This window comes from Sphingomonas sp. UYEF23 (genome assembly GCF_040546165.1).
Taxonomy (GTDB): Bacteria; Pseudomonadota; Alphaproteobacteria; order Sphingomonadales; family Sphingomonadaceae; genus Sphingomonas; species Sphingomonas glacialis.
In genome coordinates this window covers 168,937-363,091 of the sequence record NZ_JBEPNG010000004.1, presented here as the reverse complement: position 1 = coordinate 363,091, position 194,155 = coordinate 168,937, and the positions used below count along the sequence as shown (strand labels likewise).

The following is a 194,155-nucleotide window of genomic DNA, read 5'->3' as shown; positions in this document are numbered from 1 at the left end:
TCCCCCGACCAGGCAGCCAGGGGAAGATCAAAACATGGGTCACTTCTCAGTGGAAATTATGCGCCTCCCGGGTCAGCTCTCAGTGGAAATCAACAACCTTCAGGTAGGTTGGAGGGGACACCCCTTCTTTCTTCCCGTAAATCTTCTTCTTACCTGGTGAGGGTTCATTCATTCCCTTCTTTCCGGCTTCGCTGGAAAGAAAGAAGCTGCTCTGTACCTCTGCGGTTTTGGCTGTATGTCCCAGCTGCTTTGATGTCACAAATTGCGACGATTGGTCGTCACACACAGGCAGATCAAACTGGTCTGTTGCCCCACCCTTTGGAGGCTTGGCTGACTTTGCTGTCGCCCTTTCGATAGCGTGCTGGGACGCGAGCTTCAGAAGCCGAAATGATAGGTCGGTGGGGGTCAGCCACGTAACCGGACCGATCGTACCTGGTCTCGGTCGATAGGAGATATGCCAGTAGTCCAACGAGGCAAGCTTCTTCAAATGTTGATTTGCTGTTCGGGCAGCGATCCCGAGCTCTTTTTCTAAATCAGGCCCGGTCTTCCAAATGGTCGGAATGCCTCCCTCAGTTTGAGTGGCATACTGTGTCCAAAACAGACAGTGGGCTAACGTGCGGGCGAGCGACGCACTCATCTTCAAGCCCTTGGCCACTCGGAATATTTCATGTTCAGATGCTGGCATGTCACTGCTCCCCATCTTTCGCGGTCTGCTGGAGGACCGCCGGGAGCTGAACTTTGCATTGCCTGGCCATCACCGCTCCGTGAAGTGTGCCGAGCGATGCCCCCTCCCCATAACCGGCGCTGGTCGCGCCATCGCTGTGACCGAGAATTTTGTCGATGACATATTGGGGCTGCAAGGCATCTCGAAAGGCGTCTTCCGCATTGTGACGGAAGCTATGGTACACCAGCTTCGGGTCGCTCAATCCCACGCTGTCCATAAATCGGGCGAACCACTTTGAAGCGACTGTGCTCGCTTGACCGTCGCTTCCGTATGCGAATTCTTCGAACAGTCGAACTCGCCCCTTGCCTGTCTTCTGCGCCATCTTTGCTACGTAGCCAGAAAATCCAAGATCTATGAGATCATTGTGGAGTGGCACCGCTCTCACACCAGCGTGGGATTTGACATGTTTATGATTGTGCGAGCCTGCTCCTGGCACGTTATCTTCGTTGATCGAAAGGTACGGGATTGGCCCGTCGAGGTGCACATCACGCACGTGAAGTTGCACGATCTCCCCCAACCGAGCACCAGTGTAGTATCCTAAAATCGGTATCCAAAACTTGGCATCTTTGATGATCAGGCTGCCGTGTTCGTATCTCCGATCCTTGGATTTACACCCGCGGTACAAGGGTGCGGAAAATAAGGTTCTGAGTTCTCCCGCCGTGAAAGGACGGCGGGACTTTGAACCCTTAACCACTTTTGTTGCGAGTAGCTGAATGCCATCCGCCGGGTTCGTCGCAATCAGGCCCTCGATCGATTTCGCCCACCGAAAAAACGCTTTGATAGGCTCGAAGATGATTGAGGCTGTCTTATCGGAAATTCGGTGCTCGACGTTATCGGTTTGACGCTGGAAGAATGTACAACCTCTTCGTTTCCCATGGGTCTTGTGCAGCATCCGCACGGCGTCGCGAAACGTTCGAACATGGTGCGTAGTGACCGCTGATAGCGGAAGCTGTGACCCTACATGCTCCTCAAAAAAGCGAAGTTGCCAAACGCGGGCCATGTAAGTTTTGGCGACCCATCGTTGCCGACCATCGGTCAAATAAGTGACGATGGCTTCTGCGACAGACGGCCCATTGGAACACTCGAAAGCATTGTTTTCAGAAATCACAGACGCTTCGGTGGCGGACAAATTCTGGAATAAAGGGTCGGTCGGGAGAAAAGGAGCAAGACCGTCGTCTATTCTCAACTGAAATAGTTTCTGCTGCTCCACTAGTGCCCGCGCAACGCCGCTCAGAACGCTATTACGCAGCCCCGGTGCCATCGAGTGAAGGTCTAGCCTATGGAAATTTGATAAAGACTGCGCGCGGAGTAGGACCGCATTATCAAACTTTGTCGTGGCAATCTGCTGTTGCAGCTCAGCGATCCGCTCCATCGAAAGGCCGCGCTGCTCGACAGCTTCTAAATTTGGTTCGTCGGTCGTCGGCACAATACCGCCCGACCGCTCGATCTCGCCGACAAGGTCGCGAAAACATGACCGAACCAGCGCCCTGGCTTCATCTGTTGAAAGCTGTGAAGTTAATATCATTTCAAACGCATCCATCACCCTGGTCGCGTAGCGGGCCACGCGCAGTCGACCTTCGCGGGATGACGCAGTTCCTAAAGACTTGCGCACCTCGGAACGACCGAGCAGTGGCCGAACAGCATCTGGCACCCGCATTCGCAGATGATAAATACCGTTCCGACGTTGAAGGTGTGGAGTGCGACATCTGCTCAACGCAGCGTACCCCGGCACAGGCTCCACCGAACTTGAGCCGGCCCCGCCGAAAGTCCTCTTCGGCGGCAAAGTAACGAAAGTCTGAGACCAACGTGTACCGTCGGATGTACCACAATCGCGGCGGACAGGAAGCACAAACTGGTAAGTCGTTGATTTTGCCCAATTGACCATGGGCATTGGTGGACAGGGTAGGGTTCGAACCTACGTAGGAGAAACTCCGGCAGATTTACAGTCTGCTGCCTTTAACCACTCGGCCACCTGTCCCCAGGCGCTCGCCCTTGCGGGCGGTCGCTCCGAAAAGCGAGGCGTGCCAATGCCGACCGCATCGGCGCGTGTCAACGGCTATAGCGACGCTTTCGCCATCAAAAACGCGCAAGGCTTGCACGCGCGGCGTCCGGCGCATACCCGTGGCGCCACAATCTGCTTGGTCGATCGAAGGTTTTCGCAATGGTTCGTTTCCCCCTCTCCGCTCGCAGCTTCGGCGGGATCGCCTGATGGCCGGCCGTCGCGGACATCGCCCGTCACAAGCCCCTGCCGGGCGCCCGCGCTTCTGGGGGCGCCACGCCGTCACCGCCGCACTCGAAAATCCCGAGCGCGTCGTGCGGAAAATCTGGGCGACGCGTGAAGCGATCGCCAATATCGATTTCGATCCGGCGATCCCGATCGTCTATGCCCAGGTGACCGATCTCGCGCGGCTCGTACCGGGCGACGCGCCGCATCAGGGGCTGGTGATCGAGGTCGATCCGCTCGAGGATATGTGGCTCGCCGATCTGCTCGAGCAAGGCGAAGGCGATCAGCGTCCGTTGCTGATCCTCGACGGCGTGACCGATCCGCACAATGTCGGCGCGATCCTGCGCTCGGCGGCGGCGTTCGACGCGCTTGGGATCGTCACGCCCGATCGCAACGCCCCGCCAGAATCGGGCACGATCGCCCGCTCGGCCTCGGGCGCGCTCGAAGTGGTGCCGTGGGTGCGTGTCACCAACCTGGCGCGCGCGCTCGAGGAGATTGCCGCGGCAGGCTTCTGGCGAATCGGCCTGACGGGCGATTCGAACCAGACGCTCGCCACGGCGATGGGGACCCAGCGCGTCGCGCTCGTGCTCGGTGCCGAGGGCGAAGGCATGCGCCAGAACACCGCAGCGCATTGCGACGAGCTCGCCAAGCTGCCGATCTCGGACAAGATCGAGAGCCTCAACGTGTCGAATGCGGCGGCGATCGCGCTGTACGCGGTGGCGACGCGTTAAGCGCTCATAGCACGGCGCGCGCCAGGACGCCGGCAAAGCCGTCGTCGGACGGGATCGCGTAAGCGACCCCGCCCGGCCGTGCCGGGCGCTGCGGCGCGGCCGCACCGGCGCCGTCGCTGCGCCGACGTGCCTGCGCCCGTCAGTCTTCCGCGGCGATCGTGACCTTCAGCCCATCAAGCGCGTCGGTCATCGGCAGCTGGCACGACAGACGCGAAGTCGCGGTGCGGTCGGCCGACGAATCGAGCAGGTCGTTCTCGTCTTCGCTCATCTTCGGGAGTTTGTCGGCAAACTCCGGGTCGACATGGACATGGCATGTCGCGCACGAGCAGCAGCCGCCGCACAGCGCGAGAATCTCGTCGATCCCTGCGTCGCGGATCACTTCCATCACCGACAGGCCTGCCTCGCCCTCGATTTCGCGCTCTTCACCCTCACGAGTCACAACGATAAGCTTGGGCATTGACGGTCCTTTGCGATAGCGAATTCTCCACCGCCATGCCGCCAGACGCGGCGCCGATCAAGGGATCACCGCATGGGCCTGAGCGCCGACCAGCTGAAGACCGCCCTCGACGAACTCGCGACGCGCGAACCCGCCATCGCGGCGGCGCTCGCGCGCGTCGGCTATCCCGAACCGCGCATTTCGCCCCGCGGCTATGCCACGCTGCTGCGCACGATCATCGGCCAGCAAGTCAGCACCAAGGCGGCGGAGTCGGTGTGGCGCAAGCTCGAGACGATCATCGGCGACCTCGACGATCCCGCCAACGTCACCAGCGCGAGCGACGAGCAATTGCGCGAAGCCGGCCTGTCGCGCCAGAAAGCGGGCTATGCGCGCAGCCTGGCGGCGCTGGTCGCAAGCGGCGAACTCGATCTGGCGAACTTGCCCGCCGACGATGAGGAAGCGATCGCCAAGCTCGTCGCGGTCAAGGGCATCGGGCGCTGGTCGGCGGAGATCTATCTCCTGTTCGCCGAGGGTCGGCTCGACATCTGGCCCGCGGGCGACCTCGCGATTCAAATCGAAGTCGGCCGGATCCTCGGCCATGAGGCGCGCCCGAGCGAGAAACTGGTGCGCGAGCTGGCCGAAGCGTGGCGGCCGCACCGTGGCGCTGCAGCCGTTTTCGCCTGGTATCACTATCAAAGCGACATGAAGGTAATCTGATGGCCAAAGCCGACCGCCTCGCCCGGCTCGATGACCGCCGCATCGAGAGCGAAACCGAATATCATGCGCTGCTCCGCGGCGCCTTGGAGCGGACGGCCGCGGGGCAGATCCGGCTGTTCGGGCACACCAAGGACAAGGCGCAGATCGCCAAGGCAGCGCCCGTCGTCGCCGAGCTGACCGAACTCGGCGAGACGATCGACGCTTTGCGCGATCAATTGTCGATCGAGCCGTTCGCGCTCCACGCGCGCTTCCTTGCCTCGCGCGGCGCGGTCAGCGCACATGCCGTCGGCGAGGCGAAGCAAGCGCAGGCCTGGCTCGATCAGTGGACGGAGACTCCCGCATGAGCGGCAAATGGAAATTGGGCATCATCGGCGGATCGGGCCTCTACGCGATCGACGCGCTGGAGCACCCCGAATGGCGCCGCGTCGAGACGCCGTGGGGCGCGCCGTCCGACGAATTGCTGTTCGGCTCGATCGGCGACGTCGACCTCGTCTTCCTGCCGCGCCACGGTCGCGGGCACCGGATCAGCCCGTCCGAGCTAAACTTTCGCGCCAATATCGACGCGCTGAAGCGCAGCGGCTGCACCGATCTGGTGGCGATCTCGTCGATCGGGTCGCTGCGCGAGGAATTGCCGCCGGGGCATTTCGCGATCGTCGACCAGTTCATCGACCGCACGGTCGCGCGCGCCTCGAGCTTCTTCGGCACCGGCATGGTCGCGCACGTCTCGATGGCCGAGCCGGTCTGCCCGCGCCTCTCGGCCTTCGCGGCCGAGGCGGTTCATGCCGCTGGCGGGAGCGTCGCAAAGGGCGCGACCTATCTCGCGATGGAGGGCCCGCAATTCTCGAGCCGCGCCGAGAGTTTGATGTACCGCCAATGGGGCGCCGACGTGATCGGCATGACCGCGATGCCCGAAGCCAAGCTCGCGCGTGAGGCCGAGCTGCCGTACGCGCTGATCGGGATGGTGACCGATTACGATTGCTGGCGCGAGGAAGCCGCGTTCGTCGAGGTGCACGAAGTGATCAAGCAAATGGGCGCGAACGGCGTTATCGCGCGGCGCGCGGTCGAGACATTGGTCGCGGCGCTGCCCGCCGAGCGGACGCCCTCGCCGCTCGATACCGTGCTCGACTATGCGCTGATCACCGCGCCTGACGCGCGCGATCCGGCGATGCTGGCGAAGCTCGATGCCGTGGCTGGGCGCGTGCTGGGGTAGCGCCGCAAGGTCAACCACACCACCCGTCACCCCGGGCTTGTCCCGGGGTCCACCGTGATACGCGCATTTCGCCCGCAGCATGTGCCGCACGGTGGACCCCGCGGTGACGGTGGGAGGCAGGCGAACGCCCTGCTACACCAAAGCGGCGACTCGCTCCGCCTCTTCGAGATGCAACCGCTCGACCATCTCGCCCGCCACGCGGATCGCGCCCTTGTCGGCATTCTCGGGCAGCGCGAACGCCGCGATCACCGCCTGGGCCCACGCCACGCGCTCGGCCGACGGCGCATAGGCGCGATTGGCGGGTTCGATCTGCGCGGGGTGAATGAGCGTCTTGCCGTCGAAGCCGAACGCCGCCCCCTGCCCGCATTCCGCCGCCAGTTCGGGAGTGTCGGCGAGCACGTTCGACACCCCGTCGAGCGCGATGAGGCCATGCGCCCGCGCCGCGGTGACGATCGCGGTCAAATGCGGCAGCAGCGGCAGGCGGTCGGCCCCCGGCGTGCAGCGCATGTCCTTGGCGAGGTCATTCGTCCCCGCGACCAGACACGCGAGCCCCGGCGCGGCCGCAATCAGCGGCAACGCGAGCATCGCCGCGCACGTCTCGATCATCGCCCAAAGCGGCACCGCGCCAAGCTGCGCGCGCGCGAGCGCCAGATCGCCCGGCGCCGAAACCTTGGGCAGCAACACCGCATCGAAGCCAGCATCGGCGGCGTCAGCCAGATCGGCCTCGCCCCATGCGGTGTCGAGCCCGTTGACGCGCAGCACCAGCCGCCGCGCGCCAAACCCGCCCTCTCCCGCCGCCGCGATCGCCTGCGCGCGCGCCGCGGTCTTCTGCTCGGGCGCGACGGCGTCCTCGAGGTCGAGGATCACCGCGTCGCAGTCGAGCCCGCGCGCCTTGGCAATCGCACGCGCATTCGACGCGGGCATGAACAAAGCGCTGCGGACGCGCCTCACGGGGTCGGCGTTACCGGCTCACGCCGCACCGGCGCAGGCGCGTCTTCCCAGCCACCGCCGAGCGCCTTGAACAGGCTGATCTGTGCGTCGGACACCGCCGCATCGGACTGCGCCAGCGCCGCGCGCGCACTCGCCCGGTCGCGCTCGGCCTCGATCAGCAGCAGGAAGCTGTCGGCCCCGTAATCGAAGCGCAATTGCGAGAGCTTGGCCGCAGCGCTGCTCGACGCCTCGGCGCGGCGCAATGCGGCGTTGCGATCGAGCGCCCCCGCATAACGCGCGAGCGCCTGCTCGACTTCCTGCAACGCCGTCAGCACGCGGCCGTCGAAGGTCGCAAGGCTCGCATCAGCGCCGGCGCGCGCCTGACGGATCCGCGCGCGCGCAACGGTCTGGTTGGGGAAGCTCCACGAGATCAGCGGTCCGGCCGAATAGGTCACCGCGCTGCCCTTGAACAACTGGCTGCCGCGCTGGGAATTGAGGCCGATCGATCCGAGCAACTGGATCTTGGGATAGAGATCGGCGACGGCTATGCCGATCCGCGCGGTATCGGCGGCGAGCGTCCGCTCGGCCGCGCGGACATCGGGGCGGCGCGAAATGAGCGCGGCGCCATCGCCGACGGGCAGCACCGACGCGATCCGCGGTGGTACCTTGCAGGCGTCTGCCGCGGCATCGACCTGTTCGGGGGCTAAGCCCGTCAGCACCGCGAGCGCATAGAGCGACGCACGCCGCTCGGCCTCGAAGCCCGGGATCGTCGCCTGCGTCTGCGCAAGTAGCACGTCGGCGCGATCGACGTCGCGCCGCGTCCCCCGCCCTGCGTCGAACAGCGTGTTGGTCAGTGCAAAGGTCCGCTGCTGCAACTGCACCGTATCGAGCGCGACCGAACGCTGCGCGGCATTGCTGCAGGCCGTCGCATAGGCCCGCGCGGTTTCCGCCGCGACCGAGACGCGCGCGGCATCGAGCTGCGCCTGCGCCGCCTGGACATCGCCACGTGCGGCTTCGATCGCGCGCGTGATCCCGCCGAACAGATCAACCTCGTACGACGCATCGAAGCCGAGCTTAAAGCTGTTGTATCGGAAGGTCTGCTGCGTCGCCGCGCCGGCGGTGCCGCCCGTGGTGCCACCCGTCCCCAGCGCGCCCGCGCCGACACTGGCGAGGTTGGCCTGCCCTCGCGTATATTGCGCGCTCGGGCTGGTCGTCGGCAGCCGCGCTCCGCGTTGCTCGTCGAGCACGGCGCGGGCACGCTCGAGATTGCCCGCAGCGATGCGCACATCGGTATTGTGCGCCAGCGCATCGGTCACGAGCCGGTCGACGACCGGGTCGTTATACAGCCGCCACCAATGATCGTGCAGCGGGGTCGGCGTGATCGCCGCAGTCTTGCCGGCTTCGGCAAAGCTGCCGCCAGTCGCCGCGACGGGCATCGTCGGCTTGGTGTAATTGGGTCCAACGACGCACGCCGACAAAGCGAGCGCGGGAAGGACGGCTACGATACGCTTCATGCCGGCGTCTCCTCGGGCGCGGGGAGGTGCTTTGGCGGCTTGGCCTTCCGGCGCGGCATCTTGGACGACACCCAGTCGCCCAGGGTCCGGCTGATGACATAGAAGCTCGGCGTGAACAGCAGGCCGAAGGTCGTCACGCCGATCATCCCGAAGAACACCGCGACGCCGAGCGCGCGGCGCATCTCGGCGCCCGGCCCCGTCCCGATCACCAGCGGCAGCACGCCGAGAATGAACGCGATCGAGGTCATCACGATCGGGCGCAGACGCTGCTCGGCGGCGTGGATCGCGGCCTCGTGCATCTCCATCCCGGCATCCTCGTTCTGCCGCGCGAACTCGACGATCAGAATCGCGTTCTTGGCAGCAAGGCCGATCAGCACGACGAGGCCGATCTGCGTGAGGATGTTGTTGTCCCCGCCGAACAGATTCACCCCGACGATCGCAGCGAGCAGACACATCGGCACGATCAGGATGACCGCGAGCGGCAGCACCAGGCTTTCGTAATTCGCCGCGAGCAGCAGGAACACGAACAGCACCGCCAGACCGAACACCAGCGTCGCGGTATTACCCGCCTGCTGCTGCTGGAAGGCGAGCTCGGTCCATTCGAACGCCATGCCCTTGGGCAAGGTCTCGCTCGCCAGCTTCGCCATCGTCTGGAGCGACTGGCCCGACGAATAGCCGATCGCGGTATCGCCCTGCAGCTCGGCCGACGGATAGAGGTTGTAGCGCACGACGCGATACGGCCCGCTGTCGTTCTTGAGCGTCATGACCGAATCGAGCGGCACCATATTGCCCGCCGCCGAACGCGTCTTGAGATGCCCGACGTCGGACGTCTGGTCGCGATACGGCGCATCGGCCTGCGCCGTCACGCGGTAGGTACGCCCGAGATAGTTGAAGTCGTTGACGTACGTCCCGCCGAGATAGGTGCCGAGCGTCGAGAAGACGTTCGCCACCGGCACGCCGAGCTGTTCGGCGCGTTCGCGGTCGATATCGGCCGACAGGCGCGGGGTGCGGGTGTTGAAGGTGGTGAAGGTGCTGACCAGGCCTGGCGTCTGGTTGGCCTTCATCATCATCGCGAAGGCCGCGCCTTCGAGCGCCTTGTAGCCAAGGTTCGAACGGTCCTCGATCAGCATCTTGAAACCGCCGCCGGTGCCGATCCCGCGGACGGGCGGGGGCGGCACGATCAGCAGATTGCCACCATGGATCGCACTCAGCGCACCGCGCATCTGGTTGGCGATCTCGTCGGCGGTCTTGCGATCGCCGAACGGCTTGAGCGTGATGAACATCGCGCCCGCGTTCGGTGCAGTCGAGAAGGTCGCGCCGTCGAGGCCGGCGAACGCGACGGTCGCGAGCGTCGAAGGGTTCTTGAGCGCGATCTTGGTAGCTTGCTCCATCACCTCGGACGTGCGCTGCAACGACGACCCCGGCGGCAACTGAATGACCGCGATCAGATAGCCCTGATCCTGCGCAGGAATGAAGCCCGATGGCGTCGCATAGAGCCGCCAGCCGGCAAGCCCGATCAAACACGCATAGACGATTCCGACGAGCGCCAGCGCGCGCACCGCGCGTGCGGTGAACTTGCCGAAGCGGTTGCTGATCTTGTCGAACCCGCGGTTGAAGCCGCGCGCGAAGCGGGTCGGCCAGCCGAGCACGCCGGCGCGGGGCTCGACGTCGTGCTTGGGCTTGAGCAGCAACGCCGCGAGCGCAGGCGACAACGTCAGCGACACGAACGCCGAGATCACCGCAGCCGACACGATCGTCAGCGCGAACTGCTGATAGAACTGGCCAGAAATGCCGGGGATGAAGCTGGTCGGGATGAACACCCCGCACAGCACCAGCGAGATCGCGATCAGCGCGCCCGACACTTCGTCCATCGTCTCGTGCGCCGCTTCGCGCGGACTAAGGCCCTTCTCCTCCATCAACCGCTCGATATTCTCGACCACGACGATCGCGTCATCGACGACGATACCGACCGCGAGGATCAAGCCGAACAGCGAAAGATTGTTGAGGCTGAAGCCGAACGCCGCGAGCATCGCGAGCGACCCGACGAGCGACACCGGCACCGCGATCAGCGGCACGATCGTCGCGCGCCAGCTCTGCAGGAACAGCAGCACGACGAGCGCGACGAGCACGATCGCCTCGACCAGCGTGTGATACACCGCTTCGATCGACGCCTGGATGTATTCGGTCGGGTTGTACGGGATCTGATATTGCATCCCGGGCGGGAAGCTTTTCGACGCCTCGGCGATCGACGCCTTGACCGCGTCGGCGGTGGTCAGCGCGTTCGATCCGGGAAGCTGGGTTATCGCGATGCCGATCATCGGCTTGCCGCTGAGCACGGCATTGATGCCGTAATCCTGCGCGCCGAGTTCGACCCGCGCGACATCGCGCAGCCGCGTCAGCCGGCCCTGATCGTCGCGCTTGACGATGATCTGGCCGAATTCCTCGGGCGTGGTCAGGCGGCCCTTGGTCTGGATGCCGAGCTGGAAGGCAGTACCGCCCTGGTTGAACGGCGGCGCGCCGACAGAGCCGACCGCGACCTGGGCGTTCTGCGCGCGGATCGCCGCGACGATCTCGTCGGTGGTCAGGTTGCGCGACGCGGCGAGATCGGGATTGATCCACACGCGCATGTTATAGTCACGGCCACCGAAGGCGCGCACACCGCCGACACCAGGAATACGCGCCATGCGGTCAATGAGCTGGGTCGTCGCATAGTTCGAGACATATTGCTGCGACAGCGAGCCATCGGGCGAGGTCAGCGCGATCACCATCAGGATGTCGGGCGAATTCTTGGCGACCGTCACGCCGACGCGGCGGACGTCGTCGGGCAGACGCGGCTCGGCGGTCGAGACGCGGTTCTGCACGAGCACCTGCGCCTGATCGACGTTGACGCCCTGCTTGAAAGTCACCGTGATCGACAATGCGCCATCGCCGGTCGACGAGGACGACATGTAGATCATGTTCTCGACGCCGTTGATCGATTCCTCGAGCGGCGCGGCGACGGTCTCGGCGAGCGTTTCGGCATTCGCGCCGGGATAGGTGGCGGTCACGACGACGGTCGGCGGCGCGATCTCGGGATATTGCGCGACGGGCAAGCCCGGATAGGCGACCACGCCGAACACGACGATCAGGATCGAAAGCACCGCCGCAAAGATCGGGCGCTCGATGAAGAAATGGGGGAATTTCACGGGCGCTTACTTCGCAGTCGCATCGGATGCGGGGGGTGCGGTGTCGGGCTGGCTGGTCGGCGCGGTGTTCGCCGCGCGCGGCTTCATCTTGGTCAGCACCGCCTTGACCGACATCCCCGGCTGGAGCGTGGTGATGCCCTCGATCACGACATGCTCGCCGGCGGCGAGGCCGGTCTTGATGACGCGAAGCCCCTCGACCTGCGGGCCGGTCTCGACCGGGCGCTGGACTGCCTTGCCATCCTTGCCGACGACATAGACGAGCTTGCGCGTCTGGTCGGTGACGACCGCTTCGTCGGGGACGAGCATCGCATGATAGGTGCCCGAGCCGAGCAGCCGCGCGCGGCCGAACAGACCGGGGGTGAGGAAGCCGTCGGGGTTAGAGATCACCGCATGCGCGCGGATCGTCCCCGAATTGGGATCGACCGCATTGTCGACGAATTCCATCCGGCCGTGCCAGCGATAGCCGCTCTCGTCGGCGAGCTGGACTTCGACCGGGTTCGGCGTGTTGCGCGACGAGCCACGCTCGCCGGCCTTCGCCTGGCGGAGATATTTCAGGTAGAAACTCTCGGCCCCGTCGAACGAGAACCAGATCGGATCGGTCGAGACGACGCGCGTCAGCACAGTGGTCGCGTCGGTCGCGTAATTGCCCTTGCTGACGCGGCGATCGGACACGATCCCGGTGATCGGCGAGCGGACCGTGGTGAAGCCGAGGTTGAGCTGCGCGGTCGTGACGTTGGCATTGGCCGCGCCGAGATCGGCCTGACCGCTGCGCACCGCCGCGAGCTTGGTCTCATATTCTTCCTTGCTGATCGCCTGCGCGGCGAGCAGCTTGTCGGCACGCGCGAGCTCGGAGCGCGCGTTGGTCAGCGCGGCCTGCGCCTTGGCGACCTGCGCGCGCGCCTGGGCGAGCGTGGCGGCATAGGGACGCGGATCGATCGTGAACAGCGCCTCGCCGGCGCGAACGCGCTGGCCATTGGCGAACAGCACCTTTTCGATCGTTCCCGAAACGCGCGGACGCAGCTCGACATCCTGGATCGCCTCGAAGCGACCGACATATTCGTCCCAATCGACGATGTCGCGTTGCAGCGGGAGCGCGACCGTAACCTGTGGGGCGGGGGGCGGCGGTGGCGCGCTCTTCGAACATGCGGCGAGCGCCAGAAGGCTGGCGACCGTCATAAGCGAGCGAACCGAGCTCGTTGGCTTGATCATTTACGTCTATCCCTACGACCTGGTCGGCTACAGTCCACCCCCGTCGAGGCGGTCCGCTCTCAAGGGCGGACTCACGGCCATCAGCGTCTAACTGCGACGCTGAATGCTGCATTGCAAGAGGCCCGCGCGAAACGCTTGGTTTCCATCCTGTCACGATTGGCAACACGTTTCATCGTCCCAGGATAGTTTTTCCGGGAGGCGAAAACTACAACGTTACGATTGCGCCGTTTTTCATGATCCACGCGACATGCTGCACCGCATCCACCGCCGCGACCGGATTTCCTTTGACGGCAATCAGGTCCGCCAGCAGTCCGGCGCGCACGGCGCCCCGGTCGCTCAGACGGAAGGCACGGGCGTTGCCCGATGTGGCGGCGATCAGCACTTGCGCGGCGGGCATTCCGGCGGCGGCCATCAACACCATCTCGCGGGCATTCTCGCCATGCGCGAAGACGCCGACATCGCCGCCCATGCAGATCGGCACGCCCGCCGCGCGCGCCAGCGCGAACGACGCGCGGCTCTGCGCGACCGCTTCGGGCACCGGATCGCCACCGCGCCAGCCGTGATAGCGCGCGACCGCATCGGAGGCGGCGAGCGTCGGGCACATGGCGATGTGCTGCGCCGCCATCGCACGGAAGATCTCGGGCGTGCCGCCATAGCCGTGCTCGATCGTATCGGCCCCCGCGGCGATCGCGCGGCGCATCCCTTCGGGCGTCGCAGTGTGGACCGCGACGGTCCGTCCGGCATCGTGCGCCGCCTCCACTGCAGCCTTCATCTCGGCGACCGAGAAGGTCGGGCGGCTCGGCTCGCCCGGCCCCCAGCGATAGTCGCCATAGAGTTTGATGACGTCGGCGCCCGCGGCGATCTGCGACCGGACGACGCGCACGAGCTCGTCCACCCCGCTCGCTTCCTCGGCGCCTTGCGGGATGACGAGGCCGGGCTCGAACCCCTTGGGACCATAGGCGCCCCTCGCGACGATCGCGCGCGTCGCGACGAGCAGCCGCGGGCCTGGCACGATCCCGGCCGCGATCGCCTGGCGCAGTCCGACATCGGCATAGCCAGCGCCTTCGGTGCCTAGATCGCGCTCGGTGGTGAAGCCCGCGCGCAGCGTCGCCGCCGCTTGCGCGACCGCGCGCGCGGTGCGCAAGGCGAGCGGCTCGTGGAGCACCTGATCGTCCCAGCTCGTCTCGTTATAGGGGTGAAGGAAGAGATGGCCGTGCCCCTCGATCATGCCGGGTATCAGCGTGTCGCCGGGCAAGTCGATCGTCTCGGTCCCCGCCGGCACCGCGAGCGCCGGGCCGACCGCGGTGATTCGCTCGCCCATGACGAGCACTTGCCAGCCGGGATGCGCGACGGGGTCGATCCCGTCGAACACCGCTGCCGGGCGCAAAAGCGTCGCGTGCGGCGCCACAGGCTCGGGCGCGGTTCCGCCGAGCGCGAGCGGGGCGAACAGAAGGGCGGCGATCGGCCATTTCATCGGTGCGGCTCCCATCAACATTGTCGCCGCGAGCGATGCCCGATAGCGTGTGCCCATGGATAGACTCGCCCGCCGCCCGCGCAACCTGTTCGCTCTTGCCGCACTGCTCGCGCCCTCGCTGGCCGTCGCTGCGGCCGCTGCCCCGCCCCAGCCCGAGCAGGCCCGCTGGCGCGCCGAGGCAGCGCGTGTGACGATCACGCGCGACACCTGGGGGATCGCGCATGTCGTCGGGCGCAGCGATGCCGATGCGGTGTTCGGCGCGATCTACGCGCAGGCCGAGGACGATTTCAGCCGGATCGAGGCGAATTATCTGACCGCGCTGGGGCGCACCGCCGAGGCCGAGGGCGAAGGCGCGATCTGGGCCGATCTGCGCCAGCGGCTCTATGTCGATCCGGTCGAACTTCAGGCGCAGTACCGAGCGAGCCCCGCTTATCTCCAGACGCTGATGACCGCCTGGGCCGACGGGCTTAATTATTACCTCGCGACACACCCGCAGGTCCGCCCCAAGGTCCTCACGCGGTTCGAGCCGTGGATGGCCCTGTCCTTCACCGAAGGCAGCATCGGCGGCGATATCGAGCGGATCTCGCTGTCCGACCTCGCTTCCTTTTACGGCGGCCGGCCGATCACCATCGCGTCGGAGGATACCGGCCCGCTCCCGCGCGAACCGCGCGGATCGAACGGCATTGCGATTGCGCCGAAGAACACGGTCGGCGGCCATGCGCTGCTGCTGATCAACCCGCACACCAGCTTCTACTTCCGCTCCGAACTCCAGATGACGAGCGGCGAAGGGCTGAACGCGTACGGCGCGTCGACCTGGGGGCAGTTCTTCATCTATCAGGGCTTCAACGAGCAAGCCGGGTGGATGCACACCTCGTCGGGCGTCGATAACGTCGACAGCTTCGCCGAGGAGATCAGCCGCTCGGGCAAGACCGCCGCGTATCGCTACGGCAAGGCGATGCGTCCGCTGCGGACTGCGGTGGTGACGCTCTCCTATCGCAAGCCCGATGGAACGATGGCGGCGCGCAGTTTCACCACCTTCGCCTCGCACCACGGCCCGATCGTCGCCGAACAGAACGGCAAATGGATCGCGCAAGGCCTGATGTGGAAACCGATCCCCGCGCTCGAGCAAAGCTGGCTGCGCACCAAGGCGCACGATCTCGCCAGCTACATGAAGGTCGCCGAGCGAAAGGCCAATTCGTCGAACGACACGCTGTTCGCCGACGCGAAGGGCGAGATCGCCTATCTCCACCCGCAATTCGTTCCGTTGCGCGACGACCGCTTCGATTATTCCAAGCCCGTCGACGGCGCCGATCCCGCGACCGACTGGCATGGGCTGCACTCGATCGCGAGCTTGCCCAACGCGATCAACCCGCAGGTCGGCTGGGCGCGCAACACCAATGACTGGCCGTGGAGTGCTGCCGGGCCCGATAGCCCCAAGGCGAAGGACTATCCGCGCTACATGGACAGCGCGGGCGAGAATCAGCGCGGCGTACACGCCGACCTGCTGCTCACCGACCGCCACGATTTCACGCCCGAACGGCTGATCACGGCTGCCTATGACAGCTACATGCCCGCGTTCGCGACGCTGATCCCGCCGCTCGTCAAGGCGTATGACGCGCTCCCGGCAAGCGACCCGCGCCGTGCGAAGCTCGCCGCGCCGATCGCGATGCTGCGCGGCTGGGACAATCGCTGGGGCACCGATTCGGTCCCCACCACGCTCGGCATATTGTGGGCCGGGCAGATGTGGCGCGATGTCGGCAGCTTCATCCTCTCCGAACAGATCAACGTGCCGCGCTATATCGCGACGCGCGTGTCCGACAGCGGCAAGCTCGATGCGCTCGGCGCGGCGGTCGACCAACTGACGCGCGACTTTGGCGACTGGCGCGTCGGTTGGGGCCGGATCAACCGCTTCCAGCGGATCGACGATTCGATCCAACCACACTTCGACGACGCCAAGCCAAGCATCCCGGTCCCCTTCGCCTCGGCGCAATGGGGCAGCCTCGCTTCGTTCGGCGCGAAATTCTATCCCGGCACGACCAAGCTATACGGCTCGAGCGGCAACAGCTTCGTCGCGGTGGTCGAATTCGGCCCCAAGCTGCGCGCCTGGGCGGTGACCGCGGGCGGCGAAAGCGGCGACCCTGCCTCGCCGCATTTCAACGACCAGGCCGAGCGCTATGCCGCGGGTGCGTTGCGGCCGGTCTATTTCTATCCCGACGATCTCGCAGGGCACATCGAACGCCGCTATCGCCCCGGCGACCGCTGAGCGGCTACCAGGCGACCGACACGCCCAAGCGCACGTTGCGCGGGCGCAGCGGGGTCGTCTGCTGGCGCGAGGCGAGGATCAGCGGGTTCCCGAGCGAGAAGCGATTGGCGGTCGCGTTCGTCAGATTGTCGCCCGCCAGCGTCACGTCGAACGTGTGCCAATGCCACGCGATCTGCGCGTCGAGCACGGCGTAATTGCCTTGGCTGACGTCGAGAAAATCCCCGGTCCCCAGCACCGATCGCCCGACATAGCGCCCCGACGTCGCGATGCTCAACATGGACGCATCGCGCAGGGTCCAACGATAGCTCAGCCCGGCATTGCCAGCGAATGCCGGCGTCTCGGGCAAACGCCGATTGGCCTTGGTCGAGGATTGCGCGAGCGGCCCGTCGACGACGTTGTGCGTGTAGAGAAAGGCGAAATTGGCGTGCAGCCCGCGCACTGGCACCCAGTCCCCCGTGGCTTCGAGCCCGATGATGTCGGCATTGCCGATGTTGGAGGTGTAGGGCTGGCCCCGCCGCGTGTAGAGATCCGCCTGGATGTCGCGCCAGCGCGCGTACGAGGCCGCGACCGTGAGCTCCAGCCCGGTCGCGCCGGTGCGTTGCTTGCGTAAGCCAAGCTCGCCGACCGTGATCGAGTCCGAGCCGAAATCCTGCACGCGCCCGACCCCGCTCGCAACCGCCAAGCCGCCGGTGCGATAGCCCGACTGCACGCGCGCAAACAGCGCAAGGCGCGGCCCGACCAGCCATGACAGCGCCAGCGTCGGATCGATCCGTCGTGTCGCGCGCCCCTTGACGAAGCTGTTGCTGCGCGGCGTGACCGACGGCTCGCCATCGGTCCGCGCCGCCGTCACGCGCGCGCCGCCAGTTACCGTCAGCCGCTCGGTAACGGGCCAGTTCGCCTCGCCGAACACCGAGACGCTGTCGGTACGGTTGCTGACGCCGATGATGTCGCGAGTCTGGTTGGGCATGCCGAGCGTGCGCGCCTGGACATCGCGATCCTCGAGAAAGGCGAGGCCAACCAGCCAGCCGATCTTGTCGGGCACCGCGCGCGACAGTCGCGTTTCCTGGACGAACAGCTTGTCGCTTTGCTCGGTGGTGTAGACGGTCGGCCCGGTCGCGCCGATCGTGCGAGAGGCGTCGAACGTGTCGAAGGTGCGCAAATCGACATAGCCCGTCGCCGACACCAGATCGAGACCGCTGTCCCAGTGCTTGCGCACCACGCCACGCGCGAGCTTGATATGGCTGCTATAGGGCTGCGCGAGCACCGAGCGGCGCTCGAGCGGTCCGCTCATCGTCTCGGCATATTGCCCGTCGGCGGCATCGATCTTCTGGCCGAGCGCGCCGAGCTCGATGCTCCAGCCATCGCCCGGCGCGATCACCAGGCTCGCGCGGCCGCCGATCCGATCGGCGCGGTTGATGTCGCCGAGCCGACGCATCGAGTCGGTGATGTAGCCGCCGTCGCGCTCGCTATAGCCGACCACACGCAAGCCGATGCGATCCTTCAGGATCGGCAGATTGACCATGCCCGCGGCATCATAGCCCGCCGCGCCGCCCTGCGTCAGCGTAACGCCCGCGCTGAGCGATGCCGCGGTCTTGGCAAGATCGGTCGGGTTGGGCTCGAGGTGGATGATGCCGCCGATCGCACCCGATCCGTACAGCGTACCCTGCGGCCCCTCGAGCACCTCGACGCTTTTCATGTCGTACAGGTTGAGGCTCGGCTCGGGTCCCGCAAAACCCAGTGGAACTTCGTCGAAATAGAGGCTCGCGGTCGATTGCGTCGGGCCGTTGAAGCTGCTGTCGGCGATCCCGCGGATGAAGATCTTGTTGCGCCCCTCGCCGAGCTCGGTGTTCTGCAGCACCGGGGTATCGCGCGCGACATCGTCCATCGTCACCGATCGCGCGGCGAGCGATCCCGGCGCGAACCCGCCGATCAGCAACGCGCTGCCCGGAAAACGCAGCAGCGTCGATCCCTGCTTGCTCGCCGTGACGACGATGTCGCCGCCTGGCTCGGTCACGTCGGCGTGCTTGCGGACGGCGACGCGCCGGATCAGCGCGCCGACCGTCTTGGGCGCGCGGACGACGCGGTAGCTGCGCGCATCGATCGCGACCGCACGATAGCCCGTCCCGTCGAGCAAGCGCTGCAGCGCCTCGCGCGGCGCCATCTGCCCCCGCACAGCGCGCGCCTGGATCCGCGCGAGCCCCGGCTCGGTACTGATGATGTCGAACCCGCTTTGGCGTGCGAGCGAGGTGAGCGCGCGATCGAGCGGTTCGGGCGCGATCGTGATCCGCACGCTTTGGGCGGTCGCCGGCGCCGCAATCACGGAGCAGACAGCGATCGCAAACGGTGCCGCGGTGCGCAGACTCTTAATTAGGCGAGATAGACCACCGCTCGCCATCGTGATGCCACTCAGCCCCAACCAATGCGGCCAGATGCGGAACATCCCGCGCCGCCGTCCCCGTCAGTCGGACCATGCCGCTAAAGGGACGCTGCGACAAGCTTGCGTCGATCGAAAGCGTGACGCCGTCGATCCGGTTGACCGCGCTCGCGACGCGACCGAACGGCTCGCCCGTAAACGTGATCGCACCGCTGCGCCAGGCACCGACCTTGGCGACATCGACCTTCGACAGCACGATGCTGCCGACATCCTCATGCACCGTCGCCGCCGCACCCGCGCGCAATGCCACGGCCTCGCGCTGCGGCTGAAGCAGCACCGATCCTTCGGCGACCTGCACGTCGAGCCGCTTGCCGTCGCGCTCGACGTTGAACACCGTGCCGACGTCCTGAACGACCTGCGCGCCCGAGCGGACGGTGAACGGCGCACCCACGTCGTGATGGACATGGAACGTCGCCTCGCCAGAATCGAGCGTCGCGACGCGCGGATTGTTGTGATCGAGAACCAAGCGGCTGGCACCGTTGAGCTCGATCCGCGTGCCATCGTTGAGCGCGATGTCCTGCCGCTGGCCGGGCTTCGTCTCGATCGCATAGGGGGCGGGCCCACCGCCGGCGGGCACGAGCACCAGCGTCAGGCACGCTGCGGCCGCGACAGCCACGCCGCCGCCTGCCCAGGCCCAGACACGGCGCCGCGGCGACGCGACAATCGGAACCTCGATCGGTGCCACGACAGGATCGGCGGGATACAGTTCGGGATGATCGACGAGCAGCGCCATATCGAGCGCGACAGCGTCGAACGCGCGCGCATGCGCAGGATCTTCCTCGAGCCATGCCACGAAGGCATGCCACTCCTGATCGTCCATATCGGCTTGGCGCATATGCCAGTCGATGGCGCGATCGACGATGTGCGCTGGCTCAGCGGTCACGATTCGATTCCCCTTCGCTGGGTAGACGATGTGGCGCTTCCGAATCCGCCTCGCTCGCGATTTTGTACGCTTGTATTTCCTTAACGGCGCGTCGCAACAGCTTCTCGACCCCGCTCAACGTCATGCCGAGCCGCGCGGCGATCTCCTTTTGCGGCACGTCCTCGAGCCGGTACAGCCGGAGCGCGGTGCGCATCCGCTCGGGCATCGCCGCCAATGCACCCTCGAGCCGCGTCAGCCGTTCGCGGTCGAGCAACGCGCGCTCGATCGTCGGCTGTTCGTCGGCGGCGGGCTGGACCTCCATCCACGCGGTATCGCGCGCGCCCGATCGCGTTGCGGCAATCCGCCGGTCGGACGCGTGGTTCGACGCCATGCGGTAGAGATAGGCTGCGGGCTGCGCGACGGGCTGCGACGTCGGCAGCTGGTCGAGCTTGATCCACATGTCCTGCAGCGCGTCCTCGGCATCGGCGCGATTGCCGAGCCGTGCGACAAGCAAACGCAGCAGCATCGGCTGCTCGGCCAGAAAGACGGCCTTGAGACCGCCTTCGGTCACCGAATCGCTGGGGTTTGCAACATACTATAGCCTAAAGCGCCGAACGTCCCCGCCCGCAACCCCCGTGCCACGCGGCCAGTCCGGTATCGTCCGATTATGCAGCTTTTTGCAGCATGACGGCGCAGTCGGGCTTGGCGTAGAAGTGCCGTTCGCGAATGCGATCGCTCGACAGGCGCCGGGCGGCAAGGCGGCGCGCAAGAAACTGATAAAAGAACCAGTCGCGCGCAGGCTCAGGCGTCGCGTGATAGAGAATCCGCTCGGCGAGCGTCCAGCGGATCGACTCACGGTCGCGCGGGCGCGGCGAGGGCGCGCACCACAGGCCTTCGCCATATGCCAGCCGCCCGAACTTCGCCATGCGGTGCATGATCTCGTGATCCTCGAGCACGTACCCCCAACGCAGCGCATCGAACTGCCCCGCACGGCGCAACACGTCGGTGCGGAACACCTGCCCTGCCCCACCTGTGTGGCATTGCGCGGGAAACAGCCGTGCCGCCCGCGCCATGCGCTTGGCGGCCTCGACATGATCCTGCTCCGTTGCAGTCGGCGTGACGAAATAGGCGCCGCCCGCGACTGCGCCGGTTTCGAGCAGACGCTCGGCTTGGCGCAGGTAGTTGACCGGATACAGCGTATCGGCGTCGCACGTCGCGACGAACCGCTTGCGGGCGCGCTGGACGCCCGTCTGGAGCGCATTGACCTTGCCGGGGCGCCGCTCGACCAACAGCGTGAAGGCGAGACCGAGCCGGCGGCACGTCGCCGCAGCGACCGCGCCGCTGCCGTCGGTCGACCCGTTGTCGATCAGGATCAGTTCGAACGGCACGTCTTGCGCAGCGAGGCTGGCGAGCGTGCCGTCAAGGAAATCGCGTTCGTTGAAGAACGGGATCAGCACGCTCCAGCGCGGCAAAGCGGTCGCGGCCGGACGCTGACCCGGAGCTCCCCACTCGGGATAGTATTGCGATTCGAGCAACATGGCCGTTTCCTGTAAGCGTCTGTCAGACGGTCTTAGAAAGAAGCGGAGAGAGCGCGGATCGCCGGAATGGCCCGCGCTCGGTTTGCGATAATGCGGCCGCCCCCCGGCCAACTGCACCCGATGCCGGACGCGATACGGGCGTTAAGTCCCATAAACTGGTTCGCGGTCGGCATCGGCAAACGAGATCTCCTCGTTAACAGAACGATACCGATGCCGGATAACCGGACGGAAAATATTGCGCTGCGGAACTTTTTCTTACGTCAGGCGTGCGATCACCGTCGGAAGGGACGATCGTTGCGCAGATAGACGACTGCGCGATAGTCGTTCCGGGGCGTGCCGAACACCGGCCGATAATCGCGCGCAAGCGCTGCCTCGACCGCGGCATGGCTCTGCTCGTTCCACTCGGCAAGCGGGCGGCTGGCGCTGACGATCACTGGCGGACGGTGCGCGAGGATACGACGGACCTCGGCGGCCTCGTCGATCCCCGTCGCGCCTTGCTCGGGCGCATAAGCGAGCGTCGAGGGGAAGGCATAGGCGGTCGGGATGCAGGCATCCGCGAGCTGATAGACGATCGCGTCGCCGATGAAGACATAGGGGCATTCGTGTCCGCTATTGGCCTTCACCACGCGCGCCAGCGCACGGACGCCGGGCGCGTCGTCGGGGCGGATCGCCGCCTCGACCGCGAAGACGGTGAGCCCGGCGGCAACGATCGCGAGCGCGATCCGGCGATGCCGCCCGAACGTCACCGCCGCCAGCGTCAGCAGGGGTGGCAGCAAGGGCAGCGCATAATGATCGAAGAACACGCCGAGCAGCACGAACGGCACGAGCGCAGCGCCGAGCCACGCTGCCGCCAGGCGGATTTCAGGACGCTGCCAATCGCGCCGCAGCGCCGTGGCGGCACACAGCACGAGCAGCAGGAGTTGCGCGCTGATCCCGGCGAGCCGGCGCAGCGTGAGGTCGATCGGATAGCTGTAATGGCCGCGCGCGAAGATCGAGGTAAAATTATCGTACCAGAACGCGCGGAAGGCCGCGGGGCCGAGCTGCCAGTAAAAGCCGATCGCCGCGAGCGTCGGGGCAAGCCCGAGCGCCAGCCACACCAGCCCCGCCGCTCCGAGCATGCCGAGCTTTGCGCCGGCGCGCCGCAAATAGAAGAGATGCGCGAGACCGAACAGCGCACCCTCAACCGCAGGCGTGTATTTGGTCTGGATCGCCAGCCCGGCGAGCAGGCATGCCCCCGCCCCGCTCCAGACGATCGCACGCGCGTCGCGTCGCTCCGCAAGCGCCGGGAGCCGCAGCAGCAGGACCGCGCCGAGCGCCATGAACAGGTTGAAGAACACCGGCGACTGCCCGGCGCGGCCGCTGAGCATTGGCAGCCATACGAGGTACGCCGCCCCCGCAATCAGCGCGCCCGCTGCATTCGCCCCCGCGATCCGCGCCGCGCGCCCGATCGCCCAGGCCGCCCCCACCGCAAAAAGCAGCGCGACGCCTTGATAGGCGAGGATCCCGTCGCCCGGCAGGAGCCGTGTCGCGGCATAGATCAGGAACAGCCCGATCGGCTTGCGGTCCCACAGGTCGATATACGGCAGCGCGCCGTGCCACATCCGGCTGCCGACCAGCGCATAATATTGCTCGTCGGTGTGGATGATCGGATTGCCGAAATCGGCGCCGCGCAGCGCAAGCGCGAGCAGCACGAGCACCAGCAACGGAGCCACCGAACGCAGCCGCTCGGCGAGGCTCAAAGCTCGCCGGGTCCGAAGCCAAGTCCGTCGAGCAGTGCAGCTCGTGCCGCACGGCACTGCCGCCACATCGCCGGGTCGCCGAGATCGTCGGGCGCGATCCGTTCGGGCCAATGCCGCTCAATCAGATCGGTGAGCAGATCGCAGCGCGCCGGGTCGAGCAGGAAGCGCGGGTCGATCGCCGCATAGGCCGCATCATCCACCGCGACGCGCAGCCGCAGGCACGCCGGCCCGCCGCCATTGCGCATAGACTCGCGCAGATCGAGCGCCTCGACCGAGCGGATCGGCCCATTGCCCGCGAGCATCGTCTGCAGCCAAGCCCACACCGCCGGCACTTCGCGGCACTCGCCCGGCACGATCAGCGCCATCGCACCGTCGGGCAGGGTCACCAGTTGCGAGTTGAACAGATACGATCGGATCGCCGCCTCGAGCGACACTTGCGCCGCGGGCACTTCGAGGATGATCGCCTCGGGCAACCGGCTGCGGATGAAGGCATAGACAGATGCCGGATCCTCGAACGCCTGCTCGTGCGTGAACAGCACGCTTTCGTTGGCGACCGCGACGACATCGTTGTGGAAGGCGCCAGCGGCGATCGCGGCTTCGCTTTGCTGGACGAGCAGCGTGTCGGCGGGATCGAGCCCATGCCGCCGCGCAACCGCCGCACTCGCGGTGCGGTTCTGGCGCGCGGGAAAGCCGCTCTCCTGACGCACGCCATAGACGAACAGCTCGATCCCGCGCGCAGCGTGGCGCGGCGCCATCCGCATGAAGTTCGCCGCACCCTCGTCGCCGAGTGGGGACGGCAGCGCGTCGTGCACCGCGAAATGGTGCTGGTCGCCAAAGGCGAGGCGCAACTGCCGCGCGGTCTGTGGCGCTTCGAGGCTGCGGTGGAGCATCGTCGAGAGATTGGCGACCGAGATGTGGCAGCGGCCGTCGCCGGTATCGGGCGCGGGCGAGACGGTGCCGGCATTGGCGGTCCACATCGCCGATGCGGCCATCACGTTGCGCAGCAGCCCCGGATCCTCGCGCCATGCCGCAGCGAGGACGGCCTCGTCGTCGCCGGCAAAGCCGAGCTGGCGCAGCCACGTCGCATCGGGCCGATCGTGCGGCAGCAAAAGACCTTGCAGCAAGCCGAGCGCCAGCATGTGGCGCATCTTGGCGATGCCCTGCAGCGCCGCCCCGCGCGGCGAGGACACCGCGCCGGCATTGCTCGCCGAGGCGATGTTGCCGAACGACAGCCCGGCATAATTGTGGCTCGGCCCGACCAGCCCGTCGAAATTGATCTCGCGCATGCTCGGCAGCTACCGCAATCGCCGCCGCTAATCCACTGGCCCGAGGCACAGCTCGGCGACCGCATCGACGATCGCCTCGGCATCGAGCCGATACGCGCGGAACAGATCTGGCAGATCACCCGTCTGGCCGAAGCGATCGGTGCCGAGCGGGCTCACGCGCATCCCGCGCACGCTGCCGAGCCACGACAGCGTCGACGGCGCGCCGTCGATGATCGTGACAAGCTTGGCGTGCGGCGCGAGCGCGCCGAGCAGCGTGTCGGCATGGCTCGACGCGCCCGCCCCGGTCCAACGCCCGGCGTGCCGCGCCGACCAGCCACGATGCAGCAGATCGGGCGACGTCACCATCAGCAGCCCCAGACCCGGCACGTCGTCGGCGAGCAGGGCAGCCGCTTCGAGCACCTCGGGCGTCACCGCGCCGGTGAAGACGATCGCGATGTCGGCGTCGCCGGAGGGTGCTTTCAGCCAATAGCCGCCGCGCAGCGCATCGTCCTGCCAGCCATCGTCGGCCCGCTCGATCTGCGGGATCGCGCGCGTCGTCAGCCGCAGGTAGACCGATCCGCCGTCCTCCGCCTGCATGTGCGCGAAGGCCCAGCGCATGATCAGCGCGAGTTCGTCGGCGAAGGCAGGCTCGAAATAGGTGAGCCCCGGCTGACCGATCCCGATCAGCGGCGAATTGATCGACTGGTGCGCCCCCCCCTCGGGCCCAAGCGTCAGCCCCGACGGCGTCGCCACCAGCAGGAAGCGCGCGTCCTGGTAACAAGCGTAATTGAGCGCATCGAGCCCGCGCGCGATGAACGGATCGTACACCGTGCCGATCGGCATCAGCCGCGTGCCGAACAGCGGCGCGGCAAGCCCGAGCGCCGCGAGCATCAGGAACAGATTGTTCTCGGCAATGCCCAGCTCGATATGCTGGCCCGCGCCGTGCCCCGCCCATTTCTGCGCGGTCGGGATGCGCGCGGCGGAAAAGACGTCCTTCAGTTCCTGCCGCCGGAACAGCCCGCGCTGATTCACGAACGCGCCGAGATTGGTCGAGACGGTCACGTCGGGCGACGTCGTGACGATCCGGTCGGCGAGCGGATGCCCCGATTTGGCGAGATCGAGCAGGATCCGCCCGAACGCCGCCTGGGTCGAGAGCTCGGCCCCATCGGGCACCGGCAGGCGCTCGGGCACCGCCACAGCCTGAGCCGGCTTCGCCTTGACCGCCTGTGCCAGCGCACTCGCCTCGACCACCGCGCGCGCCGAAGCGGCGGCATTGTCGCCGAGCCCGCCATACGGCGCCCATTCCTCGCCCTCGACGATGCCGAGGTCGCCGCGCAATTGCGCGATCTGGCCGGGGTTCATCAGTCCCGAATGGTTGTCCTTGTGCCCCGCAAACGGCAGCCCGTAGCCCTTGACGGTATAGGCGATGAACAGCGTCGGCACGTCATCGTCGCAGCGCGCGAACGCCTCGAGCAAGGTCGCGATGCAATGCCCGCCGAGATTGGTCATCAGCGCGGCGAGCGCAGCATCGTCCTGCGCCGCGATGAGCGCGAGCGTCTCGCTTTGCCCGGCCAGATCGGCGTTCAACCGCGCGCGCCAGGCAGCTCCGCCCTGATACGTCAGCGCCGCGAACTCGGCATTGGGGCACGCGTCGATCCAGTCGGCGATCGCTTGCCCGCCGGCCTGCGCAAACACCTCACGCTGCTTCTTGCCGTGCTTGAGCGTCTCGACGCGCCAGCCACACGTCTCGAAGATATCGTCGAAGCGGCGGAACATGCGGTCCGCCGTCGTGCTGTCGAGCGACTGGCGGTTGTAATCGACGATCCACCAGCAATTGCGGATGTCGTGCTTATAGGCCTCGATCAGGCATTCGTAGATATTGCCCTCGTCGAGCTCGGCATCGCCCATCAGCGCGATCATCCGGCCCGCATCGGCCTCGGCCATCTCGCCATGCGCGATCAGATAATCCTGGATCAGCGAGGCAAACGCTGTGATCGCGACGCCCAATCCGACCGAGCCCGTCGAGAAATCGACCGGGATCGAATCCTTGGTGCGGCTCGGATAGCTCTGCGCGCCGCCCATCCCGCGATAGCGTTCGAGCGCGTCCTGGCTTTGCTGGCCGAGCAGATAGTGAATCGCGTGCAGCACCGGCCCGGCATGCGGCTTGACCGCGACTTTGTCGTTCGGGCGCAGCGCGCCGAAATAGAGCGCGGTCATGATCGCGGTGATCGACGCGCAGCTCGCCTGATGTCCGCCGACCTTCAGCCCGTCGCGGCTGTCGCGCAGATGGTTGGCATTGTGGATCGTCCAGGACGACAGCCAGCGCAGCCGCGTCTCGATCGTCTCGAGCACGGCGATGGTGGCGGGATCGGCGGGGTGCGCCGGCGGGGTAGCGATCATATCCATGCCGCCCCATAGCCGATTGGCGCGCGACCGCGAGGCCCCTTTTGGCGCGGTGTCATCCGGTGGCGACGGGTACCCCCTGGCGCGCGGCGAATTGTGCGATCAACCAGCTGCGCACCAGGCTGATCGTCGGATCGGCAAGATCCTCCGCGCGCAACTTGAGGTAATAGCCAAAGCCGTCGTTGATCACGCTGTCGTACGGCAAAACGAGCCGCCCGGCGGCGATTTCGGGCGCGAACATGTCGATATCGGCGAGCGCAACGCCGTCCGAATGTATCGCATAGCCGACCGCGAGCGCATTCGCGTCGAAGGCAAGCCCGCGCTCGACGTCGAGGCTGATCCGGCATTGATTCGCAAAAGTGCTCCACAACAGCCCGCGCGGTTGCCCCTCGAGCTTGACGTGGAGCAGCGGATTGTCCGCCAAGAACTGCTCGAGCGTCTTGCCCGCGTTGCGCTGCGCCACCTGCGGCGAGCAGACCGGCGCGACGCGCACCATCCACAGCAGATCGGTCACGCGATCATCGATGTTGGGCCGGTCGAACACGATCGCCATGTCGGTCTCGCCGCTCGGCAGGCCGACCGCGGGCGAGCTCGAAATGTCGATCCGGATCGCGGGATGCTCGGCGTGGAACGCCTGGATCATCGGCATCGCGACTTGCTGTAACAGCGTCGGCGGGATGTGGAGCCGGATCGGACGGCTGGTGTCGGGATTGCCGCTGATCGCATCCATCGTCTGTTCGATCCGGTCGAACGCCTTGCGCACTTCGGGCAACAGCGTGCGCCCCGCCGCGGTCAGCGCGAGTGTCGGCCCCGAGCGGTCGAACAGTTTGTGGCCGAGCTGCTCCTCGAGGCTGATGACGTGCCGGCTCACCGCGCTTTGCGAGACGTCGAGCGCCTGCGCGCCGGCGGTAAAGCTCAACCGCTGGCCGACCGCATCGAACGCGCGGAGCGCATTCAACGGGAGCCAGCGCCGATTGTCCGGGGATGAGCGAGGAATAGCGAACTCCTGAGCGATGCGGGCCATGCCGAGGCGAAATACCAAGCGCGTTTTGCCACGCGATGCAACGCCGTGCGCGCCGCCGATGGGTCCGGGAAGGTGCGCAAGGTCTATCTGCCACGCCCTTCCGCCGCTACGAAGGTCGATCTTGCGGCGCGCTCGCGTGGCAGCCCGCAAGGCGTGACGGACGACGAAAAGATGGGGCCCAGAATGATGACGACGACACCGCGGCTCGAATCGGCGCGCTGGTATGTCGTGCTCGTGCTCGGGCTCGTCTACGCGCTCAACATCGCCGACCGCTACGTCGTGTCGACCGTGCTCGAGCCGATCCGCAAGGAATTCGGCCTGTCCGATTCGGGCGTCGCATGGCTGACCGGCGTGTCGCTCGCCTTCTTCTACATCTTCGTCGGGCTGCCGATCGCGCGGCTTGCCGACCACGCCAACCGCCGCAACATCGTGGCCGCCGCGATCATCCTGTGGTCGGCGGCGACTGCGGTGCTCGGTCTGACCCAGAATTACTGGCAGTTCCTCGTCGCGCGGATCGCGGTCGGCGTCGGCGAGGCGGGCGGCACCCCGCCTTCGACCTCGATCGTCGCCGATAATTTCCCGCGGCGGCAACGCGCGTTCGCGCTGACGGTCTACGCGCTCGGGCTGCCGCTTGGCGCGTGGCTCGGGTCGAGCGTCGCAGGCGCGATCGTCGAGCATTTCCACAGCTGGCGCGCGGGCTTCATCGCGCTTGGCGTTCCAGGCGTGGTGTTCGGTCTGATCATCCTGCTGAGCGTACGCGAGCCGGTGCGCGGGCGGTTCGAGCGGATCAGCGAAGCCAAGGTGCCGAGCGCGACTTTCCGCGAAACCTGCGCCTTACTCTGGTCGCAACGCTCGGCGTGGCACATCAATGCGGCGGGCACGGTGATCTGCCTGTGGGGTTGGGGCCTGCTGTTCTGGACGCAGACCTATTTCGAGCGCGCCTATGGCCTGTCGACCGCCGAGGCGGGCGCGCGGCTCGGGACGATCTATTTCTGGGCGGGGACCGCTGCGACGATCGCCACCGGCGCTATCCTCGCGCTGCCGCAGATGCAGGACCCGAAGCGCATCGCCTACGGCCTCGCGGCGGTGGTCGCGCTGTCGACGATCCCGTCGTTCGTCATCTACTGGACGCACTCGCTCAGCCTGGCGACCGCGATGCTGTGGATCGTCGTGCCGGCGATCTATCTCTACGTCGGCCCGACGATGGCGCTGCTGCTCAACTTCCTGCCCGCCAACATGCGCGCGCAGGGGATGGCGATCAGCCTGCTCACCGCCAATGTCGCCAATCTGATTATCGCGCCGACCGCGGTCGGCTGGCTCAGCGACACGCTTGCCGGGCGGCTCGGCAGCAATGCCGAGTCGCTGCGGTATGCGCTGCTGGCGCTGTCGCTGACCGGCTTCTGGGCGGCGTATCATTACTGGACGAGCGTGCGGACCTATGCCGCCGACGATGCTCGGATCCAGGGGACGGGTGCCGCTTGAGGCAAGCACGAAAGGCGGTGGTCACGCGCCACCACCGTCACCCCGGCCTTGTGCCGGGGTCCACCGTGCCACGCGTGCTACGCCGTAAGCGCATGCCGCCCGGTGGGCCCCGGCACGAGGCCGGGGTGACGTGGGAGAATTAGAACTTCACCTTCGCGCGCACCCCGATCGTGCGTGGCCGCGCGTACGTCACCCGCGAGCCGGCCTGGTAGATCGCGTAATAGGTCGCACGCTGGATATCGATCACCTTGACGCCGTCGAACAGATTGTTGCCGAAGATGCCGAACTCGTAATTGCCGATGTCATAGGCGATCGACGCGCTGGCATTGTGGCTCTCTGGGATCACCGCATAGGTCTGGCTACGCCCGCCATTGCTCGCGCGGTCGACGATCAGCTTCTTGGACGTCGGGTCGAGTGTGGTCGAGAAGTTGTTGAAGGTCGTCTGTTGCGACGAGATATATTTGTACGTCGCCTGCAGATGGAGCGACCCGCGCCCGAGATCGGCATCGTAGAACGCGCCTGCCGACGCGGTCACGCGCGGTGAATAGGGCGTGCGGTCGCCGTCGAACGCGCCGACCGTCGGGATGTCGCCACGCGCGGTCGAATCGTTGAACGAGAAGCTGCCGTTGAGCGTGATGTTGCGCGTCGCCTTGACCGCCGCCTCGAGCTCGACGCCCTTGCTCGCGATCTTGCCCTTGTTGTCGGTAAAGAAATACGAACAGTTGAGCCGCAACCGCGTCTGCACGTCGGACCAATCGATGTAATAGGCGCTCGCGTTGAGCGTCACGCGCCCGCCCGCGAACTTGGCCTTTTCACCGATCGTGTAGTTCCACAATTTGTCAGGCCCGAACGTCCCCGGTGCCGCGCTATACCCATATGAATTGAGCTGCGTCGTGCAGCGCCCGGCAAGCCCGGCGGTGCCGAGCGGCACCGGCTGGTTGGCGCCGCCATAGCGGAAGCCCTTGGCGGCTTCGGCATAGATCAGCACATTGTCGTTGAGCTTGTACGAAATGTTGGCGCGCGGGTTGACGCCGTTCGACTTGAGCGTCGAGCGGATCGACTGGGTGATGCCGGTCGTGCGCCCCTGCGCGTCCTTGCCGAGCAGCACGCCGAACGCGCCGCCTTCGTAGAGATAATAGCTCTCTTTGAAGTTGAAGTAGCGCAGGCCTGCGGTCAGATCGAGCCGGTCGGTGACGTGCCACGTACCATCGGCATAGGCAGCGAACTGATGCTCGTGCACGTCCTGCAGCCCCGAGAAGATGTCGTTCGAGCTGAACGCGCCGTCGACGGTCTTCGAATCGTAGCGGCCGGTCGGCGTCGCGAACGGGCCGAATGCGGCGTTCTGGTACGACAGCGTGTCGAACGCGGCGACCGGAATGTCCTGGATCAGATGCCGGTTCTGCTTCTCGTAGAACGCGCCGACGGTCCATTTGACCGGGCCGTCGTTCTTCGAGACGAGCCGCGCCTCGGCCATGAAGTCGTTCAGCTTCTGGTTGATCGTATAGTTCTCGGCCGGGATCAGGCTCGTGACCGCATGGTCGTAGCGTGCGGGCGGAGCGTAGAGCGGATACTTCCCCGCGCCGGTGTAGGGCGCGTAATAATTGGCGAAGTAATAGCCGATCTGCGGATCGGGGCTCGCGTTGAAGCCGATCTTGCGGTCGGTATAGGCGCCGGTCACGATCAAATTGGCGAAGCCCGCGTCATAATCGAACCCGCCGGTGTAGAGCTTGAACAGATCGCGCGTGCCCTCGGCCCCGTTGCTCTCGTACTGATACGGTTTCAGCCCATCGAGCCCGGTGTTGAGCCCCTTGGCGCGGCTGTTTTCATAAGTGAAGCTGCCGTCGACGGTCAGCTTGTCGGTCGGCGTCCAGCGGACCGCGACGCGGCCCTGGGTCGAGCGGTTGCTGTTGGCGTTGTCGACGCGGTGCTGGCCGATATTGTCGATGAAGCCGCCATCGTTGCCGACGAAGATGTTGCCGCGAACCGCGAGCTCATCCTTGATCAGCGGGATGTTGACCATCCCGCGGACGTTATAGCTGCCAGCGCCATATTCGGTGGTCGATCCGCTCGCTTCGGCGGTGCCGAAGACGCTGCGCGCATCGGGCTTGGCCGTCACGAAGCGCACCGTGCCCGCCATCGAGCCCGCGCCGAACAGCGTGCCCTGCGGCCCGCGCAGCACTTCGACGCGGTCGAGATCATAGACCTTGAGGTCGGGCGTCTGGCCCTGCACCGAGATCGGCGTATCGTCGAGATAGACCGCGACGAGTGGGCGATCCGACGTATCCGAGGTGACATAGCCGCCCGTCGCAAGCCCGCGCAGGTTGAACTTGTTGAACCCCGGCGCGCCCTCGGTGATGACAAGCGAGGGGGTGAACTTCGCGAGATCGGACAGATTGCCCTGCCCCGATTTGGTGATCTGATCGACGTTCACCACCGACACCGCGATCGGCACCTTCTGCAGCGATTGCGCGCCCGAACGCGTCGCTGTGACGACGATATCGTTGAGTCCTTCGCTTTGCGGCGCGGCTTGCGGCGCATCGGCAGGCGCCTGCGGCTCGGGCGCGGCGCGCGCGATGCCCGGCGCGATCAGCGCAAGCGCCGCCCCCGACGCCATGAGCCGCGCGACGATCCGCGCAGGACGCGCCGAAACGCTGTGACCGACAGAAAGATTCACCACTAAAGTCCCCTTTGCAACCCAGCTGCCCCACCAAGGCAGCCGTCGTGCAAGCCATTGCCGGCTCATGCCTTCGACGCTGTCCTTGATCCCCGTTTAATTCCAAAAATCGGATAGGGGCATCCAATTTAGGCATCAATGCCGATTGGCGGTCGCCTTGGCAAGCGGTCCGAGCGCATCGACGAGCGGGCCGAGCCACGCTTCGAAAGGGCGCCACTGGTCGAGGCCGTCGCGATTGATCGGCTGGCGGACCTGTTCCGAGCTCGGCGTGCGGACGGTCCGCTCGCTCTCGAAGAACCGCAGGCACTGCGGCTCGAACGGTAGCCCGCAATACGCGAGCAACCGGCGGATTTCGGTCTCGGGATCGTCGATGAGCGCCTCATAGTCGATGCGGTATACCCGGCCCGGCAGCACCGCATCGAAATGCGCCATCAGCGCGACGTAATCGGCGTAATATCTCCCGAGATCGGCAAGGTCGTAGCTATAGGCCTGCCCGCGCGCGAACGCCTGTTTGAACAGCGAGAAGCAGCACGCCATCGGATCGCGCCGGATATCGATGATCCGCGCGTTCGGCAGCATCAGGTGAATCAGCCCGGTGTGGAGGAAATTTCCCGGAAACTTGTCGACCAGCCACGGCTTCCCCGCGCGGTGGACCGCCGTCCGCTCGAGATACGCGGCGCCGAGCGCGGCAAAGGCGGCTTCGGGAACGTGCGCGATCGACGACGGATAGCCCGGGTGGCGCTGCGCCAGTTCGCGCGCGAGCGTGGTGATGTCGGGCAGTTCGGACGCGCCATCGACCGCGCTGTGGCTGGCGAGGATCTGCTCGACCAGCGTGGATCCCGACCGCGGCATGCCGAGCACGAAGATCGGCCCGGCCTCCGCGCACCCCGCCGCGGCGTTGCGGCGGAACAGCTCGGCGTCGAACGCCGCGATCGAGTCGGTCACGAAGCGATGCAACGCTGCGGCGTCATGCGGCTCGAGCGCGGCGCGCGCAGCATTGCCGCGAGCATAGTGGACGAACGACTCGGCGTAGCGTGCCTCGTCCTCGAGCGCCTTGCCCAAGGCAAAGTCGAGATACGCCCGATCGGCCGGATCGGAGCTCGCCTCCGCCGGAAGCGCGAGCATGTGCGCGACCTCGGTGCTATCGAAGCGGACGGTCTTGAGGTTGGCGAGACTCCAATATGCTTCACCGTAGCCCGGCCGGAGTGTGACCGCACGGCGGTAGGCGGCGACCGCCTCGTCCTGCCGGCCAACCGCGCGGAGCGCATGGCCGAACGCATGCCAGGCCTCGGCATCGTCGGGCGTCGCCGCCAGGACCGCCTGATAGGCACGGATCGCTGCGGCCGCATCGCCAAGCTGCATGTGGATCGCCGCTTCGAGCATAAGGAAAGCCGCAAGACCCGGCCGCGCCTTGAGCGCGAGATGGATCGCCGCAAGCGCCTCTTGCCCACGCTCGAGCCGGTGAAGCGCGATCGCGTGTGCGAACTGTGCGGGGACGAAGTCGGGCGCAACGCGGCGCGCCTGGTCCAGCAAGTCCACGACCGCCGCGAAATTTCCCTGCCGCAGCCCGATATCGGACAGCAGGCGCACCGCGCCGAGATCGTTGAGATCGATCCCGAACCGCCGCTGGAGCGCGCCGCGCGCCGCCGTATCGCGCCGCTCGAAGAACGCCGCAGCCGCATCGCCGAGTGCGTGATCGGCGACGCAGCCAGGCACCATCCGCGCCTGCGCCGCATTCGCCTCGATCGGGCGCCCGAGCAGCAGCAACTGGTCGCCAAGCGCGTGCCATGCCAGCGAGGATCGCGGATTGGCGCGCGTGGCCTGGTCGAGCGCATCGGCGGCGGCCTCCCCCGCCCCCAGTGCGGCAAGCGCCATGCCGAACTCGTAATGAATCCCCCACGCCTGCGGCATGGCGGCGGCAAGCGGCGCTAACACATCGCGCGCCTCGCGGATCTTTCCGACCCGGCGCAGCGCCGCGCCCAACAGGACGCGCGCTTCAACCGAATCACGTCCCCCCGCCAAGACGCCGTCGACACGAGCAAGCGCTGCTAGCGGATCGTGACCCAGCAAGCGCTTGGCGTCCGCCAGCGCGGATTGCATCGTCGAATTGTCCAGCCGCTTGGTCCCCGCTGCGATACCGTTCGGCGAGCCTAGCCGTACCGCCGCGCCAAATCCATCGAACGCGAGTTGGCTCCCGATGCCAAGGCGCAGACCCGCCACGGATTTGACCCGCCCTTGGCACCGGCTGAAACTGCGGGAAAACTTATAATAGATTAGTTTAAATTTGCTCTTTAGAAATAAATTAACACATATCAATTGGCAGTCTTTGTGATAAATTTTGCCAATTCATTCGCCAATAGTTTCAAAACACAGACGGCGGATGATAAATAGGACCCCATGAAAGCAACTGGTCTTACCTTTGCGATAGTTTCAATAGGACTTACAATCGCAATTGTCTTAAATGAGACAATTTATATAATTGAAAATACTCCATTTTTTGGAGTTCATGCGGGCTACAGCCTTGCCGCGTCAGTCGGATTTTCTGGCTGCGCGGTCGCGGTCGTACCGTTACTGCTCGATCGCCCGCGTCGCGCGGCACCCGTCGCTGGCGGTGTCGTGCTGTTCGGCGCCTTCATATTGCGGGATTGGGCGACCGTTTCGGAGATGTTCGTCAGTCCAGGCCAATTCTCTCATTGGCTTGCCGCGGCCATGCCGGGCCGCCTGCTCCCGAGCGCGGCGCTCCTGCAGATCGTGGTCGGTATTGCCTGTCTCGAACTCGGCCTCGACCGGCTTCACGGATCGCGCGACCTCCGCATCGCGCTGATGCTGTTCGTTCCGATCGCGCTCACCGCCGAAGCGCTCGTCATGCTCGTCGCCGGACTGGACTCGTCGAACATGACGCTCCTCACGATGGCAGCCTCGCTGGTTTTCTTGGCAGGCGCGATGGGTGCGTATGGGCTCCGGCACGATGCGGCGTTGGCCGCTGCACCGAGGCTGTGGCTGCCCGTGGTGTTGGCGGTAGCGATCGCCAGCACCGATCTGCTCGCGACGCACAGCAGCGCGGCGCGATGGGGGTATGTCCTGGTCGTCGCGTGCGGCTTGCTGCTCCCGCAACGCGTCTTCGTGCGCGTGCTGACCACCGTATCGGTCGGTCTTGCACTGTTCGGGTTGGTGGCATCGCAACGGAGCGAGAGTGCGAGCGTCGCCAGCCTCCTCGACGCCGCCCTGGCGATCGGCGCGATCGTATTGGCAGGAGTGCTGGTCGATCGGCAGTGGCAGGCGCGACAAGACCATCGCGAAATGACCGAGCGTTTCGCCGCGATACAGCAGATGACGGCGACGACGTGCTTCGAACTCGATCTGGCAAGCATGGCCTTCGTCCCCAGTCCCGCGTTCGATTCGCTCCACGGCCGGACCGCACCCGTGCGCAACGATTGGCGATCGTTCGTCGCAGCGTACATTCCCGTCGAGCAACAGGCCTTGCTGGCGGCCAGCCTTGCCGCGGCGCATCACGGCCGGACCACCGACGCTGTCGCATACAGCTTCCAGCGACCCGACGGCGAAACGGGAGATGCGCTGCTGCGCTGGGTGCCGACGCGCGATACGCACGGGGTGATCGTCAGCCTGACCGGCATCGTCCACGATGTGACCCTGCAGCGAAAATCCGAACGTGGCAGTGCCGAGTTACGCGCCAAACTGGACGACGCTCTGAAGCTCGAAACGCTGGGCCTGTTGGCCGGCGGCGTGGCGCACGACCTCAGCAACACGCTCGTCCCGCTGGGAATCCTCGCACCGCTCGTGCTGGAGACGATCACCGACCCAACCGATCGGCATAGCATGGACCTGATCATCGAATCGGCGACGCGCGCACGCGAACTGGCGCGCGCCATGCTGGCCTCTACGCGCGAGGAACCCACCGCGCTCGAGCGGGTCCGGCTCGACGAACTGGTCCGCGATTTGCTGGCGTTGCTGCGCGCGCGCTTTCCTGCCGGGATCACGATCGTCGACGCGCTCGCACCCGTGCCCGCGATCGAAGGAAACGTGTGCCAGCTTTATCAAATCGTCCTCAACCTGACGGTCAACGCAGCACAGGCGATCGGCCCGCGCGGTGGCACGATCACGATTGGCACTGCGGCTGAGCCAAGCGGGGATTCGCGCGCGCGGTCGGTCCGGCTGTTCGTCTGCGACGATGGGGCGGGGATCCGGCCGGAGATCATCGATCACATCTTCGAGCCGTTCGCCAGCTCCAAGGATGGCAATGAGGCAAGCGGGATCGGTCTGGCGATCGTCCGTCGTATCGTCCAGACCCATTCCGGGGTGATCTCCGTCCAGAGCAACCTGGGCCAGGGCGCGCGGTTCGATCTGCTGTTCCCCGTCGCTCCGCCAGTTTCTGGCCCCTCTTCCCCCAATTTGTCGCACCCCACTCCCGCAAGCGAGGCTCCATGGCGAAGCGCATCTACATAGTCGACGACGACGAACCGGTCCGTTGCTCGCTGCTGACATTGCTCACCCTGCGCAGGGATTTCGATGCCGAATGCTTCGTCTCGGGCGACGCCTTTCTCGACGCGGCGCCCAAGCTCGATCCCGGGATCGTCCTGCTCGACTTGCGCATGCCCGGACTGACCGGGCTGGAGGTGCTCGCTACCTTGCGCCGCGAAGCGCTGCCCTTTCTGTGCGTGATCGTCACCGGGCACGGCAACATCGCCGTCGCCGTCGAGGCGATGAAACGCGGCGCGATCGACTTTCTCGAAAAGCCGTATGACCACATGACACTGCTCGAAACGGTAGAACGCGCGTTCGATCGGCTGACGCGCGCTGGCGAGGATGCCGCTCGCATCGCCGCGGCGCAGAAACAAATCGCCCGGCTGGCGCCGCGCGAAGTCGATGTGCTGTGTGGGTTGATCGCCGGCAAGGTCAACAAGGTGATCGCGCATGACCTCGCCATCAGCCCGCGCACGGTCGAAGTGTATCGCGCGCACATGATGACCAAGCTTCACGTCCAATCGCTGCCGGACGCGCTGCGCATCGCGTTCGCCGCCGGGCTCGTCCATTGAGCACGATCGACGACGACGCAGACTTGGCCGAGATCGTCCACGATCTCAGCCAGCCATTGACCGCACTGACCAACTACCTCGCCGCGATGCAAGTTGCGATCGACCATGGCGATCCGTGCAAAACGATCGCAAATCTGCTCGGATCTGCCGTGTGCGAGACGGCGCGAGCGCGCGCCGTGGTCGACCGCCTGCACGATGCCCTCGCCCGCTGAGGCGAGGCGAGCCTTCGGTACTATATTGCGATTGCGGCGGAAAGAATCCGCGGCCGGCTCGTTCCTTGACCGCGAGGTTTTCTGAATGGGCGCGCTGGCGCGCTTGTCGACAGCGCACGATATTTTTCCCGGAGACATGAGATGGCCACCACCCCCGAGACAATCCGCGGCAACGCGGGCGAAACCCACCAACAGGCCAGCGAGGGCGATGCCGTGCTGACCACCAACCACGGCGTGCCGATCTCCGACAACCAGAACAGCCTGCGCTCGGGCGAGCGCGGGCCGACGCTGCTCGAGGATTTCGTGCTGCGTGAGAAGATCTTCCATTTCGACCATGAGCGCATCCCCGAGCGGATCGTCCACGCCCGCGGGTCGGGCGCGCACGGCTATTTCGAGGCGACCGACGACATTTCGGACCTGTCGAAGGCCGCGGTGTTCACCAAGGGCGAAAAAACCGAAGTGTTCGTCCGCTTCTCGACCGTCGCGGGCGGATCGGGGTCGGTCGACACCCCGCGCGACGTGCGCGGTTTCGCGGTCAAGCTCTACACGCGCGAAGGCAATTGGGATCTGGTCGGCAACAATATCCCGGTGTTCTTCATCCAGGATGCGATCAAGTTTCCCGATCTGATCCACGCGGTGAAGATGGAGGCCGATCGCGGCTATCCGCAGGCCGGCAGCGCGCACGACACCTTCTGGGACTGGGCATCGCTCACCCCCGAAGCGACGCACATGCTGTTCTGGGCGATGTCCGACCGTACCCTCCCGCGCTCGCTGCGGATGATGGAAGGCTTCGGCATCCACACCTTCAAGCTGGTCAATGCCGAGGGCAAGGCGAGCTTCGTCAAGTTCCACTGGAAGCCCAAGCTCGGCATCCAGTCGACGATCTGGGACGAGGCGCTGAAGCTTCAGGCGGCCGACAACGACTATCACCGCCGCGACCTGTTCGAGGCGATCGATGGTGGCGACTTCCCCGAATGGGAGCTCGGAATCCAGGTGTTCGACCAGGCCTTTGCCGACGCGCAGCCCTATGACGTGCTCGATTCGACCAAACTGATTCCCGAGGACGACATCCCCGTGCGGATCATCGGTCGGATGGTGCTCAACCGCAACGTCGACAACTTCTTTGCCGAGACCGAGCAGGTCGCTTTCCTGCCGACCAACATCGTGCCCGGCATTGATTTCTCGAACGATCCGCTGCTGCAGGGCCGGTTGTTCTCGTACCTCGACACGCAGAAGTCGCGTTTGGGGACGACCAACTTCCACCAGATCCCGATCAACGCGCCGCGGTGCCCGTTCGGCAACTTCCAGCGCGACGGAATGATGCAGACGCAGGTGCCGAAGGGTCGGGCGAATTACGAGCCCAACAGCCTCGGCGCACATGGCGAAGAAGGCGGCCCGCGTGAAAGCCCGAAGGGCTTCGCCACGGTCAACGCCGCTACCGGTCCGAACGAAACGGGCGACAAGCTCCGCATCCGTTCGGAGACGTTCAGCGATCACTATAGCCAGGCGCGGCTGTTCCTGAACTCGCAGACCGAGAGCGAGCAGGCACATATCGCATCGTCGTTCGTGTTCGAGCTGTCGAAGGTCGGGACGCTCGATCAGGTCCCGCCGCGGATGCTGGCGAACCTGCGCAATGTCGACGAGGCGTTCGCCAAGCGAGTCGCCGACGGGCTCGGCATCCCGCTGCCGAAGAAGGCGAAAGCCGCGCGCGAGCCGGTGGACATGAAGCCGTCCGACGCGCTGTCGATCCACAAGAACATGAAGGCGACGCTCGAAGGGCGGACCGTCGGCGTGCTGATCGCGGATGGCACCGATGCGGGCGAGCTCGAGACGCTGGTCGCGGCAATTACCAAGGCGAAGGCGAAACCCTTCCTCGTCGCGCCCAAGGTCGGCGGCGCAAAGCTGTCCGACGGGACGATGAAGAAGGCCGATGGCCAGCTCGCCGGTTCGCCGTCGCAGCTGTTCGATGCGGCAGCGGTCGTGCTGTCGAAGGACGGAGCCGCGGCGATGCTCAAGGAGGGCGCAGCCGTCCAGTGGGTGATGGACGCGTTCGGGCATCTCAAGGCGGTCGGCGCGAGCGACGCGGCGAAGCCTTTGCTCGACAAGGCCGGCGTCGAGGCCGATGAAGGCGTGACGGGTCTCGACAAGGCCTTCATCGCCGCTGCGGCCAAGCGCTTCTATGCGCGGGAACCTAACGTCCGTACCCTCGCCTAGCCGCTAGGGCTGCGGCCTCTATCGGGATGCACCGTATGATCGACCCCTTTGCCTATTGGACGCGTGTCATGTCAGCATGGGGGTCGGTCGGTGCGACCGGCGAGCGATTGAGCGAAACCGCGACCGCCTCGCACGCGGTGATCGCCTCGCGCACCAACACGATCGGCGAAGCGATGCGTTCGCCGCTCAGCGGTGATTATGCCGAGCTCGGCCGGATGGTGCCTGAGAAAGTCGCCGCCTTCTCGGCATCCGGGACGGCGGGCATGCAGGCGTGGAGGACGCTGCAGGCGGGCTATGTCGCGCAGGCACAGGAGCTCGGCGCGATGTGGCTGCGCGGCCGCCCACCGACGCTGTTCGAACTTGCCGCGCTCTCCGAACGTTCAAGCATGCACGCGCTGACGGCGCTCGAGACGAGCGCGAAGATGGGCCGCGATGTGGTAGCGCCAGTGCACAAGGCGGCGACCGGGAACGCGAAGCGGCTGCGCAAGGCGCGCTGACGGGCTACCTCCGACTTTTCCCGCATCGTTCCCCGGCGAAGGCCGGGGCCCAGAGGCGAGCGTTCTCTAAGAGCGCGTTGCACGCGCCGTTGGAGCCTCCACCCCTGGGCCCCGGCCTTCGCCGGGGTGCTGTGACGGAGGCGCCTCCTCAGAAAATCCCCAGAAACTTCTTTCGCTTGCCAGCGCCCTTTTCAGGCGTGCCGTTGCCGACGTCATCGCGCGGCTTGCCCTTGGTCGTGCGCTGCGCCGCGGCGGGCTTCGCCGCAAGGATCGGCGCGCAGGCTGCGGCCTTGGCATCCCCCACGTCGATAAACGCGAGCAACGCTGCCGGCGGCGTGGCGAGCAGCGCCAGCCCAAGCCCGGTCCCCGCGCGACCGATCAAATCGGGGCTGATCACCGAAATCCCCGGCTTGGCGAAATGGCCGTTGAGCCCGACCGGCGACTGCGCCGAAAGCAGGCTGAACTTCTTGCCATCGGCGCGGAAGGCGAGATCGAGCGCCTCGGTCCCGAAGCTGAACCCGCCCGTCGCCGCGATCACGTTCTTGCTCGTATCGATCAGGATCGGATCCGCCGCCGCCGCGCCCTTGCGCACCGTGAAGGCGACCAGCCCACAATTGATCCGCACCGGCTCCTTCAATTTGTCCTGGAACATCTTCTGGACGAAGGTGCCGATATCGAGCTCGCTCAACTGAACGTTGCGCGTCCAGAAGCTGCCGGCGGGCATCACGAACGCGATCCTTCCGTTCGCATTGGCGAGCGAATCGTGCAGGCTGTCGCCGCTGCCGACGAGCTGGATCCGCCCCTTGATCGTCCCCGTCGTCCCCGCCTCGGCGACGCCGAACCCGGCGAGCAGCCGCCCCATCGGGGTCGAGGCCAGGCGGATGTCGTAGCTCGCCTGGGTCGGCCGGCGGCGCGTGTCGAGCACGATGTCGGACGCGACATTGCCGCGCGCCATCGAGAAGGTCAGCGGCGAGAGCTTGAGCACGCTGTCCTTGAGCGCGAGCGTCAGGTCGATGTTCGAGACCGGCACGTTCTTCGAACGGACCGTGCCGACCGTCCATTTCAGATCCGCATCGAACGCGTGGAGCGCGGCAATATCGAGCGACGCGTCGGGCAGCAGGCGCGCCGGTGCGGCACCCGTAGCGGCGGCTGCCGCCTGGACGCCCTTGGCCGCGATCAGATCAGGATTGTAGCCGATGAACGGCGCGAGATCGATGATGTCGACCTTCTTGCTCGCCAGCGTCGCGGCGATGTGGATGCGCGGCGCGATATTCTCGACCGTGAAGCGCCCCGCCAGATCGCTCGCGCCGAAACGGCCGCGCAGATGCGTGAAGGCATAGGTGGTGCCGGTCTTCACCAGCTGCGCCTTGAGGACATAGGCGCGCGACTGCGGAATGGTGACGCCGATGATATGCAGCAGTTCGGCCATGTTGCGCCCACGCGCCGTCACGTCGAGCGGGACCTTCTCGATCTCGGCGAGGCTCGGCAGCGTGCCCGCGACATCGATCACGTTGTGTGCGGCGTGCGCGGTCATCGTCAGCGTGTTGGCACCACGCGCCACGGTCTGGTCGGGGGAGAGCAACGCGCCGCTCAGCGTGAACGGCGTATCGCGCACCACGCCATTGCCGGTGAAATCGACCTTGTCGCCAATCTTGGCGTCGGTCGATTTGATCGTGGCGAAGCTCAGATCGGCAAGCAGCCGCATCCGCGTGTCGCGATAGCGCACCGTCGTCCCCGCAAGCGTCGCGCGGTCGATCGTCGGGAAGGCGAGCGGCTTGCCGCCCTTGGTCTGGCTGAAGGTCCAGCTGTTGGTGCTGTGGTCGGGGCTCCATTCGAGATCGACCGCGCCGTCGGCGAGATCGAGGAAATAGAGCCGGCGCTTGCCGAACAGCAGCGACAGCGGCGCAATCCGCGTGTCGATCTTCTTCGCCGCGAACAGGTTTGGCTTGCTCGCCCAGGACGGGTTCGAGATCGTCAGCCCCTCGGCGAGGAACTTGATCTGGAACGGATCGAAGAACAGCTGAAAATCGCCCCGTACGCCGACGGTGCGATGCGTCAGTGATCCCACCACGCGTTCGAAGGTCGGCTTCAGGAAGCGCCCCTTGGTGATGTAGAGCACCAGCCAGATCGCGAAGAGCACGGCAAGGATCGCGAGCAGTACGTTGCGCACGATGCGCCAGCGGCGCTGCGCCGGTGTCTCGACAGTCGCGCGGTCGCCTTCGGGCGCGTTGGCCGTGGCGGCAGGGATCTCGGTCACGGTCGTGTGGTCTGCATGGCGCGAGGCTTCTTCGTTTCGGGCATTCACCCTGGTCCTGAACACAGCCATAGCCGCGACAACTGAACGCCGCTTGACCGGAAAAGTGCCGGCTCGTCGCACACCGCTGGACAGGCGCGCCGCTCGCTCGCTAACGGCACCCGCATGAGTGTCACCGCAACGATCATGAATTCCGCCACCGGCGAGCCTATCCAGAAGATGGTCTTCGGCCGCATGCCCAAGCCCTGGGCGTCCTTCACGCTCACCTCGGGCGAACTCGTCACCGCCGACCGCGTCGATGTCGGCAAGCCTGCCCCCGGCAAGTTCGTCGTGCCGGTTTCGGTGTGGGTCACGCCGAAGAAATAAGCCGGAGCGCTCTCGCCGCTGGTTCGTTGGCCATCCGACACCAACCGAGGAACGCACATGGATTACATCAAACTCGGCGCGACCGGGCTCGACGTCTCGCGGCTGTGCCTCGGCTGCATGACCTTCGGCGTGCCCGATCGCGGCACCCACGCCTGGACGCTCGACGAGGCGTCCAGCCGCCCGATCCTTCAAACGGCGGTCGAAGCCGGGATCAATTTCTTCGACACCGCCAATGTCTATTCGGACGGCACGTCGGAGGAGATCGTCGGGCGTGCACTCAAGGACTTTGCGCGCCGCGACGAGGTCGTGATCGCGACCAAGGTGCAGGGCCGGATGCGTCCCGGCCCGAACGGCGCCGGGCTCAGCCGCAAGGCGATCCTGACCGAGATCGATGCCAGCCTGACGCGGCTCGGCACCGACTATGTCGATCTCTACCAGATCCACCGCTTCGACCCGGACGTTGAAATCGAGGAGACGCTCGAGGCGCTCCACGACGTCGTCAAGGCGGGCAAGGCGCGCTATATCGGTGCCTCGTCGATGTTCGCCTGGCAGTTCGCGACGATGCTCCACACGTCCGAGGCGAACGGCTGGACGCGCTTTGCGACGATGCAGAATTATCTCAACCTGCTCTACCGCGAGGAGGAGCGCGAGATGCTGCCGCTCTGCACCGCCGAAGGGATTGGCGTGATCCCGTGGAGCCCGCTCGCGCGGGGTCGCCTGACGCGCGACTGGGACGATGCGACCGAGCGATCGCAGACCGACGCGTTCGGCGCGACCTTGTACCGCCACACCAACGATGCCGACCGCCGCGTGGTCGAGCGCGTCGCCGAGATCGCGACCGAGCGCGGCGTGGCGCGCGCGCAGATCGCGCTGGCGTGGGTGCTCGCAAAGCCCGAGGTTTCGGCGCCGATCGTCGGCGCATCGAAGCTCGCGCATCTCGACGACGCGCTGGCGGCGCTCGCGATTGGGCTGACCGAGGCCGAGATCGCGCGGCTCGAGGAACCGTACGTGCCGCATGCGGTCGTCGGCTTTTCCTGAGCGCCACTCCCATATCCTGCCCCCCGTCACCCTCGCGAAAGCGAGGGTCCCGCTTCTCCTGCGCACCGCGGGCGAGGAGCGCGATCCCCGCTTTTGCGGGGATGACGGGAATAAGGCGCGCGACGGCGATCGCTTCTAACCGCAACCCCATCGCGCGACGCGGTCAACCGCGTTAGGGCGTGCGCGATGTCCGTCCTCGCCGCCCACGCCCGCGATCTCGAATCGCTTGGCCAGTCCCACCGCCGCCGCAGCCTCTCCCCCCGCACCGGGATCGATTTCGCCTCGAACGACTATCTCGGTCTCGCCGCCTCGCCGCGCCTGCGCGACGCCGTCACAGCGGCGCTCGACCGCGGCGTGTCGATCGGCTCGGGCGGATCGCGGCTGCTGCGCGGCAACGATCCCGAGCATGAAGCGCTCGAAGCCGAAGCCGCCGCCTTCTTCGGTAGCGAGACCGCGCTCTATTTTTCGAGTGGCTTTGCCGCCAACGCGGCCTTGTTCGCCACTTTGCCGCAGACCGGCGACCTGATCCTGCACGACACGCTGATCCACGCCAGCGCACATGACGGAATGCGCCTCGCGCGCGCACCGGCACAGGGCGTCGCACATAACGACGCCCAGGCGTTCGACGACGCGATCTCCGCCTGGCGCCGCGCGGGCGGAACGGGCACGCCGTGGATCGCGGTCGAGAGCCTCTACAGCATGGACGGCGACCAGGCCCCGCTCGCCGATCTCGCCGGTATCGCGCAACGCCACGGCGGCATGCTGCTGATCGACGAGGCGCATGCCACCGGCGTGTTCGGCCCCGACGGCCGCGGTTTGGCTGCCGCGCTCGACGGACGCGCCGACGTGATCACGATGCGCACCTGCGGCAAGGCGCTCGGCTGCGAAGGCGCGCTCGTGTGCGGGCCCGCGATCGTGCGCGACTTCCTGATCAATCGCGGACGCGCCTTCATCTTTTCGACCGCCCCCTCCCCGTTGATGGCAAGCGCGGTGCGCGCCGCGCTCGCCATCCTCGCCGACGAACCCGAGCGCCGTACGCGGCTCGACGCGCTGATCGCCCATGCCGGCCAAGTGCTCGCGCCGCTCGGGGCGACGGTGACGGGCTCGCAGATCCTTCCGCTGATCGTCGGCGACGCCGAAGCGACGATGGCGCTCGCCGCGCGCCTGCAGGCGGCGGGCTTCGACGTGCGCGGGATCCGCCCGCCGACGGTGCCGCCGGGAAGCTCGCGGCTGCGCATCTCGATCACGCTCAACGTCGACATCGCCGATATCGACCGTCTCGCCACTTGCCTGGAAGCTTTGTCATGATCCCCCGCATCGTCGTCACCGGCACCGATACCGACATCGGCAAGACGGTCTTTGCCGCCGCGCTCGCAGGCGCACTCGGCGCGGCCTATTGGAAGCCGGTGCAGGCCGGGCTCGACGGCGGCAGCGATGCCGCGCGCGTCGCGGCGCTGAGCGGCCTGCCCGCGAGCCATATCCTGCCCGAGGCGTATCGGCTCGTCACACCGTGCTCGCCGCACCGCGCGGCACGGATCGACGGCGTGACGATCGATGCCGACGCGCTCGATCCCCCGCCGCACGATGGCAAGCTGGTGATCGAAGGCGCGGGCGGCGTGCTCGTGCCGGTCAACGACACGACGCTCTACGCCGACATCTTCGCGCGCTGGGGCGATCCCGTGGTGCTCGTCGCGCGCACCGCGCTCGGCACGATCAACCACAGCCTGCTTTCGATCGAGGCGCTGCGCGCGCGCGGCGTGCCGATCCTCGGCGTGGCCTTTATCGGCGAGCCGGTCGAGGACAGCGAGGCGACGATCGCGCGGATCGGGGGCGTCCGCCGCCTCGGCCGGTTGCCGTTGCTGCCGACGCTCGACCGCGCGACGCTTGCCGCCGCCTTTGCTGCCCACTTCTCGCTCGAGGATTTCCGATGAGCTCGCCCGTCTGGCACCCCTTCACGCAGCACGGCCTCGGCGAGACGATCCCGCGTGTCACGCGCACCGAGGGCGCGTTTCTCTACACCGATGACGGCCGCCGGATCATCGATGCGATCTCGTCGTGGTGGGTGACGACGCATGGCCATTGCCATCCCGCGATCATGGCGGCGATCGCCGATCAAGCGAGCAAGATGGACCAGATCATCTTCGCCGGCTGGACGCACGAGACCGCCGAGACGCTCGCGCAAGGCCTGGTGGAGATCATGCCGCCCGCACTCGAGCATGTCTTCTTCTCGGATTCGGGATCGACCGCGGTCGAGGTCTCGCTCAAGATGGCGCTCGGGTTCTTCGCCAATCGCGGTGAACCGCGCAGCCGCATCCTCGTGCTCGAGCACAGCTATCACGGCGACACGATCGGCGCGATGTCGATCGGCGCGCGCGGGGTATACAACCAGGCCTATGCGCCGCTGCTGTTCGATGTCGGCACGATCCCCTACCCCGCCGCTGGCGCCGAGCAGGCGACGCTCGATGCGCTCGAGCTGGCGTGCCGTGCCGCGCCGGCCGCGTTCATCGTCGAGCCGTTGGTGCTCGGCGCGGGCGGGATGCTCTTCTATCCGCCTCGCGTGCTCGCCGAGATGCGCGCGATCTGTGCGCGGCACGGCGTGCTGTTCATCGCCGACGAAGTGATGACGGCGTGGGGCCGGACCGGCACGCTGCTGGCGTGCGAGCAAGCCGACGTCGTGCCCGACATCCTGTGCCTGTCGAAGGGCCTGACGGGCGGCGCGGTTCCGCTCGCAGTGACAATGGCGACCGCCGAAATCTTCGACGCGCACTACTCGGACGACCGCTCGCGGATGTTCTTCCACTCGTCGAGCTATACCGCGAACCCGATCGCGTGCGCCGCCGCCAACGCCAACCTCGAAATCTGGCGCACTGAGCCCGTGCTCGATCGCATCGCCGATCTCGCGCGGCGCCAGGCGGGCTGGGCAGAGCAGTTGCGCCTACTGCCGACGATCCACAATGCCCGCATTTGCGGGACGATCGCGGCGTTCGAACTGGCGAGCGCGACGGGCAGCTATCTCGATGGCCTTGGCCCGCGGTTGCTCGCGTTCTTCAAGCAGCGCGACCTGCTGCTCCGTCCGCTCGGCAACACCGTCTACGTCATGCCGCCCTACTGCATCGACGATGCCAGCTTGGGCGAAATCTACAGCGCGATCGCCGAGGCGAGCGAGACGCTCTGACGCCCTATTGATAACGCTATTGATAAGCGTTCGCAAATACGCCACTAGGCCCCGCGACACCAAAGGGACCAGTGAATGAAGCGTTTTGTCATCTCCGCAGTGCTGCTGAGCTCAGCCGTCTATGCCGCACCGGCGATGGCGGAGGACGAAGCCGAGGACGGCCCTGCGATCGTCGTCACCGGCGCGCGCCCAAGCAGCGAGGCCACCGCCGGCACCAAGAGCTCGGCACCGATCGCCGAGACGCCGCAGTCGATCAGCGTCATCAGCGCCGCCGACATCGCCGATCTCGGCTTGTCGAACCTCAACCAGGCGCTGCGTTTCGTCGCCGGTGTCACCACCGAGCAGCGCGGATCGAGCGCCGAAGTCTATGACCAGTTCAAGCTGCGCGGCTTCGATGCACCGCAATTCCTCGACGGGCTCAAGCTGATCGGCGGGGCAAGCTATCTCGAGCCCCAGATCGACGTCTCACGGCTCGACCGGATCGAAGTGATCAAGGGCCCCGCCTCGGTGCTCTACGGCCAGACGGGCCCGGGCGGCCTCGTCGCGCTGTCGAGCAAGCTCCCGCTCGACAAGCCGTTCTATGGTGCGGTCTCCGGCACCTACGGCACCTACGACCTGTACCGCGCCGATGCCGATGTCGGCGGCAAGATCAGCGATTCGGTGCTGTGGCGGATCAACGGCAGCGTCAACGGCGCGCATACCCAGCAGACCTTCAGCGCGCGCGAGCGCCAGACGATCTCGGGCGCGCTCACTTTCAACCTTGATCACGCCACCAAGCTAACGCTGCTCGGCGCCTATTCGAACGATCCGCAGAACGGCAGCTACGGCGTGTTCCCGGCGTCGGGCACCTTCCTGCCCAACCCCAACGGCAGGCTCGCAACCTCGACCGATTTCGGCGAGCCTGGCAATTACTTCAAGCACGAGCAGGTCGCCGCGACCTATATCCTGACGCACGAGATCAACCCCGACTGGAACATCCGCGCGTCGGGCCGCTACCAGCACGGCACGTCGCGGCTCGGGATCGTCTATGCATCGGGATCGCTGGTCGACACCGCAAACCCGAATTCGACGCTCTACAACCGCGCGTCCTACGCGACGCGCGAGCGCAGCGATTCGTGGGTGTTCGACAATCAGATCCATGGCCGTTTCGCCACGGGCACGGTGAAGCATGACGTGCTGTTCGGCGTCGATTACCAGACCGGCAACGCGCGCTCGATCAACGCCTTCGGCTCGGCGTCGCCGCTTAACGGCTATGCCCCGGTCTATGGCACGATGGTCGTGCCGCAGAGCCCGCAAGCCGTGCCGAACTCTTTCAGCCTGAACGACAACACGCCCCGCTCGAACCAGGCGGGCGTCTATGCGCAGGACCAGCTGTCGCTCGGCGCACTGCGGGTGTTGCTGAGCGGGCGGCAGGACTAGGCGTCGGTGCGCACCGGACCGAACACCGCGTCGCAGGACTCGCAGAAATTCACCTATCGCGCCGGTGCGCTCTACACGCTGCCGTTCGGGCTCGCGCCCTATGTCAGCTATTCGACCTCGTTCGAGCCAAACGGCACGCTGTCCCAGCCCAACGGCGTGATCACAGTCGCCAAGCCATCCGAGGGCAAGCAGATCGAGGCCGGCGCGAAATATACCGTGCCGGGCACGCAGATTCTCGTCACCGGCGCGTGGTTCCGGATCGACCAGACCAACCTCATCACCACCAACCCGATCACCAACGTCTCGACGCAGAGCGGCCGGGTCCGCTCGAGTGGTGTCGAGATCGAGGCAAGCGCCCCCCTGCCCTACGGCTTCAACGCGAAACTCGCCTATAGTCGGCAGAAGGTCCGCACCACCGCCGACGCCAACCCCGCCAATATCGGCGCGGGGATCCTCGGCGTCGGGCGCGGCGGCGTGTCGGGCAATCTCGAATGGGCGCCGCGCGGCGGCAAGTGGCAGGGCTTCGCGATCGGCGGCGCGGTGCGCCATGTCGACAGCATCTATGCCGGCGGTGCCGCGCGCCAAAGTACGCCGGGCTTCACGCTGGTCGACGCGCTGGTGCGCTTCGATCTCGGCACGATCGCGCCGCGCTTTGCGGGCGTCTCGCTCGGGGTCAACGCCGCCAACCTATTCGACAAGAAATATGTCACGACCTGCTATCTCGATTATGCCTGGTGCTGGTACGGCAACCGCCGCACCGTGCAGGGCACGATCGCCTATCGGTTCTGAGGGCAGATGCGGCAGGGCATGAACCACGACCGGCGCGTTTGGCGACACCGCGCCGACACCGCGCTGCGCGTCGTCGTCGCCATGCCCGGCGGCTATGCGGTGGCGAGCCTGTGGGCGATGGCGCTCGCGCGGATCCTGCCCGGCGGGCCAGCCGAGGCGACCTTCACCGCGACGCTCGTCGCGTTCGCGCTGTGCGCCTTCACCGCGATGTGGGCATTCGCCGCGCGCAGCGGCTGGCGCGCGGCGTGGACGACGCTGCTCGGCGGCGGAATCGCCGCGGCGATCGCGTTCGGGTCGATCGCGCTGACGGGTCGCACGTGAGCAAGGGCTTCCGGCAGAGCCAGGCGACGCTCCACACCTGGTCGGGGCTGCTCGTCGGCTGGGTGCTGTTCATCGTCTTCGTGACGGGCACCGCCGCCTATTGGCGCGAGGCGATCAACCGTTGGGCGCAACCCGAACTCCCGCCGATCGACCAGCCCGCGCGCGTCGTCCGCGGCGCGCAGCTGCTGCTGCAACGCGAAGCCCCTGACGCCGCAAGCTGGTTCATCACCGTGCCGAGCACGCGCTCGGCGAGCGGCAGCGTCTTCTGGGTGCCGGGCGCCAAAACGCCGCCCACGCCCGGCGAGACCAGCGCGCGCATCGACGCCAATGGCGCCAAGGTCGTGGCGCGCGCGACGCTCGGCGGCGACTTCTTCTACCGCTTCCACTTCGACCTGCATTACGTGCCGTATTACGTCGCGCGCTGGATCGTCGGGATCTGCGCGATGTTCATGCTCGTCGCGATCCTCAGCGGGATCGTGACGCACAAGAAGATCTTCCGCGATTTCTTCACCTTTCGCGGCGGCAAGGGGCAACGCTCGTGGCTCGACGGGCACAATGCCGTCGCGGTGCTCGGCCTGCCGTTTCACTTGATGATCACCTATACCGGGCTCGTCACGCTGATGACGCTGCTGATGCCATGGGCGGCGGTCGCCAATTACAGCGCCCCCTTCAGCATGGGTCGCTTGCTCTATCCCGAGGCTCCGGCAGTCCCGCGTGCCGACCGGCCCGCCCCGCTGGTCGATCTTGCCGCGGTGCTGCGCGATGGCGAGCGGCGGCTCGGCGCGCCGGTCGATATCATCAGCGTCACCGCACCGGGCGATGCCTCGGCGCGGATCCTGCTGTCGCAAAGCAACCACGGCACGCTGTCGAGCCTGACGCCGCGGCTGACCTATGACGGCGTGAGCGGACGCCTGCTCTGGGCCGCCCCGCTGCCGGGCGCGGCCGCGGTGACGGCGGGGGCGATGATCGGGGTCCATGCCGGGCGCTTCGCCGACGCCGTGATCCGCTGGGTCTATTTCCTGTGCGGCATCGGCGGATCGGTGATGGTCGCAAGCGGGCTGGTGCTGTGGAGCGTCAAGCGCCGCGAGAAATTGCCCGATCCGTCGCGCCCGCCGTTCGGCTTCCGCCTGGTCGAGCGGCTCAATATCGGATTCGTCGCGGGCTTCCCGGCGGCGATGGTCGGCTTCCTGTGGGCGAACCGCCTCCTGCCGCTCACCCTCCCGGCGCGCGCCGAGGCAGAGATCAATGCGATGTTCGTGCTCTGGGGTGCGCTGCTGCTCCACGCCTTTCTCCGCCGCCCGCGGCGTGCCTGGGTCGAACAACTCGCGCTGACCGCAGCGCTGCTGCTCGCGCTCCCGTTGTTCGACATGCTGGCGACGGCGCGCGGCTTGCCGGCGACGATCGCGGCGGGGGACGCCACGCTCGCCGGTGTCGACCTGACGCTGCTCGCGCTCGGGCTTGCCTATGCCGCGATCGCGCGCGGCGTTCACCGGCATGTGCCCGCGCGACGCCGATCGCGCAGCCAGGCGCGCGGATGACCGCGCTCCCCTTCCTTGCCGCTATCCTCGCCTTCGTGCTGTTCGGGCTGACGACCGACCAGCATCACGGCAAGCGCTTCCGGCGCGCGTGTCCGCGGGGCCGCGCCGTCGCGTTGCGCGCAATCGCGTGGACGCTCCTCGCGCTGGCATTCACGCTGTCGATGATCACGTGGGGCGCGGTGTTCGGCGCGATCGGCTGGTTCGCGTCGATCATCAGCGGGGCCGCGCTGGCCTTTGCCGCCTTGAACTTCATCCCGCTCCCGGCGCGGCGGCCGCGCGGCTGATATCGCGCTTCGGGCTGGACAGATCGGCGCGTTGCCCGCAGGTCAGCCGCCACGAGGATCAAGAGGGGCCGACATGACCGACACCGCGCTTTCGTTCGACGTTTTGATCGTGGGTGCGGGGCATGGCGGGGCGCAAGCGGCGATCGCACTGCGCCAGCGCGGTTTCGAGGGGACGATCGCGCTGCTCGGCGACGAGCCCGAGCTTCCCTATGAGCGCCCCCCGCTGTCGAAGGACTATCTCGCTGGCGAAAAGCCCTTCGAGCGGATCCTGATCCGACCCGCGGCCTTCTGGGTCGAGCGCACGATCACGCTTCTGCCGGGCCGCACGGTGGTATCGGTCGATCCTGCCGCGCATGTCGTTACCACCGACGAGGGTGCGACCATCGGCTATTCGAACCTGATCTGGGCGACCGGCGGTCCGCCGCGCCGACTGACGTGCGCCGGGCATGACCTGCGCGGCGTCCACGGCGTGCGCACCCGCGCCGATGTCGACCAGATGATCGCCGAACTGCCCGACGTGCGCCACGTCATCGTGATCGGCGGCGGCTATATCGGCCTCGAGGCCGCAGCGGTGCTGACCAAGCTCGGCAAGCACGTCACCGTGCTCGAGGCGGCGCCGCGCGTGCTCGCGCGCGTTGCCGGCGAAGCGCTCTCGCATTTCTACGAAGCCGAGCACCGCGCGCACGGCGTCGACCTGCGCACCGGCGTCACGGTCGTAAAGATCGAGGGCCATGACGGCGCGGCGACCGGGGTACGGCTCGCCGATGGCAGCGTGGTGGCGGGCAGCATGGTGGTCGTCGGGATCGGCATCGTTCCCGCGGTCGCACCTTTGATCGAGGCGGGCGCCGCTGGCGGCAATGGCGTGACGGTCGATGCCTTCTGCCGCACCTCGCTTCCCGACGTGTTCGCGATCGGCGACTGTGCCGCGCATCCCAACCCCTATGCCGATGGCGCGACGATCCGGCTCGAATCGGTCCAGAACGCCAACGACCAGGCGACCGTCGTCGCGCGCGTGCTGACGGGCGATCCGCAGCCCTATGATGCGGTGCCGTGGTTCTGGTCGAACCAATATGATCTGAAGCTGCAGACCGTCGGGCTTTCGACCGGCTTCGATACGGCGGTGCTCCGCGGCGATGTCTCCACGCGGCGCTTCTCGGTCGTCTATCTCAAGCGCGGCAAGGTGATCGCGCTCGATTGCGTCAACATGACGCGCGATTACGTCCAGGGCCGTGCGCTGGTGATGGCAAGCGCCGTGATCGATCCCGCGTTGCTGGCCGATGCGGACGTGCCGTTGAAGGAAATGCTGGCGGCGGGCTGACGCGTCAGCAGCCGAGGCGGTCGGCCAATTCGGTCAGCGACTCGGCGCTGTAATCCCACGCCTGTTCCGCGGCGCGGTCGGGCTTGGGCGCGCCGCCCAATTCCATCGGCCGATCGACATAGGCGGTCGCCAGCCCACACGCCCGCGCCGCGGCAAGATCGCTGTGATGCGCGGCGACGAGGCATAGCGCTTCGGGCGCAATTCCCAGAATATCGGCGGTGCCGAGATAGGCCTGCGGCAACGGCTTGTAGATCCCGGTCGCCTCGGCCCCGAGGATCGCATCCCACGGCAGCCCGCCATGCCGCGACAGCGCGAGCATGAGCGCGACATTGCCGTTCGACAGCGTGACGATCGGGAAGCGCGCCTTGAGCCGCGTCAATCCCGCAACCGCATCGGGCCACGGATCGAGCCGCCGCCACGCCAGCGCCAGATCGGCGAGCGTCGCTTCATCCGCCGCGATGCCGAGCCGCTCGACCAGCGCATCGAGCGTCTCGCGGTTGAGCACGTCGAGCCGCGTATAAGCGCGCCGGCCCGAACGGCACGCTTCCATCGCCGGCTGATACAGGCCGCGCCAGTCGTCTGCGAAACGCGCCGGATCGAGATCCTCGCGCCCGATCCTCGCGAACACTGCCGCAACTTCGCGCGCGATGCTCGTCCGCCAATCGACGACGGTGCCGAACACGTCGAAGGCGAGCGCCTTGATCGTCACCCCGCGACGATCTCGCGCAGCGCCTCGGCAAGACCGCGCGTCTCGTCCTCGGTGCCGATCGTCATGCGCAAGCCGTTGGCGAGCCCCTGCCCCGGCAGCCAGCGCACGATATAGCCGCGGCTGAGCAGCGCCTTGTACGCGGTCTCGGCGGTGACGGCGCCTTCGAACAGCACGAGCAGGAAGTTGGCTTCGCTCGGGACGACGCGCAGGCCTGCGTTGCCGAGCTTGCCCATCTCCGCGCCGAACCACGCGCGCCATTTGCGATTGTGCTCGCGCGAGGCGGCGATGAAATCGGCCGCGCCGAGCGCAGCGATCGCGGCTTCCTGCCCGGCGGTGGTGCAGCAGAACGGCGCCCGGATGCGGTGCATCGCCGAGATCGCGTCCTCCGACCCGTACCCCCAGCCGATTCGCTCGGCGGCAAGACCATGGATCTTCGAGAAGGTGCGCGTCACGATGACGTTCGGCGCGGTGCGCGCGAGGTCGAGCCCGCCATCGTCATCCTCGGGCGCGAGATATTCGGCATAGGCCTGGTCGAGCACGAGCATCACGTGTGCCGGAAGCCCGGCATGCAGCCGCGCGATCTCTTCCTTGCGCGTGAAAGTGCCCGTCGGATTGTTGGGATTCGCAACGAATACGACGCGCGTGCGCTCGGTGACCGCGGCGAGGATCGCGTCGACATCGGTCGCATAATCGCGGTCGTCGGCGATGACGAGCGTCGCGCCGACGCGGCGCGTGGCGATCTCATAGACCGCGAAGCCGTAGCGGACCTGGATGATCTCGTCGCCCGGCCCGGCATAGGCGCCGGCGATGAGGTGGAGCACTTCGTCCGAGCCGGTGCCGTATATCACGCGTGCAGGGTCGAGATCGTGATGCGCCGCGATCGCCTCGCGCAGCAGCGCCGCGCCGGCGTCGGGATAGCGTGCGAGATCGGCGGAATGGGCGGCGAAGGCTTCGACCGCTTGCGGGCTGGTGCCGAGCGGATTCTCGTTCGACGACAGCTTGATGACGGGCGCCCCACCCTCGCTCGTCGAGCGACCGGGCACGTAGGGGGCGATGGCCATGATCCATGGCTTGGGTTGGGGTGCGTTCATGCCGCGTGGGTTAGCGGGGAATGAAGGCGTATTCAAATCCTCCCTCGCGCAGCGGGGGAGGGGGACCGTTCGGCTTCTTCAGCCGAGGGGTGGAGGGGGGGCCTCGCCGCGGGCGTTACGCTCGTTGCGGCCCCCTCCACCACCAGCCTGAAAAAGGCTGGCGGTCCCCCTCCCCCGCTGCGCGAGGGAGGATTCAAGATTTACCGCTGCGGACGCTTGTTCGGCCCACCCGGACGCAAGGTCGGACGCGGCTGGTGGCGCACCGGCGCCGGGCCGTTCGCGCGGCGCGGGCTGCGCTCGGCCTCGACCGGGCCGCCCTGGACTTGCTCGAACTGCACGCCGCCTTCGGCTTCCTCGCCGGCGGTGCGCTTCACCGCCGCCATGAACTTGCCCGCGATGCCGCTCGGCACCTGGAACATCGTCTCGTTGGCGGCGATGCGGATCGCACCGACCTCGTTCTTTGTGATGTGCCCGCGACGGCAGATCAGCGGCAGGATCCAGCGCGGATCGGCATTCTGGCGACGCCCGATGTCCATGCGGAACCAGACGATATCGTCGAAGCCCTCGCGGTGATGCTCCTTGCCCGCTTCGCGCGGCGCGGAACCGCTTGCCTCGATCATTTCCTCGGGCGCGGGCATCCGCGCGCGATAGCTGCGCACCAGTGCCGCAGCGATATCCTCGGGGGTCTTCTTCTCGAGCAGCTGTGCCGCCAATGCGCGATCGTCCTCGTCGACTTCGACGTCTTCCATCAGCATGGTCATCAGGCGCGACTTGTCGGCCTTGCGGATGTCATCGACGGTCGGGGCGTTCATCCATTCGACCGCGATCCGCGCGCCGCGCAGCATCATCTCGACGCGGCGCTTGCGCTGATACGGCACGATCAGGATCGCGGTGCCCTTCTTGCCGGCGCGGCCGGTGCGGCCCGAGCGATGCTGCATCGTCTCGGCATCGCGCGGCAGCTCGACGTGAACGACGAGGCTGAGCGAGGGCAGATCGATCCCGCGCGCGGCGACGTCGGTCGCGACGCAGACACGCGCGCGCTTGTCGCGCAGCGCCTGCATCGCGGCGTTGCGCTCGTTCTGGCTATGCTCGCCCGAGAGAGCGACCGCAGCAAAGCCACGCTCGATGAGGCCCGCATGGAGATGGCGGACATTGTCGCGCGTCGCGCAAAACAGCATCGCGGTTTCGGCCTCGTGAAGGCGGAGCAAATTGACGACGGCATTCTCGATATCGGCGGGCGCAACGGTCACCGCCTGATATTCGATGTCGCCATGACCACGGTCCTCGCCGACGGTCGAGATGCGCAAAGCGTCCTTCTGGTAGCGCTTGGCGAGCGCGACGATCGACTTGGGCATCGTCGCCGAGAAGAGGAGCGTCCGACGCTCGGACGGCGACGCATCGAGGATCAGCTCGAGATCCTCGCGGAAGCCCATGTCGAGCATCTCGTCGGCCTCGTCGAGGATGACCGCCTTGAGGTTCGACAGATCGAGCGCGCCGCGCTCGATATGGTCGCGCAGACGCCCCGGCGTGCCGACGACGATGTGCGTGCCGTGCGCGAGGCTGCGGCGCTCGCGCGACGCGTCCATCCCGCCGACGCAAGTCGAAATGCGCGCGCCGGCCTTGCCGTAGAGCCATTCGAGCTCGCGGCTGACCTGCAGTGCGAGTTCGCGCGTCGGCGCGATCGCGAGCGCGAGCGGTGCGCGCGGCGGCGGCAGGAGGCCGTCTTCGGTCAGCAGCTGCGGCGCGATGGCGAGGCCGAATGCGACGGTCTTGCCCGAACCGGTCTGTGCCGAGACGATGACGTCGCGACCTTCTGCCTCGGGCTGGATGACGGCGGCCTGGACGGGGGTCGGGGCTTCATAGCCACGGGCGGAAAGCGCTTCGGCGAGAAGCGTGGGGAGGTGTGTAAAGGGCATGGTATTCCGAATATGGGGGCGGCGGGTTCGCGCGCCAAAAAGGGCCCTTAGCACGGGCGCGCAGGAAAAGCACGGGGGGTGTGGATTTCAGCCCTACGCCCCTACTTCCTCCCCTCCCTGGAAGGGAGGAGTTGGGGGTGGGTCGGCCCGAGGCGGCGGCCGACCTCGGTCAGGATCGCTTCGGCAACGCCGTCCGGGTTTGCCATCACATCGGAATTCCAGAACCGGAGCACCTTCCACCCAAGACTTTCCAGCAACACCGTGCGAGCTTCGTCATAGGCCGAGTCGGCGTGTTGGCCGCCGTCGAGTTCAATAACCACCTTCGCTTCGCGGCAGGCAATGTCGACGATGTAACTGCCAACAACGAGCTGATGGGTGAAGCGCGGGCGATAGGTTCGTATTCGTAGCGAAACCCGACGCTCAGCGTCGGTTGCGTTGCTCCGCAGCGCGCGAGCGCGTCTGGTCATCTCGGCGAGACTCGTGGCATCGCAAGAGTTTGGCGTCCCGCGATACGGAGAGCAACCCACCCCCGGCCCCTCCCTTCCAGGGAGGGGAGGAAACCGGCCGGACGGCGTTACACCACCTGCCCCGCCGCCCAGCCGCTCGCCCAGGCCCATTGGAAGTTATAGCCGCCGAGCCACCCGGTCACATCGACCGCCTCGCCGATCGCGTACAGCCCCGGCACCTTCCGCGCCTCCATCGTCTGTGACGACAGTTCAGCGGTCGAGATGCCGCCTGCCGTCACCTCGGCCTTGGCGAAGCCTTCGGTGCCGTTCGGACTGAAGCGCCAATCGGCCAACTGCCGCGCTGCCGCATCGACCACCTTGTCGGTCGCCGCGCCCAGTTCGCCCTCGATCCCGAGCCGATCGGCGAGCGTCTCGGCAAGCCGCCCGGGCAGATGGTTCGACAGCACCGACGCGAGCGACACGCGCGGCCGGGCGTGCTTCACGCCGACCAGCCAGCCGGGCTTGAGCTCGGGCAGGAAATCGATCCCGACCGGCTCGCTATGCCGCCAATACGACGACACCTGCAGGATCGCCGGCCCGCTGAGCCCCTTGTGCGTGAACAGCGCGGCCTCGCGGAATTTGGTCTTGCCCGCCTTGGCGACCACTTCCGCCGCCACACCCGAAAGCGAGCGGAACAGGGTTTCGTCGCCACCAAGCGTCAGCGGCACCAGGGCCGGGCGGGGCTCGACCACTTTCAGTCCGAAGCGCCGCGCGAGGTCATACGCGAAGCCGGTCGCGCCCATTTGCGGAATCGAAGGACCGCCGGTGGCGATGACGAGCGACGGCGCACTCGCGGTGCGATCGCCGAAGGTGACGCGATACTGTCCATCGGCATGGTCAACATCGCGGATCGCCTCGCCAAGCGCGATCTCGACGCCCCCCTTGTCGCACTCGTCCTGCAACAAGGCGACGATCTGCTTGGCGGACCCATCGCAGAACAATTGCCCGAGCGTCTTCTCGTGCCACGCAATCCCGTGTGCCTCGACCAGCGCCAGGAAATCCTGCGCGGTGTAGCGCCCGAGCGCCGACTTGGCGAAATGCGGGTTGGCCGAAATATAGCGATCGGCCGCGGTGTGCACATTGGTAAAATTGCACCGCCCGCCACCCGAGATCAGGATCTTCTTGCCGATCGCCTCGGCATGATCGAGCAGCAGCACGCGGCGCCCGCGCTGGCCGGCGCTGAAAGCGCACATCAGCCCGGCCGCGCCAGCGCCGAGAATGATGGTGTCGTAAGTCGTATGGGTCGTCATCGCCCGCCTGTGGACGCAAATCGGCGCTCAGGCCAGTGCGCGGCTTAGACGGTGAAGCTTTCGCCACACCCGCATGCACCCTTGGCGTTCGGATTGACGAACACGAAGCCTGCCGCGAAATCGTCCTCGACCCAATTCATCGTCGAGCCGATCAGATACAGGATCGACCCGCCATCGACGAACAAAGTTCCGCCGGGCGTATCGATCCGCTCGTCGAACGGCTTGGCTTCGCTTACGTAATCGACCGAGTAAGCGAGCCCCGAACAGCCGCGCCGCGGGGTCGACAGCTTGACGCCGATCGCGTCCGCGGGCGCCTTGGCCATCAGCGCGGCGATCCGCGCCTCGGCCGTGGGCGTGAGGATCAGCGCAGCAGGGCGAACGCGGGTCATGGTGGTCATCGGCTTCTTCCTCCAAATCCCCTCCCCTTCAGGGGAGGGGTTGGGGGTGGGGGAAGCCTCGCAGAGACCTGCGTTTGGGACTTCCCCACCCCAGCCCCTCCCCTGAAGGGAAGGGGCTTAGTGCATTACAGCATGCCCAGTTCGAGCTTGGCATCGTCGGACATCTTGGCGGGATCCCATGCCGGGTCCCATACCAGATTTACCTCGGCCGAGCCGACCCCCGGCACCGCGCCGACGCGCAGTTCGACTTCCATCGGCATCGATTCGGCGACCGGACAATGCGGCGTGGTCAGCGTCATCGTGACAACGGCGTGGCCGGCCTCGGTCACCTCGACGCCGTAGATCAGCCCGAGGTCGTAGATGTTGACCGGAATCTCCGGATCATAAATCTCCTTAAGCGCGTCGACGACCGCCTCGTACAGCGCCCCGCCCGGCTCGCCGGCGACATCGCCCGCGGGCTTCTGGCTAAGAAAACCCTCGAGATAGTCGCGCTTGCGCGTCCCTGCCTCGACCGCGACATCCTCGACGCGCGCGCGCGGCGGCTGCTCGACGGCGCCGACTTCCTGAATCTCGATCCGGTCGCTCATCCGAAAATCCTCGTTACTCTTTCAATTCCGCGCACCAGCGCTTCGACGTCGGCGGCGCTGTTATAGACCCCGAAGCTCGCGCGCGCCGTCGCATCGACGCCGAGCGTCTCCATCAGCGGCTGCGCGCAGTGATGGCCCGCGCGCACCGCCACCTTGGCTTCGTCCAAGATGGTGCCGATGTCGTGCGGATGCACCCCCGCGATGCTGAAGCTGACGATTCCTGCGGAATCCTCGGGGCCGAACAAGGTCAGCGAGTTGAACTGCGACAGCGCGTCGCGTGTCAGTTTCACCAGCGCGGTCTCGTGCGCATGGATGCGCTCAAGCCCGATCCGCGTCACATAGTCGATGCCGGCGGCGAGCCCGAGCACGCCGACAATATGCGGCGTCCCCGCCTCGAAGCGGCCCGGCGGCGGCGCGTAGGTGGTGCCCGCAAAGCTGACCTTGTCGATCATCGCGCCACCGCCCTGATACGGCGGCATCGCCTCGAGCAATGCTGGCTTTGCCCACAACACGCCGATCCCGGTCGGGCCGTAGAGCTTGTGGCCCGAAAAGACGTAGAAATCGCAATCAAGTGCGGCGACGTCGACCGTCATGCGCGGGACCGACTGGCAGCCGTCGAGCAGGATCTTCGCCCCGACCGAATGCGCGATGTCCGCCGCCCGGCGGCCGTCGAGCACCGATCCGAGCACGTTCGAGACATGCCCCAACGCGACGAGCTTGTGCTGCGGCGTGATCATCGCGGCCATCGCGTCGAGGTCGATGCGGTGGTCGGCAGTGAGCGGGAGTACGTCGATCTGCGCACCGATCCGCTCGGCGACCATCTGCCACGGCACGATGTTGCTGTGATGCTCGAGCTGCGAAAGCAGGATGCGATCGCCAGCCTTGAGCTGCGTTCCCGCCCAGCATTGCGCGACGAGGTTGATCCCCTCGGTCGCGCCGCGGACGAAGACGATCTCGTTTTCGGAACCGGCGTTGAGGAACTTGGCCACCTTGCGACGCGCCGCCTCATAAGCGAGCGTCATATCAGCCGAGCGCTGATACACGCCGCGGTGCACCGTGGCGTAATCGGTGTCATAGGCGCGCGTGATCGCGTCGATAACCTCTTGCGGCTTCTGCGCAGTGGCGGCGGTGTCGAGATACGCCCAGCCGGCCGGGATCGCCGGGAAATCGGCGACATGGTCTAGCGGACGGGTCTGGGTCAGCGCGCTCACAGCATCCGCTCCAACGCCGCCTGCGCCACCGCCTCGACGCGCTCGCGTTCGGCAACGTCCGCGATCCCCTCGAACACCGATCCGATGAACGCCCGCAGCAATATCGCCTTGGCCTGCGGCGGCGCGATCCCGCGCGACGCAAGATAGAAGAGCGCATTCGCATCGAGCTCGCCGACCGTCGCGCCATGCGCGCACTTCACGTCGTCGGCGAAAATCTCGAGCTCGGGCTTGGCGTTCGCGGTCGCGGTGCGGCTGAGCAGCATCGCCTTGACCGATTGCGAGGCATCGGTCTTCTGCGCATGCCGCGCGACCGCGACCTTGCCGAGATACGACCCCGTCGCGCGCCCTCCGAACACCGAGCGCACCACCTGGTTCGAGGTGGCATTGGGCTCGATATGGTTGAGCACGGTGACGATCTCGAGCGTCTGGTCGCCGCCGCCGAGCATCGCCGCGCCAAGCTCGAAGTGCGCGCCTTCGTGGCACGTCACGTCGATCGTCACGCGGCCGAGCTGCCCGCCGACGTTGAGCACGTGGAAGGTCGCGGTCGCACCTTCGCGCAGGATGACCTGGAAATCGCGGATCGCGACGGCGTCGATCGCTGCATCCTGGACGATCACGCGGGCGATGGACTGGCCGGCGGGGACCTCGATCACTTCGGCCGCAGGCACTGGCCACACCGAGGCGACGGCTTCGAGATCGGAATACCGCCAGGATTCATCGCGGCGGGTGGGAAGAGCCCGCGTCATTGCACCGCTCCCGCCCGACGATCGGCCAACTCGCCGATCAGTTGATGGCGTTGGTCGCGCACGCACGTAGCCATCTCCCCATTGATCCCTTCGATGAGCCGCTGGCGCGTCGCCGCATCCACGCCCTTGGCGCGTGTCGCGGTATAGCGCGGCATCGCCGGAATCGCGCAGACGCGCATCGCCTCGCAAGCAACCCCGTCGATCTCCGGATCACCGGTCGATCGGGTCACCGCGCAGACATATTTGCCCTTCTTCATCCGGACCGACGCGCGCCAATCCTGCAGCTTGCGGGCGATCACGACGATATCGGGGTCGGCGGCTGGTGGCGGCGACGGGGCGACACTTTGGAGCAGGGCCAAGGCGAAGATCACGCCGCCACCCCGGCGTATCCCTCACGCTCCAGCTCCAGCGCCAGTTCCGGTCCGCCCGAGCGCACGATCCGCCCGCCGGCCAGTACATGGACGAAATCGGGCGCAACGTAATCGAGCAGGCGCTGATAGTGGGTGATCAGGATCACCGCTTTGTCGGGCTTGCGCATGATCCGGTTGATTCCGTCGCCCACGACGCGCAGCGCATCGATGTCGAGCCCGCTGTCGGTCTCATCGAGGATCGCGAGGCTGGGGTCGATGATGCCCATCTGCACCATCTCGTTGCGCTTCTTCTCGCCGCCCGAGAAGCCGACATTGACCGGACGCTTGAGCATCTCGGCATCCATCGACAGCGCGGCAGCCTGCTCGCGCGCGAGTTTCAGGAACTCAGCGCCCGACAGCGGCTTCTCGTCGCGCCCGCGGCGTTGGGCGTTCAGCGCCTCGCGCAGGAATTGCACGTTCGACACGCCGGGGATCTCGACCGGATATTGGAAACCGAGGAACAGCCCGGCGGCAGCGCGCTCGTGCGGCGCCATTTCGAGCAAATCCTTCCCGTCGAACTCGACCGAGCCCGCGGTGACCTCATAACCGGGCCGCCCGCCGAGTATATAGCCGAGCGTCGACTTGCCCGCGCCGTTCGGCCCCATGATCGCATGGACCTCGCCCGCATTGACGCTGAGCGAGAGCCCCTTGAGGATTCCCTTGCCGTCGATTTCGGCGTGGAGGTTTTCAATTTTCAGCATGAGCTACTTCCGGAACTTTCCAATTTTCGGGAACAGCATCGAAGCTGCCCCACAAATGCCACTTGCCGTCCGCTTTGGAGTGTGAGGCCAATCCCCACTCCGGCGGATCAGGCCAACCGAACCAATCGCGTTGGATGAGGAAAAGGGTTTCCGCATCACTTTCAGCCACGAAACCAGTACCCGTACGTCGAGCCCAGTCGAAATCATCGCCTAGCCTATCAACAGGAGGCCAATCCGCCTCGGTCGCCACTAGCCATTCCAATGGGAGCCTGTTCCGCTCTGAGAAGCCGTGTTTCAATCTCCGGGAATGGAGAAAACCCAGCGTCCACGGTATGGGCTCCCACCCGAAAATCACCCCACCGACCCCTCAAGGCTGATCCCCAGCAACTTCTGCGCCTCGACCGCAAATTCCATCGGCAGCTGCTGCAGCACTTCCTTGGCAAACCCGTTGACGATCAAAGCCACCGCCGCCTCCTGGTCGAGCCCGCGCTGCATCGCGTAGAACATCTGGTCGTCGGAGATCTTCGAGGTGGTCGCCTCATGCTCGATCTGCGCCGACGGGTTGCGCACTTCGATATAGGGCACGGTATGAGCGCCGCACTGGTCGCCGAGCAGCAGCGAGTCGCACTGGGTGAAGTTGCGCACGCCCTCCGCGGTCGGCGCGACGCGCACCAGCCCGCGATAGGTATTGTCCGAACGCCCGGCGGAAATCCCCTTCGACACGATCGTCGAGCGCGAGCCCTTGCCGAGATGGATCATCTTGGTGCCCGTATCGGCCTGCTGGCGATTGTTGGTCACCGCGACCGAATAGAATTCGCCGACGCTGTTCTCGCCAGCCAGCACGCACGACGGGTACTTCCAGGTGATCGCGCTGCCGGTCTCGACCTGCGTCCACGACACCTTCGAATTCTTGCCCTGACACAGCGCGCGCTTGGTGACGAAATTGTAGATCCCGCCCTTGCCGTTCTCGTCGCCGGGATACCAGTTCTGCACGGTCGAGTATTTGATCTCGGCATCGTCCAACGCGACAAGCTCGACCACCGCCGCATGCAGCTGGTTCTCGTCGCGCATCGGCGCGGTGCAGCCCTCGAGATACGAGACGTACGACCCCTTGTCGGCGACGATCAGTGTGCGTTCGAACTGGCCGGTATTCTCGGCATTGATGCGGAAATAGGTCGACAGCTCCATCGGGCAGCGCACGCCCTCGGGTATGTAGACGAAGGTCCCGTCGCTAAAGACCGCGCAGTTGAGCGTCGCGAAATAATTGTCGTGCTGCGGCACGACCTTGCCGAGCCACTTGCGGACCAGCTCGGGATATTCCTTGATCGCCTCGGAGATCGACCGGAAGATCACGCCCGCGGCCTCGAGCTCCTTGCGGAAGGTGGTCGCGACCGAGACGCTGTCGAACACCGCGTCGACCGCGACGCGGCGCTTCGGCTGGCCCTCGGCATCAAGTTCCTCGACGCCGGCGAGCATCTTCTGCTCCTCGATCGGGATACCGAGCTTCTCATAGACGCGCAGGATCTCGGGATCGACCTCGTCGAGCGAGCCGAGCTTGGGCTTCACCTTGGGCTCGGCGTAATAATAGGCGTCCTGATAGTCGATCGGGTCCATCTGGAGCTTGGCCCAGTCGGGCGCCTCCATCGTCTGCCACAGGCGGAACGCCTTGAGGCGCCAGTCGAGCATCCACGCGGGCTCGCCCTTCTTGGCGGAGATGAAGCGGACAGTGTCCTCGCTCAGGCCCTTGGGCGCGAAGTCCTGCTCGATGTCCGAATGGAAGCCCCATTCGTAGGTCTTGCTGACGGCTTCATAAGCTTCGGCGTTCTTGGTAGCCATTACATCATCCCTGCCGTCACGCGGCTCGTTAAAATCAGTCATGCCGGGATCCTCGACAGGCTCGCGAGCGAAACCCCGTCGAGCGCACCGCGAACCGCGCCGTTGACGACGCCCCAATGCGGTTTGACCCGGCAATCGCCCTCGAGCGCGCAATCGTGCCGCGCCTCGTCGACACAGGTGGTGAGCGCGATCGGTCCCTCGATAGCCTCGATGATATCGGCCAGGCTGATCGCCGCCGCCGGACGCGACAGCCGAAAACCACCGCCGGTGCCGCGCGCGCTTTCGATGAGCCCGCCCGCCGACAGCCGGCTGACGAGCTTCTGCACCGTCGGCAGCGGCAGTCCGGTCTCCTCGGCAAGCATCGTCGCATTGAGCCGGCCCACGCTACCGCAATGCCGCGCGGCGGCGGACATCATCACGACGGCATAGTCGGCAAGGCTGGAAAGACGCATCGGGTCCAATCGGATGGAATTGCTCCGATTGCAAATGGGCGCGCGCACGAGTCGGGTCAACCCCTGCGCCTGCCCTCCCCTGGAAAAGACGCGCTAGGTTCCGCTCACCAGGGGGCTGACGACACCGTCGAGCGCGGTGCGCTGCGCGATCGTCAATCGTGGGAGGACACCCGGATCGGCGCGGATCTGCCCGGGGGTCAGGCCGGTGAACTGCTTGATCTCGCGGATCATGTGCGACTGGTCGTAGAAACCGCGGTCGACCGCGTCGCCAATCGTCTCGGCATCCGCCGCCATCGCCACCGCCGCCCGCAAGGCGCGGTACTTGCGCGCAAGCAATTTGGGCGGCGCGCCGTACAGGGCGTTGCACTTGCGCTCGACCTGCCGCCGCGACAGACCGGTGGTCGCAAGCAGATCCTCCATTTCGGGCGAGGGGTTTGCCGCCAGCCAGGCATCGACCTCACGCACGAACCCGATCGCGCCGAGCGTACAGTGGCCATCGGCGCTGCGGATCAAGTCGCGGACCAATTCCTCGCCCACCGCGGCGCGCGCGGCGATGCCCTCGGTCTTGCGCAGCGCGGCGGTCGCGACCTGCAACCGCCCGAGGCCGAACAGTTTGCCAGCATCGACGACGCGGTTGACCATGGTCGAGGCATCCGCGCCGATCATCGCCGCCCAGCCGACCGCGGTCACGCCCATCCCGAAGAGCGCGATCGGTCCCTCGGCATGGACATGGACCGCGCCGCTGGTCGGGCCGATCACATGGATGTCGCTCGAATCCTGCTCGGTCCCGTCGGCGAAGCGATAACAGGCGCCGCCTGGGGACAAGCGAAAGCGAATCTGCGCGTTGTCGGCGCGCTCGACATCCTCGAACACGGCGACGGCGGCGGAAAAATCATAAAATAGCGTTACATAGTCGGCCAGATCCGCTGCCGGAACGGCATAGTCTAGCCGAACGTTCTCCACGATTGCGGCCCCCTCTGTTCTTGGGAACAGAGCGTATCGCGTTCGTCGAACAAAGAAAAGTGGGCCGGTCAGCAAACTGACCGGCCCAAGGGAGGAAGCTCCAATTTGGGGCTTCCCGGGTCGCACTTTCTCATACCGTGATTCGCCGTAGTCAGTATTGGACAGAGTCGCCGGACTTCCCGTCAAACGGCGTGACACAGATTTCTGCCCGAGCGCGGGAGCGCTTTGACGCAGCCGCCCTGCGCTGTCATCACGCCGCCATGCTGTTCCCCCTGCTCCGCCCCGCTCTCTTTGCGCTCGATGCCGAACGCGCGCACGAGATGACGCTCAAGCTTCTTGCGACGGTGAGCCGCACCGGCGTCGCGCGGAGCGAAGGGCCGGCCTGCCTGCGCACCCACGTCGCCGGGCTCGATTTCGCCAACCCGCTCGGGCTCGCCGCCGGCGTCGACAAGAATGGCAGCGCGATCGACGGGTTCTTCGCGCTGGGCTTCGGCAGCGTCGAGATCGGGACGCTGACCCCGCTGCCGCAAGCGGGCAACCCTAAGCCGCGCTTGTTCCGGCTGGTCGAGGACCAAGCGGTGATCAACCGGATGGGCTTCAACAATGGCGGGATCGCCGCGGCACTGCCACGTGCGGTCGCGGCGAAGCGGCGCGGCGTGCTCGGCATCAACGTCGGCGCGAACAAGGACGCGCCCGACCGCGTCGCCGATTATGCGCACGGCGTCGCCGCCGCCGCGCGCGTCGCCGATTATGTCACGGTCAATATCAGCTCGCCCAACACGCCGGGCCTGCGCGACTTGCAGCACGGCAACGAATTGCTCGACGTGCTCGCCGCCGCCGACGAGGCCCGCCGTGCACCGATCGAGCGGCCGCGGCTGTTCCTCAAGGTCGCGCCCGATCTCGACCCGTCGGCGATCGACTTCATCGCGCGCGCCGCGGCGGCGCACCATGTCGATGCGCTGATCGTCAGCAACACGACGATCTTGCGGCCCGCGCTGCGATCGGCGCATGCCGGTGAAACCGGCGGCCTGTCGGGCGCGCCGCTCGCGAGCCTCGCGCGCCAGCGGCTCGCCGATTTCCGCAGCGCGACCGGCGGGACGATGCCGCTCGTCTCGGCGGGCGGGATCGACAGCGCCGACGAAGCCTATGCGCGGATCTGCGCGGGTGCGAGCCTGGTCCAGCTGTACTCGGCATTGGTCTTCCACGGTCCAGGGCTCGCGCAGCGGATCTTCCGCGGGCTCGCAAAAAATCTTGCGCGTGACGGTTTTGCCAGCGTCGCCGAGGCGGTCGGCACGCGAGCCGCCTGAGCATACATCCCGGCTGGAGACCCCGCGTGGCGCCAAGAAGAGCGCGTTTCGGCCGATCCCGTTCTTGCCTGCGCGGTACAGCGCGCTAGGGTCGCGTCATGACCAGACCGCTTGTTGCTTACCTGCTCCTGCTGATCGCGCCCGCCGCTGCGGAAGCCCGGCGCCCGGCTCCGCCGCCACGGCCTGCGCATAGTCCTGCGCTCGGAATGGTCAGCGCCGCCGACCCGCGCGCGGCCGCCGCCGGGGCCGAGATCCTGCGCCAGGGTGGCAGCGCGACCGACGCCGCGATCGCGACGATGCTCGCGCTCAATGTCGTCGAGCCGCAGAATAGCGGGATCGGCGGGGGCAGCTTCATGCTCCACCACGACGCCACGACCAACGCCATCGCCGGGTTCGATGGGCGCGAGACCGCGCCCGCGGCAGCCGACCCGAAATGGTTCTACGGCGCAGATGGCAAGCCGCTCCCGTTTATGGCGGCCTTGCCGGGCGGGCGCAGCGTCGGCGTGCCCGGCAACCTGCGGATGATGGCGCTGGCGCATCAGCGCTACGGCAAGCTGCCCTGGGCGACGCTGTTCGGCCCGGCGATCAAGCTCGCGCAGGAGGGCTTCGCGGTCACCCCGCGGCTGCATAATGGGCTCGCCAATTTCGGGGGGCACATCGATCCTTGGGCGCGGTCGCACTTCCTTGCGGCGGACGGCGCGCCGCTCCCCGTCGGCACGCTGCTGAAGACCCCCGAACAGGCCGCTTTGTTCACCGCGATCGCCAAGCACGGCGCCGACTATTTCTATACAGGCGCGGTCGCGCAGAAGATCGTCACCGCGGTCAACACCGCCGCGCGCAACCCGTCGAAGATGACGCTCGCCGATCTCGCGGGCTACCGCGCCAAGGAACGGCTGCCGGTCTGCACGATGTACCGCGTCTACAAGGTATGCGGCATGGGTCCGCCCTCGTCGGGCGGGATCGCGGTGCTGATGATCCTCAAGCAGCTCGAACGCTTCGACCTGCCCAAGCTCGGCAAGAATTCGCCCGTCGCCTGGCATCTTTTCGCCGAGTCCGAGCGGTTGGCCTATGCCGACCGCGATCTCTATCTCGGTGATCCCGACCATGTCACCGTGCCGATCAAGGGCCTGCTCGATCCGGCCTATCTCGCCAGGCGCTCGGCGCTGATCTCGCCCGAGCACAGCATGACGAGCATCGCCGCCGGCACCCCGCCCGGCGCACCGCAGCGCACACTCGCCCCCAACGCCGATGTTCCCGGCACGAGCGACCTCGTCGCGGTCGACAAGCAGGGTAACGTCGCCGAGGTCACCACGACGATCGAAAGCTATTTCGGGTCGGGCGTGTCGGTCGACGGCGTGATGCTCAACAACGAGCTCACCGATTTCGATTTCGCGCCCGTCAAGGACGGTTATCTCGTCGCCAACCGTGTCGAAGGCGGCAAGCGCCCGCGCAGCTCGATGGCGCCGACGATCGTCTATGGGCCCGACGGCAAGGTCCGCATCGCGATCGGCGCGGCGGGCGGATCGACGATCATCGCGCAGGTCGCCAAGGCCCTGGTCGGCGTGCTCGACTGGAAGCTCAGCGCGCAGGATGCGATCGCGATGGGCTTGCTCTACGCGCCCAAGCTCGACGCCGTTGCCGAAAAGGGCACGCAGCTCGATGCGATGGTGCCCGCCCTGCAAGCGCTCGGCGAGCATATCCAAATCGCGCCATTGGGGCTAAAAGCCAATGCGATCGAGCGCGTCAACGGCGTCTGGGTCGGCGCCGCCGATCCGCGCAGCGAGGGCGTCGCAGTCCGCGAGGACGGCCAGACCACACAGATCGTCCGCGCCGGCGCAACGCCGCGTCCGGCCGAATAACCGTTATTCCGCAGCCGAACACGGCGCGTCCTCCCCGGGAGAGAGAGTATGTCAGACATCCGCCGCCTCGAACATTTCCCCAATCTCGTCGCGATGTTCCTCACGCGCGCTGCTGAAAAGGGCGACGCGCCGTTCCTGTGGCACAAGGCAGGCGGCCGCTGGGTGTCGCGCAGCTGGAGCGAAACCGCGCACCAGGTCGCGAGCATGGCGGCGGCGCTCAAGGCGATCGGGCTGGTGCCCGGCGACCGCGTGATGCTGATCAGCGAGAATCGTCCCGAATTCTGCATCGCCGATATCGCGATCATGGCGGCGGGCTGCATCACCGTGCCGACCTACACCACCAACACCGAGCGCGATCACATCCACATCCTCGAGAATTCGGGCGCCAAGGCGGTGATCGTCTCGACCGCGAAGCTCGCCAAGACGCTGCTCCCCGCCGCGATCCGCGCAAGCACCGCGCAGATCGTGATCGGGATCGAGGATCTGCGCGCGTACCAGTCGGGCGCGCTCGAATTCCACCAGTGGGACGCGCTGCTCGCCACCTATGCGGCCGCGCCGTCGACCATCGCCGCGACCGCGACGCGCGCCGATACCGCCTGCCTGATCTACACCAGCGGCACCGGCGGATCCCCGCGCGGCGTGATGCAGCATCACGGCGCAATCCTCCACAACGTCCAGGGCTGCTGCACGATCATCTCGGAGGATTTCGGCTGGGACGACGAGATCTTCCTGTCGTTCCTCCCGCTCAGCCACGCCTATGAACATACCGGCGGGCAATATTTCCCGATCGGTCTCGGCGCGCAGATCTATTACAGCGAGGGCCTCGACAAGCTCGCCGCCAATATCGAGGAGGTCCGCCCGACGATGATGATCGTCGTGCCGCGGCTGTTCGAACTGCTCCGCACGCGCATCACCAAGGCGGTCGAAAAGCAAGGCAAGCTCTCGAGCTATTTGCTCGGCCGTGCACAGGCGCTCGGCAGCAAGAAGGCGGCGGGCAAAGCGGGCTTGCTCGACAAGCCGATGGACTTCCTGCTCGGCGCCACCTTGCGTCCGAAGATCCAGCAGCGCTTCGGCGGTCGCATCAAGGCGATGGTGTCGGGCGGCGCGCCGCTCACGCCCGAGGTCGGCACCTTCTTCGAAGCGGTCGGGATCACCGTTCTGCAAGGCTATGGCCAGACCGAGACCGCGCCGGTGATCTCGTGCAACCGCCCCAAGGCCGGGCTGAAGATGGACACCGTCGGCCCGCCGATGCCCGATACCGAAGTGCGTATCGCCGACGATGGCGAAATCCTCGTGCGCGGCGAGCTCGTGATGCACGGCTATTGGCGCAACCCCGCCGAGACCGCGCGCGTGCTGCAAAACGGCTGGCTCCACACTGGCGACATCGGCGTGATCGACGCGCAGGGCCGCATCCAGATCACCGATCGCAAGAAGGACATCATCGTCAACGACAAGGGCGAGAATGTCGCTCCGCAAAAGGTCGAAGGGATGCTGACGCTCCAGCCCGAGATCGCGCAGGCGATGCTGTTCGGCGACCGGCGGCCTTACATGGTCGCCGTCATCGTTCCTGATGCCGAGTGGACGCAGCAATGGTGCGCGCGCGAGGGCAGCGCCTGCAACTTCGCGCGGCTGGCCGAGAATAGCGCGTATCGCACCGCGCTCGGCCAGGCGGTCGAGCGGGTCAACGCCGATCTGGCGGTGACCGAGCGGATCCGCCGCTTCGTCCTCGCCGACGAGCCCTTCGCGATCGAGAACGAGCAGATGACGCCGAGCCTGAAGATCCGGCGGCATGTGTTGAAGGCGGTCTACGGCCCGCGGCTCGAGGCGCTCTACAAGGCCTGAGCGGACGCTCGGTCGGCCTTATCGACCGCCACATAGTCGACCGGCACGAATGCGCCCGCGGACGGCGTCCGCCACAGCCGTGCGTCGCTCGCCGTCACGATCAGCCACAATGCACCGTCGCCCATTGCCCCCTCGGCATCGCGCGCCGAGGGGGTCGCGGTCCCCGACGGATGCGAATGGTAATGCCCGACGACCGCGGGGCCGCCCTGCCGCGCCGCACGGTGCGCCGCGAACAGTGCAGCGGGATCGATCTCGAAATGCCGGCTTGGATCGGGCGCGACGTTTGGACAGGGTTGCGCGCTGACGATCGTCTCGGCGGTGCCGAACAATAGCCCGCAAACCTCGCGCGCCGGCGATAATCGCGCATCGTTTAGCAGTCTCGCCACGAGAGTGCTTGAAATTTCCATCGCCATTCCCAGATTCTAGAGCATGAACCGGGGGGTCGTCACCATCGAAGCGCGCGTGTCCGAAAAGGCGTTAGGCCTCCGGCTCGACCGCGCGCTTGCCGACGCGCTGCCAGAGGTTTCGCGCGAGCGGCTCAAGGCGCTGATCGCCGGCGGCGCGGTCACCGATCCGCGCGGCGCGGTGGTGAACGATCCGTCGAGCAAGGCGGTCGCCGGAGGCCTGTATGTTGTGTCCGTTCCCGAGGCGACGCCATCGACCAATCAAGCGCAGGACATCGCGCTCAACGTCGTCTTCGAGGACGAGCATCTGATCGTGATCGACAAGCAGGCCGGGCTCGTCGTCCACCCCGCGGCGGGCAATGCCGACGGGACGCTCGTCAACGCGCTGCTCCACCACTGCGCAGGCAATCTGTCGGGGATCGGCGGAGTCGCGCGCCCCGGAATCGTCCACCGAATCGACAAGGACACGTCGGGGCTGATGGTCGCTGCCAAGACCGATCGCGCACACGAAGGCCTCGCTCGCCAGTTCCACGACCACTCGATCGACCGCCGCTACAAGGCGATGGTGTCGGGCCGCCCTACCCCCACCGCGGGCTCGGTCGACGCCCCGCTCGCGCGCTCGCCATCGAACCGCAAGAAAATAGCGATCGTCCCCGGCGGAAAACGCGCCGTCACCCACTATACTACTCTTGAGCGGTTGAACGGGGGTGCGTTGGTGGAATGTCGACTGGAAACGGGGCGCACGCATCAAGTCCGTGTGCACATGGCCTCGCTCGGCCATCCCTTGATCGGCGACCCGGTTTACGGCAGAACAAAGCAGGCCCATAAGGCACTTCTGGAAACCCTGGGTTTCCGACGTCAGGCGTTGCACGCCGCCCGTCTGGGGTTCATTCATCCGGTGAATAGTAACGCTTTGGCGTTTGACAGCGAAATGCCTGGCGACATGCAGGAACTGTTCACTGCACTCTTGGTATAGCATTCGGCCTGGCGTCCGCGTTTCACGGCACCCGACCTATTAAAGGGAGACACGATCATGGCAGCCCGCAGCAACGTCCCCGCGACGATCCCCGCCCTCGGTGGCGAAGCGAGCCTCAATCGCTATCTTTCCGAGATCAAGAAATTCCCGATCCTCGCGCCCGAGCAGGAATATATGCTCGCCAAACGCTTCGAGGAACATGGCGACACCGACGCCGCGGCGCAGCTCGTGACGTCGCATCTCCGCCTCGTGGCAAAGATCGCGATGGGCTATCGCGGCTATGGCCTGCCGGTCAGCGAGCTGATCTCCGAGGGCAATATCGGCCTGATGCAGGGCGTGAAGAAGTTCGAGGCCGATCGCGGCTTCCGCCTCGCAACCTATGCGATGTGGTGGATCCGCGCCTCGATCCAGGAATTCATCCTGCGCTCGTGGAGCCTCGTGAAGATGGGCACCACCGCCGCGCAGAAGAAGCTGTTCTTCAACCTGCGCCGGATGAAGTCCAAGCTCGACGCGTTCGAGGATGGCGATCTGTCGCCGGAGCATCTCGCCAAGATCGCCAAGGACCTCGGCGTGACCGAGGCCGAGGTGACGAGCATGAACCGCCGCATGGCGATGGGCGGCGACACGTCGCTCAACGTGCCGATGCGCGAGGATGGCGATGGCCAGTGGCAGGATTGGCTGCAGGACGATGCGCCGCTGCAGGATACTGTCGTCGCCGAAGCGCAGGAGGCCGACGTCCGCCACTCGATGCTGACCGCGGCGATGGAGGATCTCAATGAACGCGAGCAGTTCATCCTGACCGAGCGCCGCCTGACCGACGAGCCCAAGACGCTCGAAGAGCTGTCGCAGGTCTACGGCGTCTCGCGCGAGCGCGTCCGCCAGATCGAAGTGCGCGCGTTCGAGAAGCTGCAGAAGGCGATGATGCGGATTGCCGGCGACCAGCGGATGCTCGTCGCGGCGTAAGCGCATGGCCGGCGCCGATGTCATTATCGTCGGTGCCGGTGCCGCTGGCATCGCCGCCGGGCGCGCGCTGCACGATGCCGGGCTCGACGTGCTGCTGCTCGAGGCGGGGGACCGCATGGGTGGTCGGGCGCATAGCGTAGCGCTTCCCCTCCCACGCGATACCGCACCCCGGCGAAGGCCGGGGCCCAGTAGCGAAGGCGGACATAGTCAGCGTCTGCCCCAGCCGAAGACCGACAGCACGACTGGACCCCGGCCTTCGCCGGGGAACATCACCGTCGATTATGGCTGTGGCTGGCTCCACTCCGCCCGGCGCAACCCGTGGACGAGGCTTGCCGAGCAATACGGGCTAAGCGTCGATCGCAGCCCTTCCAACTGGGGCAAACAATGGCGCGACCTTGGTTTCCCGCGCGCCGAGCAAGCTGCCTATCGCACCGCCTGGGATCGCTGGGAAACCACTGCGCACGCCGCGCTGAGCGGCCCCGATCGCCCGCTCAGCGATTTCATCGCCTCCGACGCCCCCTGGCGCCCGATGATCGATGCGATCTCAGGCTATGCCAATGGCGCGCCGCTGGCCGAAGTCTCGCTCCACGACTGGGCGGCGTATGAGGATGCGGCGACTGACGACAATTGGGCGGTCGAGCAAGGCTATGGCACGCTCGTCGCGCGTCACGCGCAGGACTTGCTACGACAACTCCAGACCGTGGTCACGCGTATCGACCATCGCAGCACTACCATCCGCGTCGAGACCGATCGCGGCACGCTCGAGACACGCCATGTCATCGTCGCTGTGCCCACCACCGTGCTCGCGCGCGAAGCGATCCGCTTCGATCCCCCGCTCCCCACGAAGCACGCCGCCGCCGCCGACCTGCCGCTCGGGCTCGCCGACAAGATCTTCCTCCACGTCGCCGATGCCGATCTGCCGCGCAACGGCCATCTGATCGGCGATCCGCATAGCGCCTGCACCGCAAGCTACCGGCTCGCGCCTTTCGGTACGCCGCTGATCGAAGGCTTTCTCGGCGGCGACTGCGCGGAGATGCTCGAGGACACGGACGACCGCGCCGCTGAAGACTTTGCGATCGGCGAGCTGGTCGCGCTGCTCGGCAGCGACTGGCGCGCCAAACTGACACCGCTCGGCCGCACCCGCTGGCGGCACGCACCGCATATTCACGGGAGTTATTCGCACGCGCGGGTCGGTGCCGCAGGCCAACGTGCGGTGCTCGCCGCCCCGGTTGACGATCGCCTGTTCTTTGCTGGCGAGGCCTGTTCGCGTCACGATTTCTCGACCGCGCACGGCGCCTATGCGACCGGCCTCGCCGCTGCTGCAGCCGTGCTTGCCGCACGTGGTGGACAGCGCTGACCGCCGCGCCCTAAGACGCGAGGATGAGCGACACCAGGCCATCCCGCGCGCCCCTCTCCAACCGGACCAGAACGCCGCGCCGCCGCGGCTGGATCGGTTGGGCGATCGGCTGGATCGTCAAACTGGTGGTCGCCTTCCTGCTGATCTCGGTGCTGATGGTGGTGGTGTACCGCTTCGTCCCGCCGCCGATCACGCTGACGATGATCGGCGATGCGCTCGGCGGGCATGGGATCGACAAGAGTTGGCGCCCGCTGTCGGACATCGACCGCAACATGCCGCGTGCCGCGATCGCGGGTGAGGATTCGCGGTTCTGCGCCCATCACGGCTTCGATTTCACCGCGATCGAGACCGCGATGGCGCGCAACGCGCGCGGCGGACGCATCCGCGGTGGTTCGACGATCAGCCAGCAGACCGCCAAGAACGTCTTCCTGATCCAGGGCGGCGGCTATCCGCGCAAGGCCCTCGAAGCGTATTTCACGCTGCTGATCGAGACGATCTGGGGGAAGCGCCGGATCATGGAGGTCTATCTCAACGTCGCCGAGACGGGGATCGGCACCTACGGCGTCGACGCGGCGGCGCATCGCTATTTCGGCCATGACGCGTCGCGACTGTCGGCCGACGAAGCCGGGCGGATCGCCGCTGTGCTGCCTTTGCCCAAGAAACGCGCGGCGGTTGCGCCACGCGGCTTTACGCGACGGCATGGCAACACGATCGCCCGGCGCGTGAACGTAGTGCGGAGCGACGGATTGGACGCTTGCCTCCGCTAAGGCCTTTCACCCAAACCCGTCCGTGCAAACATAGTCCAAGGTGGACTCGCCGACACTTCTGCCCTGGTCTTCGGGTGCAAGCCCATTTCCCGGCCCAAGAGACGGGAATGGTTTAGGTGTCTGCGCTTATCCAGTCGAAGCGCGTCGATCGCGCGTGAACCCAGGCTGCTCGACGAATGTCGCTCTAGCCGCGGTTTACGAGATACACCGCAGCAACGACGATCGCGATGAGCATGATCATCCCGGTCACGATCACCGCAGCGCCACCGCCCTTGCGCTCGATCGTGTCGACGCTCGGCACATCGGAAAATTCGTCGCTCATGCTCGTCGCCCTGTTCTGCCAAACCTGAACCACGGCGACACGGGTTCGTTCCCGCGCGCGAGAGCGGCAACATTCCGCCATGCCCGCGCGCGCCGGATCGCGTTCAGACCGCGCCGTGGCAGTGCTTGTACTTGCGCCCCGAGCCGCACGGGCACGGCGCGTTGCGGCTGACCGTGCTCTCCCACTGCGCCGGGTCCTGCCCGATCTCGCTGCCATCGGGCTGCGGGATCGACAGCGGCGCGAGCCGCGTCGTGATGTGGCCCGACGACGCGCCGTCCTGGTCGTAGGTATCGTCCTCGCCGGTGAACGGGTCGAAATGCTGCGTGATGAAATCGGGCAGCGTCGGCAGTTCGGGCGCCTGTTCGAGCTGGAACTGCGCGAACGCGATCGTCCGCGTCACGTCCTCGCGGATGTTGGCGAGCATCCGCTCGAACAGCGAGAACGCCTCCTGCTTATACTCGTTGATCGGCGTCTTCTGCGCGTACGCGCGTAGGTGGACGACCTGGCGGAGCGCATCGAGCGTGGCCAGATGCTCCTTCCAGTGATGGTCGAGATTCTGCAGGAGGATCGACTTCTCGACGCGCACCCAGGTGTCGGGATCGAGCGATGCGGCCTTTTCGGCGATCATCTCGTCGGCCATCGCCTGGACACGTTGCTCGATGATCTCGGGGTCGATCGCCTCTTCCTCGAGCCATGCCTCGATCTGCGGCTCGAGGTTGAGCGTCTCGGCGAGCTGCGCCTTCATCCCCTCGATGTTCCACTGCTCGGGGTAGGTGCCCGGAGGGCAGGCGCCGCCGACGATCGTGTTGACCGTCTCGGCGCGCATGTCCTCGACCACGTCGCCGACGGTGTCGGCATCCATGATGTCGGCGCGCTGCTCGTAGATCACCTTGCGCTGGTCGTTCATCACGTCGTCATATTCGACGACTTGCTTGCGGATGTCGTAGTTGCGCGCCTCGACCTTCTTCTGCGCGGTCTCGATCGCCTTCGACAGCCACTTGCTGCCGATCGCCTCGCCGTCGCCGATATTGTTGCGCATCATCTTGGCGAACAGCGTGTCGGGTCCGAAAATCCGCAGCAAATCGTCGTCGAGGCTGAGATAGAAGCGGCTTAGGCCGGGATCGCCCTGACGGCCCGAACGACCACGCAGCTGATTGTCGATGCGGCGGCTCTCGTGACGCTCGGTGCCGAGCACGAACAGCCCGCCGGCGGCGAGCACCGCGGCCTTCTCGGCCGCGATCTGTTCCTTGATCTTGGCGATCGCCGCCTCGCGCTCCGGCCCCTCGGGCATTTCGGACAGCTCGTCATTGACGAGGAATTCGAGATTGCCGCCGAGCTGAATGTCGGTGCCGCGGCCCGCCATGTTGGTGGCGATCGTCACCGCGCCGGCGCGGCCGGCCTGCGCGACGATATGCGCCTCGCGCTCGTGCTGGCGCGCGTTGAGCACGGCATGTTCGACGCCTTCCTTGACGAGGAAGTCGCTAAGCAGCTCGGACTTCTCGATCGAGACGGTGCCGACCAGCACCGGCTGGCCGAGATCGGCGTGATGCTTGATCTTCTTGGCGATCGCGGCGAACTTGTCGGCGGTGTCCTTGTAGAATTCGTCTTCCTCGTCGACGCGCTTGACGCCGACATTGGTCGGGATCGTCACCACGTTCATCTTGTAGATGTCGTAGAATTCGGCCGCCTCGGTCGCCGCGGTGCCGGTCATGCCCGCGAGCTTGGGGTACATGCGGAAATAGTTCTGGAAGGTGATCGAGGCCATCGTCTGGTTCTCGGGCTCGATGTCGACGCCTTCCTTGGCCTCGACCGCCTGGTGCAGCCCGTCCGACCAGCGGCGCCCGTCCATCATGCGGCCGGTGAACTCGTCGATGATGATGACCTTGCCGTCCTTGACGATGTAATCGGTGTCGGCCTTGAACATCATGTTGGCGCGCAGCGCCTGGTTGAGGTGGTGGACCACCTGCGTGTTCTCGAAATCGTAAAGGTTCGCGCCCTCGAGCAGCCCGGCATTCTCGAGCATCCGCTCGACCTTCTCGGTACCGTCCTCGGTGAGGATGATCGACTTCTGCTTCTCGTCCTTCTCGTAATCCTCAGCGGCGAGTTCCTTCACGACGAGATCGACCGAGCGATACAGGTCGGACTTGTCGTCGGTCGGTCCCGAAATGATCAGCGGCGTGCGCGCCTCGTCGATCAGCACCGAATCGACCTCGTCGACGATCGCCATCGCGAACGGCCGCTGGACCATCGATTCGCGATCGTACTTCATGTTGTCGCGCAGGTAATCGAAGCCGAACTCGTTGTTCGTGCCGTAGGTGATGTCGGCGGCGTAGGCGGCGTGGCGCTGCTCGTCCGACAGGTTCGGCACGATCACGCCGACCGTCAGCCCGAGGAAATTGTAGACCTGCGCCATCCAGCCGGCATCGCGTGCTGCCAGATAGTCGTTGACGGTGATGACGTGGACGCCCTTGCCGGGGAGCGCGTTGAGATAGGTGGCGAGCGTGGCGACGAGCGTCTTGCCCTCGCCGGTGCGCATCTCGGCGATCTCGCCGCGGTGGAGCACGATGCCGCCGATCATCTGGACGTCGTAATGCCGCTGGCCGAGCGCGCGCTTGGCGGCTTCGCGCACCGTGGCGAAGGCCTCGGGGAGCAGGTCGTCGAGCTTCTCGTCGGCGGCGAGCCGCTCGCGGAAGCGCACGGTCTGCGCCGACAGGTCTTCATCCGACATCGCCGAGATCGTCGGCTCGAAGTCGTTGATCTTGGTGACGATCGCACCGAGCGATTTGACGTAGCGGTCGTTGGACGAACCGAAGAGCGTTTTGGCAAGGCCACCAAACATGGGGAATTCCTGTACGATAGAACGCGCGCGCCGAGGCTGCGCAGAATAGGATGGAGAGCTGGCGAGCGCGGTCAGCGCCGCCGGATCAAGCGCGTGGGCGATCCAGATACAGCCGCGGTGCGGCCGACAGCGGGGCGGGCAGCGAATCGGCAACCGCAAAGCTGTCGGTGAGCCCGAACGCGCCGAGCAAATGCCGATGGCCGATCACGAACGGGGCGACCGCGACCGCGAGACGCTGCGTCTGCGCGGCGGCCAGCGGGCATTGCGCGCTGATCTCGACCGGTCGCACGCCACTTACCACGCCGGTCAGCGCGGTCAGGAGGGCAGAGAGAAGCAGCAGAAACGGCATGGCTCCGCGCGATCTAGGGACTAACCGCGCGCACGTCCAGCAGATCGCGTCTCCATCGCCGATCAGGACGGAAGGCGCCAGACGACATTGCGGTGCCAGGTCGCGGCAATCGGCGTGCCGTTCGCATCGCGCGCCGGGGCGAAGCGGGCACGGCTGCGGAGCGCCCGGCACGCGGCCTGGTCGAGCGACTCATGGCCGCTGCTCTCGCCGATGCGGCACGCGACCACGCTGCCCGTGGCGGCAATTTGGAGATCGACTCCTACCTTGCCCTGCTCGTTGCGGTGGAGCGCTGCGACAGGATAATCATCGGCGGTGATCCAACGCGCTGGATTTCCAACGGGTACCGGACCCTTCGGATCGGACGCTTCCAAGCGCTCGGGCGAGGCTGCGCGCCTGGTCGAATGCGCGGACTGCCTTGCCTGGACGCGCGACAGATCGGCGAGCGAATCGTCGGTCGAATCGCGTATTGATGCGATGCCAACGCTCAGCACCAGGATCCCAGCGATCCCCAGCACGCCGCAGACCGCGATCGTCAGCGTTTCGCGGCGTTTCCCCTCCCCCGACATCATGCCATCTCCTTCGTCGTGCACGATCGCGGCGTGAGCCGACCGGGATACGCTATGAAAGGATACGACTAGCCGAGAGACCCGCCAATCCCCCCGCTGGCCCGCTCCAACCTTGCCGCCCTCCACGCGGCGCCCACCCTTTGCGTCAGCGCAGCAGCGCATCTAAGAGCACAGCATGACCAGCCCGCGCTCCCCGCTCGCCCGCCCCTTCCCGCTTTTGCCGCAAATTGCCGGCGTCACGCCGCATGTCGCGCGCGCCGGCTACAAGGCGTGGGAGCGCACCGACCTGACTTTCGTCACGCTCGATCCGGGCACCAGCGTCGCCGGCGTGCTGACGCAGAGCAAATGCCCTTCGCCCGAGGTCGAATGGTGCCGCGCCGCGCTCGTGCTCGGCCAGGCGCGCGCGATGGTGGTGAATGCCGGCAACGCCAACGCCTTCACCGGCGCGCGCGGGCGCGCGGCCGTCGAGGCGATCGCGGCGCGCGCGGCGGGGCAGCTCGGCTGCCGGCCGTCGGATATCTTCGTCGCCTCGACCGGCGTGATCGGCGTGCCGCTGCCGATCGACAAGGCCGAGGCCGGGCTCGACGCTGCCTTCGCCGCCGCGCCGTGTACGTGGGAGGAGGCGACCAACACGATCGGCACGACCGACACCTTCGCAAAGGCAGCGATGACGACCGCGGTGGTCGACGGGCGTACCGTGACGCTCGTCGGCATCATCAAGGGTTCGGGGATGATCGCGCCCGACATGGCGACGATGCTCGGCTTCATCTTTACCGATGCCGCAGTCGAACCCGCCTTCCTCCAGGCGGCGCTCGGCGAGGCTAATCGCGCGAGCTTCTCGTGCATCACGGTCGACAGCGACACCTCGACCAGCGACAGCGTGCTCGCCTTCGCGACCGGCAAGGCGGGCAACACGCCGCTCGCCGACGCCGAGGATGCCGGCGCCGACGCCTTCCGCGCGGCGCTGTCCGACTTATGTCTGCAGCTCGCGCATCTCGTCGTGCGCGACGGCGAAGGCGCGACCAAGTTCATCGAGATCGCCGTGACGGGGGCGGAAAGCGACGCGAGCGCACGCACGATCGCGCTCAGCATCGCCAACTCGCCGCTGGTCAAGACCGCGATCGCGGGCGAGGACGCCAATTGGGGCCGCGTCGTGATGGCGGTCGGCAAGGCCGGCGAACCCGCCGAGCGCGATAGCCTCGCGATCCGCTTCGGCGACACGCAGGTGGCACAAGGCGGCCTCGCGGTGGTCGGCTATGACGAGGCGCCCGTCGCGGCGCATCTCAAAGGGCAGGACATCGAGATCGGCGTCGACATCGGGCTGGGCGAAGGTCAGGCGACGGTCTGGACGTGCGACCTGACGCACGGCTACATCTCGATCAACGCCGATTATCGCAGCTGAGGCGCGTTACGGCCCCCCGGCGAAGGCCGCGGCCCAGGCGCGAAGGCCTTGATAGCGGGGGCCGCACACGACGATCAGCCGCACGCAACCGGGCCCCGGTCTTCGCCGGGGAGCACCAACGATAAAAGATAAAACACACCAGGAGAGCCCCGATGTCCGAGATCATCCTCCACCATTATCCGCGCTCGCCGTATAGCGAGCTGCTGCGGATCGCGCTCGGCATCAAGGGCGCGGCCTGGCGCTCGGTGATCATCCCCGACATCGCGCCCAAGCCCGATCTCACCCCGCTCACCGGCGGCTATCGCAAGACGCCGGTGCTGCAGATCGGCGCCGACATCTATTGCGATACCGCGATCGCGATCGAGGCGATCGAGGCAGCACTGCCCGGCCCGAGCCTGTTCCCCGCCCCGCTCGGTCGCTTGCACGCGGTGCTCGCGCTGCAGGCGGGCGGCGCGACCTTCAGCCAGGCGGTCGGCTCGGCGATGGCGCCGTTCCTCGACCGCATCCCCGACGCGTTCTTCGAGGACCGCAAGAAACTGTTCGGCTTCGACCGCGACCGCATCGCCAAGGCCGCGCCGCATCTGCTCGCGCAATTCACCGGCTGGCTCACGCGGCTCGACGATGCGCTGAGCGACGGGCGCGCCTTCCTCGGCGGCGACGCGCCCGGCTATGCCGATTGCGCTGCGGCGATGAACCTGTGGTTCCACGGCAATTTCGGGATGAAGGACGCGCGCACCGCCCGCCTGCCACACCTCGCCGCGTGGTTCGAGCGCGTCACCGCCATCGGCCATGGTACGCCGACCGACCTATCCGCGGCCGAAGCGCTCGTGATTGCGCGCGATGCCGAACCCACCGCGATCGAGCTGATCGAGCCCGACAGCGGCTTCACAGCGGGCCAGACCGTCACCGTTCGAACCGAAGACCCGGGCGCAGATGCGGTTGCCGGTGCGCTCGTGCGCCTGACGCCGCGCGAGATCGTCGTGCTGCGCGAGGATCCGCACGTCGGGCGCGTCGCGGTGCACTTCCCGCGGATCGGGCAGATCCTGGCACCCGCCTGACGCGTCAGCGTTGCGGCTCGGGCGTCAAGGTTACGTCGATCGGGTTGGGCTTGAGTTCGCGCAACGCGCCATTGCCGCGATCGACAAGGTAGCCGACCAGTCCCGTCGTCAGCGCACTACGGGCAGCGGCGCCCGGCCGCTCGGTGTCGATGCTGCTGACGGCAACCTCAAGCGGCTGATAGCCAGGCTTGCGGATCGTCGCGACGAAGCCGGTCTTGCGCTTGAGCCGCAGCGTGCACGGCGTGACGCACGCGATCCCGAGCGACGTGCTGACGTCGGCCCCCGCCGGCTGCGAGCGCACTTCAAGGCTTTGCGTCGTGCCGTGCGAGATCGTCGCGCACCCGCCGAGCAGGAGGATCGCCGCGAAGGCCGCGGTCGCGCGCTTCGCCAGGATCATGATACGACTCCGCCAGCGCGTGGGGCTCACGCGCTGGCGGGAAGATATGCAGAAAAGGCTATCGCTTCAAAGCGCTAACAGCCTAACCCGCGATAGGATCTCAGGCGAGTTCGCCCTCGAGCCACGCCTTCAACCGGCCCTTGGGCTCGGCACCGACCTTGGTCGCGGCAGGCGCGCCGTTCTTGAACAGGATCATCGTCGGGATGCCGCGCACGCCGAACTTGCCAGGTGCATCGGGATTGTCGTCGATGTTGAGCTTGGCGATCGTCACCTGCTCGCCGAGTTCCTCGGAGATTTCCTCGAGGCTCGGCCCGATCATCTTGCACGGGCCGCACCATTCCGCCCAGAAATCGACCAGCACGGGGCCGGTTGCGTTGGTGACGTCGGCTTCCCAGCTCGCGTCGGTGATCTTCTTGGTCGCCATGGTGAAACTCCTTCGTGTGAACGCAGAGATAGGATGTGCGCCGGGTACACTCAAGCGCACGAACGCTAGCTTTGCTCCACGCCCGCAAAGCCTGGCTTGTGCGCGGCGAGTAGATCGTCGGGCAGGGCGTGGAGCGTCGGCCCGCTGGTGTAGAGCAACGCCGCCTCGACGCGGCGCTGCGGGAAGATCACCGCGAGCGCGGCGACATACGCCGCCATCTGCTTGAGATGATAGGCGGGCACGTCGGCAAGCCCCGCCGGCACCGCGCGCCCGGTCTTGAAATCGACCACGCGGATCAGCTCGGGGGTCACCAACAGCCGATCGACCGTCCCCGACACGACGAACCCGTCGCGCAGCACCGCGGCGATCGGCGCCTCGGCGAGCGCGTTTGGGCCGAACAGCTCGGCCAGCGCCGGATCATCGAGCACCGCCAGCACCGGCGCGATGATCCGCGCGCGGTCCTTGGCATCCTCGACCGCGCCCGCCTGCGCAAGCCAGCGATCCGCCGCCGCCGCCCGCAGCTCGGGCGCGACCGCGGGCAAGCGTTCGAACAGCGCATGGATCAACCGCCCGCGCTCGGCGGCGGCGCGCATCGTCGGCGTCGGCGGCGCATCGGCGACCGCATCTTCTCCAAGCGACGACGGCGCGAGCGGACGCGGCGGGCGGGCTTCCTGCGGTGCGGGGCGCAGCGCCCAGTCGGGGACGGGCTCGTGCGTCGCTGCCCCGCGCGCCGCGCGGCGATCGGGCGCGACGGGACGTTGCGGCTCGCGCCCGGCAAAGTCGCGCGCGCCCTCGCCCGCGATCCCGAGCGCGGCCATCGCGCGGTCGGCGGCGGCGTACCAGCTCTGCTCGGGCGCGATCCCTTGCGCGCGCAGGCCGACCGATCCCGCGATCACCAGCCGCTCCTCGGCGCGCGTCGCCGCGACATAGAACAGCCGCCAATGCTCCTCGAGATCGCGCGCCGCGGTCTCCTCGACCAACACGGCCAGCGGCCCGGTCGCCTCGCCCTTGCGCGGGCGGATCACCGGCAGTTCGTTCGCCATGTCGCCCGCACGCCAGTTGAGCGTCGAACGCGGCGAGCGCGTCGGATCGACCGCGGCATCGGCGAGGATGACGAGCGGCGCCTGCAGCCCCTTCGCACCGTGCGCGGTCATCACGCGGACCGCATCGAGCGGGGCGGACGGATCGCGCTTGATCTCGACCTCGCCGCGATCGAACCAGTCGAGGAAGCGCTGCAGCGACGGCGTGCCGAGCGATTCGAAATCGAGCGCGGCGCTGAGCAGTTCCTCGATCGGATCGCGCGCTTCCTGCCCCAGCCGCCGCACGAGATTGCGCCGCGCGCCGAGCGGGCCCGACAGCAGCTCCTCGAGGAACTGGTAGGGCGTCGCGATATCGGCGCGCGCGAGCATCGCGAACAGCGGCGCGATGTCCTCGCGCGGTTCGGTCGCCGAGATATGCCGCCACAGGCTCCCCGTGCGCGGGGGTGCCGCCAGCATCAGCCGCTCCTGGCTCCACCCGATCAGCGGCGAGACAAGCAAGGCGGCGAGCGAAAGATCGTCGGCCGGCTGGAGCACGAAGCGGATCGCGGCGAGCAGATCCTGCACCGACAGCGGCGCGTTGAGCCGCAAGCGATCCACGCCCGCGACCGGCACGCCCTCGGCATAGAGCCGCGCGACGATCAGCGAGGCGAGCTCGCCGCGCCGCTTGACGAGGATCATGATGTCCTCGGGCCGCAGGGTGCGCCCCTTGCTCTCGAGCATCAGCGTGCCGATCCACCCCTTGATCGTTCGCGCGATCTGGCGCGCGAGTTCGCGCGTCGAATCGGAAATCCAGCTCTCCTCATCCTCGTCGCTGCCGCCCGCGACGACGAGCGGCCACAGCGTGACGGTGCCCGGCCCCGGCACTTCGCTCGCATGCACCTCGCGGTCGGCGATCGCGCCCAATCCGGGCTCGGGCAGCGCCTCGATCGCGGCATCGACGAATTCGAGCACGGGGCGCGTCGAGCGGAACGATTGCGTCAGCGACAGCCGGTGCCATGGCCGTGCGCGCATCGTGCCGGTCTGGCGGCGCTGCTCGTCATCGGCTTCCCACGCATCGCGAGCCAAGGTGCCGAGCTTCTTTTCGGCGGCGGCGAAGTAAAGCGGGTGCGTGCCCTGGAAACCGAAGATCGCCTGCTTGAAATCGCCGACGGTGAACAGCGTGCGGACGCGCGCATCCTGCGCGCCCTCGCCCGCGAAGAACTCCTCGACCAGCGCATGGATGATCGCCCATTGCGCGGGATTGGTATCCTGCGCCTCGTCGATCAGCACATGGTCGGTCGCCTGGTCGAGCTTGTAGCGCACCCATTCGCCCATTCCCGGCTGGCCGAGCAAGCTGATCGTCGCGCGGATCAGATCGTCGAAATCGACCGCGCCGAGCCGGCGCTTGGCGCGCTCATAGGTCACGGCATAGTCGCGCCCGACCGACAGCGCATCGGCGAGCAGATCAGCATAAGCCGCGCGCTCGCGCAGGCCCAACAGATGCGCGCAGGCCTCGCCGATCTCGATCGCGAGATCGGCATACTCCGAATCGGCGGCGAGCAGCTTGGGCGAATATTTGCGCGGCTCGCGCTTCGCGGTGAAGGGTACACCAATCAGATCGCCGAGCATCTGGGCGCGCATCGCGGGGTCGGCCTCGACCCAGCATTCGGCGACATCGGCATGGTTTCCGCCTGTCGCGGTGCCCCAAGCACGGTTGGCGGCCGCGACCCGCGCGACCGAGTCGACATCGAACGCGTCATCGCTGCATGCGGCGGTGATCTCCGCCTCGATCTCGCCTTGCGGCAAATCGAGCGCGCGGCGGATGAAGGGCCGCACGCCCTCCCCCATCGGCAGCTCGGCCATCGCCGCGGGCGCGCGGGCGCAGGCGAGCAGGAACTTCTCCGCCTCGCCCTCGCCAAGCCGCAAGCTCAGCGCGCCAACCGTCGCGACGGGCGCCTCGCGCCCTTCGGTCTCGGCAGCGACGAGCATCTCGGCGAGCGCATCGCGCGCCATCACCGCTTCCTCGCGCGCCTCGATCGGACGGAAGCCGGGGACCAGCCCCGCCTCGACCGGGAAGGCGGCGAGCAGGCTCTGGCAGAAGCCGTGGATCGTCTGGATGCGGATCCCGCCGCCCGGCGAATCGAGCACGCGCGCGAACAGCGTGCGTGCTCGCGCGCGGAGCGCCGGCGACGGATCCTCGCCGAGCGCCTGCAGGTCGGAGACGAGCTCGGGCTCGGGCATCCGCACCCAGGCGGCGAGCCGATCGCCGATCCGCCCTGCCATCTCGGCCGCGCCCGCCTTGGTGAAGGTGAGACACAGGATCGCGCCGGGATCGACGCCGGTGAGGAGCAGCCGGAACACGCGCGCGGTGAGCACTTGCGTCTTGCCGGTGCCCGCGGACGCGGAGAGCCAGACGTGGCCGCCGGGGTCGCTCGCGCGTGCTTGCTGGTCCTTGAGGATGGGCAGCGGGCGGTGGCTATGGGAGGCGCTCATGCTTCTCCTCCCCTCCCTGGAAGGGAGGGGATCGAGGGGTGGGTTGCTCTTAGGGGGAAAGCAACGCCGGCCACGGGCCAACCCACCCCCAGCCCCTCCCTTCCAGGGTGGGGAGGAAGAAGGTTCGGGAGCAGGAGACTAAGGCCGAGCTCACTCACGCCCATACCATTCGTCCCGCCGCATCAATTGGTCATACTCGGCATAGGGCGCATATTCCGGATGCAACTTCGCCTCGAACGCGCGCATCCCCGTCAGCCAGTCCGCAGCCGCCGCCGAAAAATGCCCCGCCGCAACGCCCGTAAAATCCTCGGGCAAAACCTTGTCGCCCTTCCCCGCCGCATCGACCGGCGAAGTCACATACCCGAACGCATCGCCCTTCTTCGACAGCGACCAATATTCGAACCCGCGCGCCTTGCCGGCAATCGCATCGAACGCGCCGCGCTCGGCGATCAGCCCGAGCAACCCAAGCTGCAGACTGAACCCCTCGCGCACCGCTGCCGGCGATGGCGGCTTGCCGGTCTTGTAATCGATGACCGCGAGCGTCCCGTCGGCCAACCGATCGATCCGATCGAACTTGCCCGTCAGCATCACGCCTGCAAGCGACACCGCCCCCGATTGCTCGACCGCGAGCACTTGCCGCCCCTCATCCAAATTGCGCCCCATCTGCGCGACGATCCAGTCGATCGCCTCCATCAGCCGCGGCTTCCACAGCGCGCGCTGCATCGGATGCGCGCCTTCGAACATCGCGAGCGCGCGCGTATGTAGGCGGTCAAGCGCGCAGCCGTCATCCTTCGCCCAGCGCTCGAGAATGTCGTGCACCGCAGTCCCCCGCCACGCCGCACTCGGATCGGCATCGACAGGATCGAGCGGCGCGAGCCCCAGGATGCGCTTGGCGTAGAAAGCGTATGGGTCGGCCTTGAGCCGGTCGACATCGGTCACCGCGATCTTCTCGGGCCGGCGCTCGCGCGGCGGCACCGGCGCGGGCTGCTCGGCTGGCTCATGCACCCCAGGATCGTCGAGCGCGCGCGTCCAACCCTCGAGCGCAGTCGCACGCTCGAACCGCTCGCCCGCCAGCGCCTGCAACCGCAGCCAGAAGCGCGACGCGATCGCCGGTTGCGTGCCCCCGCGCCGCGCGCGCGTGATCAGCGCGGTCGGCGCGCCGAGCGCCTGCGCCAGATCATGCGCCGCCAGACCGACACCGCGATCGAGCCCGGGAAGCCCGAGCTCGGCGCGGATCCGCGGTGCCAACCACGGATCGGGCGCGGGCAGGCCCGGCCACGTCCCTTCGTTGAGTCCGCCGAGGATCATGATGTCGGCGGTCTGCAGCCGCGCCTCGATCAAGCCATAGATCGCGAGGCGCGGATGCTCGCCCTGACGCGAGCGCACCGCGACTTCATCCATCAGCGTCTTGAGCAACGCCGCGAGGCTCGCCGGGTCGATCGTGGGCGGGCCGTGGCCGGCATGCGCCTCGGCCTCGTTGAGCAATTCCGCCGCCGCGCGCCCGTTGGGCCCCGACCACAAGGCATCGCCGCACAGCGCCTGCGCGGTCGTGCGCAGCGCCTCAAGCACCGCACCGAGCGGCTGCGCGCCATGCGCAAAGACACGTTCGATCGGCGCGAGCAATGCGCGCGCCTCGGGCCACCATTCGAGCGCAGCGCGCGCGTGGCGCGCCTCGCGCAAATGCGCGTCGATCCCCGCCAGCCCCGCCGCCGGTCGCGGCCCACGCAACGCGCGGTCGAGCGCCCGCACCCCCGACAGCCACGCCGCACGCGGCGCTCCGCTGCGCACCAGCGGATGCTTGAGCAGCGTCAGCAAGGCGAGCGGCGCAAACCGCTGCGTCGCCGCCTCGGCGAGCGCGGTCAGCAAGGTCCCTGGCGGCAGGATCGACAGCGGTCGCCCCGCAGAATCATCGACGGTAATGTTCCAACGCTGGAGATGCGCGGCAACACGCCGCGCCAGCCCACGATCGGGCGTAATCAGCGCCGCGGTGCGCGTGCCGATCAGCTCGCCCGCCTCGGGCTCGAGCGCAGCGCGCAGAGCGAGTGCAATCGCCTGCGCTTCCTCGCCCGGCGTCGCGAGCTCGGCGGCGGAAATCCCCGCTAGGCGCCGTTGCTCGGGGCCGAGCGTCGTCCAGCGCGCGGTATAGTCGGCGACCGACAGCGCGTTCGCCACCGCCTTGCCGCGTGCGATCGTCGCGTCGTGATCGCTGCCGTCGCGCCACGTGCGGAACTCGCCGCGATTGACGCCCATCCGCTCGAGCAGCAGCTTGAGATGGAATTGCGGATGCGTCTCGATCGAGCGGCGCGAAAGGCCGCTCACCGGATCGGGCGCATGCGGCCCGAGCGCCTGCCACTCGCCCTCATCCATCCCGGTCGCAAGATCGGCGAGCACCACCATTCCGCGCGGGCTATCGGCGATGCAGCGCAGCAGCCGCGCCACTGCGGGCGCGCTGTCGATCACCCCCGCCGCGCAGATGAAACCGGCGGGCGGCGCGGCGCGCCAGCGCGTCGTCAGTCGCTCGAACAGCATCGCGCGCCGCGCCGCCGCGTCGACCCGGCCAAGCCGCCGCAGCTCATCGGGCCAGCGGTCGAGCGCGATCCCGAACAGCGCGAGCGCGCGTTCCCAATGCGCCGACATCGCTTCGTTGAGCTCGATCTCGCGCAACCGATGCGGCGCGATCTCCTCGACGAGCAATTGGTCGAGCGTGCGCGCAAGATCGCCGGCAAGCCGCACCGCCTCAGCCGCATCGACGGGCTGCCCCGCCCGCGCGCGCTCCTCGGCGACCAGTCGCGCAAGGATCATCCGCCGTTCGAGCGGCGCGACCGCGGGCGGCACCGGATCACCATCGTCCGCCGGATCGAGCGCTGCGCCGATCGCTTCGTCGAGCGCGGGATCGCCGATCGCGACCAGTCGCGGCAACAGCAATCCGCCCGAACTCGCACGGACGAACGCGTCGGTCAGCGCGAGCTTGGCGCGGTTGTTGGGGAGCAGCACGAGCCCCTTGGCGAGCCCCAGATCATCGCCACCAAATTGTCGGATCAGCCCCGCCGCCAGCGCATCGGCGAACGCGCGGTGCGCGGGGATCGTGAAGAGCCGCGGGCCCTCAGCCATCCGCGAGCATCGCCTCGGTCTTGGGGATCGCCGCCGGCGTGCCGACGTCGAACCACAAGCCCTGATGGACGATGCCGAATGCGCGCCCCGCCTCGATCGCGCGATCCCAGAAAACGTTGGTCGAAAACGCGTCGCTCGGCGGATCGACGATCAGCCGCTTCGACAGCATCTGGATCCCGGTCCAGACATAGGGCGCCACCCGCCCCGACTTGCGCCGCGCGATCCGCCCGAACGGATCGAGATAGAAATCGCCTAGGCCCGCATTGTGGTTGGCGCGCGCCTGCGGGATCATCAGCATCAGCACGTCCATGCTCGCATCATCCCACGCGTCCGCCATCAGTTTGAGCGAATCGAGCGGGCCATCGAGCCAGATATTATCGGTGTTGACGCACAGGAACGGGTCGGCATCGATCAGCGGCAGCGCCTTGACCAGCCCGCCGCCGGTCTCGAGCAGCTTGCCGCGCTCGTCCGAGATCGCCACCTCGAGCCCGTGCGCATTCACCGCGAGATGCGCCTCGAGCATGTCGGCCATGTAATGCGCGTTGACGACGATCTTCGACACGCCCGCGCTGCGCAGATGGTCGAGCACATGATCGATGAAGGTCGTGCCGCCGATCTGGATCAGTGGCTTGGGCCGCATCGCCGAAAGCGGGCGCATTCGCGTGCCGAGCCCCGCCGCCATCACCATCGCGGTGGTCGGTACCGCGGCGTTCGAATCGGGCCGCAGGCGCAGCGTGCGCTTGGGACGCATCACGCCGCGGCGCCCTGGCGGACCAGCATCGGGTCGCCGCGCAGCTCCGCCGGGAGCGTTGCGTCGAACCACTCCCTGACCGGAGCGAGCGCCGGATGCGCCAGGTCGCGCTCGAGATAGCGCCACACGCGTGGGCACAGGCCTGCGTAGCGGAGCTTGCCGTCGCGCTGCCAGAGCCGCGTGAAGATGCCGACGATCTTGGCGTTCCGCTGCGCGCCGAGCACGTGATACGCCCTGTCGAAGGCGTCACCCGCCCCCGTTGCGTCCTTGTACTGCGCCAGCATTTGCGCCTCCACGCTTTCGTCGACATCGCGCCGCGCATCCTGCAGCAACGAAACGAGGTCATAGGCCGGATGCCCGACCAGCGCATCCTGGAAATCGAGCAGCCCGAGCGTACGTTCGCCCGTTCCGCCCGGGATCAACATCAGGTTTTCGCTGTGATAATCGCGCAATACGGTCACGCCCGGTTCGGCGAGCACGGGCGCGAAAACCGCGTCCCACGCGGCATCGTAGCGCGCCTGATCGGGGGTAACGCCGACCGCGGGGCAATACCACTGCGTCAGCAGATCGACTTCGCGGTGCAGCACCGCATCGTCATAGGGCGGTACCGGCGCTGCGGGCACGCCGTGCAGCCGCACCAGCGTATCGATCGCGGTGCCGTAGAGCGCTGGCGCCCGTGCGGCATCGGCATCGACCGTCTCGCGCATCTGCACGTCGCCGAAATCCTCGAGCAAGACGAGGCCCTGCGCGAGATCGACCGCATCGATCGTCGGCGCGGCAAAGCCGTGTTCGCCGAGCCAGCGCGCGATCGCGATGAAGTCGCGCGGGTCCTCGTGCGGCGGCGGCGCGTCCATCAGGATCGCGCTGCGCGCGCCATCGATCACGCGGAAATAGCGCCGGAACGACGCATCGCCCGCAACCGGAAGAATTGTCGCGCCGCCCCAGCCATAAGCGGCAAGGAATGCCGCCGCGGCCGGGGGTGGAATCATATCTGCTGCCATCGCGCCCTCCAGCCAGCGGGCACGCTGGCTGTCAAGCGGCGGGTGCCATCGGGCAGCATCTCGAGCGCCAGCGCGAGCGCCTCGGGCCACCAGCCGGGCGCGCGCTCGGGCCATTCGACGATCAGCACCGAATCCGCGAGCGCCTCGTCGAGCCCGAGTTCCTCGATCTCGTGCGCGTCATCGATGCGATACAGATCGACGTGCAGCACGGGCAAGCGCACTTCGGGCGGCGCATACGGCTGGACGATCGCGAAACTCGGCGACGGCGCCTCGCCGACCAGCCCGAGTGCGGCGAGCAGCCCGCGCGCGATGCTGGTCTTGCCGGCGCCGAGCGTCCCCGACAGCGTGATGACATCGCCCGGTGCGACGAGCGTCGCCAGGCGCGCACCGAGCGCCTCGCTGGCGTGCGGATCGACGAGGATCATTTCAATAGCCCGTCAGCAGCATGTCGAGTGCATTCATGATGGCGGACTGTTCGGCAGAAAGCGCTGCGACACGTTTCCCGAGGTCCTTGACCGGGACAGTGGCCGCATATTGCGTGGCCATCACATAGTCGCCGTCTGAAAAGGAAAGAACGGGGTTCAACCGCGCGTAAATGCGGCTGATTCGCTCTGCGGGGACAAGCGGAACCACGAATCGCGTCGGCAAGTCATCAAGGACGTCAGCTTGGCAATCGAGCAGAACGTCGTCGAAATCCCGCGTGCGATAGACATCGAAACGCGCCATCAGAATTGACGATAGCGCTCGAGCGGCAAGCCGTATGTCTCGACATACTCCGCCCAGGCGGCGGTCGCCTCGAGATTCTCTTCTTTCCAGCGGCGATTGCGCTCCGCCCGGATTTCAGCATCCAGCCCGACTTCGCATGCGCGTGAGACATTGATCCCGAGCGCCTTTGCATCTGCAACCAATTGCTCGTCGAGCGACAGATTGGTTGGTCGTCGAAACGCGGCGCGATCTTCACGGACTCGAGTCATCGGACACCTCCAATGCGCATAGAATATGCGCATCCTTCCAACCGCGCAACGTCAGCCCCGCGGCAATGTCACCGTGATCAGCGTCCCCTGCCCCGGCTCGGACACCAGCGCGATCGTCCCGCCATGCGCCTCGACGAACTGTTTCGCGAGCGGCAAACCAAGCCCGAGCGCGCGCTCGCCGTCGCGCGTGATGCCGGGCTGGCCGAAACGATCGAACGCGCGCGCGACTGCTTGCCGCGACATCCCCGCGCCATCGTCCGACACGACGATCCGCGCGCCATCGGCACCACCATCGACATGCAGCAGGATCCGCCCGCCCTCGGGCGTTCCAGACACGGCATGACGCAACAAATGCTCGACGACTTGCTGCAAGCGTTTCGCATCGCCCGGAATCTCGCCGCTCGACGGCAGGATCTCGACCGCGAACTCGAGCTTGCGCTTCACCGCGAGCGGCGCAACGGCATCGGCGGCAGCGCGCGCGAGCGGCGCGAGCGCGACCGGCTGCATTTCGAGCGTCGGCGTGCGCCCTTCGGCCTGTGTCAGATCGAGCACTTCGTCGACCAGCATGCCCAATCGCTCGACCGATTCGAGGATCGCCTCGACGTAACCGACTGCCGCCTTGCTCAGCTTGCCGGCATAGCCTTCGTGGAGCATCTCGGCGAACCCGCTGATCGAGGTGAGCGGTGTGCGCAGTTCGTAGCTCATCGTCGCGACGAACGCGGTCTTGATCCGGTCGGCCGCCTCGAGCGCCTCGTTGCGGTCGCGCAGCGCGGTCTCGATCCGGCGGCTGTCCGAAATGTCGAGCATCGTGAACAGCCCGTTGCCATCGGGCAGCGGCACTGCCGCGAATTCGAAATGCCGCCCGTCGGCAAAGGCCACCCGCCCGCCGCGCTGCTGGCGCTCGACCGTCGCGGCGCGCACCAGATCGCTGATCAGCACCGCACGCTCGGGGTTCGACAATTGGCGCGCCGCGCGCTCGGCAAGCGCATCGACGCGCGGATGCGTCGAGAGGAACGCCTCGTCGAACCCCCATGTCGCGCGAAACTTGTTGTTCCACAATTGCAGGCGCCCATCGGCGGCGAACACGCCGAGCGCCTCGTGCAGATTCTCGAAGGTCGCGGTGCGGACGCGCAGCAGCGTGTCGCGCGCGCTGGCGAGCTGGACCTCCTCGGTGCGGTCTTCGAAGATCAGCAGCAGCCCGCCATCGGGCAGCGGCTGCGCAACGACGCGCAGATGCACGCCGCCCGGCAAATGCCATTCCTCTTCCTCGCCGCCGCCCGCCAGGAACCAGTCGCGCCGCTCGGCCTTCCAGCCGGGGAAATCGCGTACTTCGGGCAGGCGCTTGGTTTCACGCATCCGTTCGAGCACGCGGTCGAATTCGGGACGATCGGCAAGCCATTCGCCCTTCATCGCGAACAACCGCCGGAACGGCTGATTGCAGAAGACGAGCGAACGATCCGCGGCGAACTGCACCACGCCCGCCGAAAGCCGGTCGAGCATCGCGCGCTGCGCATCGTCGAAGCGCTTGAGCCGCGCGCGCGCTTGCTCGAGATCCTCGATGTCGATTGCGAAGCCCGCGACCCCGCCGGTCGACAGCGGGGCGTCATACACGCGCAGCATCCGCCGCGCTCCGCGGATCGTCGCGGGCATCGCCTGGCTTTGCACCGCCTTGGCATCGCGCGCGAGCACGGCATTGGCAAGCGGGCCGCCCATCCCCGATCCCTCGACCAGTTCGAGCCCACGCGCGATGACGTCCTCGGCCGAGGCGCCTTCGACCGCATCGACATAATGCGAATTGACCATGGCGAGCCGCAGGTCGGCGCCGCGATACCACATCGGCATCGGCGCGGCCTGGATCACCCCGCTCAGTTCCTCGTACAGCGTCGTCGCATAGCCGACCGCGTCGCCGAGCCGGACGATCTCGGCCTCGCTCTCGGTCGCGTCGAACACCCACAGGATCACCCCGCCCGGCGCCTGCATCTCGCGCGCGGCGCGGCTGCCGCGGATCATCAGCGCGCGGTCGGAGCCTTGCGCGCGCACGGTGCGCGAAAAGCCGCGCCCCGATTTCTGCGCCGACACGACATCGGCGGCGAGCGCGGCGGCGTCGTCGGTGGAGAGGCCGGCATCGGCCTGTGCGAGATCATCGAGATAGCGTGGCGGCGTCGACAGCCCGAGCCAGGACGCGAGCCGCGCGCTGCATTCGACCCGCCCGTCGGCGCGCACGACCATCGCCAGCGCAGGCGCCGACGCGAGCATCGCACCCAACCGGGCATTGCTCGCGATCGCATCGGACGCGGCCCGCCGCGCGCGCAGGCCGGTGTACAGCACCCAGCCGGTCCCGCCGATAAACACGGCGAGTGCGACCCCGACCAGAATTGCTGCAACGTCGCCACTTCCAAACATTGGCGCAAGGGTAGCGGCAGCGAGCCGCGTTCCCAACCCCCCACCGGGTACAGGCGACGAATAAAGCTGACGCACACCCAAAGCGCATGGTCGAACAACCGGCTTCGTCCTCGCCCGCGCCAAAAGCGCCAGCGGCGAGCGCGCGTCACGCTATGGTGATATCACAGCATCAGACGAGACTGCCGGATCCAGCGCGATGCGACCAGCTTTTCTCCGGCCGAGACGACCATGCCTTCATGCAAGGTGAGCGGATCGGGCTGCCCGCCATCGCGCACATTGTAAAAGAGCAAGGCATCCCCCTTTTGCGCCCGGACTTTGAGGCCGATTTTCGGAAAGTGGGTTTCGCCACCACCATAGCCGTCGTTGAGATAGACGAGCATCGTCGCGAGGCGCTGATTGTCGACGCGAGGCAAGGTGTCGAGATGCGCGCGATATTGCTGCCCCGGCCGATAGCGCAGCACCGTCAGCGGTTCGCCAGCCCCCACGTCGGTCTGGCTCGCGGCCGCGATCCGGCGATTGATCGCGTGGATCGCTGGCTGTTCGAGCGCCAGCGGAAACGCAGCCAGGTTCGATGTCCGAATCGGGTCGGGGATCTGCTGGCCCGTCACGGGATGCACGACGAGTGCAGGCTGAAAGCGTGGCGTGGCACGCGCGACGAGATAGTCTGCTTCCGCGTTGCTCAGGAACCGCCGGAACAGGAGGATCCGTGGCTGTGCGCTGAGCGGCTCACCCACGAGCGGCATCGGTCCCGCGCCCGTTTCATCGAGCGCCATCGCGGCGATCAGCGAAAGCTGCTCCGCCGCATCGGGATCGACGTGATCCGCCTCGAGCAACCGCAGCGCCGCAGGCCAGTCCGGCGCCCCGCCCGTGCCATTGGCAACAAACGCACGATACACCGCTGCCGCAGTCTGCTCGCCCGCCGCGGCGGCTCGCGCGAAATGGTCGCGCGCGCGCGGCAGATCGCGCGGTACGTCGCGGCCCACCAGGTACAAGCGCGCAAGCTCGAGCAACGCCGCGCCGCTGCCGGCATTCGCATCACGCTCGATCGCGACCAGCCATGCTGGCGGGGGTGGATTACCAGGCATCATCTACTCCCATGCCACACGCGCTTCGCGATACAAAAAGGGCCGCCGCTTTCGCGGCGACCCCAAGGTGTCGTTCCGATCGAAGCCGATCAGAAGTTCGCGGTGACACCTGCGTACAGGCGGCGACCGATATTGTCGAAGATCGCCGTGCCGCCGCCGATGCCGGTCGAGCCGTAGGGCGGCTGCCGGTCGAAGGCGTTGTCGATGCCGACATAGAAGGTCGACTTCGGCGTCACGTTCACGCCCAGGCGGAAATCGTGATAATCGACCGCCGGATAGTAGTTGTTCGGATACTGGTTCGGGTTGGTCGGCGCGCGACCCTGAACCGAGTTCACCGTCTCGTAATCGCCGATCAGCTGCGGCGAAATGTAGCGCACCTGATAGTTCAGGAAGAGCTTGTTGTAGGTGAAGCCGAAGCTTGCGTTGACGCGATCCTTCGGAATGCCGACGGTCGTGTTGAAACGCGTGACATAGGTCGGATCGGTCGGGTCGGTGAACTGGTCGTTCAGGATCGAGTGATTCCACACCACATGCACCGTTGCGCCGAAGTCGCCGAACTTGTGACGATAGGTGACGTCGGTGTTGATGCCGCGCGCCTGAAGCTTGGCGTAGTTGAGCGACGAGGCGAGCAGGCTGCCTTCGATGATGCGGAACGGCTCTTCGCCGCCCGAACCACCCGTTGCACCGGCACGCTTGAACTGGCCGCAGAACTGGTTGTTCGGGTTCGACAGATCGTAGCACTGATCGACGATCGTCTGCCCATCGACCGACTGGATGACGTTGTCGACCTTGATGTCGTAGTAATCGACGCTTAGGACGAGGTCGCGGACCGGCTGCAACACCACACCCGCCGTGATCGAGCGCGATTCTTCCGCCTTCAGATCGGGGTTGCCACCGCTGCGGTACACCAGCGACTGGTTGTACGCATAGTTGTAGCCCGCCGGACGCCCTGCAGCGGCACAGTTCGCCGCGCGGTTGGCCGAGCCCTCCGCAATGTGATCCGCAGCGCACGGATCGATGAAGCCCGGCGCGAAGTTTTGGCCCTGCGGGGTGTAGAGCTCGGCGAGGTTCGGCGCACGGACCGCGATGTTGTACGATCCACGGAACGTGATCTGATCGATCGGCTTGTAGGTCCCGGTCGCATTGTACGTCCAAGTCGTGCCCGCCGAACCCTTATAGTTCGAAACGCGTGCAGCCGAACCGACGGTCAGTTCCTTGGCGAACGGCAGATCGCGGAGCAGCGGCAGCTGAACCTCGGCGAACGCTTCCTTCACCTCGAACGACGTCGGCGTGAAGGCCGGGATCGCATTGTAGAAATAATAGCCGTTCGCGACCCCCGCATCCTGCGCATAGCGCGCGGTTTCACGACGATATTCGCCACCGACCGAGCCGCGGATCGGGCCGCCCGGCAAGTTGAAGAAGGCACCCGTATCGCCCGCGATCGTACCCACGATGTCGAGCTGCGTCAGCTTTCCAGAAGCCGAGATCGAGTTGAGCAGGTAGCTCTTGGCAGCTTGCGAGATGTTACCGTTGCCGAACGGATTGATCGGAACGCACGCCGCGATGTCGCGCGCCAGGTTGGCGGCATCGCCGTTGAGATCGGTACCGGCACGGGCAGCGCTGATCTGCGAACCGCAGACGATCTGGCCCGATGCGTTCCGCTGCGCGTCCATTGCGAGCAGGAAGCGCTGGGTGTTCATCACGCCTTCGAGGCGGGTGTTCTCGATGAACTCGCCATAGTTCGCCGAAACCTCGTAGTTGAGGTGGCTGCTGAGATCACCCCGGACGCCGCCGACGATACGATACGTGTCGCGCGTCGCCGATTCGGTACGCGTGCCGAGATCGGTCAGGTTGCGGCGCAGCGTGAAGCGCGTCGCCCCCGTGATGTTCGCTGGGTTGGCGCCACCGGCAACCAATGCCGAGATGATCTGCGCGCGCGCCTGAGTCGACAAATACGGATTGTCGAGGTTCGGCCGCTCATAGGTCGACAGCGGTGCCGAATAGCCGAACGCGCTGCCGATCGTCGAACCGGTGATGAACGCCGGACCCGAGGAGCCCTGCCCGACCGAATTGGTGCGCACGAAGCTCGCTTCGACGAACGGGATGAACGCCTTCGAGACTTCGAAATGGCCGATCAAGTTCGCCGAATAGCGATCGAGTTCGGGGTAGAGCTGGACCAGCGTGTTTTCACGCCCGGTGTTGCCGTTGCCGCCGATGAACGAGCTGCCCGAGGGAGAACCCGCCGTCGGCGCGAGACCGACGCGCGTGCCGGTCTGCTGCACGAGCGAACCGTCCGGCTGGAACAGATAGTTGCAGGTGAACGCACGGCCCTGCGAATCGCGGCCGCATGCGCCCGTCGTGCTGCCGAAGGCGACGAGGCCGCCATCGGAGATCGTGCCGGTGCGACGGTCGTTGAAGAACTGGTTGTTGGCAGGCCCCGACGTGTTCGCACCGCCGGCCGAGTTCACCAGCACGAAGCCGTTGCTGCTGGCATAGTTCGAACGGTCCGAAGCGTAGAGGCTGTTCTGCCGCGCATATTCGAGATCGATCGCGATGTTGCCGCGGCCGTCGGCGAAATTCTTGCCGGCGAGCAGGCTGCCATAATAGGATCCGGCATCGCCGTGCGGGGTGATGTTACCCTGGCCGCGAACCTGCAGACCTTCGAAATGATCCTTGAGGACGAAGTTCACGACGCCAGCGATCGCGTCCGAACCATAGATTGCCGAGCTGCCGCCGGTGACGATGTCGACACGCTCGATCAGGTCGCTCGGGATGGTGTTGATGTCGGTCGAAACCGCGTTGTTGAGCACGTCCGAAGCGACGTGACGGCGGCCGTTGACGAGGACCAGCGTGCGCTGCGTACCCAGGCCGTAGAGATCGATCAGGTTGAGGCCGGCGGTGCCGAGGAAACGAGTCGAGTTTGCCTGGCTGAACGTGTTGGCGGTGCCGGGCAGCTTGTTGAGCACTTCACCGATGTTGGTCGTGCCGGTCTGCAGCAATTCGGCAGCGCTGATCGAGTTGATCGGAACCGCGGACGCGCCGTTCGGATTGCGGATGCGCGATCCGGTGACGACGATCTCGCCGGTCGTGTCGTCGGCAGTGGCTGGCTGGGTGGTCGGCGGGACGCTGCCGGGCGTTGGCGCGGTGTCCTGTGCGACCGCTGAACTTGCCGTCACGATCGCAAAGAGCGACGCGGACAGGGCGAGCAAAGCCCGCCCACGAGGTGTTCCTACAAGCATTTCATATCCCTGTTAAGCTCGGCTTCTCTCAGCCGGTTGCCAGGATGATGAATGTCAGTTGAAAGGTTGAAAAGCGCTTTGACGTCGAATGCACATGATTGTTGACGTTATGTGTCGGCGCCGCCACAAATATTCCGATCCGGCCCTTTCGGAAACGAACCCTTCATACCGTGGCGGCAGCGCCCTGTCCGACTCAGCCGCTGGCGCTTCGAGCGGACCGATGCAGGCACATCACCCGCCTCCCAGAAACGAGCGAAGGCCCGTGGCGTACGGGCCGTTCAGAACGGGAGCTTGAAGCCCGGCGGCAACGGAATGCCGCTCGTCATCTTCGCCATTTCCGCACCCGACGCCGCATCGGCCTTGACCTTCGCGTCGTTGAACGCCGCGATCACCAGATCCTCGACCATCTGCTTCTCGCTCGGCTGGAGCAGCGACGGGTCGATCTCGATCCCGATGATCCGCCCCTTGGCCGACGCCCGCACCTTGACGAGCCCGCCGCCGGCTGCCCCTTCGACCTCGATCTTGTCGAGCCCGTCCTGCGCCTTGGTCAGCTCGGCCTGGACGTTCTGCGCCATCGCCATGATATCTTCGATGCTCTTCATGCGGTATGTCTCCTTTTTTCGAGCAAGCTCTTGATCTCGGTCTCGGGCAGCTCGGCGCCCGGGAAAGCGGCAAACGCCGCTTCGATCATCGGGCTTGCCAAGATGCTGGCCTTGAAACTCTCATATTGGGCGGCTTCGGCCTCGCGCAATGTCGGCCGGCCGGGTTTGGGCGACGTCGTGATCTTCCACGCGCGGCGCGTGAGCGCTTTGAGCGCGGCACCGAGATCACCGACCAGATCGGCCGGCAGCGGTCGCGCGTTGCTCAGCACGAGCTCGGCCTCGACGATGCTGATCACGCTCGCATGATGCACGATCCGCGACGACAGCGCGAGTTCGCCGGCATCCTCGAGCAGCGCGACGATCCCCTCGACCGTGCTCGGCAAGACCGCCTCGGCGGCGGGCGCCTGCGCCGGTGCGGCGGCGGCTTGCGCGACCGGCGCCGCCATCATCGGCGCGCCCGCCGCGATCATCCGCGCGAGCTCGCCCGGATCGGGCAGGCTCGAGGCATGGACGAGCCGCAACAACGCCATCTCGCACGCCTCGATCGGCATCGCCGCGCGGGCGACTTCGTCATGGCCCTTGAGCAGCAACTGCCACAGCCGGTGGAGCACCGCGAACGACAGCGTCTCGGCCCAGCCGACCAGCGCCTCGCGCTCTTCGGTCGCCTGCCCCGCTTCCTGCGTCGCGCCGAGCTTCACCAGCGTCGTCGCATGGACCGTTTCGAGGAGCCCGCGCAGTACGCCGAGCGGATCGACGCCGAGATCGTATTGCCGGCGAAGCGCGGCAAGCGCGCCAACGCCGTCGCTCGCGATCAGCAACGCCATCAAGTCACGGATCGCACCGCGATCGGACAGGCCGAGCATGTCGCGCACCGCCGCCGCACTCACCGCGCCGCCGTCCATATCGGCATGCGCGATCGCCTGGTCGAGGATCGACAGCCCGTCGCGCGCCGAGCCTTCCGCCGCCCGCGCAATCAGCCCCAAGGCCTCGGGCTCAGCCTCGACGCCTTCGGCCTTCGACACGCGCGCGAAATGCTCGGCGAGCTTCTCGGCCGGGATGCGCCGCAGATCGAAGCGCTGGCAGCGCGACAGCACCGTCACCGGCACCTTGTTGACCTCGGTCGTCGCGAGCACGAACTTCACGCCCTCGGCCGGCTCCTCGAGCGTCTTGAGCAACGCGTTGAACGCGTTCTTCGACAGCATGTGGACTTCGTCGATGATGTAGATCTTGTAGCGCGCGACGAACGCCGTCATCCGCGAGGCATCGATCACCGCGCGCATGTCGTCGACGCCGGTATGGCTCGCGGCGTCCATCTCGATCACGTCGATATGCCGCCCCTCGGCGATCCCGACGCACGGCTCGCAAACTCCGCACGGGTCGATCGTCGGGCCGCCGCTGCCGTCGGGCCCGATGCAATTGAGCGCCTTCGCCAGCACTCGCGCGGTCGAGGTCTTGCCGACCCCGCGCACGCCGGTCAGCAGGAAGGCATGCGCGAGGCGCCCGCGCCGGATCGCATTGCCGAGCGTGGTGACCATCGCATCCTGGCCGATCAGCTCGCCAAAGGTCTGCGGTCGATATTTGCGCGCGAGGACGCGGTACGCGTCCTTCGAGGCGGTGACGGGAAGGTCGAGATCGAAGGAGTCGGACATCGCCGGGCGGTCTAGCGCGGCGGGCGCGCCGTGTCGAAGGGTTGGTGCGCGACGCGGCGATTAGCGCGCCCTGCCCCGCTCAGGCAAGGAACAGCGCCGCCGCAATGATCCCCGCGGCAACGAGCACCGCAGCCGCGATCCAGCGCCCCACCGTCAGGATCGCAGCCGCCGGGTCGCTCTGCACCGGTCCGGCGGGGTCCGCCTCGAGCCGGCGGACCGCCGCGCGGACGAGCCGCGGGGCATCGTCGCCAAGCTTGATCACCTCCCACGCAAGCGCTTGCACGACCGGCGCCCAATGCTCCGACGACAGCCGTGCCTTGACGATTCGCAGGGTCGCGCGCTGCATCGCCGCCGAGAGATCGAAATCGGGCTCGATCGCTTGCAACACGCCGTCGATCGTCACCAGCGCCTTGAAGATCAGCAGCAGATCGGGCGGCATCGTCATGCCTTCGTCGCGCATCAGCGGCAGCAGATCGCCGACGATCGGCGCCAGCAGGACGCGACCGCCGCCGTGACGGACGATCAGCCGCTCCGCCGCCGCCTGCACGCGCTCGCGCGGCACACCGCTCCCCGCCGACCATACCGCCAGTACATCGGCCAGCTGCGCCGGATCGGACCGCGACAGCGCCTGGACGAAACCGATGAATTCCTCGCGCCGCCGCGGCGAGACATGGCCGATCATCCCGAGATCGAGCAACGCGATGCGATTGCCCGGCAGGCACAGCAGATTGCCTGGATGCGGATCGCCGTGGAAGCGCCCGTTGACGAGCACCATGTCGAGCACGAGATCGGCCCCGAGTGCGGCGATCGCGCTCGGATCGATCCCGGCGGCACGCAGCGTCGCGCCGTCGCGCGGCGGCACCCCCGCGACATAGTCCATCACCAACAGCGTCTCCGACGTCCATTCCCAGTGGATCTGCGGAATGACGATCCGCGCATCGTCGGCGAAATCGGCGCGCAGTCGGTCGGCGTTGCGCCCCTCCGCAGTGAAATCGAGTTCCTCGAGCACCGCCTCGGCCAATTGCCGGATCATCTCCGACGGCCGGAAACGCCGCGCCTCCGCACTGCCCGTCTCGGCCAGCGCGGCGAGGTGCGCGATCAGGCGGAGATCCGCCTCCATCCGCGGGCGGATGTCTGGGCGCCGGATCTTGAGCACGACCGCGCTCCCATCGGTGAGCGTCGCGCGGTGCACTTGCGCCATCGACGCCGCGGCGAGCGGCGCGGGATCGAAGGTCGCGAACGCGGTTTCGGGCGATTGGCCGAGCGCCGCCTCGACCGCCGGGCGCAGCGTCTCGAACGGCAACGTCGGCGCACGCGAATGGAGCAGCTCGAGTTCGGCGATCCATTCGGGCGTCAGCAAATCGCCGCGAGTCGCGAGGATCTGACCAAGCTTGACGAAGGTCGGGCCAAGTTCCTCGAGCGCGAGCCGCGTCCTGCGCGGCAGCGTGTTGGGCTCGTCGGGCAGCGCCGCATCGACCGGCGCGCGCGCGAGCCCGAGCTGCGCGAGCAATACCCCGAGCCCGAACCGCGACGCCACCTGGACGATCTCGCTCAGCCGCTGACGGTCGCGCCCGGCGACGAGAATCGTGGAGATAAGGCCAGTCATGCGGAAAACTCGCGATTGCTTCATGATCGAAACGATGCTGCCGCGGCGAAGGTTGCGCAGGGCGTAGCGCGTTGAAACCGTGATGCAGCGCGATCGGTCGACCGACGTGTGCGCGCCGCAGCGGCTGGAGGATCGGCTCCAGGCTTTGCCGCGGTCGGGCGGTTGAGCGGCGACCCGGCTAAGCCGTGTCGTCGGACGGCGCTGGAGGCGCCGCCGGCCGCGCTTGCTGCGACCTCGAGCTACAACTGCGGTGCAGCGTGGCGCCTGCGCGGTGGGAGCCGGAACGACCCGCAGCGAAATCGTTGTGGCTGCTTCCTTCCGGATCTGACCAGGTTGGCGACGACTACGTCCGCCCGACTCCCGCGGCGCATATGGCGGGGTCGGGCGGCGGGATCAAGCCCGCTTTATCGGCGGGGCTTGCCTAGCCGGTCTCAGTAGCGGACGGTGCGGCACGTGCGGATGCGCTTGTGATGGCGATAGGTCACCTTGCAGACGCGGCGCGTGTGGTTGCGGTAGCCATTGTGGCGCTCGGTATGGACGGTCCGCGTTACGACGCGGTCGTGGCGGTTCTGCTGCGCGCTGGCGGCGGCGGGAACGAGGGCAGCGGCGGCGATCAGGCCAGCGGAAACGAGGGCTGCAAGCTTCATCAAATCTCTCCCAGTGGGTACCAAGGGGTACGCGAGCGTAATGATCAACGGCCTTGCATGTTCCGAACTTCGCCGGGAATCCTGACAGTTAATTGATCGAGATCAGACGTGAGCAGGATCTGGCACGCGAGCCGGCTGGTCCGCGTTGCACCGGCCGCGAGGTCGAGCATATCCTCTTCATCCTCGCTCGGCGGCGGGAGCTTGGCGAAATCCTCGGCGGCGACGATGACGTGGCAGGTCGAGCAGGCCATCTGTCCTTCGCACGTGCCCTCGAGCGGTTGGCCATCGGCCTGCGCGACCTCGAGCAGCCGCGCGCCGGGCGCGGCATCGACCTCGCGCAGTGTTCCGTCGATTCCAATGAAGCGTACCAGCGTCATGCCGCAATTCCTCCCGCGATCCGTTGCGCATCGGCGGCTGCCACGATCCGGTCGATCGCCTCGGCCAGCTCCGCCTCGGTTGTGTAGCGACCAAAGCCCAGCCGGATACTGGAGCGCGCCTGCGCCTCGGAGAGCCCGATCGCGCGCAGCACGTGGCTCGATCGGCCAGAACCACTCGCACACGCCGACCCCGCCGAAAAGGCGATATCGCGGAGGTCGGACATCAACCGCGCGACGTCGAGCCCATCGCGGCGGATGTTGAGATTGCCGTGATAGCGCTGCTCGGTCGATCCGTTGATGTGCCACTCGGGGCCGAGGCGTTCGGTGGCGAGCGTCCACAGGCAGTCGACCTTGAGCGCGTCGGGATATTCCTCCGTCTGCAGCAGCCGCGCCGCTTCGCCGAACCCCGCACACAGCGCAGGCGACAGCGTGCCCGATCGTCCCGCAGCTTCCTGCGCGCCGCCATGCAGCAACTGCGCGAGCGCGACCCCTTTGCGGATCCACAGTGCCCCGATGCCCTTGGGTCCATAGACTTTGTGTGCCGACAGCGCGACGAGATCGCAGCTCGACGGAATCGAGACACGTCCGAACCCCTGCACCGCGTCGCACAGCATCAACGCACCGGCGCGATGCGCGAGCTCGGCCAGTTCCGCGATCGGCTGGACCACGCCGATCTCGTTATTGACCAGCATCGCCGCAACGAGCCCCGTCCCCGGCCCGATCGCCGCCTCCGCAACGCCCAGATCAACGAGCCCGTCCGTGCCTACCGGAAGGATGGTCACCGTGCGGCCGCGCGCGCGCTCGGCTTCGACCGTGTCGAGCACGGCGGCATGCTCGGTTGCGAGCGTCACGATCGGCCCTTTCGTGCCCTTGATCGCCCAGTTGAGCGCCTCGGTCGCGCCGCTGGTGAAGGCGATATCGCCGTCATCGCCAAAATGTTCGGCGATCCGCGACCGCGCGACCTCGACCACCGCCTTGGCCTTGCGCCCTGCGGCATGCGCCGAATGCGGGTTGGCGTGCTGGTCGCGCAGCCACGGCAGCATCGCGTCGAACGCCTCGGGCGCAAGCGGCGTGGTCGCTTGGTAATCGAGATAGATCATGCCGCAAACGCCCGCGCCGAGCGGGCGATGCTGCGCCATTCGGCAATGAAGCGATCGACATCGGCCTCGGTCGTCGTGCGCCCGAAGCTTACGCGCACCACATCGCGCGATGCCTCGACGCTCCACCCCATCGCGCCGAGCACATGGCTCGGCTTCATGCTCCCCGACGAACACGCACTCCCCGCCGACACCGCGATCCCCGCCATGTCGAAGCGGATCAACTGCGTCGCCGCTGCCATCCCCGGCATGCGATACGCGCCGATCGCCGAATGCCGCGGCGCGTCGGCTGCGACGAGCTGGCCGCCCGAGCGTGCGATCGCGTCATCGAGCTTCGCGCGCAGCGAGCGCATTTCGGCGACATATTCCGCCTCAGCCAAAGCCGCAGCGAAACCGAGCGCGGCGGGCACATTCTCGGTCCCGCCGCGATAGCCGCGTTCCTGCCCGCCAGTCGGGCTGAGCGTCGCGATATCGCGCACCAGCAGCGCGCCGATCCCCGGCGGGCCACCGCGCTTGTGCGCCGAGATTGCCAGGAAATCGGCATGCTCGACGACGTCGCCGGCAGCGCTCGCCGGCATCTGGGCACCATCGACCAGCAGCAGCGATCCCGCGGCACGAACGATCGCGGCGATCTCGGCGATCGGCTGCCGCACTCCCGTCTCGCTGTTGCACCACTGCACCCCGACGATCGCGCGTTCGCCGTCGAGCATCGCGGCAAGCGCGGTCAAATCAAGCAACCCTTGGCCATCGACCGGCACCACGCCGGCATCGCCGCCAGCACGAATCACCGCGTCATGCTCGACCGCCGAAATCAGCCGCCGCGCCGCCACCGCGCGCGCGAGTGCGATCGCCAGCGCCTCGCTCGCCCCGCTTGTCAGGATCGTCTCGCCGCCCCAGCCATAGGCAGCGGCGATCCTCGCCCGCGCCGCCTCGAGCGCCGCGCGCGCCGCGCGACCCTCGGCATGCGGCGAGGACGGGTTGGCCCAGCTGCGCATCCCCGCCTCCACCGCGGCGATCGCGGCCGGCAGCATCGGCGTCGTCGCCGCGTGATCGAGATAGAGGCGGGAAGCGGGGCGGTCGGTCAAAAGCGGGGCGGCTCCGTTAAGATTGCGAAAAGCAGGGTCATGGCTATATAGCGCACAAGCTCCCGCGCCCATATCCTACGGGCCGCGCCCCACATTCTACAGTCAGCAGGTCCGATGCCAGAAGTCATTTTCCCCGGCCCCGATGGTCGCCTCGAAGGTCGTTTCGTCCCCGGACCCCGCCCGCGCGCGCCCGTCGCGATGATCCTCCACCCGCATCCGCAAGCCGGCGGCACGATGAACAACCACATCGTGATGGAGCTCTACAAGACCTTTCAGCGCCGCGGCTTCGCGACGCTGCGCTTCAACTTCCGCGGCGTCGGCAAGAGCCAGGGCACCTTCGACAACGGCGTGGGCGAGCTGTCCGACGCGGCGTCGGCGCTCGACTGGGTGCAGAGCTTCCACCCCGAGGCGCAGACCACCTGGATCGCGGGCGTCAGCTTCGGCGCGTGGATCGGCATGCAGCTGCTGATGCGCCGCCCGGAAATCCGCGGCTTCATCTCGGTCGCGCCGCCGGCGAACATGTACGACTTCACCTTCCTCGCGCCGTGCCCGGCGAGCGGCATCATCATTCAAGCCGAGAATGACGAAGTCTCGCCCCCGCTCGCGACGCAGAAGCTGGTCGACAAGCTCCGCACGCAAAAGCACATCACGATCCACCACGACACGATCCCCAAGGCGAACCATTTCTTCGAACACGAAATGCCGCAGCTGATGGGCAGCGTGGACAAGTATCTGGATATGCGGCTCGACCCGAACTCGCCGATCCGCTGACCCTCGAACGTCACCCCGGCCTTGTGCCGGGGTCCACCACGCCCCTCGCGCCGCGTCGTAGCACGCGCAGCGGGGTAGACCCCGGCACAAGGAGGGGGTGACGCGTTGGGGCGGTACCGATCCGCTCAACCCCCCGGCCCCGCAGTCCAAACCCGTCACCCCGGGCTCGTCCCGGGGTCCAGCGCTACACGCGCGCTGCAGACGCAGCACGCGCGGAACGGTGGCCCCCGGCACAAGGCCGGGGTGACGTGAGGGCTTACTTCTTCCCCTCGCCCGCCGGCACCACCTGCAACGTCCAGTCGCGATCGGGCCGCAGATACTTCGCCGCGGTCTCCTGCAGCTGCGCTGCGGTGATGTTCGAGATATCCGAATAGAGATGCATCAGCGCATTGATCCGGGTCGGATCATAGGTCGCGCCGTCGAGCTGGTTCATCCAAAACTGGTTGCCGGTCGACTGGCGCTGGATCGACTGCTGCATCGGCCCGATCGTCCGCTTCAATTCGTCGGCGTCGATCGGCGTCGACACCAGTTCCGCCGCAATCTCGCGCGAGAGCTTGAAGAATAGCGGGATGTTCTCGGGCGCGACCTGGCCGATCGCGGCCATCTTGCCGCCGGTCGCGAAACCGGTCGGCCAATCGCTCGATACGTTGGGGCTGTAGCTCGCGCCCGCCTGCGAGCGCAGCCGGTCGAACAGCCGATCGCTGAAGATCGCCGCGAGCACTTCGAGCCGCCGTGCTTCGGACAGGCCCGCGACGCCGCCCCCGGTCGGCCACGCGATCACCGCCGCCGCCTGGTTCGCCGGGCCGTCATGCGTGCGCGTGACGGGCGTGGTGTTGTGCGCCGGGAAATGCGGTGGCGGGGTCTGCTCGGTCGCCGCAGTGCGCGGCGGGAGCGCGCCGAGCGTCTTCTGCACCGCCGCGATCGCAACGTCGGCCTTGATATCGCCGAACACCATCACCTCGACCGGCCCGGTCTTGAGCAGCGGCTCCCACAAGGCGCGGAAGGCGGCAGGCGTCGTCGCGTTGATCGCGGCAAGGCTCGGCGTACCCCAGCGCGGATCGCCATCGCGCAGCAAGCGATCGAGATCGCGCGACAGCACGCCCGTCGGCGACGCATTCGCGCCGGCATAGGACGACACCGCGACCGCGCGCGCGCGCAGCACCGGCGCCGGATCCCACGCCGGCGCCGACATGGCGGCAGCGATCAGCTTCAACTGGTCGTCGAGATCGGCGGGCGAAGTCAGCGCATTGTAGAGGAAGGCGTCCTCGTCGATCCCGAAATCGAGCCCGATCCGACGACCCGAGGTGAGCGCATCGAGATCGCCCTGGTTGAGCTTGCCGATGCCACCCGCGGTGAGCGCGAGATCGGCTGCCCAGGCTGGCGTCTCCTTGTTCGACGGCAGCGCGTTGTAGCCGCCGCCGAAGCGCACGCGGACATAGACGCGGCTGTCCTCCGACGTCGTCGGATAGACCAGCACGCGCACACCGTTCGACAGGTTGTACTCCTGCATCTCGAACTCCTTGATCGGCGTGTTCGAGACGATCGTCGCCGGCGCGCCGAGCTTGGGCAGGCTGGCGAAGGTCACATTGCCCTGCCGCGTGCGCTTCCCCGCGAGCCCCTTCACATCGACCTTGAGCGCGTTGGCAAGCGTCGTCTCGAGCCCCGGCTCGGCGGTCGGAGTCGAGATCAGCGCGCGCGTCGCGGTGCCCTGGAACAGCCGCTTGGTCGCAGCGAGGATCTTGTCGGGGGCGAAGAAGCCCTTCTTGACCGCATCCTCGAACACGCCCTGGATCACCGCCGGCGAGGTCGTCGTCTCGCGAATGTCGAGCGCCTGGACCATGTCGTCGGCTTCCTTGCTACCGGCCTCGGCGCGATAGGTGTCGACTTGCGTCTTGAACGACACGCGCTGCTCGGCGAGCTCGCGCTCGATCTCGGCCTTGGTCGGCGGCGAGGCCTGTGCGTCGGCGATCACCGCGCGAACATCCTTCAACGCCGGATCCCACGCCGAGCCAACCGGCAGGATCGTCACGAAGGTGCCGTTGGCCGAGCGCGACGGATCGTCGAGCCGCACTGCGGCGGCAATATAACTGCCGCCCGAGCGCGCGCGCGTCTCGAGCCGGCGGTTGATCACCGCGAGCGCGATGAAATCGGCGAGCCGCTTCTGGTTGAAGACGATCGTATCGTCATTGTACCGCCACGGCCGCACGATCGCCATTTCGATCCGCGTCGGAATGCCGGGCTCGACCACCGCCTTGGTGGTGGTCTGCTTGGGGTCGGGCTTGCCGAAATCGGGGTCGGCGGGATTGGGGCCGATGCCCTTCCACCCGCCGAAATTCTTCGCGACCATCGTCTCGAGTTTGGCCGGATCGAAATCGCCCGCGATCACGACGAGCGTCCGCTCGGGGCGATACCAGCGATCATGGAACGCGCGAACGGTCTCGGCGGTCGCCGCCTCGAGCTCCTTGACGTGGCCGATCGGCGAACGATCGGCGAGCGGCTGCCCGGCGAAGAACGTCTCGTTGAGCGCATTGATCACGCGCACTTGCGGCCCCGGCTGCTCGCGCTGTTCGGCGAGCACCGCGGGCCGCTCGGCCCCCAGCGCGGTCGCGGTGATGTTGGGGTTGGAGACCATCCCCGACAGGATCTTGAGACTCTCGTCGATCCCCGCCTCGGTCGCGCTCGGCAAATCGAGCTTGTAGACCGTCTGCGTTGGCGTGGTCTGTGCGTTGGTGTCCGAGCCGAAGGTCGTGCCCATCCGCTGCCAGATGCGCTTGGCTTCGCCATCCGGAACGTATTGCGAGCCGCGGAACGAGAGATGCTCGATGAGATGCGCGAAGCCGCGCTCGGGGTCGGTCTCGTAGAGCGAACCCGCGTCGATCCGGACGCGCATCGAAATCTGCCCCGGCGGGACTCCGTTCTTGCGCACGGCATAGCGCAGACCATTTTTCAGCGTACCGAAATGCCACGCCGGATCGGGGGTAATGTCGCTGCCCTTGTAGAGCCACGCCTCGCGGCTCGCGATCGCGCTCTGCGGATCGACCGGCGTGTTGGCGGCGCGCAGTGCGGGCTGCGCGGGAGCGGTCTGGGCGACGACCTGCGGCACGGCAGCCAGGACCAGGACGGAAGCGAAGGCGAAGCGCGTCATACGCGAGGGCGAGATCATCTGGCGTAGATAGCGGCGGAATGCGGCGACCGCCAGCACCCCAGCGTTTCCATATCCACCCTTGCACCCGCCGCACACGCGCGCCACATGGCAGGCATGTTGATCGAAACCGAAACGACGCCCAACCCGGCGACGCTCAAATTCCTCCCCAACCGTGTCGTGATGGAAGCGGGCACCCGCGATTTCGTCACGCCCGAGGACGCCGAGGCGTCGCCGCTCGCCGACGCGCTATTCGGCCTGGGTGACGTCACGGGCGTGTTCTTCGGGCGCGATTTCGTCTCGGTCACCGCCGCCGCCGGGGTCGATTGGTCGGCGCTCAAGCCCGATGTGCTCGGCCTGCTGCTCGATCATTTCAGCGCCAACATGCCGCTGTTCAAACCCGGTAATGCCGGTGGCATCGCAGTCCCCGCCGAGGATAGCTTCAACGACGATCCCGCCGACGCCGACATCGTCGCGCAGATCAAGGATCTGATCGAGACGCGCATTCGCCCGGCGGTCGCCAATGACGGCGGCGACATCGTCTATCGCGGCTTCGACAAGGGCAAGGTGTTCCTCGCGATGCAGGGCGCGTGCGCCGGCTGCCCGTCGTCGAGCGCGACCCTCAAGAACGGTATCGAGCAATTGCTCAAATATTACGTCCCCGAAGTCACCGAAGTGCGAGCAGTCTGAGCATGGCCATCATCGACGACGCAGCGCTCGACCAGATCTTCCGCACCGCGCGCAGCTATAACGGCTATACCGATCAGCCGGTCAGCACCGAAGATCTGCACGCGATCTGGGACTTGATGAAATGGGGCCCGACCGCGACCAATCAGCTTCCCGCGCGCTTCGTCTGGTGCACCAGCGACGCTGCGAAGGAAAAACTCGCGGTCTGCTGCTCGGATTCGAACGCCGACAAGGTGCGCAAGGCGCCCGTCACGGTGATCATCGCGATGGACCGCGATTTCCACCATCACCTCCCCGAACTCTTCCCGCACGTCGATGCGCGGCCGTGGTTTGCAAAGGAAGAGGTTCGGGCCGAGTCGGCCTTCCGCAATTCGACGCTCCAAGGCGCGTATTTCCTGATCGCGGCGCGTGCGCTCGGCTTCGACACCGGGCCGATGTCGGGGTTTGACGGCAAGGCGGTCGATGCCGCGTTCTTCGCCGACACGCCGAACGTGACCACCAACTTCATCGCAACGCTCGGGCATGGCGATCCCTCGACGGTGTACGGGCGCCTCCCCCGCCCGGCGTTCGAAAAATTCAACACGCTCGCCTGACGCCCTTGTCGCGCACGCTCGTAATCGAAACCGCCACCGCTGCGTGCTCGGTGGCGCTGATCGAGAACGGCACGGTCCTCGCCCAGACGCATGAAGTCGTCGGGCGCGGCCACGCCGAGCGGCTGATTCCGATGATTGCCGACTTGCCCGGCGGTGGCCGTGCCGACGCGATCCTGGTCGATTGCGGGCCGGGCAGCTTCACCGGCATCCGCGTCGGGATCGCCGCCGCGCGCGGCCTCGCGCTCGGCTGGGGCGCAAGGCTCACCGGCTATTCCTCGCTCAATCTGCTCGCCGCGACGGCGTTCGGCAGCGGCGCCAGTGGTGATCTTGCGATCATTCTCGAAGGCGGGCATGGCGAGGTCTTCATGCAAGGTTTTGCCCCGCCAGATCGGGACACCGGTCCCTTTACGTCGCTGCGGCCCGAAGCGGCGCTCGCCGCGCTGGCAGGGCGTACCGCGATCGGCAGCGGCGTCCGCTACCTGACCACGCTCGACCCGACGATCGTCGCCGATCCGCGCTTGCCCGACGCCGCCGACGCGGTGTTGCTGCCGCCGCACTGGGCGACACTCGAGCCCAAGCCGATCTACGGCCGCGCGCCCGACGCGAAGCCGCTCGTGCCAGCAGCGTGAGCACGATGATCGGCATCGCCTTGCGGACCGGCGCCGTCGCCGATCTGGCGAGTGTCGATCGTGTGATGCAGGCGGCATTCGATCCGCGCTTCGGCGAGGCGTGGACGCACAATCAAGTCCTCGGCCTGCTCGCAATGCCAGGCGTGTGGCTGACACTTGCCGAAGTTGGCGGTGAATCCGCCGGTTTCGCCTTGTCGCGTCGCGTGCTCGACGAAGCAGAACTGTTGTTGCTCGCAACTACACCGCATCTGCGTCGCCGCGGTGTCGCTGGCGCTCTTCTGCGTACCGTTATCGGCGATGCCGGATTGCAAGGCGCGACCAGCATTCATCTCGAAGTCCGCAGCGATAATGACGCCATTAAATTGTATAGTTCCGAAGGCTTTATCATGGCGGGTCGACGCCGCGATTACTATCGCGGACACAACGGACAGACTTATGACGCTCTAACGTATCGCCGCTTAATACCTTAAACCTTTTGTCACATATTCATTACTGCTTGCACAGGGAGAGCGGAGCGGCGATAGGCCCCGTCAGGCGGGCTGAGACGCCTGCCGAGTTGATCGTGAAAGGATTATTATGGACGTGATGGACGAACTGCAGGAGACCCTGATTACGTTGACCGCGGACATTGTTGCTGCGCATGTCAGCAACAATAGCGTTGCGGTTTCGGATCTTCCGGTGCTCATCGCAAACGTTCATGGTGCTTTGACCAGCCTTGGTGGCCCGGCGCCCGTTGAAACCATCAAGCAAGAGCCCGCTGTTTCGGTGCGCTCTTCGATCAAGCCCGACTTCATCGTGTGCCTCGAAGACGGCAAGAAGCTGAAGATGCTCAAGCGCCATCTGATGACGCATTATCAGATGACCCCCGAGCAATATCGCGCGAAGTGGAATCTCCCCGCCGATTACCCGATGGTCGCGCCCAACTATGCCGAGCAGCGTCGCACGCTCGCCAAGAAGATTGGCCTCGGCACCAAGCGCCGCAAGGTCGCTGCACGCTAAGTACCTGCCACTGCCCCTCCCGCGACAGGGAGGGGCTCGACGGTTGGTAGATCGGGCTTGTTGCGACTCACTATCCCCTTTCGCAACAACCGCGAAGCGCCTACATCGGCCGCATGCCGCGTCATATCGATCTTGAAGCCCTGTGCGCCGAAAAAGGCCTGCGTATCACCGACCAGCGTCGCGTGATCGCGCGCGTCCTCTCCGATGCCGAAGACCATCCCGATGTCGAGAAGGTCTATGAGCGCGCCTCGGCGATCGATCCGGGCATCTCGATCGCCACCGTGTACCGCACCGTTCGCCTCTTCGAAGAGGCCGGCATCCTCGACCGCCACGATTTCGGCGACGGCCGCTCGCGCTACGAGCCCGCGCCCGAGGCGCATCACGATCATCTGATCGACGTCGAGACCGGCAAGGTCATCGAATTCGTCGATCCCGAGCTCGAGCAGCTCCAGAAGGCGATCGCCGAACGGCTCGGCTTCCGCCTGGTCGATCACCGCATGGAATTGTACGGCGTCGTCCTTGACCGCAAGAGCTGAAGCGGCTGCGGCGCGCGCCTCGGCGCGGGCCGACGCGGCCGCTGGCCGCCCGCCCCCGATCTCTTGGCTCGGCTGGGTCAGGCTGTGGACGCGCGTGAGCTTGCTCGCGGTGACGCTGCTGCTCGCGATTCCGCTGCACTATCTGTGGCGGACGGTGCGGCTTTCCTCGCCCTGGCCGCGACTGTTCCTCGGCACCGCGGCACGGATCTGCGGCGCGCGCGTGCGCGTCGTCGGCGTGCCGCTCAAGCGCGACGTCTTCTACGTTGCGAACCATGTCAGCTGGATCGACATCCTCGCGATCGCGGGGGCAAGCGGCACCGCGTTCGTCGCCAAGGCCGAGATTCGCGAAGCCCCGGTGGTCGGCTGGCTCGCCACGCTCAACCGTACCGTGTTCGTCGCCCGCGAGGATCGCCTGGGAGTCGCCGAGCAGATCAACGCCTTGCGCGAGACGCTTGCCGAGAATTGGTCGGTCACGGTGTTCCCCGAAGGCACGACCACCGACGGCCGCTCGTTGCTGCCGTTCAAGACACCGATGCTCAAGGTGCTTGAACCACCGCCACCGGGCGTCATGGTGCAGCCTGTGCTGCTCGACTACGGCCCGGTCGGTGCGGATATCGCCTGGATCGGGGACGAGACCGGCAAGGCCAATGCGATGCGGCTGCTCGCGCGGAAGGAGCGGTTCCGTGTCGCGGTGCACTTCCTCGAACCCTTCTATCCGCGCGACTTCCCGGGCCGAAAGCTGATCGCGGCCGAGAGCAAGCGGCGCATCGAAGCGGCGCTGTCGGTGGTGATGTGCGGCCCCGTCCCGCCGTTCATCGGACACGACGCCTGGGCGGGCAAAGGCGACACGCTGCCCGGCGTCCTCGCCGCCGGTCTCGAACGCCCCGCGCCGACCGCCTAGCAGGGGTTCTGCACCGGCGCTTTTGTGCCTATAGCGCCGCCGATCATGTCAGACGCCACCACCGCCCCCAAGACCGCCCCCAAGACGTACGCCGTCAAATCGTTCGGCTGCCAGATGAACGTCTATGACGGGGACCGGATGGGCGAGCTGATGGCCGCGCAAGGCCTCACGCAGGTAGATGCGAAGGACGCCGACCTCGTCGTGCTCAACACCTGCCACATCCGCGAGCGCGCGACCGAGAAGGTCTATTCGGACATCGGCCGGCTGCGCAAGGATGCCGGCAAGCAGGGCCGCAGCCCGATGATCGCAGTCGCCGGTTGCGTCGCACAGGCCGAGGGCGCCGAGATCGTGCGGCGCGCCAAGGTCGACGTCGTCGTCGGCCCGCAAGCCTATCACAACCTGCCCGACCTCGTCGCGAAGGCCGCACGCGGCGAGGCGGCGCTCGATACCGACATGCCGGTCGACCTCAAGTTCGGCCACCTCCCCGCGCGCCGCCGCGTGCCGCCGAGCGCGTTCCTCACGGTGCAGGAAGGCTGCGACAAGTTCTGCACCTATTGCGTCGTGCCCTATACGCGTGGCGGCGAAGTCTCGCGCGGTTGGGGGCAAATCGTCGACGAGGCCAAGGCGCTGGTCGACGCCGGCGCGCGCGAACTCACCCTGCTCGGCCAGAACGTCAACGCCTGGACCGATGGCGCGCGCGGCTTGCACGACCTGATCGCCGCGCTCGATGCGATCCCCGGCCTCGCCCGGATCCGCTACACGACGAGCCACCCCAACGACATGACGCAGGGGCTGATCGACGCGCATGCCAGCGTCGAGAAGCTGATGCCGTTCCTGCATCTGCCGGTGCAGGCGGGCAGCGACCGCATCCTCAAGGCGATGAACCGCAGCCATAGCCGCGACTCGTACCTGCGCATCCTCGAGCGCGTCCGCGCGGCGCGGCCGGACATCGCGTTGTCGGGCGATTTCATCGTCGGCTTCCCCGGCGAGACCGAGGCCGATTTCCGCGAAACGCTGAGCCTGGTCGACGCGGTCGGCTATGCGCAGGCGTACAGCTTCAAATACAGCCCGCGCCCCGGCACGCCCGCCGCCACGATGGGCGATCAGGTGCCGGAGGACGTGATGGACGACCGCCTCCAGCGCCTCCAGGCCGCGCTCAACCGCGACCAGGCGGCGTTCAACGCGGCGACCGTCGGGCGGACCTGCCAGGTGTTGATGGAACGCGCCGGCAAGCTGCCCGGGCAGCTGATCGGCAAGAGCCCGTGGCTGCAATCGGTCCATCTGGTGAGCGATGCCGCGATCGGCGATCTCGTCGAAGTGACGCTCGCCGAAGCCGGCGCGAACTCGATGCTCGGCCTCCTCCCGCCGTCTTCTTCCTGAAGCCCTCTCCCGCCTTCGCGGGAGAGGGTTGGGTGAGGGTCTTCTTCCTTCTTCTCCCCCGCCAACAAAGAAGAAGAAGAAGAAGCCCCTCGCCCAACCCTCTCCCAGGAAGAATGGGAGAGCGCTCAAAAAGAAGCGCCCTCTCGACACGCCTCCCCAAAAAGCGCAAAACGCAGCTTATGCCCAAACCCGCCCCGACCGAACTCGTGCCGCCGCAATGGAAGCGCAATCCGGCGGCCTTGTGGGTCTATATCGCGGCTGGCGTCGGCATGATCCTGCTCTCGGGCGGACGGATCGTGCTCGAACGGATCGGCCTGCGCCGCTGATCCTCGCACGCGCGCCCAGCGCCCTCGGGCGCCGCGTCGGAATATTCCGATCGCCACCTATCTATCCGCGCCGCGATCCCTACCTTTTGCTCACCCTCCGACGTTAAGGAACCGCATGAGCCGCAAGCCCGTCCCCGCGCAATCCGGTGATCGTAGCCGCACCGAACTCGTGTTCGATCGTCCCCAATTGATGGCGCAGCTGTTCGGCGAATTCGACCAGAACCTGCTCGCGCTCGAGAACAAGCTTGGCGTCTACATCACCGCGCGCGGCAACAAGGTCGGGCTCGAGGGCAGTGCAGAGGCGGTCGCCCAGGCGCGCGACGTGCTCCACGGGCTCTACAACCGCATCGTGCGTGGCGAAGTCGTCGACACCGGGCTGATCGACGCGGTGATCGCGATGTCGAGCGAGCCGACGCTTGCCGGGATCATCCAGGCCGATGCTGGCGGTGGTGCCGTCCCGCAGATCATGATCCGTACGCGCAAGAAGACGATCGTCCCGCGCACGATCGCGCAGGCGCATTACATGCGGCAACTGCTCAACAACGACATCATCTTCGCACTCGGGCCAGCGGGCACCGGCAAGACCTATATCGCAGTGGCGCAAGCGGTAGCGCAGCTCATCACCGGCAGCATCCAGCGGCTCATCCTGTCGCGCCCTGCGGTCGAGGCGGGCGAGAAGCTCGGCTTCCTCCCCGGCGACATGAAGGAGAAGGTCGATCCCTACCTTCGCCCGCTCTACGACGCGCTCAACGACTGCCTCCCCGCCGAGCAGGTCGAGCGCCGCATCGCCTCGGGCGAGATCGAGATCGCGCCGATCGCCTTCATGCGCGGACGCACGCTGGCGGACGCCTTCATCATCCTCGACGAGGCGCAGAACACCACGCCCGCGCAGATGAAGATGTTCCTCACCCGCTTCGGCGAGAACAGCCGCATGGTTGTATGCGGCGATCCCAAGCAGACCGATCTGCCCGGGGGCATGAATGCGTCCGGGTTGAACGATGCGGTCGGGCGGCTCGAAGGCGTCGAAGGCCTGTCGATCTGCCGCTTCGGCTCGGCCGACGTCGTGCGGCACCCGATCGTCGGACGCATCGTCGAGGCGTATGAAGGCGCGAGTTGATTGAAAGCGGGGATATCCTGACCTATAAGGTCTGGATATCCCCGGAGACGGAAGATGGCATCGCTCTACATCAAGGATGAGGAAACCGCTGCCCTGGTGACTCGCGTCGCCGAGCGGTCGGGCCTCACCAAGACGGCGCTTGTTCGCGAACTCGCCGCGGCGCGAGAGGCCGAGCTCGACCGCGCCGCGCCGCAAATGTCGGCGCGCGAGAAACTGCATGCGTTGTGGGCCAGCCACACCTTTCCGCCAACGGCGGGCGCAGACGCCGACAAGGCGTTCTTCGACGAGATGTGGGGCGAGGCCCCGGATTGACCCTCTTCGTCGATGCCTCCGCGCTCGTCGCCATGATCACCAACGAACCGGAGCGCGACCGCTTCCGTCAAACCGTGCTCGCGGAAGCCGATTCGCTCTGGTCTGCGATGTCGTGCTGGGAAACCGTAAGCGCGGTACGCAAGCGCGGCAATTTGTCGGTGCCGGAAGCGCGCGCGTTGGTGGAGGAGTCGGCCGAGTTGCTGGGCTTGCGTTTGGTCGATGTCGGATCGACGGAACTGATCGCTGCACTCGACGCTTACCAGACGTATGGCCGCAACAGTGGGCACCCCGCCAAGCTCAAGATGGGCGACTGTTTCGCCTACGCCTGCGCCAAGACTCACAACGCAAGCCTGCTCTACAAGGGCAACGACTTTGCAAAGACGGACCTTGCCTGATGCTTGAAATCGCCCTCTCCCAAGAAGACGTCTGGCCCGAGCACGACTGGGAAGCGCTCGCCACCCGCGCCGCGACCGCTGCAATCTCGCGCACACCGTATGGCGAACTCGCGACCGGCGCCGCCACCGTCGAAATCTCGATCCGCCTCGCCACCGACGCCGAGGTGCAGGTTCTGAACGCGCAATATCGCCAGAAGGACAAGCCGACTAACGTGCTCTCCTTCCCGATGGTCCAGGCCGACCTGCTCGAAACGGTCGGCGAGAACAGCGACGATGGCGAGGTGTTGCTCGGCGACATCGTGCTCGCGCACGAGACCTGCGCGCGCGAGGCGATGGAAAAAGGCGTCAGCCTCGAAGATCACGCAACGCATTTAATCGTGCATGGCACGCTGCATTTGCTAGGCTATGATCACATGGTCGGCATGGAGGCCGAGGCGATGGAGGCGATCGAGATCGACGCGCTGAAGAGCCTCGGGCTTGCCGATCCCTATTTGATCGAAGAGGACTGAACGACCGCCATGCCCGACGGCCAAAGTACGACCGGCACCGCCAGCCATTTAGGCGGTGCCCAGCACGCGGAAACCAGCATCTGGCGGAGCTTCCGCAGCTGGATCTCGGGTCACACCGGCGACGAATCGCTCCGCGCGACGCTCGAGGAAGCGATCGACGCGCATGAGGATGACCCCGCGCCCGACGCCAAGGGCGATCTCTCCCCGCTCGAACGCACGATGGTGCGCAACCTGCTCCATTTCGGCGAGCGCGATGCCGGCGACGTCGGCGTGCCGCGCGCCGATATCGTCGCGGTCGAGGAGCGCACCAGCTTCGCCAACCTCGTCGCCTTGTTCGCCGAGGCCGGCCACAGTCGCCTGCCGGTCTATCGCGAGAAGCTCGATACGATCATCGGCATGGTCCATATCAAGGACGTGTTCGCGATCCTTGCGACTGGCGCGCCGCATCCGCCGAGCATCGCCGAGCTGATCCGCGAGCCGCTCTACGTGCCGATGTCGCGCGGCGCGCTCGATCTGCTCGCCGACATGCGTACAAAACGCGTCCATCTCGCGATCGTGCTCGACGAATATTTCGGCACCGAAGGCCTCGTCACGATCGAGGATCTGATCGAGGAAATTGTCGGCGATATCGAGGACGAGCACGACGACGCCCCCGAGGCGCTGCTCGTCCCGCTCGACGGCGGGGCCTGGGAAGCCGATGCGCGTGCCGAATTGGAAGATGTCGGCGAGACGATCGACCCGCGGCTCGCCGAGGTCGATGGCGACATCGACACGATCGGCGGCCTTGCCGCGGTGCTTGCGGGGCATGTGCCGCAAGTCGGCGAATGCATCGTGCATGACAGCGGCTGGACGCTCGAAGTGACCGCCGCCGACACACGCCGCGTGCTGGGCTTGCGCCTGCATCCGCCCAAGGCCGAACCCGAGGGTCGCGATGGCTGACGGCCGACCGCAGAAATCACCCGGTCGATCACTCTCTGCGGTTTAATGCATTTCCTCGATCTTCGCGTCCATGCCACTCTCCGTGTCGAGATTACCAAGCCTCGACATGGAGAGAATCATGGACGCCATTACCTCAGGCAGCCCGCTGAGCGACCCGAGCAAGGAGCCCGCCGCGCTCCGCTCGTTGCTCGGCCGCACCAATCGCGATTGGTGGCCCAACCAGCTCAGCCTCGAAATCCTTCAGCAGAACGGCCTGTCGGGCAACCCGATGGGCGACGACTTCGATTATGCCGAAGCCTTCAACACGCTCGACTACGCCGCAGTGAAGCGCGACCTGACCGCGCTGATGACCGACAGCCAGCCGTGGTGGCCGGCCGATTACGGGCATTACGGCCCGTTCTTCATCCGCATGGCGTGGCACAGCGCCGGCACCTATCGCACCGGTGACGGTCGCGGCGGCTCGTCGTCGGGCTCGCAGCGCTTTGCACCGCTCAACAGCTGGCCGGACAACGGCAACCTCGACAAGGCGCGCCGCCTGTTGTGGCCGATCAAGGCGAAGTACGGCAAGCAGCTGAGCTGGGCCGATCTGTTCATCATGGCCGGCAATGTCGGGATCGAATCGATGGGCGGCCCGGTGTTCGGCTTCGGTGGCGGACGCGAGGACGTGTTCGAACCGCTCAAGGACATCTACTGGGGCACCGAAGAAGAGTGGCTCGGTGAGACCCGCATCAACGAGGAATCGGGCAAGGCGTTCGAAAACCCGCTCGCCGCGATCCAGATGGGCCTCATCTACGTCAACCCGGAAGGCCCCGGCGGCTGCCCGAACCCGCTGGGCTCGGCGCGCGACATGCGCGAGACCTTCGCGCGCATGGGGATGAACGACGAGGAAACCGTCGCGCTCACGGCCGGCGGTCACACCTTCGGCAAGGCGCATGGCGCGGGCGATGCCTCGCTCGTCGGCGTCGAGCCGGAAGGCGCCGACATCGCGACGCAGGGCATGGGCTGGGTGTCGACGCACGGCACCGGCATGGGCGACGACACGATCACGTCTGGGATCGAAGGCGCCTGGACGCCGACGCCGATCACCTGGGACCAGACCTATTGGGACATGCTGCTCGACCACGAATATGAGCTGGTGAAGAGCCCGGCGGGCGCGCACCAGTGGCAGCCGGTCGGCAACCCCGAGGAAACGCTCGCCCCAAAGGCGCACACGCCCGGCGTCAAGGTCCCGACGATGATGACGACCGCCGACATGGCGCTCAAGAAGGACCCGGCGTACCTCGAGATCAGCAAGCGCTTCCAGAAGGACCCGGCGGCGTTCGCGGACGCTTTCGCGCGCGCCTGGTTCAAGCTGACGCATCGCGACATGGGGCCGAAGGTCCGCTATCTCGGCCCCGACGTTCCCGCCGAAGACCTGATCTGGCAGGACCCGATCCCCGCCGCCAACTATGCGCAGATCGACGAAAGCGACGTGCCCGGCCTCAAGAAGGCGATCGCCAATTCGGGGCTTTCGGTTGCCGAGCTGGTGACGACGGCCTGGGCCTCGGCCTCGACCTATCGCCATTCGGACCATCGCGGCGGCGCCAACGGCGGGCGCATCCGCCTGGCGCCGCAGAAGGACTGGGAGGTCAACCAGCCTGAGCAGCTCGCCAACGTGCTGGCTGTCTATGACGGCATCAAGGCCGATTTCGACGGCAAGAGCGAGAAGAAGGTGTCGATCGCCGATCTGATCGTGCTTGGTGGTTCGGTCGGTGTCGAGGCGGCTGCCAAGGCGGCTGGCCATGCGATCGAAGTGCCCTTCACGCCGGGTCGCACTGACGCCTCGGCCGAGCAGACCGATGCCGCGAGCTTCGACGTGCTCGAGCCCAAGGCCGATGGCTTCCGCAATTATCTCTCGGTCAAGTTCAGTGTTCCGACCGAGGAATTGCTGGTCGACCGCGCGCAGTTGCTGGGTCTCAGCTCGCCTGAGATGGCGGTGCTCGTCGGTGGCCTGCGCGTCATCGGCGCCAACCACCCCAAGGCTGAGAAGCACGGCGTCTTCACCGACCGCAAGGGCCAGCTGACCAACGACTTCTTCGTCAATCTGCTCGACATGCAGACGGCGTGGAAGCAGCTGAGCGACGACAGCGACGAGGAATATCTTGGCACGCTGCGCGAGACCGGCGAGGAAAAGTGGACCGCCTCGCGCACCGACCTGGTGTTCGGCGCCAACTCGCAGCTCCGCGCACTGGCCGAGGTCTATGCCTCGGGCGACGCTGGTGACAAGTTCGTGCACGACTTCGTCAAGGCGTGGGTCAAGGTGATGAACGCCGACCGCTTCGACCTGGCCTCGGGCCACGTCCGCGGCGAGCCTGCGGTCGCCTGATACGAACGGAGCCCCTCCCCGAAAGGGGGGGGGCTATCTTTCGCGAGAACGCGCTTCCCCTGCCCGTCTTCGCCCCCTATTTCGCATCCATGCGCAAACATATCCTCATCATTCTCGCGATCGTCGTCCTGGTTGCCGGCGGCGTCCTCTGGTGGGTGCTCCAGCCCGAACCCGCGCAGCTTCCGCTGAGCGCAGTCGAAGGTGACCGCCCGACGATCTCGCCCCCGCGCGAGCAGACCATCCCGACCGTCAAGGTCGCCGATCGCGTCGGCTGGCAGAACGGCGCGATGCCGGTCGCCGCGCCCGGCCTCAAGGTCGCCGCCTTCGCCACCGGGCTCGATCATCCGCGCTGGCTCTACCGCTTGCCCAATGGTGACGTGCTCGTTGCCGAGACCAATTCGCCGCCGCGCGCTACCAAGGGGGTGGCCGACGTCGTGATGGGCTATCTGATGAAGAAGGGCGGCGCCGGCGTCGCCTCGCCCAACCGCATCACGCTGCTCCGCGACACCAATGGCGACGGCGTGGCCGAAACGCGCACCGTGCTGATCTCGGGGCTCAACTCGCCCACCGGCATGGCACTGCTCGACGGCCAGCTCTACATCGCCGATACCGACGCGCTGGTCCGCGTGCCCTTCACCCCCGGCCAAACCAAGATCACCGCCAAGCCCGAAAAGGTCATCCCGCTCGTCGGCGGCGGCAATCACTGGGCGCGCACGCTGCTCGCCGGGCCCGATGGGCTGCTCTATGTCGGCGTCGGTTCGTCGAGCAACATCGCCGACAACGGTCTCGACGCCGAGAAATTCCGCGCCAACATCCTTCAGGTCGATCCCAAGGCGAAGACCTTCCGCGTGTTTGGCGCGGGGCTCCGCAACCCGCAGGGCATGGCGTTCGAGCCCAAGTCGGGCGCTTTGTGGGTCGCGGTCAACGAGCGCGACATGCTCGGCTCGGACATCGTCCCCGATTACATCACGCGCGTCGGGCTCGGCGACAATTTCGGCTGGCCCTGGTATTATTGGGGCGGCTATCCCGACGCCCGCGTGAAGCCCGAAAACCCCGCGCTGCAGGAATATTCGAAGCGCCCCGATTACGCGATGGGCCCACACGTCGCAGCGCTCGGCCTGACCTTCGCGGCCGATGCCAAGCTCGGCGGCAAGTTCAGCAACGGCGCGTTCGTCGGCGAGCACGGCTCGTGGAACCGCGTCCCGGTGTCGGGCTACAAGGTCGCGTTCGTGCCGTTCGGTGGCAACGGATTCCCGGTCAAGGGCAGCAAGCCGGTCGACGTGCTGACGGGCTTCCTCAACGCCAAGGGCGACGCGCAAGGGCGCCCGGTCGGGGTGATCACCGACCAAGCCGGCGCGCTGCTGGTCGCGGACGATGTCGGCAACACGATCTGGCGCGTAACCGCGAAATAGGCACTTTCGTTCCTAGCCCTCTCCCGCCCTTCGCGGGAGAGGGTTGGGTGAGGGCCTTCTTCTGCCTTCCCCGGCCCAACAAGAAGACCCTCACCGACTACGACTAGGCTCGCGCCGAAGAAGCGCGACCCAAGTCTCCGTAGCCTCTCCCGCGTGCGGGAGAGGTAGGAGCAGAAAAAGACCCCTATTCCAGCATCTTCGGCGCTTCCTTCGCCAGCTTCGCCTTAATCTTGTCGGCAAAGAGCCGCAGGAAGATCGGCAGGTCGATCTCGGCGCGCACCTTGGCGTCCCCCACCGTCAACCGGCTCGCAACGCGCTGGCCGAGCGCGGCGACCGTGAAGTGCATCGTGTCACCCTCCCAGCGGTGATCGACCGAGGTCGCGCCGGGCACCATCTCGACGATCTTGCCGACCCCGCCCTCGACGCGCGCGCGAGCGCCCGCCAGGCCGAGCTTATGCGGAATTTCGAGGGTGATCGGGTCGCTCATCACATATCCTTCATGTCGCGAAGATCATCGCGTCATCGGCAAACGCCTTGAACTCGAGCGCGTTGCCCGAGGGGTCATAAAAGAACATCGTGGCCTGCTCGCCCGGCTGCCCGACGAAGCGCAGATGCGGCGCGATCCCGAAGCGCGTGCCGGCCGCAGTCAGCCGGTCGGCGAGGGCCTGCCAGTCGGGCATCGTCAGCACGACGCCGAAATGCGGCACCGGCACGTCATGCCCGTCGACCGCGTTCGACACCGCGACGGCTTTCGCCGAGGGATCGAGATGCGCGACGATCTGGTGGCCATAAAGATCGAAATCGATCCACGCGTCGGAACTTCGCCCCTCGCGGCAGCCGAGCGTCTCGCCATAAAAGGCGCGCGCGGCGGCGAGATCGTGGACCGGAAAGGCGAGGTGGAAGGGACGTGTCATAAACGCGCCCTACCAAATCCTCCCCCGCAGGGGGAGGGGGACCATTTTGCCTCTTCCGGCAAAATGGTGGAGGGGGCGTGCCGCGGGCGTACCGCTCGTGGAGAGCCCCCTCCACCACCAGCCTGAAGAAGGCTGGTGTGCGAGCCCGAATATGTCCCCCGGACACATTCTTGGCCTGCCGGGGGCAGGCCAACGCTCGCACACCCCCTCCCCGTTCCGGGGAGGATCGAAGCGCGACGTTGCGTTGCCTGCCCGATCCCGCGATAGCCGCACGCGATGACCCAACGCCCCGCGCTCTTCTCGTTCCTGCTCGGCGGAATCGCCGCGGTCGGCTTCGCGCCGCTCGGGTGGTGGCCCGTCACGCTCGGCTGCCTCGCCGCGTGGATGTGGCTCGTCCATCAGGCGCCGAACCGTCGCGCAGCGCTGTGGCGCGGCTGGCTGTTCGGCTTCGCGCATTTCGCGATCGGCAATAACTGGATCGCCAAGGCGTTCACCTTCCAGGATGCGATGCCGCACGCGCTCGGGTCGGTCGCGCCCGCATTGCTGTCGCTCTATCTCGCGATCTTCCCGATGGCGGCGGCGACGGTGGCGTGGAAGCTGCGCCGCCCGGTGCTCGACGCGAGCTATGTCCTGATCTTCGCCACCGCCTGGATCGCCACCGAATATCTGCGCGGGACGCTGCTCACCGGCTATCCGTGGAACCCGCTGTCCGAGATCTGGCTCCCGCTGATCGGCGTCGCGCGCGGCGCGCAGTGGATCGGCACCTATGCACTCTCGGGCGTCACGCTCCTCGTTGCGGGCGCGCTACTGCTGGCACTGCGCCGCGACTGGCGCCTGCCCGCCGCGGTCGTCGCCCTGCTCGCGATCCTGACGCTCGGCTCGCTCGCCCCGGCGATCGCCCCCAGCGCGCCGAACGCCCCGCGGGTCCGCGTCGTCCAGCCCAATGCCGCCGACGAGCAACGTCCGCGTGACGATTATGCCGAGACCAACCTGCAGGCGCTCGTCAGGCTGAGCGGAAAGCCAGGCCCCGCCCCGCGCCTGATCGTCTGGCCCGAAGGTGCGCTGCGCTATCTGCCCGAAGACGGCTATCCCTTCCAATATTACGCCGACGACCCTGCGTTCGTCCGCCGCCGCATCGCCGCCCCGCTCGGACCCCGCGACGTCGTGCTGACCGGCGGCAACGCGCTCCGCTTCGACGCGGCCGGAAAGGTGCGCAGCGCGACCAACTCGATCTTCGCGATCGACGCGAACGCGCGCATCCTCGGCCGCTACGACAAGGCGCACCTCGTCCCGTTCGGCGAATACCTCCCGGCGCGCCCGCTGCTCTCGGCGATCGGCCTCTCGCGGCTCGTCCCCGGCGAGTTCGATTTCGCGCCCGGCTACGGCGCCGACGGGCTCGACCTCCCCGCCTTCGGCCGCGTCGGGTTCCAGCTCTGCTACGAAATCATCTTCTCCGGAGAAGTCGTCCAGAGCGGGCACCGCCCGGCCTTCCTCTTCCAGCCGTCGAACGACAGCTGGTACGGCTATTGGGGCCAGGCCGAACATCTGGCCCAGGCCCGGATGCGCGCGATCGAGGAAGGCCTGCCCGTCATCCGCGCGACACCGACCGGCATCTCGGCGATCATCGACGCGCAGGGCCGCATCGTCGCGTCGATCCCGGCGGACACGGCCGGCGCGATCGAGCGCCCCATTCCCCCCGCGGCTCGCCCGACCCTCTTCGCGCGTATGGGCAATGCGATGGCGGTGTTGATCGGGATCATCCTGGCGCTCGCGGCATTTGCATTGCGCCGCCTGGCACGATAGGGCGTCATATAAGGAAAGCTTTATATCAGGCATGGCAACGGCCGAAGCTCTCCTCAACATGAGGATCCCACGCATGCGTTCCAATTTTCTCTTCACCTCCGAGTCGGTCTCGGAAGGCCATCCCGACAAGGTCGCCGACCAGATCAGCGACACGATCGTCGACCTGTTCCTCGGCAAGGACCCCTATGCGCGCATCGCGTGCGAGACGCTGACCACGACCAACCTCGTCGTCCTCGCGGGTGAAATCCGCTGCAAGGGCGTCTACGAGAACGGCCAGTGGGCCGATGGCGCGCTCGAGGAAATCGAGGCCGCCGTCCGCAACACCGTCAAGGAAATCGGCTACGAGCAGTCGGGCTTCCACTGGGACAAGTTCACCTTCCAGAACAATCTCCACGGCCAGTCGGCGGAAATCGCGATGGGCGTCGATGAAGGTGCCAACAAGGACGAAGGCGCCGGCGACCAGGGCATCATGTTTGGGTACGCCACCGACGAGACCCCGGGCCTGATGCCCGCGACGCTCTATTACAGCCACAAGATCCTCGAGCGCCTCGCTGCCGATCGCCATTCGGGTGCGGCACACTTCCTCGAGCCCGACGCCAAGAGCCAGGTCACGCTTGAATATGAGAACGAAGTGCCCGTCCGCGCGACCGCGCTCGTCGTCTCGACGCAGCACAAGGCGGGCTATTGCCTGCAGGGCGACAACGCCAATCCGGCGCTGTACGAAGAACTGCGCGCCTATGTCAGCGGCGTGATGCATGACGTCCTTCCCGACGGCTTCATCAGCGATAAGACCGCGATCTACATCAACCCGACGGGCGCGTTCGAAATCGGCGGCCCTGACGGCGACGCAGGCGTCACCGGGCGCAAGATCATCGTCGACACCTACGGCGGCGCAGCCCCGCATGGCGGCGGCGCGTTCTCGGGCAAGGATCCGACCAAGGTCGATCGCTCGGCCGCCTATGTCGCGCGCTACATGGCGAAAAACGTCGTCGCTGCCGGCCTCGCACGGCGCTGCACGATCCAGCTGTCGTACGCGATCGGTATCGCCGAGCCGCTGTCGCTCTATGTCGACCTGCACGGCACGGGCACCGTTCCCGAAGCCAAGATCGAGGAAGTGCTGCCCAAGCTCGTTCGCCTGACGCCGAAGGGCATCCGCGAGCATCTCAAGCTCAACGCGCCGATCTACAAGCGCACCGCAGCCTATGGCCATTTCGGGCGCGAGCCCGATGCCGATGGCTTCACCTGGGAAAAGACCGATCTGGTCGACGCGCTCAAGAGCGCCGTCGCCGCCTGATCGAACGCCGAGCGCGGGGTCATCCCGCGCTCGGCACGGTCGTTACGGCCGGTTGGCCGAGAAGACCGACGGATCGAACCGCGCCGGCAGCGCGCGCGGCCCCTGCGGCGGCGCTTCTGTTCCGGCTCGTGCGGTCTGCGCCGACCCGGGTTGCACGCCGAAGTGCAGATCATCGGCCAGATAGGCGGTGATCGGTGAATCGGCGGGGAGCCGCCCGCTGGTGCCGTGAATGAACATCATCGGCCACGATACGAACAGCGCGCCGCCAATCGCCAGCACGCCTTGATCCAAGCCCTGCCGCGCAGAACGCCCCGAGATGCGGACAGGCCCCGACGGCGTCTCGACATAATCGAGCCGGACCTCGAGTTCACCACGCTTGCCGAAATTTCCGCTTCGCTCGGACCGCATCACTTCGCCAACCGCGATCGATCCGACCGGCACGACGACCTGGCCGCGATAGATCAGCGCTTCGGCCACCTCGAGATAGAAGCGATCGCCCGAATGCACGTCCTTGGTGTTGAGTTCGTTACGCGTCTTGAGCTGCAACGGCATACCGATCGGGAAATACGCCGAGGGGCCCGTCGCCGTCACCGGCGCGGCCCAATGCACGCTATATTGCGCCGCCGCGACCGACGGGATGCTCGCCGCGAGCGCAAGGATCGTCCAACACGTCAACTTCATCACAACGCCCCCGTTTGTCGCAGATTGAGCGTTCTGATAATTCAACCGCGTTTATCGGCACTTAGGATACGCGCTGAAGGCGTGGTTAAGCATCTTGACCTGCTCATAGCGCGGGCGTCACACGACGCTCAGCGGGTGCGCTTGAAAAGGCGAACCAAGGCCGGTTCGGCAGCGCGGATGATCATGCTCGTCGCCTTCTGCGCGATAAAGCCGACCGCCGCCCCGGCGACGGTATCGAAAATATAGTGCTTCCCGCGCGGCATCTGCACCGCCGCGACCCCTGCCGCCACCGCATAGGCGGGCGCGATCGCCGCGGGAACGTCATGCGCGATCGCACCCGCCACCGCGACTGCACCGGCGGTATGGCCCGAGGGGAACGACGTATCGCCGTGCGCCGCGCTCTTGCCCGGCGCGAAGCGGTGCTCGCCGGTCTCGATTGCCTTTTGCGGACGAGTGCGGTCGATCGAGCGCTTGATGCCGTTCTTGATCGCGGTGGCGAGCACCTCGCTCGCCAGCATCCGCACGCCATTGCGGATCACCGTCGGACGGCGCAGCACCGCACCGACGACGATCGTCCCGACGCCGAGCAACAGCAACGGCGGCTGGTCGGCAACTTCGCTCGCCGCTCCGGCCAGCTTGACCACCGGCGTGTCGCGATGCGCCGCGGCGCGGTGCGTGACCTTGCGGTCGGCGCGGGCGATTTTCCGCACGGCCTTGGCGATCTTGCTCATGTCGCTATTCCTCTTGTGTCGCACGCCCAACGCCGCGGGCGGCGGATTGGCTCCGCCCGGATCAGGCGCCTTCTTCCTGCACCTGCGCATGCGCCAGCACCGCGAACAGGCCGGCCCCGCCGAACAAATTGCCGAGCACCGCGGGCACGAGGAACGCCAGCGCCTGGCCCCCGCCGATCTTGCCCGAAAAGAGCAGCAGGAAGGTCTCGCTCGACCCGACCACCGAATGGCTGAACCCGCCGATCGCGACGACATAGACGATCCCGAACACCACCAGGAAGGCCTGTTCGCGCGCATTGGGCAAGGTCCAGGCAACGATCGCGATCAGGAAGCCCGCTGGCACCGCATTGATGAAGGTATCGAGCGCGCCGTGCTCGGTGATCTTCATCGACACTTCGAGCATCGCCGCGCGCATTGCGGGATCGCCGAGCTCGAGCGTCGCAAACGCCCACGCAACGAGCGCGGTCCCGAGCAGATTGCCCCCCAGCACCACGCCCCACAGCCGCAAGGTCCGCCCGAGCGCAGCCCATGACGGCTCGGTCACGAGCGGCAGCATCGCGGTCACCGTGCTCTCGGTAAACAATTGCATCCGCCCGAGGATCACCATCAGGAAGCCGATCGGATAGCCGATCGCGATCAGCAGCGGCCGCGCCGGGGATGGCGCGGTGTGCGCCGCGATCGCCGCCTCGGCGATTAGCGAGGCGTTGATCGCCAGCCCCCCCGCCAGCCCCGACCAGAACAGCGAGGTGATCGGGCGTTCGAGTTCCTCTTGCCCTTCCTCGCGCACCGCTCGGTGCAGCTCGCGCGCATTGGCGGCCTTCAGTTCCTCGACGTCGCCGCCCTCGGTTTGCTCTTGATTGGTGTCCGCCATCATGTCCGCCACTTCGTTGATGCGCTGTAACGACCGTAACGGGACTTTGCTCCGAACGCTGCGCTCGCTAGAGGCTGCGCGGATGACCGATCCGATGACGACCCGCCGCCTCTATGGCCGCCGCCAGGGGCACAAGCTCCGCCTGGGCCAGGCCGATTTGGTCGAGCGCCTGCTCCCCGAAATCAGCGTTCCCGAAGAAGGTCCGCTCGATGCCACCACGCTGTTCGGCAAGGATTGCCCGCTCGAGGTCGAGATCGGCTTCGGCGCGGGCGAGCATCTCGCCGGCCAGGCGATGGCGCGGCGCGAGACGGGGTTCATCGGCTGCGAGCCGTTCCTCAACGGCGTCGTCGGCGCGCTGACGCATGTCCGCGACGAAGAGCTCGACAATGTCCGCCTCCACATGGGCGATGCGCTCGACGTGCTCGAGCGCCTGCCCGATGCGTCTTTGTCGCGCGTCTACCTGCTCCACCCCGATCCGTGGCGCAAAGCGCGCCACGCCAAGCGGCGGATGGTCAATCACGGCCCGCTCGATCTGATCGCGGCCAAGCTCAAGCCCGGCGCCGAATTCCGGCTCGGCACCGACGATCCGACCTATTGCCGCTGGGCGATGATGGTGCTCGGGCAACGCCGCGATTTCGTGTGGAGCGCGCAAACAGCCGCTGATTTCCTCACCCGCCCCGACGACTGGCCCGAGACGCGCTACGAACGCAAGGCACGCCGTCAGGGACGCGAGGTCTGGTACTTCCGCTACATCTACCAGCCAGCGGCATAACCGCTCCCCTCGTCGCGCTGCGCGCACGCCGTACGGCGGGAGCGGAACCCTCGGTCCTGCTGCCTCGTTCGACGCGGGTGCATCCAGCCCCCGAGGGAAATTCAACCGTGTCCACCGTCCGGCGCCTGCTGGCGACCGCTTTGAGCTGCTGCCTCTTTTCGAGCACGAGCGCGATTGCGCAGTCCTGCCCCGCGGGCGGATTCGATTACATGGGCGTGCCGATCGCGTTCAGCCCTGATCACGCGGCCTATTATTTCGCGACCGACCACAAACTCGTCGACGCCGATGGTGCGCCCAACGCCTATCACCCCGCCGACGTGCCCAACACTTGCCCCGCGACGGGGCGCGGGATCGATTGCCTCGCCGCGGCGGGCTATCCCGACGGGTCGTGGTGGCAGACCGTGCTCGTCGCCGACCCTGAAGATCCGACCCGGCCAGCGATCCAGCAGGACGGGCCGTACAAGGGCTTTTTCGTCTCGATGACGTCGCTTCGGAACACCGCGTTCGCCGGGCCCGCGAGCACCGCCAGCTATGTCGATGCCGCGGCGATCCCGTATATCGTGCTCCCCGCGCCGATCTATCGCACCGATGGCATGGGCGAGATGGGCGATATCGGCTTCGCGACCAACCTCGATACCGGCCAGACGACGCCGTTCGTCATCGCCGACGAAGGCCCGGTCGAACGGCTCGGCGAGGCGTCGGTCGCGTTCTGGCACGCGCTCGGCGTCCAGGCGCCCAACCCGCGCAACGGCGAGGGGCTGCCCGACGGGCGGATCGCCTATGTCGTCTTCCCGGGAAGCGCCAAGGACGCCAAGATCGGCTGGCCGATCGACAAGGCCGCGCTCGCCCGCGAAGCGCGCACGCGGCTCGACGCGGTCGGTGGACTCGCCGCACTGCGATCGTGCGCACAGCCGAAGACCGAGATCGCCTCGGCGTCGGCCGTGCGGCTGAGCAAATGATCGCGCTGCCGTCGCTGGCTTTGGCGCTGGCGGCCACGACGCCTTTGCACGCAAAGGCATGGACGCCACACTCCGCCGCCGCCTTGCTCGATGCGAGCTTCCCGAGCGAGCAGGCCTGCCAGACCGCGCTCGACTCCGCGCGCGAGCATGAGCGCCTCACCCCGTCCAAGCCAGTCCACGATCTCAGCTACGCGCGGCTGTTCGCGCAGGCGCGCTGTGGGAGTGCGGTGCGCAAGACCGGCATCGTCTGGCGGATCCGCATGCACTGGCCGCGCCGCGCTTGACCGAACGCGACCGGCCGATGCCGGGCAGCGAGGATCGGCGCGCAATATCTCCCCGCGTGCGGACCTGAATTCCGAAATGCGCGTTTACCTCGCCGAACCGCAGGGGTCTGACATGCACTTCACCATCAATGGAACGGCCTACACCGCCGAACCCGACATTCGAACCTCGCTGCTCGATCTGCTGCGCGAGCATCTTGGCCTGACCGGCTCGAAAAAGGGCTGCGATCACGGCCAGTGCGGCGCATGTACGGTGCTCGTCAACGGCCGCCGCATCAACAGCTGCCTGTCGCTCGCGGTGATGCACCAGGACGACGAGATTACCACGATCGAAGGTCTCGGCACACCCGAGGATCTGCACCCGCTGCAAGCCGCGTTCGTCAAGCATGACGGCTACCAGTGCGGTTATTGCACCCCGGGGCAGATCTGCTCGGCGGTCGGCATGCTCGACGAGGTCAAGAAGGGCTGGCCGAGCCATGTCAGCGAGACACTCGGCGACGTTGAGTTCAACGATGGCGAAATCTCCGAGCGGATGAGCGGCAACCTCTGCCGCTGCGCCGCCTATCCCAACATCGTCGACGCGATCCGCGACGTGGCGGAGGCCAAGGCATGAAGACCTTCACATACGAAAAGCCCGCGAGCGTCGAGGAAGCCGTCGGCTTCGTCGGCGCGGGCACGCGCTTCATCGCGGGCGGCACCAATTTGCTCGACTTGATGAAGCTGCAGGTCGAGACGCCCGACAAGCTCGTCGACATCAGCCGGCTCGATCTCGCCAAGATCGAAGACACCGACAACGGCGGCCTGCTGATCGGCGCGCTCGTCCCCAACAGCGATCTCGCCGCCGACACTCGCGTGCGCGAGAAATACGAAGTGCTCAGCCGCGCCCTGCTCGCGGGCGCCTCGGGCCAGCTGCGCAACAAGGCGACGACCGGCGGCAATCTGCTCCAGCGGACGCGCTGCTACTATTTCTACGACCCCGCAATGGCGTGCAACAAGCGCACACCCGGCAGCGGCTGCTCGGCGATCGGCGGATACAATCGCATCCTCGCGATCCTCGGCGCCAGCGACTCGTGCATCGCCACGCACCCCGGCGACATGCCCGTCGCGATGCGCGCGCTCGACGCGACGATCATCACGCTCACCCCGGGCGGCGACCGCCGCCGGATCAGCATCCACGATTTCTATCGCCTCCCCGGCGACACGCCCGAAATCGAGACCGTGCTGGAGCCCGGCGAGCTGATCACGCATGTCGAACTGCCCGCCCCCGTCGCCGGCAAGCAGCTTTACCGCAAGGTCCGCGACCGCGCGTCTTATGCGTTCGCTTTGGTCTCGGTCGCCGGGCTCGTCTCGGTCGAGAACGGCAAGATCGCCACGGCACAGCTCGCTTTCGGCGGGCTCGGGCCGATGCCGTGGCGCGACAGCCGCGTCGAGGAAGCGCTGATCGGCATGGCGCCGTCCGACGAAGTCTTCGCCGCGGCGGCAGATATCCTACTCGCCGATGCACAGGGCTACGGGTCGAACGACTTCAAGATCCCGCTGATGAAACGCACGCTGATCGCGTGCCTGCGTGAGTTGACCGCATGAGCAACACCAACAGCCTCAAGATGGACAAGCCCGTCCCCGCCAGCCTGCTCGACAGCGGCAGCCAGGGGATCATCGGCCGCCCGCTCGACCGCAAGGACGGCCCGCTCAAGGTCACTGGCCAGGCGACCTATTCGGCCGAATACCAGATCCCCAACCTCGCCTACGGCTATCTCGTCGGCACCAAGTTCGGGCGCGGCAAGGTCACCAAGGTTGATGCCGACAGCGTCCGCGCGATCCCCGGCGTGATCGACGTCGTCACCGACTTCAAGACCTTCCTGCAGAACTCGCAGCAGGGCGGCGAAACCAGCGCCCCGACGCAGGGCGTGCAGGACGTCCATTATTTCGGCGAGATCGTCGCGATCGTGCTCGCCGAAAGCTACGAAGCCGCGCGCGACGCCGGCATTCGCCTCAAGGTCGAATATGAGGAAGCCGAAGGCCGTTTCGATTTCGAGGCCCACAAGGACGAAACCACCAAGCCGCCGCCCAACACCATCCCCGCACACTTCAAGCAGGGCGATGTCGAGAAAGCGATGGCGGACGCCGCGATCTCGGTTGATGTCACCTATACAACGCCGAGCCAGAACAGCTCCGCGATGGAGCCGCACGCCTCGATCGCGGTGTGGGACGAGGATGGCGCGCTGACGCTGTACGGCTCGTACCAGATGCCGACCTCGGACAAGAGCCAGCTCGCCAAGTCGCTCGGCGTCAGCGACAAGAAGGTCCGGATCATCGCGCATTACATCGGCGGCGGGTTCGGCTCGAAGCTCGGCATCGCGCCCGAATCGGTCGCCGCCGCGGTTGCCGCAAAGCAGCTCGGCCGCCCGGTCAAAGCCGTGATGACGCGCCCGCAAGTGTTCGAAACCACCGTTCGACGCTCGAACACCGAGCAGCGCGTGCGCTTTTCGGTTGATGGCGCGGGCAAGCTGACCGGCGTCGGCCATGAGACGCTAACGAGCAACCTCCCCGGCGAAGGCTTTTTCGAGCCGACCGGCATCGGCACGCATTTCGCCTATTCGGGCGAGAACCGGCTGATCAACCATGATCTGGTCGAGCTCGACTGGCTGTTGTCGGGCTCGATGCGCGCGCCGGGCGAAGCGGTCGGGATGATGGCGACCGAGGCTGCGCTCGACGAACTGTGCCACAAATTGGGCGTCGACCCGATCGACTTCTGGAAGCAGAACGAGCCGAGCGAGGACCCCGAGGAGAACATTCCCTTCTCGACGCGCCAGCTCGTCCGCTGCCTGGAAGAGGGCGCAGAAAAGTTCGGCTGGTCGAAGCGCAACGCGACGCCGGGCCAGGTGCGCGACGGCGAGTGGATGATCGGCATGGGCGTCGCCATTGCGGTGCGGACCAACATGCTGATGGAATCATCGGCCAAGGTCGCGATCGACGCCAATGGCCGCGCGACCGTCAGCTCGGCGATGACCGACATCGGCACCGGCAGCTACACGATTCTCGGCCAGATCGCCGGCGAACTGCTCGGGCTTCCGCTCGATCAGGTCAGCGTCGTGCTCGGCGATACCGATCTGCCTGACGCGGCCGGCTCCGGCGGCTCGTGGGGCGCAGGGTCGAGCGGCTCGGCGGTCTATCTCGCGTGCGAGATGCTGCGCGAGAAGCTCGCCAAGGCGATGGGCTGCGACCCCGAAGCGCTGACGCTCAAGGACGGCCAGGCGATCGCCGACAACCGCCAGGTCTCGCTCGGCTCGCTCGTCGGCGACGGGATCGAGGCGATCGGCTCGATCGCACCGGGCAAGATGGAGAAGGAGCGCAAGCAATCGAGCTATGGCGCGCATTTCGTCGAGGTCGGCGTCAATGCGACCACCGGCGAAGTCCGCGTCCGGCGGATGCTCGGCGTGTTCTCGGCAGGCCGCATCCTCAATGCGAAGACTGCGCGCTCGCAGTGCCTCGGCGGGATGACCTTCGGGATCGGCGCTGCGCTGACCGAGGATCTCGTCCACGACCCGCGCAACGGCAAGTTGGTGAACCACGATCTCGGCGAATATCACGTGCCGGTGAATGCCGACGTGCCGCAGATCGAGGTGCATTTCCTCGAGGAGCGCGACCAGTTCGCCAACCCGATCCATGCCAAGGGGATCGGCGAGCTCGGCATTTCTGGTTGCGGCGCAGCGATCGGCAATGCGGTGTTCAACGCAACGGGCATCCGAGTGCGCGACTATCCGATTACGGTCGACAAGCTGCTGGATCACTTGCCGCCGGTGTGATCCGCTCCCCACGCCCGTCACCCCAGCCTTGTGCCGGAGCCCACCGGGGAGCGCGCGCCACGACCACAATACGCGGGTCACGGTGGGCCCCGGCACAAGGCCGGGGTGACGACAGCGCGCTAATCACCGCTTGCGCGAACGCCCTTTGGTCATCGGATCGGGCTTGACCGGCTTCTTCCAGCCCGGCGGCGGTGTCATCCGTTGCTGGCTCGTCCCCAGCCCCATTGCGCCGGGCTGCTGGCGGATCAGGCCGACGGTCTCGGCCTCGGCGGCTTCCGCGGCGCTGGCGCCGCCGCGCAGCAAAGCGAGCTGGTCGCGCAGTCGCCGCGCTTGCTCGAAATCGAGCGCCTCCGCCGCAGCTTCCATTTGAATCCGAACGCGTTCGATCTCATCCATGCGCGTCTAAACGCCGCGAGACCGGCTTGGGTCCTGTCGTCGCTGCCTTACCCGCCCGGATTGCCGCTCGCCGCCCAGCGCCCCTTGAGCATCGCGCCGACAAACGCCGGCACACCGGGCCGTACCAGCAGCCAATCGCGCAACGCCGGGCCCTGCTCCGCGCCGAGCGTCGTCTTGTAGCCGCTGTCGCCCGCGCCCCAATCGACGCTGCGCAAGCCTGCCGCCCGCGCCCGCACGAGGTTACGATACGAGAGCAGCTTGCCCGGCGAATGCTTGGCGAACGCCGGATCATAGCTGTTGGCGATCGCATAGCGCGTCGTGCCGGCATCGAGATCGAACGAAAACGCCGCCGGCGCACCATCGATGCTCAGCACCGCGGCCGACAGCATCGCGGCGACGACCGGATCGCGCGCCACTTCTCGCCAGAAGCCGCCATGCCCCTCGTCCGTGAACTTGGCATCGCGACCATCGGTCCTCGCCGCGATCCAGCTCTTCCGCTCGACCGCCGCAAGCTCATCGAACGCCGCATCCCACTCCCCTGCGTCGACGAAGCGCCAGTCGAGTTCGCCATGCTCGGCGAGATGCTTCTCGTGAAAGCGGTTCTTGCGCAGCGTCGATCCGCGCGGCCAGTCGGGCTGCTGCAGATCGAGCACGAAGCTGTTCGCGACGAAGCGGTCGAGCACTGCCCACCCCTTTGCGCGCGCCCGCGGCAGCAGCGCCTCGAGTGCCGGATCGCCATCGACCACCGGGCCGATCCGCAATGCGTTGACGCTGCGCGCGAGCATGTCGAGCAAGGCATCGACCGCAGGCACCTCGGCGTGGCGGTGAATCGGAAAGCTGCGAAATGGCCAATAGCTTCCCGGGATCGTCGCGACCCGCGCGATCGCCGGTCCGACTCGCACGAACGGCAGCGCGATCACCGGCAGGTCGTCTTCCTCGACCATTATCGTCCGCGCCGCCCCGCCATACGCCGCAAGCGCCGCCGCATACCAGGCATAGCGCAGGAACGCATGGCTCGGTGCCGCTGCATCGGCAACGATGTCGATCGCGCCCGACAGCCCGGCGCCCACGCTGGCACGCGTGCGCGACGGCAGCCGGGTGAAGTCGGAGAGCAGCATCGGCTTGGTCATTGGAACACGTCTAAAGCAGCAGGGTTACCAATCTGTGGCCGACGCCTTGCGCCCGCGCCAGCCGCATTCCACAAAGGGCCACGATGAACCCCTACCCCGCCGTCTCGACGATCGCCCAGACGATCCAGCTGTCGCTTTCGCCGATCTTCATGCTCGCCGCGATCGGGCAGCTGCTCAACGTGCTCGCCGGGCGGCTGGCGCGCGTCGTCGATCGCGCGCGTGTCGTCGAGGAATGGCACCCGCTGTCGAGCGGCCCCGAGCATGACCGTCACGTCTGGGAACTCCGGCTGCTCGACCGGCGGATGACGGTGATCAACCGCTCGCTCGTGCTCGCGGTGTCGAGCGCGGCGATGACGTGCATCGTCGTCGCCTTGCTGTTCGTCGCCAGCCTGTTCGCGCTGCATATCGGCACGATCGTCGCGGTGATCTTCATTCTCGCGATGGCGCTGCTGATTTCCTCGCTGATCGGGTTCCTGCTCGAGGTCCGCATCTCGCTATCGGCGATCCACGTCCGCAGCGAGCTGCTCGAACGCTGAATCGCGCCCCCCTCCCGGGGGACGCCTCCCCTCCCTGGAAGGGAGGGGAGTAAGTTCAGCGCATCCCGTCCAGCCCTGGCCCAGCATCATTTGTCGCGGCATAACCCGGTACCACCCGCGCATGGGCCGCTTGTTCATAGACATACCCAGCGTTGAGCACGCCCTGGTCGGCCCACGCGGTCGCAATGAACGACACCCCGACCGGCACGCCGCGCACCAACCCCATCGGCACCGTCAGATGCGGATAGCCCGCCACCGCAGGCAGCCCGGCAGCACTCGGCCCCTCGCCGCCATCACCCGAGACCGTGTCGGACAGCCACGGCATGCCATAGGTCGGCGCAACGATCAGCGTCGCATTGGCAGTCGCAAGCATCGCGTCGATCCCCTCCTTGCCCGCCAGCCGCAGCGATTTCGCGCGCGCGCCGAGATATTCGGCATCGGCGAGGCCGCGCGTCTGTTCTGCCGCCTCGAAGGTCTCCTGCTGGAAGAACGGCATTTCGCGCGTCGCTTCGGCACGATCGAACGCGATGACATCGGCGAGCGTGCGCGTTTTCACCGTTTGCGGCGTGGTCGCGAGATAGGTGTTGAGATCGGCCTTGAGTTCGGTCTGCAGCACCAGCAATTCGGCCTCGCCCAACCCGTCGAGCTTGGGCGGCGTGACATCGACCAGCACCGCGCCCTGCGCCTTCAACACCGCCAGCGCCGCGGCATATTTGGCCTTGAGCAACTCGGACATTTCGGGATGCAGCACGGCGATACGCACCCCGGCCAGCGAAGCGCTCGCCAGCGGCGCGGCGAAGTCATGCGCATATTTGGCGGTGCCCTTGGTCGCCGGATCGGCCGGATCGACGCCGATCATCCCGTTGAACAGCACCGCCGCGTCGCGCACGCTGCGCGCCATCGGGCCGGGCGTGTCCTGGCTGTGGCTGATCGGCACGACGTGCGTGCGGCTGATCATGCCAAGCGTCGGTTTCAAACCGACCAGCCCGTTCATCGAGGACGGACACACCACCGATCCATCGGTCTCGGTCCCGACCGCTGCCGCGGCAAAGCTCGCCGCCACCGCCGCGCCCGATCCGCTCGAGGATCCGCACGAGGTCCGGTCGAGCGCATACGGGTTGCGCACCAGCCCGCCGACCGCGCTCCACCCGCTCATCGAGTGCGTCGAGCGGATATTGGCCCATTCGCTGAGATTGGTCTTGCCGAGGATCACCGCGCCCTGTCGGCGCAGGCTCGCCACCAGCGGCGCGTCGCGGCGCGTGATGTTGTCCTTGAGCGCGAGGCTCCCGGCGGTCGTCGCGATCGGATCCCTGGTCTCGATATTGTCCTTGATCAGCACCGGCACGCCGTCGAGCGGCCCGAGCGGCTTGCCCGCCTTGCGCCGCGTATCGGCAGCGCGCGCCTGCGCGATCGCATCGGGGTTGGTCGCGATCACTGCGCGGAGCGTCGGCCCGCTGCGATCCATCGCCGCGATCCGCGCGAGATAGGCCTGGGTGATCGCCGCGCTGCTCGTGCCCGCCGCCATCATCGCCTGGACCTGATCGATCGATTTTTCGGTAACGTCCGGGAGCGCCTGCGCGTGCGCGGCTCCCGCGAGAATGGTCGAAAGCAGCAGCGACAGCGTGAAGCGCATGTTGGTCTCCGGTCGAGCGACGCAGCCAGACCCGCGCCATCGCGCGATCATGGGTCATCGCCGCATCGGCGACAAGCAGATCGTCGCTGGCAAGAGCACAATCGCGAAGCCCGCGCGCCCCCGACCCCGGACATGAAAAGAGGCTGCCGATGCCCTTTTCGAGGACATCGGCAACCTCCTGACATGGTCAGCGGCCGGAAGCTCCAGCTTGGAGGACCATGCGTACCGCAAAGCCTCGACGATCGGTGGCGTTGACTGAGGGAGAATACCCCCCGCCCCTTCGTCGCAGGACTAGCCTCAAAGGCCTAGCGGTGCGTCCTCCGAACGAACTGAACCGACCCCATTGCTGAACCATGAGACATCGGATCACCTCCTTTCGCCAGTTAAAACAGCGTGACCAGGCCTGGTCACGACTCAGGTTTGAATCATATTTTTAGACGAAACAAGTCTTGTATTATGGGCCTGTTTCGACGATTCTCTTCGGCCTGCCCAGAGTCGGTTTATCGTACCGCGCGGCATCCCGATCAGCGGCGGCAATCCTCGGTCACGCGGCCGACTTCGGCCCAGGCGGGAACGACCAGCGTCGGCATCCCGGCCTGCTCGACCAGGAACCGCCCGCGGCTGAACGCCATCGCATCGAGGATACCGTCGCGCGGCGTCAGCGCGGTCGCGACATAGGCCGGCGCGGCGCCGGTCGGCTGGACCGTCACGCTGCGCGCCAGGGTCGACGTGCGCAGCGTCAGCGGGCCGCGCGTCTGCCCCTGGCGCGAGAGATACACCGTATTGGTCTGGCGATCGCAGCGCAGCGTCAACAGCGCGTCGGCGCCGGGCACCCCGAACAGCGCGATCGATCCGCGCGCGTCGACGCGGTACGTCCAGTCGCCCGGCGTCACCGGCCAATCGCGCCAGTCGGCGGCGAGCGGCGCGGGGGGTGGCGCCACCGGGACCGGGCGCGGCGCCGCAACCGTCGGGGCAGCGGCACGCGGCGGTGCGGGATTTCCGACGCAACCGGCAAGGACCAAGAGCGTGGCGACGACAGCAAGGCGTGGCGGGGCGAAGCGGGCGGGAGTCAGGGACATGCCAGGTCTATGCGCGAAGCGATCGCCTCGCTCAACCGCTGCCGCCCGCGCTCCACCCCGAATCCGTGTCGACTGGCGCTCACCAAACGCGCTTATCCGCGGGAACCAGCCCCCGGGGTGCGATCGTTCACGTCGCAGGGAACCGCAATGGCCCACGCGCCGTTACGCTCGCGACACGAAGGAAGAGATCCATGGCCCAGACCGAACCGACCCAATTGCTGCTCCAGTCGAACAAAGCCGACACGATGCCGATCCGCAGTCGCGACGGCGACAAGATCGGCACGCTGTTCTCGTTGATGGTCAACAAGCGCACCGGCCGCGCGGTCTATGCCGTACTGTCGATCGGCGGCTTTCTCGGCATGGGCAAGGCCTACTATCCGATCCCCTTCTCGCTGCTCGCGTTCGATCCGGTCAACGACACCTACGTCGTGACGATCGACCGCCGCGTGCTCGAGGGCGGCCCGAGCTGGGCGGCGAATGCGCCCGAGTTCGACCAGGCCTATGCCGATCGCGTCTCGAAATATTATGATGTGGCGGGCGAGGATCTGTCGCTGGGTTAAGCGGCGCGCGGCACGATGCGGTCGAGCGCGCCGTTCAGGGCGCGCTTGGCTTCGACGATTTCGTACCGATCCTGAAGGCGCAGAAAAAAGCCTTCTGACATACCGAAATAGCGGCCAAGGCGCAGATCGAGATCGGCGTCGACCGGACGGATGCCTTCGATGACCTCGGTGATGCGCTCTGACGCGACCCCGATATCGTCGGCAAGCCGCTCGACGCTCAACTCTTCGGGTTCGAGAAACTCGGTGACCAGCATTTGACCGGCATGCTCGTTGTCGAGCCAATCCGGATTAGTGATAGTCTGCAATCTCGACGTCATACGCGTCTCCAGCCTTCCAGACGAAACATATACGCCATTGGTCATTAATTGAAATGCTGTGCTGGCCTGCGCGATCATCCCTCAACGCGTGAAGCCGGTTCCCGCGCTGGCTTCCAAGCTCGTCAAGCGACAGAGCTACATCCAAAACGGTAAGCTTGCGCATCGCGCGTTGCTGGATATCGGGCGGCAGCTTTCGGCTACGCTCTCGGTTCCAGACGCGCTCGCTTTCCGAGTCAGCGAAAGTGCGGATCATGAAAATGCTCCTTTGGGCATTCTCATGGATCACGCTGCGGAAATAGCCAACCATGAAGGCAGGCAGCTTCCACCCATATGTCACCGCGCCCGCCGCGAACTCCCCGCCATCCCCGCCCGGATCTTCTGGCTCTTCCCATAACGCGTCTTGCGCGTCCCAGGCTTGCCCTCGTTCGAGCGCCCCATCACCGGCGCCTTCTGCTGGTCGACCGGCAGCCCGAGTTCTTCCTGCTCCAACTGCCGGATCTCGTCGCGCAAGCGACCAGCCGTCTCGAACTCGAGATCCGCAGCCGCGGTCCGCATCTGCTTTTCCAGATCCTCGATATACGCGCGCAGGTTATGCCCGACCATGTGCGGCCGGTCCTCGTCGATCTCGACCGTCACCTGGTCGCGGCTAGCGACGTCCTGGATGATGTCGCCGATATTGCGGCGGATCGTCGTCGGGGTGATGCCATGCTCGGCATTGTACGCCAGCTGCTTCTCGCGCCGCCGCCCGGTCTCGTTCATCGCCCGCTCCATCGAGCCAGTGATGCGATCGGCGTAGAGGATCACGCGCCCGTCGACGTTGCGCGCCGCGCGGCCGATCGTCTGGATCAGCGACGTCTCGGAGCGCAGGAAGCCCTCCTTGTCGGCATCGAGGATCGCGACCAGCCCGCATTCGGGAATATCGAGCCCCTCGCGCAGCAGGTTGATGCCGATCAGCACGTCGTACACGCCGAGCCGCAAGTCGCGGATCAGCTCGATACGCTCCAAAGTCTCGACGTCGCTGTGCATGTAGCGGACGCGCAAGCCTGCCTCGTGCATGAACTCGGTGAGATCCTCGGCCATCCGCTTGGTCAGCGTCGTCACCAGCGTGCGATAGCCGAGCTCGGCGGTCTTGCGCGCCTCGACGATCAGATCCTGGACCTGCTCCTCGACCGGCTTGATCTCGATCGGCGGATCGATCAGCCCGGTCGGGCGGATGACCTGCTCGGCGAACACGCCGCCGGTCTGCTCCATCTCCCACGCGCCCGGCGTCGCCGAGACATAGGTCGTCTGCGGGCGCATCGCGTCCCATTCGTTGAAGCGCAAGGGCCGGTTGTCGATCGCCGACGGCAGGCGGAAACCATATTCGGCGAGCGTCAGCTTGCGGCGGTGATCGCCGCGCGACATGCCGTTGATCTGGCCGACGGTGACATGGCTCTCGTCGACGAACAGCAGCGCATTCTCGGGCAGATATTCGAACAAAGTGGGTGGCGGCTCGCCCGGCATCCGGCCGGTAAGGAAGCGCGAATAGTTCTCGATCCCCGCGCAGCTCCCGGTCGCCGCGATCATCTCGAGGTCGAAGTTCGTCCGCTGCTCCAACCGCTGCGCCTCGAGCAGCTTGCCCTCGGGCACCAGTTCCTTGAGCCGCTCGGACAGTTCGAACTTGATCGCCTCCATCGCCTGCTTGAGCGTCGGCCCCGGCGTCACATAGTGGCTATTGGCATAGACGCGCACCGAATTGAGGCTCGCGATCTTCTTCCCCGTCAGCGGATCGAACTCGACGATCTCCTCGATCTCGTCGCCGAAGAACGAGATGCGCCACGCGGTGTCGTCGTAATGCGACGGGAACAGCTCGAGATTGTCGCCGCGCACGCGGAAATTGCCGCGCTGGAAAGCCGCGTCGTTGCGCTTGTACTGCAACGCCACGAGCTTGCGCACGATCTCGCGCTGGTCGACCGTCTGCCCCTTCTTGAGGTCGAAGATCATCGCCGAATAGGTCTCGACCGAGCCGATACCGTAGAGGCACGACACCGAGGCGACGATGATCACATCGTCGCGCTCCAGCAGCGAGCGGGTGGCCGAATGCCGCATCCGGTCGATCGCCTCGTTGGTCGACGACTCCTTCTCGATGTAGGTGTCCGAGCGCGCGACATACGCCTCGGGCTGATAGTAATCGTAATAGGATACGAAATATTCGACGGCGTTGTCGGGGAAGAACGACTTCATTTCCCCGTACAGCTGCGCCGCCAGGATCTTGTTCGGCGCGAGAATCAGCGCGGGGCGCTGCACCGCCTCGATCACCTTGGCCATGGTGAAGGTCTTGCCCGATCCGGTCACGCCGAGCAGCACTTGGTCGCGCTCGCCGGCCTGCGTCTGCGCGACGAGTTCGGCGATCGCGGTCGGCTGGTCGCCCGCCGCGGTATATTCGGAGGCAAGCGTGAAGCGCTTGCCGCCTTCGGCCTTGGGCGGACGCGCCGGGCGATGGGGGACGAAGCTCTGCCCGGTTTCGGGCTCGTCGAGACTGGTGCGAATCTGGATTGCCATAGCTGCGCAATATGGGAAGGAACACGCCAACAGACAACGCACGCCGACCGCCGGCGCGCGCACTCCCGGGGAGATTCTTCAATGTCATTCCGCACGCTGGCCACGCTGCTCGCTTTGCCTACCCTCGCGCTCGTCGCCTGTTCGCCCTCGGGTCCGGTCAAGCGCCAGGCCGGCAGCTGGTCGCAGAAGATCGAGATCCTGAAGCTCGAGGGTCGCGGCGCGACGCCCGAAACCAAGACGCAGATGCAGAAGATGTTCGATTCGATGGCGGGCACATCGGTCTGCCTCACCCCCACCGCCGCCGCCAAGGAAGATTTCGGCAAGGCGATGGAGCAAATGGCGTCGCGCGGCCAGAACTGCACCTTTGGCAAGAAGGACGTGTCGGGCGGCACGATCCACGTCGCCGCGACCTGCAAGCAGCCGACCGGCGGCACCGTCAAGATGACGATCGACGGCAGCAACAGCGCGACTAAGCAGGACATGACGATGCAGACCGAGGGCTATGCCGCCACCGGCGCGAAGGAAGGCACGATGCAAATGCGCATCGTCTCGACCCGCGCCGGCGACTGCAAGCCCGGCGACATCACCCCGCCCGAAGCGCCTTCGGCAGGGCCGGCACCGGTCGCTCCGGCGGCGAAGCCGTAAGCACGCGGGGCGGGAATCATCCCGGTGAAGGTATGAGCCCGCGCCGCGATCACCCCACTGCGTCACCCCGGGCTCGTCCCGGGGTCCACCGTGCCGCAAAGTCTGCGGCGGCGGGATAAGCGGCACGGTGGCCCCCGGCACAAGGCCGGGGTGACGGTTTGGGGTTTATGGGCGCACGCCCACCGCTACCACCTCCCCCGCCCGGCGATACGCCACGCGCCACATCGTCCAGCCGATCAGCGCGGACACCAGTGCCAGCACCAGGCTCGTCGCGATCGCGCTCATCCAGCGATAGAGCAGCGTCGGCGTGTCTTCCTGCGGCATCGCGAAAATCCCGAACCCATAGGTCTGCCCGCCAAGAAACAGCGCGAAGCCCGCCAGCGCCCCGACGCTCACCGCGCTCACGGGTCCGCGCCGCCCAAGCGCGTGGCACGCGAGCCAGACCGGCCCGCCGATCGCGACCGCCGCCATCGCGGTGATCACCGCGCCGACGAGGAAACCGATCAGCATCTGAAACGGATCGAACCCGCTGCCGATCGTCACCAACCCCGCGGCGAACAGCCCCCCGACGACGCCCCCCGCACCGAGCGCGAGCCCCGCGCGATCGAGTGATGCTTCATATCCCGCCGGTACCATCGATGTCGCCACGTCGGATCCCCCCGGGTGCCGCTTAGCACTCTCCCGCGCCGCCCCCAAGCAGATCTCGTTACGCAGCCGTACCTACACTTCGTGCGAGGTCCAGCAGTGCGCACGCCCGCGTCACAGGCTGCCGACCAAGGCCAGCACGACGCCGATCGCGACCAACACAAGCCCGGCGACCTCGCTCGGGCTGGTCTTCTCGCCGAGATAGAAATGCGCAAACGCCATCGTGAAGGCGACCTCGACCTGACCGACGATCCGCACCAGCGCGACCGGCGCCGAGGCGAACCCGGTGAACCAGCACGCCGAGGCGACCGACGACATCAGCCCGACTTGCCCGGCAACGCGCCATTGCGCGAACACGCGCGCGACCTGCTCGCGCTCGCGCAGATAGACATAGGCGCCCTGCAGCACCGTTTGCACCGCCACCGTCACCGCCAGCACGATCAGCGCGGCGCGGATGTGATCGGGCGTGTGCACTTCCTGCGTCGCGGCGCGGATGCCGATCGTCGTCAACGCAAAGGCGAAGCCCGAAGCAATCCCATAGCGTGCCGCCGGCTGCCCGAGCGCGCGCAGGAAGGCGAGCGGCCCCATCCGCTTGCCACCCGTCGACAGCACCATGACGCCCGCCACGCCGAAGCCGATGCCGGTCCAGGTCGAGAGGCTCAGATGATCGCCGAGCAGCAGCACCGACAGCAAGGCGCTCTGCACCGCCTCGGTCTTCGAATAGGCCGTCCCGACGACGAAATTGCGCTCACCGAACGCCATCAGCAGCAAATTGGTCGCGATGATCTGCGCGATCCCGCCACCGAGGCAGAAGGGGAGAAACCAAGCGCCGAGCGCAGGGAACGCCGCCGGCGCCACGAAATAGTGGTACCCGAAGAGCAGCAGCACCGCGACCGGCAGGCCGTAGAGATAGCGCACCAATCCAGCTGCGTTGACCGAAAGCGTGCGCGACACCCGCCGCTGCACCGCCGTCCGCCACGCCTGCAACGCCCCGCCGATCAGCGCGGCGGGGAGCCATAATGGGGTGGCGATCACCGAATCTCAGCTTGATCGACCGGAAACGCTTTCAATAGCCTGCCTCTCGTTGATGGCGGAACGCGACGACATAGACGGCGTCCTCCGCCGGATCGTACCGATACAGCGCGACATAGCCCGCCGCGCCAAAACCGATGACCACCTCGCGCAGGTCGGCGTCGCCCGCATAGGGGCGGCCGATCGCCGGATTGCGTTCGAGCAAGCGAAGCTGCCGGGAAATCTCGGCACCGGCACGTTGCGCCGCTTGCGGGCTCTTCTCGGCAAGGAAAGTGCGGCAGCGCGCGATCCCGCGAACCGCGCCTTCCGTGACGATCAGTCGTGGCACTCGGGCGCCTCGCGCTCAGTCTCCGACCCCCAGCTTTCGAGCCAGCCGATCGTTTCCGCAGCCGTGAGATGCCGTCCGGTTTCCTGATACGCCGTCCAGGCATCCGACGCCTCTTGCCGGAAGCCTTCGCGCGCCTCTTCGCGATCGACATATTCGCGGATCGCCTCGCGCATGATCCAGTGCGCCGAGCGGTCGCGTTGCTGCGCCAGCGCCTGGATCCGGCTTTTCATTTCGGGATCGATCTTGAGCGATGTCGGCATGGTATCCACCTCGGTAGTCGGAGGTACTACCTGGTATTAATAGCGGATCGGGAGTTGCCCGACAATCGGCCCCTCACACCAGCAACCCCTCACGTGCGATCTTCTCCTTCCACACCAGCGGCGCCAACTGGTGCACGTTCGCCCCAGTCGAATCGACCGCCACCGTCACCGGGAAATCCTCGACCTCGAACTCGTAGATCGCCTCCATCCCAAGATCCGCGAACCCGACCACCTTCGATCCCTTGATCGCGCGCGCGACGAGATAGGCTGCCCCGCCGACCGCCATCAGATAGGCCGACTTGCCCTCGGCGATCGCCTTGGTCGCATCGGGCCCGCGCTCGGCCTTGCCGACCATCGCGAGCAGCCCCTGGTCGAGCATCATCCGCGTAAACTTGTCCATCCGCGTCGCCGTCGTCGGACCCGCCGGGCCGACCACCTCATCGCCGACCGGATCGACCGGCCCGACATAATAGATCACGCGGCCCTTGAACTCGACCGGCAGCGGCTCGCCCGCATCGAGCATGTCCTTGATCCGCTTGTGCGCGGCGTCACGCCCGGTCAGCATCTTGCCGTTGAGCAAAAGCCGGTCGCCCTGCTTCCAGCCCTGCACCATCTCGGGCGTCAGCGTATCGAGATCGACGCGGATCGCGGCGCTGTCGGGCTGCCAGTCGACCTTGGGCCATTCGTCGAGCTTGGGCGCCTCGAGGAAGCTCGGCCCCGATCCGTCGAGCACGAAATGCGCGTGCCGCGTCGCCGCGCAATTGGGGATCATCGCGACGGGCTTGCCCGCGGCATGGCACGGCGCGTCCATGATCTTGACGTCGAGGATGGTCGACAGACCGCCCAGCCCCTGCGCGCCGATGCCGAGCGCATTGACCTTGTCGAAGATCTCGATCCGCAGCGCCTCGATGTCAGTCTTGGCCCCGCGCGCCTTCAACGGCCCCATGTCGATCGGCTCCATCAGCGCCTGCTTCGCGAGCAGCACGCAATGCTCGGCAGTGCCGCCGATGCCGATGCCGAGCATCCCCGGCGGGCACCACCCGGCGCCCATCTGCGGCAGCATCTCGAGCACCCAGTCGACGATCGAATCGGACGGGTTCATCATCTTGAACTTCGACTTGTTCTCGCTGCCGCCGCCCTTCGCCGCGACATCGACCGAGACGCGCGACCCAGGCACCATGTCGACATGCAGCACGCACGGCGTATTGTCCTTGGTGTTGCGCCGCGTGAAGGCGGGGTCCGCCAGCACCGAGGCGCGCAGCTTGTTCTCGGGGTTGAGGTACGCAAGCCGCACGCCCTGATCGACGATCTCCTGCAGCGAGCGGCTGGTATCGTCGAAGCGGCAGTCCATGCCCCATTTGATGAAGACGTTGACGATGCCGGTATCCTGGCAGATCGGGCGATGCCCCTCGGCGCACATCCGCGAATTGGTCAGGATCTGCGCGATCGCGTCCTTCGCCGCCGGTCCCTGCTCGGCGTCATACGCTTCGCCCAGCGCGCGGATATAATCCATCGGATGATAGAAGGAGATGAATTGCAGCGCGTCGGCGACGCTTTCGATCAGATCGGCTTCGCGGATGATGGTCGTCATGGGGCTACTCCTATGGGCCGGGCCTTAAAGCCATGTCCGCCGCGCGCCAAGCCATCCGCCGCATGCGGTTCTCGCGAAGATTGTCTGGGGCACAAGGATTTTGGAAAGGATCGCCCGCTATAGCGGCGACGATGCCCATTTCGCCGCTTCTTCTCCTGATTCTGGCCTTCGCTCTGGGGCTTAGCGGCGTTGCGGGCGGTGTCCTCTGGGCCCGTCGGCGCAGCGTTACGATTTGCCCCGAACGCGACTCGCACGATCGCCTCGCGCGGCTGCTGGTCGATGAATTCGAAGGACATTCGAACGGCTGGTTCTGGCGCACCGACGCCGAGGGCTGCCTCAGCTATCTCTCGGCCAAGGTCGCCGCCGAACTCGACGCGCCCGATGCGCCCGCGCTCGGCCAGCCGCTGCCGACGCTGTTCCGCATGGACAGCGCCTCGCCCGAGACCGAGCGCACGCTCGGCTTCCACCTCGCCGCACGCACCGCCTTTTCGAACTATTCGGTCCGCCCCGCGAGCCGCGCCAAGCTCGAGCGCTGGTGGTCGATCTCGGGGCGGCCGATCGCCGATTCGTCGGGCGCGTTCCTCGGCTTTGTCGGGAGCGGGAGCGATCTCACCGAGACGCGCCGCGCCGATGCCGAGATCACGCGGCTCGCGCTGTTCGACGGGCTCACCGGCCTCGCCAACCGCCAGCGGCTGCGCCTCTCGCTCGAACAGACGCTCAGCGCGAGCAGCGTCGCGCCGCGCACCAGCGCGCTGCTCCTGCTCGATCTCGATCGCTTCAAGGCCGTCAACGACACGCTCGGCCACCACACCGGCGACGCGCTGCTCAAGCAGGTGGCGCAGCGCTTGCAGCGCGCGATCGGCGGCAACGGGCTGGTCGGACGCCTGGGCGGCGACGAATTCCAGGTGATCCTGCCCAATGAGACCGATCGCACGCGGCTCGGCGACCTCGCGCGGCGCGTGATCTTCGACCTGTCGCAACCCTATACGATCGAGGGCTCGGCGATCAGCATCGGCTGCTCGATCGGCGTCGCGATCGCGCCCGAGGACGGGCATGACGCCGAGACGCTCGTGCGCAACGCCGATCTCGCGCTCTATGCCGCCAAGGGCGACGGGCGCGGCATCCACCGCTTCTTCCGCCCCGAAATGCTCGCCGGCGCGCAGAGCCGCAAGCAGCTCGAGGACGATCTGCGCGACGCGCTTGCCGCCAACCAGTTCTTCGTCGCCTATCAGCCCGTCGTCAGCACGATGACCGAGCGGATCGTCGGCTATGAGGCGCTGCTGCGCTGGGAGCATCCGACGCGCGGGCTGATCAGCCCGGCCGACTTCGTCCCCGTCGCCGAGGATTGCGGGCTGATCGAATCGATCGGCGAATGGGTGTTGCGCACCGCGTGTCTCGATGCGGCGTGTTGGCCGAAGGACGTGCGCGTCGCGGTCAACGTCTCGCCGATCCAGTTCGCCAATCCAGCGCTGCCGACGGTCATCACCTCGGCGCTCGCCAAATCGGGGATCGCGCCCGATCGGCTCGAGCTCGAGATCACCGAAGGCGTGTTCGTCAACGAAAACGCCGCGACCGAGCAGATGTTCAGGACGCTCAAGGGCTGCGGCGTGCGCCTCGCGCTCGACGATTTCGGGACGGGCTATTCGTCGCTTGGCTATTTGAAGAAGGCGCCGTTCGACAAGATCAAGATCGACCAGAGCTTCGTGCGCGGCGCGGCGATCGCGGGCAACCGCAACGCCGCGATCATCAAGGCGATCGTCAGCCTCGCCGAGACGCTCGGGATGGAGACGACCGCCGAGGGCGTCGAGAATCACGACGAGATCGCGCTGATCCGCGAGCTCGGCTGCAGCCACATCCAGGGCTATGTCTATGGCAAGCCGGCGCGCGCGCCCGACGTGCTCGAGCAGCTCGCGGCGGGTGGCGGCCGCGCGATCGCCAACGGCTTCCGCGTCAGCCGGAGCCCGCGCACCGCGATGCTGCGGACTGCGCGGATTCAGGCGGGCGACATTGTCGGCGAGGTGCGGATCCGCAACCTCTCGACGACGGGCGCGATGATCGACGGGATCGATGTCGAGGCCGGAGCAGGCGAGTTCGAAGTGTTGATCGAACTGCTCGAGGACCAGATGTTCCCTGCCACGCTGCGCTGGGCAGCCGATGGCAAGGCCGGCCTCGCCTTTGCAGAGAGCTTCAACCTCGAGCGCCTCGCGGCGGCCACCACCGCTCCGGTGCGCAAGGCGGGATAACAGCCACACCTGCCGAGCGCCACCGCGGGGTGCGAGCGACGCTCATCCTTCGCCTCCCCTCCCTTCCAGGGAGGGGAGCCGTTGGCCCCTTACCGTGCGGAGTTCCCGGTTGCTGCAGGCGCTACCGGCGCTGCCGGAACGGCGCCCGGAACCACCGGGGCGACCGGAGCGGTCGTGCCCATCGCAGGCGGCGGCGGCGGCGGCGGAGCGTCGTTCGCGCCGGGGCCGCCATCGGGACCGGCGCCGGGTCCACGCGGACCGTGGCGCGGACCATCGGGCCCATCGGGGCCGCCCGGACCACCAGGTCCACCCGGTCCATGATGCGGCGGGCCCATCGGCCGCAGCGCGACGACCTTGCCGTCGGCGCCCACCAGGAACGAGGCGTGGATCATCCCGCGGCGATAATGCCCCTGGACGGTCACCGCCTGCCCGGCGCTGACGAGGCCGGTGCCGTCGCCCTGCCGCCCGAGATCGACCAGCGCACGCCCGCTGCCATCGGTCAGCACGAACATCGGGCCATAGGTTTCGGCAACGCGGCCGCGCACGCTGATCACGCTGCCATTGTCGGTCAGCGAGCGGATCGCCACCGCCTTGAGCGGCGCCATCTCGACCGAAGGGCCGGTCATCTGTGCGATCGTCGCGCCGCCGCCGACGCCGAGCGCGAGCAGCGCCGCGCCGATCACCGCGGTGCGGACGGGCAGCTTGCGGCGCGGGCGGTCGTCCGCCACGGTATCGTGAGGGGCCTGGGGGCCTTCGATTTGGTCGGTCATCATTGCACTCCTGCGTGGTTGATGCCCGCTTTCTACGGGAGCGTTCCGACACCGCGCTGAACTTGTCGGTTCAGTCTCGGTTTAAGCAGTCCGCCTAGCGCGCGGTGCAAAGGACTGAGGACATGCGGATCTTATTGGTCGAGGACGACACGGCGCTCGCCGAGGGAATCGCGAAAGCGCTGCGCGCCGAGCATTTCGCGGTCGACGTCGCCACCAACGGCGAGGATGGCGCGCATCTCGGCGATACCGGCGGCTATGACGCGGCGGTGCTCGATCTTGGCCTGCCGATCAAATCGGGGATCACCGTGCTCGAGGAGTGGCGCGCCGCGGGGCGCGTGCTCCCCGTACTGATCCTCACCGCGCGCGACGGCTGGTCGGAAAAGGTCGCGGGCTTCCGCGCCGGCGCCGACGACTATCTGACCAAGCCGTTCCGCGTCGAGGAACTCGTCATGCGGCTGCGCGCGCTGGTCCGCCGCGCGACGGGCAATGCCGCGGCGCGGATCGTGTGCGGGCGCGTCGCCTTCGATTCGCTGACTGGGCAGGTCGAGCTCGACGGCCTCCCGCTGCGGCTCACCGCGCTCGAATGGCGCGTGCTCTCGGCGCTGATGCTGAGGAAGGGCGTGGTCGTCGAGCGGCTGTATCTGCTCGACCATGTCTATGAAGGCGATTCGGATCCCGATTCGAACTCGCTCGAAGTGATCATCGGGCGGCTGCGCAAGAAGATTGGCGCCGAGGCGATCGAGACCGTCCGCGGACGCGGCTATCGCGTGGTGGAGGGGTGAGCGGCCCCGCCCTCTTCCGTCACCCCGGCCTTGTGCCGGGGTCCACTTCGCCCCTCGCGCGGCAGCCGGTGTTGGACGGTGGGCCCCGGCACAAGGCCGGGGTGACGAAAGGGCTGACATGACCCTCCTCCCCCGCTCGCTCTACGGACGCCTGCTCGTCACCGCGCTCGTCGCGACGCTCGCCGCGCTCGCCTTTGCCGCGGTGACGATCGGCGCGGTGCTCGATCGCTTCGTGATGCACGGGCTGGACGACCGGCTCGACGCGCAGATCGCGGTGCTCAAGCAAGCCGTCCGCCCCGACGGCAGCATCGACCGCGTGCGGCTCGTCCTCGCCGCGCCCTATGACGATCCGCAAGGCGGCTGGGGCTGGCGGATCGATGCGCCGGGCCGCACGATCACCTCGCCCGCCGCGCCGGCCCTCGCCGCGCTGCAAGCGCGCGGCCCGCGGCGCGCACCGCCGCCCGCTTTACCGCCGCTTTCCCTGCCAGCGCCCTCCGCTCCCTCATCCGTCGCGTCAGCGCTGATCGGCCCACCGCCCCCGCCCGATGGCCCGCGCGCACACGGCGACGGCCCGCGCGACCACGACGGTACGCAAGCGCTCGACTGGCATGGCGAGGATGGCATGCGCCACGCGCGCAGCCTGACGCTCGCCACCCCGGCGGGCGCGGTGCGGATCACCGCCTCGGCGCCGCGCGCGCTCGTCGATCGCCCGCTCCGCGCGGCAATGGCACCGCTGCTCGGCTCGCTGCTGCTGCTCGGCGTCGCGCTGGCGACAGCGACGCTGGTCCAGCTCCGCATCGGCCTTCGCCCCTTGAAGACGATGCGCACCGGCCTCGCCGCGATCCGCGCCGGAACCGCGCGCGCGCTGCCCGAGGACCAGCCGACCGAACTCGCGCCGCTCGCACGCGAGATCAACGCGCTGCTCGACGAAAATGCGACCGCGCTCGCCAATGCCCGCGCCCACGTCGCCAATCTCGCGCACGGCCTCAAGACGCCGCTCGCCACACTCGCGCTCGCGCTGCCGCCGCACGATCCCGACGGCACGCTCGCCGCGCAGGTCGCGCGGATCGACCAGGCGGTGCGCCACCATCTCGGCCGCGCGCGCGCCGCGACGCCGGGGAGCGGCCTGCGCTTCGCAACCCCGCTCGCCCCCGTCGTCGGCGATCTGACGACCGCGCTGTCGCGGATCCACGCCGATCGCGGCGTCAGCGCGACCGCAACGATCGATCCCGCGCTCAGCGTCGCGGTCGACCGGCAGGATCTCGACGAGCTGATCGGCAATCTGCTCGACAATGCGTGGCGCTTCGCCGCCGCGCGAATCACGATCGACGCCGCCCCCGCACCCGATCCGCGCTTCATCCGCCTCAGCATCGCCGATGACGGCCAGGGCATTGCGCCCGCGGCGCGCGCCGCCGCGCTCACCGCCGGGCAGCGACTCGACGAACGCGGTGATGGCCACGGCTTCGGCCTGTCGATCGCACACGACCTCGCGACGCTCTATGGGGGCTCGCTGGTGCTCGATGCAGCATTGCTCGGTGGTCTCGATGCGATCGTTACGCTGCCGACGACGCTTTTCTCCGAGGCGTGAAAATATTGTCACGTTCCCGCTTCGGTCTCTTGCGTTTGAGCGAAGCCAGCTTTGACCGCGCGTCGCGGTATCCGGCCTGGCCCGCACGCCCGCGAAGCGTCGCGGATTAGCGACGAACCGAGTCCCCAATCTGTCATTTACCGTCTTGTGTCTCCGCGCGATCCGGCACAATCTGTAGGGGTTGAGTTCGGGGGCGAACCCAAGAGCTAGTGAATCAGACGCCGCAACCCTATATTGCGGTAATGATCTGGACTGCGATTGTAGCGCGGGACGGTCTGTTTTTGTTCTCGCGTTTGCCCACGGAATGCTATGCTGGGAGCTCGCTTCCCGATTCGAACGGATCGGGAACAGAGGCGGTCCCGGTCGACACGATTTTGAACGAGTTTACAGGGACGCGAAACATGGATTTTCGGGATACCGGGGAAGTGAGTACCGACATGGCCACCGATATGATCGAGGCGCTCGCCGCCGCTGCGGCACCCGCCGACGACGCCGCCAAGGACGGTCGCGGCACCGCCGATCGCAAGCTCGCCGCGCGGGGCGATTCGAAGGAAATCCACGTCCAGCTCTATCCGGTCGAGGTCGATCATTCGCGCGATGCGCTGCTGACCGATTTCGGCAAGGACACGCTGCGCGATCGCTATCTGCTCCCGGGCGAGACCTTCCAGGATCTGTTCGTGCGCGTTGCCTCGGCCTATGCCGATGACGGCGCACATGCCCAGCGGCTCTACGGCTATATCTCGAAGCTGTGGTTCATGCCCGCAACGCCCGTTCTGTCAAACGGCGGCACCGGGCGCGGCCTGCCGATCTCGTGCTTCCTCAATTCGGTCCCCGACAGCCTCGGCGGCATCGTCGACACGTGGAACGAGAATGTCTGGCTCGCGTCGCGCGGCGGCGGCATCGGCACCTATTGGGGCAACGTCCGCGGCATCGGCGAGCCGGTCGGCCTCAACGGCAAGACCAGCGGCATCATCCCCTTCGTCCGCGTGATGGATTCGCTGACGCTCGCCATCTCGCAAGGCTCGCTGCGGCGCGGGTCGGCCGCCTGCTATCTCGACATCTCACACCCCGAGATCGAGGAGTTCCTCGAAATCCGTAAGCCCTCGGGCGATTTCAACCGCAAGGCGCTCAACCTCCATCACGGCGTGCTGATCACCGACGCCTTCATGGAAGCGGTGCGCGCGGGCGAAGAGTGGAATTTGACGAGCCCGAAGGACGGCTCGGTCCGTGCGACGGTCGATGCGCGCGGCCTGTTCCAGAAGCTCGTCGAGACGCGGCTTGCCACCGGCGAGCCGTACATCGTCTTCGCCGATCACGTGAACAAGGGCATGCCCAAGCATCACCGCGACTTGGGGCTCAAGGTCTCGACCTCGAACCTGTGCTCGGAAATCACGCTGCCGACCGGCAAGGACCATCTCGGCAACGACCGCACCGCCGTCTGCTGCCTGTCGTCGCTCAACCTCGAGACGTGGGACCAGTGGAAGGACGAGAAGGGCTTTATCGAGGACGTGATGCGCTTCCTCGACAACGTCCTGCAGGACTTCATCGACCGCGCCGAACCCGGCATGGAGCGCGCCGCCTATTCGGCGATGCGCGAGCGCTCGGTCGGCCTCGGCGTGATGGGCTATCACAGCTTCCTCCAGGCGCGCGGCCTGCCCTTCGAGGGCGCGATGGCCAAGTCGTGGAACCTGCGGATGTTCCGCCACATCAAGGGCCAGGTCGACGAAGCCTCGATGCACCTCGCGACCGAGCGCGGCCCCTGCCCCGACGCTGCCGACATGGGCGTGATGGAGCGCTTCAGCTGCAAGATGGCGATCGCGCCGACCGCGTCGATCTCGATCATCTGCGGCGGCACCTCGGCGTGCATCGAGCCGATCCCGGCGAACATCTACACGCACAAGACGCTGTCGGGCTCGTTCTCGATCAAGAATCCGTATCTCGAAAAGCTGCTGATCGAGAAGTCGAAGAACTCGGACGCGATCTGGAACTCGATCCTCGAGCAGGGCGGTTCGGTCCAGCATCTCGATTTCCTCAGCCAGGACGAGAAGGATTGCTACAAGACGAGCTTCGAGATCGACCAGCGCTGGCTGATCGAGCTCCAGGCCGATCGCACGCCGTTCATCGACCAGTCGACCTCGCTCAACCTGTTCATCCCCGCCGACGTCGAGAAGTGGGACTTGCTGATGCTCCACTTCCGCGCGTGGGAGCTCGGCGTGAAGTCGCTCTACTACCTGCGCTCGAAGAGCATCCAGCGCGCTGGGTTCGCCGGCGGGGTCGAGAACGACAACACGATCGAGAAGCCGCAATACGAGTTCGAAACGACCGATTACGACGAGTGCCTGGCGTGCCAGTGAGGTGACGGACGGAGCGCCTCCTGACCGTCCGCCCTGTCCCCTTGTGGGAGAGGGAAAGGGCCCGCGCCCGCAGGGCGTGGGAAGGGTGACGGGGAATGCGGACGGCCTGACCAAGCGTCAGTTGCTGCCCGCGCTAACCCCGTTCCGCTCGCGCGACCTCCGCCGCAACGCCACCGAGCCGGAAAAGCACATGCGTCGCGCGCTCCGCTCGGCCTTCCCGGACGCGAAGTTCCGCTTCCAGGTGCCGCTCGGGCCGTATCATGCCGATTTCTGCTCGCACGCCGCACGGCTGGTGATCGAGATCGACGGCGCCACCCATGCGCAGACCGCGACTTCGGACGAAGCGCGCACGCGCTTCATCGAAGACGAGGGCTACAGCGTGCTGCGTGTCTGGAACACCGATGTGATGGCGAACGTCGACGGCGTGATCGCGGCGATCGCACCGCATCTGCCGGACATGTGCAAAGGGGCCACTCAATGACTGAGCAGCCCCCTCACCCTTCCCACGCCTGCGGCGCGGGCCCCTTCCCTCTCCCACAAGGGGAGAGGAAGGCGGGATCATTTCTCTTCTTCGAAGGTCACGGCGACATCGCCGTTCGCCGAGAGCCGCACCTTGCCGTCCTCGACATCGGCGACCAAGCCGAGCGAGATGTAATGGTGATGCCCTTCATGCGAACCCGAGCCTTCGTTGACCTGCGCGCCCGAATCCTTCTTGGTCAGCTTGATGCGGCCGCCCTCGACATGGTCGACGGTGCCGACATGGACGCCGTCTGCGCCGATGACTTCGGCATGTTCTTTGATCTGCGATGCGTCGACCATGATGGTAGCTCCTGTGCTATGATTGCGATCCCCCAACGCGCCGTTGGGGCATTGGATGCACGAGGCATAGCATGATCCCATCATTACGCATCCGCAACGCCTTCCATGCGGTCCGCCCATGCGAGGATCGGCGATGACCCTGTCGATCGGCATCATGTACGCGGTCGCTGCGCTGTTCACGGTTGTAGGCGCCGGCCTGCTGCTGTCGCTCACGCGGCCGAGCGCACCCGGCAAGGTCTACGCCTTCCGCATGATCGGCATCATGGCGCTGTCGCTCGGCATCGTGCTGCTGATGTCGGCGAGCGCGATGTGGCGCTGGAGCGTCGCCGCATGACCCCGTTTCACCCCCAGTTTTAACCCATCCCCAGATACAGTCCCGGAGTAACCCCCAATGTCCCTCACCGAAGCCCGCAAGCAGTACAAGCCGTTCGAATACCCCTGGGCGTTCGATTTCTGGAAGCGCCAGCAGCAGATCCACTGGATGCCCGAGGAAGTGCCCTTGGGCGAGGATTGCCGCGACTGGGCGCAGAAGCTCAGCGACCATGAGCGCAACCTGCTGACGCAGATCTTCCGCTTCTTCACCCAGGCGGATGTCGAGGTGCAGGATTGCTACCACGAGAAATACGGCCGCATCTTCAAGCCGACCGAGATCAAGATGATGCTCGCCGCGTTCAGCAACATGGAGACGGTGCACATCGCCGCGTACAGCCATCTGCTCGACACGATCGGCATGCCCGAGAGCGAATACGGCGCCTTCCTCGAATATAGCGAGATGAAGGACAAGCACGATTACCTGCAGACCTTCGGCGTCGACACCGACGAGGACATCGCCAAGACGCTCGCGATGTTCGGCGGCTTCACCGAGGGGCTGCAGCTCTTCGCCAGCTTCGCCATGCTGATGAACTTCCCGCGCTTCAACAAGATGAAGGGCATGGGGCAGATCGTCACCTGGTCGATCCGCGACGAGAGCCTCCACTGCGAGGGCATCATCAAGCTGTTCCACGCCTTCTGCGCCGAGCGCAACTGCATGACCAAGTCGGTGCGCGACGACATTGCCGACATGTGCCAGCACACCGTCCGGCTCGAGGACAATTTCATCGATCTCGCGTTCGAGATGGGCCCGGTCAACGGCATGACCCCCAAGGAGATCAAGAAGTACATCCGCTACATCGCCGACTGGCGCCTGGGACAGCTGGGGATGAAGCCGATCTACATGATCGACGAACACCCCCTCCCCTGGCTCGCGCCGATGCTCAACGGCGTCGAGCACGCCAACTTCTTCGAACAGCGCGCCACCGAATATTCGAAGGCGGCGACGCGCGGGAATTGGAACGAAGTGTGGGACGGGTTCGACAAGCGCCAGAAGGCGAAGGCGGGTGTCGGGGTTCCGGTGGCGAATGAGGATGCTGGCGACGCGGGGGATATGTTCTCGCGCGCGGGGGTTGCGGCGGAATAATGGTGCGCGCAACCGAGGTCTTCGTACCTAGCGACTTTCCAACGATAACCTACGTCGAAAGGCAAGACGAGAAGCTAGAGAAAAGAGTTCGGGACGCCATTGAAACACCAAAATCGCCAATCTCAATTTCGGGCCCCTCAAAGACCGGCAAAACCGCCCTGGTCCGAAATATCGTCGGAGAAGAGAATTTAATTCATATATTTGGCACCCAGATCGAGGCTCCGAACGACCTCTGGGAGGCCATACTTAACTGGATGGCCACGCCGACTTCCACCGCCGTAACAACCGGTGCGGTGGAGTCGGTAACTCCGAATGCAAGCGTAAATGCAAGCATTAGCATTCCCGGCTTTGGCTCCGCCGGCGTCGGGGGTGGCGTGTCGACAACGACCTCTGCCAACAGCAACATGACATCCACGCAGCAAAATCGCGGCATGGCTGGTGTAGCTCGTGAAATAGCAAACAGCGACTTCATCGTTTTTTTGGATGACTTCCACTATATCCCCCGCGAGTTGCAAAGCTCAATCGGAAGGCAAATCAAAGCAGCAGCAGAAATTGGGATAAGGTTCTGTATCGCGTCGGTACCCCACAGGTCCGACGACGTCGTTCGCTCCAATCATGAACTTCGCGGACGAACCATAAATATCGACACGTCATTTTGGACGTCTTCCGACCTCGTCAAGGTTGGAACTCAAGGATTTTCTGCACTTAACGCAGACATAAAAATAGATGCGATACAGAGATTTACTCAAGAGAGCTGCACATCTCCGCAGATTATGCAGGGCCTTTGCCTACAGTTATGCTTCGACCTCAATCTCCGCGAGAGTAATGAGTTTGCGATAAAAGTGGATGTTTCAGACGACGACCTCAAGAAGGCACTTGAGCAAACATCTACTAGATCTGATTATACGTCGCTTATTAAGCAGATGCATGCCGGACCTCGAATCCGGGGAACCGAGCGCAAAGAATTTAGCTTTTCGGATGGTACAAAAGGCGACGCCTATCGGGCGTCGCTCCTCGCGCTGGCCGAAGACCCACCAGCGATGGAGTTCAATTATGCAGATCTCCTCGCCAGAATAAGCTCTGTTTGTATTGACGACAAACCTGTGGGAAGCAGTATCACTGAGTCACTAAAGCAAATTGCAGGCTTTGCCGAACAGATGCATCCGACCCAACGCATAGTCGAATGGGATCCAGATGCTGCTTCTGGAACGTTCGCGATAATTGATCCTTATTTTTTGTTTTTCTTACGAGCTAGTGAGCTAATTGATACTCTGGGTCAAAAGAAGGAAATAAAGGAAATAGAGCCAAAGTTTCTTTGAAGATTGAGACCCGCGTTACGTCTCTTCATTCCGCGCACCATGGCGGATACGTAGGATAATCACCCGCTCCGCCTCGACACGATAGCGCAGCACATACGGCCATACTGTCGTCATTTCGCGTTTGCCGCCGCCCGCATCCCGGCCGCGTTCGGAAAACTCAGCTAAGCTATCCGCCACGGCGATCAGCCGCTCGCCCAAGGCTTGCGCCGCGCCTGGATTGAACGTCGAGATATACGCGACGATCGCTTCGAGATGCGCAATCGCGTCATCCGTCCAGACGATCTTTCGCAACTCAGTCGCCGATGCTCGGCCGTGGCAACGGCGCGTCACTGCCCCAGGATGCGACCCAGCGCTTCACCGCATCATGGCTTATCAACCGGCCTGCCGCGACATCGGCCTCGGCGCGTTCGTCCGCTGCCGCTTCGGCGGCGGGATCGACAGACTCGAACAGGGTTGGCTTCGGATCCATGCTTGCGAGCATATCACCGTTTGCGCATCACGAAAATCGTAGTGGCGGCCCGTCCCCGCCGGCGGACCATTCCTTCACTTCCCCGGCGAAGGCCGGGGCCCAGTAGCGAAGGTGGCTGCAAGCGAGCACAACGCCCGAATTTCCATGCGCTCTACTCCTCGGCCCCGGCCTCCGCCGGGGAGGCGCAAGGGGATGGGCGGCCTCAAGCCCCTCACCCGATCCCACGTTCCGCGAATTGAAACGCGCGGTCCCCTCACCCCCGCAACCACGACAGCACAAACGGCCGCCGCGGCGCACTCGTCCCGTTAGGCGTCGCCACATCGATGTCCTGCCGGTTGAACTGCCGATACAGCACCACGCTCAGCACCGCGGCATAGAAGCACCACACCGACGCGAACGCATAGCCCTTGATCAGATGCACGATCGTCAGCCCGATCACGTTGAGCAGCCCATAGCCCCGCACCACGCGGTGCGTCGACAGCAGCAGCGCCCCGCACGTCGCGAGGATGTAGAGCAGCGACACCCACATCTGGCTGGTGATCGGGTTGGTATAGGTGATCGAATGCTGCTCGATCACCGCGCAGGTCGGCGCGACGACGAGGCCGGTCATGTCCCACGCGAACACCACCGCCCCCACGCCGCACAGCGCCAGGATCGCGCGCCGCCGCCACCCCGGCGGCTCCATCAGCACCACCGCGACGGGCATCAGCAGCGGCAGGATCCCGATCGCATAGAGCGTGAAGAGGAACACGCTATGGTCGACCGCCGTGGCCCCGAGCCGCCCCTCGAGCGCGAGCCACACCATCCCTTCGGAAAACTGGTGCACCGCGAACAGCAGCGGCACGCACGCGAAGAGCAAGGCGCGCGGCTCGCGGACATGCCGTAGCGTCGCCACCCCGACCACCCCGAGGACCGCCGACGCGGTAAAACTGGCGGTGGCCGAAAAGCACATGAGCACAGACCTTCACGAGCAGGAGAGACGTCCGCTCTGGGGCGCACCGCCGTGGAATGCCAGCAGGATTTCGCGGCGGCCGCGACGCGACCCCCGGCGGCGACCGGGCCCGTCGCGGTCGCGCGCTAGGCGTGCGAAGCCGCCGCCACACGGCAGCCTCACCCTCGGCCGCGGCGATGCTGCCAGCCAACGCCCGCGTTCGACGCCCGATCACCGATCGAACCGCTGCCGCTATAAACCACTGTCCTACACGAACCAATTAGGTTATATAGTGCGGATCTCAGATTTCACGGAACCGGTCATGCCGATCCTCACGCTCGCCAAGACCCTATCCCGTCGCCCCGGCGAAGGCCGGGGCCGCGTCGCTCTCGCGCGCATCGCCGGTTCGGTCCCACCACAGAGCGGCCCCGGCCTTCGCTGGGGCGACGGGATGGGATGTCTGCCCGCGATCATCACAAAAACGGAAACGATCGCGATCGAAGACTCACCGTCCAGGGGTCAATCGAGTCAAGCACGCACTCGGTTCGTCGCACCGTCCGCCGGATCGACGCCGCACCCCACCCGCCGGCGTATCCCCACCACCGCAGGGATCCGCCGCCGCGCCGTTCAGGCGCGCGCGCCCTCGACGACGCTGCTCGAATTGTGCCGCAGCGCTTTCAGCACGGTCTCGACGATCGCCTCGGCATCGAGCCCGGCCTGGGCATATTGCAGCTCGGGCTTGTCCTGGTCCTGGAACGTGTCGGGCAGCCGCATCGTGCGCAGCTTGAGCCCCGCGTCGATCAGCCCCGAATCGCTGGCGAAGGTCAGCACATGCGCGCCCAAGCCCCCGACGGCGCCTTCCTCGATCGTCACCGCGACTTCGTGCGTCGTCAGCAGCTTGCGGATCAGCTCCTCGTCGAGCGGCTTGGCGAAGCGCAGATCGGCGACCGTCGTCGACAGCCCCTTCGCCTCGAGCGCCTCGGCCGCGCGCAGCGCCTCTTCGAGCCGCGTGCCGAGCGACAGGATCGCGACCTTGTGCCCCTGCCGCACGATCCGCCCCTTGCCGATCTCGAGCGCCTCGGCAACCGCGGGAAGCGCGACGCCAGTGCCGTTGCCGCGTGGATAGCGCACCGCGATCGGCCCGCTGTCATGCAGGATCGCGGTGTGCGTCATATGCACCAGCTCGGCTTCGTCGGCCGGCGCCATCACCACCATGTTGGGCAAAGTGGCGAGATAGGCGAGATCGAACGACCCGGCATGCGTCGCGCCGTCGGCGCCGACGAGGCCTGCGCGGTCGATCGCGAAGCGCACCGGCAGGTTCTGGATGCAGACGTCGTGGACGACCTGGTCATAGGCGCGCTGGAGGAAGGTCGAATAGATCGCGCAGAACGGCCGCATCCCCTGCGCGGCAAGACCCGCGGCGAAGGTGACGGCATGCTGCTCGGCGATGCCGACATCGAAGAAGCGCTCGGGATGCGCCTTGGCAAAGGCGTCGAGCCCGGTGCCCGACGGCATCGCCGCGGTGATCGCGCAGATCCGCGGATCGGTCTCGGCTTCCTTGGAAAGCTGCGCGCCGAACACGTTCTGATACTGCGGCGGACCCGGGGGTGCCTTGGTCTGCACGCCCGAGATGACGTCGAACTTCTGGACGCCGTGATACTTGTCCGCCGCGGCCTCGGCCGGGGCATAGCCCTTGCCCTTCTTGGTCACGACATGGACGAGGATCGGGCCCTCCTCGGCATCGCGGACATTCTCGAGCACGGGGATCAGCTGGTCGAGGTTATGGCCGTCGATCGGGCCGACATAATAGAAGCCGAGTTCCTCGAACAAGGTGCCGCCCATCGCCATGCCGCGGGCGAATTCCTCGGTCTTGCGCATGCCCGTCGCGATCGGCTTGGGCAGCCGCTTGGCGAGTTTGCGCGCCAGATCGCGGAAGCCGAGGAACTCGCGGCTCGACACGATGCGGCTGAGATAGGCAGACAGCCCGCCGACGGGCGGGGCGATCGACATGTCGTTGTCGTTGAGGATCACGACCAGCCGGTTGCCCGCCTGCGCCGCGTTGTTCATCGCCTCATACGCCATGCCGGCGGACATCGCGCCGTCGCCGATCACCGCAATGCCCTTGCCGGGCTTGTCGGCGATCTTGTTCGCGACGCCGAAGCCCAAGGCCGCCGAGATCGAGGTCGAGCTGTGCGCCGCGCCGAACGGGTCGTATTCGCTCTCGGAGCGCTTGGTGAAGCCCGACAGGCCCCCGCCCATGCGCAGCGTCCGGATCCGGTCGCGCCGGCCGGTGAGGATCTTGTGCGGATAGCATTGATGCCCGACGTCCCACACGAGCTTGTCGTTGGGCGTGTCGAACACATAGTGAATCGCAACCGTCAGCTCGACCACGCCGAGCCCCGAGCCCAGGTGGCCACCCGTTACGCCGACGGCTGCGATCGTCTCCTGGCGGAGCTCGTCGGCAAGCTGGCGAAGCTGGGTGGGGGCAAGCGTCCGAAGATCGGCGGGAATGTTCACCGTGTCGAGCAGCGGCGTTTGGAGAATATCGACCATCCGGCCTGCTTAGCGCGGTGCAATCCGCCTGTCGATTACCTCGATTGCGCTGCGCACATTCTTGACGCGCCGTGCGTCGCGGCATCACATCGCGCCGATCGTACCGGGGGAAATGCCATGACCGCGCTTAGCCATCGCCTTGCGACCGAGGCCGATATCCCCGCGATCGCCGCGTTGATGGAGCGCGCGATCGCCGAGCTGCAGCACGGTTTCCTGTCACCCGATGAGATCGCCGCAAGCCGGTTGAGCATGGGACTCGACACGCAACTGATCGCCGACCGCACCTATTTCGTGGTCGAGCAGGACGGCCAACTCGCGGGCTGCGGCGGCTGGAGCTACCGCGCGACCCTCTATGGCGGCAATGCCGGCGCCGCGCCGCGCGATGCGCGGATGCTCGATCCGGCGACCGAGCCTGGCCGGATTCGCGCGATGTACACCGACCCCGGCTTCGTGCGCCGCGGCATTGGCCGCTTGGTGCTCGGCCTCTGCGAAGCGGCTGCGCGTGGCGCTGGCTTCACGCGGGTCGAGCTGATGGCGACACTGTCGGGTGAGCCGCTCTATCGCGCCGCGGGCTATCAGGAGATCGAGCGCGTCGCCAAGATGGCCGATCGCGGCACGCCAGTGCCGGGGTTACGCATGGGAAAGGATCTTGGCTGAGCGCGGCTCAGCCGCAGTCGGCACACTTGCCGCGGACTTCGATCACCGGCCGCACCGGCGAGAACCCGGCGGCTTCCGCTGCCGAGCGCACGCCCTTGGTGATCCGGTCGTCATCGAGGTGCGTCGTCTGCCCGCAGCTGTCGCACACCAGGAAGATGCAGTCGTGGAGACAATCGGGGTGCGCGTTGGCGATATAGGCGTTCGAGCTCTCGACTCGCCGCGCCAGATTGGCACCGACGAACAAGTCGAGGATGCGGTACACGCTGTTTGCGGCAACGCGCCGCCCCTCGGCCTTGGAGACCGCCTCGGCGATGTCATAGGCCGATGCCGGCTTGTCGAACCCGGCGAGCGCGCGGAAGATTTGCGCGCGCATCGCGGTCCATTGCTCGCCCGAGCGTTCGAGCGTCGCCTGCGCGGCGACGGCGAGATCGGCGCCTTGCGGCTCGGCATGATGATGTGTGGCCATGCGGTCGAGATAGGCGGTGCGGGCCCTCCCCGCAACGGCGCGACTCAGGATGGTCAGTTGGCGGCGCGGCGGTTGAGGTCGTGGCCGAGCGCGAGCGTCGCCACACCGATCAGCGTCCACACCGTCTCCATCCCCGATCCGTCATGCGGCAACGAGATCGCGCCCGCCATCGTGCCGAGCCCGGCCGAGCCGACCACCGCGGGCATCATATAGCCATGCGTGAAGATCCCGCGCCCGAGCGCAAACACGCCGAAACCGATCGCGATCGTCAGCCCGATCTCGTGAAACAGCGGGTTAAGCAGCAGCCCGCCCGCAGTCGAGGCCAGCGCGATGAACACCGAGCTCGCGATGCAATGCACCATGCACAGCCCCGACAGGCCGATCGCCATCGTGTCGAACCGCTGTTCGATCCAGCGGATTGCGGGGGTGTGGGCGAGAGTCGTCATGCTGGACGCCATGTGGCATGTCGAGGGTCAGGTTACAACATATCATCGACGAATTTTTGTGGTGGCCTATCGTCGGACTGGCGTGCTGCCATGCCGCATCGCATGATGGTGCGTGAACTGCATCGGGTCGGGAGTGGAAATGCGCTGCGCTATCGTCGGCCTGATGCTGTGGGCGACCCCCGCGTCGGCGGCCTCCCCCGCCCCGGCCGAACCCGCCACGCGGCCCGCGCCCGTAGCGCAACCCGCCAGCAACCCAGAGATGACCGCGCTGTTCGACGCAGACCAAAAGGCGCGCGACACCCCCGCCACGATCGACTGGAAGGTGCTGTGGCCAGCGGATCGCGCCCGGCGGGCGCGGACGCAGGTGCTGCTCGACACGGGCGCCCTGCACAGCGGGGACGATTTCTATCACGCGGCCTATCTGTTCCAGCATGGCGAGACGCCAGCGGATTTCCTCAAGGCGCATACGCTCGCGGTGGTCGCAACCGCCCGCGGCAAACCCGAGGCGGTGTGGATCGCCGCAGCGACGCTCGACCGCTATCTTCAACGGATTGGTCAGCCGCAAATCTATGGCACGCAATTCCAGCGCGCGCCGGGACACGCCTGGACGCAGGAGCCGTATCAGCGCGAGTTGCTGTCCGATGCGCTGCGCCAGGCGACCAATGTCCCGCCGCTGGTCGATCAGGCAAAGCAACTCGAGGGCTATCGACACCAGCCCGGATAACCGTCCCCCGTGGCAGTTTGTCCAATCGACGCGCCGCCGACAACGGCGTAGGGTCGCACGATGCTCCAGGCGTCTTCGCTCCCCTCCACCGTCCGCCCGCGGACGCTCTCCACCTGGCTGTTCGTCGTGGCCGCGCTGATCGTCGCGATCGTCGTGATCGGCGGGATCACGCGGCTGACCGAATCGGGGCTGTCGATCACGTCATGGAAACCGCTCAGCGGTAGCATTCCCCCGATAACAGATGCGCAGTGGCAGGCCGAATTCGCCAATTACCGCACGATCCCGCAATACGAGGCCTTCAATCAGGGAATGACGCTCGCCGGCTTCAAGGCGATCTTCTTTTGGGAATATCTCCACCGCATGCTTGGCCGCGTGATCGGCCTCGCCTTTCTCGTGCCGCTGGTGTGGTTCGCGGTGCGGCGGCGGATCCCGCGCGGGTATCTGGTGCGGCTCGTCGCTTTGTTCTCGCTGATCGCGCTGCAGGGCACGTTCGGCTGGCTGATGGTCCGCTCGGGGCTCAGTGGACGGACCGAGGTCGCGCCCGGCTGGCTCGCGACGCATTTGCTCACCGCCTTGTTCACGCTCGCCGGCATGGTGTGGACCGCGCTCGATCTGCGCGCGCTCGCCGACAACCGGCTGGCACGCCCTGCCCGGCTGCGGCTGATCCCGGCGATCGCGATCGTGCTGCTGTTCGCGCAGATCCTGTTCGGCGCGCTGACCGCTGGCCTGCGCGCCGGCTACGCCTTTTCGAGCTGGCCGCTGATGGGCGACGCGATCTTCCCGATGGCGACGCCGTTTACCGATCCGCTGTGGCGCAACCTGTTCGACAACCCGATCGTCGTCCAGTTCGTCCATCGCTGGCTCGCCTTCGCCGTCGCGTTCGGCGTGATGATGCTCGCCGCGCGCGCCCGCCGCGCCGGGGCGCCGCGCCTTGGGCTGGCGCTGATCGGCCTGGTCTGTGCGCAGATCGTGCTCGGCATCGTGACCTTGCTGAGCGGGGTCGAGATCGCCGTTGCGGTCGCGCACCAGGCCAATGCCGCCCTGCTCGTGATCGCGACCGCCGCGGCGGCGCACGCCGTCGGCCGCCGCGCGATCTGACCCTCCGCAAAGCGCTCCGGTATCAGAATACCCGTCAGCAAACCCGCACTTTGCTTGACTTTCGCAAGGCCAAGCAGCAATAGCGCCACCAACGGTGCCGTCCTGCCCGGGTGCCCATGACGCTCAGCTTCATGGGAGATGGGGGGCGGCATCTGTCATTTTAGCATGTAAAGGTCACAAGCCCCATGAAGGCGCTGATGAAGACCACCAAGCCGGCGTTGCCGCATGAGGTGGAGAAGAAATGGATCATCGTCGATGCCGACGGTCTGGTCGTCGGCCGTATGGCGTCGATCATCGCGAACATCCTGCGCGGCAAGCATAAGCCGAGCTTCACCCCCCACGTCGATTGCGGTGACAATGTCATCATCATCAACGCGGACAAGGTGCGGTTCACGGGCAACAAGCTCAAGGACAAGATCTATTACCGCCACACCGGCTATGCCGGCGGCATCAAGGGCGTCGCGGCCGGCAAGATCCTCGAGGGTCGTTTCCCCGAGCGGATCATCGAAAAGGCCATCGAGCGGATGATTCCGCGCGGGCCCCTGGGTCGCGCCCAGCTGCGCAACCTGCGCGTCTTCGCTGGTACCGAGCATCCGCACGAAGCGCAGAACCCCGAAGTCCTCGACATCGGCAGCATGAACCGCAAGAACAAGGTGGGTAACTGATGTCCGACAACCGCCAGTCCCTCGCCGATCTCGCCGGCCTGACCAACACGCCGGCACCGGTTGCAGCGCCTGCCGCTGCAACGACCGCGCCTGCCACCGGCGAAGATTACGTTGCTGCCCCCGCAGCGCCGACGCACGAGCCGATGCCGCTACGCGAGCAGATCCTCGACCAGTACGGCCGCGCCTATGCGACCGGCCGTCGTAAGGACGCCGTCGCACGCGTCTGGATCAAGCCCGGCACCGGCAAGATCACGATCAACGGCCGCGACCAGGAAGTGTATTTCGCACGTCCGACGCTGCGTCTCGTCATCAACCAGCCGTTCGGCGTGACCGAGCGTGACGGTGCCTATGACGTCGTCTGCACCGTCAAGGGCGGTGGCCTCTCGGGCCAGGCCGGCGCGGTCAAGCATGGCATCAGCCAGGCGCTGACTCGTTTCGAGCCGATCTTGCGTGCGCCCGTCAAGGCAGCCGGGTTCCTGACCCGCGACAGCCGCACGGTCGAGCGTAAGAAGTACGGCAAGGCGAAGGCCCGTCGTAGCTTCCAGTTCTCGAAGCGCTAAGCTTCCACGAAACTGTGGTACGCAAAGGGGCGGTCCGGCAACGGGCCGCCCTTTTCGGTTCTGGTCGACCTGCTCGGCATACCGCGAGCCGGTTGGGCGCGATCTTGCATTGCCACGCTGCCATGCCGAAATACGCGACAGCACCAGAAAAAACGACAAAGGGAAGTCCGGGTTTGACCGACGATCGCGCGCCGCAGGCGACCAACCAGACCGCCTTGCTCGACGGGCCATCGGACGACGTCGTCGAGACGACCGACTGCGCATCGAACGAGCCGACATCGTTTGCCGAAGCGATCGAACAGGTCGGGGCCGGGTCGCTGCTCGGTTACCGCTTGCAGCAACAGGCGATCCTGTCCGATTTCGGGCTGTTCGCGCTGCAATGCCGCGACAATGAAGCGCTGCTCGCCAAGGCTGCCGAAATGGCCGCCGACGGGATGCAGACCAGCCTGTGCAAAGTGCTCGAGTACCGCGCCGAACAGCACGACTTGATCTTCCGCGCGGGCGTGGGGTGGCGCGCCGGGGTGATCGGCAAGGTCAGCCTCGCCGCCGACGACAAGTCCCCCGCGGGCTTCGCCTATCAGAACGGCACGCCCGTCATCTCGAACCATCTCGAGGGCGAGGAGCGCTTCCGCACGCCGAAGATCATGGTCGAACACGGCGTACGCCGCGCGATCAACGTGCTGATCTCGACCACCGCGGGCCCGTGGGGCGTGCTTGAGGTCGACAGCCCGAGCGCCGGCCAGTTCGAGGCCGCCGATATCGCGTTCCTCCAGGGCTTCGCCAATTTGCTCGGCGTCGCGATGGACCGCCAGGAGGGCGAACGCCGCCTCGCCGAAGCGATCGATTACCAGAAGGTGCTCGTCCGCGAGGCGAGCCACCGCGTCAAGAACAGCCTGACGATGCTGTCGAGCATCCTCCATCTGCAATCCCGCAGCAATCCGCTCCCCGAAGTCTCGAGTGCGCTGAACGAGGCGTCGGGCCACGTCATCGCGATCGCCCGGACGCACGATCAATTGTGGCGCCAGGATACCGGGCGGATCGAGATCCCCGCGCTGATCAAGGATCTGTGCGCGAGCCTTTCGACGCAGCTCGCCACCGTCACGCTGGAGTGCAGCGCCGACGACATCTCGCTTCATGCCGACCAGGCCGTTGCTGTCGGTCTGCTGCTCACCGAGCTTGTCACCAATGCCGCCAAATATGCCTATGGCGATGCCGGGGGGCGCGTCGTCGTCACCGCGAAGGCGCAGGACAGCGCGATCGTTGTGACCGTGCGCGATTTCGGCAAGGGCTTGCCCGAGGCGTTCGACCTGACGAGCCGATCGTCGACGAGCCTGGGTATGCAGCTGATCCGGACGCTGGTGCGCAGTCTCGACGGCGTGATCGAGGCCGGATCCGATGGGGGGGCGTGGTTCGCCATCACCTTTCCGGCAAAGCCAGCGCACGGCTGAGACCGGCGCGTTTACGTCCCGTCGAGTTGCGCGATCGTCGCGGTCGCCGCGGGCTCGCCCTTGAGCGCGAGTGCGGCGCGCTCGGCGCCCGCCATCACGCGCAGGATGTTGCCGCCCGCCAGCTTGGCGAGATCGCGGTCGCTCCACCCACGCCGCGCCAGTTCGGCGAGCAAGGCGGGATAGGTTTCGACGCCGTCGAGCCCTTGCGGCAATTCGCTAAGCCCATCGAAATCGGATCCGATCCCGACATGGTCGATCCCCGCCACCTTGGCGATATGGTCGATATGGTCGGCGACCATCGTCAGCGTCACCGCTGGCTTGGGGTGCGCCAGCTCCCACGCCGCCAGCGCCGCCTTGGCCTTGTCGGGTTGGCCGATATAGAGCCCGCCGAACGGCGGCGCGTTGTAGCTGGCGATCTCGCCATTGTGCGCCGCCTCCCATAGTCGGCGCTGCTCCGAGACGTAGCTCGGCGCGAAATTGACCATCACGATCCCGCCATTGGCGGCGAGCAGCTTGAGCACGGCGTCGGACACGTTGCGCGGATGATCGCACAGCGCGCGTGCGCTCGAATGCGAGAAGATCACCGGTGCGCTCGACACGCGCAGCGCGGCGCGCATCGTCGCTTCGTTGACGTGGCTGAGATCGACCAGCATGCCGAGCCGGTTGAGTTCGTGCACCACCGCCTCGCCGAACTTGGTCAGACCGCCATGCTTCGGATCGTCGGTCGCCGAATCGGCCCAGGCGATCGTCCGCGAATGCGTCAGCGTGAGATAGGATGCGCCGAGCTGGCGATAGGCGCGCAGCACGGCGAACTTGCCGTCGATCTGCCCCCCGCCCTCGACCCCGAGAAGCGACGCGATCCGGCCCTTCGCCTGGATCCGCCGGACGTCGGCAGCGGTGGTCGCGGCCTCGAACACGGTCGGATAGCGCGCGAAGATCTGCTGCATCAGCCCGATCTGCTCGAACGTCGCTTCGACCTGCTGCGGCCCGGGCAAGTTGGCATCGACATAGACCGACCAGAATTGCCCGCCGACGCCGCCCTTGCGCAGCCGCGTTATGTCGGTGTCGTATTTGGCCGGGTCGAGCGTCGTCAGATCGAGCGTCCAGCGCGCGTCGCCGGCGCGGCCGACGAGCGTCTCGGCCCAGTCGTTATGCCCGTCGATCAGCGGCGTGTCTTTCAGCACGCGCGCGACGCGAGCGTCGATGTCGGACGGCGCTGCAAAAGCGGGTGCTGTGGCGAGCAGGAGCGGCGCGAGAAGGAGAGCTGTTTTCATTACGCCAGCGTATCGCGCAACGGGGGCGTTACAAGCCCTTCGGCATGCCCGGATTATTCCGCGCGTTCCCGCTCGAGCGGACGATCGGGCGCCGGCGTCATCGTCCGCAGCAGCACGTCGAAACGCCCGTCGGCAATGCGGATTTCGTTGAACGAGGGCGGCGTCGTGCGCGTGCGTTCGGACAGCGTCCCTGCGCCGATCATCCGCACCACGGTGCCATCGACGCTATGCGCAATATCGAACGGATCATGGACATGTCCGGTCAGCACCGCATCCGCCCCGGCGTCGGCCAGCGCCCGAAGCGCAGCCGCGCCGTTATGCGTCTGCGCAGACATCCGCGTCTCGGGTTCGACCAGCGGATGATGACAGGCGATGAAGACCAGCTTTCCCGCAGGCACTTCGGCCAGCAAGGCCAGCGTGCGATCGAGCGCGCCGCGGCTGACCTTGCCCTTCGACCAGTTGAGCCGCCATTGCGCGCGCGCCGTCGTCACGAGCGGGACGATCGCGACGCCGGGCAAGTCGAGCGGCTGCTCGACCATCCGTTCGATTTTGCTCATCCGCCGATAAGGTCGGAAGAACCGGTCGATCGGGTTGAAATAGGGCAAATCGTGATTGCCGACTTCGACCGTCACCGGCACGCCGAGCCCCTGCAACCACGCGAGCCCGGCGGAGAACTCGCGGCGTCGTGCGCGCATCGTCAGGTCGCCCGTCATGATCACCGCGTCGGGCTGCTCGGCCTTGACCAGCCCCCCGAACCAGGCGACCGCTGCCGCATCCTCGCGCCCGAAATGCACGTCGCTGACATGGAACAGCCGCATCACGCGTCCTTCTTGGTCGTAATGAAGAGCTCGCGCGTGGTGCCGAGCCGGATCGTGCTGCCGGGTTCGAGCATCACCGGTTCGCCGTCGACCAGCGCGAGCGCGGGCTTGTCGCCGCGTGTCCGGAATTGCTCGGCATGGCATTGCGTGACCTCGGACGCCTCGACCCAGTCGCCGGTCACCCATTCCCAGCCGAGCCGCGTCAGCGCGCGAAAATCACGCGCGTCGATCGCCGCGATATCGAGCCGCCCTGGCTCGGCCCGTACCAACACCGCTTGCGCGCCGTGCTTGAGGCCAGGCACGCCGTCGAGCCGGATGCCGTGACCGAACGTCCGTCGCCACGCCTGGCGCAGGGCGCGACCCAATCCCCGCAACCGCCCCGCCCGCACCAGCTCGCGCGCGCGGACCCAGGTTGCGGCCGGCCCGAGGATCAGCCCGACCAGCGCGCGATGCTCCGGCAGGTCGACCACCGGAAGCGCGATCTTGCGACCATGGGCGATCGCCGCGGTGACGATCGCCGCAGGGTCGGTCGAGCCGTGGAGCATCTTGGCCAAAAGGTTCATGGTGCCGCCGGGCAGGATCAACACCGCGCCGCGCCATTCCGCCAGCGCGCTGACCGCCGCATTGATTGTCCCGTCCCCCGCGAACAGCACTGCTGTGTCGACGTCAGCCGCATCGAGCGATTCGGCGGTCGGCAAGGGGTCGCTCGGGAAAGCGGTGCGTCCGACCAGCGTCAGCCCCTGTCCGGCGAACGACGCCGCGATGGCATCGGCCTTGGCGGGGGTCGCGGTGCCCGATTTGATATTGGTGATGAACCACAGTCTCTGCATGGCGCGCTCAACGCACAGCGCGGTCAGAAGTGACGCCTGCGCAACGGAAAAAAAACGCGACTTCGCGCGGCAATTACGCGTTGGCGGCGTCCTTCGCAGGCTGTGCATCGGACAAATTGGCACGGATCTGTTGCAAGGTCGCGATTACGAGCGCCTGCTCGGCATCCGAGACCCCCGCCAGCGCACTGCCGAGCATTTCGTCGGCAAGATGCCCGAGATCGTCGAGCAAAGGCCGCGCGCGCTCGGTCAGGTAGATTTGCCACGCGCGCCGGTCGCTCGGATCGCGGCGCCGCTCGACCAACCCGGCTTCCTCGAGCCGGTCGATCATCCGGCACGCGGTGATCGGCTCGACCTCGAGCATTTCGGCCAGCCCGCCCTGATTGATCCCCTCGCCTCGCTGAAGAAACTTCAGCACGCGCCACTGCGTCCGCGTCACGCCAATCGCGCGCGCGCGCTCGTCGAAGCGACGGCGCATCAGTCGCGAAACGTCACTGATCATGAAGGCGATCGAATCTTGCATGGCACGCGGTATAATAAGCATGCTCAAAATATCCAGCGTTTCCTCGATCCGTCCTGGGCGCCGCGCGATATCCCGCGCAAAAAGCGCTGTCGTTCAGGGCGTCGCTTGTGCGAGATGGGGCGATGACTGACTCTCGTCCCGCCCCGATCGCCGAACTCACGCTGCGCGGCGTGCTGCTTGGCGGGCTCATCACGCTGCTGTTCACCGCCGCCAACGTCTATCTCGGGCTCAAGGTCGGGCTGACCTTCGCGACCTCGATCCCCGCCGCGGTGATCTCGATGGCGATCCTCAAGCTGTTCAAGGGATCGACGATCCTCGAGAACAACATCGTCCAGACGGTCGCCAGTGCAGCGGGCACACTCGCCGCGATCATCTTCGTGCTGCCGGGGCTGGTGATGATCGGCTGGTGGCAGAACTTCCCCTATGTCCAGACCGCCGCAATCACGATGACCGGCGGGATCCTCGGCGTCATGTTCTCGGTGCCGCTGCGGCGTGCGCTCGTCGTCGATACCGACCTGCCCTATCCCGAGGGTGTCGCCGCCGCCGAAGTGCTCCAGATCGGCGCCGGATCGCGCGAGGGCGAGGCCGAAGCCCGCCAGGGATTGCTCGTTTTGATCTGGAACAGCATCGCCTCGGCGGCTTTCGCGATCTTCACGCAGACCAAGATCATTACCGATACCGCCGCAACCAGCTTCCGCGTCGGCGCCGGCGCGACGGGAATTTCGGGCAGCCTCTCCTTCGCGCTGATCGGCGTCGGGCATCTCGTCGGCATCTCGGTCGGCGCGGCGATGGCGCTGGGGCTCGTGATCGGTTGGTTCGTGCTCGTGCCGATGCTGACCGCGGCGCATCCCGCGCCGGGCGACATCGCCGACTGGGTCAACACCGTGTGGAAGGGCGACGTGCGCTTCTTCGGCGCGGGCGTGATCGGCATTTCGGCGATCTGGACCCTGGTCAAGATCGCCGGCCCCGTGATCGGTGGCGTGCGCTCAGCACTCGCCGCCAGCGCCGCGCGCGGCAAGGGCGAGACGCTCGCGCTCGAGGAACGCGATTTGCCGATCGCCTGGGTCGCGCTCGTCGCGCTGCTGACGCTGCTGCCGATCGGCTGGCTGTTGTGGGACGTGATCGCGGGCGGCGCGCTGGTCGGCTCGGCATTCCTGCTGATCGCGGGGGCGCTGGTGTTCGTGCTTGTCGCCGGGCTCATGATCGCGGCGGTGTGCGGCTATATGGCGGGGCTGATCGGGGCGTCGAACTCGCCCGTGTCGGGGATCGGTATCCTCGCGGTGATCGGATCGTCGCTGATGCTCGTCGGTCTGTTCGGGCAGAACCCGGGCGCCGACACGACGCGCGCGCTGATCGCCTATGCGCTGATCGTCACCGGGATCGTGTTCGGCGTCGCGACGATCTCGAACGACAATCTGCAAGACCTCAAGACCGGACAACTGGTCGGTGCGACGCCGTGGAAGCAGCAGGTCGCGCTGGTGATCGGCGTGGTGTTCGGATCGCTGATCATTCCGCCGGTGCTCAACGTGCTCAACAGCGGGATGGGGTTCGTCGGCGTCCCCGGCGCTGGGCCGAACGCGCTTGCGGCGCCACAGGCTGGGCTGATCTCGGCGCTGGCGAAGGGTGTGCTGTCGGGCGATGCCAATTGGACGATGCTCGGCTATGGCGTCGCCGCGGGCGTCGTGCTGATCGCGCTCGACGAGCTGCTTGGTCGGCTCCGGCTGTTGCGCCTGCCGCCGCTCGGCGTCGCGCTCGGCATCTACCTGCCGATGGCGGTGATCCTGCCGACCGTGCTCGGCTCGGTGTTCGGCTGGTTCTACAACCGTTGGGCACACCGCAGCGCGAACCCTGAGGTTGCCGAGCGGATGGGGACGCTGACCGCGACGGGCATGATCGTCGGCGAAAGCCTGTGGGGCGTGGTGTTCGCGCTGGTCGTGTGGCTGAGCGGCAGCGATGCGCCGCTCAAGCTGATGTCGGGCCACGAGACCGAGGCGTTGATCGGGGGGACGCTATTGTTCTTCGCGATCGCGGCGATGCTGTATCGCCGCGCGGTGGCGGCGACGCGCTGACCCCCCCCTCCCTTTGGGAGAGGGTGGCCGAGCGCAGCGAGGCCGGGTGAGGGAAGAGGACGAACTGCCCTCACCCTTCCCCCGCGGCTTCGCCGAGCGGGCCCCTTCCCTCTCCCGAAGGAAGAGGGAGGTTAGGCCATCGCCTCGAGCAGCGTCTTGATGTCGATGAACGCGAACGCGACCGAGCTATCGGCCACGCCGTAGGGCACGAACAGCGTGTCGCCATGCCGGATCGCGCCGCACGTATAGACGACGTTGGGCACATAGCCCTCGCGGTCCTGGTTCGCCGCAGCGAGGATCGGCTCGCGTGTGCGGCCGATCACCTTGGCCGGGTTGGTCTTGTCGAGCAGCACCGCACCGATCGCATATTTGCGCATTGCGCCAACGCCGTGCGTCAGCAGCAGCCAGCCCTCGTCGAGCTCGATCGGCGGGCCGCAATTGCCGATCTGGACCAGCTCCCACGGATACATCGGCCCGAGCAGCTTTTCGCCCTCGTCCCAATGCGTCAGCGTGTCGGATTTGATGAGATACAGGTTTTCGCCGTCCTGCCGGCCGATCATCATGTACTGGCCGTTCACCTTGCGCGGGAACAGCCCCATGCCCTTGTTGCGCGACGCCGAACCCGACATCGGCACCAGATCGAACGCGCGGAAGTCGCGCGTACGCATCAGCTCCGACTGGATCGTCGAGCCGTTATACGCGGTGTACGTGCCGAGCCATTCGTAGCTGCCATCGTCATGCTGGAACTGGACGAGGCGAAGATCCTCGAGCCCCTTCGACTGTGCCGCCGTGATCGGGAAGATCACCGTACCCGACAGCGTCGAATCGCGGTGGCGATAGACGGTGATCGGCCCCTCGGGCAGTTCTTCCTCGTCGAGCCCGACCGCATCGGTCGCGGTCGCGAACGGCGGCTCGGGCGCGAGCTTCAACTGATTGCCGTCGGTAATGATGCCTTCGCGGAACGCGACCGAGGAGATGTGCCCTTCGCCCACCGCGCGCAAGCTCATCAGGATGCGCTGCGATCCCGCAGGCATGCCCGACTGGTCGAAATGCGGCACCGCGCTGGGATTCATCAACGCCGCCGCAGCATAGCTGTATTCGTGGCAGAAATAGGCACCGATCAGCTGGCGCTTCTCGTCGCCGATCTCGCTGCCGTCGAGCCCGAGCATCGCCTCGATCTCGTCGTAGCGCGTCATGAAGACGCGCCGCGTCTGCCAATGCCGCGCCTCGAAATCCTTGAGCACCACCTCGAGCTCGGCGCGCGTCTCGGCAGCATCGAGCGCCATCACGGCATTGACGATCCGCTCGGTGCGGTTGCCACCATTGCCGCTCCAGGCAAGGTGGAACGGTCGCACGACGACTCGTGACGGGTCGGCGTGGAGTCGCAATGGGTGTTCAAACAGCTCGATCACAATATCGCCTCGCGTAACGCCTTGGCGACGTCGCGAGCGAGGCTACGCGACGGCGCGATCCGGTCCTGCCACGCTTTGCGCCCGCTTTGCCAGCCCGGAAATCGTGCAACCGGCCAATTGCAGCGCCAAAATCGACTCGGCACCCTGATTCCGGTTGAGCCCGCTCGGCATCAAGCCGTCGAAGCAGCCGCCATCCTGGACGGTTGCCAGCGGCAAATCGAGATCGTTCTGCCCGAGATACCAGCGATACGCGCGGTTGGCTTCCTCGACCCAACGCGCGTCCCGCGATGCATCGAACGCCGCGCTGCACGCGTCGATCGTCGCCTGCGCCTCGAGCGGCTGCTGGTCGAACTGCAACGGCTCGGCATAGACCCGCCCGAAGCTCTCGCTGCCGACCGCGCGGAAGCGGCCGTCGGGCGAGGTCTGCTTGGCGACGATCCATTCGAGCGTCTTTAGGCCGCACTGGATCATGTCGTCGCGCTGGAGCGCAAGACCGGCACGCAGCAGGGCCTCGGGCAGACGCGCATTATCATACGCCAACACGATCTCGAACCATTCCCACTGCGGACGGCGCGCATCCTCGAGCAAGGCGAGCAGATCGTCGCCGAAGCGCGTGAGAATCGTCCGGGCGAGGGAATGCGTTGGAACCACCTCGAGCATCGCCGCGGCACCCAGCATCGCAAAAGCGTGTGCGCGTGGCGATCCCAGTTCGAGCGACAGCGACGCCGTCATGTCGAACATCGATGCGGCCCACATCTTGTGCTTGTCCATCTGCGCATCGCGCGCGGTCACGCCGAAGGCCCACAGCGTGCGACCGTTCGAATCCTCCGAACCGAACTCCTCGCACCAGGTGCGATCGAAATTCATGAAGTTGCGGAAACGCCGCTCCTCGGGGTTCCAGGCATATTGCAGGAACGACGCATAAATCGTCATCCACTTGTCGCGCTGGACCTCGTCGAGCGACGTCATCTGGCTTACCAGCATGAGCGCACGGGCATTGTCGTCGATGCAATAGCCATGGCGGCGATCGGGAATCGAGAAGATCGAATGCTGCAGCATGCCGGTCGAATCGCTCATCCGCTCGACCGCCGCGAAATCGGGCGCGAGCGGAGTCAGCGCCGCAGTACTGCTCGGCATGCGCAACGGCTTGGAGGCGACCATCTGCCCAATCTCGCGCATCGCGAGTTCAGCGAGGCGCGGCCAGATCATCGTACGGCCACGCGCATAGGCACGCTCCGAAAGCTTGATCCGGTTGCGCTCGCTGCCGAGCAAGGCGTTGATCTCGCGCGCGAACGCTGCGGAATCCCCAAAGTCGACGAGCACGCCGTACCCATCCGCGAGAATCTCGGTGGCATGGACATACGGCGTCGAGACCACCGCCTTGCCGACGCCGACTGCGTAGGACAAGGTCCCCGAGGTGATCTGCGCCGGATTGAGATACGGCGTCGCATAGATGTCTGCCGCCTGCAGATAGTCGATGAGCTCGTCATGCTCGAGAAACGCATCGATGAATTCGATATTGCGACCGACCCCGAGATCGAGCGCAAGCGCCTTCAACTTGTCGCGATACTTTTCGCCTTCGTGTGCGACGAGGTTCGGATGCGTCGCACCCAGCACGGCATAGAGCACGTTGGGGTTCTGCTCGACGATCGCGGGCAGCGCATTGATCATCACTTCGATGCCCTTGCCCGGCGCGAGCAGGCCGAAGGTCAGGACGACGTCGCGCCCTTCCCAGCCAAAGCGCGACTTGAGCGTGTTGGGATCGACGAACTCGCGATCGGGAACACCGTGCGGGATCATCACGATCGACCGGCCGGTTGCACCATAAACGCGCTCGAGGATCTCACGACCACGCTCGGCCATGACGATGACGCGCGACGCACGCCGCAACAGGCCTTCCATCACGCGACGCTGATCGGCGTTGGGCTTTTCGAGGATCGTATGGAGCGTGACGATCACCGGCATCGACACGCGCTCGAGCAAGGCAAGGATATGCTCGCCCGCTGCGCCGCCGAAAATGCCGTATTCGTGCTGCAGCCACAACGCCTGCGCACCGCTCGCCTCGATCTCGCGCGCGGCTTCGAGATACTGCATCCGGTCCTGCTCGGGGATGCTGCGCGTCACCTCGGGGGGATATTCGTACCGGCCGGGGTGATCGTCCATCGCATAGACGTCGATCTTAAGATCCGGGAACCGGCTCTTCAGCGCGGTGAAGGTATCGGTGGTATAGGTTGCAAGACCACATTTACGCGGCAGAAAATTACCGACCAAAGCCAGGTGGTCGATCGAGTTCACGACATCCGCCAGTTGCACCATGTTCGCAAATCCTATTTCTGACGGGGCTTATACCCTCGAGTTACCTCTCCCGAACGGCCAAGTTTCAATATGGTTGCAAGAATGTTGCATTGCAACAATGGGAATTGTCTGATCCAAATCAACCTTGCGGTAGGATGAACGGGCCCAGCGCTCAACCGCGCCCGCGATAGCCCGGAACGTCCTGCGACGGCAGCCACAGGCTCTCGGGCGGTGCGCCCGATTGCCAGAAAACGTCGATCGGAATGCCACCGCGCGGGTACCAATACCCACCGATTCGCAACCATGTCGGCTGCATCTCGGTGAACAGCCGTTCGCCAATCCCGACGGTGCAATCCTCATGGAACGCCTGGTGGTTGCGGAACGCGCCGAGAAACAGCTTGAGCGACTTCGATTCGACGATCGTTGCTGCAGGTGCGTAATCGATCACGAGATGCGCGAAATCGGGCTGTGCCGTCACCGGGCAAAGCGAGGTGAATTCGGGCACCGCGAAGCGCACCAGATACAGGCGGCCGGGCCGCGGGTTGGGAACGTAATCGAGCACCGCCTCCTCGGGCGAAGTGGGGAGTGCGCTGGTTTGGCCGAGATGCATAGGAGTCATGCACAGCGATATAGGGAAGCGATCCGCCCCCGTCATCCCGCACCGATCATCCCGCGCGGATGATCCTTGAGCGTCTCGACGGCGCGCGATCGGATGGTTAGGCTATCAAAAAACCAAGGAGACGATCGATGGATTCGCTGGTGACAACCGAATGGCTCGCAAACGAGCTGGGCGCGAACGACCTGAGGATTGTCGACGCCACCTATTTCGCCGGACTCGTCGACCGCGACCCCGCTGCCGAATATGAAGCCGCGCACATCCCGGGCGCCGTGTTCATGGATCTCGCCGAGATCGCCGACACCAGCAGCACGCTGCCCTCGATGCTCCCCGCCCCCGAAAAGTTCTCCAGCCGGATGCAGTCGCTCGGCCTCGGCGATGGCAGCCGCATCGTGCTTTACGACAATTCGCCGCTCCACACCTCCGCGCGCGCTTGGTTCATGCTGCGCACCTTCGGCGCGCATGACGTCGCGATCCTCGATGGCGGGCTCACCAAGTGGCAGGCCGAAGGGCGTGAGACGGCCAGCGGCAAGGAGCAGCTCCGCCACCGCCACTTCACCGTCTGGGCCGACGACAAGGGCGTCCGCACGCTCGATCAGATGAAGGCCAATGTCGACAGCGGCGCCGAGCAAGTGCTCGACGCGCGCTCGGCCGCACGCTTCACCGGCGAGGAACCCGATCCGCGCCCGGCGACGCATGCCGGCCATATCCCGGGCTCGAAGAACCTCCCCGTCGGCGAGCTCTTCAATGCCGATGGCACGTGGAAGACCGGCGACGCGTTGAAGTCGGCGTTCGAAGGCGCGGGCATCGATGTCGCCAAGCCGCTCGTCACGACCTGCGGCTCGGGAATCACCGCCTCGGCGCTGGCGTTCGGTGCGCACCTGCTCGGCAACCAGGCGGCGGTCTATGACGGCAGCTGGTCCGAATGGGGTGCCGACCGCACCACGCCAAAGGCGACCGGCGCGGCGTAAGCGCATCTCGAAAGCCCCTCCCCTGAACGGGGGGGCTTCCAACAATACGCGCGACGCTCTTGCCTTCTTCACGGTCTCCGGCTTTGCAGGCCCTGCATTGCAGGATTTCGCGCCATGAAGAAGACCGCTGCCCCCAAGGGCGATTCGACCCGCGTCGTCACCGCCGGCCGCCGAAAGGAATGGACGCAGGGGATCGTCAACACGCCGGTCTGGCGCGCCTCGACGATCCTCTACGATTCGGTCGCGGATCTGCGCGAGGCGGGTGGGCGCGATACGCACCACCGGCTGTTCTACGGTCGCAAGGGCACGCCGACGCAGTGGAGCCTCGCCGATGCGCTGACCGAGCTCGAGCCCGGCGCCGAAGGCACCTTCCTTTACCCCTCGGGCGTCGCGGCGATCGCTGCCGCCTTGCTGTCGGTGCTCTCGCCCGGCGACGAACTGCTCCTCCCCGACAGCGCCTATGATCCGACTCGCGCAATGGGCATGGGGCTGCTCAAGCGGATGGGGATCACGACGCGCTTCTATGATCCGATGAGCGGCGCGGGCATCGCCGACGTGATCACCGATGCGACTCGCGCGATCCTGCTCGAGAGCCCCGGCAGCCTGACCTTCGAGGTTCAGGATATTCCCGCGATCGTCTCCGTCGCCAAGGCGCGCGGCATCACCACGCTGCTCGACAACACCTGGGCGACGCCGCTGTTCTTCCCCGCGATCGCGCACGGCATCGACCTCACGATCCTCGCCTGCACAAAATATATCGTCGGCCATAGCGACGTGATGCTGGGCTCGGTCACCGCCGCGCCGGGCCATTTCGCGCGGCTGCGCGACACCAGCTTCCAGCTCGGCCAGATCGCCAGCCCCGACGACAGCTGGCTCGGCAGCCGTGGCCTGCGCACGATGGCGATCCGGCTCAAGCAGCATCAGGCAAGCGCGCTCGAGATCGCGCACTGGCTCGAGCAGCAGCCCGAAGTCGCGACCGTGCTCCACCCGGCTTTGCCGAGCTGCCCCGGCCACGCGCACTTCCTGCGCGACTTTACGGGGTCGTCGGGGCTGTTCTCGTTCGTCCTCAACGGCGGTGGCGAGGCCGATCGCGCGCGGCTGATCGACGGGCTCGAGCATTTCGGGATCGGCTATAGCTGGGGCGGGTTCGAAAGCCTCGCGCTGCCGGTCGACCCACAACGCCATCGCAGCGTCACGCGCCGCGCCGATGCCGGGCCACTCGTCCGGCTGCAGATCGGCCTCGAGGATCCGGCGGATCTGATCGCCGACCTTGCCGCCGGCCTGGCGCGCTTTTCCGCTCAGCAATGATTTGAAACACGGGTGTTGCGCAACAGCCACAATAGCGCGGTATCCCGCGCACGCGCGCGAATTAAGTTGTGCGATGCAGCGTAGCTCGGCAATGAAAGATCTTGCCGCTTAGCTGCGCGGGAGGTCTTGCGCCTCCGACAGACGCCGCATCGGTAAAGCAGGCGGGGACAGTCGCATTTTCGAAAGGGAAACGATGCGCTTCTCCACATCTACGCTTGGCGCGCTCTTGCTCGCCGCCTCCGCCACGCCCGCCTTTGCGCAGGATGTCCCCACCACCACCACGCCCGACGCCAAGGACGCGCCCGCCGCGGCGCCTGCCGCGCCCGACAAGCCGTTCAAGATCACCGGCGGCGCAACGCTGATCAGCGATTACCGCTTCCGCGGTTTGACCCAGACCAACGGCGAAGGCGCCGTCCAGGGCACGATCAACATCAACAGCTCGGCCGGCTTCTATGTCGGCACCTGGGCCTCGACGATCGACGGCAGCGGCAAGACCCCGCTGCTCACCGGATACGGCGATGCCGAGGTCGATCTGTACGCCGGCTATACCAAGACCTTCAGCGGCCTCACGGTCGATGGCGGCCTGCTCTATTATTACTATCCGAGCGGCGTGAAGGGCCTCAACACCGACTTCTTCGAGCCCTATGCTTCGGTCAGCTACACGCTCGGCCCGGTCTCGACCAAGGTCGGCGGCAATTATGCGTGGGGCGGCCAGAAGGGCCTCGATTTCACGCCGAACAACAAGGACGACAATATCTACGTCTATGGCGAGGCCTCGGTCGCGGTGCCCAAGACGCCGATCACGCTGAAGGGCCATCTCGGCTATACCGATGGCTCGCTCGGCCTCGCCAACCTCAACGGCAACGACCGCAACTATCTCGACTGGTCGGCAACCGCCGAAGCCGTCGGGGGTCCGTTCAAGGTCGGCGTGAGCTATGTCGATACCGACATCACCAACAACAAGGTCGGCGGGCTGTACCGGCGCGGCTATGCGTCGCGCTTCGGCCGCGGATCGACCGTGCTCGCCTATGTCGGCGTGAACTTCTGATACGAAAAAGGGAGCGCCCTTGCGGGCACTCCCTCTGATCGGTCCCGAAACCCTCTCCCGCGGCCGCGGGGGAGGGTTTTGTTTTGGGTCACTTCGGCGCGGTCGCCTTGGCGGCCTGACCGTCGCCCTCGGGCGCTGCGACCACGTCGCGCGTCGTCGTGCCCTTGTCGACCACGGTCGTGCCCGGATCGCCGACCGACGAGCGGATGCCGGGATCGTCCGAATCGACACCCGCCTGCGAGATCGCCGCGCTTTCGGCGGCGCTGCGCGGCGCGGTGCCGCCGAACAGCGCGTCGAGCGCCTGCGCGTTGGCGCTGGTGTCGTTCGCGCGGGCCGCACCTGGCTTTGGCGGGGTCAGCGAGAAATCGGGCGGAATGACGAGCGGTGCCTGGCGCGCGACCGAGAATTCGTCGGGTCCGCTGCGGCCACCCTTGCCATGCGCGCAAGCGCCCAACGCGAGCAGCGCCACGCCGGCCGACAGAATCGAAATCTTACGCATGGATATTCTCCGTTGGGCCCTGGTCCGCCCCAGATGCTTTGGTCCCAGAATCTTGGTTCGGTGTATCTCGTATCAGAAGCGCGCGCGCGAGCAAGATGAGCACGCCGATACTGATCGCCGCGTCGGCGATGTTGAACACCAGAAACGGCTGCCACGCGCCGAAATGCAGATCGGCGAAATCGACGACATAGCCGAGCCGGATCCGGTCGAGGATGTTGCCGAACGCGCCGCCGAGCACGAGCCCGAGCGCCATCTGGTCGGCGCGCTTGGTCTCGCGCAGCATCCACACCAGCACGCCGACCGCGATCGCGCCGGTCATCAGCACCAGCAGCCAGCGCGTCGTATCGGTATCGGCGTGGAGCAGCCCGAGCGACACGCCGCGATTGGCGACGAAGCGCAGGTTGAAGAACGACGTGACGTAATGCGCGTTGGTCATCGCATCGAGCTTGAGCCCCTCGGTCACGCCGAGCTTGGCGGCCTGGTCGGCGACGAAGAGCGCGACCGCGGTCGCGAAGCCTGCGAGCGGGAGCCTCATGCCACCACCGCCTCGCAGCGATCGCACAGATCGCCGTCTTCTTCGACCTCGGGGAGCAGCCGCCAGCAGCGACCGCATTTGTGGAAGTCGGTCCGCGCCACCGCGAGCGTGTCGCCGAGCGTAACCTGCGCGACGATGAACAGCTCGGCGAGTTCGGCAACCGGCAGCGGCGCCTCGGGCACGACCACCTCGGCCTCGAGGCTCGAGCGCACGATCTTCTCGCGGCGCAGCGGCTCGATCGCCTCGGTCACTTGCTGGCGCAAGGCGCGGACGGCGTCCCACTTCGCCGCATCGACGCTGTCGACTGCGGGCACCTCCGGCCATTCGAGCAGGTGCACCGAGCCGTCCTCGCTCGGGAAGCGCGCCTGCCACGTCTCCTCGGCGGTGAAGCACAGCACCGGCGCAGCATAGCGGACGAGCGCGTGGAACAGCGTGTCGAACACCGTCCGCACCGCGCGCCGCTTGGGAGCGGTCGGCGCGTCGCAATAGAGCGAATCCTTGCGGATATCGAAGTAGAAGGCCGACAGATCCTCCTGCGCGAACTCGGTCAGCAGCCGGACATAGCTGTTGAAGTCGTATACGAGGACAGCCGCCTTGAGCTTGGCGTCGAGCTCGGCAAGCAGGTGGAGCACATAGCGTTCGAGCTCGGGCATCTCCGCGACCGGCAGCCGCTCGCTCTCCTCGAACCCGTCGAGCGCGCCGAGCAGATAGCGGAAGGTGTTGCGCAGCTTGCGATACTGGTCGGAGACGCCGCCGAGGATCTCCTTGCCGATGCGGTGGTCCTCGGTGAAATCGACCGACAGCGCCCACAGCCGCAGGATGTCCGCGCCCGATTCCTTCATCAGATCGAGCGGGTTGATCGTGTTGCCGAGGCTCTTGGACATCTTCATGCCCTTGGAGTCCATCGTGAAGCCATGCGTCAGCACCGCATTGTACGGCGCGCGCCCACGCGTGCCGCACGCCTCCATCAACGACGACTGGAACCAGCCGCGATGCTGGTCCGATCCTTCGAGATAGAGGTCGGCCGGCCATTGCAGATCGGGCCAGCGCCCGCTCTCGAGCACGAAGGCATGCGTGCAGCCACTGTCGAACCACACGTCGAGAATGTCGGTGACGCGCTCGTAATCGGCGAGCGCGTAATCGGGGCCGAGCAGGTCCTGCGCCGCTTCCTCGGACCACGCATCGACGCCCTCGGCGTTGATCGCGGCGATGATGCGCGCGTTGACAGCGGGGTCGACGAGATACTGGCCGGTCAGGCGGTTGACGAACAGCGTGATCGGCACGCCCCACGCGCGCTGGCGGCTGATCACCCAATCGGGGCGCCCGGCGACCATCGCGGTGATGCGGTTCTGGCCCTTGGGCGGATACCAGGTGGTCGCTTCGATCGCCGCGAGCGCGGTGGAACGAAGGGTGGTGACAGGCTTCTCGACGTCGCTCGAAGCGAACGGAAGGGAGGGCGCGTCCGCCTGCCGAGAAGAGGTTGTCCCATCCCCGTTCGTGTCGAGCGAAGTCGAGACACCTTCCCCGATCGCCTGATCCATCGGAATGAACCACTGCGGCGTCGCGCGGAAAATGACCTTCGCCTTCGACCGCCACGAGTGCGGATAGGAATGCGCGAAATCATCGCTCGCCGCGAGCAACGCGCCCGCTGCGCGCAGGTCCGCACAGATCGGCCCCTCGGCGGAGACGAACTTCTTATTGATCACCGAGCCCTGCCCACCGAGCCACGCCCAATCGTCGCGATACATCCCCGCGCCATCGACCGCGAAGACCGGCTCGATGCCATATTGCTTGCACAGCAGGAAATCGTCCTCGCCGTGGTCCGGCGCCATATGGACGAGCCCGGTGCCGGCGTCGGTGGTGACGAAATCGCCCGGCAGGAACGGCCGCGGCTTGGCGAAGAAGCCGCCGAGTTCGTGCATCGGATGGCGCGCGGTGGCGCCTTCGAGCTGCGAGCCTGTGCCACGCCAGTAGATTTCGCGAGCGTCCTGGCTAAGCCAGCGCCCATATAGTGCGCCGGAGAGGACCAGCGCCTCGGCGACGAGATATTTCGGCCCGCTATGCTCGCCGACCAAGACATACTCGATCTCCGGCCCATAGCTCAGCGCCTGGTTCACCGGGATCGTCCACGGCGTCGTGGTCCAGATCACCGCATGCGCGCCGACCAGTTCGGGCGCGTTCGGCGCATCCACGATCTCGAACGCCACGTCGATCTGGGTCGACACGACGTCCTCATATTCGACCTCGGCCTCGGCGAGCGCGGTCTTTTCGACGGGCGACCACATCACCGGCTTGGCGCCGCGATAAAGCTGGCCGTCTCCTGCGAACTTCATCAGCTCGGTGACGATCGTCGCCTCGGCGGCGAAATCCATCGTCAGATAGGGATGGTCCCAGTCGCCATTGATGCCGAGCCGCTTGAGCTGCTCGCGTTGCACGTTCACCCAATGCTGCGCATAGGCGCGGCACTCGGCGCGGAACTCGTTCGCGGGGACTTCGTCCTTGTTGCGCTTCTTGGCGCGGTACTGCTCCTCGACCTTCCACTCGATCGGCAGGCCGTGGCAGTCCCAGCCGGGCACGTAGGGCGCGTCCTTGCCGAGCAGCCCCTGCGTGCGGCACACCGTGTCCTTGAGGATATGGTTGAGCGCATGGCCGATATGCATGTCGCCGTTCGCGTACGGCGGGCCATCGTGCAGGATGAACTTCTCCCGGCCGCGGCGGGCCTCGCGCGTCTTCTCGTAAAGGCCCATCGCCTGCCAGCGCGCGAGGATGCCGGGCTCCTTGGCGGGCAGGCCGGCCTTCATCGGAAAGTCGGTCTTCGGCAGGAAGACGGTGTCGCGATAATCGCGGGCGGGGGCTGGTGTGTCGGTCATAGGTAAAGCGCGCTTAGCGTGAAGCCGGGCGCGTAGAAAGCCCCTCCCCTTCAGGGGAGGGGTTGGGGTGGGGAAGTACGCTGCCAGCGGTTTGATAGGGTGGAGGCTGTGGTGGAGATCGATTCCGCTACGCCGGCCAAGTTCGACATGACGTCGGGATTGCTAAAGCGGACGATCGTGAAGCCTAGCGCGGCGAGCCGCGCGTCACGACGCGCGTCTCGATCGGCGTCGTGCGTATCGCCATCAACTTCGATCCCGAGACCGATTGCGGGACAGAAGAAGTCGAGAATCGCCTGAGCTTCTAGAACCACATGCTGGCGGCGAAACTTCAGCCCATCCAGCTGCGAATTAGACAGCGCCCGCCAAAGCCGGATCTCCGGCTCGGTCGGATTACGGCGCAGCTCGTGCGCGCGCTTCAGGAGCTCGGCTTCCGTGGCCACCACTTCCCCACCCCAACCCCTCCCCTAAAGGGGAGGGGCTTAGAAGATCACCAATTCCACACCATCCCCGTCTCGCTGAACGGCTTGGGCTCCATCGGCGGGATCGTCGCGTCGTTGAGGTCGCAGTGCCAGTATCCGACATCGATCCAGCGCCCGTCCTTATACCCCGCCTCGCGGAAGAACCCCGCGCGCTTGAAACCGACCGACTCGTGCAGCCGGATCGAATGGTCGTTGGGCAGCGCGATCACGCCGATCGCATGGGTGAACCCCTGCGCGCGCACCGTGTCGATCAGCGCATCGTACAGCTGCCGCCCGTTGCCACGCCCCTGCGTCCCCGTCTCGAGATAGACCGTCGTCTCGATCGTGAAGCGGTACGCCGGCCGATCGCGGAACGCCGAGGCATATGCATAGCCAAGCACCGCCCCGCCCTCGCCTTCGGTCGCGACCAGCCACGGGTACAGCCCGCGCGACGCCGCCATCCGCTGCGCGATCACGCCGGCATCGGGCGCCTCGGTCTCGAACGACACCGTCCCGCGCTCGACATAAGGGCGGTAGATCGCCGCGATCGCTGCGGCATCGTCGGGGGTCGCGGGCCGGATCGCGATCCGCGTCGGGGCGCGGTCCAGGCTCACAGCCCGAACCGCGCGAGCACGAAGTCCATCAGCCGCGCGTCGCCAGCACGCGGCGCGGTGCCGCCGACGCCGTCGCATTCGAGGCAGCGCGCCTGGATCGCAGCACCCGTGCCGATCCGCGTCACGTCGCCGAGCGCGCGCGCGAACACCGCACGCCGCTCGGCCGCCATCCGCGTGAAGGCATCGCCTGCCGACGCATCGTCATCCTTGTTCGAATCGGCGAACTGCTGGATCATCTTGGCGAACGCGCTGGGCTTCTTCTCGAGATATTCGGCGTGATAGCCGTCGGCCTTTAGCCCCGCGCGCCGCGCCGCCTCGGCGATCGCATCCTGCAACCCGCCGAATTTGTCGACCAGGTGGAGCTGGAGCGCGGTCCCGCCATCCCAGACGCGCCCCTGCGCGATCTCGTTGACTTGCTCGGGCGTCATCTTCCGCGCGCCGGCGACGCGCGTGATGAACTGGCGATAGCCATTCTCGATCCCCGCCTGGAAGATCGCATCGGTCTCCGGGTTGGTGCCGCCATAGATGTCGGGCTGCCCCGAGAGCGGCGTCGTGCGGACGCCGTCGGTGGTCAGCCCGACCTTCTTGAGTGTGTTCTCGAAGGTCGGGATGATCCCGAAGATGCCGATCGAGCCGGTGATCGTCGTCGGCTGCGCGAACACCATGTCGCCCGCGGTCGACACCCAATAGCCGCCCGATGCCGCGACCGAGCCCATCGAGACGACGATCGGCAGCTTCTGTGCCTTCGCCTCCTGGATCGCGCGGCGCATGTCTTCCGATGCGAGCGCCGAGCCGCCGGGCGAATCGACGCGCACGACGAGCGCCTTGAGGTCCTTCTTGGCGAGCGCATCGAGCAGCAGCTTCGACACCGTGTCCGACCCGACCGAGCCGGCCTTCGACTTGCCGTCGATGATGTCGCCCGCGATCGTCAGCACGCCGACCTTGTCGCCGCCGGTCGGCAGCGGATTGGCGGCGACATAGGCGTCGTACTTGATCGTCTTGAACAGCCCGGCCGCCTTGCCGCTGTCGACCCCGGCGATCGCGGCGACGCGCTTGCCGAAGTCGAGCCGCGTGCCGAGCTTGTCGACCAGCCCCGCGTCCATATTGGCCTTGGCGATGTCGCCCTGCGCCGCGGTGATGACCGCGCCCGGCGTCGCGAGGAAGGGCGCGAACTTCGCCTTGGGGCGTGCACGCGCGACCGACTGCTGCCAATTGGCGAACAGCACCTGGTAGAGCTTGACCACTTCCTCCTTCGCCTCGGGCGAGGCTTCGGTGCGGGTATAGGGCTCGACGAACGACTTGTACTTGCCGACGCGGTAGACGTGCGCATTGACGCCGAGCTTGTCGATCAGGCCTTTGTAATAGAGCTGCGATCCGCCCGGCCCCATGAACAGCGTGCCGCCCATCGGGCTTTCCCAGATCTCGCTGGCGTTCGCGGCGAGGCGATAGCCGGAATCGGTATAGGCGGTGGCATAGGCCAGCACCGGCTTGCCCCCCTTCCCATCGGAACCGTCGCGAACGCGGCGCAGCGCAGCGCCGACGTCCTCGAGCGCCGCGGGATAGCCGCCGCCGAACGAGTCGAGATCGAGCACGACCACCTTGACGCGGTCGTCCTTGGCCGCCTTGTCGAGGCTGCGGACCACGTCGCGCAGGCGATATTCGCGCTGGATGCCGTTTCCGCTCAGGCTGGCGAAGGCGCTTGCCTCCTGCGTCTGCTCGACGATCGGGCCATCGAGCTTGAGCACGAGCGCACCGTCGCCGATCGCCGCCTTGTTCGGTTTCGAGGCGAGCGCTGCGAACAGCAGGCCAAAGAACAGCAGCATCGCGATAAGGACCAGCGCGTCCTTGATGCCGACGAGAATTTTCCACGCGCCGCGTACGAGTTTCACTTGGCCGCTCCTTGTTGGCGGAGATCACATCGCCTCGCTACGGCAAGCCACCAGCCGAGTAAATGCGTGCTATACGACCAACACGGCAATTCGCCGATTTTGCATTTGGTTCCGCAGAAATTTGGCTGCGCCCGTTGACGATGCGAGACCTCGCCATCATATCCGCCTTGCTGGCACTCACCAACGTCGAGTGCTAACACATGTTCATTATAAAGGGACTTCGCCCATGACCTTTCGTCCGTTGCACGATCGCGTGCTCGTCCGCCGCGTAGAGGCAGAAGAAAAGACCGCCGGCGGGATCATCATCCCCGAGACCGCCAAGGAAAAGCCGCAGGAAGGCGAAGTCGTCTCCGTCGGCACCGGCGCGCGCAACGAAGCCGGTGAAATCCACCCGCTCGAAGTCAAGGCCGGCGACAAGATCCTGTTCGGCAAATGGTCGGGCACCGAGGTCAAGATCGACGGCGAAGACCTGCTGATCATGAAGGAATCGGACATCCTCGGGATCGTCGGTTAACTGCTTCTCCGCGTAACTTTCACCACATTTCTCATCTGAAAGGGTAGCCTCATCATGGCAGCCAAGGACGTAAAATTCGGCCGTGACGCGCGCGAGCGCATCCTCCGTGGCGTCGACATCCTCGCCGACGCCGTCAAGGTCACGCTGGGGCCAAAGGGCCGCAACGTCGTGATCGACAAGAGCTTCGGCGCACCGCGCATCACCAAGGACGGCGTCACCGTCGCCAAGGAAATCGAGCTCAAGGACAAGTTCGAGAACATGGGCGCGCAGATGCTGCGCGAAGTCGCCTCGAAGACCAACGACATCGCCGGCGACGGCACGACCACCGCAACGGTTCTGGCGCAGGCGATCGTTCGCGAGGGCATGAAGTCGGTCGCAGCGGGCATGAACCCGATGGATCTGAAGCGCGGTATCGATCTCGCGGTCATCAAGGTCGTCGAGGACGTCAAGTCGCGGTCGAAGCCGGTTTCGGGTTCGCACGAAGTCGCCCAGGTCGGCATCATCTCGGCCAATGGCGATCGTGAAGTCGGCGAGAAGATCGCCGAAGCGATGGAGAAGGTCGGCAAGGAAGGCGTGATCACCGTCGAGGAAGCCAAGGGTCTCGAATTCGAGCTCGACGTCGTCGAAGGCATGCAGTTCGACCGTGGCTACCTCTCGCCCTACTTCATCACCAACCCCGAGAAGATGTCGGTCGAGCTTCAGGATCCCTACATCCTGATCCACGAGAAGAAGCTGTCGAACCTTCAAGCGATGCTCCCGATCCTGGAAGCCGTCGTTCAGTCGGGTCGTCCGCTCTTGATCATCGCCGAGGACATCGAGGGCGAGGCACTCGCCACGCTCGTCGTCAACAAGCTGCGCGGCGGCCTCAAGGTCGCAGCTGTCAAGGCACCGGGCTTCGGCGATCGCCGCAAGGCGATGCTCGAGGACATCGCGATCCTGACCAAGGGCGAGATGATCTCGGAAGACCTCGGCATCAAGCTCGAGTCGGTCACGATCGGCATGCTCGGCACCGCTAAGCGCGTCACGATCGACAAGGACAACACCGTCATCGTCGACGGTGCTGGTGACTCGGACGCGATCAAGGGCCGCACCGATGCGATCCGTCAGCAGATCGAGAACACGACGTCGGACTACGACAAGGAGAAGCTCCAGGAGCGTCTCGCCAAGCTTGCCGGCGGCGTTGCTGTCATCAAGGTCGGCGGTTCTTCGGAAGTCGAAGTCAAGGAGCGCAAGGACCGCGTCGACGACGCGCTGCACGCAACCCGCGCAGCCGTTGAAGAAGGCATCGTCCCCGGCGGCGGCACGGCCCTCCTTTACGCCAGCAAGGTCCTCGACGGCCTGACCGGTGCGAACGAAGACCAGACGCGCGGCATCGACATCGTCCGCAAGTCGCTGACCTCGCTGGTGCGCCAGATCGCCACCAATGCCGGCCACGACGGCGCGGTCGTCTCGGGCAAGCTGCTCGATGGCAACGATCCGACGATCGGCTTCAACGCAGCGACCGACACGTACGAAAACCTGGTCGAAGCCGGCGTGATCGATCCGACCAAGGTCGTCCGCACCGCGCTGCAGAACGCAGCATCGGTCGCCGGCCTGCTCATCACGACCGAAGCGGCCGTGAGCGAACTGCCGGAAGACAAGCCCGCAATGCCGATGGGCGGCGGCGGCATGGGCGGCATGGGCGGTATGGACTTCTGAGCCAACGCGGCCTGACATAGCGAGAGCTATGTCAGGACTCGCGTGGCTCCGGCCGGCGGGTCGGCGAGCATGCTCGACGATCCCGTCCGACGCAGCGCCGGCTTTGCCGGTGCCGGAACCAACGCCCGGCCCCTCGGCTGGACCAAGACGAAGGGCCGACGGAGCGATCCGCCGGCCCTTTGTTTGTCTGGCGATTGGGCGTATATTGCGTGTCATGTCCGCGATCGCCCTCGACCCAGCCTATCGCCGCGTCAGCGTCGAGGAATTCCTCGAGATGGATTTTGGCGGCGCCAAGGCCGAGCTCGAAGACGGCATGATCTATATGATGGCGGGCGGCAGCGAAGAGCATGCGCGGATAGCCTTCAATATCCTTATGGCGCTCGGCCCGCGCCTTCGCGGCTCAGGCTGTCGCCCGTACGGCTCCGACCTCGCCGCCCAGACCGACATACGCACGGTGCGCCTCCCCAACGTCAGCGTCTATTGCAACAACCCGGCCGCCCCCGAGAACGCGCGCAAGAAATTGCTCGGCGATCCGCAGGTGGTGTTCGAAGTGCTGTCGCCCTCGACGTCGGCGCACGACCAAAAGGTCAAGCTCGCCGAATATTGCGCGCTTGCCGGCATGCGCGAGGTGATCCTCGTCGACCCCGCGGAAGAGCGCATCCATCTCGTCCAGCGCACGCCTACCGGCGGCTGGACCGCCGACTGGCTCGCGACGGGCGACGACCTGACGATACCCTCGCTGAACCTCACGATTCCCCACGCCGAAATCTTCGCGCGCGACTGACGGCTCAGTTCGAGCTCGGCATATCCGCCACCGCGGCACGCGTCGGTGCCGCTGGTGCCGGGCATTTGCGCGCATAGCCCAGCCCCTTCAGAAACGCGCGCCGTGTCTGCCCGGCATAGACCGCCGCCTCGGCGCGGCGCTGCTCCTTGTCCGCCCCGGTGATGACCCGGACGAGGCCAAGCCCCGGGATCAGCGTACTGACCGCCATCCGCGCCGCCACCGCCGCGATTTCGCTGCCCTCGCCCTTGGCCTTGCCCGGCACGTCGACATCGGCGCCGAGTGCACCGTCGAGCTTCCGAACTTCGCCCGCAATCGTCGCGCAGCTTTGCGTATGCGCTGCGGAATACGGCGCCGACGCCGCGAGCTGAAGGACAGGCGGAATCTTGGTCTTCTCGATCCGCGTGTCGCGCAGTGGCTGCGTCACGACATGCCCGAGGCTGTCGCGCTCTTGCGCATGGCCGCTCACGGCCGCGATCGAGCCGATCAGCAGCGCGCTCAGGCCGTAAACTATGGGGGTGCGACGCATCGGTGTCCTCCGCCTGATTCGGTTTGAGCGTCTCCCCTACCATAGACCGGTCGCCGACTCGCGCCTTCTCCGAAACATAGCGAAAACGTCACGCTCCCGTCACGCGACGCGGATAGGGCCTCGGCGACGCGGGCACATTGGGAATCCCCAATCAACGCCGCGAGCGGGGGAAAATCATGATGTTCGGACAAATCCGGGCGCGTAGCTTCGCGTCCAAGGCAGGCCTGTGCGCGGCGCTGCTCGGCTCCACCGCGCTACCGGCATATGCCGCCGATGTAACGGGCCGCGTGCTCGATCCGCAGACCGGCGCGGCCTTGCCGGGCGCGACGATCTCCGCTGCGGGTCGCACCGCGGTCGCCGACCGCGACGGCATGTTCGTGATCCGCGATCTCGCGCCCGGTCCGGTCGAGCTGACCTTCACCTATGTCGGCTATCCGACCGTGACGCGCAGCACGACCTCGAGCGACCGCGCGACGGTCGTCGAGTTCCGGCTCGATCCGCCATCGGGCGACACGAGCGGCGGCGAGATCGTCGTCACCGGACAACGCGCCGCCGAGCGCCGCGCACTCCAAGCCAAGCGCTCGTCCAACTTCATCTCCGACACGCTCAACGCCAATGACGTCGGCAAGCTGCCCGACCAGAACGTCGCCGAAGCGGTGCGCCGCCTGCCCGGCATCTCGGTCGCGAACGATCAGGGCGAAGGGCGCTACGTCATCATCCGGGGCGTCAATCCCAACCTCGCCAACGTCACCGTCAACGGCCAGACCGCCCCCGCACCCGAGCCCGAGAGCCGCCAGGTCAAGCTCGACGACATCCCCTCCTCGCTGATCGGCTCGGTCACCGTCGTCAAATCGCTCACCCCCGACCGCGACGCCAATGCCATCGCGGGTCAGGTCGACATCAACACGCTGACCGCGTTCGACCGCACCAAGGCGTTCGCCAACGCGCGGATCGTCAGCGGCTACAATACGCTCAACAGCCGCAGCCCGTATGAGGGTGATATCACTGCGGGGACGCGCTTCGGTCCCGACAGGACCTTCGGCGTCGTGCTCTCGGGCAACTATTCGAGCCGACCGATCGAATCCGAGAACCTGCAAGGCTCGTCGAACTGGGGCACCCCGACCGGCGCGAGCCGCGCGCTGCCCGACGATTACCGGTTGCGCGACTACAATCTCAACCGCACCCGCTACGGCGTGGTCGGCAATTTCGACTGGCGGCCAAGCTCCGACGTCAGCGTCTATCTCCGCACGCTCTATTCGACCTTCAAGGACCACGAGACGCGCGATCAGTCGCGGATCGAGATCCCGGTCACCTACGCGACGACCAACGCCGCTGGCGTCACCGCGCAGCCGACCGCAGCGCAGCAGGCGGTCAATGCCACGATCTCGAACGGCGGCACCTTCAGCGGCCGCGGCACGCGCTTCCTGCGGCTGCGCAACGAGGATGACTCGACCTTCTCGGGCGAGCTCGGCGGCAAGTTCCGCTTTGGCGGGTCGGAGCTGCAGGTCGAGGGCACCTACAGCAAGGCGCTCAAGAAAGACCCGCTGCGCTCGGAATTCTCGTTCCGCACCGGCAGCACCGCGCTGACCGGCCTGTCGCTCGACCTCGCCGACACGCTGTTCAGGGTCAACACCGCCAATGGCACGCCGTACAACAGCGCGCTCTACAACGGCTATCGCGTGACGTACGACCGCCGTCGCGCCGCGGAAAACCTCTACCAGGCGCGCGCCGACCTGACGATCCCGATCGGCGTCGGCAGCGACAGCACGATCAAGCTCGGCGGCAAGTTCCAGAAGACCGAAAAGTCCAACAATCGCGACTTCCAGCAATATTCGCTCGGCAGCACGCTCGCCGCGACCGGGGTTGCGGGCGACGACGGCAGCGCGATCTATGACGGCCGCTATCCGGTCGGCCCGCGGATCAACTACGATCAGGCGCAGACCTATTACACCGTCACCAACCCCGCCGCGCGGACCCAGAGCGCTTCGGACTCTGCCACGTCGGTCGCCAACTCGCTGGTCAACGATTACGACCTCAGCGAGAAGGTCTATGCCGGCTACATCATGGGCACGTTCACGTTTGCCAAGCTGACGATCGTCCCCGGCGTCCGCGTCGAGCACACCGACGGCACATACAAGGGCAAGGCCTTCACCGCGACCTCGCTGGTGAGCCAGGGT

179 protein-coding genes, 1 tRNA gene and 1 other RNA gene (1 of these 181 cut by a window edge) are annotated in these 194,155 nt (G+C 66.5%); 81 read left to right on the top strand and 100 right to left on the bottom strand.

What is annotated here, in order from left to right:
• Positions 1-79 precede the first annotated feature (79 nt).
• The 3 genes from ABIB28_RS10575 to ABIB28_RS10565 form a co-directional block, all read right to left on the bottom strand.
• Positions 80-685, bottom strand: coding sequence for a hypothetical protein (locus ABIB28_RS10575; RefSeq protein WP_354288093.1), 606 nt, complete (start codon positions 683-685; stop codon positions 80-82).
• A gap of 1 nt (position 686) precedes the next feature.
• Positions 687-2,609 (bottom strand): DUF6538 domain-containing protein, encoded by a 1,923-nt coding sequence (locus ABIB28_RS10570; RefSeq protein WP_354288103.1) that lies wholly within the window; start codon positions 2,607-2,609, stop codon positions 687-689.
• 6 nt (positions 2,610-2,615) lie between these two features.
• Positions 2,616-2,702: transfer RNA gene (locus ABIB28_RS10565), tRNA-Tyr, on the bottom strand.
• A 230-nt stretch (positions 2,703-2,932) separates the two neighbouring features.
• Here ABIB28_RS10565 and rlmB point away from each other — a divergent pair.
• Positions 2,933-3,679, top strand: coding sequence for a 23S rRNA (guanosine(2251)-2'-O)-methyltransferase RlmB (gene rlmB, locus ABIB28_RS10560; protein WP_133186895.1), 747 nt, complete (start codon positions 2,933-2,935; stop codon positions 3,677-3,679).
• Positions 3,680-3,818: 139 nt separating this feature from the next.
• Here the strand turns inward: rlmB and ABIB28_RS10555 are convergent, their stop codons facing one another.
• On the bottom strand, positions 3,819-4,136 hold the full coding sequence (locus ABIB28_RS10555; RefSeq protein ID WP_133186893.1) for a 2Fe-2S iron-sulfur cluster-binding protein: 318 nt from the start codon (positions 4,134-4,136) through the stop codon (positions 3,819-3,821).
• A gap of 72 nt (positions 4,137-4,208) precedes the next feature.
• Between ABIB28_RS10555 and ABIB28_RS10550 the strand changes: the two genes are divergently transcribed.
• Genes ABIB28_RS10550 through ABIB28_RS10540 form a run of 3 tightly spaced genes read left to right on the top strand, consistent with a single transcriptional unit; the run spans position 4,209 to position 6,042 of the window.
• The gene (locus ABIB28_RS10550) at positions 4,209-4,832 is read left to right on the top strand and encodes a DNA-3-methyladenine glycosylase family protein (RefSeq protein WP_189675647.1); all 624 of its coding nucleotides are present in this window, start codon (positions 4,209-4,211) and stop codon (positions 4,830-4,832) included.
• Positions 4,832-5,176, top strand: coding sequence for a hypothetical protein (locus ABIB28_RS10545; protein WP_133186889.1), 345 nt, complete (start codon positions 4,832-4,834; stop codon positions 5,174-5,176). The genes ABIB28_RS10550 and ABIB28_RS10545 overlap by 1 nt, the downstream gene beginning before the upstream one ends.
• Positions 5,173-6,042, top strand: coding sequence for an S-methyl-5'-thioadenosine phosphorylase (locus tag ABIB28_RS10540; RefSeq protein WP_354288092.1), 870 nt, complete (start codon positions 5,173-5,175; stop codon positions 6,040-6,042). The genes ABIB28_RS10545 and ABIB28_RS10540 overlap by 4 nt, the downstream gene beginning before the upstream one ends.
• A 132-nt stretch (positions 6,043-6,174) precedes the next feature.
• Here the strand turns inward: ABIB28_RS10540 and ABIB28_RS10535 are convergent, their stop codons facing one another.
• From ABIB28_RS10535 to ABIB28_RS10515, 5 genes are all read right to left on the bottom strand, one after another.
• Positions 6,175-6,993 carry an HpcH/HpaI aldolase/citrate lyase family protein gene (locus ABIB28_RS10535; protein ID WP_354288091.1) on the bottom strand — a complete coding sequence of 273 codons (819 nt, stop codon included), beginning with the start codon at positions 6,991-6,993 and terminating at the stop codon, positions 6,175-6,177.
• Complete coding sequence (locus ABIB28_RS10530) at positions 6,990-8,486, bottom strand: efflux transporter outer membrane subunit (protein WP_354288090.1); 1,497 nt, start codon at positions 8,484-8,486, stop codon at positions 6,990-6,992. The genes ABIB28_RS10535 and ABIB28_RS10530 overlap by 4 nt, the downstream gene beginning before the upstream one ends.
• Positions 8,483-11,671 (bottom strand): efflux RND transporter permease subunit, encoded by a 3,189-nt coding sequence (locus ABIB28_RS10525; protein WP_354288089.1) that lies wholly within the window; start codon positions 11,669-11,671, stop codon positions 8,483-8,485. Before ABIB28_RS10525 ends, ABIB28_RS10530 begins: the two co-directional genes overlap by 4 nt.
• A gap of 6 nt (positions 11,672-11,677) precedes the next feature.
• Entirely contained in the window at positions 11,678-12,880 is a 1,203-nt protein-coding gene (locus ABIB28_RS10520; protein WP_322160067.1) for an efflux RND transporter periplasmic adaptor subunit, read from the bottom strand.
• 205 nt (positions 12,881-13,085) lie between these two features.
• The gene (locus ABIB28_RS10515) at positions 13,086-14,354 is read right to left on the bottom strand and encodes a metal-dependent hydrolase family protein (RefSeq protein WP_354288088.1); all 1,269 of its coding nucleotides are present in this window, start codon (positions 14,352-14,354) and stop codon (positions 13,086-13,088) included.
• A gap of 55 nt (positions 14,355-14,409) precedes the next feature.
• Between ABIB28_RS10515 and ABIB28_RS10510 the strand changes: the two genes are divergently transcribed.
• A complete protein-coding gene (locus ABIB28_RS10510) occupies positions 14,410-16,617 on the top strand; it encodes a penicillin acylase family protein (protein WP_354288087.1) in 2,208 nt (735 codons plus the stop codon).
• Positions 16,618-16,621: 4 nt separating this feature from the next.
• On the opposite strand, the gene ABIB28_RS10505 is transcribed toward ABIB28_RS10510, so the two are convergent.
• The 8 genes from ABIB28_RS10505 to ABIB28_RS10470 form a co-directional block, all read right to left on the bottom strand.
• Positions 16,622-18,937, bottom strand: a complete 2,316-nt coding sequence (locus ABIB28_RS10505; protein ID WP_354288086.1) for a TonB-dependent receptor — start codon at positions 18,935-18,937, stop codon at positions 16,622-16,624.
• Between the two features lie 43 nt (positions 18,938-18,980).
• A complete protein-coding gene (locus ABIB28_RS10500; protein WP_354288085.1) occupies positions 18,981-19,934 on the bottom strand; it encodes a FecR family protein in 954 nt (317 codons plus the stop codon).
• On the bottom strand, positions 19,924-20,484 hold the full coding sequence (locus ABIB28_RS10495) for an RNA polymerase sigma factor (protein WP_354288084.1): 561 nt from the start codon (positions 20,482-20,484) through the stop codon (positions 19,924-19,926). The genes ABIB28_RS10500 and ABIB28_RS10495 overlap by 11 nt, the downstream gene beginning before the upstream one ends.
• Positions 20,485-20,578: 94 nt before the next feature.
• Positions 20,579-21,451: a glycosyltransferase family 2 protein gene (locus tag ABIB28_RS10490; RefSeq protein WP_354288083.1), complete on the bottom strand. Its 873-nt coding sequence runs from the start codon at positions 21,449-21,451 to the stop codon at positions 20,579-20,581.
• A 272-nt stretch (positions 21,452-21,723) separates the two neighbouring features.
• Complete coding sequence (locus ABIB28_RS10485; protein WP_354288082.1) at positions 21,724-23,163, bottom strand: glycosyltransferase family protein; 1,440 nt, start codon at positions 23,161-23,163, stop codon at positions 21,724-21,726.
• A 23-nt stretch (positions 23,164-23,186) separates the two neighbouring features.
• The gene (locus ABIB28_RS10480) at positions 23,187-24,476 is read right to left on the bottom strand and encodes an N-succinylarginine dihydrolase (protein ID WP_354288081.1); all 1,290 of its coding nucleotides are present in this window, start codon (positions 24,474-24,476) and stop codon (positions 23,187-23,189) included.
• Between the two features lie 27 nt (positions 24,477-24,503).
• On the bottom strand, positions 24,504-26,861 hold the full coding sequence (locus ABIB28_RS10475) for a thiamine pyrophosphate-binding protein (RefSeq protein WP_354288080.1): 2,358 nt from the start codon (positions 26,859-26,861) through the stop codon (positions 24,504-24,506).
• A 52-nt stretch (positions 26,862-26,913) separates the two neighbouring features.
• Positions 26,914-27,816: a LysR family transcriptional regulator gene (locus ABIB28_RS10470; protein WP_322160085.1), complete on the bottom strand. Its 903-nt coding sequence runs from the start codon at positions 27,814-27,816 to the stop codon at positions 26,914-26,916.
• A 252-nt stretch (positions 27,817-28,068) separates the two neighbouring features.
• Here ABIB28_RS10470 and ABIB28_RS10465 point away from each other — a divergent pair, with 252 nt between their 5' ends.
• A complete protein-coding gene (locus ABIB28_RS10465) occupies positions 28,069-29,364 on the top strand; it encodes a spinster family MFS transporter (protein WP_354288079.1) in 1,296 nt (431 codons plus the stop codon).
• Between the two features lie 139 nt (positions 29,365-29,503).
• Here ABIB28_RS10465 and ABIB28_RS10460 read toward each other — a convergent pair whose 3' ends face one another.
• Positions 29,504-32,038, bottom strand: coding sequence for a TonB-dependent receptor (locus ABIB28_RS10460; RefSeq protein ID WP_354288078.1), 2,535 nt, complete (start codon positions 32,036-32,038; stop codon positions 29,504-29,506).
• A 135-nt stretch (positions 32,039-32,173) separates the two neighbouring features.
• Positions 32,174-34,138 (bottom strand): tetratricopeptide repeat-containing sulfotransferase family protein, encoded by a 1,965-nt coding sequence (locus ABIB28_RS10455; RefSeq protein ID WP_354288077.1) that lies wholly within the window; start codon positions 34,136-34,138, stop codon positions 32,174-32,176.
• A 609-nt stretch (positions 34,139-34,747) separates the two neighbouring features.
• Between ABIB28_RS10455 and ABIB28_RS10450 the strand changes: the two genes are divergently transcribed.
• From ABIB28_RS10450 to ABIB28_RS10430, 5 genes are all read left to right on the top strand, one after another.
• Positions 34,748-36,502 carry an ATP-binding protein gene (locus tag ABIB28_RS10450; protein ID WP_354288076.1) on the top strand — a complete coding sequence of 585 codons (1,755 nt, stop codon included), beginning with the start codon at positions 34,748-34,750 and terminating at the stop codon, positions 36,500-36,502.
• Positions 36,481-37,092 (top strand): response regulator transcription factor, encoded by a 612-nt coding sequence (locus tag ABIB28_RS10445; RefSeq protein WP_354288075.1) that lies wholly within the window; start codon positions 36,481-36,483, stop codon positions 37,090-37,092. The genes ABIB28_RS10450 and ABIB28_RS10445 overlap by 22 nt, the downstream gene beginning before the upstream one ends.
• A gap of 23 nt (positions 37,093-37,115) precedes the next feature.
• A complete protein-coding gene (locus tag ABIB28_RS10440; RefSeq protein ID WP_354288074.1) occupies positions 37,116-37,304 on the top strand; it encodes a hypothetical protein in 189 nt (62 codons plus the stop codon).
• A 141-nt stretch (positions 37,305-37,445) separates the two neighbouring features.
• Entirely contained in the window at positions 37,446-39,518 is a 2,073-nt protein-coding gene (locus ABIB28_RS10435) for a catalase (protein WP_354288073.1), read from the top strand.
• Positions 39,519-39,553: 35 nt separating this feature from the next.
• On the top strand, positions 39,554-40,015 hold the full coding sequence (locus ABIB28_RS10430; RefSeq protein WP_354288072.1) for a hypothetical protein: 462 nt from the start codon (positions 39,554-39,556) through the stop codon (positions 40,013-40,015).
• Positions 40,016-40,163: 148 nt separating this feature from the next.
• Here ABIB28_RS10430 and ABIB28_RS10425 read toward each other — a convergent pair whose 3' ends face one another.
• Complete coding sequence (locus ABIB28_RS10425) at positions 40,164-42,272, bottom strand: AsmA family protein (protein ID WP_502958231.1); 2,109 nt, start codon at positions 42,270-42,272, stop codon at positions 40,164-40,166.
• 162 nt (positions 42,273-42,434) lie between these two features.
• Here ABIB28_RS10425 and ABIB28_RS10420 point away from each other — a divergent pair, with 162 nt between their 5' ends.
• The 11 genes from ABIB28_RS10420 (at position 42,435) to ABIB28_RS10370 (ending at position 52,517) form a co-directional block, all read left to right on the top strand.
• Complete coding sequence (locus ABIB28_RS10420; protein ID WP_010187745.1) at positions 42,435-42,635, top strand: hypothetical protein; 201 nt, start codon at positions 42,435-42,437, stop codon at positions 42,633-42,635.
• Positions 42,636-42,692: 57 nt separating this feature from the next.
• A complete protein-coding gene (locus ABIB28_RS10415) occupies positions 42,693-43,673 on the top strand; it encodes an aldo/keto reductase (protein WP_354288071.1) in 981 nt (326 codons plus the stop codon).
• A gap of 186 nt (positions 43,674-43,859) precedes the next feature.
• A complete protein-coding gene (locus ABIB28_RS10410) occupies positions 43,860-44,981 on the top strand; it encodes an 8-amino-7-oxononanoate synthase (protein ID WP_354288070.1) in 1,122 nt (373 codons plus the stop codon).
• Positions 44,978-45,604 (top strand): dethiobiotin synthase, encoded by a 627-nt coding sequence (gene bioD / locus ABIB28_RS10405; protein WP_354288069.1) that lies wholly within the window; start codon positions 44,978-44,980, stop codon positions 45,602-45,604. Before ABIB28_RS10410 ends, bioD begins: the two co-directional genes overlap by 4 nt.
• Positions 45,601-46,848 carry an adenosylmethionine--8-amino-7-oxononanoate transaminase gene (locus tag ABIB28_RS10400; RefSeq protein WP_354288068.1) on the top strand — a complete coding sequence of 416 codons (1,248 nt, stop codon included), beginning with the start codon at positions 45,601-45,603 and terminating at the stop codon, positions 46,846-46,848. The genes bioD and ABIB28_RS10400 overlap by 4 nt, the downstream gene beginning before the upstream one ends.
• Before the next feature lie 75 nt (positions 46,849-46,923).
• A complete protein-coding gene (locus ABIB28_RS10395; RefSeq protein ID WP_354288067.1) occupies positions 46,924-48,267 on the top strand; it encodes a TonB-dependent siderophore receptor in 1,344 nt (447 codons plus the stop codon).
• 6 nt (positions 48,268-48,273) lie between these two features.
• Entirely contained in the window at positions 48,274-49,056 is a 783-nt protein-coding gene (locus ABIB28_RS10390; protein WP_354288066.1) for a TonB-dependent siderophore receptor, read from the top strand.
• 18 nt (positions 49,057-49,074) lie between these two features.
• The gene (locus ABIB28_RS10385; RefSeq protein WP_354288065.1) at positions 49,075-49,377 is read left to right on the top strand and encodes a hypothetical protein; all 303 of its coding nucleotides are present in this window, start codon (positions 49,075-49,077) and stop codon (positions 49,375-49,377) included.
• Positions 49,374-50,915 carry a PepSY-associated TM helix domain-containing protein gene (locus ABIB28_RS10380; RefSeq protein ID WP_354288064.1) on the top strand — a complete coding sequence of 514 codons (1,542 nt, stop codon included), beginning with the start codon at positions 49,374-49,376 and terminating at the stop codon, positions 50,913-50,915. The genes ABIB28_RS10385 and ABIB28_RS10380 overlap by 4 nt, the downstream gene beginning before the upstream one ends.
• Complete coding sequence (locus ABIB28_RS10375) at positions 50,912-51,199, top strand: DUF3325 family protein (protein ID WP_354288063.1); 288 nt, start codon at positions 50,912-50,914, stop codon at positions 51,197-51,199. Before ABIB28_RS10380 ends, ABIB28_RS10375 begins: the two co-directional genes overlap by 4 nt.
• Before the next feature lie 73 nt (positions 51,200-51,272).
• Positions 51,273-52,517, top strand: coding sequence for an NAD(P)/FAD-dependent oxidoreductase (locus ABIB28_RS10370; RefSeq protein WP_354288062.1), 1,245 nt, complete (start codon positions 51,273-51,275; stop codon positions 52,515-52,517).
• Positions 52,518-52,521: 4 nt separating this feature from the next.
• Here the strand turns inward: ABIB28_RS10370 and ABIB28_RS10365 are convergent, their stop codons facing one another.
• From ABIB28_RS10365 to ABIB28_RS10295, 15 genes are all read right to left on the bottom strand, one after another.
• On the bottom strand, positions 52,522-53,226 hold the full coding sequence (locus tag ABIB28_RS10365; protein WP_354288061.1) for a haloacid dehalogenase type II: 705 nt from the start codon (positions 53,224-53,226) through the stop codon (positions 52,522-52,524).
• Positions 53,223-54,317, bottom strand: a complete 1,095-nt coding sequence (gene hisC / locus ABIB28_RS10360; RefSeq protein WP_354288060.1) for a histidinol-phosphate transaminase — start codon at positions 54,315-54,317, stop codon at positions 53,223-53,225. Before hisC ends, ABIB28_RS10365 begins: the two co-directional genes overlap by 4 nt.
• A gap of 200 nt (positions 54,318-54,517) precedes the next feature.
• Entirely contained in the window at positions 54,518-56,233 is a 1,716-nt protein-coding gene (locus ABIB28_RS10355; protein ID WP_332794477.1) for a DEAD/DEAH box helicase, read from the bottom strand.
• 101 nt (positions 56,234-56,334) lie between these two features.
• On the bottom strand, positions 56,335-56,700 hold the full coding sequence (locus ABIB28_RS10350; protein WP_354288059.1) for an endonuclease domain-containing protein: 366 nt from the start codon (positions 56,698-56,700) through the stop codon (positions 56,335-56,337).
• A gap of 107 nt (positions 56,701-56,807) precedes the next feature.
• A complete protein-coding gene (locus tag ABIB28_RS10345) occupies positions 56,808-57,989 on the bottom strand; it encodes a BaiN/RdsA family NAD(P)/FAD-dependent oxidoreductase (protein ID WP_354288058.1) in 1,182 nt (393 codons plus the stop codon).
• A 44-nt stretch (positions 57,990-58,033) separates the two neighbouring features.
• Positions 58,034-58,387, bottom strand: coding sequence for a HesB/IscA family protein (locus tag ABIB28_RS10340; protein ID WP_133186817.1), 354 nt, complete (start codon positions 58,385-58,387; stop codon positions 58,034-58,036).
• 125 nt (positions 58,388-58,512) lie between these two features.
• Positions 58,513-58,974, bottom strand: coding sequence for an SUF system Fe-S cluster assembly protein (locus tag ABIB28_RS10335; RefSeq protein WP_133186815.1), 462 nt, complete (start codon positions 58,972-58,974; stop codon positions 58,513-58,515).
• Positions 58,971-60,176, bottom strand: coding sequence for an aminotransferase class V-fold PLP-dependent enzyme (locus ABIB28_RS10330; protein ID WP_502958234.1), 1,206 nt, complete (start codon positions 60,174-60,176; stop codon positions 58,971-58,973). The genes ABIB28_RS10335 and ABIB28_RS10330 overlap by 4 nt, the downstream gene beginning before the upstream one ends.
• 5 nt (positions 60,177-60,181) lie before the next feature.
• Positions 60,182-60,931, bottom strand: coding sequence for a SufD family Fe-S cluster assembly protein (locus ABIB28_RS10325; protein WP_354288056.1), 750 nt, complete (start codon positions 60,929-60,931; stop codon positions 60,182-60,184).
• Positions 60,928-61,230: a hypothetical protein gene (locus ABIB28_RS10320; RefSeq protein ID WP_322160119.1), complete on the bottom strand. Its 303-nt coding sequence runs from the start codon at positions 61,228-61,230 to the stop codon at positions 60,928-60,930. Before ABIB28_RS10320 ends, ABIB28_RS10325 begins: the two co-directional genes overlap by 4 nt.
• Positions 61,231-61,298: 68 nt before the next feature.
• A complete protein-coding gene (gene sufC / locus ABIB28_RS10315) occupies positions 61,299-62,042 on the bottom strand; it encodes a Fe-S cluster assembly ATPase SufC (RefSeq protein WP_354288055.1) in 744 nt (247 codons plus the stop codon).
• Positions 62,029-62,211: a hypothetical protein gene (locus tag ABIB28_RS10310; RefSeq protein WP_354288054.1), complete on the bottom strand. Its 183-nt coding sequence runs from the start codon at positions 62,209-62,211 to the stop codon at positions 62,029-62,031. Before ABIB28_RS10310 ends, sufC begins: the two co-directional genes overlap by 14 nt.
• A gap of 182 nt (positions 62,212-62,393) precedes the next feature.
• Positions 62,394-63,878: a Fe-S cluster assembly protein SufB gene (gene sufB / locus ABIB28_RS10305; protein ID WP_354288053.1), complete on the bottom strand. Its 1,485-nt coding sequence runs from the start codon at positions 63,876-63,878 to the stop codon at positions 62,394-62,396.
• 38 nt (positions 63,879-63,916) lie between these two features.
• A complete protein-coding gene (locus tag ABIB28_RS10300) occupies positions 63,917-64,330 on the bottom strand; it encodes an SUF system Fe-S cluster assembly regulator (RefSeq protein WP_133186801.1) in 414 nt (137 codons plus the stop codon).
• A 93-nt stretch (positions 64,331-64,423) separates the two neighbouring features.
• Entirely contained in the window at positions 64,424-65,293 is an 870-nt protein-coding gene (locus ABIB28_RS10295; RefSeq protein WP_354288052.1) for a helix-turn-helix domain-containing protein, read from the bottom strand.
• A gap of 260 nt (positions 65,294-65,553) precedes the next feature.
• Between ABIB28_RS10295 and ABIB28_RS10290 the strand changes: the two genes are divergently transcribed.
• From ABIB28_RS10290 to ABIB28_RS10280, 3 genes are all read left to right on the top strand, one after another.
• Positions 65,554-66,600, top strand: a complete 1,047-nt coding sequence (locus ABIB28_RS10290) for a quinone-dependent dihydroorotate dehydrogenase (protein WP_354288051.1) — start codon at positions 65,554-65,556, stop codon at positions 66,598-66,600.
• 98 nt (positions 66,601-66,698) lie between these two features.
• Positions 66,699-68,459, top strand: coding sequence for a gamma-glutamyltransferase (gene ggt / locus ABIB28_RS10285; protein WP_354288050.1), 1,761 nt, complete (start codon positions 66,699-66,701; stop codon positions 68,457-68,459).
• Positions 68,460-68,516: 57 nt separating this feature from the next.
• A complete protein-coding gene (locus ABIB28_RS10280; RefSeq protein ID WP_354288101.1) occupies positions 68,517-70,301 on the top strand; it encodes an AMP-dependent synthetase/ligase in 1,785 nt (594 codons plus the stop codon).
• Here the strand turns inward: ABIB28_RS10280 and ABIB28_RS10275 are convergent.
• On the bottom strand, positions 70,289-70,714 hold the full coding sequence (locus ABIB28_RS10275; RefSeq protein ID WP_354288049.1) for a M67 family metallopeptidase: 426 nt from the start codon (positions 70,712-70,714) through the stop codon (positions 70,289-70,291). The two genes, ABIB28_RS10280 and ABIB28_RS10275, sit on opposite strands and share 13 nt — an antisense overlap.
• A 16-nt stretch (positions 70,715-70,730) precedes the next feature.
• On the opposite strand from ABIB28_RS10275, the gene ABIB28_RS10270 reads away from it, so the two are divergent.
• Genes ABIB28_RS10270 through mtgA form a run of 4 tightly spaced genes read left to right on the top strand, consistent with a single transcriptional unit; the run spans position 70,731 to position 74,768 of the window.
• On the top strand, positions 70,731-71,681 hold the full coding sequence (locus tag ABIB28_RS10270; RefSeq protein WP_354288048.1) for an RluA family pseudouridine synthase: 951 nt from the start codon (positions 70,731-70,733) through the stop codon (positions 71,679-71,681).
• 57 nt (positions 71,682-71,738) lie between these two features.
• A complete protein-coding gene (gene rpoH / locus ABIB28_RS10265) occupies positions 71,739-72,644 on the top strand; it encodes an RNA polymerase sigma factor RpoH (RefSeq protein WP_010186101.1) in 906 nt (301 codons plus the stop codon).
• A 4-nt stretch (positions 72,645-72,648) separates the two neighbouring features.
• Complete coding sequence (locus tag ABIB28_RS10260) at positions 72,649-74,001, top strand: flavin monoamine oxidase family protein (protein ID WP_354288047.1); 1,353 nt, start codon at positions 72,649-72,651, stop codon at positions 73,999-74,001.
• A gap of 23 nt (positions 74,002-74,024) precedes the next feature.
• On the top strand, positions 74,025-74,768 hold the full coding sequence (gene mtgA, locus ABIB28_RS10255) for a monofunctional biosynthetic peptidoglycan transglycosylase (protein ID WP_354288046.1): 744 nt from the start codon (positions 74,025-74,027) through the stop codon (positions 74,766-74,768).
• A 184-nt stretch (positions 74,769-74,952) separates the two neighbouring features.
• Here the strand turns inward: mtgA and ABIB28_RS10250 are convergent, their stop codons facing one another.
• The 4 genes from ABIB28_RS10250 to ABIB28_RS10235 all read right to left on the bottom strand — a co-directional run bounded on the left by ABIB28_RS10250 (position 74,953) and on the right by ABIB28_RS10235 (position 78,868).
• Entirely contained in the window at positions 74,953-75,090 is a 138-nt protein-coding gene (locus ABIB28_RS10250) for a hypothetical protein (RefSeq protein ID WP_165954432.1), read from the bottom strand.
• 103 nt (positions 75,091-75,193) lie between these two features.
• Positions 75,194-77,929 carry a preprotein translocase subunit SecA gene (gene secA, locus ABIB28_RS10245; protein ID WP_354288045.1) on the bottom strand — a complete coding sequence of 912 codons (2,736 nt, stop codon included), beginning with the start codon at positions 77,927-77,929 and terminating at the stop codon, positions 75,194-75,196.
• Between the two features lie 85 nt (positions 77,930-78,014).
• Entirely contained in the window at positions 78,015-78,278 is a 264-nt protein-coding gene (locus ABIB28_RS10240) for a hypothetical protein (protein WP_354288044.1), read from the bottom strand.
• A gap of 62 nt (positions 78,279-78,340) precedes the next feature.
• A complete protein-coding gene (locus tag ABIB28_RS10235; protein WP_354288043.1) occupies positions 78,341-78,868 on the bottom strand; it encodes an energy transducer TonB in 528 nt (175 codons plus the stop codon).
• Positions 78,869-79,019: 151 nt separating this feature from the next.
• Here ABIB28_RS10235 and argJ point away from each other — a divergent pair, with 151 nt between their 5' ends.
• Together argJ and ABIB28_RS10225 are read left to right on the top strand one after the other, a co-directional pair.
• Positions 79,020-80,246: a bifunctional glutamate N-acetyltransferase/amino-acid acetyltransferase ArgJ gene (gene argJ / locus ABIB28_RS10230; RefSeq protein WP_354288042.1), complete on the top strand. Its 1,227-nt coding sequence runs from the start codon at positions 79,020-79,022 to the stop codon at positions 80,244-80,246.
• A gap of 152 nt (positions 80,247-80,398) precedes the next feature.
• Positions 80,399-81,304: a glutathione S-transferase family protein gene (locus ABIB28_RS10225; RefSeq protein ID WP_354288041.1), complete on the top strand. Its 906-nt coding sequence runs from the start codon at positions 80,399-80,401 to the stop codon at positions 81,302-81,304.
• A gap of 4 nt (positions 81,305-81,308) precedes the next feature.
• Here the strand turns inward: ABIB28_RS10225 and ABIB28_RS10220 are convergent, their stop codons facing one another.
• The 20 genes from ABIB28_RS10220 to ABIB28_RS10125 all read right to left on the bottom strand — a co-directional run bounded on the left by ABIB28_RS10220 (position 81,309) and on the right by ABIB28_RS10125 (position 105,336).
• On the bottom strand, positions 81,309-81,701 hold the full coding sequence (locus tag ABIB28_RS10220) for a hypothetical protein (RefSeq protein ID WP_354288040.1): 393 nt from the start codon (positions 81,699-81,701) through the stop codon (positions 81,309-81,311).
• A gap of 100 nt (positions 81,702-81,801) precedes the next feature.
• Complete coding sequence (gene trxA / locus ABIB28_RS10215) at positions 81,802-82,125, bottom strand: thioredoxin TrxA (protein WP_133186775.1); 324 nt, start codon at positions 82,123-82,125, stop codon at positions 81,802-81,804.
• Positions 82,126-82,190: 65 nt separating this feature from the next.
• On the bottom strand, positions 82,191-85,637 hold the full coding sequence (addA, locus tag ABIB28_RS10210; protein ID WP_354288039.1) for a double-strand break repair helicase AddA: 3,447 nt from the start codon (positions 85,635-85,637) through the stop codon (positions 82,191-82,193).
• A 150-nt stretch (positions 85,638-85,787) separates the two neighbouring features.
• Positions 85,788-88,748 (bottom strand): double-strand break repair protein AddB, encoded by a 2,961-nt coding sequence (gene addB, locus ABIB28_RS10205; RefSeq protein WP_354288038.1) that lies wholly within the window; start codon positions 88,746-88,748, stop codon positions 85,788-85,790.
• A complete protein-coding gene (locus ABIB28_RS10200) occupies positions 88,741-89,499 on the bottom strand; it encodes a nucleotidyltransferase family protein (RefSeq protein WP_133191881.1) in 759 nt (252 codons plus the stop codon). The genes addB and ABIB28_RS10200 overlap by 8 nt, the downstream gene beginning before the upstream one ends.
• Entirely contained in the window at positions 89,499-90,488 is a 990-nt protein-coding gene (locus ABIB28_RS10195; protein WP_354288100.1) for an aminoglycoside phosphotransferase family protein, read from the bottom strand. The genes ABIB28_RS10200 and ABIB28_RS10195 overlap by 1 nt, the downstream gene beginning before the upstream one ends.
• Positions 90,485-90,925, bottom strand: a complete 441-nt coding sequence (gene tsaE / locus ABIB28_RS10190; RefSeq protein ID WP_354288037.1) for a tRNA (adenosine(37)-N6)-threonylcarbamoyltransferase complex ATPase subunit type 1 TsaE — start codon at positions 90,923-90,925, stop codon at positions 90,485-90,487. Before tsaE ends, ABIB28_RS10195 begins: the two co-directional genes overlap by 4 nt.
• A 1-nt stretch (position 90,926) precedes the next feature.
• Positions 90,927-91,226, bottom strand: coding sequence for a CcdB family protein (locus tag ABIB28_RS10185; protein WP_133186765.1), 300 nt, complete (start codon positions 91,224-91,226; stop codon positions 90,927-90,929).
• Positions 91,226-91,474 (bottom strand): type II toxin-antitoxin system CcdA family antitoxin, encoded by a 249-nt coding sequence (locus ABIB28_RS10180; protein ID WP_133186763.1) that lies wholly within the window; start codon positions 91,472-91,474, stop codon positions 91,226-91,228. Before ABIB28_RS10180 ends, ABIB28_RS10185 begins: the two co-directional genes overlap by 1 nt.
• Positions 91,475-91,525: 51 nt before the next feature.
• A complete protein-coding gene (locus ABIB28_RS10175; RefSeq protein ID WP_354288036.1) occupies positions 91,526-93,877 on the bottom strand; it encodes a sensor histidine kinase in 2,352 nt (783 codons plus the stop codon).
• 161 nt (positions 93,878-94,038) lie between these two features.
• Positions 94,039-94,962, bottom strand: a complete 924-nt coding sequence (locus ABIB28_RS10170) for a 2OG-Fe(II) oxygenase (RefSeq protein ID WP_354288035.1) — start codon at positions 94,960-94,962, stop codon at positions 94,039-94,041.
• Between the two features lie 89 nt (positions 94,963-95,051).
• On the bottom strand, positions 95,052-98,171 hold the full coding sequence (locus tag ABIB28_RS10165) for a TonB-dependent receptor domain-containing protein (RefSeq protein WP_354288034.1): 3,120 nt from the start codon (positions 98,169-98,171) through the stop codon (positions 95,052-95,054).
• 308 nt (positions 98,172-98,479) lie between these two features.
• The gene (locus tag ABIB28_RS10160) at positions 98,480-98,803 is read right to left on the bottom strand and encodes a YbaB/EbfC family nucleoid-associated protein (RefSeq protein ID WP_133186755.1); all 324 of its coding nucleotides are present in this window, start codon (positions 98,801-98,803) and stop codon (positions 98,480-98,482) included.
• A complete protein-coding gene (locus tag ABIB28_RS10155) occupies positions 98,800-100,452 on the bottom strand; it encodes a DNA polymerase III subunit gamma/tau (RefSeq protein ID WP_354288033.1) in 1,653 nt (550 codons plus the stop codon). Before ABIB28_RS10155 ends, ABIB28_RS10160 begins: the two co-directional genes overlap by 4 nt.
• A 79-nt stretch (positions 100,453-100,531) precedes the next feature.
• Positions 100,532-102,058 carry an ABC1 kinase family protein gene (locus ABIB28_RS10150; RefSeq protein WP_354288032.1) on the bottom strand — a complete coding sequence of 509 codons (1,527 nt, stop codon included), beginning with the start codon at positions 102,056-102,058 and terminating at the stop codon, positions 100,532-100,534.
• Positions 102,059-102,325: 267 nt separating this feature from the next.
• Positions 102,326-102,423: signal recognition particle sRNA small type (gene ffs, locus ABIB28_RS10145), an RNA gene on the bottom strand.
• A 66-nt stretch (positions 102,424-102,489) separates the two neighbouring features.
• Positions 102,490-102,705 (bottom strand): hypothetical protein, encoded by a 216-nt coding sequence (locus tag ABIB28_RS10140; protein WP_133186749.1) that lies wholly within the window; start codon positions 102,703-102,705, stop codon positions 102,490-102,492.
• Between the two features lie 44 nt (positions 102,706-102,749).
• The gene (locus ABIB28_RS10135) at positions 102,750-103,082 is read right to left on the bottom strand and encodes a 2Fe-2S iron-sulfur cluster-binding protein (RefSeq protein ID WP_133186747.1); all 333 of its coding nucleotides are present in this window, start codon (positions 103,080-103,082) and stop codon (positions 102,750-102,752) included.
• Positions 103,079-104,182, bottom strand: coding sequence for a cysteine desulfurase family protein (locus tag ABIB28_RS10130; protein WP_354288099.1), 1,104 nt, complete (start codon positions 104,180-104,182; stop codon positions 103,079-103,081). Before ABIB28_RS10130 ends, ABIB28_RS10135 begins: the two co-directional genes overlap by 4 nt.
• Positions 104,179-105,336 carry a cysteine desulfurase family protein gene (locus tag ABIB28_RS10125; protein ID WP_354288031.1) on the bottom strand — a complete coding sequence of 386 codons (1,158 nt, stop codon included), beginning with the start codon at positions 105,334-105,336 and terminating at the stop codon, positions 104,179-104,181. The genes ABIB28_RS10130 and ABIB28_RS10125 overlap by 4 nt, the downstream gene beginning before the upstream one ends.
• Before the next feature lie 42 nt (positions 105,337-105,378).
• Between ABIB28_RS10125 and ABIB28_RS10120 the strand changes: the two genes are divergently transcribed.
• Complete coding sequence (locus tag ABIB28_RS10120) at positions 105,379-106,035, top strand: alpha/beta hydrolase (protein WP_133186743.1); 657 nt, start codon at positions 105,379-105,381, stop codon at positions 106,033-106,035.
• 256 nt (positions 106,036-106,291) lie between these two features.
• On the opposite strand, the gene ABIB28_RS10115 is transcribed toward ABIB28_RS10120, so the two are convergent.
• Positions 106,292-109,198: a M16 family metallopeptidase gene (locus ABIB28_RS10115; RefSeq protein WP_354288030.1), complete on the bottom strand. Its 2,907-nt coding sequence runs from the start codon at positions 109,196-109,198 to the stop codon at positions 106,292-106,294.
• A gap of 96 nt (positions 109,199-109,294) precedes the next feature.
• Between ABIB28_RS10115 and ABIB28_RS10110 the strand changes: the two genes are divergently transcribed.
• From ABIB28_RS10110 to ABIB28_RS10035, 16 genes are all read left to right on the top strand, one after another.
• Positions 109,295-109,867 carry a NifU family protein gene (locus ABIB28_RS10110; RefSeq protein WP_189676216.1) on the top strand — a complete coding sequence of 191 codons (573 nt, stop codon included), beginning with the start codon at positions 109,295-109,297 and terminating at the stop codon, positions 109,865-109,867.
• A 2-nt stretch (positions 109,868-109,869) separates the two neighbouring features.
• The gene (locus ABIB28_RS10105; protein ID WP_354288029.1) at positions 109,870-110,457 is read left to right on the top strand and encodes a malonic semialdehyde reductase; all 588 of its coding nucleotides are present in this window, start codon (positions 109,870-109,872) and stop codon (positions 110,455-110,457) included.
• Positions 110,458-110,462: 5 nt separating this feature from the next.
• Positions 110,463-111,086 (top strand): tRNA (adenosine(37)-N6)-threonylcarbamoyltransferase complex dimerization subunit type 1 TsaB, encoded by a 624-nt coding sequence (gene tsaB, locus ABIB28_RS10100; protein WP_354288028.1) that lies wholly within the window; start codon positions 110,463-110,465, stop codon positions 111,084-111,086.
• Positions 111,083-111,556, top strand: a complete 474-nt coding sequence (locus ABIB28_RS10095; protein ID WP_322160164.1) for a GNAT family N-acetyltransferase — start codon at positions 111,083-111,085, stop codon at positions 111,554-111,556. The genes tsaB and ABIB28_RS10095 overlap by 4 nt, the downstream gene beginning before the upstream one ends.
• A 106-nt stretch (positions 111,557-111,662) precedes the next feature.
• On the top strand, positions 111,663-112,085 hold the full coding sequence (locus ABIB28_RS10090) for a Ros/MucR family transcriptional regulator (protein ID WP_133186731.1): 423 nt from the start codon (positions 111,663-111,665) through the stop codon (positions 112,083-112,085).
• A 113-nt stretch (positions 112,086-112,198) separates the two neighbouring features.
• On the top strand, positions 112,199-112,621 hold the full coding sequence (locus ABIB28_RS10085) for a Fur family transcriptional regulator (protein WP_133186729.1): 423 nt from the start codon (positions 112,199-112,201) through the stop codon (positions 112,619-112,621).
• Complete coding sequence (locus ABIB28_RS10080) at positions 112,605-113,522, top strand: lysophospholipid acyltransferase family protein (RefSeq protein WP_133186727.1); 918 nt, start codon at positions 112,605-112,607, stop codon at positions 113,520-113,522. Before ABIB28_RS10085 ends, ABIB28_RS10080 begins: the two co-directional genes overlap by 17 nt.
• A 45-nt stretch (positions 113,523-113,567) precedes the next feature.
• Entirely contained in the window at positions 113,568-114,902 is a 1,335-nt protein-coding gene (gene miaB, locus ABIB28_RS10075; protein WP_354288027.1) for a tRNA (N6-isopentenyl adenosine(37)-C2)-methylthiotransferase MiaB, read from the top strand.
• 179 nt (positions 114,903-115,081) lie between these two features.
• On the top strand, positions 115,082-115,228 hold the full coding sequence (locus tag ABIB28_RS10070; protein WP_157134567.1) for a hypothetical protein: 147 nt from the start codon (positions 115,082-115,084) through the stop codon (positions 115,226-115,228).
• A 115-nt stretch (positions 115,229-115,343) separates the two neighbouring features.
• Positions 115,344-116,345, top strand: a complete 1,002-nt coding sequence (locus tag ABIB28_RS10065; protein WP_189675716.1) for a PhoH family protein — start codon at positions 115,344-115,346, stop codon at positions 116,343-116,345.
• Positions 116,346-116,399: 54 nt separating this feature from the next.
• Positions 116,400-116,657, top strand: a complete 258-nt coding sequence (locus tag ABIB28_RS10060) for a type II toxin-antitoxin system VapB family antitoxin (protein ID WP_354288026.1) — start codon at positions 116,400-116,402, stop codon at positions 116,655-116,657.
• Positions 116,654-117,052, top strand: a complete 399-nt coding sequence (locus ABIB28_RS10055; RefSeq protein ID WP_354288025.1) for a type II toxin-antitoxin system VapC family toxin — start codon at positions 116,654-116,656, stop codon at positions 117,050-117,052. The genes ABIB28_RS10060 and ABIB28_RS10055 overlap by 4 nt, the downstream gene beginning before the upstream one ends.
• Positions 117,052-117,561 carry an rRNA maturation RNase YbeY gene (ybeY, locus tag ABIB28_RS10050; protein WP_354288024.1) on the top strand — a complete coding sequence of 170 codons (510 nt, stop codon included), beginning with the start codon at positions 117,052-117,054 and terminating at the stop codon, positions 117,559-117,561. The genes ABIB28_RS10055 and ybeY overlap by 1 nt, the downstream gene beginning before the upstream one ends.
• 9 nt (positions 117,562-117,570) lie before the next feature.
• Positions 117,571-118,500, top strand: a complete 930-nt coding sequence (locus ABIB28_RS10045; protein WP_133186715.1) for a hemolysin family protein — start codon at positions 117,571-117,573, stop codon at positions 118,498-118,500.
• A gap of 118 nt (positions 118,501-118,618) precedes the next feature.
• The gene (katG, locus tag ABIB28_RS10040) at positions 118,619-120,865 is read left to right on the top strand and encodes a catalase/peroxidase HPI (protein WP_354288023.1); all 2,247 of its coding nucleotides are present in this window, start codon (positions 118,619-118,621) and stop codon (positions 120,863-120,865) included.
• Positions 120,866-120,954: 89 nt separating this feature from the next.
• Entirely contained in the window at positions 120,955-122,277 is a 1,323-nt protein-coding gene (locus tag ABIB28_RS10035; protein ID WP_354288022.1) for a PQQ-dependent sugar dehydrogenase, read from the top strand.
• A 184-nt stretch (positions 122,278-122,461) separates the two neighbouring features.
• Here the strand turns inward: ABIB28_RS10035 and ABIB28_RS10030 are convergent, their stop codons facing one another.
• On the bottom strand, positions 122,462-122,764 hold the full coding sequence (locus tag ABIB28_RS10030; RefSeq protein WP_189675722.1) for a polyhydroxyalkanoic acid system family protein: 303 nt from the start codon (positions 122,762-122,764) through the stop codon (positions 122,462-122,464).
• A gap of 10 nt (positions 122,765-122,774) precedes the next feature.
• The gene (locus ABIB28_RS10025) at positions 122,775-123,191 is read right to left on the bottom strand and encodes a VOC family protein (RefSeq protein WP_133186707.1); all 417 of its coding nucleotides are present in this window, start codon (positions 123,189-123,191) and stop codon (positions 122,775-122,777) included.
• A 276-nt stretch (positions 123,192-123,467) separates the two neighbouring features.
• Here ABIB28_RS10025 and lnt point away from each other — a divergent pair, with 276 nt between their 5' ends.
• Positions 123,468-124,994: an apolipoprotein N-acyltransferase gene (gene lnt, locus ABIB28_RS10020; RefSeq protein WP_354288021.1), complete on the top strand. Its 1,527-nt coding sequence runs from the start codon at positions 123,468-123,470 to the stop codon at positions 124,992-124,994.
• Positions 124,995-125,067: 73 nt separating this feature from the next.
• Positions 125,068-126,288: a methionine adenosyltransferase gene (gene metK / locus ABIB28_RS10015; RefSeq protein WP_354288020.1), complete on the top strand. Its 1,221-nt coding sequence runs from the start codon at positions 125,068-125,070 to the stop codon at positions 126,286-126,288.
• 42 nt (positions 126,289-126,330) lie between these two features.
• Here the strand turns inward: metK and ABIB28_RS10010 are convergent, their stop codons facing one another.
• The 3 genes from ABIB28_RS10010 to ABIB28_RS10000 form a co-directional block, all read right to left on the bottom strand.
• Positions 126,331-126,969: a hypothetical protein gene (locus tag ABIB28_RS10010; RefSeq protein WP_354288019.1), complete on the bottom strand. Its 639-nt coding sequence runs from the start codon at positions 126,967-126,969 to the stop codon at positions 126,331-126,333.
• Positions 126,970-127,097: 128 nt separating this feature from the next.
• Positions 127,098-127,700 carry a phosphatase PAP2 family protein gene (locus ABIB28_RS10005; protein ID WP_354288018.1) on the bottom strand — a complete coding sequence of 201 codons (603 nt, stop codon included), beginning with the start codon at positions 127,698-127,700 and terminating at the stop codon, positions 127,098-127,100.
• Positions 127,701-127,761: 61 nt separating this feature from the next.
• Positions 127,762-128,571, bottom strand: a complete 810-nt coding sequence (locus tag ABIB28_RS10000; RefSeq protein WP_189675728.1) for a formate/nitrite transporter family protein — start codon at positions 128,569-128,571, stop codon at positions 127,762-127,764.
• 82 nt (positions 128,572-128,653) lie between these two features.
• On the opposite strand from ABIB28_RS10000, the gene trmB reads away from it, so the two are divergent.
• From trmB to ABIB28_RS09970, 6 genes are all read left to right on the top strand, one after another.
• Positions 128,654-129,343: a tRNA (guanine(46)-N(7))-methyltransferase TrmB gene (trmB, locus tag ABIB28_RS09995; RefSeq protein ID WP_189675729.1), complete on the top strand. Its 690-nt coding sequence runs from the start codon at positions 128,654-128,656 to the stop codon at positions 129,341-129,343.
• Between the two features lie 209 nt (positions 129,344-129,552).
• Positions 129,553-130,302 (top strand): hypothetical protein, encoded by a 750-nt coding sequence (locus tag ABIB28_RS09990; RefSeq protein ID WP_354288017.1) that lies wholly within the window; start codon positions 129,553-129,555, stop codon positions 130,300-130,302.
• The gene (locus ABIB28_RS09985; protein ID WP_354288016.1) at positions 130,299-130,586 is read left to right on the top strand and encodes a hypothetical protein; all 288 of its coding nucleotides are present in this window, start codon (positions 130,299-130,301) and stop codon (positions 130,584-130,586) included. Before ABIB28_RS09990 ends, ABIB28_RS09985 begins: the two co-directional genes overlap by 4 nt.
• A 112-nt stretch (positions 130,587-130,698) precedes the next feature.
• A complete protein-coding gene (locus ABIB28_RS09980; protein ID WP_140851689.1) occupies positions 130,699-131,196 on the top strand; it encodes a 2Fe-2S iron-sulfur cluster-binding protein in 498 nt (165 codons plus the stop codon).
• The gene (locus tag ABIB28_RS09975) at positions 131,193-132,167 is read left to right on the top strand and encodes an FAD binding domain-containing protein (protein WP_189675732.1); all 975 of its coding nucleotides are present in this window, start codon (positions 131,193-131,195) and stop codon (positions 132,165-132,167) included. The genes ABIB28_RS09980 and ABIB28_RS09975 overlap by 4 nt, the downstream gene beginning before the upstream one ends.
• Entirely contained in the window at positions 132,164-134,389 is a 2,226-nt protein-coding gene (locus ABIB28_RS09970) for a molybdopterin cofactor-binding domain-containing protein (protein ID WP_322160195.1), read from the top strand. Before ABIB28_RS09975 ends, ABIB28_RS09970 begins: the two co-directional genes overlap by 4 nt.
• Before the next feature lie 123 nt (positions 134,390-134,512).
• On the opposite strand, the gene ABIB28_RS09965 is transcribed toward ABIB28_RS09970, so the two are convergent.
• On the bottom strand, positions 134,513-134,785 hold the full coding sequence (locus ABIB28_RS09965) for a UvrB/UvrC motif-containing protein (RefSeq protein WP_354288015.1): 273 nt from the start codon (positions 134,783-134,785) through the stop codon (positions 134,513-134,515).
• 47 nt (positions 134,786-134,832) lie between these two features.
• The gene (locus ABIB28_RS09960) at positions 134,833-135,915 is read right to left on the bottom strand and encodes a GNAT family N-acetyltransferase (RefSeq protein ID WP_354288014.1); all 1,083 of its coding nucleotides are present in this window, start codon (positions 135,913-135,915) and stop codon (positions 134,833-134,835) included.
• Between the two features lie 83 nt (positions 135,916-135,998).
• On the opposite strand from ABIB28_RS09960, the gene ABIB28_RS09955 reads away from it, so the two are divergent.
• Positions 135,999-136,451, top strand: coding sequence for a DUF2721 domain-containing protein (locus tag ABIB28_RS09955; RefSeq protein WP_133186679.1), 453 nt, complete (start codon positions 135,999-136,001; stop codon positions 136,449-136,451).
• A gap of 55 nt (positions 136,452-136,506) precedes the next feature.
• Here ABIB28_RS09955 and ABIB28_RS09950 read toward each other — a convergent pair whose 3' ends face one another.
• Both ABIB28_RS09950 and ABIB28_RS09945 read right to left on the bottom strand, forming a co-directional pair.
• Positions 136,507-138,084 (bottom strand): amidase, encoded by a 1,578-nt coding sequence (locus ABIB28_RS09950; RefSeq protein WP_354288013.1) that lies wholly within the window; start codon positions 138,082-138,084, stop codon positions 136,507-136,509.
• A gap of 524 nt (positions 138,085-138,608) precedes the next feature.
• Positions 138,609-139,163, bottom strand: a complete 555-nt coding sequence (locus ABIB28_RS09945) for a hypothetical protein (RefSeq protein WP_354288012.1) — start codon at positions 139,161-139,163, stop codon at positions 138,609-138,611.
• Between the two features lie 191 nt (positions 139,164-139,354).
• Between ABIB28_RS09945 and ABIB28_RS09940 the strand changes: the two genes are divergently transcribed.
• Positions 139,355-139,723, top strand: a complete 369-nt coding sequence (locus ABIB28_RS09940; RefSeq protein ID WP_133186673.1) for a PRC-barrel domain-containing protein — start codon at positions 139,355-139,357, stop codon at positions 139,721-139,723.
• On the opposite strand, the gene ABIB28_RS09935 is transcribed toward ABIB28_RS09940, so the two are convergent.
• The 3 genes from ABIB28_RS09935 to uvrB form a co-directional block, all read right to left on the bottom strand.
• Complete coding sequence (locus tag ABIB28_RS09935) at positions 139,720-139,977, bottom strand: HigA family addiction module antitoxin (protein ID WP_240699010.1); 258 nt, start codon at positions 139,975-139,977, stop codon at positions 139,720-139,722. The genes ABIB28_RS09940 and ABIB28_RS09935 overlap by 4 nt on opposite strands.
• A 34-nt stretch (positions 139,978-140,011) precedes the next feature.
• Positions 140,012-140,293: a type II toxin-antitoxin system RelE/ParE family toxin gene (locus tag ABIB28_RS09930; RefSeq protein ID WP_322162689.1), complete on the bottom strand. Its 282-nt coding sequence runs from the start codon at positions 140,291-140,293 to the stop codon at positions 140,012-140,014.
• An 80-nt stretch (positions 140,294-140,373) separates the two neighbouring features.
• Positions 140,374-142,581, bottom strand: coding sequence for an excinuclease ABC subunit UvrB (uvrB, locus tag ABIB28_RS09925; RefSeq protein ID WP_354288011.1), 2,208 nt, complete (start codon positions 142,579-142,581; stop codon positions 140,374-140,376).
• Between the two features lie 81 nt (positions 142,582-142,662).
• Here uvrB and ABIB28_RS09920 point away from each other — a divergent pair, with 81 nt between their 5' ends.
• The gene (locus ABIB28_RS09920; protein ID WP_354288010.1) at positions 142,663-143,226 is read left to right on the top strand and encodes a DUF3617 domain-containing protein; all 564 of its coding nucleotides are present in this window, start codon (positions 142,663-142,665) and stop codon (positions 143,224-143,226) included.
• A 165-nt stretch (positions 143,227-143,391) separates the two neighbouring features.
• Here the strand turns inward: ABIB28_RS09920 and ABIB28_RS09915 are convergent, their stop codons facing one another.
• The 5 genes from ABIB28_RS09915 to ABIB28_RS09895 form a co-directional block, all read right to left on the bottom strand.
• The gene (locus ABIB28_RS09915; protein WP_354288009.1) at positions 143,392-143,874 is read right to left on the bottom strand and encodes a hypothetical protein; all 483 of its coding nucleotides are present in this window, start codon (positions 143,872-143,874) and stop codon (positions 143,392-143,394) included.
• 111 nt (positions 143,875-143,985) lie between these two features.
• Complete coding sequence (locus ABIB28_RS09910; protein ID WP_354288008.1) at positions 143,986-144,906, bottom strand: DMT family transporter; 921 nt, start codon at positions 144,904-144,906, stop codon at positions 143,986-143,988.
• A 31-nt stretch (positions 144,907-144,937) separates the two neighbouring features.
• Positions 144,938-145,231, bottom strand: coding sequence for a type II toxin-antitoxin system RelE/ParE family toxin (locus ABIB28_RS09905; RefSeq protein ID WP_354288007.1), 294 nt, complete (start codon positions 145,229-145,231; stop codon positions 144,938-144,940).
• Entirely contained in the window at positions 145,219-145,491 is a 273-nt protein-coding gene (locus ABIB28_RS09900; RefSeq protein WP_354288006.1) for a CopG family ribbon-helix-helix protein, read from the bottom strand. The genes ABIB28_RS09905 and ABIB28_RS09900 overlap by 13 nt, the downstream gene beginning before the upstream one ends.
• 73 nt (positions 145,492-145,564) lie before the next feature.
• The gene (locus ABIB28_RS09895; RefSeq protein WP_354288005.1) at positions 145,565-147,082 is read right to left on the bottom strand and encodes a fumarate hydratase; all 1,518 of its coding nucleotides are present in this window, start codon (positions 147,080-147,082) and stop codon (positions 145,565-145,567) included.
• A 131-nt stretch (positions 147,083-147,213) separates the two neighbouring features.
• Here ABIB28_RS09895 and ABIB28_RS09890 point away from each other — a divergent pair, with 131 nt between their 5' ends.
• Positions 147,214-149,325 carry a putative bifunctional diguanylate cyclase/phosphodiesterase gene (locus ABIB28_RS09890; protein ID WP_354288004.1) on the top strand — a complete coding sequence of 704 codons (2,112 nt, stop codon included), beginning with the start codon at positions 147,214-147,216 and terminating at the stop codon, positions 149,323-149,325.
• Positions 149,326-149,414: 89 nt separating this feature from the next.
• Here ABIB28_RS09890 and ABIB28_RS09885 read toward each other — a convergent pair whose 3' ends face one another.
• Complete coding sequence (locus tag ABIB28_RS09885; protein WP_354288003.1) at positions 149,415-150,095, bottom strand: hypothetical protein; 681 nt, start codon at positions 150,093-150,095, stop codon at positions 149,415-149,417.
• A 122-nt stretch (positions 150,096-150,217) separates the two neighbouring features.
• On the opposite strand from ABIB28_RS09885, the gene ABIB28_RS09880 reads away from it, so the two are divergent.
• The 4 genes from ABIB28_RS09880 to ABIB28_RS09865 all read left to right on the top strand — a co-directional run bounded on the left by ABIB28_RS09880 (position 150,218) and on the right by ABIB28_RS09865 (position 155,300).
• Entirely contained in the window at positions 150,218-150,877 is a 660-nt protein-coding gene (locus ABIB28_RS09880) for a response regulator (protein WP_322162673.1), read from the top strand.
• A 118-nt stretch (positions 150,878-150,995) separates the two neighbouring features.
• On the top strand, positions 150,996-152,465 hold the full coding sequence (locus ABIB28_RS09875; RefSeq protein WP_354288002.1) for a sensor histidine kinase: 1,470 nt from the start codon (positions 150,996-150,998) through the stop codon (positions 152,463-152,465).
• Between the two features lie 401 nt (positions 152,466-152,866).
• Complete coding sequence (locus tag ABIB28_RS09870; RefSeq protein ID WP_354288001.1) at positions 152,867-154,819, top strand: ribonucleoside-diphosphate reductase subunit alpha; 1,953 nt, start codon at positions 152,867-152,869, stop codon at positions 154,817-154,819.
• A gap of 85 nt (positions 154,820-154,904) precedes the next feature.
• On the top strand, positions 154,905-155,300 hold the full coding sequence (locus tag ABIB28_RS09865; RefSeq protein WP_354288000.1) for an endonuclease domain-containing protein: 396 nt from the start codon (positions 154,905-154,907) through the stop codon (positions 155,298-155,300).
• A 77-nt stretch (positions 155,301-155,377) separates the two neighbouring features.
• Here ABIB28_RS09865 and ABIB28_RS09860 read toward each other — a convergent pair whose 3' ends face one another.
• Positions 155,378-155,638, bottom strand: coding sequence for a DUF2171 domain-containing protein (locus ABIB28_RS09860; RefSeq protein WP_133186647.1), 261 nt, complete (start codon positions 155,636-155,638; stop codon positions 155,378-155,380).
• Positions 155,639-155,771: 133 nt separating this feature from the next.
• Between ABIB28_RS09860 and ABIB28_RS09855 the strand changes: the two genes are divergently transcribed.
• Genes ABIB28_RS09855 through ABIB28_RS09845 form a run of 3 tightly spaced genes read left to right on the top strand, consistent with a single transcriptional unit; the run spans position 155,772 to position 158,413 of the window.
• Positions 155,772-155,972: a hypothetical protein gene (locus ABIB28_RS09855; RefSeq protein WP_354287999.1), complete on the top strand. Its 201-nt coding sequence runs from the start codon at positions 155,772-155,774 to the stop codon at positions 155,970-155,972.
• Positions 155,973-156,029: 57 nt separating this feature from the next.
• Positions 156,030-157,094, top strand: coding sequence for a ribonucleotide-diphosphate reductase subunit beta (locus ABIB28_RS09850; protein WP_140851713.1), 1,065 nt, complete (start codon positions 156,030-156,032; stop codon positions 157,092-157,094).
• 2 nt (positions 157,095-157,096) lie between these two features.
• Positions 157,097-158,413: a hypothetical protein gene (locus ABIB28_RS09845; protein ID WP_354287998.1), complete on the top strand. Its 1,317-nt coding sequence runs from the start codon at positions 157,097-157,099 to the stop codon at positions 158,411-158,413.
• Positions 158,414-158,428: 15 nt separating this feature from the next.
• Here ABIB28_RS09845 and ABIB28_RS09840 read toward each other — a convergent pair whose 3' ends face one another.
• The 4 genes from ABIB28_RS09840 to dxs all read right to left on the bottom strand — a co-directional run bounded on the left by ABIB28_RS09840 (position 158,429) and on the right by dxs (position 162,366).
• Complete coding sequence (locus ABIB28_RS09840) at positions 158,429-158,704, bottom strand: type II toxin-antitoxin system RelE/ParE family toxin (protein ID WP_354287997.1); 276 nt, start codon at positions 158,702-158,704, stop codon at positions 158,429-158,431.
• Between the two features lies 1 nt (position 158,705).
• A complete protein-coding gene (locus tag ABIB28_RS09835; RefSeq protein ID WP_354287996.1) occupies positions 158,706-158,882 on the bottom strand; it encodes an antitoxin in 177 nt (58 codons plus the stop codon).
• A 253-nt stretch (positions 158,883-159,135) separates the two neighbouring features.
• Entirely contained in the window at positions 159,136-159,834 is a 699-nt protein-coding gene (locus tag ABIB28_RS09830; RefSeq protein WP_354287995.1) for a DUF6629 family protein, read from the bottom strand.
• A gap of 606 nt (positions 159,835-160,440) precedes the next feature.
• Entirely contained in the window at positions 160,441-162,366 is a 1,926-nt protein-coding gene (dxs, locus tag ABIB28_RS09825; protein WP_354287994.1) for a 1-deoxy-D-xylulose-5-phosphate synthase, read from the bottom strand.
• Positions 162,367-162,483: 117 nt separating this feature from the next.
• Here dxs and ABIB28_RS09820 point away from each other — a divergent pair, with 117 nt between their 5' ends.
• Positions 162,484-163,023 (top strand): GNAT family N-acetyltransferase, encoded by a 540-nt coding sequence (locus ABIB28_RS09820; RefSeq protein WP_354287993.1) that lies wholly within the window; start codon positions 162,484-162,486, stop codon positions 163,021-163,023.
• Between the two features lie 7 nt (positions 163,024-163,030).
• On the opposite strand, the gene ABIB28_RS09815 is transcribed toward ABIB28_RS09820, so the two are convergent.
• Both ABIB28_RS09815 and ABIB28_RS09810 read right to left on the bottom strand, forming a co-directional pair.
• A complete protein-coding gene (locus ABIB28_RS09815; RefSeq protein WP_133186630.1) occupies positions 163,031-163,489 on the bottom strand; it encodes a Fur family transcriptional regulator in 459 nt (152 codons plus the stop codon).
• A 53-nt stretch (positions 163,490-163,542) separates the two neighbouring features.
• Positions 163,543-163,935: a MerC domain-containing protein gene (locus tag ABIB28_RS09810; protein WP_133186628.1), complete on the bottom strand. Its 393-nt coding sequence runs from the start codon at positions 163,933-163,935 to the stop codon at positions 163,543-163,545.
• Between the two features lie 139 nt (positions 163,936-164,074).
• Between ABIB28_RS09810 and ABIB28_RS09805 the strand changes: the two genes are divergently transcribed.
• From ABIB28_RS09805 to ABIB28_RS09785, 5 genes are all read left to right on the top strand, one after another.
• Positions 164,075-164,659: a hypothetical protein gene (locus ABIB28_RS09805; RefSeq protein WP_354287992.1), complete on the top strand. Its 585-nt coding sequence runs from the start codon at positions 164,075-164,077 to the stop codon at positions 164,657-164,659.
• A 60-nt stretch (positions 164,660-164,719) separates the two neighbouring features.
• Positions 164,720-165,757 carry a COX15/CtaA family protein gene (locus ABIB28_RS09800; RefSeq protein WP_354287991.1) on the top strand — a complete coding sequence of 346 codons (1,038 nt, stop codon included), beginning with the start codon at positions 164,720-164,722 and terminating at the stop codon, positions 165,755-165,757.
• 185 nt (positions 165,758-165,942) lie between these two features.
• On the top strand, positions 165,943-166,422 hold the full coding sequence (gene rplM, locus ABIB28_RS09795; protein WP_010185350.1) for a 50S ribosomal protein L13: 480 nt from the start codon (positions 165,943-165,945) through the stop codon (positions 166,420-166,422).
• On the top strand, positions 166,422-166,982 hold the full coding sequence (gene rpsI / locus ABIB28_RS09790; protein WP_133186622.1) for a 30S ribosomal protein S9: 561 nt from the start codon (positions 166,422-166,424) through the stop codon (positions 166,980-166,982). Before rplM ends, rpsI begins: the two co-directional genes overlap by 1 nt.
• Positions 166,983-167,155: 173 nt before the next feature.
• Positions 167,156-168,430, top strand: a complete 1,275-nt coding sequence (locus ABIB28_RS09785) for a sensor histidine kinase (RefSeq protein WP_354287990.1) — start codon at positions 167,156-167,158, stop codon at positions 168,428-168,430.
• 11 nt (positions 168,431-168,441) lie between these two features.
• Here the strand turns inward: ABIB28_RS09785 and ABIB28_RS09780 are convergent, their stop codons facing one another.
• From ABIB28_RS09780 to ABIB28_RS09765, 4 genes are all read right to left on the bottom strand, one after another.
• The gene (locus ABIB28_RS09780) at positions 168,442-169,704 is read right to left on the bottom strand and encodes a dipeptidase (protein WP_354287989.1); all 1,263 of its coding nucleotides are present in this window, start codon (positions 169,702-169,704) and stop codon (positions 168,442-168,444) included.
• Between the two features lie 53 nt (positions 169,705-169,757).
• Positions 169,758-170,525, bottom strand: a complete 768-nt coding sequence (locus ABIB28_RS09775; RefSeq protein WP_189675761.1) for a metallophosphoesterase family protein — start codon at positions 170,523-170,525, stop codon at positions 169,758-169,760.
• On the bottom strand, positions 170,522-171,352 hold the full coding sequence (locus ABIB28_RS09770) for a diacylglycerol/lipid kinase family protein (RefSeq protein WP_354287988.1): 831 nt from the start codon (positions 171,350-171,352) through the stop codon (positions 170,522-170,524). The genes ABIB28_RS09775 and ABIB28_RS09770 overlap by 4 nt, the downstream gene beginning before the upstream one ends.
• Positions 171,353-171,425: 73 nt before the next feature.
• Entirely contained in the window at positions 171,426-171,872 is a 447-nt protein-coding gene (locus tag ABIB28_RS09765) for a MarR family winged helix-turn-helix transcriptional regulator (protein WP_354287987.1), read from the bottom strand.
• A gap of 122 nt (positions 171,873-171,994) precedes the next feature.
• Between ABIB28_RS09765 and ABIB28_RS09760 the strand changes: the two genes are divergently transcribed.
• Positions 171,995-173,941: an OPT family oligopeptide transporter gene (locus ABIB28_RS09760; RefSeq protein WP_354287986.1), complete on the top strand. Its 1,947-nt coding sequence runs from the start codon at positions 171,995-171,997 to the stop codon at positions 173,939-173,941.
• Between the two features lie 131 nt (positions 173,942-174,072).
• On the opposite strand, the gene ABIB28_RS09755 is transcribed toward ABIB28_RS09760, so the two are convergent.
• The 3 genes from ABIB28_RS09755 to queF all read right to left on the bottom strand — a co-directional run bounded on the left by ABIB28_RS09755 (position 174,073) and on the right by queF (position 178,267).
• Positions 174,073-175,353 (bottom strand): glycoside hydrolase family 130 protein, encoded by a 1,281-nt coding sequence (locus ABIB28_RS09755; protein ID WP_133186608.1) that lies wholly within the window; start codon positions 175,351-175,353, stop codon positions 174,073-174,075.
• A 42-nt stretch (positions 175,354-175,395) separates the two neighbouring features.
• Positions 175,396-177,669 (bottom strand): glycosyltransferase family 4 protein, encoded by a 2,274-nt coding sequence (locus ABIB28_RS09750; protein WP_354287985.1) that lies wholly within the window; start codon positions 177,667-177,669, stop codon positions 175,396-175,398.
• A gap of 151 nt (positions 177,670-177,820) precedes the next feature.
• Complete coding sequence (queF, locus tag ABIB28_RS09745) at positions 177,821-178,267, bottom strand: preQ(1) synthase (protein ID WP_189675766.1); 447 nt, start codon at positions 178,265-178,267, stop codon at positions 177,821-177,823.
• A gap of 128 nt (positions 178,268-178,395) precedes the next feature.
• Here queF and ABIB28_RS09740 point away from each other — a divergent pair, with 128 nt between their 5' ends.
• From ABIB28_RS09740 to ABIB28_RS09730, 3 genes are all read left to right on the top strand, one after another.
• Positions 178,396-179,235 (top strand): sulfurtransferase, encoded by an 840-nt coding sequence (locus tag ABIB28_RS09740; protein ID WP_354287984.1) that lies wholly within the window; start codon positions 178,396-178,398, stop codon positions 179,233-179,235.
• 114 nt (positions 179,236-179,349) lie between these two features.
• The gene (metC, locus tag ABIB28_RS09735) at positions 179,350-180,543 is read left to right on the top strand and encodes a cystathionine beta-lyase (protein WP_354287983.1); all 1,194 of its coding nucleotides are present in this window, start codon (positions 179,350-179,352) and stop codon (positions 180,541-180,543) included.
• A 193-nt stretch (positions 180,544-180,736) separates the two neighbouring features.
• Positions 180,737-181,591: a TorF family putative porin gene (locus ABIB28_RS09730; protein WP_354287982.1), complete on the top strand. Its 855-nt coding sequence runs from the start codon at positions 180,737-180,739 to the stop codon at positions 181,589-181,591.
• 88 nt (positions 181,592-181,679) lie between these two features.
• Here ABIB28_RS09730 and ABIB28_RS09725 read toward each other — a convergent pair whose 3' ends face one another.
• From ABIB28_RS09725 to sppA, 6 genes are read right to left on the bottom strand one after another with little or no spacing between them, the layout of a single operon-like run.
• Positions 181,680-182,090, bottom strand: coding sequence for a DUF3035 domain-containing protein (locus ABIB28_RS09725; protein ID WP_133186598.1), 411 nt, complete (start codon positions 182,088-182,090; stop codon positions 181,680-181,682).
• On the bottom strand, positions 182,083-182,625 hold the full coding sequence (gene lspA, locus ABIB28_RS09720) for a signal peptidase II (RefSeq protein WP_189675770.1): 543 nt from the start codon (positions 182,623-182,625) through the stop codon (positions 182,083-182,085). The genes ABIB28_RS09725 and lspA overlap by 8 nt, the downstream gene beginning before the upstream one ends.
• Positions 182,622-185,495: an isoleucine--tRNA ligase gene (gene ileS / locus ABIB28_RS09715; RefSeq protein WP_354287981.1), complete on the bottom strand. Its 2,874-nt coding sequence runs from the start codon at positions 185,493-185,495 to the stop codon at positions 182,622-182,624. The genes lspA and ileS overlap by 4 nt, the downstream gene beginning before the upstream one ends.
• A 50-nt stretch (positions 185,496-185,545) precedes the next feature.
• Positions 185,546-185,935: an endonuclease domain-containing protein gene (locus tag ABIB28_RS09710; protein ID WP_354287980.1), complete on the bottom strand. Its 390-nt coding sequence runs from the start codon at positions 185,933-185,935 to the stop codon at positions 185,546-185,548.
• Between the two features lie 47 nt (positions 185,936-185,982).
• Positions 185,983-186,567, bottom strand: a complete 585-nt coding sequence (locus ABIB28_RS09705; protein ID WP_189675772.1) for a GNAT family N-acetyltransferase — start codon at positions 186,565-186,567, stop codon at positions 185,983-185,985.
• Entirely contained in the window at positions 186,564-188,456 is a 1,893-nt protein-coding gene (gene sppA, locus ABIB28_RS09700) for a signal peptide peptidase SppA (protein WP_354287979.1), read from the bottom strand. The genes ABIB28_RS09705 and sppA overlap by 4 nt, the downstream gene beginning before the upstream one ends.
• A 226-nt stretch (positions 188,457-188,682) precedes the next feature.
• On the opposite strand from sppA, the gene groES reads away from it, so the two are divergent.
• The 3 genes from groES to ABIB28_RS09685 all read left to right on the top strand — a co-directional run bounded on the left by groES (position 188,683) and on the right by ABIB28_RS09685 (position 191,452).
• Positions 188,683-188,970 (top strand): co-chaperone GroES, encoded by a 288-nt coding sequence (gene groES / locus ABIB28_RS09695; protein WP_010183565.1) that lies wholly within the window; start codon positions 188,683-188,685, stop codon positions 188,968-188,970.
• A gap of 54 nt (positions 188,971-189,024) precedes the next feature.
• Positions 189,025-190,668: a chaperonin GroEL gene (gene groL / locus ABIB28_RS09690; protein WP_133186586.1), complete on the top strand. Its 1,644-nt coding sequence runs from the start codon at positions 189,025-189,027 to the stop codon at positions 190,666-190,668.
• Between the two features lie 214 nt (positions 190,669-190,882).
• On the top strand, positions 190,883-191,452 hold the full coding sequence (locus ABIB28_RS09685; RefSeq protein ID WP_354287978.1) for a Uma2 family endonuclease: 570 nt from the start codon (positions 190,883-190,885) through the stop codon (positions 191,450-191,452).
• 4 nt (positions 191,453-191,456) lie between these two features.
• Here ABIB28_RS09685 and ABIB28_RS09680 read toward each other — a convergent pair whose 3' ends face one another.
• Complete coding sequence (locus ABIB28_RS09680; RefSeq protein ID WP_354287977.1) at positions 191,457-191,978, bottom strand: hypothetical protein; 522 nt, start codon at positions 191,976-191,978, stop codon at positions 191,457-191,459.
• 179 nt (positions 191,979-192,157) lie between these two features.
• Between ABIB28_RS09680 and ABIB28_RS09675 the strand changes: the two genes are divergently transcribed.
• Positions 192,158-194,155, top strand: partial view of a TonB-dependent receptor gene (locus tag ABIB28_RS09675; protein ID WP_354287976.1) — the 5' portion only. Its footprint extends 780 nt past the window's final position; 1,998 of the gene's 2,778 nt are visible here — the first part of the coding sequence; the start codon lies at positions 192,158-192,160; its stop codon lies beyond the right edge, outside the window.

What these genes read in the sequence shown, in the direction of transcription:
- ABIB28_RS10575 (WP_354288093.1), bottom strand. Translation starts at nt 685, where the DNA reads ATGCCAGCATCTGAACATGAAATATTCCGAGTGGCCAAGGGCTTGAAG.
- ABIB28_RS10570 (WP_354288103.1), bottom strand. Translation starts at nt 2,609, where the DNA reads ATGGTCAATTGGGCAAAATCAACGACTTACCAGTTTGTGCTTCCTGTC.
- rlmB (WP_133186895.1), top strand. Translation starts at nt 2,933, where the DNA reads ATGGCCGGCCGTCGCGGACATCGCCCGTCACAAGCCCCTGCCGGGCGC.
- ABIB28_RS10555 (WP_133186893.1), bottom strand. Translation starts at nt 4,136, where the DNA reads ATGCCCAAGCTTATCGTTGTGACTCGTGAGGGTGAAGAGCGCGAAATC.
- ABIB28_RS10550 (WP_189675647.1), top strand. Translation starts at nt 4,209, where the DNA reads ATGGGCCTGAGCGCCGACCAGCTGAAGACCGCCCTCGACGAACTCGCG.
- ABIB28_RS10545 (WP_133186889.1), top strand. Translation starts at nt 4,832, where the DNA reads ATGGCCAAAGCCGACCGCCTCGCCCGGCTCGATGACCGCCGCATCGAG.
- ABIB28_RS10540 (WP_354288092.1), top strand. Translation starts at nt 5,173, where the DNA reads ATGAGCGGCAAATGGAAATTGGGCATCATCGGCGGATCGGGCCTCTAC.
- ABIB28_RS10530 (WP_354288090.1), bottom strand. Translation starts at nt 8,486, where the DNA reads ATGAAGCGTATCGTAGCCGTCCTTCCCGCGCTCGCTTTGTCGGCGTGC.
- ABIB28_RS10520 (WP_322160067.1), bottom strand. Translation starts at nt 12,880, where the DNA reads ATGATCAAGCCAACGAGCTCGGTTCGCTCGCTTATGACGGTCGCCAGC.
- ABIB28_RS10515 (WP_354288088.1), bottom strand. Translation starts at nt 14,354, where the DNA reads ATGAAATGGCCGATCGCCGCCCTTCTGTTCGCCCCGCTCGCGCTCGGC.
- ABIB28_RS10510 (WP_354288087.1), top strand. Translation starts at nt 14,410, where the DNA reads ATGGATAGACTCGCCCGCCGCCCGCGCAACCTGTTCGCTCTTGCCGCA.
- ABIB28_RS10490 (WP_354288083.1), bottom strand. Translation starts at nt 21,451, where the DNA reads ATGTTGCTCGAATCGCAATACTATCCCGAGTGGGGAGCTCCGGGTCAG.
- ABIB28_RS10480 (WP_354288081.1), bottom strand. Translation starts at nt 24,476, where the DNA reads ATGCGCGAGATCAATTTCGACGGGCTGGTCGGGCCGAGCCACAATTAT.
- ABIB28_RS10475 (WP_354288080.1), bottom strand. Translation starts at nt 26,861, where the DNA reads ATGGATATGATCGCTACCCCGCCGGCGCACCCCGCCGATCCCGCCACC.
- ABIB28_RS10465 (WP_354288079.1), top strand. Translation starts at nt 28,069, where the DNA reads ATGACGACGACACCGCGGCTCGAATCGGCGCGCTGGTATGTCGTGCTC.
- ABIB28_RS10455 (WP_354288077.1), bottom strand. Translation starts at nt 34,138, where the DNA reads ATGCAATCCGCGCTGGCGGACGCCAAGCGCTTGCTGGGTCACGATCCG.
- ABIB28_RS10450 (WP_354288076.1), top strand. Translation starts at nt 34,748, where the DNA reads ATGCCGGGCCGCCTGCTCCCGAGCGCGGCGCTCCTGCAGATCGTGGTC.
- ABIB28_RS10445 (WP_354288075.1), top strand. Translation starts at nt 36,481, where the DNA reads ATGGCGAAGCGCATCTACATAGTCGACGACGACGAACCGGTCCGTTGC.
- ABIB28_RS10435 (WP_354288073.1), top strand. Translation starts at nt 37,446, where the DNA reads ATGGCCACCACCCCCGAGACAATCCGCGGCAACGCGGGCGAAACCCAC.
- ABIB28_RS10430 (WP_354288072.1), top strand. Translation starts at nt 39,554, where the DNA reads ATGATCGACCCCTTTGCCTATTGGACGCGTGTCATGTCAGCATGGGGG.
- ABIB28_RS10420 (WP_010187745.1), top strand. Translation starts at nt 42,435, where the DNA reads ATGAGTGTCACCGCAACGATCATGAATTCCGCCACCGGCGAGCCTATC.
- ABIB28_RS10415 (WP_354288071.1), top strand. Translation starts at nt 42,693, where the DNA reads ATGGATTACATCAAACTCGGCGCGACCGGGCTCGACGTCTCGCGGCTG.
- ABIB28_RS10410 (WP_354288070.1), top strand. Translation starts at nt 43,860, where the DNA reads ATGTCCGTCCTCGCCGCCCACGCCCGCGATCTCGAATCGCTTGGCCAG.
- bioD (WP_354288069.1), top strand. Translation starts at nt 44,978, where the DNA reads ATGATCCCCCGCATCGTCGTCACCGGCACCGATACCGACATCGGCAAG.
- ABIB28_RS10400 (WP_354288068.1), top strand. Translation starts at nt 45,601, where the DNA reads ATGAGCTCGCCCGTCTGGCACCCCTTCACGCAGCACGGCCTCGGCGAG.
- ABIB28_RS10395 (WP_354288067.1), top strand. Translation starts at nt 46,924, where the DNA reads ATGAAGCGTTTTGTCATCTCCGCAGTGCTGCTGAGCTCAGCCGTCTAT.
- ABIB28_RS10385 (WP_354288065.1), top strand. Translation starts at nt 49,075, where the DNA reads ATGAACCACGACCGGCGCGTTTGGCGACACCGCGCCGACACCGCGCTG.
- ABIB28_RS10375 (WP_354288063.1), top strand. Translation starts at nt 50,912, where the DNA reads ATGACCGCGCTCCCCTTCCTTGCCGCTATCCTCGCCTTCGTGCTGTTC.
- ABIB28_RS10370 (WP_354288062.1), top strand. Translation starts at nt 51,273, where the DNA reads ATGACCGACACCGCGCTTTCGTTCGACGTTTTGATCGTGGGTGCGGGG.
- hisC (WP_354288060.1), bottom strand. Translation starts at nt 54,317, where the DNA reads ATGAACGCACCCCAACCCAAGCCATGGATCATGGCCATCGCCCCCTAC.
- ABIB28_RS10355 (WP_332794477.1), bottom strand. Translation starts at nt 56,233, where the DNA reads ATGCCCTTTACACACCTCCCCACGCTTCTCGCCGAAGCGCTTTCCGCC.
- ABIB28_RS10350 (WP_354288059.1), bottom strand. Translation starts at nt 56,700, where the DNA reads ATGACCAGACGCGCTCGCGCGCTGCGGAGCAACGCAACCGACGCTGAG.
- ABIB28_RS10345 (WP_354288058.1), bottom strand. Translation starts at nt 57,989, where the DNA reads ATGACGACCCATACGACTTACGACACCATCATTCTCGGCGCTGGCGCG.
- ABIB28_RS10340 (WP_133186817.1), bottom strand. Translation starts at nt 58,387, where the DNA reads ATGACCACCATGACCCGCGTTCGCCCTGCTGCGCTGATCCTCACGCCC.
- ABIB28_RS10335 (WP_133186815.1), bottom strand. Translation starts at nt 58,974, where the DNA reads ATGAGCGACCGGATCGAGATTCAGGAAGTCGGCGCCGTCGAGCAGCCG.
- ABIB28_RS10325 (WP_354288056.1), bottom strand. Translation starts at nt 60,931, where the DNA reads ATGACGCGGGCTCTTCCCACCCGCCGCGATGAATCCTGGCGGTATTCC.
- sufC (WP_354288055.1), bottom strand. Translation starts at nt 62,042, where the DNA reads ATGCTGAAAATTGAAAACCTCCACGCCGAAATCGACGGCAAGGGAATC.
- sufB (WP_354288053.1), bottom strand. Translation starts at nt 63,878, where the DNA reads ATGGCTACCAAGAACGCCGAAGCTTATGAAGCCGTCAGCAAGACCTAC.
- ABIB28_RS10300 (WP_133186801.1), bottom strand. Translation starts at nt 64,330, where the DNA reads ATGCGTCTTTCCAGCCTTGCCGACTATGCCGTCGTGATGATGTCCGCC.
- ABIB28_RS10290 (WP_354288051.1), top strand. Translation starts at nt 65,554, where the DNA reads ATGCTGTTCCCCCTGCTCCGCCCCGCTCTCTTTGCGCTCGATGCCGAA.
- ggt (WP_354288050.1), top strand. Translation starts at nt 66,699, where the DNA reads ATGACCAGACCGCTTGTTGCTTACCTGCTCCTGCTGATCGCGCCCGCC.
- ABIB28_RS10275 (WP_354288049.1), bottom strand. Translation starts at nt 70,714, where the DNA reads ATGGCGATGGAAATTTCAAGCACTCTCGTGGCGAGACTGCTAAACGAT.
- ABIB28_RS10270 (WP_354288048.1), top strand. Translation starts at nt 70,731, where the DNA reads ATGAACCGGGGGGTCGTCACCATCGAAGCGCGCGTGTCCGAAAAGGCG.
- rpoH (WP_010186101.1), top strand. Translation starts at nt 71,739, where the DNA reads ATGGCAGCCCGCAGCAACGTCCCCGCGACGATCCCCGCCCTCGGTGGC.
- ABIB28_RS10260 (WP_354288047.1), top strand. Translation starts at nt 72,649, where the DNA reads ATGGCCGGCGCCGATGTCATTATCGTCGGTGCCGGTGCCGCTGGCATC.
- mtgA (WP_354288046.1), top strand. Translation starts at nt 74,025, where the DNA reads ATGAGCGACACCAGGCCATCCCGCGCGCCCCTCTCCAACCGGACCAGA.
- ABIB28_RS10250 (WP_165954432.1), bottom strand. Translation starts at nt 75,090, where the DNA reads ATGAGCGACGAATTTTCCGATGTGCCGAGCGTCGACACGATCGAGCGC.
- secA (WP_354288045.1), bottom strand. Translation starts at nt 77,929, where the DNA reads ATGTTTGGTGGCCTTGCCAAAACGCTCTTCGGTTCGTCCAACGACCGC.
- ABIB28_RS10240 (WP_354288044.1), bottom strand. Translation starts at nt 78,278, where the DNA reads ATGCCGTTTCTGCTGCTTCTCTCTGCCCTCCTGACCGCGCTGACCGGC.
- argJ (WP_354288042.1), top strand. Translation starts at nt 79,020, where the DNA reads ATGACCAGCCCGCGCTCCCCGCTCGCCCGCCCCTTCCCGCTTTTGCCG.
- ABIB28_RS10225 (WP_354288041.1), top strand. Translation starts at nt 80,399, where the DNA reads ATGTCCGAGATCATCCTCCACCATTATCCGCGCTCGCCGTATAGCGAG.
- ABIB28_RS10220 (WP_354288040.1), bottom strand. Translation starts at nt 81,701, where the DNA reads ATGATCCTGGCGAAGCGCGCGACCGCGGCCTTCGCGGCGATCCTCCTG.
- trxA (WP_133186775.1), bottom strand. Translation starts at nt 82,125, where the DNA reads ATGGCGACCAAGAAGATCACCGACGCGAGCTGGGAAGCCGACGTCACC.
- addA (WP_354288039.1), bottom strand. Translation starts at nt 85,637, where the DNA reads ATGAGCGCCTCCCATAGCCACCGCCCGCTGCCCATCCTCAAGGACCAG.
- addB (WP_354288038.1), bottom strand. Translation starts at nt 88,748, where the DNA reads ATGGCTGAGGGCCCGCGGCTCTTCACGATCCCCGCGCACCGCGCGTTC.
- ABIB28_RS10200 (WP_133191881.1), bottom strand. Translation starts at nt 89,499, where the DNA reads ATGCGTCCCAAGCGCACGCTGCGCCTGCGGCCCGATTCGAACGCCGCG.
- ABIB28_RS10195 (WP_354288100.1), bottom strand. Translation starts at nt 90,488, where the DNA reads ATGATTCCACCCCCGGCCGCGGCGGCATTCCTTGCCGCTTATGGCTGG.
- tsaE (WP_354288037.1), bottom strand. Translation starts at nt 90,925, where the DNA reads ATGATCCTCGTCGATCCGCACGCCAGCGAGGCGCTCGGTGCGCGCCTG.
- ABIB28_RS10185 (WP_133186765.1), bottom strand. Translation starts at nt 91,226, where the DNA reads ATGGCGCGTTTCGATGTCTATCGCACGCGGGATTTCGACGACGTTCTG.
- ABIB28_RS10180 (WP_133186763.1), bottom strand. Translation starts at nt 91,474, where the DNA reads ATGACTCGAGTCCGTGAAGATCGCGCCGCGTTTCGACGACCAACCAAT.
- ABIB28_RS10175 (WP_354288036.1), bottom strand. Translation starts at nt 93,877, where the DNA reads ATGTTTGGAAGTGGCGACGTTGCAGCAATTCTGGTCGGGGTCGCACTC.
- ABIB28_RS10170 (WP_354288035.1), bottom strand. Translation starts at nt 94,962, where the DNA reads ATGCCTGGTAATCCACCCCCGCCAGCATGGCTGGTCGCGATCGAGCGT.
- ABIB28_RS10160 (WP_133186755.1), bottom strand. Translation starts at nt 98,803, where the DNA reads ATGAAGAGCATCGAAGATATCATGGCGATGGCGCAGAACGTCCAGGCC.
- ABIB28_RS10155 (WP_354288033.1), bottom strand. Translation starts at nt 100,452, where the DNA reads ATGTCCGACTCCTTCGATCTCGACCTTCCCGTCACCGCCTCGAAGGAC.
- ABIB28_RS10150 (WP_354288032.1), bottom strand. Translation starts at nt 102,058, where the DNA reads ATGACTGGCCTTATCTCCACGATTCTCGTCGCCGGGCGCGACCGTCAG.
- ABIB28_RS10140 (WP_133186749.1), bottom strand. Translation starts at nt 102,705, where the DNA reads ATGAAGCTTGCAGCCCTCGTTTCCGCTGGCCTGATCGCCGCCGCTGCC.
- ABIB28_RS10135 (WP_133186747.1), bottom strand. Translation starts at nt 103,082, where the DNA reads ATGACGCTGGTACGCTTCATTGGAATCGACGGAACACTGCGCGAGGTC.
- ABIB28_RS10130 (WP_354288099.1), bottom strand. Translation starts at nt 104,182, where the DNA reads ATGATCTATCTCGATTACCAAGCGACCACGCCGCTTGCGCCCGAGGCG.
- ABIB28_RS10125 (WP_354288031.1), bottom strand. Translation starts at nt 105,336, where the DNA reads ATGGGCGCGGGAGCTTGTGCGCTATATAGCCATGACCCTGCTTTTCGC.
- ABIB28_RS10120 (WP_133186743.1), top strand. Translation starts at nt 105,379, where the DNA reads ATGCCAGAAGTCATTTTCCCCGGCCCCGATGGTCGCCTCGAAGGTCGT.
- ABIB28_RS10115 (WP_354288030.1), bottom strand. Translation starts at nt 109,198, where the DNA reads ATGATCTCGCCCTCGCGTATGACGCGCTTCGCCTTCGCTTCCGTCCTG.
- ABIB28_RS10110 (WP_189676216.1), top strand. Translation starts at nt 109,295, where the DNA reads ATGTTGATCGAAACCGAAACGACGCCCAACCCGGCGACGCTCAAATTC.
- ABIB28_RS10105 (WP_354288029.1), top strand. Translation starts at nt 109,870, where the DNA reads ATGGCCATCATCGACGACGCAGCGCTCGACCAGATCTTCCGCACCGCG.
- ABIB28_RS10090 (WP_133186731.1), top strand. Translation starts at nt 111,663, where the DNA reads ATGGACGTGATGGACGAACTGCAGGAGACCCTGATTACGTTGACCGCG.
- ABIB28_RS10085 (WP_133186729.1), top strand. Translation starts at nt 112,199, where the DNA reads ATGCCGCGTCATATCGATCTTGAAGCCCTGTGCGCCGAAAAAGGCCTG.
- miaB (WP_354288027.1), top strand. Translation starts at nt 113,568, where the DNA reads ATGTCAGACGCCACCACCGCCCCCAAGACCGCCCCCAAGACGTACGCC.
- ABIB28_RS10070 (WP_157134567.1), top strand. Translation starts at nt 115,082, where the DNA reads ATGCCCAAACCCGCCCCGACCGAACTCGTGCCGCCGCAATGGAAGCGC.
- ABIB28_RS10065 (WP_189675716.1), top strand. Translation starts at nt 115,344, where the DNA reads ATGAGCCGCAAGCCCGTCCCCGCGCAATCCGGTGATCGTAGCCGCACC.
- ABIB28_RS10060 (WP_354288026.1), top strand. Translation starts at nt 116,400, where the DNA reads ATGGCATCGCTCTACATCAAGGATGAGGAAACCGCTGCCCTGGTGACT.
- ybeY (WP_354288024.1), top strand. Translation starts at nt 117,052, where the DNA reads ATGCTTGAAATCGCCCTCTCCCAAGAAGACGTCTGGCCCGAGCACGAC.
- ABIB28_RS10045 (WP_133186715.1), top strand. Translation starts at nt 117,571, where the DNA reads ATGCCCGACGGCCAAAGTACGACCGGCACCGCCAGCCATTTAGGCGGT.
- katG (WP_354288023.1), top strand. Translation starts at nt 118,619, where the DNA reads ATGGACGCCATTACCTCAGGCAGCCCGCTGAGCGACCCGAGCAAGGAG.
- ABIB28_RS10035 (WP_354288022.1), top strand. Translation starts at nt 120,955, where the DNA reads ATGCGCAAACATATCCTCATCATTCTCGCGATCGTCGTCCTGGTTGCC.
- ABIB28_RS10030 (WP_189675722.1), bottom strand. Translation starts at nt 122,764, where the DNA reads ATGAGCGACCCGATCACCCTCGAAATTCCGCATAAGCTCGGCCTGGCG.
- ABIB28_RS10025 (WP_133186707.1), bottom strand. Translation starts at nt 123,191, where the DNA reads ATGACACGTCCCTTCCACCTCGCCTTTCCGGTCCACGATCTCGCCGCC.
- lnt (WP_354288021.1), top strand. Translation starts at nt 123,468, where the DNA reads ATGACCCAACGCCCCGCGCTCTTCTCGTTCCTGCTCGGCGGAATCGCC.
- metK (WP_354288020.1), top strand. Translation starts at nt 125,068, where the DNA reads ATGCGTTCCAATTTTCTCTTCACCTCCGAGTCGGTCTCGGAAGGCCAT.
- ABIB28_RS10010 (WP_354288019.1), bottom strand. Translation starts at nt 126,969, where the DNA reads ATGAAGTTGACGTGTTGGACGATCCTTGCGCTCGCGGCGAGCATCCCG.
- ABIB28_RS10005 (WP_354288018.1), bottom strand. Translation starts at nt 127,700, where the DNA reads ATGAGCAAGATCGCCAAGGCCGTGCGGAAAATCGCCCGCGCCGACCGC.
- ABIB28_RS10000 (WP_189675728.1), bottom strand. Translation starts at nt 128,571, where the DNA reads ATGGCGGACACCAATCAAGAGCAAACCGAGGGCGGCGACGTCGAGGAA.
- trmB (WP_189675729.1), top strand. Translation starts at nt 128,654, where the DNA reads ATGACCGATCCGATGACGACCCGCCGCCTCTATGGCCGCCGCCAGGGG.
- ABIB28_RS09990 (WP_354288017.1), top strand. Translation starts at nt 129,553, where the DNA reads ATGGGCGTGCCGATCGCGTTCAGCCCTGATCACGCGGCCTATTATTTC.
- ABIB28_RS09985 (WP_354288016.1), top strand. Translation starts at nt 130,299, where the DNA reads ATGATCGCGCTGCCGTCGCTGGCTTTGGCGCTGGCGGCCACGACGCCT.
- ABIB28_RS09980 (WP_140851689.1), top strand. Translation starts at nt 130,699, where the DNA reads ATGCACTTCACCATCAATGGAACGGCCTACACCGCCGAACCCGACATT.
- ABIB28_RS09975 (WP_189675732.1), top strand. Translation starts at nt 131,193, where the DNA reads ATGAAGACCTTCACATACGAAAAGCCCGCGAGCGTCGAGGAAGCCGTC.
- ABIB28_RS09970 (WP_322160195.1), top strand. Translation starts at nt 132,164, where the DNA reads ATGAGCAACACCAACAGCCTCAAGATGGACAAGCCCGTCCCCGCCAGC.
- ABIB28_RS09965 (WP_354288015.1), bottom strand. Translation starts at nt 134,785, where the DNA reads ATGGATGAGATCGAACGCGTTCGGATTCAAATGGAAGCTGCGGCGGAG.
- ABIB28_RS09960 (WP_354288014.1), bottom strand. Translation starts at nt 135,915, where the DNA reads ATGACCAAGCCGATGCTGCTCTCCGACTTCACCCGGCTGCCGTCGCGC.
- ABIB28_RS09955 (WP_133186679.1), top strand. Translation starts at nt 135,999, where the DNA reads ATGAACCCCTACCCCGCCGTCTCGACGATCGCCCAGACGATCCAGCTG.
- ABIB28_RS09950 (WP_354288013.1), bottom strand. Translation starts at nt 138,084, where the DNA reads ATGCGCTTCACGCTGTCGCTGCTGCTTTCGACCATTCTCGCGGGAGCC.
- ABIB28_RS09945 (WP_354288012.1), bottom strand. Translation starts at nt 139,163, where the DNA reads ATGTCCCTGACTCCCGCCCGCTTCGCCCCGCCACGCCTTGCTGTCGTC.
- ABIB28_RS09940 (WP_133186673.1), top strand. Translation starts at nt 139,355, where the DNA reads ATGGCCCAGACCGAACCGACCCAATTGCTGCTCCAGTCGAACAAAGCC.
- ABIB28_RS09935 (WP_240699010.1), bottom strand. Translation starts at nt 139,977, where the DNA reads ATGCTGGTCACCGAGTTTCTCGAACCCGAAGAGTTGAGCGTCGAGCGG.
- ABIB28_RS09930 (WP_322162689.1), bottom strand. Translation starts at nt 140,293, where the DNA reads ATGATCCGCACTTTCGCTGACTCGGAAAGCGAGCGCGTCTGGAACCGA.
- uvrB (WP_354288011.1), bottom strand. Translation starts at nt 142,581, where the DNA reads ATGGCAATCCAGATTCGCACCAGTCTCGACGAGCCCGAAACCGGGCAG.
- ABIB28_RS09920 (WP_354288010.1), top strand. Translation starts at nt 142,663, where the DNA reads ATGTCATTCCGCACGCTGGCCACGCTGCTCGCTTTGCCTACCCTCGCG.
- ABIB28_RS09900 (WP_354288006.1), bottom strand. Translation starts at nt 145,491, where the DNA reads ATGCCGACATCGCTCAAGATCGATCCCGAAATGAAAAGCCGGATCCAG.
- ABIB28_RS09895 (WP_354288005.1), bottom strand. Translation starts at nt 147,082, where the DNA reads ATGACGACCATCATCCGCGAAGCCGATCTGATCGAAAGCGTCGCCGAC.
- ABIB28_RS09890 (WP_354288004.1), top strand. Translation starts at nt 147,214, where the DNA reads ATGCCCATTTCGCCGCTTCTTCTCCTGATTCTGGCCTTCGCTCTGGGG.
- ABIB28_RS09885 (WP_354288003.1), bottom strand. Translation starts at nt 150,095, where the DNA reads ATGACCGACCAAATCGAAGGCCCCCAGGCCCCTCACGATACCGTGGCG.
- ABIB28_RS09880 (WP_322162673.1), top strand. Translation starts at nt 150,218, where the DNA reads ATGCGGATCTTATTGGTCGAGGACGACACGGCGCTCGCCGAGGGAATC.
- ABIB28_RS09875 (WP_354288002.1), top strand. Translation starts at nt 150,996, where the DNA reads ATGACCCTCCTCCCCCGCTCGCTCTACGGACGCCTGCTCGTCACCGCG.
- ABIB28_RS09870 (WP_354288001.1), top strand. Translation starts at nt 152,867, where the DNA reads ATGGATTTTCGGGATACCGGGGAAGTGAGTACCGACATGGCCACCGAT.
- ABIB28_RS09860 (WP_133186647.1), bottom strand. Translation starts at nt 155,638, where the DNA reads ATGGTCGACGCATCGCAGATCAAAGAACATGCCGAAGTCATCGGCGCA.
- ABIB28_RS09855 (WP_354287999.1), top strand. Translation starts at nt 155,772, where the DNA reads ATGACCCTGTCGATCGGCATCATGTACGCGGTCGCTGCGCTGTTCACG.
- ABIB28_RS09850 (WP_140851713.1), top strand. Translation starts at nt 156,030, where the DNA reads ATGTCCCTCACCGAAGCCCGCAAGCAGTACAAGCCGTTCGAATACCCC.
- ABIB28_RS09835 (WP_354287996.1), bottom strand. Translation starts at nt 158,882, where the DNA reads ATGGATCCGAAGCCAACCCTGTTCGAGTCTGTCGATCCCGCCGCCGAA.
- ABIB28_RS09830 (WP_354287995.1), bottom strand. Translation starts at nt 159,834, where the DNA reads ATGTGCTTTTCGGCCACCGCCAGTTTTACCGCGTCGGCGGTCCTCGGG.
- dxs (WP_354287994.1), bottom strand. Translation starts at nt 162,366, where the DNA reads ATGGTCGATATTCTCCAAACGCCGCTGCTCGACACGGTGAACATTCCC.
- ABIB28_RS09820 (WP_354287993.1), top strand. Translation starts at nt 162,484, where the DNA reads ATGACCGCGCTTAGCCATCGCCTTGCGACCGAGGCCGATATCCCCGCG.
- ABIB28_RS09815 (WP_133186630.1), bottom strand. Translation starts at nt 163,489, where the DNA reads ATGGCCACACATCATCATGCCGAGCCGCAAGGCGCCGATCTCGCCGTC.
- ABIB28_RS09810 (WP_133186628.1), bottom strand. Translation starts at nt 163,935, where the DNA reads ATGACGACTCTCGCCCACACCCCCGCAATCCGCTGGATCGAACAGCGG.
- ABIB28_RS09805 (WP_354287992.1), top strand. Translation starts at nt 164,075, where the DNA reads ATGCGCTGCGCTATCGTCGGCCTGATGCTGTGGGCGACCCCCGCGTCG.
- ABIB28_RS09800 (WP_354287991.1), top strand. Translation starts at nt 164,720, where the DNA reads ATGCTCCAGGCGTCTTCGCTCCCCTCCACCGTCCGCCCGCGGACGCTC.
- rplM (WP_010185350.1), top strand. Translation starts at nt 165,943, where the DNA reads ATGAAGGCGCTGATGAAGACCACCAAGCCGGCGTTGCCGCATGAGGTG.
- rpsI (WP_133186622.1), top strand. Translation starts at nt 166,422, where the DNA reads ATGTCCGACAACCGCCAGTCCCTCGCCGATCTCGCCGGCCTGACCAAC.
- ABIB28_RS09780 (WP_354287989.1), bottom strand. Translation starts at nt 169,704, where the DNA reads ATGAAAACAGCTCTCCTTCTCGCGCCGCTCCTGCTCGCCACAGCACCC.
- ABIB28_RS09770 (WP_354287988.1), bottom strand. Translation starts at nt 171,352, where the DNA reads ATGCAGAGACTGTGGTTCATCACCAATATCAAATCGGGCACCGCGACC.
- ABIB28_RS09765 (WP_354287987.1), bottom strand. Translation starts at nt 171,872, where the DNA reads ATGCAAGATTCGATCGCCTTCATGATCAGTGACGTTTCGCGACTGATG.
- ABIB28_RS09760 (WP_354287986.1), top strand. Translation starts at nt 171,995, where the DNA reads ATGACTGACTCTCGTCCCGCCCCGATCGCCGAACTCACGCTGCGCGGC.
- ABIB28_RS09750 (WP_354287985.1), bottom strand. Translation starts at nt 177,669, where the DNA reads ATGGTGCAACTGGCGGATGTCGTGAACTCGATCGACCACCTGGCTTTG.
- queF (WP_189675766.1), bottom strand. Translation starts at nt 178,267, where the DNA reads ATGACTCCTATGCATCTCGGCCAAACCAGCGCACTCCCCACTTCGCCC.
- ABIB28_RS09740 (WP_354287984.1), top strand. Translation starts at nt 178,396, where the DNA reads ATGGATTCGCTGGTGACAACCGAATGGCTCGCAAACGAGCTGGGCGCG.
- metC (WP_354287983.1), top strand. Translation starts at nt 179,350, where the DNA reads ATGAAGAAGACCGCTGCCCCCAAGGGCGATTCGACCCGCGTCGTCACC.
- ABIB28_RS09730 (WP_354287982.1), top strand. Translation starts at nt 180,737, where the DNA reads ATGCGCTTCTCCACATCTACGCTTGGCGCGCTCTTGCTCGCCGCCTCC.
- ABIB28_RS09725 (WP_133186598.1), bottom strand. Translation starts at nt 182,090, where the DNA reads ATGCGTAAGATTTCGATTCTGTCGGCCGGCGTGGCGCTGCTCGCGTTG.
- lspA (WP_189675770.1), bottom strand. Translation starts at nt 182,625, where the DNA reads ATGAGGCTCCCGCTCGCAGGCTTCGCGACCGCGGTCGCGCTCTTCGTC.
- ileS (WP_354287981.1), bottom strand. Translation starts at nt 185,495, where the DNA reads ATGACCGACACACCAGCCCCCGCCCGCGATTATCGCGACACCGTCTTC.
- groES (WP_010183565.1), top strand. Translation starts at nt 188,683, where the DNA reads ATGACCTTTCGTCCGTTGCACGATCGCGTGCTCGTCCGCCGCGTAGAG.
- groL (WP_133186586.1), top strand. Translation starts at nt 189,025, where the DNA reads ATGGCAGCCAAGGACGTAAAATTCGGCCGTGACGCGCGCGAGCGCATC.
- ABIB28_RS09685 (WP_354287978.1), top strand. Translation starts at nt 190,883, where the DNA reads ATGTCCGCGATCGCCCTCGACCCAGCCTATCGCCGCGTCAGCGTCGAG.
- ABIB28_RS09680 (WP_354287977.1), bottom strand. Translation starts at nt 191,978, where the DNA reads ATGCGTCGCACCCCCATAGTTTACGGCCTGAGCGCGCTGCTGATCGGC.